Origin of the sequence: Rikenella microfusus DSM 15922 (assembly GCF_000427365.1) — a bacterium.
Lineage (GTDB): Bacteria > Bacteroidota > Bacteroidia > Bacteroidales > Rikenellaceae > Rikenella > Rikenella microfusus.
Genome location: NZ_KE386488.1, coordinates 1337882 through 1568567, shown reverse-complemented (window position 1 = coordinate 1568567; position 230686 = coordinate 1337882). Strand labels below are relative to the sequence as shown.

General features: G+C 57.9%; 163 protein-coding genes, 7 tRNA genes, 1 rRNA gene, 1 other RNA gene and 1 other annotated feature (1 of these 173 only partly in view). Of the genes, 85 read left to right on the top strand and 87 right to left on the bottom strand.

Going from position 1 to position 230686, the window contains the following annotated elements; genetic code table 11:
• Positions 1-1337: 1337 nt before the first annotated feature.
• Positions 1338-3977 (top strand): transglutaminase-like domain-containing protein, encoded by a 2640-nt coding sequence (locus RIKMI_RS0107595; RefSeq protein WP_027291119.1) that lies wholly within the window; start codon positions 1338-1340, stop codon positions 3975-3977.
• A 53-nt stretch (positions 3978-4030) separates the two neighbouring features.
• On the opposite strand, the gene RIKMI_RS0107590 is transcribed toward RIKMI_RS0107595, so the two are convergent.
• The 3 genes from RIKMI_RS0107590 to RIKMI_RS13410 are packed head-to-tail and all read right to left on the bottom strand — an operon-like array spanning position 4031 to position 5670.
• Positions 4031-4321 carry a hypothetical protein gene (locus RIKMI_RS0107590; RefSeq protein ID WP_027291118.1) on the bottom strand — a complete coding sequence of 97 codons (291 nt, stop codon included), beginning with the start codon at positions 4319-4321 and terminating at the stop codon, positions 4031-4033.
• Positions 4322-4334: 13 nt separating this feature from the next.
• Entirely contained in the window at positions 4335-5432 is a 1098-nt protein-coding gene (locus RIKMI_RS0107585) for a BF3164 family lipoprotein (RefSeq protein WP_027291117.1), read from the bottom strand.
• A 16-nt stretch (positions 5433-5448) separates the two neighbouring features.
• A complete protein-coding gene (locus RIKMI_RS13410; RefSeq protein WP_037291697.1) occupies positions 5449-5670 on the bottom strand; it encodes a hypothetical protein in 222 nt (73 codons plus the stop codon).
• Between the two features lie 559 nt (positions 5671-6229).
• Between RIKMI_RS13410 and RIKMI_RS0107580 the strand changes: the two genes are divergently transcribed.
• The 9 genes from RIKMI_RS0107580 to RIKMI_RS0107540 all read left to right on the top strand — a co-directional run bounded on the left by RIKMI_RS0107580 (position 6230) and on the right by RIKMI_RS0107540 (position 21805).
• On the top strand, positions 6230-8614 hold the full coding sequence (locus RIKMI_RS0107580; protein ID WP_027291116.1) for an FtsX-like permease family protein: 2385 nt from the start codon (positions 6230-6232) through the stop codon (positions 8612-8614).
• Positions 8615-8745: 131 nt separating this feature from the next.
• Complete coding sequence (locus RIKMI_RS0107575) at positions 8746-9705, top strand: polyprenyl-phosphate transporter (protein ID WP_027291115.1); 960 nt, start codon at positions 8746-8748, stop codon at positions 9703-9705.
• A 354-nt stretch (positions 9706-10059) separates the two neighbouring features.
• The gene (locus RIKMI_RS0107570; RefSeq protein WP_027291114.1) at positions 10060-10842 is read left to right on the top strand and encodes a shikimate dehydrogenase family protein; all 783 of its coding nucleotides are present in this window, start codon (positions 10060-10062) and stop codon (positions 10840-10842) included.
• 13 nt (positions 10843-10855) lie between these two features.
• Complete coding sequence (locus RIKMI_RS0107565) at positions 10856-11881, top strand: threonine aldolase family protein (RefSeq protein ID WP_027291113.1); 1026 nt, start codon at positions 10856-10858, stop codon at positions 11879-11881.
• Between the two features lie 492 nt (positions 11882-12373).
• Entirely contained in the window at positions 12374-14194 is a 1821-nt protein-coding gene (locus RIKMI_RS0107560) for a TrkH family potassium uptake protein (protein WP_037292345.1), read from the top strand.
• A gap of 22 nt (positions 14195-14216) precedes the next feature.
• Positions 14217-14909, top strand: a complete 693-nt coding sequence (locus tag RIKMI_RS0107555) for a potassium channel family protein (RefSeq protein WP_027291111.1) — start codon at positions 14217-14219, stop codon at positions 14907-14909.
• Between the two features lie 108 nt (positions 14910-15017).
• A complete protein-coding gene (locus tag RIKMI_RS0107550) occupies positions 15018-16247 on the top strand; it encodes a site-specific integrase (protein WP_027291110.1) in 1230 nt (409 codons plus the stop codon).
• Between the two features lie 45 nt (positions 16248-16292).
• Entirely contained in the window at positions 16293-19652 is a 3360-nt protein-coding gene (locus RIKMI_RS13405) for a SusC/RagA family TonB-linked outer membrane protein (RefSeq protein ID WP_084135223.1), read from the top strand.
• Positions 19653-19678: 26 nt separating this feature from the next.
• On the top strand, positions 19679-21805 hold the full coding sequence (locus RIKMI_RS0107540) for a SusD/RagB family nutrient-binding outer membrane lipoprotein (protein ID WP_027291109.1): 2127 nt from the start codon (positions 19679-19681) through the stop codon (positions 21803-21805).
• A 628-nt stretch (positions 21806-22433) separates the two neighbouring features.
• On the opposite strand, the gene RIKMI_RS0107535 is transcribed toward RIKMI_RS0107540, so the two are convergent.
• Entirely contained in the window at positions 22434-23540 is a 1107-nt protein-coding gene (locus tag RIKMI_RS0107535; RefSeq protein WP_027291108.1) for a pyridoxal phosphate-dependent aminotransferase, read from the bottom strand.
• Positions 23541-23973: 433 nt separating this feature from the next.
• Here RIKMI_RS0107535 and RIKMI_RS0107530 point away from each other — a divergent pair, with 433 nt between their 5' ends.
• Positions 23974-25431, top strand: a complete 1458-nt coding sequence (locus RIKMI_RS0107530; protein WP_027291107.1) for a BACON domain-containing protein — start codon at positions 23974-23976, stop codon at positions 25429-25431.
• 102 nt (positions 25432-25533) lie between these two features.
• On the opposite strand, the gene RIKMI_RS0107525 is transcribed toward RIKMI_RS0107530, so the two are convergent.
• The 4 genes from RIKMI_RS0107525 to RIKMI_RS0107510 all read right to left on the bottom strand — a co-directional run bounded on the left by RIKMI_RS0107525 (position 25534) and on the right by RIKMI_RS0107510 (position 34334).
• Positions 25534-26415 (bottom strand): enoyl-ACP reductase FabI, encoded by an 882-nt coding sequence (locus RIKMI_RS0107525; RefSeq protein ID WP_027291106.1) that lies wholly within the window; start codon positions 26413-26415, stop codon positions 25534-25536.
• Between the two features lie 461 nt (positions 26416-26876).
• Positions 26877-29018 carry a SusD/RagB family nutrient-binding outer membrane lipoprotein gene (locus tag RIKMI_RS0107520; protein WP_027291105.1) on the bottom strand — a complete coding sequence of 714 codons (2142 nt, stop codon included), beginning with the start codon at positions 29016-29018 and terminating at the stop codon, positions 26877-26879.
• A gap of 27 nt (positions 29019-29045) precedes the next feature.
• Positions 29046-32576 carry a SusC/RagA family TonB-linked outer membrane protein gene (locus RIKMI_RS0107515; RefSeq protein WP_084135222.1) on the bottom strand — a complete coding sequence of 1177 codons (3531 nt, stop codon included), beginning with the start codon at positions 32574-32576 and terminating at the stop codon, positions 29046-29048.
• Between the two features lie 297 nt (positions 32577-32873).
• Positions 32874-34334 carry an aminoacyl-histidine dipeptidase gene (locus tag RIKMI_RS0107510; protein WP_027291103.1) on the bottom strand — a complete coding sequence of 487 codons (1461 nt, stop codon included), beginning with the start codon at positions 34332-34334 and terminating at the stop codon, positions 32874-32876.
• 386 nt (positions 34335-34720) lie between these two features.
• Between RIKMI_RS0107510 and ispF the strand changes: the two genes are divergently transcribed.
• A complete protein-coding gene (gene ispF, locus RIKMI_RS0107505) occupies positions 34721-35203 on the top strand; it encodes a 2-C-methyl-D-erythritol 2,4-cyclodiphosphate synthase (protein WP_027291102.1) in 483 nt (160 codons plus the stop codon).
• A gap of 510 nt (positions 35204-35713) precedes the next feature.
• Here the strand turns inward: ispF and gap are convergent.
• The 5 genes from gap to ffs form a co-directional block, all read right to left on the bottom strand.
• Entirely contained in the window at positions 35714-36718 is a 1005-nt protein-coding gene (gene gap, locus RIKMI_RS0107500) for a type I glyceraldehyde-3-phosphate dehydrogenase (RefSeq protein WP_027291101.1), read from the bottom strand.
• A gap of 228 nt (positions 36719-36946) precedes the next feature.
• Positions 36947-37894 carry a glycosyltransferase family 2 protein gene (locus RIKMI_RS0107495; RefSeq protein WP_027291100.1) on the bottom strand — a complete coding sequence of 316 codons (948 nt, stop codon included), beginning with the start codon at positions 37892-37894 and terminating at the stop codon, positions 36947-36949.
• Positions 37895-37904: 10 nt separating this feature from the next.
• Positions 37905-38468, bottom strand: a complete 564-nt coding sequence (locus RIKMI_RS0107490; protein ID WP_027291099.1) for a DUF4199 domain-containing protein — start codon at positions 38466-38468, stop codon at positions 37905-37907.
• A gap of 6 nt (positions 38469-38474) precedes the next feature.
• Complete coding sequence (locus RIKMI_RS0107485; RefSeq protein WP_027291098.1) at positions 38475-39089, bottom strand: L-threonylcarbamoyladenylate synthase; 615 nt, start codon at positions 39087-39089, stop codon at positions 38475-38477.
• Positions 39090-39159: 70 nt separating this feature from the next.
• Positions 39160-39252: signal recognition particle sRNA small type (gene ffs / locus RIKMI_RS14620), an RNA gene on the bottom strand.
• Between the two features lie 101 nt (positions 39253-39353).
• On the opposite strand from ffs, the gene mltG reads away from it, so the two are divergent.
• Complete coding sequence (mltG, locus tag RIKMI_RS0107480; RefSeq protein WP_051214414.1) at positions 39354-40448, top strand: endolytic transglycosylase MltG; 1095 nt, start codon at positions 39354-39356, stop codon at positions 40446-40448.
• Positions 40449-41045: 597 nt separating this feature from the next.
• On the opposite strand, the gene RIKMI_RS13400 is transcribed toward mltG, so the two are convergent.
• Entirely contained in the window at positions 41046-42260 is a 1215-nt protein-coding gene (locus RIKMI_RS13400; RefSeq protein WP_051214413.1) for a transglutaminase-like domain-containing protein, read from the bottom strand.
• Positions 42261-42482: 222 nt separating this feature from the next.
• Between RIKMI_RS13400 and RIKMI_RS0107465 the strand changes: the two genes are divergently transcribed.
• The 6 genes from RIKMI_RS0107465 to RIKMI_RS0107440 all read left to right on the top strand — a co-directional run bounded on the left by RIKMI_RS0107465 (position 42483) and on the right by RIKMI_RS0107440 (position 48397).
• The gene (locus RIKMI_RS0107465; RefSeq protein ID WP_027291095.1) at positions 42483-42848 is read left to right on the top strand and encodes a DUF1573 domain-containing protein; all 366 of its coding nucleotides are present in this window, start codon (positions 42483-42485) and stop codon (positions 42846-42848) included.
• 96 nt (positions 42849-42944) lie between these two features.
• Positions 42945-43361 (top strand): methylmalonyl-CoA epimerase, encoded by a 417-nt coding sequence (gene mce, locus RIKMI_RS0107460; protein ID WP_027291094.1) that lies wholly within the window; start codon positions 42945-42947, stop codon positions 43359-43361.
• A gap of 362 nt (positions 43362-43723) precedes the next feature.
• Positions 43724-45286 (top strand): acyl-CoA carboxylase subunit beta, encoded by a 1563-nt coding sequence (locus RIKMI_RS0107455; RefSeq protein WP_027291093.1) that lies wholly within the window; start codon positions 43724-43726, stop codon positions 45284-45286.
• A 14-nt stretch (positions 45287-45300) separates the two neighbouring features.
• Positions 45301-46209, top strand: coding sequence for an OadG family transporter subunit (locus RIKMI_RS0107450; protein WP_037291691.1), 909 nt, complete (start codon positions 45301-45303; stop codon positions 46207-46209).
• A gap of 565 nt (positions 46210-46774) precedes the next feature.
• Positions 46775-47227 (top strand): biotin/lipoyl-containing protein, encoded by a 453-nt coding sequence (locus tag RIKMI_RS0107445; protein ID WP_027291091.1) that lies wholly within the window; start codon positions 46775-46777, stop codon positions 47225-47227.
• Between the two features lie 6 nt (positions 47228-47233).
• Positions 47234-48397, top strand: coding sequence for a sodium ion-translocating decarboxylase subunit beta (locus tag RIKMI_RS0107440; protein WP_027291090.1), 1164 nt, complete (start codon positions 47234-47236; stop codon positions 48395-48397).
• Between the two features lie 107 nt (positions 48398-48504).
• Here RIKMI_RS0107440 and RIKMI_RS0107435 read toward each other — a convergent pair whose 3' ends face one another.
• Complete coding sequence (locus RIKMI_RS0107435; protein WP_027291089.1) at positions 48505-49068, bottom strand: pentapeptide repeat-containing protein; 564 nt, start codon at positions 49066-49068, stop codon at positions 48505-48507.
• 83 nt (positions 49069-49151) lie between these two features.
• Between RIKMI_RS0107435 and tig the strand changes: the two genes are divergently transcribed.
• The 7 genes from tig to RIKMI_RS0107400 all read left to right on the top strand — a co-directional run bounded on the left by tig (position 49152) and on the right by RIKMI_RS0107400 (position 57898).
• The gene (gene tig, locus RIKMI_RS0107430) at positions 49152-50468 is read left to right on the top strand and encodes a trigger factor (protein WP_027291088.1); all 1317 of its coding nucleotides are present in this window, start codon (positions 49152-49154) and stop codon (positions 50466-50468) included.
• 297 nt (positions 50469-50765) lie between these two features.
• Complete coding sequence (locus tag RIKMI_RS0107425; RefSeq protein ID WP_027291087.1) at positions 50766-51437, top strand: ATP-dependent Clp protease proteolytic subunit; 672 nt, start codon at positions 50766-50768, stop codon at positions 51435-51437.
• 13 nt (positions 51438-51450) lie between these two features.
• A complete protein-coding gene (clpX, locus tag RIKMI_RS0107420) occupies positions 51451-52713 on the top strand; it encodes an ATP-dependent Clp protease ATP-binding subunit ClpX (RefSeq protein WP_027291086.1) in 1263 nt (420 codons plus the stop codon).
• 373 nt (positions 52714-53086) lie between these two features.
• Positions 53087-54439: an adenylosuccinate lyase gene (gene purB / locus RIKMI_RS0107415; protein WP_027291085.1), complete on the top strand. Its 1353-nt coding sequence runs from the start codon at positions 53087-53089 to the stop codon at positions 54437-54439.
• Positions 54440-54479: 40 nt separating this feature from the next.
• Complete coding sequence (locus tag RIKMI_RS14615) at positions 54480-54644, top strand: rubredoxin (protein ID WP_084135221.1); 165 nt, start codon at positions 54480-54482, stop codon at positions 54642-54644.
• A 94-nt stretch (positions 54645-54738) separates the two neighbouring features.
• The gene (locus tag RIKMI_RS0107405; RefSeq protein WP_027291084.1) at positions 54739-55092 is read left to right on the top strand and encodes a DUF4834 family protein; all 354 of its coding nucleotides are present in this window, start codon (positions 54739-54741) and stop codon (positions 55090-55092) included.
• A 133-nt stretch (positions 55093-55225) separates the two neighbouring features.
• Positions 55226-57898, top strand: a complete 2673-nt coding sequence (locus RIKMI_RS0107400; RefSeq protein ID WP_051214411.1) for a carboxylesterase family protein — start codon at positions 55226-55228, stop codon at positions 57896-57898.
• 128 nt (positions 57899-58026) lie between these two features.
• On the opposite strand, the gene RIKMI_RS0107395 is transcribed toward RIKMI_RS0107400, so the two are convergent.
• The 8 genes from RIKMI_RS0107395 to RIKMI_RS13385 all read right to left on the bottom strand — a co-directional run bounded on the left by RIKMI_RS0107395 (position 58027) and on the right by RIKMI_RS13385 (position 67929).
• A complete protein-coding gene (locus RIKMI_RS0107395; RefSeq protein WP_037291686.1) occupies positions 58027-59274 on the bottom strand; it encodes a peroxiredoxin family protein in 1248 nt (415 codons plus the stop codon).
• A 1079-nt stretch (positions 59275-60353) separates the two neighbouring features.
• A complete protein-coding gene (gene lptB / locus RIKMI_RS0107390) occupies positions 60354-61088 on the bottom strand; it encodes an LPS export ABC transporter ATP-binding protein (protein WP_027291081.1) in 735 nt (244 codons plus the stop codon).
• 102 nt (positions 61089-61190) lie between these two features.
• The gene (queA, locus tag RIKMI_RS0107385) at positions 61191-62240 is read right to left on the bottom strand and encodes a tRNA preQ1(34) S-adenosylmethionine ribosyltransferase-isomerase QueA (RefSeq protein ID WP_027291080.1); all 1050 of its coding nucleotides are present in this window, start codon (positions 62238-62240) and stop codon (positions 61191-61193) included.
• Positions 62241-62460: 220 nt separating this feature from the next.
• A complete protein-coding gene (gene truB / locus RIKMI_RS13390; protein ID WP_051214410.1) occupies positions 62461-63213 on the bottom strand; it encodes a tRNA pseudouridine(55) synthase TruB in 753 nt (250 codons plus the stop codon).
• 8 nt (positions 63214-63221) lie between these two features.
• On the bottom strand, positions 63222-64007 hold the full coding sequence (locus RIKMI_RS0107375) for an undecaprenyl-diphosphate phosphatase (protein WP_027291079.1): 786 nt from the start codon (positions 64005-64007) through the stop codon (positions 63222-63224).
• Positions 64008-64295 (bottom strand): DUF3098 domain-containing protein, encoded by a 288-nt coding sequence (locus tag RIKMI_RS0107370; protein WP_027291078.1) that lies wholly within the window; start codon positions 64293-64295, stop codon positions 64008-64010.
• 338 nt (positions 64296-64633) lie between these two features.
• A complete protein-coding gene (locus RIKMI_RS0107365) occupies positions 64634-65485 on the bottom strand; it encodes a cell division protein FtsX (protein WP_027291077.1) in 852 nt (283 codons plus the stop codon).
• Positions 65482-67929 carry a YfhO family protein gene (locus tag RIKMI_RS13385; protein ID WP_037291682.1) on the bottom strand — a complete coding sequence of 816 codons (2448 nt, stop codon included), beginning with the start codon at positions 67927-67929 and terminating at the stop codon, positions 65482-65484. Before RIKMI_RS13385 ends, RIKMI_RS0107365 begins: the two co-directional genes overlap by 4 nt.
• A gap of 1267 nt (positions 67930-69196) precedes the next feature.
• Between RIKMI_RS13385 and RIKMI_RS0107350 the strand changes: the two genes are divergently transcribed.
• The gene (locus tag RIKMI_RS0107350) at positions 69197-69742 is read left to right on the top strand and encodes a chromate transporter (RefSeq protein WP_027291075.1); all 546 of its coding nucleotides are present in this window, start codon (positions 69197-69199) and stop codon (positions 69740-69742) included.
• A gap of 3 nt (positions 69743-69745) precedes the next feature.
• A complete protein-coding gene (locus tag RIKMI_RS0107345) occupies positions 69746-70267 on the top strand; it encodes a chromate transporter (protein WP_027291074.1) in 522 nt (173 codons plus the stop codon).
• Here the strand turns inward: RIKMI_RS0107345 and RIKMI_RS0107340 are convergent.
• The 3 genes from RIKMI_RS0107340 to RIKMI_RS0107325 all read right to left on the bottom strand — a co-directional run bounded on the left by RIKMI_RS0107340 (position 70261) and on the right by RIKMI_RS0107325 (position 74351).
• Positions 70261-70698, bottom strand: a complete 438-nt coding sequence (locus RIKMI_RS0107340) for a Fur family transcriptional regulator (protein ID WP_027291073.1) — start codon at positions 70696-70698, stop codon at positions 70261-70263. The genes RIKMI_RS0107345 and RIKMI_RS0107340 overlap by 7 nt on opposite strands.
• A 923-nt stretch (positions 70699-71621) precedes the next feature.
• Positions 71622-72947, bottom strand: coding sequence for a sensor histidine kinase (locus tag RIKMI_RS0107330; RefSeq protein WP_027291071.1), 1326 nt, complete (start codon positions 72945-72947; stop codon positions 71622-71624).
• 33 nt (positions 72948-72980) lie between these two features.
• Entirely contained in the window at positions 72981-74351 is a 1371-nt protein-coding gene (locus tag RIKMI_RS0107325; protein ID WP_027291070.1) for a sigma-54-dependent transcriptional regulator, read from the bottom strand.
• A gap of 214 nt (positions 74352-74565) precedes the next feature.
• Here RIKMI_RS0107325 and RIKMI_RS0107320 point away from each other — a divergent pair, with 214 nt between their 5' ends.
• From RIKMI_RS0107320 to RIKMI_RS0107305, 4 genes are all read left to right on the top strand, one after another.
• Complete coding sequence (locus tag RIKMI_RS0107320) at positions 74566-75906, top strand: TolC family protein (protein WP_027291069.1); 1341 nt, start codon at positions 74566-74568, stop codon at positions 75904-75906.
• 168 nt (positions 75907-76074) lie between these two features.
• Positions 76075-77325 carry an efflux RND transporter periplasmic adaptor subunit gene (locus RIKMI_RS0107315; RefSeq protein ID WP_027291068.1) on the top strand — a complete coding sequence of 417 codons (1251 nt, stop codon included), beginning with the start codon at positions 76075-76077 and terminating at the stop codon, positions 77323-77325.
• Positions 77326-77472: 147 nt separating this feature from the next.
• Entirely contained in the window at positions 77473-79851 is a 2379-nt protein-coding gene (locus tag RIKMI_RS0107310; protein WP_027291067.1) for an ABC transporter permease, read from the top strand.
• Between the two features lie 345 nt (positions 79852-80196).
• Positions 80197-80877 (top strand): ABC transporter ATP-binding protein, encoded by a 681-nt coding sequence (locus RIKMI_RS0107305; protein WP_027291066.1) that lies wholly within the window; start codon positions 80197-80199, stop codon positions 80875-80877.
• 267 nt (positions 80878-81144) lie between these two features.
• Here RIKMI_RS0107305 and RIKMI_RS0107300 read toward each other — a convergent pair whose 3' ends face one another.
• The 4 genes from RIKMI_RS0107300 to RIKMI_RS13380 all read right to left on the bottom strand — a co-directional run bounded on the left by RIKMI_RS0107300 (position 81145) and on the right by RIKMI_RS13380 (position 86740).
• Positions 81145-82365 carry an ABC transporter permease gene (locus RIKMI_RS0107300; protein WP_027291065.1) on the bottom strand — a complete coding sequence of 407 codons (1221 nt, stop codon included), beginning with the start codon at positions 82363-82365 and terminating at the stop codon, positions 81145-81147.
• 15 nt (positions 82366-82380) lie between these two features.
• Positions 82381-83124, bottom strand: a complete 744-nt coding sequence (locus tag RIKMI_RS0107295) for an ABC transporter ATP-binding protein (protein ID WP_027291064.1) — start codon at positions 83122-83124, stop codon at positions 82381-82383.
• A gap of 200 nt (positions 83125-83324) precedes the next feature.
• Complete coding sequence (locus RIKMI_RS0107290; RefSeq protein WP_027291063.1) at positions 83325-84470, bottom strand: efflux RND transporter periplasmic adaptor subunit; 1146 nt, start codon at positions 84468-84470, stop codon at positions 83325-83327.
• A gap of 974 nt (positions 84471-85444) precedes the next feature.
• A complete protein-coding gene (locus RIKMI_RS13380; RefSeq protein WP_051214409.1) occupies positions 85445-86740 on the bottom strand; it encodes a TolC family protein in 1296 nt (431 codons plus the stop codon).
• Positions 86741-87079: 339 nt separating this feature from the next.
• On the opposite strand from RIKMI_RS13380, the gene RIKMI_RS0107275 reads away from it, so the two are divergent.
• Entirely contained in the window at positions 87080-88129 is a 1050-nt protein-coding gene (locus RIKMI_RS0107275) for an NAD(P)-dependent oxidoreductase (RefSeq protein ID WP_051214408.1), read from the top strand.
• Here RIKMI_RS0107275 and nhaC read toward each other — a convergent pair.
• Complete coding sequence (gene nhaC / locus RIKMI_RS13375) at positions 88070-89563, bottom strand: Na+/H+ antiporter NhaC (protein WP_037291679.1); 1494 nt, start codon at positions 89561-89563, stop codon at positions 88070-88072. The two genes, RIKMI_RS0107275 and nhaC, sit on opposite strands and share 60 nt — an antisense overlap.
• A gap of 156 nt (positions 89564-89719) precedes the next feature.
• On the bottom strand, positions 89720-92140 hold the full coding sequence (locus RIKMI_RS0107265) for a penicillin-binding protein 1C (RefSeq protein WP_051214570.1): 2421 nt from the start codon (positions 92138-92140) through the stop codon (positions 89720-89722).
• A gap of 97 nt (positions 92141-92237) precedes the next feature.
• Here RIKMI_RS0107265 and RIKMI_RS0107260 point away from each other — a divergent pair, with 97 nt between their 5' ends.
• The 3 genes from RIKMI_RS0107260 to RIKMI_RS0107250 all read left to right on the top strand — a co-directional run bounded on the left by RIKMI_RS0107260 (position 92238) and on the right by RIKMI_RS0107250 (position 95872).
• On the top strand, positions 92238-93833 hold the full coding sequence (locus tag RIKMI_RS0107260; RefSeq protein WP_027291060.1) for a DUF4139 domain-containing protein: 1596 nt from the start codon (positions 92238-92240) through the stop codon (positions 93831-93833).
• 201 nt (positions 93834-94034) lie between these two features.
• Positions 94035-94937 carry a cation diffusion facilitator family transporter gene (locus tag RIKMI_RS13370; protein ID WP_037291677.1) on the top strand — a complete coding sequence of 301 codons (903 nt, stop codon included), beginning with the start codon at positions 94035-94037 and terminating at the stop codon, positions 94935-94937.
• Between the two features lie 5 nt (positions 94938-94942).
• Positions 94943-95872, top strand: a complete 930-nt coding sequence (locus RIKMI_RS0107250; RefSeq protein WP_037291676.1) for an alpha/beta hydrolase — start codon at positions 94943-94945, stop codon at positions 95870-95872.
• A 229-nt stretch (positions 95873-96101) separates the two neighbouring features.
• On the opposite strand, the gene RIKMI_RS0107245 is transcribed toward RIKMI_RS0107250, so the two are convergent.
• From RIKMI_RS0107245 to lnt, 8 genes are all read right to left on the bottom strand, one after another.
• Positions 96102-96185, bottom strand: a tRNA-Leu gene (locus RIKMI_RS0107245).
• Positions 96186-96314: 129 nt separating this feature from the next.
• Entirely contained in the window at positions 96315-97364 is a 1050-nt protein-coding gene (locus tag RIKMI_RS0107240) for a M20 family metallo-hydrolase (RefSeq protein ID WP_027291058.1), read from the bottom strand.
• Positions 97365-97624: 260 nt separating this feature from the next.
• On the bottom strand, positions 97625-98485 hold the full coding sequence (locus RIKMI_RS0107235; RefSeq protein WP_027291057.1) for a 4-hydroxy-3-methylbut-2-enyl diphosphate reductase: 861 nt from the start codon (positions 98483-98485) through the stop codon (positions 97625-97627).
• A 20-nt stretch (positions 98486-98505) separates the two neighbouring features.
• Entirely contained in the window at positions 98506-99246 is a 741-nt protein-coding gene (trmB, locus tag RIKMI_RS0107230) for a tRNA (guanosine(46)-N7)-methyltransferase TrmB (RefSeq protein ID WP_027291056.1), read from the bottom strand.
• A gap of 173 nt (positions 99247-99419) precedes the next feature.
• The gene (locus RIKMI_RS0107225; RefSeq protein ID WP_027291055.1) at positions 99420-99899 is read right to left on the bottom strand and encodes a gliding motility lipoprotein GldH; all 480 of its coding nucleotides are present in this window, start codon (positions 99897-99899) and stop codon (positions 99420-99422) included.
• A gap of 58 nt (positions 99900-99957) precedes the next feature.
• Positions 99958-101373: a PSP1 domain-containing protein gene (locus tag RIKMI_RS13365; RefSeq protein ID WP_051214407.1), complete on the bottom strand. Its 1416-nt coding sequence runs from the start codon at positions 101371-101373 to the stop codon at positions 99958-99960.
• A 92-nt stretch (positions 101374-101465) separates the two neighbouring features.
• The gene (locus RIKMI_RS0107215; protein ID WP_027291054.1) at positions 101466-102740 is read right to left on the bottom strand and encodes a bifunctional folylpolyglutamate synthase/dihydrofolate synthase; all 1275 of its coding nucleotides are present in this window, start codon (positions 102738-102740) and stop codon (positions 101466-101468) included.
• A gap of 140 nt (positions 102741-102880) precedes the next feature.
• Positions 102881-104452: an apolipoprotein N-acyltransferase gene (lnt, locus tag RIKMI_RS0107210; protein ID WP_027291053.1), complete on the bottom strand. Its 1572-nt coding sequence runs from the start codon at positions 104450-104452 to the stop codon at positions 102881-102883.
• 378 nt (positions 104453-104830) lie between these two features.
• Here lnt and RIKMI_RS0107205 point away from each other — a divergent pair, with 378 nt between their 5' ends.
• The 13 genes from RIKMI_RS0107205 to RIKMI_RS0107145 all read left to right on the top strand — a co-directional run bounded on the left by RIKMI_RS0107205 (position 104831) and on the right by RIKMI_RS0107145 (position 129545).
• On the top strand, positions 104831-105484 hold the full coding sequence (locus tag RIKMI_RS0107205) for a LysE family translocator (RefSeq protein WP_027291052.1): 654 nt from the start codon (positions 104831-104833) through the stop codon (positions 105482-105484).
• Between the two features lie 4 nt (positions 105485-105488).
• Positions 105489-106160, top strand: a complete 672-nt coding sequence (cmk, locus tag RIKMI_RS0107200) for a (d)CMP kinase (RefSeq protein WP_027291051.1) — start codon at positions 105489-105491, stop codon at positions 106158-106160.
• A 24-nt stretch (positions 106161-106184) separates the two neighbouring features.
• Positions 106185-111800 carry an MG2 domain-containing protein gene (locus tag RIKMI_RS0107195; RefSeq protein WP_051214406.1) on the top strand — a complete coding sequence of 1872 codons (5616 nt, stop codon included), beginning with the start codon at positions 106185-106187 and terminating at the stop codon, positions 111798-111800.
• Positions 111801-111981: 181 nt separating this feature from the next.
• On the top strand, positions 111982-112794 hold the full coding sequence (locus RIKMI_RS0107190; RefSeq protein ID WP_027291049.1) for a glycogen/starch synthase: 813 nt from the start codon (positions 111982-111984) through the stop codon (positions 112792-112794).
• Positions 112784-114187 carry a DUF4270 family protein gene (locus tag RIKMI_RS0107185; protein WP_027291048.1) on the top strand — a complete coding sequence of 468 codons (1404 nt, stop codon included), beginning with the start codon at positions 112784-112786 and terminating at the stop codon, positions 114185-114187. The genes RIKMI_RS0107190 and RIKMI_RS0107185 overlap by 11 nt, the downstream gene beginning before the upstream one ends.
• 74 nt (positions 114188-114261) lie before the next feature.
• The gene (gene topA / locus RIKMI_RS0107180; RefSeq protein WP_027291047.1) at positions 114262-116685 is read left to right on the top strand and encodes a type I DNA topoisomerase; all 2424 of its coding nucleotides are present in this window, start codon (positions 114262-114264) and stop codon (positions 116683-116685) included.
• Between the two features lie 916 nt (positions 116686-117601).
• Positions 117602-119224 (top strand): NAD(P)/FAD-dependent oxidoreductase, encoded by a 1623-nt coding sequence (locus RIKMI_RS0107175; RefSeq protein ID WP_027291046.1) that lies wholly within the window; start codon positions 117602-117604, stop codon positions 119222-119224.
• A 9-nt stretch (positions 119225-119233) separates the two neighbouring features.
• Positions 119234-120553 carry a 3-phosphoshikimate 1-carboxyvinyltransferase gene (gene aroA, locus RIKMI_RS0107170; protein WP_027291045.1) on the top strand — a complete coding sequence of 440 codons (1320 nt, stop codon included), beginning with the start codon at positions 119234-119236 and terminating at the stop codon, positions 120551-120553.
• A gap of 202 nt (positions 120554-120755) precedes the next feature.
• Positions 120756-123002: a replication restart helicase PriA gene (gene priA, locus RIKMI_RS0107165; RefSeq protein WP_027291044.1), complete on the top strand. Its 2247-nt coding sequence runs from the start codon at positions 120756-120758 to the stop codon at positions 123000-123002.
• 90 nt (positions 123003-123092) lie between these two features.
• Positions 123093-124922 carry an ABC transporter ATP-binding protein gene (locus tag RIKMI_RS0107160; RefSeq protein ID WP_027291043.1) on the top strand — a complete coding sequence of 610 codons (1830 nt, stop codon included), beginning with the start codon at positions 123093-123095 and terminating at the stop codon, positions 124920-124922.
• A 65-nt stretch (positions 124923-124987) separates the two neighbouring features.
• The gene (locus RIKMI_RS0107155) at positions 124988-125452 is read left to right on the top strand and encodes a TlpA family protein disulfide reductase (protein ID WP_027291042.1); all 465 of its coding nucleotides are present in this window, start codon (positions 124988-124990) and stop codon (positions 125450-125452) included.
• A 125-nt stretch (positions 125453-125577) separates the two neighbouring features.
• Complete coding sequence (locus tag RIKMI_RS13355; protein ID WP_037291669.1) at positions 125578-126663, top strand: carbohydrate-binding family 9-like protein; 1086 nt, start codon at positions 125578-125580, stop codon at positions 126661-126663.
• Between the two features lie 467 nt (positions 126664-127130).
• Positions 127131-129545, top strand: a complete 2415-nt coding sequence (locus RIKMI_RS0107145; protein WP_027291041.1) for a TonB-dependent receptor — start codon at positions 127131-127133, stop codon at positions 129543-129545.
• 102 nt (positions 129546-129647) lie between these two features.
• On the opposite strand, the gene RIKMI_RS0107140 is transcribed toward RIKMI_RS0107145, so the two are convergent.
• The gene (locus RIKMI_RS0107140) at positions 129648-130871 is read right to left on the bottom strand and encodes a BACON domain-containing protein (RefSeq protein WP_027291040.1); all 1224 of its coding nucleotides are present in this window, start codon (positions 130869-130871) and stop codon (positions 129648-129650) included.
• 737 nt (positions 130872-131608) lie between these two features.
• Between RIKMI_RS0107140 and lipA the strand changes: the two genes are divergently transcribed.
• The 6 genes from lipA to RIKMI_RS0107110 all read left to right on the top strand — a co-directional run bounded on the left by lipA (position 131609) and on the right by RIKMI_RS0107110 (position 140980).
• A complete protein-coding gene (lipA, locus tag RIKMI_RS0107135) occupies positions 131609-132547 on the top strand; it encodes a lipoyl synthase (RefSeq protein WP_027291039.1) in 939 nt (312 codons plus the stop codon).
• On the top strand, positions 132544-133236 hold the full coding sequence (gene lipB / locus RIKMI_RS0107130) for a lipoyl(octanoyl) transferase LipB (RefSeq protein WP_037291667.1): 693 nt from the start codon (positions 132544-132546) through the stop codon (positions 133234-133236). Before lipA ends, lipB begins: the two co-directional genes overlap by 4 nt.
• A gap of 976 nt (positions 133237-134212) precedes the next feature.
• The gene (gene recJ / locus RIKMI_RS0107125; RefSeq protein WP_027291037.1) at positions 134213-135973 is read left to right on the top strand and encodes a single-stranded-DNA-specific exonuclease RecJ; all 1761 of its coding nucleotides are present in this window, start codon (positions 134213-134215) and stop codon (positions 135971-135973) included.
• Between the two features lie 352 nt (positions 135974-136325).
• Positions 136326-138323: a glycogen debranching enzyme N-terminal domain-containing protein gene (locus tag RIKMI_RS0107120; RefSeq protein WP_027291036.1), complete on the top strand. Its 1998-nt coding sequence runs from the start codon at positions 136326-136328 to the stop codon at positions 138321-138323.
• A gap of 106 nt (positions 138324-138429) precedes the next feature.
• A complete protein-coding gene (locus RIKMI_RS0107115; protein WP_245584948.1) occupies positions 138430-139722 on the top strand; it encodes a glycosyltransferase family 4 protein in 1293 nt (430 codons plus the stop codon).
• Positions 139723-139792: 70 nt separating this feature from the next.
• Positions 139793-140980, top strand: coding sequence for a glycoside hydrolase family 57 protein (locus RIKMI_RS0107110; RefSeq protein ID WP_027291034.1), 1188 nt, complete (start codon positions 139793-139795; stop codon positions 140978-140980).
• 192 nt (positions 140981-141172) lie between these two features.
• Here RIKMI_RS0107110 and RIKMI_RS0107105 read toward each other — a convergent pair whose 3' ends face one another.
• Positions 141173-141823 carry an NAD(P)-dependent oxidoreductase gene (locus RIKMI_RS0107105; RefSeq protein ID WP_027291033.1) on the bottom strand — a complete coding sequence of 217 codons (651 nt, stop codon included), beginning with the start codon at positions 141821-141823 and terminating at the stop codon, positions 141173-141175.
• Between the two features lie 28 nt (positions 141824-141851).
• Positions 141852-142427, bottom strand: a complete 576-nt coding sequence (locus tag RIKMI_RS13350; protein ID WP_051214405.1) for a SagB/ThcOx family dehydrogenase — start codon at positions 142425-142427, stop codon at positions 141852-141854.
• A 109-nt stretch (positions 142428-142536) separates the two neighbouring features.
• Between RIKMI_RS13350 and RIKMI_RS13345 the strand changes: the two genes are divergently transcribed.
• Positions 142537-143760 (top strand): glycoside hydrolase family 27 protein, encoded by a 1224-nt coding sequence (locus RIKMI_RS13345; protein WP_051214404.1) that lies wholly within the window; start codon positions 142537-142539, stop codon positions 143758-143760.
• Between the two features lie 407 nt (positions 143761-144167).
• Here RIKMI_RS13345 and RIKMI_RS0107085 read toward each other — a convergent pair.
• From RIKMI_RS0107085 to RIKMI_RS0107060, 7 genes are all read right to left on the bottom strand, one after another.
• Positions 144168-144239, bottom strand: a tRNA-Arg gene (locus RIKMI_RS0107085).
• 64 nt (positions 144240-144303) lie between these two features.
• On the bottom strand, positions 144304-145326 hold the full coding sequence (locus RIKMI_RS0107080) for a beta-ketoacyl-ACP synthase III (RefSeq protein ID WP_027291032.1): 1023 nt from the start codon (positions 145324-145326) through the stop codon (positions 144304-144306).
• A gap of 325 nt (positions 145327-145651) precedes the next feature.
• Complete coding sequence (locus tag RIKMI_RS0107075) at positions 145652-146605, bottom strand: phosphate acyltransferase (RefSeq protein ID WP_084135217.1); 954 nt, start codon at positions 146603-146605, stop codon at positions 145652-145654.
• Positions 146606-146803: 198 nt separating this feature from the next.
• Complete coding sequence (gene rpmF, locus RIKMI_RS14610) at positions 146804-146986, bottom strand: 50S ribosomal protein L32 (protein WP_084135216.1); 183 nt, start codon at positions 146984-146986, stop codon at positions 146804-146806.
• Between the two features lie 30 nt (positions 146987-147016).
• Positions 147017-147628 carry a YceD family protein gene (locus tag RIKMI_RS13335; RefSeq protein WP_051214403.1) on the bottom strand — a complete coding sequence of 204 codons (612 nt, stop codon included), beginning with the start codon at positions 147626-147628 and terminating at the stop codon, positions 147017-147019.
• Between the two features lie 81 nt (positions 147629-147709).
• Positions 147710-148696: a chorismate synthase gene (locus RIKMI_RS0107065; RefSeq protein WP_027291030.1), complete on the bottom strand. Its 987-nt coding sequence runs from the start codon at positions 148694-148696 to the stop codon at positions 147710-147712.
• A gap of 349 nt (positions 148697-149045) precedes the next feature.
• Positions 149046-150023, bottom strand: coding sequence for a KpsF/GutQ family sugar-phosphate isomerase (locus RIKMI_RS0107060; RefSeq protein WP_245584947.1), 978 nt, complete (start codon positions 150021-150023; stop codon positions 149046-149048).
• 123 nt (positions 150024-150146) lie between these two features.
• Between RIKMI_RS0107060 and recQ the strand changes: the two genes are divergently transcribed.
• The 6 genes from recQ (at position 150147) to upp (ending at position 156916) form a co-directional block, all read left to right on the top strand.
• Positions 150147-152366, top strand: coding sequence for a DNA helicase RecQ (gene recQ, locus RIKMI_RS0107055; RefSeq protein WP_051214402.1), 2220 nt, complete (start codon positions 150147-150149; stop codon positions 152364-152366).
• A gap of 173 nt (positions 152367-152539) precedes the next feature.
• The gene (locus tag RIKMI_RS15230) at positions 152540-152671 is read left to right on the top strand and encodes a hypothetical protein (RefSeq protein ID WP_256620793.1); all 132 of its coding nucleotides are present in this window, start codon (positions 152540-152542) and stop codon (positions 152669-152671) included.
• 687 nt (positions 152672-153358) lie between these two features.
• Positions 153359-153949 carry a hypothetical protein gene (locus tag RIKMI_RS0107045; protein ID WP_156877458.1) on the top strand — a complete coding sequence of 197 codons (591 nt, stop codon included), beginning with the start codon at positions 153359-153361 and terminating at the stop codon, positions 153947-153949.
• A gap of 242 nt (positions 153950-154191) precedes the next feature.
• Entirely contained in the window at positions 154192-154989 is a 798-nt protein-coding gene (rsmA, locus tag RIKMI_RS0107035) for a 16S rRNA (adenine(1518)-N(6)/adenine(1519)-N(6))-dimethyltransferase RsmA (protein WP_027291026.1), read from the top strand.
• Between the two features lie 275 nt (positions 154990-155264).
• Positions 155265-156008 (top strand): 2-C-methyl-D-erythritol 4-phosphate cytidylyltransferase, encoded by a 744-nt coding sequence (locus tag RIKMI_RS14605; protein WP_027291025.1) that lies wholly within the window; start codon positions 155265-155267, stop codon positions 156006-156008.
• Positions 156009-156259: 251 nt separating this feature from the next.
• Positions 156260-156916, top strand: coding sequence for a uracil phosphoribosyltransferase (gene upp, locus RIKMI_RS0107025; RefSeq protein ID WP_027291024.1), 657 nt, complete (start codon positions 156260-156262; stop codon positions 156914-156916).
• 242 nt (positions 156917-157158) lie between these two features.
• Here upp and RIKMI_RS0107020 read toward each other — a convergent pair whose 3' ends face one another.
• From RIKMI_RS0107020 to RIKMI_RS0107010, 3 genes are all read right to left on the bottom strand, one after another.
• Entirely contained in the window at positions 157159-159090 is a 1932-nt protein-coding gene (locus RIKMI_RS0107020; RefSeq protein WP_027291023.1) for a heavy metal translocating P-type ATPase, read from the bottom strand.
• A gap of 338 nt (positions 159091-159428) precedes the next feature.
• The gene (locus tag RIKMI_RS0107015) at positions 159429-161339 is read right to left on the bottom strand and encodes a beta-N-acetylhexosaminidase (RefSeq protein WP_037291660.1); all 1911 of its coding nucleotides are present in this window, start codon (positions 161337-161339) and stop codon (positions 159429-159431) included.
• A 28-nt stretch (positions 161340-161367) separates the two neighbouring features.
• Complete coding sequence (locus tag RIKMI_RS0107010) at positions 161368-162369, bottom strand: cation diffusion facilitator family transporter (protein WP_336433348.1); 1002 nt, start codon at positions 162367-162369, stop codon at positions 161368-161370.
• A 302-nt stretch (positions 162370-162671) separates the two neighbouring features.
• On the opposite strand from RIKMI_RS0107010, the gene RIKMI_RS0107005 reads away from it, so the two are divergent.
• The 4 genes from RIKMI_RS0107005 (at position 162672) to RIKMI_RS0106990 (ending at position 167177) form a co-directional block, all read left to right on the top strand.
• Positions 162672-164984, top strand: coding sequence for an FtsX-like permease family protein (locus RIKMI_RS0107005; protein WP_037291658.1), 2313 nt, complete (start codon positions 162672-162674; stop codon positions 164982-164984).
• Positions 164985-165204: 220 nt separating this feature from the next.
• Positions 165205-165708 (top strand): flavodoxin FldA, encoded by a 504-nt coding sequence (gene fldA / locus RIKMI_RS0107000; protein ID WP_027291019.1) that lies wholly within the window; start codon positions 165205-165207, stop codon positions 165706-165708.
• Positions 165705-166076, top strand: coding sequence for a DUF2023 family protein (locus RIKMI_RS0106995; protein WP_027291018.1), 372 nt, complete (start codon positions 165705-165707; stop codon positions 166074-166076). The genes fldA and RIKMI_RS0106995 overlap by 4 nt, the downstream gene beginning before the upstream one ends.
• Before the next feature lie 291 nt (positions 166077-166367).
• Positions 166368-167177 carry a M48 family metallopeptidase gene (locus RIKMI_RS0106990; RefSeq protein WP_027291017.1) on the top strand — a complete coding sequence of 270 codons (810 nt, stop codon included), beginning with the start codon at positions 166368-166370 and terminating at the stop codon, positions 167175-167177.
• 1369 nt (positions 167178-168546) lie between these two features.
• On the opposite strand, the gene RIKMI_RS0106985 is transcribed toward RIKMI_RS0106990, so the two are convergent.
• The 21 genes from RIKMI_RS0106985 to RIKMI_RS13325 form a co-directional block, all read right to left on the bottom strand.
• The gene (locus RIKMI_RS0106985; protein ID WP_027291016.1) at positions 168547-170934 is read right to left on the bottom strand and encodes an ABC transporter permease; all 2388 of its coding nucleotides are present in this window, start codon (positions 170932-170934) and stop codon (positions 168547-168549) included.
• Between the two features lie 570 nt (positions 170935-171504).
• A tRNA-Cys gene (locus RIKMI_RS0106975) sits at positions 171505-171575 on the bottom strand.
• Positions 171576-171708: 133 nt separating this feature from the next.
• A complete protein-coding gene (gene dpp5, locus RIKMI_RS0106970; protein ID WP_027291014.1) occupies positions 171709-173916 on the bottom strand; it encodes a dipeptidyl-peptidase Dpp5 in 2208 nt (735 codons plus the stop codon).
• A gap of 283 nt (positions 173917-174199) precedes the next feature.
• Positions 174200-175072, bottom strand: coding sequence for a DUF3137 domain-containing protein (locus tag RIKMI_RS0106965; RefSeq protein WP_115356388.1), 873 nt, complete (start codon positions 175070-175072; stop codon positions 174200-174202).
• A gap of 5 nt (positions 175073-175077) precedes the next feature.
• The gene (locus tag RIKMI_RS0106960) at positions 175078-175665 is read right to left on the bottom strand and encodes a LemA family protein (protein WP_245584945.1); all 588 of its coding nucleotides are present in this window, start codon (positions 175663-175665) and stop codon (positions 175078-175080) included.
• Between the two features lie 7 nt (positions 175666-175672).
• The gene (locus tag RIKMI_RS0106955; protein ID WP_027291011.1) at positions 175673-177865 is read right to left on the bottom strand and encodes a glutamine synthetase III family protein; all 2193 of its coding nucleotides are present in this window, start codon (positions 177863-177865) and stop codon (positions 175673-175675) included.
• Between the two features lie 193 nt (positions 177866-178058).
• Positions 178059-179096: an aspartate--ammonia ligase gene (gene asnA / locus RIKMI_RS0106950; protein ID WP_027291010.1), complete on the bottom strand. Its 1038-nt coding sequence runs from the start codon at positions 179094-179096 to the stop codon at positions 178059-178061.
• Between the two features lie 230 nt (positions 179097-179326).
• Positions 179327-183571 carry a DNA-directed RNA polymerase subunit beta' gene (gene rpoC / locus RIKMI_RS0106945; RefSeq protein ID WP_027291009.1) on the bottom strand — a complete coding sequence of 1415 codons (4245 nt, stop codon included), beginning with the start codon at positions 183569-183571 and terminating at the stop codon, positions 179327-179329.
• 63 nt (positions 183572-183634) lie between these two features.
• Positions 183635-187486: a DNA-directed RNA polymerase subunit beta gene (gene rpoB / locus RIKMI_RS0106940; protein ID WP_084135214.1), complete on the bottom strand. Its 3852-nt coding sequence runs from the start codon at positions 187484-187486 to the stop codon at positions 183635-183637.
• Between the two features lie 355 nt (positions 187487-187841).
• Complete coding sequence (gene rplL, locus RIKMI_RS0106935; protein ID WP_027291007.1) at positions 187842-188219, bottom strand: 50S ribosomal protein L7/L12; 378 nt, start codon at positions 188217-188219, stop codon at positions 187842-187844.
• Between the two features lie 277 nt (positions 188220-188496).
• Positions 188497-189027: a 50S ribosomal protein L10 gene (gene rplJ / locus RIKMI_RS0106930; protein ID WP_027291006.1), complete on the bottom strand. Its 531-nt coding sequence runs from the start codon at positions 189025-189027 to the stop codon at positions 188497-188499.
• A 23-nt stretch (positions 189028-189050) separates the two neighbouring features.
• Complete coding sequence (gene rplA / locus RIKMI_RS0106925; RefSeq protein WP_027291005.1) at positions 189051-189740, bottom strand: 50S ribosomal protein L1; 690 nt, start codon at positions 189738-189740, stop codon at positions 189051-189053.
• Between the two features lie 20 nt (positions 189741-189760).
• Positions 189761-190201: a 50S ribosomal protein L11 gene (gene rplK, locus RIKMI_RS0106920; RefSeq protein WP_027291004.1), complete on the bottom strand. Its 441-nt coding sequence runs from the start codon at positions 190199-190201 to the stop codon at positions 189761-189763.
• Positions 190202-190277: 76 nt separating this feature from the next.
• Positions 190278-190841 (bottom strand): transcription termination/antitermination protein NusG, encoded by a 564-nt coding sequence (nusG, locus tag RIKMI_RS0106915; protein ID WP_027291003.1) that lies wholly within the window; start codon positions 190839-190841, stop codon positions 190278-190280.
• A gap of 29 nt (positions 190842-190870) precedes the next feature.
• A complete protein-coding gene (gene secE, locus RIKMI_RS0106910) occupies positions 190871-191059 on the bottom strand; it encodes a preprotein translocase subunit SecE (protein ID WP_027291002.1) in 189 nt (62 codons plus the stop codon).
• A gap of 13 nt (positions 191060-191072) precedes the next feature.
• Positions 191073-191146, bottom strand: a tRNA-Trp gene (locus RIKMI_RS0106905).
• A 52-nt stretch (positions 191147-191198) separates the two neighbouring features.
• Complete coding sequence (gene tuf, locus RIKMI_RS0106900) at positions 191199-192386, bottom strand: elongation factor Tu (protein ID WP_027291001.1); 1188 nt, start codon at positions 192384-192386, stop codon at positions 191199-191201.
• Positions 192387-192424: 38 nt separating this feature from the next.
• Positions 192425-192497 (bottom strand) — tRNA-Gly (locus tag RIKMI_RS0106895).
• An 84-nt stretch (positions 192498-192581) separates the two neighbouring features.
• Positions 192582-192664 (bottom strand) — tRNA-Tyr (locus RIKMI_RS0106890).
• Positions 192665-192812: 148 nt separating this feature from the next.
• Positions 192813-193436 carry a hypothetical protein gene (locus RIKMI_RS0106885; protein ID WP_037291654.1) on the bottom strand — a complete coding sequence of 208 codons (624 nt, stop codon included), beginning with the start codon at positions 193434-193436 and terminating at the stop codon, positions 192813-192815.
• Between the two features lie 454 nt (positions 193437-193890).
• Positions 193891-194538 carry an NUDIX hydrolase gene (locus RIKMI_RS13325; RefSeq protein WP_037291652.1) on the bottom strand — a complete coding sequence of 216 codons (648 nt, stop codon included), beginning with the start codon at positions 194536-194538 and terminating at the stop codon, positions 193891-193893.
• Positions 194539-194541: 3 nt separating this feature from the next.
• Between RIKMI_RS13325 and pyrE the strand changes: the two genes are divergently transcribed.
• The 6 genes from pyrE to deoC all read left to right on the top strand — a co-directional run bounded on the left by pyrE (position 194542) and on the right by deoC (position 200388).
• Positions 194542-195171, top strand: a complete 630-nt coding sequence (gene pyrE, locus RIKMI_RS0106875) for an orotate phosphoribosyltransferase (protein WP_027290999.1) — start codon at positions 194542-194544, stop codon at positions 195169-195171.
• Between the two features lie 220 nt (positions 195172-195391).
• Entirely contained in the window at positions 195392-195823 is a 432-nt protein-coding gene (locus RIKMI_RS0106870; RefSeq protein ID WP_027290998.1) for a polyketide cyclase, read from the top strand.
• Positions 195824-195850: 27 nt separating this feature from the next.
• Positions 195851-198049 carry an alpha-N-acetylglucosaminidase gene (locus RIKMI_RS0106865; protein WP_027290997.1) on the top strand — a complete coding sequence of 733 codons (2199 nt, stop codon included), beginning with the start codon at positions 195851-195853 and terminating at the stop codon, positions 198047-198049.
• Positions 198016-198846 carry a TatD family hydrolase gene (locus RIKMI_RS0106860; protein ID WP_245584944.1) on the top strand — a complete coding sequence of 277 codons (831 nt, stop codon included), beginning with the start codon at positions 198016-198018 and terminating at the stop codon, positions 198844-198846. Before RIKMI_RS0106865 ends, RIKMI_RS0106860 begins: the two co-directional genes overlap by 34 nt.
• A gap of 4 nt (positions 198847-198850) precedes the next feature.
• Positions 198851-199357, top strand: coding sequence for a PH domain-containing protein (locus RIKMI_RS13320; protein ID WP_051214399.1), 507 nt, complete (start codon positions 198851-198853; stop codon positions 199355-199357).
• Between the two features lie 173 nt (positions 199358-199530).
• Entirely contained in the window at positions 199531-200388 is an 858-nt protein-coding gene (gene deoC, locus RIKMI_RS0106850) for a deoxyribose-phosphate aldolase (RefSeq protein WP_027290995.1), read from the top strand.
• Between the two features lie 653 nt (positions 200389-201041).
• Here the strand turns inward: deoC and RIKMI_RS0106840 are convergent.
• The 8 genes from RIKMI_RS0106840 to RIKMI_RS0106805 all read right to left on the bottom strand — a co-directional run bounded on the left by RIKMI_RS0106840 (position 201042) and on the right by RIKMI_RS0106805 (position 206537).
• The gene (locus tag RIKMI_RS0106840; RefSeq protein WP_027290993.1) at positions 201042-201524 is read right to left on the bottom strand and encodes an ExbD/TolR family protein; all 483 of its coding nucleotides are present in this window, start codon (positions 201522-201524) and stop codon (positions 201042-201044) included.
• A 3-nt stretch (positions 201525-201527) separates the two neighbouring features.
• Positions 201528-202106 carry an ExbD/TolR family protein gene (locus tag RIKMI_RS0106835; protein WP_027290992.1) on the bottom strand — a complete coding sequence of 193 codons (579 nt, stop codon included), beginning with the start codon at positions 202104-202106 and terminating at the stop codon, positions 201528-201530.
• Between the two features lie 11 nt (positions 202107-202117).
• Positions 202118-202540 (bottom strand): hypothetical protein, encoded by a 423-nt coding sequence (locus tag RIKMI_RS13315; protein WP_051214398.1) that lies wholly within the window; start codon positions 202538-202540, stop codon positions 202118-202120.
• Positions 202541-202584: 44 nt separating this feature from the next.
• Complete coding sequence (locus tag RIKMI_RS0106825; protein ID WP_027290991.1) at positions 202585-203394, bottom strand: MotA/TolQ/ExbB proton channel family protein; 810 nt, start codon at positions 203392-203394, stop codon at positions 202585-202587.
• A gap of 400 nt (positions 203395-203794) precedes the next feature.
• Positions 203795-203882 (bottom strand) — tRNA-Ser (locus RIKMI_RS0106820).
• A 197-nt stretch (positions 203883-204079) separates the two neighbouring features.
• On the bottom strand, positions 204080-205093 hold the full coding sequence (locus RIKMI_RS0106815; protein ID WP_027290990.1) for an asparaginase: 1014 nt from the start codon (positions 205091-205093) through the stop codon (positions 204080-204082).
• A 433-nt stretch (positions 205094-205526) separates the two neighbouring features.
• A complete protein-coding gene (locus tag RIKMI_RS0106810) occupies positions 205527-206081 on the bottom strand; it encodes an NADH peroxidase (RefSeq protein ID WP_027290989.1) in 555 nt (184 codons plus the stop codon).
• A gap of 33 nt (positions 206082-206114) precedes the next feature.
• On the bottom strand, positions 206115-206537 hold the full coding sequence (locus RIKMI_RS0106805; RefSeq protein WP_037291647.1) for a Fur family transcriptional regulator: 423 nt from the start codon (positions 206535-206537) through the stop codon (positions 206115-206117).
• Positions 206538-206648: 111 nt separating this feature from the next.
• Between RIKMI_RS0106805 and RIKMI_RS0106800 the strand changes: the two genes are divergently transcribed.
• The 8 genes from RIKMI_RS0106800 to RIKMI_RS0106760 all read left to right on the top strand — a co-directional run bounded on the left by RIKMI_RS0106800 (position 206649) and on the right by RIKMI_RS0106760 (position 216965).
• A complete protein-coding gene (locus RIKMI_RS0106800) occupies positions 206649-207017 on the top strand; it encodes a hypothetical protein (protein WP_027290987.1) in 369 nt (122 codons plus the stop codon).
• 169 nt (positions 207018-207186) lie between these two features.
• A complete protein-coding gene (locus RIKMI_RS0106795; RefSeq protein ID WP_027290986.1) occupies positions 207187-208254 on the top strand; it encodes a 6-bladed beta-propeller in 1068 nt (355 codons plus the stop codon).
• Positions 208254-208823, top strand: coding sequence for a hypothetical protein (locus tag RIKMI_RS0106790; RefSeq protein ID WP_027290985.1), 570 nt, complete (start codon positions 208254-208256; stop codon positions 208821-208823). The genes RIKMI_RS0106795 and RIKMI_RS0106790 overlap by 1 nt, the downstream gene beginning before the upstream one ends.
• 741 nt (positions 208824-209564) lie before the next feature.
• Positions 209565-210230 carry a succinate dehydrogenase cytochrome b subunit gene (locus tag RIKMI_RS0106780; RefSeq protein WP_027290984.1) on the top strand — a complete coding sequence of 222 codons (666 nt, stop codon included), beginning with the start codon at positions 209565-209567 and terminating at the stop codon, positions 210228-210230.
• A 58-nt stretch (positions 210231-210288) separates the two neighbouring features.
• Entirely contained in the window at positions 210289-212232 is a 1944-nt protein-coding gene (locus tag RIKMI_RS0106775) for a fumarate reductase/succinate dehydrogenase flavoprotein subunit (protein WP_027290983.1), read from the top strand.
• Between the two features lie 267 nt (positions 212233-212499).
• Entirely contained in the window at positions 212500-213243 is a 744-nt protein-coding gene (locus RIKMI_RS0106770) for a succinate dehydrogenase/fumarate reductase iron-sulfur subunit (protein ID WP_027290982.1), read from the top strand.
• A gap of 167 nt (positions 213244-213410) precedes the next feature.
• Positions 213411-214484: a M43 family zinc metalloprotease gene (locus RIKMI_RS0106765; RefSeq protein ID WP_027290981.1), complete on the top strand. Its 1074-nt coding sequence runs from the start codon at positions 213411-213413 to the stop codon at positions 214482-214484.
• Between the two features lie 36 nt (positions 214485-214520).
• The gene (locus tag RIKMI_RS0106760) at positions 214521-216965 is read left to right on the top strand and encodes a hypothetical protein (RefSeq protein WP_115356389.1); all 2445 of its coding nucleotides are present in this window, start codon (positions 214521-214523) and stop codon (positions 216963-216965) included.
• Between the two features lie 684 nt (positions 216966-217649).
• Here RIKMI_RS0106760 and kbl read toward each other — a convergent pair.
• On the bottom strand, positions 217650-218840 hold the full coding sequence (gene kbl, locus RIKMI_RS0106755) for a glycine C-acetyltransferase (protein ID WP_027290979.1): 1191 nt from the start codon (positions 218838-218840) through the stop codon (positions 217650-217652).
• 343 nt (positions 218841-219183) lie between these two features.
• On the opposite strand from kbl, the gene RIKMI_RS0106750 reads away from it, so the two are divergent.
• Entirely contained in the window at positions 219184-219984 is an 801-nt protein-coding gene (locus RIKMI_RS0106750; protein ID WP_027290978.1) for a TetR/AcrR family transcriptional regulator, read from the top strand.
• Positions 219985-219990: 6 nt separating this feature from the next.
• On the top strand, positions 219991-220710 hold the full coding sequence (locus RIKMI_RS0106745) for a TetR/AcrR family transcriptional regulator (RefSeq protein ID WP_027290977.1): 720 nt from the start codon (positions 219991-219993) through the stop codon (positions 220708-220710).
• 593 nt (positions 220711-221303) lie between these two features.
• On the opposite strand, the gene RIKMI_RS0106740 is transcribed toward RIKMI_RS0106745, so the two are convergent.
• Complete coding sequence (locus RIKMI_RS0106740) at positions 221304-223436, bottom strand: S46 family peptidase (RefSeq protein WP_027290976.1); 2133 nt, start codon at positions 223434-223436, stop codon at positions 221304-221306.
• A 102-nt stretch (positions 223437-223538) separates the two neighbouring features.
• Here RIKMI_RS0106740 and purD point away from each other — a divergent pair, with 102 nt between their 5' ends.
• A complete protein-coding gene (gene purD / locus RIKMI_RS0106735) occupies positions 223539-224825 on the top strand; it encodes a phosphoribosylamine--glycine ligase (RefSeq protein ID WP_027290975.1) in 1287 nt (428 codons plus the stop codon).
• Positions 224826-225435: 610 nt separating this feature from the next.
• A complete protein-coding gene (locus RIKMI_RS0106730) occupies positions 225436-226470 on the top strand; it encodes a hypothetical protein (RefSeq protein ID WP_027290974.1) in 1035 nt (344 codons plus the stop codon).
• Between the two features lie 9 nt (positions 226471-226479).
• Here the strand turns inward: RIKMI_RS0106730 and RIKMI_RS0106725 are convergent, their stop codons facing one another.
• Together RIKMI_RS0106725 and RIKMI_RS0106720 are read right to left on the bottom strand one after the other, a co-directional pair.
• Positions 226480-226941: a hypothetical protein gene (locus tag RIKMI_RS0106725; protein ID WP_147288411.1), complete on the bottom strand. Its 462-nt coding sequence runs from the start codon at positions 226939-226941 to the stop codon at positions 226480-226482.
• 46 nt (positions 226942-226987) lie between these two features.
• The gene (locus RIKMI_RS0106720) at positions 226988-229207 is read right to left on the bottom strand and encodes a polysaccharide lyase family 8 super-sandwich domain-containing protein (protein WP_037291644.1); all 2220 of its coding nucleotides are present in this window, start codon (positions 229205-229207) and stop codon (positions 226988-226990) included.
• A 159-nt stretch (positions 229208-229366) separates the two neighbouring features.
• Here RIKMI_RS0106720 and RIKMI_RS13310 point away from each other — a divergent pair, with 159 nt between their 5' ends.
• Positions 229367-229858, top strand: a complete 492-nt coding sequence (locus tag RIKMI_RS13310) for an energy transducer TonB (RefSeq protein ID WP_084135212.1) — start codon at positions 229367-229369, stop codon at positions 229856-229858.
• A gap of 123 nt (positions 229859-229981) precedes the next feature.
• Here the strand turns inward: RIKMI_RS13310 and rrf are convergent.
• A 5S ribosomal RNA gene (rrf, locus tag RIKMI_RS0106710) occupies positions 229982-230092 on the bottom strand.
• A gap of 88 nt (positions 230093-230180) precedes the next feature.
• Positions 230181-230686, bottom strand: a sequence feature (23S ribosomal RNA rRNA prediction is too short) (it continues 358 nt past the right edge of the window).

Genomic DNA, 230686 nt, shown 5'->3' with positions numbered 1-230686 from the left:
ACAGGTTTGAGTTAAGTTGTGGCACGTCCGCGTGCCGTTCGGTTAGAGTTTCGGCCCGACCGGCGAACAGCCGGCATGATCCGATCGTTTTCCAAATGTATATAAAAAAGTTGTATCCGGGAAACCTTTCCGTCACTTTTTATACGAATCCGCCGCCGTTTCCGCCGTAACGCTACGGCGGACCGCTCCTTCGGAAAAAGCGTTATCTTTGTATGGGCGATCCCGCTGCGGCAGGATACGAACGCAAGGCCGGGACATCTGGCGAAAAAGCGGAAGACGGCGATACGGCACACAGGACAGGAAAGGCACACACGGCTGCTAAAAACATTCCGTCCGACGGACAAAACCGGTTCGATAAAACATATACGATTCCCGGTTATATACACTGATATACCAAGAATATACCAACGATACAGGCTTCCCCGGTCGGCTCAGCGCCGGGCGGCTTCCTGCCGTCGGGGGGGCGCGAGCCGAAGAAATATCGACAACAACGAATGGTATATCGAAGTATATAATTAGGATACGATTTTATCCGGAACCGAATCATGATTTCTCCCGGTTCTGCGGTGTTCGGCACGGAAGAGAAGGACTTTACACGGGCTGAAAGGCGGGATCGGGCCGAAAGAAGGCGAAAATCAATCGTACGGTTAAAAACAAGTTTCCGCGTCAGCGGGCGGGCCGGACGCCTCCCCTCGGGAGGCCCGCAATTCGCCGCTTTACGCGCCGAAAGTTGCGGTCACTCCCGGGCGTCCGATCCGAATGCACAATAACCGTAGGATTAAATGTATTGTCTGTCGCCGACGGGCGTTTGTTTTTCTTTGTCCGCTCGTGCCGCGGGGGCACCGGTTTCTTCGGACGCCTCATGCCGGCGGGGCATCTCCTTTTTTGAGCGACCAAAAAAGGAGACAAAAAAGTCGCCGGGAATGCGATTCCCCGCTTCCGACTCCCGTCGGCCCGGGAAATCGCACATTCCCGGGCCGGCAGCCTTTACCCACTAAACGAATGGGAAAAGAGATATTTTACCGTACGGTTTTTATTGATGCGATTCGACAGAATCGCCGGCTTTTGCGCCCAAGCCGCTTTGCGGCTTCGGGGGTGGGCGCAAAGCCGAGTGGGTAAAGTATTTTAATCCTACGGTTATATTTCATTCGGGTCGGACACCCGGGAGGTCTCGGGTAATTACAGCCCGGCTCGAATGCCGAGCGGCACCGGAACTCCCGTGGGGGAGGCGTCCGGTCTGCCCGCCTGCCGCGGAAACTTATTTGTAACCATACATACGAAATCAGGATAAATCCGCATTACCGACCCCGATCATTCAAAATACACTTAAAAATAACATGAAGAAAACACTTTACACTGTTTTTGCCGCCGCCCTGCTGACGGCCTGCGGCAGCGGGCAGCTCATACAGGACCCGCAGACACGCCAAAGCGTCGAGGCCGGCGTAGAGGCCCGTTCGGTCTGGCTGCCGGAACTCCCGGCCGGTATCACGCCGCAGGAAAAAGAGGGATTGCAATTCCTGTACGCCTACATGCCGGTCAGCGACGTGGCCGACTATCCCACGGAACTGTACCTGAGCAATGTCCGCGCTTCGCTGAAAGCCGAAGCCGAAATGCCGTGGGGCGGAACCGTGCCGAACGACCTGTTCCTGCACTACGTGCTGCCGGTACGGATCAACAACGAGAATCTCGATACCTCGCGCGTGACTTTCTACGACGAACTGAAAGAGCGGGTAAAAGGGTTGAGCATGGCCGACGCGATTCTCGAAGTGAACCACTGGTGCCACGAAAAAGTGATCTACACGCCCTCCGACGGACGCACCCTGTCCCCTTCGGCCTGCGTGCGGAACGCCCAGGGGCGGTGCGGCGAAGAATCGACCTTTACGGTGGCCGCGCTGCGGGCCGTGGGCATCCCCGCCCGGCAGGTCTACACCCCGCGCTGGGCGCACACGGACGATAACCACGCCTGGGTCGAAGCGTGGGCCGACGGCAAATGGTACTATTTCGGAGCCTGCGAACCGGAGCCGGTGCTCGACATGGGCTGGTTCGACGGCCCCAGCAAACGCGGGATGCTGATGCATACCAAAGTGTTCGGCAACTATGTCGGAGACGAGGAGGTCATCAGCCAGACACCGCTCTATACCGAAATCAACGTCACGCACAACTACGCCCCCGTGGCGACCGCCACCATCGCGGTGAAAGATACCGCGGGCGCTCCGGTACCGGAAGCGCAGCTCGATTTCGGCATTTACAACTATGCCGAATTTTATCCGGCCGTGCGTAAGAAAGCGGATCGGAACGGGACGACGACCATGACCGCCGGTCTGGGCGACATGCTGGTATGGGCGACGAACGGCACCGATTTCGGTTACGGCAAACTTTCGTTCGGCAAACAGGACACGCTGACGATCGTACTGAACCGTCGCGGCGGGACAGGCGAAACCTATTCCGTCGATCTGGACATCGTACCCCCCGCCGAAGGCAAGACGGAAAACCGCGTAACCCCGGAACAACGGGCGGCGAACAATATGCGGATGGCTCAGGAGGACTCGATCCGCAACGCTTACGTCGCATCGTGGATGACGAAAGCGGACGCCTTCGCGCTGGCGCAAAAGATCGGGGCAGATACGACGAAAGTCTGGAACGTCATTTCGACCAGCCGCGGAAACTGGGCGGCCATTGCGCAGTTCCTGACCGATGCGGCGGCGCAGGGGCAGCTGGATGTGGCGTTCGACCTGCTGGATGTGGTTTCGACCAAAGATTTGCAGGACACCCCGGCGGCAGTGCTGGCCGACCATCTGAACGGAGCAGCGCCATATAAAGAAGCACCCTATTTTAAGGAGTATATCCTCAACCCGCGCGTAGGAACGGAGTTGCTGGTGCCGTACCGCGCGGCGATGGCTTCGGAGCCTTCGACCATCGAAGAGATCATTGCCAAAGCGAAAGCCGTGCAGCTGGCCGACAGCCTGAATCCGAGCCGTATCCCGATGTCGGCGACGGGCGTTCAGAAACTGAACATGGGCGACAAGGCCGGCCGCGACCGGTATTTCATCGCGATGGCCCGCAGCAAGGGGATTCCGGCACGCTACGAACCGGTAACGGGACGCTTGCAATACTACGATCTGTCGGCCACCTGCGGGACGGAGGCATGGAAAAACGTCGATTTCGACGGAGAGCTGGCCGCCCTGGCCGCCGCCCGGGTGCCGCGCGGCACACTGACGGTGAATTACACGCCGAGCAAGCACAACGACGATCCGAAATATTACAGCCATTTCACGGTAGCCAAGCTCAAGGGAGGCCGTTACTCGACCATCGAGCTGAGCAATCCGGATGCGGACATGGGCGCGGCAGGCTCGCTGTCGGCGATTTTTGCCCGGCCGGTCGAATTGGAGGAGGGAGACTACATGCTGGTGAGCGGCACGCGCATGGCCAACGGCACGGTGCTGAGCGAGGTCAAATTCTTCACGGTCGAAGCAGGCAAGCAGACCACGCTGGATATGACCATGCGTGAAGACGACGATGCGGTGCAGGTGATCGGTACGATGAATCCGGAAGCCAAGTTCGTGCCGCAGGGAGCGTCCGAACCGCAGTCTATCCTGGCGACCACGGGTCGCGGTTATTTCGTGCTGGCACTGCTGGAGGCGAAAAAGGAGCCGACCAACCATGCGTTGCGCGACATCGCAGCGCTGAAATCGGAATTGGAGCAGTGGAACCGCGGTCTGGTCTTCCTGTTCGGGAGCGAAGAGCAGCTGGCGGCGTTCAATGCATCGGAGTTCGGCGAGCTGCCGAAAACCATTACCTACGGGGTGGACAAAAGCGGCGAGGTGTCGGCGATGCTGGGCCAGTCGCTGGAGCTGAACAACATGAACGACCTGCCGGTATTCGTCGTGGCCGATACGTTCGGGCGGGTGGTCTTCGTGTCGCAGGGCTACCGCATCGGTATGGGCGAGCAGATGATGAAGGTCATCCGGTCGCTGTAAAGAACCGACGAGAAGAAGAAAAAGGTTCCGGTCTAATATGACCGGAACCTTTTTTATGGTCTGTAGTCGGGATCGTTGATACAAAAGAAATCGTGTTGGGGAATGACCGTGCCGTCAGAAGTATGGATGTAATATGTACAACAATCTTCCTGGTTTCCGGTGTGTTTACAGGGGATACCCGCCGAGGGAATCAGTTCCGGGTCTATAGAGAAATTCAATGCCTCGATATTGGCCAGGGTAAGGTCGGAAACCGATCCTTGCGTTTGCGCGAAAGAATAATTGATATACGCCAAGCTACTTGTCGCCGTAGCAGCGGCCAGCAGAAAAACAGACTTCGTTTTCATGGGACTTGTATTTTTATTCGGTCGGTAGGATTCGTCCTCGGACAAGACATTCGTCCGATTGTTGGGGATCGGCGGTCTTTGCGTAAAGGAAACGGTCGTCGTCCGTGAATGCAACGGTCTGGAGCGGCTTGTCGGCCAAAATTTTCCGGACGGGATTCCCCTCCCAGTCGAAAACGAACGTTTCGTAAGCCGTCCCGAACGCCGGACTGCGTTCCAATGCCTTCGTATCGGCATCACGGTGGTTGCGGGGCGTCAGGTAGATGTATTTCCGGGTGGCCTGAACATAAAAACCGGACAGCGTTTCGCCGGAAATCCGGGGATTGATGCCGTCGGAAGCCAAAGTGAACTGCGGCGGAGTATCGTACAGTAGCCGGATATCGGCGGCCTGCCCCTCTTTCAGCGAAAAAACGACAACGTAACGTGAATTTTGAGCCGAAAAAACATATTCCTGACTTCCGGGCCTCTTTTGCAAAGTCCCCCGGCAGGCGATGCCGAGACTGATGTCGGGACAACCCTCCGACACTTCGGGATAAGGTATGGAGAGCGGTGCGACCGTCGAGTCTCCGCTGCGGAAAGTGCAAAACATGTGACGGCGATCGTCGAGAAGCTGGGCAATAAATCCGCCGGAACAGTCGGTCGGAACGATCGACATGAGATTCGGTTTATTGGGTAACTCGAACGCTCGCCAGGACTTGACATCGGACCATTTTTCCGGATCGGCCGAGTCGATCCGAAAAGCTTTCCGTCCGGTCTGCCGGTCGATGAGGAACAAGCCGTCGCATTCGGGCATGAAAACCGCCTGGCTCATCAGTGCCTCATAGGGCCCGTTCCCCCGTTTTTGAAGCGGCGCGACAAAAACCAGCGAGTCGTTCCGCAATCGGAAACAGCCGAACAGATCGGGTTGCGAAATGTTATACATGACGAACCGGTCGCCGGAAATTTCCATACCCCCGGTCAGCAACGCCTCATCGTCGCACGGCACGGTCGATGTCGCCACTTCTACGGTTCGGTCGTCCCAGAGGGAATCCGTTCCGGCGGATTCCGGAATATTTCCGCATCGGCTGAAAAGAACCGTTACGACGAGCATACCCGGATAAAGAAAATTTTTCATGGGCAAAGCAGAACGATTAACACCAGTAATTGACACAATATTGTATCATTTTGACCGCAGTCGATCCGTCGGTCGTGACAGTCGTATATACGCAATAATCGTCTTCATGCCCCGTATATGTGCAAGACACGCTGGTCCCCTCCTGTATCTCGTCGGTTCTAATGCCCAACGCCTCGATATTGGCCAGGTTAAGGTCGGAAACGGGTTCGAGAGCACGTTGCGTTTGCAGGTAGGTCATCACGCTCCCTGCCGCCAGTATCAGCGATGCGCCCGATGCCAGTAAAATTTTAGCAATTTTCCCAACTTAAAAACAGTTTTAAGTTGAAACATATCGTGGAGCGCACCAAACAAATAACCCTACTTCAAATATACAACAAAACCTAAACAATAAAATAGCTTATCATCATATAATAACATTGTAAAAAACCTTATGATGATTATATATTCTAATTATACCGAATGTGTTCGGAAACGATTTCCCCGATCACTCGGTACCGGACAGATTCCGACCGTCAGGAGAGGAGGCACAAGCCGAGAAACAACGATAAAAACTACCAATATGCCAAAACATTATTAAGTAAGTACATAGGCTTTACTCTTTTACATGCCCCTCTAAACGGAAAATCCCGGCCTCCAATGCCGAGCGACACCCCAGTACCGACGAAGACATTGTCTGGTTTCGACAAAATCGTAATATGTAGCATGAAATCTTGCAAATAAAAAATAACATTTTACGCTTAACATTATGTAAAATACGGTTATTTTATTATTTTTGAAAAAACAAAACATTAAATCACATGATGTTTTTTACGAATCTTCATGCAGGATGGAAATCCATAGTCAAACACCGATTCCATTCGATCATCAACATTCTCGGTTTTGCAGTGGCTTTGTCCGTAGTCGTTCTGATCGGATTGTATGTTTATCGGGAGCTTTCGACCAATAAATTCCATAAAGATATCAATCAGATATATAAAATCTGCGGTTGGTCTGCTCCCTATCCGCTCGCCACGACAATCAAAGCGGGAGTACCCGAATTACAGACGATCACCAATGTAATACGGGTAAAAACCCGATATGTCCTCACCTATGAGGACCGGCAGGTTGTTATGGAATCCGGTCATTTGTCTGTGGACCCGGAATTCTTCAAGATATTCACCTTCCCGATTATAGCCGGGAATGCGGAGGATCCGTTGCCGGATTTCAAATCGATCGTATTGGTGGAAAGTATGGCCAAAGCCATCTTCGGAGATTCCGATCCAATCGGACAGATGGTAACGCTCGGTAATGTTTCTTATGCTGTGACTGCCGTACTTGCTGATATTCCGATCAATTCGTCGATCCAGTTTTCGGCCCTGTTTCGGATCAATCCGTCGCAGCATTATGGAAATTCGACCATTGGCCAGTATTGGAAGGCAGGGTTGTGCGAAATATTCGCCAAACTTCCCAAAGGCAGCGATGTGGATGCCCTGAATCAAAAAATGCAGGATGTGGTCGGGCGTAACGGGAACCTGGAGTTCTTCGGGGTCGACAAAGTTGTCCTGTATCCGTTTACAGAAGTCTATTTCGACCGGTTGCAACTGTGGAGCCAATTTAAGGGAGGAGACTACGGGAAAGTGATGACAATGCTCGCGATAGGTTGTGTAATTCTGTTGATAGCGATTATCAATTTTTTCAACTTGTCCACGGCCAGCGGAATGATGAGGTCCCGGGAGATCGGATTGCGCAAGGTCAACGGGGCCACGCGCAGATCGCTGGTCGCCCAATTCCTGGCAGAATCCATCTTGATAGCTTTCATCGCCATGCTGTTGGCGATTATCGTGGATAATCTGGTCATTCCGCTTTTCGGCGCTTTTGTCGGCGTCCCGTACCCTCGGATCCTGATGACGCACGGGTGGGAATGGCTGCTGTTGATCGGGGGCAGCGTGGCGGTGGGTTGCCTGGCGGGCAGTTATCCGGCGTTCTATCTGAGCAACGTGGATCCAGTCAAAGCCCTTTATGTCGGCCGGGTACGTTCGGGTTTCGGCGTGGTCATGTTCCGAAAGGTGCTGATCGTGTTCCAGCTTACCGCGGCCATTGCCCTGATCGCCTGTACGCTTGTTATTACGGGACAGAAAAATTATCTGGGCAATCACGACACGGGCTTCGACCGGGATCAGTTGATATGCGTGGGTATGGATGCTTCCGTTACACGTCAGAAACAGGCATTTCTGTCGGAAATAAGGGCTTTGCCGAACGTGGAGTGCTTTTCGATCACCTCGAACATAGTCGGTTACCAAGAAGATGGGGTCGAGAAGATGATAGGAGACTATTATGGGGAAGAGAAACCGATATATATTAAATATATGTATGCCGACACGGCCTTCTTCTCTACATTCGGTATCGAGATGATAAAGGGGCGTGTACCCGTTTTACCGCAGGAATACGGTTATGTCGTGTTTAACGAGGCAGCGATGGATGCACTGAATGGGGACGATCCGTTGGAACTAAGAGTCAATTCTAAAGTGCATTCGATCAATCCGGATGGTTCGGTTCCAACAGTGGGAGTAAGCGGAGTCTGCAAAAATTTCAACTCCACATCTCTGCTCGTCGGCATTGATCCGCTGAAGATCATCGTTGTCAACGATTATCCGAATGGGATACTCAACCTGAGGGTACGGGTACATTCGATGGACAACATGATCCAACTTATGAACGACCTGAAGAAGATCTACAAAAAGTTTGGTTCTTCAGACAGTTCTTCGAATATCATGATTCTGGATGAAGTACTGCGTATGATATACATTGCGGAGACCAAGTATCAGGTCATTTTTTCACTATTTTCCATCTTTACCGTCATCATCTCCTGTTTCGGGCTGTTCGGGTTAATCCTTTATTCCAATACGCAGCGCCGCAAAGAGATAGGCGTTAGGAAAGTGTACGGTTCCGATGTGCCGGAGATCGTCGTGCTGCTTATCCGGAGCTATTTGGGCTACGTCGCGGTCGCTTTCGTCATTGCGACCCCGATCGCCTACTTTTTCATGAATCGTTGGCTCCAGGCTTATCCTTACCGGATCGGACTGCATTGGTGGTATTTCGCATTGGCCGGCCTGATCGCTTTGATGATTGTCGCCCTGACCATCGGGATCCATAGTTGGCGCACGGCTTCGTCCAATCCGATCAAGGCATTGAGGTCCGAATAAGACGATGGATAATCCGACCGGATCGGGTCGTGAAAAGCGGCACGGACGGAAAGGATGCGAATCCCATGCCCATGTTATTTTTCGTATAAAGACATTATCTTTGTTTCTTTCCCACAAGCAGATAAACTCCCATGAAAGAAAAGAGAAACTACCCGATGCTGGTGCTCAAAGGAATCGGCATGGGCGCAGCGGACGTCATCCCCGGCGTATCGGGCGGTACGATCGCATTCATTACGGGCATTTACGAAGAGTTGCTCCGCTCGATCCGTTCGTTCGACCTCGCCGCCATACGGAAACTGCTGCGGCTGGACCTGAAAGGATTCTGGAAACATATCAACGGCGGTTTCCTTTTCTCGGTACTGGCCGGAATCGGCATCTCGATCTTTTCGCTCGCCAAGGTGATGAAATACCTGCTCGAAACCCATCCGATTTTCGTCTGGTCGTTCTTTTTCGGACTGATTATCGCCTCTTCATGGCTCGTGGCCCGCGAAGTGAAAAAATGGGGAGCCGGGACAGTAATCGCCCTGATCGCCGGAGCCGCCGCCGCATACATGATCACGGTACTCAGCCCGGCATCGACCCCCGATGCGTGGTGGTTCATCATCCTGTCCGGGGCGGTCGCCATCTGCGCCATGATCCTGCCGGGTATCTCCGGCGCTTTCATCCTGTTGCTGATGGGCAAATACGCCTATATCATCGGGGCGGTATCGACGTTCAACCTGCCGGTGCTGCTGCTGTTCGCCGTGGGAGCCGTAGCCGGCATCATCAGCTTCTCGCACCTGCTCTCGTGGCTACTGGCCAAATATCACGGAGCCACGGTAGCCCTGCTGACCGGTTTCATGGTCGGATCGCTCAATAAGATATGGCCGTGGAAAGAGACCCTCGAAACTTACACCGACAGCCACGGCGTAGCTCAACCGCTGGTCGAACGCAATATCCTGCCCGGCACGTACGAACAGTTGTACGACAAGCCGGCACTGCTCGGATGGGCCATATTCTTCATCGCGGCCGGTTTCCTGCTGATCTGGGGAATCGAAAAGGCGGCCGCCGTGCTGAACCGAAAACGGAACGAGGCCGCCGTAACGGAATAAATGCCGAACGTTCAGCAATACCGCCATGTGACCGAAAGCCGTTATATCCTGTTTGACACGGTTTGCATACTCGGTCCGCGCCCGGACTCCGGGTCTTTTGCCGGGACTTGCCTCGCATCGTAACGCAAGGCGCGGGACCGAAACCGGGCGCCCCGGAACCGCCCCCGTCGTGTAAAAAATGGCGACTATATACGACTTTACACAAACCCCGTTTCGGCTCGGCGCCGGACGGCACGAGGCGGTGCAAACCCGGGCAAAAGACCCGGAGGGTCCGGCGCGAGCCGAAAAATCATGCAGTGTAAAATAGTATATAATTACCACAAGAATAACAGATACCTTATCGAATGACAAAAAATGAAAAGGTATGGATTGATAGGCTTCCCGCTCGGGCACTCGTTCTCGGCGGGATATTTCGCCGATAAGTTCGCCGCGCTGGGAGCGCAGGACGAATACGTTTACGAGAACTTTCCGATGGAACACGTCGGACAACTGCGAACGGCGCTCCCGGCCGATCTGCTCGGGTTCAACGTCACCATTCCGCACAAACGGAACATACTGCCCCTGCTGTCGGAGATCGACCCGGAGGCGCAGGCCGTCGGGGCGGTGAACTGCGTCAAAGTGCTGCCGGACGGTTCGTACAAAGGTTACAATACGGACATTTACGGATTCGAAGCGTCGCTCCGCAAAATGCTGGCTGCCCGGCAGGAGCCGTTCGCATCGCTGAAAGCCCTCGTGCTGGGAACCGGGGGCGCGGCCCAGGCCGTACACCACGTGCTCCGCAAACTGGGAATCGGGTATGTCGAAGTCTCGCGCACGGCCTGCGGCCCGCAGCGTATCGGATACGAGCAATTGACGCCGGAGATGATGGCCGTCCACCGGCTGATCGTCAATACCACGCCGCTCGGCATGTATCCGGACACCGCGGCCAAAGCTCCGCTGCCTTACGATTCGATCGGTACGGGCCACTATCTGTACGACCTGATTTACAACCCGGCAGAAACGGCGTTCCTGCGCGAGGGACGCATCCGGGGGGCGTGGGTGAAAAGCGGGCTGGAGATGCTGGTGCTCCAGGCCGAACGCAGCTGGGAAATCTGGAACGAACAGGAGAACGGAAACACGTCCGTCTCCCGGATCTGAATGACGGAAGCCGATGCAGTATTTCGATTGCGACTATCTGGAAGGCGCCCATCCGGCGATCCTGGAACGCCTGACGGCGACCAACTCGGAAAAGACTCCGGGTTATACGACGGACGCCTATTGCGAAGAGGCGCGGCACAAGATCCGCACGGCGTGCGGCTGTCCCGACGCGGAGGTGCACTTCCTGGTCGGCGGCACCCAGACCAACGCTACGGTCATCGACGCCCTGCTCCGCCCGCATGAAGGCGTGGCGGCCGTCGAATCCGCGCATATCAACCAGCACGAAGCGGGAGCGATCGAGGCCGGCGGCCACAAAGTGCTGGCGCTGCCGCACCGCGACGGCAAACTGTATGCCGATACGCTGAAGAGTTATTTGCGGGATTTCTATGCCGACGAGACCTACCTGCATATGGTCCGTCCCGGCATGGTCTATATTTCCCACCCCACCGAATACGGGACGCTGTACACCCGTGCGGAACTGGAGGCGATAGCCGGCGTGTGCCGGGAATACGGCATACCCCTGTACCTGGACGGAGCACGGCTCGGCTACGGATTGGCGGCATACGGCACGGACGTAACGCTGCCGGTCATCGCATCGCTGTGCGATGTCTTTTACATCGGAGGCACCAAAGTCGGCGCCCTGTTCGGGGAAGCCGTCGTCATCCCGCGTCCGGAACCGGCGCGGCAGTTCTTCTCCATCGTCAAACAACACGGGGCATTGCTGGCGAAAGGACGCCTGCTGGGCATCCAATTCGATACCCTGTTCACGGACGACCTGTACTGGAAAATTTCCCGGCACGCCGTCGATATGGCCATGCTCCTGAGCCGGATTTTAACGGCAAAAGGATACGAATTCCGTTTCAGCCCCCAAACGAACCAACTGTTCGTGCTGGTGGACGAACGGAAAGCGGAAGAGTTGCGCCGTCGGGTGACTTTCAGCCTGTGGGAAAGGCGGGACGACGGCCGGGTCGTGATCCGTCTGGCGACCAGCTGGGCCACGAAAGAGGAGGATGTACGGGTGCTGGAAACGCTGCTTTAGGCCCGGCCCGGACGCCCGGGACCGTCGGCAGAAACCGGCGCAGTACCTCTGCGGACGATTCTGCATGGAATTTGCAGCGTGAAATTCATTTATACGATTTTACACCTCCCCTGCCGGCTGTGCCGTTTCCGGGGTATGGACCGAGATACACCGAGAATCAGTCGTGCATAATAGGATCAGGTCGTATATAGCCGCTCAATTACATACGATTATCGATCGCAAAACAAGCCTGTAACGTACGGAACCGGCATGTCTGGGAATCCAACCTGCGGATAAACCGGGGAACCGTCTCCCTACCGGCCCCTGCGATGCCGCCTGAATAAAGCGTTGCCGACCGGCAAGTCCGGCCGGACGTCTTCCCCGCCGAAGGTATGCGTGCGTACCGGAAGTTACGGGGAAACGCACGCATGATTGCAGGCAAATTCGGATATGCTATGCCCCCGCCGCATGTTTTATCCTGCACCGGTTCCGGAAAATACCCGATCTTCGAATATGAAACAACCTGCCGGCCGCTTCCTGCGGCATCTGCACCAATGGGCGCTCAGACTGGTCGGCGTGCTGATCCTGCTGATCAGCATCGCCGCCCCGCTGGGCGTGGTCTATATGTTCGGTTTTCCCCAGACGCCTTTGACATTGCGGTATCTGGAAACCGGTTACCAGGGACTGCTGATTCTGATGTGGCTGGCCCTGACCCTGCGGGTGCTGCTCGGCGACAGGTCCGCGGACGGCAATGTCCGCCTCGGCCGGCGGAACCGGACGATTCTGATCGGAGCGTATGCCGCCCTGACGCTGATCGCCATATTCAACCTGGCGCTCCGTCACCGCTGGCTGGCTCCGGACGCTTTCCTGGATACGGTCAGCGCCCCCTGGCTCATTATCGCGACGCTGCTGATCGTCTCGTTCCTCGAACTGGCACGGGCCGTGTCGGGCATCCTTTCGCGAAGGGTCAATCCGTCCAGCATCCTGGCCGGCAGTTTCCTGCTGATTATTTTCATCGGGTCGGGACTGCTGATGCTCCCCAACTGCACGTACCGCGGCCTCGCGTATGCCGATTCGCTTTTCACGGCGGCCAGCGCGGTGTGCGTCACGGGATTGAGTACGGTGAACATGGCGGAAACTTTCACCGTAACGGGGCAGGTCGTGATTCTGATCCTGATACAGATCGGAGGACTGGGAATCATGACGATCACGAGTTTTTTCGGGCTGTTTTTCATGGGACAGACTTCGCTCCGGAGCCAGCTCCGGCTGGGCGACCTGTTCAGCAGCGACAAGATGGGCGGACTGGGAAAGACGCTCGTCAAGATCATCGTCGTGACCTTTTCGGTCGAGGCGCTGGGGGCGGTATTGCTGTACGGGGTGGTGGACGGTCGGCCGGAATTCGCGTCGGGCGGCAGGACGCTCTTTTTCTCGGTGTTCCACAGCGTGTCGGCTTTCTGCAATGCGGGATTCTCGACCTTACCGGGCAATCTGTACGATCCGGCGGTACGGCATCTCTGGGGCGTGCCGGCGATCGTTTCGTGGCTGGTGATCTGCGGGGGAATCGGATTTCCGATTTTCTCCAATTTCCTGTCCGTCGCGGGGCGGAAGGCAGGAAATATCGTCCGTTTCATCCGCCGCCGGCCTCTGGTACGCCGTCCGCGCCAATGGAGTCTGAACAGCTACATCGTCCTGAAAACCACGGCGATTCTCATAGCGGGAGCCTGGGGATACATGCTGGTGGCGGAGTGGAACCATTCGCTGGCCGAGTTTTCGTTCATGGGCAAGCTGTCGCAGGGCTTTCTGGCGGCGGTGACGCCCCGGACTGCCGGATTCAACGGGGTGGACATGCAGCGGATGCTGCCGGCGACGCTGGTACTGACGACGGTGCTGATGTGGATCGGCGGCGCGCCGCAGTCCACGGCCGGGGGCATCAAGGTAACGACGTTTTATCTGATGATGAAGAACGTGGCCGGAACGATCCGGGGCGATTCGGCGATCAATGTCCGCAAACGGGAGATTCCGGCGAGTTCGGTGCGGAGGGCTTTCGCGGTCATCGGGGTCTCGTCGGGAATCCTGGTAGCGGCGGTGGCCCTGCTCGCCTTTCTGGAACCGGGACAGCGGACGGCGGACCTCGCTTTCGAGGCGGTATCGGCATTGAGCACGGTGGGGCTGGGGTCGGGACACACGCCGGAATTGGGCACGGCGGCGAAAATGGTGCTGGCCGTGCTGATGTTCGTGGGGCGCATCGGGATCATCGGCATCCTGATGGCGGTCATCAAACCGCAGCCGGACAGACCGTACACGTATCCTCAGGAAGATATTCTGATCAATTAACCGATCAACTGTTTGGACAACTATGAAATACATTATTATCGGCCTCGGCAATTTCGGTTCCGTGCTGGCCGCGCGGCTGACCCAGATGGGGCACGAAGTGATCGGCGTGGACGAACACCGCAACCGCGTGGACGAACTGCGCGACAGCCTCTCCAGTACCATCTGCATGGACGCCAGCGATACCGACGCCCTGAAAACCCTCCCGCTGAATCAGGCCGATCTGGTGATCGTCGCCATCGGCGAAAACTTCGCCGCCTCGATCCAGATCGTCGCCCAGCTGCGACAGATGAAAATCGACAATATCGTAGCCCGCGCCCTGAACGAACTTCACCGCACCGTACTACAGGCGCTCGGCGTCAAACGGATCATCTTCCCGGAACAGGAAGCCGCCGAAGTCATGGCCCAGTCATTCGAGCTGAACGGCTTTCTCAGCTCCTACCAGATCGACCGCGACCATTACGTCATGCGTTTCGCACTGCCCTCCCCGCTCGACGGGAAAACCGTCTCCGACAGCGAGATCGAACGCGGAGGCCTGAAACTCCTCGCCGTTATCCGGAACAGCGCGGAGCGCAACTCCATCGGCATCACGCATAACCGGGAACTGGCGGTCGATCCGGTACTGCCCGAAACCACGCTTACCGACGGTGACATCATCGTCGTTTACGGTACGCTGGCCGCCTATAACAGGTTCACCCGGAGCCTGCGCGAAAGGTAAGCCCATTTTATCGCTTTACATCGGCAAAATCCTGCTTTTACCACGGTTGTATGCAAATTGTATGTAAATTCCGTTACATTGCTGCTATGGTTTAAAGAGGATTTTATAATGTATAAGTATGCCAAAGACGGAGTCACCGTCTCTTCCGTGCTCGACACCCGGCGGGCCAAGAAGAACGGTCTCTATCCGGTCAAAATTCAAGTAACTTATAAACGTATCCAGAAATACTACGCCACCGGGAAAGAGATGTCGCCCCATGATTGGGAAAAAATGTCCAAAGCGAAAAGCAAAAGGCTTTCGGAAATCAGGCAGGACATCGGCAGCAGTTTCGATCTGATCAAGAAACAGACGCAGGAACTGACCGACAAGGGCGAATTTTCGTTCGAAACGCTCAGCCAACGACTGGGACGAGGAAGCGGCAACACGCTGAACGCGCTTTTCAGACACCGGATCAAAGTACTCAAAACCGAACAACGGATCGGCAACATGCTCTGGTACAACAATGTCATCAAGTCCGTCGAACGTTTCGCCTCCAACCGTATCCCGCTGGAAAACGTCACCGTACACTGGCTGAAACGGTACGAACGGTTCCTGAAAGCCGAAGACAAAAGCCCGGTCACCATCAGCATGCATCTGCGGGCCATACGCGCCATCCTGAACGAGGCCCGGAAAAACGGCTGCCTGAAAGACACGCAATATCCGTTCGGCAAAGGAAAATTCGAAATACAGGAAGGCGAAGGCCGGAAGATCGCGTTGAATATCAGACAAATCGAACAGATAGCCAACTATCAGGGCGACAGTCCGCTGACGGCTTATTACCGGGATCTGTGGTTTTTCATTTACCTCTGCAACGGCATCAACGTCGCGGATCTGATCAAGCTGAAATATTCCAACATCGTAGACGGCGAGATCTGCTTCGTCCGCCAGAAGACCGAACACACCTCCCGAATGCGCAAGGAGATCCGCGCCGTCATCACCGAGCAGATGCAGGCAATCATCCAACGATGGGGGAATCCCGCTTCGGCGGACAATTACCTGTTCCCGTTCCTGAACGGCCGGGAGACGGCGATGGAGATGAAGATCAAGACGCAGAACCTGACCCGCCGGATCAACTGGCACATGCACATCATCGGCAAAGCCCTGGGGATCGGTAAAATTTCGACCTACACGGCACGGCATTCGTTCGCCACGATTCTGAAACGCCGCGGCGCCAATATTATCTATATCTCCGAATCGCTGGGCCACAACGATCTGAAAACTACAGCCTGCTACCTGGCCGGATTCGAGAAAGAGGAAAGAGAAAAAAATGCGCATCTGCTGACCGACTTCGGAAAATAAACTCGCCGTATTGGAAAAATCCGCCCGTAATATCCGCGAAAATATATGCAAATCGTATGTACGGAAATTCATACGGTTTGCATATATCCGTTAAAATCAAGATACATATACGGAATCCAACGACCTAACTCCTCTGCTTTACAGGCAGAGGCGGTCACGGTAACTGCTTTGGGAGGCCGCAAACAGAACCGTGCTTTGGGTTATGCCACCTCCACGGTAAAGGGGGATGAGTTGGCCCGCACCAACACCCTCAGTCCCGCCAATGCCTTGCAGGGTAAGGTCGCCGGGGTGCAAATCTCCAGCGGCGGGGCATCCGGCCTGACGGCGGCTCCGACCGTGACCATCCGCGGTGCCAAATCGCTGACCAAGAACAACTCCCCGATCTACGTGATCGACGGGATCATCATGGAATACGAACAGCAGGACGCATCCATGACCTACGGAAACAACAGCGACGGTACCAAATACGGTAACCAGCTGAAGAACCTGAACCCGGACGACTACGAATCGGTAACGGTGCTGAAAGGCGCCGCAGCCACCTCGCTGTACGGCGCCCGCGGAGCCAACGGCGCCATCGTGATCACCACCAAGAGCGGTAAAGCCCGCAAAGGTATCGGTGTCGAAGTGAACTATACCCACGACTGGGGCGTCGTTTACAAAAACTCGATCGCCCTTCAGAACGAGTACGGTATGGGCGACCCGACCAACGGTTACGAAGGCGGTATGATGCCCGGCGTCAATTCTACGTACACCAGCTACGACAGTTTCTCGTGGGGGCCTTCCTTCGAATCGATGAAAGGTCAGCAGATGTACCAATACTACAAATACTATGCTCCGGACGGCATCGACAACCCGCTGGAAGACTACGTGGCCTACAAAGACAACTGGAAAGCCTATTTCCAGAACAGCCGGACCGACAACGTGAGCGTCGCCCTGACCGGCGGTTCCGAAAAGGCCACCTTCCGTCTGTCGTACGGTTATTCGGACAGCGAAGGCAATATGCCGAACAACGGCTTTACCCGCCACTCGCTGAACTTTACCGCCAACGGCAAGATCAACGACATCCTGTCCACCAACCTGAACCTCCAGTACTCGAACTCCAACACGGCCAACGCCTATTACAACAACGGTTGGGACGGCAGTACGGTACCGGGTTACATGACCTCTTACTACATCAACCGTAACACGGACCTGAAATGGTACAACGAGCACTATATCGACCCCGTGACTCAGGAACGGTACGGGACTTCCGACCTTTCCGTGCCGAACACCATGCTGAACCGTATCGCCAACCAGGACGATAACCGCAACGAACAGACGATTATCGCCCAGCTGGGTCTGACCGCCCAGTTCACCGACTGGTTGGACGCCAACGTCAGCATCAGTTACAACAACTGGCAGACCTTCTATGAAAAGAAAGTTTACGGCGGTCTGAACAGCCCGGCCGGTAACGGTGAATACAGCATCAAGAATTCCACGAGCGGTTCTTACGACGGTATCGCCCAGTTGCACAGCAACAATCGGTTTATCGACGATAACCTCGAACTCGACGTGCGGCTGCTGGCAGAAGTTTACGGGAACACCCGCTCTACTTCGTATTCCAAGAGCACCAACGGCGGTATGATTACCCCGGGTATATGGTCGTTCTCGAACTCGCAGCAGGCTATTACCACGCAGCAGATGTCGGTGGGTTACACTCCCCGGAACCAGATGACCGTCGGTGTGGCCGGTGTCGTGAACCTGTCGTGGAAAGACCAGGTATATCTGGAAGTGACCGGCCGTAACGACTGGCTCTCGTCGCTGATGTATCCGAGCTGGATTCCGAACGGACAGAACAACTATTCGGTATTCTACCCCTCGGTGAACGCATCTTGGGTCTTCTCCGATACGTTCCAGATCGACCCGAACATCCTCTCGTTCGGTAAACTGCGTGCCTCGTGGGCACAGGTAGGTAAAGGTACCGACGCGTACAATACGGCCGACGGTGCAGGCGGTTATACCGTCGGAGGTGAAATCGGCCCGCTGAACAGCAGCATCCTGATGGCCTCTCCGAACAACACGACCCTTCCGAACTACGACCTGAAACCCGAACTTCAGACCTCGATCGAATTCGGTGCCGACCTGCGTTTCCTGAACGGGCGTATCGGCGTGGACGTCGCCTACTACAAGACCAACACCAAAAACCAGATCCTCTCGCTGGCCACCGTTACCGAATCGGGGGTAAGCAAACGCTGGATCAACGCCGGTAACATCCAGAACCAGGGGTGGGAAATCCAGCTCGACGTGGCTCCGATCCGTACCCGTACGGTGAACTGGACCATCAGCGCCAACTGGAGCCGCAACCGCGGTAAGATCGTCGAACTCTATCCGGGCCAGACCGCTTACCAGATCAATGGCGGGTTCAGCTATTCGCCGTCCGTATATGCCTTCGAAGGCGGCGAATTCGGTGTGCTCACCGGGGGTAACGGCTACAACGGCGGCGGTCGTGTTATCGCCAAATTCTACAATGCCGACGATCCGAACGATTACCGCAACGGGAAAGCTCTGATCGCGTATGCAGGTAACGGCGACTCGAATAAAAACACGAATCCGCAGGCCGGGTCGCTCGACGCTTCGACGAGTATGGCCTACACCTACGTCAATGCGAACAGCATCGCCGGTTATTACGGCGACGAAGCCTCGTACTGGGGCGGCAAATCGAACCGTTACACTTCGTTCGGCAGCGTGATGCCCGACTTCACTTACGGTTTCAACACCTCGGTGATGGTGAACCTGCCCAACAACAGCGGCTCGCTGGACTTCTACGCCCAGATCGACGGACGTTCGGGCGGACACTCCGTACAGACCATCCAGCCGTATGCGACCCAGGCCGGTAACTCAAAAGAGTCGCTCTACGGCCGTGGCGCCAATAACGGCGGCGAAGCCCGTATCAACTACAAAGGCGAATGGGAATACAACGGTATCGTTCCGGACGCCGTATTCAGCAACGCTGCCGGCGGTACCACGGAAGTCACCTCCTGGGCGACCGGACAGAAAGTCGATCTGAACGGGATGACGTTCCGCGAAGCGGTCGATGCCGGACATATCCAACCGATGCTGGCTTCTCTCTACTACCGTCAGAACTGGGGTTACAGCGCAACCGACATGTACGTGTCGAGCCAGACCTATATGGCCCTGCGCGAGATCACGGTCGGGTACAACTTCCCGGAAAAATGGATCAAACACGTCGGTCTGCAATCGGCACGCCTCTCGTTCACCGCACGCAACCTGTGCTACATCATCAACAAAGCGAAAGGCGGCTCGAACCCCGACTCGTTCATCAGCAACAACGTCTTCTCGCCGTTCGACTTCGGTACCACTCCGTTCGTGCGCAACTTCTCGATCAACCTGAACCTGAGATTCTAACTTAACCTTCTTAACAGAGAATTCATATGAAAATAACTAAATATGCGATCGGAGGTTTGGCGGCGCTCGCCCTTGTCGGCTGTCAGGACAAGATGCGCGAGTTGAACACCAATCCCGACACGATCTCGGAAACCGACCCGCGGTATGTATTCATGAATGTGATGCAGGATTTCGATTACGACAGCCGCGGCTTCGGCGAAGCGTTGATGTTCAATACTGCCGTCAAAATGCAGTACTTCGTCCACTATAACGGGGCGACGGACGGCACTTACTGCGACAAACTGGCCAATACCTACGTTACGCTGAGGACCACGTCCTACATGTATGATTGGCTGTATGCCAAAGGGTATCAAATGACCCAGCTGCAAAAGTACATCGACGGCCTGGACGAGTACGAACAACTCCAATACAAAGATCTGCACGCCATCTGCGGTATCGTGAAGGTTTACGAAGCGTTCCGCGTGTTCCAGAACTACGGCGCCGCCATCTATTCGCAGGCGTTCCAGGGGCTGGAGGGCAACCTGGTACCGACGTACGACATCTTCGACAACAGCGTGTACGAATCGCTTGACGACGAGCTGGCCGGCTACATTAAAGTCTTGGCTGCTCCGGCCGAAGAGACCGCAGCCGAGCTGGGCGAATTCGACCCGATCTACGGCTATATCGTCAGCAGCACGCCGACGGCACCGGCCACGCGCGGCGATTATACTCAGCAACGCACGCTGTGGAAGAAATTCGCCAACTCTTACCGCCTGTACATGGCCTGGATCATGAAAGACGTGGACGGCACCCGTTTCGAAAAGGTACGTACCGAAGTGCTGGACGGCGGTTTGGACAACGTCTTCCAGTCTGCCGACGAGGGCGCGTATGCCTTTATGAACGGCAGCAACGATAACAGCGGTTTGATCTACAACTCCGACGGGACGAACTCGATCAGCGTGATTTATTCCGTGACGGACAACTTCATCCACTACCTGAAACAGCTGAAGGACCCGCGCCTGCCGCTGCTGGCCCGCAACAACAGCCTGAACAAGGAGAACAAAGCGATCCAGTGGATGCAGCACTATTTCCCGGACTCGCTGGTGAAACACGCTTATTACAACAAAGAGACGAAAACTTGGACAAAGGACGTGCCGTGGGGCGATGTCCTGGACTTCGATGCCGATCCGATGATGGCTTACCAGGGGCAGTCGGCCAACCCGTATAACTACGATATGAGCGGGCCGGGCCAGTTGTGGGGACTTCGGAACTTCACGTTCACGTTCCACCATCCGGATTACAAACCGGGCGACTCGGAGTACAACAAAAAACTCAAACCGTGGACCGTGACCAACACGGGGACCGTAACCGACGAATTCCCGGCGACGTGTACGATCTGGAATGCGGACACTTCGTTCACGCTGGAAATGGCGAGCCGTCCGCAGGGCCGTTATTTCATCGCCGACGGGGGTAAGACGGAAGGCGACGGCGACGGGAACAGCGGCGTCAACGGTAATGACGGCGATGTCAATCCGTCGAATAAGTTCTATACCCATCCGGTGTACACCTATCCCGAATTCTGTTTCATGATGGCGTACCTGAGCCTCGAAGGGGTCGATACGAAACAATCGGCAGATATCTGGTATAGAAATGGGGTGGAAGCCGCTCTGAAAGAACTTCAGCGCGACGCGAACCGTTACGAAATACAGGTAGCGACCAGCTTGAGCGCAACGAAGATCGTCAGTGTGAACGAAACCGAACCGTACGACCTGACCAGCAAAATCGGCACTTATTTGAGCAATGTCGACCTGAACAGCGCCAACGTTACGGATAAGAAAGAAGCTGTCGTGGGTCAGATGTGGATCTACGCTTACAACCAGGCCAACAAAATGTGGGACTGGTGGCGTAAAACGGGCTACCCGAAGATCGTATCGGTCAAAACTCCGGCGGAACGCCCCAGCGGTCTCTATTGGGTAGATCCTACTCCGCGTACTTCGACCAATACGCTTTCGTTCCCGCGCCGTGCTTCGCTGCCGCGGCCTAATAACGAACTGAACAACGCGAATTACAACGAAACGCGGAACAAACTGCTGGAAATCCCCGGTTATGGTTCGACCTACGACCAGACTACGGGTGCTATTTATTGGGATGTGATCGGTGTCAACCAACAATAGTCCCGATGAAGCAAATTTTCAGTCCGGCTTTCCCTTTTTCGCCGGACTGAAAATCCGCAACCCGCCGGTCGTAAGTATCGATCGTTTCCGCCCGGTTCTCTCGGAGTGTTAGTAGTCTTGGGAGAAATCCGCCGGGAAGCCCCCGGAACGGCTCGAAGCCGTTCCGGGGGCCTTTTTATGGCCTTATATACCATCTTACGTTACCTGTATTTCGGTTCGCGCCGGACTCTCCGGGGCTTTTGCCCGGGTTTGCACTGTTTCATGCCGTCCGGCGCGGAGCCTAAACGGAGTTATCGGAAAGTTTGTGTAAAGTCATGTAGAATCACCTCCCGTTATTATTAACGATAACCGATTATACACTTTGACATACCACCTGTTTGGTGGTAAATTTCCCTCTGTCGGTTCCGGGCCGGACGGTTTTCGGCCGTCGGAGGAGGGGGGCGGCGCGAGCCGAAAAAACGCTGATGAAAATTTCGAAAGATATACCAAAGTATATAATCGGGTTATGATAAATGCAGTCCGCCGATCGGATCGCGGCAGTACGAAAATCTACGCCCGTGGGCGGAGGATGAAAGATGATTTTTCATCCTCCGCCCACGGGCGTAGATCCGTTTTCGACCGGTGCGGATTATTGCACAGCGTCGAAATATTCGACGAATTTCCGATGCGGCGCCGAAACGCAGATACGGGCGAACTTCGAGGCTTTTTCTTTCTGGCTTTTGGTGAAGAACGAGAGCGATACGCTGCCGATTCGGTGAGCCAGCAACTCCTCTTCCGTACGGTTCACGACCACGAAGATGCCGGTCGGCGTGCTCGCGTGGTAGTACTCCTCGGCCAACAGGCCGCGCTGTTTCAGGTACTCGATGTTCAGGGCGATATCGCGTGCCGTGGCGGCCTTGAAGTCGCTCGCGGCCCGGATCCCTTCGGGCGTGGTCAGCAGCCGCAGGATCAACTGCTGTGCGAACGCATTGACCCCGTTGGTACAGTACATCAGGCGGATTTCCAGCTCGTCGTGCAGCTCCTTATTCGTCGTGTGGATGAAGCCCAGTCGCTGGCCGCTCAACCCGACGGATTTGCTGAAACTTTCGGTGATAATCACGTTTTCGAGTGCCATCAGGCGCTGGTAATAGTTGTCCGTTTTGTCGTAGAAGATGCGGCGATACGGGCTGTCGAAAAAGACCACGATCCCCGCGTCGTTGAGCTTTTTAATCAGCGCGAACTGCTGTTCGTCGTCGTATTTTTCGCCCAGCGGGTTGCCCGGGTCGCAGATCAGCACCGCATTGCCTTTCAGCTCCGGGATCATGCCTTCGAGATCGCTCTGCGCCATATACTCGGCATTCCCGATTCCCCGCACGGTCAGCATCTGGAAATAGCAGCCCCAATAATAGACCGGCAGGTAGAGTTTCCCCATTCCCACGGTCTGGACAACGAGGTCGAGGGCGTTCATCCCCCCGGCCGAGATCAGGATATTGTCCGGCGAAGATTTGCCGCCGAAATACTCGTCGTTGATCGCCTGGCGGAGCGCCGGAAAGCCCGGTCCCGGAGGATACACCTGTATGTCGTTGGAATTGAAATCCATATTTGCGACCACTTCGCGCAGGTCGATATTGACTACTGCATTGACGCCGCGGTTCAGCGGCAGGTACTCCTGCCCCGTTTCGGCAGTCAGCTTTTTGAGTTTTTCGCCGATCTGTACGATTTTCGACAGGGCGGCTCCGCTTTTTTTAATCTCCATGCTGTATGTTTTACTGCGAATATCGATTTTCGGTCTCGCTGTTTGCAAAGTAACGCTTTTTCCGGCAATCGTCCGATAGCCGGAAAGGACGAATCGCCCCTTTTGTTAAAAATATACCCGATTTGTTAGATTCTGAATTTTCCTTGACATCCGGACGGATCGAAGATACGGCCTGATGCCGCCCGTGGAACGCTTTTTGATTTAATGACAAAAATAAACGAAATGCAAGTTCAAAATAGTCATAACATACACGATAACAATATAAAACAGGTAAATATATACGACTTTACCCGCAAAGTCGGAATATCTCCCGATCGGTTCTGCACCAAGCGGTTATGCCGCTTCGGGGATGGGCGCGGACCGAAACACACAGAAAATCAGGTGTGCTTATAAATAGGGTAAAGTCGTATATAGTTGCCATAAAATATTTGACATGAAACTTAAGATATACCTGTGGAGCGCCGTCCTGCTGCTGGCTGCCTGCGACAGAGACGTGGAGACGATACCCGCGGAGATTACGGTGGATGCACCCCGGATCGTATTGCCGGAGTACATGGACGACAACCAGGCGGCGACGGTGACTTTTACCGCGACCGCCCCATGGAGTGCGGAGACTTCCGATACGAAAGCCGCTGCGGACTGGATCCGGATTTCGCCGCGCAGCGGCGGGCCGGGAACGGTAACGCTGAGCATCGTCGCAGAGGAAAACCGGACGCCGCAGGAACGGACTGCCTATATCCGCATCCTGTCGGGCGACGCGACGCAAAGCATCGGCGTGACGCAAAAGGGAGACGGAACCCTGCCGGAAGGTCAATCCATATACGAAACGGGAGCCGCGCGGGACACGATTGTCGTCAGGCTGCACGCAGGGGGAAATTATCGAGTGGACATCGGGCAGGGCGCGGATTGGGTAGCCTCCCGGCTTTCCGCAGGGGAAAAGTTCGATACCCTCGCGTTTTTCCTGACTGCCAACCATTCGTTCGAAGACCGTGCGGCTTCCATACGGATCTACGAGCCGCAGCGTGGCTATACGTCGTCGCTGACGTTGCTTCAGCTTTCGGCAGCCCTGGACATAGAGCTTGCGCTGCGGCACGTCCGGTTACCCACGGGGACAGCCGGCACCGAAGCGGCGGCCGATTGGACCGAAAGTCTGTTCGTCGCGGGATTCGACGACCGGGGCGACTTGCTTTTCACACAGGATCTTCCCCGCGCGGAAGGATATGCGTTCCGTTTCCGCGTTCTGCCCCCGGAGACAGCGATACGGAACTCTTACCCCTCGGTGCGGATTTACGCAGTGGCGAACAGCTCGCACGAACTGGCCGCTTTTGCCGGAAACGAGCAGGATTTCCTGAACCGCAAAGACACGGCCGCCACGAAACTGTTCGATGCGGAAAACATCCGGCCGCCGCTGAGCGGGACGGCCGTCTGTAACCTCGGTCCCGGCACGAACAAGGTAGAGGTCGATCTGGCCCATGTGACGGCACTCGTCACGTTCAACGTCTTTTTCGATTCCGATTGGACGGATGTCCCCTCGATCGACAAACTGAGTATCGGCGGATTCAGCAGTTGGGGCTATCTGTTCGGGGCGGCCACGGATACGCAGTCTCCTCCCCGGGCGACGGCATTCAACCCGGCCGTAACGCCGAACGGAACCAACCGGTATCTTTTTTTCGCCTATGAGAAAAGCCGGCTTATCCTGACCGTACGGGCCGGAGGGCGGTATTACCAGGGAGTCGCTCCGGACATCCTGAAACGGGGGTATAAATACACGTTCAACATGCGCCTGTGTCCGGACGGTCAGTGCCGGCCGTCGTCCGAAACGGAACATCTGGCCCGAGCGTCGGTCACGACCGGCGAAGGGGAACGGACGATTTACCTGAAACCGATGTAACCGGACGATTCATATGTCGCGGCAGGGGACTGCATGGGGCCACGAAAAGGGACGGGTCCGACGATAACCGCCGGACCCGTCCTTTCTTCTCTCGTACACGGACTATTTCCCGTGTTTCACATCGAGGAATTCCATGTTCTTTTCCTCGTATTCCTTCAGTTCTTTCTCCAGACTCTGGCTGTACAGTTTCATCGCCCGACGGCTCATCCCCATGCTGGAGAAACCGCCGTCGTGGAACAGATTCTGCATGGTCACTTTCCGGGTCAGGTCGCTGAAAAGGGTCAGCACATAATTGGCGCAGTCCAGCGCCGTGGCGTTCCCCAGCGGCGACATGCGCTGCGCGAAATCCATCAGGTGGTCGAGTCCCATCACGCCGCTGCCGGCCGTGGTCGGCGTCGGCGACTGCGACACGGTATTGACGCGGATCTTTTTCTCGCGCCCGTAGATGTAACCGAACGAACGCGCGATCGATTCCAGCAGCGCTTTGGCATCCGCCATGTCGTTATACCCGTACAGCGTCCGCTGGGCCGCGATATACGACAGCGCGACGATCGACCCCCATTCGTTCAGGGCGTCTTTCTTGCGGGCCACCTGCATCACTTTGTGGAACGAAATGGCCGAAATGTCCAACGTCTTCATCAGGAAGCCGTAGTCGAGGTCGTCGTAGGTGCGCCCCTTGCGGACGTTGGGCGACATCCCGATCGAGTGGAGGATGAAATCGAACTTGCCGCCGAAATGTTCCATCGTTTTATCGATCAGGCGTTCCAAGTCTTCGACGCTGGTAGCGTCGGCCGGGACGAAAATGGTATTCAGTTTTTCGGCCAGCTCCGCCGTACCGCCCATACGGGCCGCCATGGCGGTATTGGTCAGCACGACTTCGGCTCCCTCTTCGACGGCCCGTTCGGCCACCTGCCAGGCGATGGATTTATCGTTGAGCGCACCGAAAATCAGGCCTTTTTTACCTTTCAGAAGATTGTAAGACATTCTGCTCAGTTATTTAAAATTTTTGCAAAGTTAGTGATTTTCCTCCAATCCCGTTCCGCGGGGACGGTCATTGCCGGAGGGTCCGGAGGTTTCCGATGCAAATACCGTTCCGTTCGGGGAAAGGATATACGACTTTACCCGCAGCCGTGTGCCGATCTCTCCATCCGGCCCTGCGGCGCCGCCCGGCACGGAGTACCGGGAGTTTTCCGCGCGGAAAGGGTGAGGGCACTGACCAAAAACGCTGATAATCAAGTATACCTGTAAAATCAGGCTATATGCTTACCGATACGAAAGTCCCCCGGGCCGGCATATTCATGCCGTACCCGGGGGACTTCCCGGTCGGATTTCTCCCAAGACTACTAACACCACGAGAGAACCGGGTAGAGAGGCGCTCGGACGGGAGCCGCCCGAAAGGAGTTCCCGGCCCGTTCACAATGCGGGCCGGAAACCGTTCTCAGGTTTTACAATCCCTGTTTATCCCAGAAAATACGTCCGGTGGTTTCGTTGTAAGTCGAGCCGTAACCGCTGATCTTCAGCAGTTCGTCGCGGGCCGCATTGTAGTTCGCGTTATTGGCGGCTTCCGGCTGGGGCAGAGCGCCGCGGCGCGGCCACGTCAGCACCGTACCGTCGGCTTCCGTGGAAGGCTGTACCCAGTAGAGGCCCGTCGGCCGGTCGGCCGGCGTATTCACGTCCACCACTTTCGGGTAACCCGTCAGACGCCACCAGTCCCACATCTTCTGCGGCTGCCGGTAACTGTAGATCCACATCTGGCCTACGACGGCCTCTTTCTGGTCGGCAGCGCTCGACAGTGCGTTCGCCGACAGGTAGCTGCTGATCATGCTTCCGTCGATGGCGTAAACGCCGTTGTCGTTGATGCCTTTGATTTCGGGATTGACATACCGGGTGCCGGTGGCTTCGGTATAGTAGGTGTGTTCCGTGTTGGTAGCCACCTGTACGCCGTACCGTATGGCTTCGGCCTGCAACTCTTCCATGGCGGCCTTCACCCCGTCTTCATACCATTCGGCGGCCGATTTGCTGCCCGTATTTTCCCCGTCGAGGGTCAGGTAGGCCATCATGAAGCAGAATTCCGGGTAAGTATAGACCGGCTGGCGGAAGAAGATGCTCCAACGGTCGTCGATCGAACCGTCGTAACCGTTCCCGTTCCCTTCGGAAGCCACGCCGTACTGAGCGCCGCCGGCGGCTACCCAATAGCGGCCCTGCGGACGGCTGCCCATTTCGATGGTGAACGAAGTGTCCGGATTGTAAATCGTCCAGGTCGCCGGGAAGTCCTCAGTCGGAGTGCCTTGGTTCGTAACGGTCCACGGACCCAGGTTGTCGTTGTCACCGTTCGGCACATAGCCCGGAGCGTAGAACCGGAACGTGAAGTCCCGCACTCCCCAGAACTGGCCCGGACCGCTGATATTCACATCGCCGGGGTTGGCCGAAACGCCCTGATAAGCCATCATCGGGTCGGCTTCGAAGTCGAGAACGCCGCCCCACGAAACATTGTCTTCCCATTGCTTGGTTTCGCGGTTGTAATAGTCGTGGAACTTCAGCGAGTCCGGGAAGTAGGCTTTCATCCATTGCAGGGCCTTGTTGGCTTCGTAGAGGTTGTTGGCACGCGCCAGCAGCGGCAGACGCGGGTCGTCCAGCTCTTTGAGGTAAGATACGAAGTTGTCCGTAACCGCATAGTTGGTGCTGATCTGTGCGGCTTCCGCACAGTTGTACGGGCCGCCGTTGTTTTCGCCGCCGTTCAGGAACGAGAACGCGCCGTCGTCCGCGCTTTCATAGACGCCCGATGCGAGCACCTGGGGCAGTACCTGACTGAACCGCGCTCCGTCGGCAGCGCGCATAACCCATGCCATGTGCAGACGGTAGGAGTTCGCGAATTTCTTCCACAGCGTGCGCTGGGTTTCGTAATCCCCGCGTGCGCTCGGAGCGCCCATCGCCGGATTGGCGATGTAACCGTAGATCGGGTCGTACTCGTTGAGCTGAACCGTGTTCTCGTTGGCCGGCTGTTCCAGCACGGCGATATAGCCGGCCAGCTCGTCGTCCAGTTTTTCATACATCTCCACGTCGAAGATATCGTATTCCGGCAGGGTGATCCCTTCGGTGATCGCCTTGAAAGCCTGCGTGTAGACATTCGCGCCGTAGTTCTGGAACACGCGGAACGCTTCGTAAACCTTCACGATACCGCAGATGGCACGCAAATCCTGGTACCGCTGCGCTTCGATTTCGTCCATGTTGTCGTCGATGTAGGTCATGATGGTGACCATGCCTTTGCCGACTCCTTCCCACCAGTCGTAGTTATAACTGATGTTGCTCGGCGAAGCATAGCTCATGGCCTGCTGGTTGCAGTAGTTACCGGCCGAAGCCCCGTTATAGTAGGCCACGTACTGCATCAACGCTCCGACATTCTGGGGAACGACCTGCAGATAGCCTCGCGAGGGCCAGTCGAAATCCTGCATGGAATTCAGGAACAGATACCGCGGGTCGGTCTCCCCGATGGTGTCGGGATTGGTGTTCAACTCGCGCATCTTGTCCTTACAGCCGACAAGGGCGAGCGCCGCCAAACCTCCGATCAAATATTTCGTTATTTTCATAAAAATGGTCTGTTAGAATGGTTAAGGTTAGAATCTCAGGTTCAGGGCGAACGAGAAGTTGCGCACGAACGGAGTGGTACCGTAATCGAACGGGGTCAGGGCGTTGTTGGTGATGTAGCCGTCCGGGTTCGATTTACCGTTGGTTCCGTTATAGATGTAACACAGGTTGCGTGCGGTGAACGACAGGCGTGCCGATTGCAGACCGACGTGTTTGATCCACTTTTCAGGGAAGTTGTACCCGATAGTCAGTTCGCGCAGGGCCATGTAGCTTTGTTTCGAGACCATGTCGTCCGCATAGCCGCGGGTGTAACCCCACCAGGTCGAGGCAAGCGCAGGCTGGATATGTCCGGCATCGACCGCTTCGCGGAACGTCATGCCCGCCAGATCCACTTTCTGTCCCGTCGTCAAACTGGTCACTTTCGAATTTTGCGTATAGAACACGGCGTCCGGAACGATACCGTTGTAGACGGTTTCGCCTTTGTAGTTGATACGGGCTTCGCCGCCGTGAGCGGCATCGCGGCCGTAAAGGGTTTCCTCCGTATTACCCCTTTGGTCCAGATACCATTTGGTGGCCTGTACCATGTAGCCGCCGGAACGTCCGTCGATTTGGGCGTAGAAGTCGATCGAACCGCTGTTGTTCGGCAGGTTCACCGATACGTTCGTGTTGATACCGTATTCGAAATCCGGTTCGACGCTACCCAGAACCGTGGTCGTGTTTTTCTGACCGCCCCAGTACGAAGCCTCGTCGCCGTAATAGCCGGCCACATTCGATGCGCTCACGTAATCGTACACCATATTCGCATAAGCGCTGGTGCCGGGTACCACATTGGTATCGTATTGACCGGCATAGTAAATCAGACGCTTGCCGTTACGCGGATCGTTCGGGTCGTCGGCGTTGTAGAATTTAGCGATTTCATTGCCGTAACCGTAACCGTTACCGGAAGCGATCACCCCGAAAGCGCCGTCCACGAAAGCGTAAACGCCCGGCGTCGCGGAACCGTCCCACGAATAGCCGCTGATCGTATAGTAGTTGATGTCGTTGGCCAGTTCCTTGATTTTACCGCGGTTGCGGCTCCAGTTGGCGCCGATGGTCCAGTTCACCGTGCGGGTGCGGATCGGCACGAAGTCCATCTGAAGTTCCCAACCCTGGTTCTGGATATTACCGGCATTGATAAGCTGGGAGCTTACCCCCGATTCGGTAACGGAACTCAGTGAGAGAATCTGGTTCTTCGTATTGGTTTTGTAGTAAGCCACGTCCACGCCGATACGCCCGTTCAGGAAGCGCAGGTCGGCACCGAACTCGATCGAGGTCTGGATTTCGGGCTTCAGGTCGTAGTTAGGCAGCGTGCTGTTGTTGGCCGATGCCGCGTAAATGCTGCTATTGGTCGGGCCGTAAATAGAGCTGATCGAATATCCGCCGGCGCCCGATGCCGTTCCGTACGCGTCGGTGCCTTTACCTACCTGCGCCCACGATGCGCGCAGTTTACCGAACGAGAGGATGTTCGGGTCGATATGGAACGTGTCGGAGAAGACCCACGACGCGTTCACCGAAGGATAGAATACCGAGTAGTTGTCCTGACCGTAGGGAATCCAGGTCGGATAGAGCAGCGAGCTTAACCAGTCGTTACGGGCCGTTACTTCCAGATAGATCTGGTCTTTCCACGACAGGTTCACGACACCGCCGGCGCCGATCGTCATCGAGTTGCGCCGCGATTTGCTGACGCCCATTTCGGAAGTCGTAATCGGTTCCACGGAGTTGGCGAACGTCCACAAACCGGGAGTAATCAGACCGCCGCGGGTACTCTTGTTGTACGAAGCGCCTACGCCGTTACCGTAGATCTGCCCGAAGAGACGTACGTCGAGTTCGAGGTTGTCGTCGATGAACCGCTTGTTGGCATGCAGTTGGGCCGTACCGTCGTAAGAGCTGCTCGTGCTGCCGCTGATGGCGTATTTACCGGTCGTCACGCGTCCCCAGGTCTTGGTTTCGGAGAAGATCTGCCAGTTGTTGTAGGTCAGGCTGACGTTGGCGTCCAACCAGTCGGTGAACTGGGCGCTCAATCCCAACTGGGCGATAAGCGTCTGTTCGTTGCGGCTGACATTTTCGTCGTACATCTGCGTGATGCGGCTATTGACGTTGCCCAACGAGGTCGTCCCGTAGGTCGCGTAGGTTTCGGGATTGATATAGTGGTTCTTATACCATTCGATATCGGTGTTCCGGTTGGCCGAATAACCGATGACCATCGACGGTACGGTCGCCCACGAACCGCCGATCGTCGAGTTCGGATTTTCGGTCGTCGAGTTCGAGTACTGGAGGTTCAGGTTGGTCGAGAACACGTCGTTGATCTTGCCGTTAGCGGTGAAGTTGATCGAGTGGCGGGAGAAGCTGTTGTCCGGCATATTACCGTCGCCGTCCATGTAACCGTACGAGAGACGGAAAGTGGCTTTCTCGGAACCGCCCGTCAATGCTACCGTAATATTATCGTACTGGCTGTTCTGATAGAACGCTTTCCAGTTGTCCGGATAAGCTACGTAGCTGTCCAACGGGTTGTCGATGCCGTCCGGTTCGTAATACTTGTAGTACTGGTACATCTGCTGTCCCTGCATCGACGCGAAGGAGGGGCCCCACGAGCTGGCCGTGTAACCGGTAGAGGTGGAGTTGGTACCCGGAATCAGATCGCCTTCGTAACCGTTGCTGTAGGCACCCATCCCGTATTCGTTCTGGAGCGGATAGGCGTTCTTGTAGATCGTTCCCCATTCGTGCGAGTAGTTCACTTCGACGCCGATACCTTTACGGGCTTTACCCTGTTTGGTGGTGATCACGATGGCGCCGTTGGCTCCGCGGGAACCGTACAGCGAAGTGGCGGCGGCGCCTTTCAGCACCGTTACCGATTCGTAGTCGTCCGGGTTCAGGTTCTTCAGCTGGTTGCCGTACATGGTGGCATCGGTATTCCGGAACAGGTTTCCGGCCGACTGCTGTTCGTATTCCATCACGATACCGTCGATCACGTAGATCGGGGAGTTGTTCTTGGTCAGAGACTTGTTACCACGGATCGTTACGGTCGGAGCGGTGGTAATACCACCCGAACCGCCGGTCGAAATACGTACCCCGGCTACTTTACCTTGAAGGGCGTTGGCAGGGCTTACCGTATTCGTGCGGGCCAATTCATCCCCCTTTACCGTGGAGGTGGCATAACCCAAAGCACGGTTCTGTTTGCGGCCTCCCAAAGCAGTTACCGTGACCGCCTCTGCCTGTAAAGCATCGGGTTGCATGGTTACGTTAATGGTAGATTTCCCTGCAACAGGAATCTCTTGCTTACGCATACCGGCGTAGCTGAAAACCAGCGTGGAATTAGCTACCGATGCGTTGTTGATGGTGTAGGTACCGTCGGCACCGGTCAGAGCACCAATGGTCGTACCTTTGATCTGTACGACTACACCTGCGAGTGGTTGCCCGTCTTCAGAAGACTTGACCACGCCGCTCACCCGGCTCTGCGCATAGGCTGTACCGCCTATCAGCAGACCGAGGACCAACAATGTTAACAGTCTAATTTTCTTCATATAAAAGCATTTAAGTTGAAAAGGGTTAATATTGTTTGACTTGAGTTCCCATTAGGATCCACCCCTAACTACGGACAAATATAGAATACTCTCCCGATATAAAAAAACTTTTTCTCTCGATTTTCGTTTTTTATTCCTCAGTGTTCCTTATGGTTATCGGACTTTCTACGGACGTCTTCCGTCTTATTAAATAATTTTACTAACCTAATCGTTTCGGTTTCAATCCTGTGTACGACGACGGACAAGCCTTTCCCGAAGTGCCGCCCGGACGTTTCACCCATTTATAAAATAAATGGATCATACCTCCTCCACAAGTCGCCTCAGGTACTCCCAGACCTTGCCCACACTGGCGATATCGACCCTTTCCGCCGGAGAATGCACGCCTCGCAAGGTGGGACCGGTGGAAATCATGTCGAGTTCCGGATACCGGGTCAGAAACAGGCCGCATTCCAGCCCCGCATGAATGGCCCTGACTTTCGGGTCGCGCCCGAACATCTCCCTGTATATGGCGGACGATTTGCGCACCAGCGGCGAAGCGGGATTCGGCGACCAGCCGGGGTATCCGTCCGTATGCCGTACTTCGGCCCCCGCCAAAGCGAACACGGCGGCCACCCGGTCGGCTATGTCGCGCTTGGCGCTCTCCACCGAACTGCGTTGCGAAGTCGTAATCACGATCCTACCCTCTTCCGGCATCTTCACGGAGGCCAGGTTGGTCGAAGTTTCCACCAGTCCGGGCATCGCGAAACTCATCGCCATAACTCCGTGGGGAACGGCATACAGCACTTGCAGCAGACGCGACTGTGCATCCGCAGGCAGCGCGTGGACGGGTCTCTCCGCTGAAGGTTCGAACGTTATGCGCATGGAAGTTTCGGTATAGGCGAACTCCCGGATAATTTCATCGGCCAGTGTTCGGAACGCGGTTCCGGCCGCGGCAACCTGCCCGGCAGGAAGGGCTGCGAGCGCCCGCGCTTCCCGCGGAATGGCATTGCGCAAATTGCCTCCGTCGAAACGACTCAAACGCAGACCGTGCTTCCGAGCCAGGTTCCACAGGATCCGGTTCAGCACTTTATTGGAGTTAGCAAATCCTTTTTCGATGTCGTCTCCGGAATGTCCGCCGTGCAGTCCGGAAACTTCGATGGTATAATACTCGTAATCAGGCGTAGATGGAGCCGGTTCCGGCGCATATGTCAGGGTAGCGACGGTATCGATTCCCCCGGCGCAGCCGATGAAAATCTCGCCTTCGTCTTCGGAATCGAGATTGATCATCCGGTTTCCGGTCAGCATCCCCTCGCCGAGGTTCATCGCCCCGGTCAGACCCTGTTCTTCATCGACAGTGAAGAGGGCTTCTATTTTCGGGCCGTGCAGTTCGGGATCGATCAAAACCGCCATTTGCAGGGCCATACCGATACCACAGTCGGCTCCGAGGGTGGTTCCCCTGGCCTTGACCCATTCGCCGTCCACATAGGCTTCGATAGGGTCGTTCTCGAAATCGATCCGTATGTCGGAATCTTTTTCGCACACCATATCCATATGGCTTTGCAAAATCAAGGCGGGTTCGTCTTCGCGTCCGGGCGAGGCGGGCCGGACAATGACGATATTCCCTTTGACATCCCGCTTGCGCTCCAATGCGTGCGCATCGGCAAAGGATTCGATAAAGGCCTGTATCTTAACCTCTTTCTTGGACGGACGGGGCACGCGCGTAATCTCCTCGAAAATCTTCCAGACAATCCGGGGTTCAAGCTCTGCTATCTTCTTCATCTTTTTATTATTTTTATTCGTTCGTTTATTTGGTACTTTTTGGTTTGAAGATACTGTTCTCTTTAACTTCGCTACGCTCGTTTTGCCTGCGGCTTCCTCGTGCTACCTTGCCAAAGACCGTGAACGGTCTTTGGTCTCGGAACGCTACTCGGTTCCTCCTCGCCGCTTACCATAGCCCGTAAACGGTCTCTGGATTCGCTGGCAGCGTCGGTTGTGAACAAAGAGAACCAGAAAACCGACGCAGCAGCCGAGTGCCGTCGAACTCGTTCGAATGGCCGAGGCGTCAGGAGGAAGGCGAAGCCAAACTTTTTGAGATGCTTCGCATCTCCTGAGCCTAGCGGTTGCCTCAATACGAATAAACGAACGAATAAAAATAATAAAAAGAAATGGAAACGATACGTATCGGGAACGGGTATGACGTGCACGCTTTAGCAGAGGGACTGCCCATGTGGTTAGGCGGCATTCGCATTGAACATAATAAAGGCTTCGTAGCCCATTCAGACGGCGACGTTCTGATACACGCCCTGTGCGACGCCCTGCTCGGAGCGCTCGCCCTGGGGGATATAGGGCTTCATTTCCCAGACAACGCACAGGAATTCAAAGATATAGACAGCAAAATATTGCTCAGGCGATGCATCGCACTGGTACAGGAAAAAGGATACCGACTGGGGAACGCCGACTGCACGATACTGGCCCAGGCTCCGAAGTTGCGGCCTTATATCGACAGGATGCGAAAAACCCTTGCCCCGCTGCTCGGCAGCGCCGTCGAAGATATTTCGATCAAAGCGACCACCACCGAACGGCTCGGTTTTACCGGGCGCGAAGAAGGCGTAGCCGTCTATGCCACCGTACTGCTCTACCATAAATAACGGAAAGTAAGTATATACGACATTACCCAAAATCGGGCAACAATCTCCCTAAACGGCCCTGCGCCCAAGCCGCTTTGCGGCTTCGGGGGGTGGGCGCGGGCCGAAATATGCTGAGAATCAAGTATGCATATAATTATAGGGTAAAGTCGTATATATTTACCTAACGGAAAACTCAACGCAGGATTTACGCAATAACGATCGAGACCGCCCCCATGCCGTACCGTCGTCGGACGAAACGACACAAGTCCGAAAAGGCCGGTGCAGGCCGAAAAGCCAAAGCAAAGGACATAGCCGCCTAACCCAACACCGACCTGCGCCGCCAGCCACCCGGACAATGCAGGTCGTCTTTCGTTGTTTCCGTTCTGAAACAGGAACCGCGGGAAAACCTCCTGAAGATCGGAACCGAAAATACGGTCCGGAACGAACGGAATGCCATCCGACGCAAAAAATCAGCGCGGCCCGCATCGAAAACGATGTGGGCCGCGCCTGTAAAACGACGAACCGTAAAGATTATTTAACGGTGTTCATGTGCTGGATCAGTTCGACTACTTTGTTCGAGTAGCCCCATTCGTTGTCGTACCACGAAACGACCTTCACGAAACGCGGAGTCAGCTGGATACCGGCTTTGGCGTCGAAGATCGAAGTGCGGGCGTCGCCCAGGAAGTCGCTCGAAACGACAGCATCTTCGGTGTAACCGAGGATACCTTTCAGTTCGCCTTCCGAAGCCTCTTTCATAGCCTGGCAGATTTCGTCGTAGGTAACGTCTTTGGCCAAGTTGCAGGTCAGGTCGACTACCGAAACGTCGAGGGTCGGAACACGCAGCGACATACCGGTCAGTTTGCCGTTCAGCGCCGGGATCACTTTACCCACGGCTTTGGCGGCACCGGTCGAAGACGGGATGATGTTGCCGGCAGCGGCACGGCCTCCGCGCCAGTCTTTCATCGACGGGCCGTCCACCGTTTTCTGGGTAGCGGTGGTCGAGTGAACGGTGGTCATCAGACCGTCTACCATACCGAACTTGTCGTTCAGCACTTTGGCGATCGGGGCCAGGCAGTTGGTGGTGCAGGAAGCGTTCGACACGATGGTCTGGCCTTTGTATTCCTTGTTGTTCACACCCATCACGAACATCGGGGTATCGTCTTTCGACGGAGCCGACATCACCACGCGTTTGGCACCGGCCTGGATGTGTTTTTCAGCCAGCTCCTTGGTCAGGAACAGACCGGTAGATTCAACGACATACTCGGCGCCCACTTCGTCCCATTTCAGGTTGGCCGGGTCTTTTTCGGCAGTCACGCGGATAGCCTGGCCGTTAACGACCAGCTTGCCGTCCTTGACTTCGATGGTGCCTTTGAACTGGCCGTGCATGGTGTCGTATTTCAGCATATACGCCATGTAATCCACCGGAACGAGGTCGTTGATCCCTACGATTTCGATGTCGCTTTTGGTCAGCGCAGCGCGGAACACCAGACGACCGATACGGCCGAACCCGTTGATACCTACTTTGATTTTAGACATAACTTTGAGTTTTTATTGTGTTGTTGGTAAATCCGAGGATCAGAGGAAACCCACTGTTCCGACTGCAATTTTAATAAATTTTTTAAAACCGTACAATTTTTCTCTTCGTTAAATGCGCCGGACGGATACGATTCACAGAACCGCCGGCGCCCGTCCCTCCGACCGGAAGGCCTCACTACCTCAACGAAAAAACGACGGCAGTCCGAAATGCCGCCTTACAAACAATCGTCACAGCCGTTCGTCCACCAGATACCGGTTGCGTTCCGGCGCCGAACGATTGACCATCTCTCCCAGGAAGCCGGCCAAAAAGGTCTGTACGCCCAGCCCCACCGCCAGCAAGGCGATATAGAACAGCGGCTGGTCGGTTACCGGCCGCAGCGGAAGGCCGTGATGTTGCAAATACAGCTTCTCGGAAATCAGGTAAACGGTAATGACCGCCCCGACCAGGAACATCAGCGTGCCGATGCCGCCGAAGATATACATCGGCCGCCGTCCGAAACGGGTCATGAAAAGCACCGTCAGCAGGTCGATATACCCCTTTATCATCCGTTCCCAGCCGAATTTGGACACCCCGAACTGCCGGGCGCGGTGCTGCACTACCTTCTCCCCGATCCGCCGGAAACCGGCCTGTTTGGCCAGAATGGGAATGAACCGGTGCATCTCGCCATAGACTTCGATCGACTTGACCACCTTCTTCTTATAGGCTTTCAGCCCGCAGTTGAAGTCGTGCAGCCGGATGCCGCTGGTCACGCGGGCCGTCATGTTGAAAAATTTGGAAGGAAGGGTTTTCCCCAGCGGGTCGTAACGTTTCTGTTTCCAGCCCGACACCAGGTCGTACCCCTCTTCGGTCACCATCCGGTAAAGCTCCGGGATCTCGTCCGGCGAATCCTGCAAATCGGCGTCCATCGTAACGACCACCTCCCCTTGCGCCGCATCGAAACCGCAGTAAAGGGCGGGCGACTTGCCGTAATTCCGGCGGAAACGGATACCCCGAATCGCCGGATACTGCCCTTTCAAACGCGTGATGACCTCCCACGACGCATCCGTCGATCCGTCGTCCACGAAGATCACCTCGTACGAGAACCCGTGATCTCCCATCACACGGGCGATCCACTCCATCAGGGGCGCGAGCGACTCCTCTTCGTTATATACCGGAATGACCAGCGAAATATCCATGTCGATCATTTTATTGCAACGGCGGAAACGAACTGTGCGGCCTGCGGTAACGCACGATCGCCGCAGTGAACAGGGACAGGAAACCGCCCTGGAACAACATGGCGACCATATTGGCGAAAATCACGACGAAAAGGTTGTGCATCAACGCCATTCCCGCCTGCACCTGCTCGGCGGTCATCAGCCCCGACGAAATGTACAGCTCGGCCACGCGTTCCATGGCCCGGCCGAAATAGCGCGGATCGATCACCTCGGTCAGCAGGAAATAACCGACCCCGTACACGATCCCGCTCAGCAACGAAACGAGTATCGAAAATCCGAAAGCCCGGCCGTAAGTAAATCCGTTCGGCCGCAGCACGGGATCGGGCGGGCACAAGGCCGCAGCGCGCCTTCCGTAAACGATCAGCACCGCCACGATCGCCGCGAAATTGGCGAACGAGAGCAAGCCGACCACAAAACCGCCCGCGTCGCGGAACAGGTATTGCAATACCACGACCGCGAACATGACCAGTCCCAAGACCATGCCGGCCGTGAGCAATTCTCCCCTGTATTTCTGTTTGCGTGTTTGTTCGTCCATAAATTTTCAGAATTCGAGTTCCCTGCGTCCCTGCCGCACGACATCGACCTCGCCGCTGACCGTGCAGTCCACCACCGTGGAGGCGAAATTGTCGCCGATGCCGCCGTCGATCACGGCGTCCACCGCCGGATAGCGTTCGCTGATCAGTTCCGGATCGGTGATATACTCCACTTCGTCCCCCACGTCGTCCGTCCTCACGGAAGTGGTCACCAGCGGCATCCCCAGCTCGCGCACGATCGCCAGCGCGATGGAGTTGTCCGGAATGCGCACCCCGACCGTCTTGCGGCCGATCATCACTTTGTCGGAAATCCGCGACGAAGCGGGCAGGATGAAGGTGAACGGCCCCGGCAGGTTGTGTTTCAGGAGTTTGAACACCAGATTGTCCACTTTGGCGTATTCGGCCGCTTCGCCGATTTCGGCGCACACGATGGACATCTCGGCGGAATCCTTGCCCCCCCGGATCGTCCGCAGCCGTTCGATGGCCTTGGGCTGGTCGAGCGCGCAGCCGAGGGCGTAAACCGTATCGGTGGGATAGACGATCACCCCTCCGCGGCGCAGGATGTCGGCCACCTGTCTTACGGTCCGTTCGTTGGGATTTTCGGGATATAGCTTGATGATCATGACCCAAAGGTAATGAATAAATAGATTCGCATAAAACGCGGATTATTGCCGACGCAAATAAAAAAGTGGGTAAGCTACTTGCATCGCACCGCTACAACCGCCTACCCTTGCTGCCTTCCGGCCCTGGGGGATTCAGCAGGAGCTGGTCGTACAAGACTTACCCACGGCACAAAAATAAGGCAATTTTCGGATTTCCCCAACCCCGGCCGGCGATTTTCGATTTTTGCGTACCTTTGGCTCTGCAAAACAGGAGCATCCCCACCTATGGCAAAAACAAAAACCGCCCGCCGCAAGGCCTCCGCAAAAGGGAAACGACGAAAACTTTCGGCGCGGGGCATAACGATCATCGCGGCCCTGGCTCTGGTTTTTCTCACAATAGCGGTTGCGATCGGCTGGAAACAATACGACTACCGTTTCGGGACGGCCATCGTGCGGGAGGGTACCGTACAGGTCCGTACGGGAACCTCTTTCGACGAACTGAGCCGGATGCTGGCCGACAGCGGATACCTGAAAACCCCCCGCAAATGGGATTCCTACGCCCGTTCGAACGGACTGGACAGCGTCCGGGCGGGAAATTACACGCTCCGGGAAGGCATGGCGTACCGCACGGCGCTGACCCGTTTCTTTTACGGTCGAGAAACCCCGGTACGACTGACGTTCAACAACATACGCACAATGGACAGACTGGCGGGAGTCGTATCGCGATACATCGAGGCCGATTCTGCGGCGATCCTGCGGACATTGAACGACGAATCGGTCATCGGCGAAACGGGACTGACGAAGGCGACATTTCCGTCGCTGTTCATACCGAATACCTACGAGGTCTACTGGACGATGACTCCGCGCGAATTCGTGACCAGGATGCAAAAGGAGCACGACCGGTTCTGGAACGAGGAACGGCGGGCGAAAGCGGAAAAACTGAACCTGACGCCGGAGCAGATCTCTACGATCGCTTCGATCGTGATCGAAGAGACGAAGTTCAGCGGCGAGATGACGCAGGTGGCGGGCGTCTATATCAACCGCCTGCGTGCGGGAATACCGCTCCAGGCGGACCCGACGGTCAAGTTCGCGCTGGGCGACCCGTCGATTCGGCGGGTGCTGAACCGGCACCTGGCATACGACTCGCCGTACAACACGTATCGGTATGCGGGTCTGCCTCCGGGACCGATCTGCGTGCCGCCGGTCTCGGCGCTGGATGCGACGCTGGCATATGCGGAGGAAGACCGAAAACATGATTACTATTATTTCTGCGCGAAAGCGGACTTCTCGGGACGCCATGCTTTCGCCCGAACGCTGCCGGAACATAACCGCAACGCAGCGGCATATGCGAAAGAGCTGAACCGGCGAGGCATACGCTGACTGCTCCGCCGTTCGATCCGGCGGACAGCATATGCTTTCTTTCGGCAGTCCCCGAAACAGACGGTTTCTGAGATGGGCGAACCTCCTTCCGGCGGTTCGCCCATCGTATATAACTCTTTTCGTCGTTTTGCCGGTCGGCGGCAGGCAGACCCCCGGCATCCGGCGAAAATCCCGCCGCATACCCTGCTATACCGCCCGTATCCGAACGGACACGGGACAGAAACGGCGAGGACGGAACGCGGCGTTACTCCGGATCGAACGCCTGTCCGATCTTCTGCCGCTCTCCGGCCCGCTCCTTTTCCGTCGATTCCCTGTCCGCATACGATCAGACACACGAACCGGATGCCCGGGCCGGGTACGGTCGCTTACCAAAAAGGCTCCCCGTTTCCGGGAAGCCTCGATTTTCAGGTCGATACATACGGTACCTGATTTATAGTTTGGTATACCAGACCTGTCCGGCGGTAATTTCCCGCTGCCGGCTCTGCGGCGCCGCCAGAATCGAGTATGGCAGGCAACCCCGGACGAAAGGCACGAACCGAAGAAGCGTCCGAGAAAACCAAAGGCGTATAATCGGGATGCCGTATATGCTACCGGTTCTTATTCGAGATAGAGTTCGATTTCGATCGGCGCCGGCTGTTCGCCTTTTCGGGCCTTCGGCGTAGAGACCGGAGCGCTGTGCACCGTGCCCGCCGCATCCGTGAACTCCGCTTTCAGCTCTTTGCCGAACGGCAGGTAGAGCGTCAGGTAATCGTTCATGTCGGCCGTCGGCCCCGCCGTTTTGCCCGCAGCCACCATATTGCCGTCCGCATCCACCACCTTCACATCCTGCGCCACGCGGTCGGCGCTGCTGCGTCCGCCGTCCTCGGCCTTGAACACCCGGATCACCACCGGCGCTCCGTTCTTCGCCTCAGCCATTTGCGCGTTGTACAGGTCGATATAGAAATCCGTCACGTCGATGCCCGGAACGTTTTCGTTATCCTTATCCCAGACCATCGGGAAATGCAACCCGGTCGGTTTCCACGACGTTGCGTACATCCAATAAATCGGATCGCTCTTGTCGGCCTTGCCCGCGCGTTCCAGGAACCAACTGTGGTTCAGCGCCGGCGTCGGATAATATTCCGTGAAATACCACTGGCCGTCGATCCAGACCTCCGTCCAGTTGTGGTTGCCTTCTTTCGACACCCACAACGGCGTACCCGCGATGCGCGACGGGATACCCATCGTCCGGAAAGCGTCAGTCAGCAGAATCGACAGACCGCTGCACGACGCCATGCCGATCTCCATCGATTCGCCCGGCGACTGGTGCGGTTTTTTACGTTTGGTGTTGTACTCCACCTTAACCAGGTATTGCAGTTGCTTGTTGATCGTGTCGATCGCCGCCCGCACGTCGGTGATGCTGTCCACCAGCGGATAGAGTTTTTCCCAGAACATAGCCCGCCACGGTTCGCGATGTTCGTTCATCGAGGCGTATGGCAGCACGTCGTTGTAGAATACGGAGTCCGGCAGGGTTCGGGTCCACGGGAAAGTCTCGCGGGCCTTGTAAGCCCAGCCCACCTCTTCGAGCAGGAAACCCGCTTTCAGCGTGTCGCGGTCTCCCTCCGGCATATACGCGATCAGGTAAGCCATACCTTCTTTCTGGTTCTCGGGCGCCTGTTCCAGCGCGGCGAGCAGTTCCTGACCGTTCTCGCCGGCAGCGGCGATGTTGGCTTGCAGGTCGGCGGCCAGTTTCGGGTCAAGCCCTTTGTACGGGTCGGAGCACGAAAACAGCAACGCTCCGGCAGCCAAAGACGCGATGAGTGAAATTTTCTTCATGTTTTATGTGTTTTTGGATTAGTCTCGGATGAGCAAAGATATTAATTTTGTGAATGGTAAGTATATACGACTTTACCCAAAATCGGATAACGGTCTGCCCAACCGGCCCTGTTGCAAAACGGCAGAGCCGCTCCGAAGGAGAGGAGCAGGACGGAAGCATTTGAAAATCAAGCATACGAATAAAATAGGGTAAAGTCGCATATAGCTGCCTTGTGAATATTTATGATACGAAAATTCTTCTTTGCGGCGCTTTTCGCATCGGCATGGGACCTGTTGCCGGCCCAGACGCTGTCCGTAACCCCTTCTGTCATACAGATGGGCGAAATCGCTTTCAAATCCAAAAACCGGGTGGAGCTGACCTGCGTCAATCGGTCGGACAAGCCCCTGGTCATCCGGGACATCCGGACGGACTGTACGTGCACGAAACCTTCGTGGCCGAAGTCGCCCCTCATGCCGGGCGACAGTGTCCGGGTCGCGGTGACGCTGACGCCGACGGACCGGGGGGCGTTCTACAAAACGATCCGTTTCGTGACGGTTCCCGCTTCGGACCCCGCGCCGCAGGCCGTTTTGCGCGGAAAAGTTTACTGATTTCCGGGTTGTTATTTCAAAAACAAACCCTAACTTTGTAAACATCGGCCGCAGAGGTCGTACTGCCCAGGCTAAACGACTAAAAATCCATACGTTATGAACATCTCCCACATCGAACACCTCGGCATCGCGGTGAAAAGTCTCGAACAGGCCATCCCCTATTACGAAAAGGTGCTGGGCCTGAAATGTTACAGCATCGAGGAAGTGGCGGACCAGAAGGTACGCACCGCTTTCTTCAAGGTCGGCCAAACTAAGATCGAACTGCTCGAACCGACGTCGGAGGAGAGCACGATCGCCAAGTTTATCGAAAAACGGGGCGAGGGTATCCACCACCTGGCATTCGCGGTGGCGGACGGGGTAGCCGAAGCGCTGGCGGAATGCGAGGGGAAAGGGGTGCAATTGATCGACAAAGCGCCGCGAAAGGGCGCGGAGGGGCTGAATATCGCATTCCTGCACCCGAAATCGACGCAGGGCGTGCTGACCGAACTGTGCGAAGACCCGGCAAAGAAATAATCGTTCGTTTATTCGTACAATCGAGTTTGAGGGCACTGTTCCTTTTGTGAACAAAAGGAACCGAAAAAACTTTTTGAGATGCTGACGCATCTCCTGGGCCTGCCGGATACCTCTTTTCTTTGACAGTTCCTATTTTGTCATTGCAGGGGGCTATATAACACATTTATACCCAAATAGCCCCCTGCAATGACAAAATAAAAAGCTCGCAATGCAAAAGGACTGCGGAGCCTAAGGCGCAGCGGAGCTTCACAAAAGTTTTTGGTGCCGCTTTTTCCAAAAAGCGGCAGTTCTCTCCAATCTCAACCGCACGAATAAACAAACGAATTAATCACGAATAAGAACCGAACCACACAAACTTTTTTATGAGCGTCAATCAGGAAAAAATCAAAGAGCTTGTCGCGCTCCGCGAGAAAGCCAAGCTCGGCGGCGGTCAGAAGCGCATCGACTCGCAACATGCGAAAGGGAAACTCACCGCCCGCGAACGCATCGACCTGCTGCTCGACGAAGGCAGCTTCGAAGAATTCGACATGTTCGTCACCCACCGTTGCACCAACTTCGGCATCGAAAAAGAGTCCTATTACGGCGACGGCGTCGTGACCGGCTACGGCACCATCGACGGACGGCTCGTCTATGTATTCAGCCAGGACTTCACCGTCTTCGGCGGCTCCCTGTCCGAAACCTTCGCCGCCAAAATCTGCAAAGTGATGGACATGGCCATGAAGAACGGCGCCCCCGTGATCGGCATCAACGACTCCGGCGGCGCACGTATCCAGGAAGCCGTGAACGCCCTGAGCGGATATACCGAAATCTTCCAGCGCAACATCATGGCCTCCGGGGTGATCCCCCAGATATCCGCCATTTTCGGCCCCTGCGCCGGCGGAGCCGTCTACTCGCCGGCCCTGACCGACTTCATCTTGATGAACAAAGGTACCAGCTACATGTTCGTCACCGGCCCCAAAGTCGTCAAGACCGTGACCGGCGAAGAGGTGACGCAGGAGCAGCTCGGCGGCGCCTCCATGCACTCCACCAAATCGGGCGTGGCCCACTTCGTCAGCGAAACCGAAGAAGAGGGGATGGCCATGATCCGCAAGCTGCTCAGCTACCTGCCCCAGAACAACCTCGAAGACGCGCCGCTGGCCGTCTGCACCGACGACATCGACCGCATCGAAGACGCCCTCAACGAAATTATCCCCGACAACCCGAACAAGCCCTACGACGTGCTGGACGTGATCCACGCCATCGTCGATAACCGGGAGTTCCTCGAATCGCAGCGCACCTTCGCGCCGAACATCGTGACCGGCTTCGCCCGCTTCAACGGCCAGAGCGTCGGGATTATCGCCAACCAGCCGAAATACTACGCCGGCGTGCTCGACATCAACGCCAGCCGCAAAGCCGCACGCTTCGTTCGCTTCTGCGACGCTTTCAACATCCCGATCGTAACGCTGGTGGACGTACCGGGATTCCTGCCGGGCACGGCTCAGGAGTACGGCGGCATCATCACCCACGGCGCCAAGCTGCTCTTCGCCTACGGCGAGGCCACCGTGCCGAAAGTCACCGTCATCCTGCGCAAAGCCTACGGCGGGGCGTATTGCGTAATGAGTTCCAAGCATCTGCGGGGCGACCTGAACTATGCGTGGCCGACGGCGGAAATCGCCGTGATGGGCGCCCAGGGAGCCGTCGAAGTGCTGATGGCCAAAGAAGCCAAAGCGATCGGAGACGACGCAGAACGCGCGAAATTCCTGGCCGAGAAGGAAGAGGAGTACCGCACCAAATTCGCCAACCCCTACGTGGCGGCCAAATACGGCTATATCGACGACGTGATCGAACCGCGCAACACGCGTTTTCGCATCATTCGGGCGCTCCAGTCGCTGGTGACCAAGAAAGTGGTCAATCCGCCGAAGAAACATTCGAACATACCGTTGTAAACCGAAGGGAGCGTATGATGAAGAGACTATTGCTTATCCTGTGCCTCGCCGTATCCGCCGGCGGCGTGCTGCGGGCGCAGGGACTGAAAGATATCCGGATCAACGAGGTACTGGTGGACAACCGCACCAGCTATGTCGATGACCACGGCAACCACGTGGGCTGGATCGAACTGTACAACACGGGGTATTCGAGCGTGAACATCGGCGGGGCTTACCTGACTGTAAAACAGGGAGACGCGACGCGGACTTACCGCATCCCGAAGAACGACGCCCGCACGCTAATCGCGCCGCAGGGCTATGTGATTTTCTTTGCGGACAGCACTTCGAACCGGGGGACGTTCCATACCAATTTCGTGCTGGACGAAACAGGCTACCTGGCCTTTATGGACCAAGGAAAGAATGTCGTGGATTCGATTCTTTACGATGTGGCAGCCCAGCAGCCGGACGTGTCGATCGGTTGGACGGACGATCCGGAAACGGGAGAGGAGACTTTCGGCCCGCTGGCGGGGATCACTCCGATGCAGGCCAATGAAATCGAAGAGAAGATGCTGGCTTCGGAGAAGTTCCGGCAACGGGACCCTTCGGGGGCGGTCATGGCGATCACTGCCATGTCTGTGGTGTTCTCGGCGCTGATCCTGCTTTACCTGTCGTTCAAGTTCATCGGTAAGTCGATGATACGGGCGTCGCTCAAAAAAGAGCAGAAAGCCGTATCGGCCATGCCGGAGGCGGTGAAAACGGCCGTCAAACCGGAACCCGGACTGATCGGCGAGGAGATTGCGGCTATCGCCGTCGCGCTGCGCCGTTACGAGGAAGATCTGCACGACATCGAATCGCACGTCCTGACCATCAACCGTGTGGCGCGGGCTTACTCGCCGTGGAGTTCCAAAATCTACGGTATCGACAACCAGCCTAACCGCAAATAAACCGTCCCTTTCACCGTTCGTTTATCCATATTGTTTGGGTAGCGTGAACTGTTCTCTTTGTGAACAACCGACGCTGCCAGCGCATCCGGAGACCGCTTGCGGGCTATGGTAAGCGGCGAGGAGGAACCGAGTAGCGTTCCGAGACCAAAGACCGTTCACGGTCTTTGGCAAGGTAGCACGAGGAAGCCGCAGGCAAAACAAGCGCAGCGCAGTTAGCGAGAACCAGAAAAACTTTTTGAGATGCTTCGCACCTCCTGAGCCTGGCGGATAACCTATTCTTTAGAAATGAGCTTGTTCTGTAACGGATAGGGGCTATAACAGCGTATACCTGATGCCCCTATCCGTTACAGAACAAAGAAGTCTGCAAGAAAAAGGTTTCCGATAAACGAGGAATCGCAAACCTGCTCGAAAGTTTGGCTTCGCCTTCCTCCTGGCGCCTCGGCCATCCGAACGAGTTCGATGACGCTCGGCTGCTGCGTCGGCTCTTTGGTTCTTTCTTTGAAAAGAAAGAACAGTGGACTCTACCCAAGAGTATGGATAAACGGACCGTTAAAAAAGAATTTACATGAAAGAGTATAAGATCAAGATCAACGGCAACGAATACGCCGTATCCGTATCGAACGTAGAAGACAACACCGCATTGGTGAACGTCAACGGCACCCAATACGAAGTAGAAGTGGAAGGGATGACCGCTCCGAAAGTCACCAAAACCCCCAAGATCGTACAACAACCCGCCGTGGCCGATACCGACCCGCATCCGGCGACCGCCCGGACCGCCAGCCCCGCTTCGACCGCCTCGGTAGCCGCAGGAAACATCAAATCGCCGCTGCCCGGCGTCGTGCTCGACGTAATGGTACACGTAGGCGACGCAGTGAAGACCGGCCAGCGGCTGATGATCCTCGAAGCGATGAAAATGGAGAACAACATCGACTCCGACCGCGACGGCACCGTGAAAGAGATCAAAGCCCGCAAAGGCGACTCCGTGCTCGAAGGCGATATATTAATCACAATCGGATAGCGTACTATGGAGAACCACAGCTTTTTCGAATTTATCGGCGCGAACCTCCAGCAGTTCCTGAGCTATACCGGTTTTGCGAACGTCACGCCGGGGCATCTGATCATGATCTGCTTCGGCCTGGCCTTCATCTACCTGGCTATCGCCAAGAAATACGAACCGATGCTCCTGCTGCCCATCGGTTTCGGTATTCTGGTGGGAAACATTCCGTTCGTACCCGGCCTCCAGATCGGGGTTTACGAAGACGGTTCCGTCATGAACTACCTCTATTTCGGCGTGCTCAAAGGCGTCTATCCCCCGCTGATTTTCCTCGGAATCGGAGCGATGACCGACTTTTCGGCCCTGATTTCCAACCCGAAACTGATGCTGATCGGGGCAGCCGCGCAGTTAGGCATCTTCGGAGCCTATATCGCCGCGCTCGCGCTGGGCTTTACGGCCGCCGAAGCCGGGGCCATCGGGATTATCGGCGGGGCCGACGGCCCGACAGCCATCTTCCTCAGCTCGAAACTCGCGCCCGACCTGATGGGAGCCATCGCCATCGCGGCCTACTCCTATATGGCGCTGGTACCGGTGATCCAGCCGCCGATCATGAAGCTGCTCACCACGAAAAAAGAGCGGGTGATCCGCATGAAACCGCCGCGCCAGGTGTCGCAGCGCGAGAAAGTGCTCTTCCCCATCATCGGGATGCTGCTGACCTGTTTCCTCGTACCCTCCGGCCTGCCCCTGCTGGGGATGCTCTTCTTCGGTAACCTTCTGAAAGAGAGCGGAGTGACCAAACGGTTGGCCAACACCGCGAGCGGGCCGCTGATCGACATCGTGACGATCCTGATCGGCCTGACCGTGGGCGCTTCCACGCAGGCGACCACCTTCCTGACCTGGAAATCGCTCGGCATCTTCGGCCTGGGCGCCGCCTCGTTCGTGGTGGCCACTTTCGGCGGCGTGCTGTTCGTCAAATTCTTCAACCTGTTCCTCAAAGAGGGCAATAAGATCAACCCGCTGATCGGGAACGCCGGCGTCTCGGCCGTGCCCGACTCGGCCCGCGTTTCGCAGGAAGTCGGCATCAAATACGACAAGACCAACTACCTGTTGATGCACGCGATGGGACCGAACGTCGCCGGGGTGATCGGTTCGGCAGTAGCGGCCGGTATCCTGCTCGGCTTCCTCGGCTCCTGATGCCGTTCCCCGATAAAAGACGCCCCCGCGGCCATTGATGGCCGCGGGGGCGTCTTTTATGGATTTCCCGTTTTGCCGCCGGTATGGCACACGATACCGGACCATCCCTATTCGATCTCCAATCCATACTGTACGAGCAACCCCTCCAGCCCCTCGCGCGAAAACCGGGCGCCCCGCATCCGGTTGGCCGCAGGGTCGATGGCATACCGGAACGCCGTGCGGAAATCCGCCTTCTCCAGCTTACACCGCTCGAACAGCGTCCGTTCCAGATCGCACGCCGAAAAATCCGCCCGCGTCAAGTCGCATTCCGAGAAAAAACACTCGATCAGCTCACACCCCTCGAACACCGTCTTCGGCATTTTCAGCTCATGGAACGAGCAAAAACTGAGGTGGCAACGACGGAACGCCGTGGAGAAACCGAATTTGCGGCAAAGACCGAAATCGACGCCCCGCACCTCGCACCCCGAGAAGAGTACATCCCGCATGCCAGCCTGTTCGAACTTCGACATGACCAGACGGCACCGTTCGAACGCACAATCCGCAAAATCGGCATCCGAAAAGTCCGCCCCCGTAAAATCGCATTCCAGGAACGTGCACTTTTCGAAATCCCCGTCCGGCAGCCCGTCTGCACCGGACAATCGGCGGAACGCCTTGTCGTAAATCAGGGTCATCAGTGCCAAAAGTAGCGGATTTTCGTAAAAATCCGTTACCTTTGCCTCTCCTTAAAGCAAATAAAACTAACAAGATACTCTCAATGAACGTAGTCAGAGAAAATCTCGAAAACCAGACCGCCCTGCTCCGGATCGCCGTGGGCGAGGCCGATTACAAGGAACAGGTGGACAAACAACTCAAGGATTATAAACGCAAAGCCAACGTGCCGGGCTTCCGTCCGGGCATGGTGCCGATGGGTATCATCAACAAGATGTACCGCAAAAGCGTAGTGGCCGACAGCGCCTACCGCAAAGCCACCGATGCCGCGTTCGATTATATCAAGGAAAACGGAATCGAAACCGTGGGCGACCTGATGCCGTCGGAAAAACAGGGCGAACTGGATTTCGATAACGGCACCGACTTCGAATTCGTATTCGAAATCGGGCTGGCTCCCGAAGTGGAGCTGGCGCTGACCAAAAAGAACAGCCTCACCAAATACGTCATCGAACCGAACGACGATATGCGCAAAGGTTTCCGCAGCAACTACATGCGGCGTTTCGGCAAACTGGCGGACGTGGACGTCGTGGCCGACGACGAAGCGCTGACCGGCACCCTAACCCAGGGCGAGACCACCGTCGAAGACGCCTACGTAGGGCTTATCAGCATGGACGAAGAGGCCCGCAAGCCGTTCATCGGCAAGAAAGTCGGCGACACGATCGAAGTCGATGTGAACGAAATCTACAAAACCCCCTCCCAGCGGGCTTCGATCCTCGGCGTGAAAGAGGCCGAACTCGAAGGGATGGATCCGAAATACACCTTTACCATCACCCAGATCCGTAAATTCGCGGAGCCGGAAATGAACGAAGAGTTCTTCAAACTGGCTTTCCCGGCCGGCGACGTGACCACCCCGGAACAGTTCGACGCCAAAATCGACGAACAGGTACGCGGCGAACTGGCCAAAGAGACCGAATTCAAGTTCACCGCCGACATGCGGAAATACCTGCTGGAAAAAACGAACCTCTCCCTGCCGGAAGAGTTCCTGAAAAACTGGCTCTACCGCGTGAACGAAGGCAAATTCTCGATGGAAGAGATCGAAAAGGAATTCCCGCAGTTCCTCGATATGCTCCGTTGGGACCTGATCCGCCGCAAGGTGATGAAAGCGAACAACCTCGAAATCACACAGGACGACGTGAAAGCCGAAGCCAAAGAGGTGGCCATGATGCAGTTCCAGTACTACGGGATGCATACCGTAGCCGACGACATGCTCGAAAACTTCGTGAACTCGATCCTCGGCAATAAGGAAGAGGTACGCAAGATTTACGACAAGGTGGGCGAACGCAAAGTGATCGACGCCGTAGCCGCGCAAATCAAAGTGAACGAAAAGACCGTCAGCCCGGAAGAGTTCCAGAAACTGGCGTAGTACCCGTTCCGGCATTAGCATTGGACGAGGTATTCCGGACGGCACGAAATAGCGCTCCCTCCAGGCTTTCCCGACCTGTGCGGGAGTGCAACATCCGCCGGTTCGCGCTACCCCCGCCGGAACAGGAAAATCGTTCGCGACGCATGAGCGTCGTAAACAAGATGCTCCCGGCGCTCCGAGTCTTTAGTGCAATTATATTCAACCCGCAAGGCGCATTTTGACAACAAGATGCGCCTTATTTTGTAAAAAAGTCGTAATTTTACTTCTTGCAACATTTTACACCGACGAATGGATCCTATAAAAGAGTTTGAACGGTACGCGCGGCTCGGACGCGGAATCTCCTCGCTGGCCATGCACCGTTACGACCGCATCGCGGCCGAATATATCTCGCCGACCATCATCGAAGAGCGGCAGCTGAACGTCGCCACGATGGACGTATTCTCCCGCCTGATGATGGACCGCATCATCTTCCTCGGCGTGCCGATCTACGACGACGCCGCCAACATCATCCAGGCCCAGATGCTTTTCCTCGAATCGACCGACCCCAAAAGCGACATACAGGTCTATCTCAACACTCCGGGCGGATCGGTATCGGCCGGACTGGGCATCTACGACACCATGCAGCTCATCGCGCCCGACGTGGCGACCATCTGCACCGGCATGGCCGCCTCGATGGGGGCCATCCTGCTGACGGCGGGCACCAAAGGCAAACGCTCGGCCCTGCAACATTCGCGCATCATGATTCACCAGCCGCTCGGCGGGGTCGAAGGCCAGGCCAGCGACATCGAAATCACCGCGCGCCAGATACTGAAAACCAAAGAGGAACTCTACTCCATCCTGGCCGACCACAGCGGCGTGGACATCAAAAAAATCGAACAGGACGCCGACCGGGACTTCTGGATGACTTCGGCCGAAGCGGCCGAATACGGCCTGATCGACGGGGTGCTGACCAAACGGGAGGAGATCTAAGCGAAATTGCGCCATGGCAGACAACAACAATAAAGGACAGACGCACGAACACTGTTCGTTCTGCGGTGCCCCGGCCACGCAGGTCGGAATGATTATCCACGGACAGGAGGCCAACATCTGCGACAACTGCGCCGAACGGGCGTGGGAGATCGTACAGCAGGAGATGGAAAGCCGGGCCAAAAACGAAGCGGTACAGACGATCGGCGAAGCGATGTCGCTCTATACGCCGCAGTCTATCAAAGCGTTCCTCGACCAATACGTCATCGGGCAGGACCGGGCTAAAAAATACATCGCGGTAGCCGTTTACAACCATTACAAACGGCTGATGCACGGCATGGCGAATCCGGGCGACCAGGAGGATGCGGAGATCGAGCTGGACAAATCGAACATCCTGCTGGTCGGCGAAACGGGAACGGGCAAAACGCTGATCGCCCGGACGATCGCTCGTCTGCTGAACGTGCCGTTCGCCATCGTGGACGCCACGGCGCTGACCGAGGCGGGCTACGTCGGGGAGGATGTCGAAAGCATCCTGTCGCGGCTCCTGCAGGCGGCGGATTACGATGTGGCCGCGGCCGAACGGGGCATCGTCTTCATCGACGAGATCGACAAGATCGCCCGCAAGAGCGACAACCCGTCCATCACGCGCGACGTGTCGGGCGAAGGGGTGCAGCAGGCGTTGCTGAAAATCCTGGAGGGCACGGTGGTGAACGTGCCGCCGCAGGGCGGGCGTAAACATCCGGATCAGAAGTACATACAGGTGAATACCCGGAATATCCTGTTCGTGGCGGGAGGAGCGTTCGACGGGGTGCAGAAGAAGATCGCGCAACGGCTGAACACGCGCGTGGTGGGCTACGGCCAACAGCAGAAGATAGCGGAGGTAGACCGGGACAATCTGTTGCAGTACATCACGCCGAAAGATTTGCGCAGCTTCGGGCTGATTCCGGAACTGATCGGCCGCCTCCCGGTATTGACTTACCTGGAACCGCTGGGACGCGAGGCGTTGCGACGTATCCTGACGGAACCTAAAAACGCGATCGTGAAGCAGTATGTCCGGCTGTTCGAACTGGACGGCGTAAAACTGACGTTCGATGCGGATGTGCTGGACTATATCGTGGACAAGGCGATCGAATACAAACTGGGGGCGCGGGGACTGCGCTCGATCTGCGAGGCGATCATGATGGACGCGATGTTCGAGGTGCCGGCGACCAAACGCAAAACGTTCCGAGTCAAACTGGACTATGCCCGCTCCCGCGTCGAAAACATGCACGTCGCATAAACGTAAATATTAATCGTTCGTTTATTTGTACGTAGAGGGTAGAGTCCACTGTTCTTTCTTTGAAAAGAAAGAACCAAAGAGCCGAGGCGCCAGGAGGAAGGCGAAGCCAAACTTTCGAGCAGGTTTGCGCCCCCTCAGTTTGCCAGAAGCCTTTTCTTGCGAACTTCTTTGTTCTGTAACGGATAGAGGGCATCGGGTAACGACATTGATAGCCCCCTATCCGTTACAGAACAAGTTTTCAAAGGAAAGGTCATCCGCCAGGCTCAGGAGATGCGAAGCATCTCAAAAAGTTTTTCTGGTTCTCTTTGTTCACAAAGAGAACAGTCACCTCAAACCTAATGTACCGAATAAACGAACCTTAAATAGACATTTTATGGAATTGAATCGATTGACAGCCATTTCGCCCGTCGACGGTCGTTACCGCGGCAAAGTGGAGCAGTTAGGCGAATATTTTTCCGAATACGCCCTGATCCGTTACCGCGTGCAAGTCGAGATCGAATACTTCATCGCCCTGTGCGAAGAGCCTCTGCCTCAGCTCGCCGCATTCGATAAGAAACGCTACGGCGCCCTGCGCGGCATCTACAAAGACTTCAGCATCGCCGACGCCCAGCGCGTCAAAGAGATCGAGCAGACCACCAACCACGACGTGAAAGCCGTCGAATACTTCATCAAAGAGAAGATGGACGCCATCGGACTCGGCGACGAACGCGAATTCGTACATTTCGGCCTCACCTCGCAGGACATCAACAACACCGCCACGCCATACAGCCTCAAAGCCGCGACCGAAGCGATCTACTACCCCGCCCTGGACGAACTGCTGGGGAAACTGGAAGAACTCGCCGAAGCGTGGAGTTCCGTGCCCATGCTGGCCCACACCCACGGACAGCCCGCCTCGCCTACCGTGCTCGGCAAAGAGATCCGCGTCTTCGTCGAACGGCTCGGCAAACAGCTCGCCCAGCTGAAAGCCATCCCCTTCCCCGCCAAATTCGGAGGAGCGACCGGCAACTTCAACGCCCACTCCGTCGCCTACCCCGACATCGACTGGGTCGCTTTCGCCAACCGGTTCGTAAACGGGACCCTGGGCCTCGACCGCTCGCAGTTCACCACCCAGATCGAACACTACGACAACCTCGCCGCCCTGTTCGACGCCTTCAAACGCATCAACACCATCCTCGTCGATCTCTCGCGCGACATGTGGACCTACATCTCGATGGAATATTTCAAGCAGAAAATCAAAGCCGGAGAAGTAGGCTCCTCGGCCATGCCGCATAAAGTCAATCCGATCGATTTCGAAAACGCCGAAGGGAATCTGGGAATGGCCAACGCCATTTTCGAACATTTGGCAGCAAAATTGCCGGTATCCCGTCTGCAACGCGACCTGACCGACTCCACCGTACTGCGGAACATCGGCGTACCCGTGGCGCACACCCTGATCGCCGTCAGCTCGCTGATGAAAGGCCTCGGCAAACTGATTATCAACCGGGAAGCCATCGACCGCGATCTGGACGACAACTGGGCCGTCGTGGCCGAAGGGATACAGACCATCCTGCGGCGCGAAAAATACCCGAACCCCTACGAAGCGCTGAAAGCCCTGACCCGCACCAACAAAGGGATCACGCAGGCCGACATCGCGGCTTTCATCGACGGTCTGGACGTGCCCGAACCCGTGAAACAGGAGCTGCGCGCGCTGACCCCTCATACCTACATCGGCATATTTGCCGAATAAGAGACAGAACGATCAACCAACAACTAAATTCATTACTACCATGGACAGCTACAAATGCGACGTATGCGACTGGGTTTATAACCCCGAAGAAGGATACCCCGAAGGCGGCATCGCCCCGGGGACACCGTTCGAAGACCTGCCGGACGATTTCGAATGCCCGCTCTGCGGCGTGGGCAAAGACATGTTCAGCAAAATCGAAAAATAAAGGTCCGGTTCCGGACATCCGCCGGTTCGAAGGAGCGTACTAAAAATACGCTCCTTTGCGTTATCTTTGCAAGACAATCAAGTAACCCGTCCAGATGGAGACTTTCCTGACCGTCATACTGTTCATATTCGCCGGATTCTGGCTGCTCGGAATAATCGGGCGGTGGATGCTGCGGTGGTGGATCGCCAAGAAACAGCGCGAATTCCAGCAACAATTCGGCGGCGACGGCACGGCCTCCGGAGGCGCTTTCGGCAACGGAGCGTTCCGCGGCTTCTACACCCATTTCGGAGGCGCCGGAACCGCCGCCGGACGGAAAAAGAAAAAAGAGGGCGAAGTGACCGTCACCCGCGCCGAACGGCGCAGCGAATACCAGGTCGGCAAAGGCGTCGGCGAATACGTCGAATACGAAGAGGTCGAAACCTCCGTCCTGTCCGACGGCAAAGAATGACCGACAGGCGGCACACGCGCTTCGTCCCGCACGAACGACAGTCTGAAACCGCATTCCGGTACTCCGGAATGCGGTTTTTCCGTGAAAATCGTTATTTTTACGGTTTCCATTAATAACCACAGAGAACAACGGCATGACTCCATTCTTCCTCAAGACCTTGCGCGGCACGGCGTTATGCGCCGCACTCGCCGTCGGCGGGCAGACCCTGCACGCCCGGCAGACCTCCGAAGGCGACGGCAATATCGTCGCCATCTTCGGACAACAAAAAGTGGAAACCACCGACGAAGGGCAGGTTTTCCACCGTTTCCGCGAAGGATTGCTCCTGCCCGGCGGCGTCGGCGCCGGTACCCTCTACAACGGCCAGGACATGGTCGCCTGGCTCTATGCCACCGACCGTTTCAAGACCCCCGCAGCAGGCGACAGCCTCGCATACTCCTACCCGAAACAGAAAGAAGCTCCCATGGCCTATCAGTCGCACCGGGAGAGACAGGCCGCGGCCCGGCGCAAACCCGGGCAGAAATACCGGCTCAGCTACGGTTACACGGCACTGCCCAACTGGACATGGAGCCCGATCGCAGCCGACTCCGCCGGCACATTCCGCAGTCCGCACATGCGTTCGGCCTACCTCTACACCTCCTACGAATCGCCCCGTTCCGAAATCGCCTTGTTGGAGACCACCGGCGGAACGCGCACCTACATCAACGGCGAACCCCATGAAGGCGATCATTACGACTTCGGTTATACCCTGATCCCCGTGCGGTTGAAAGCGGGACTGAACGAAATCGTCTACACCCCCGGCCGGTTCGGACGCGTGGAATCGAAACTGGTCAAACCCGACAAACCGGTGATGTTCACCAAACGCGACCTGACCCTGCCCGACCTGATCGCCGGGGAGGACGATCCGAAATGGGCCGCGATCCGCGTGGTGAACGCTACCGAGAAACCCCTCGAAGGGCTGAGCATCCGCACGACCCTCATCCTGCCGGACGGCAACCGGGCCGCGAAAAGCGTGGAATACAAGACCGACGATATCCTGCCGATGGCCGTTCGGAAAGTCAAATTCCGGGTTCCCGGCACCGACCGCCCCGAACTGAAAGGCAACGTATCGGCCCGGCTGGAACTGCTCCGGAACCGTAAAGTCATCGACACCGTGACCATCGCCCTGCGGCAGGTAGCCCCGGACGTACACCACGAGCGCACTTTCGTGAGCCGCATCGACGGCAGCGTGCAATATTACAGCGTGGCCCCGGCCCTGCGGACGGAACCGGCGGACACGGGTGCCAAGGCGTTCATCCTGACCGTGCACGGCGCCTCCGTCGAAGCCCGCAACCAAGCCCGCGCCTATAAACAAAAGGAATGGGTCAATATCGTCGCTCCGACCAACCGCCGGCCCTACGGTTTCAACTGGGAAGAGTGGGGCCGCATCGACGCCCTGGAGGTGCTGGAAGAGGCACAACGCATCTTCCCCACCGACACCGCACGCATCTACCTGACCGGCCATTCGATGGGCGGCCACGGCACCTGGTTCCTCGGTACGACCTATCCCGACAAATTCGCCGCCATCGCCCCCTGCGCCGGTTATCCGGACATCGCGGGCTACGGCAGCGGCAGGGGGGACGCCATGCACCGCCGTCATCCGCTCTTCGAACCCTTCGAACGGGGCGCGGCGGCAGGCCGCGTACAGGCGCTGGCCCGCAACCTGAAGCAGTCGGGCGTATATATCCATCACGGATCGGCCGACAATGTGGTACCGCCCGAACAGGCCCACATCATGCGCGAAACGCTGGGCCGGTTCCATACCGACTTCTGTTACCACGAATTTCCGGGCGGCGAACACTGGTTCGGCGACGCCAGCGTGGACTGGCCCCCGATTTTCGAATTCTTCGCCCGCCACTCGATCCCTGCGGAAAGCCGGGTAGACGAAATCGATTTCTACACCGCATCGCCCGCCATCTCGGCACAGGATTACTGGCTGACTGTGGAACAACAGGAAAGTCCCTACCGCTACACGAATGTAAAGGTGCAGCGCGAAGGCGACACCACGATCCGCGTAGTCGTGGCCGAAAATGCGGCGTTGCTGACTTTCGACCTGCCTGCGCTGAAGATGAAGGCCGCCGAAACGGTTATCGCGTTCGGCGACGGGCAGCGGCTCACGGTTCCGACCTCGCGCAAAGCGATCGTCGCTTACCGCGACGGAAAATGGAAAGTGCTGGACAAGATCGACCCGAAAGAGAAAAACGCCCGGCGTTACGGCGGATTCAAACAGGCTTTCGACAACCGGATGGTGTTCGTCTATTCGACTGCCGGAACTCCGGCAGAGAATGCCTGGTGGCAGGCCAAGGCGCGTTTCGATGCGGAGACGTTCTACTATCGGGGCAACGGGTCGGTGGACATCGTCCCGGACAAGGCGTACGATATGAAGAAATACGCCGGCCGCAATGTAGTCCTGTACGGCAATGCGGACAATAACCGAGCCTGGGCGCAGTTGTTGAAAGATTGTCCGGTACAGGTGCGGGACGGCGAAGTTTCGATGGGCGGCCGTTCCTATCGGGGGGACGACCTCGGAGCTTATTTCGTCTATCCGCATCCGGAGTTCCCGGATGTCCTTGTCGGCGTCGTGACCGGTACCGGCGAGGCCGGGATGCGGGCTACCAGTCCGAACAACTACATTTCGGGCATCACGGGTTTTCCGGACCTCATGATCTTCCGGGCCGACATGTTGAAAGACGGCCTGGATGCCGTCGAAACGGCCGGATTCTTCGACAATGACTGGTCGCTGAAAAAACAGGATTTCGTCACCCGCTAATAAGATCGGGCGCCGACCGTTTTTGAACCGAGGGGCGGTAAAGCATCGTGCTTTACCGCCCCTCGGTTATTCGTCGGCCGTTTCCCCGGCCCTTCCCGGTCAGGTCAGGCCTTGACCGTTCCGTCCGTTTACTCGGCCGGAGCGCCCAACTTCTCGTCGAGCAGGGTCCGGGCCTTGAAAAAGGCGTCGGTAAAGCCGCGGGCCTCGATCTTCCCATCCGGGCCGATCAGCACGAAAAACGGCCAACCGCTGAATTTATAGGCGTCCATCAACGATCGGTTGTCCGGATGGTCGGTCTCGACCTCGACTTCGGTCCAGGGATGTTCCAGCATGCCGGCCAATACGGGACGCATGTCTTCGACGCCGGCCGACGGCGTCTTTTCGTCTTTCGGCAGTCCCTCGTACACTTGGCGGATCGTGGCGACGGATTCGGTCAGTCCTATCACCTCCAGCCCCTTGTCTTTATACTTGTCGTATAATTCACGCACCTGTCCGTCGATATAAATCGATCCCGGGCACAACCCCCAGTGGTAGATCAACAGGTAACCGTCCCGATAATCTTTCTTAGTCACCGTTTCGCCGGCGACGGTCACCACCGAGAAATCCGGTGCGGGCTGGCCGTCGGCGAGCCGTTCCATGCCGGCCAGCGTTTCGGCATACAACCGGCCGTAATAACCGGCTTTCAGCTCCGGCGAGTAGGCTGCATAAGCGGCTTTGGATTCCCCGATCGGTTTGTAAGCGATGGACGGAATATTTTGGATCAACAGGTAAAGCGTCCCGTCGGGGTGGGCTTCGGCATAGGCTTTGCGAGCTTCGCGCACACGGTCGAAACCGGGGTCGGATCCGCTCCGGCCGAAGTTGTTGAATAACTGGGTGTACCTTCTTGCGCCCGCGGTGTCTTTACGGGCATAAGCCGCTTCGATTTCGCGGGCGTAACTACCGCGGATCATCCCCAGAGAGTCTTCCAAACGTAACGTTTCGGCCAGTAAAGGATCGTCGTAAATACCGCCGCCGAGGGCGCAATAATAGATCTCGTCGGCCGTACCGCTGAATCGGATGCGGTCGCCGCCGGTCACGATCACCTCTTTGCCGCTCCGGTCGCAGCGCGGGGCTTTACCCTCTTTCGGAAGGTAAGTCATCAGGTAGTGTTGGTCGTGTTCCTGCTTGCCCCGGTATTGAAAAGTCCCGGGCTGCCCGACCACGACATCGAAGGCGAATTCGCGCTCCCAGTTCGGATGAATAACCCGTTCGAAGCGCAGGGTGTCGCCGGTTTGCAGACCGTCTATCCGACCGGTCAGGGTGAATTTCTGCTGCGCGGAAGCCGTCGTGCCGACCGCGGCTACGGAAAACAGCGCAAAAGAGAGAAGTCGGTTCATGGTATGGTGTGTTTGGGTTTTTGATTCGGATACGTTCTGAGGTTTTAATCTCCAATAGATTACAGGACCTGTTTCTTTCCGGCCCCTTCATTCCGTTTTACCGCCCCCGGATTCGTTGCACGGTCGCTTCGGACGGGCGGAAGTTGCAACCAACAGTACGGTTATTTTTTATTCGGGTCGGGCGCCCGGGAGACCGCCCCGAGTTTACGAGGGTTGCGGGCCTCCCGTGGGGAGGCGTCCGGCCCGCCCGCTGACGCGGAAACTTATATTTTAACCGTACGGTTTAATCGTGTGTCTGTCGCCGACGGACACTTGTTCTTCTTCGCCCGCTCGTACCACGGGGCGCCGGTTTCTCCGGACGCCTTATGCCGACGGGGCATCTCCTTTTTTAAGCGACCCAAAAAAGGAGACAAAAACTCGCCGGGAATACGATTCCCCGTTCCCGACTACCGTCGGAACAGAAAATCGCACATTCCCGGGTCGGCAGCCTCTGCCCGTACTTCGAGTACAAAGTAAGGCACCGAAAGAAGTACTTATTTAAACCTACTTTTAATTTGCAGACTCAAGGCCGGAACCAGCGCGGACTGCTTGCAGGCCTACGCCCGGGGTGGCTCCGGCCTGACTAAGGGGGAACCTGGTAATGAACTGTACGGTTAATGTTATGTTTGCCGAGTGCCGCAGCCTGCGGGGAACGCAACAATCGCGCGAGCGATTGATTTTGCGGGCCTCCGCTACGGGAGGCTGCGGCCCGCGCGACCTAAAGGTCGCAAAGCATGTCCCTGTCATTTAACGTACGGTTTAATATCCCCTTTTTCCCGCTCGTTTAGTGGGTAGAGGCTGCAAACCCGTGCAAAAGAACCCGCATAGTTCGGAGCGAACCGAGACAGTATCCGCGAAAACGAATCGGTATATCGAAATATATAACCAGGTAGCCCCAATAGCCTATTTCGTGCGAAATCGTATCCGACTGCCACTCAAATATAACTATTTTTATCGTCAAAAAAAACGTATCCGATAAAAAACTCCTGCGAACGGAACAATCATCGCAGGAGTCCTTATCGTACCGGTCGGGCATAACGTTATTTTCTGACTTTCCGCAACTCGAAATCCGGCCCGAGATAAACGCGTCGTACGAATTCGTCGGCGGCAAGCTCTTCGGCGGTACCGGTGCGGATCACCTTCCCCTCGACCAGGATATAGGTGCGGTCGGTGATGCTCAACGTTTCGTGTACGTTGTGGTCGGTGATGATGACCCCGATATTTTTTTCTTTCAGCGAAGCGACGATCGACTGGATTTCGGCCACGGCGATCGGATCAACGCCGGCGAAAGGCTCGTCAAGCAAGATGAATTTCGGATTGATGGCCACGGCGCGGGCGATCTCGGTACGGCGGCGTTCTCCGCCCGAAAGCTGCTGGCCGAGGCTTTTGCGTACTTTCTGGAGCGAAAATTCCTTGATAAGGTATTCGATACGTTCGCGCTGGTACTCTTTGGAGTAATCGGTCATCTGGAGCACAGCCCGGATGTTGTCCTCGACGGAGAGCCGCCGGAAAACGGAGGCCTCCTGAGCCAGATAACCCACGCCGAGCTGCGCACGGCGATAAACGGGTTCTTTGGTAATCTCCAAGTCGTTGAGGAATATTTGCCCGGCATTGGGTTTGATCAACCCCACGGTCATATAGAAAGTGGTGGTCTTACCGGCCCCGTTGGGGCCGAGCAGACCGACGATCTCGCCCTGCTCGACATCGATCGAGACGCCGTTCACTACGGTGCGCGATTTGTACTTTTTGACGAGATCCTGCGTCCACAAACGCATCTTCTCACCCGAATTGTTGATCTCCAACGGATTTTCCATGAAACTCGGTTTATTAAGAGAACTGTTCACTCAAACCTGACGGTACGGAATAAGCGGACGGTTTCAGAGGATCAGCATGGCATCGCCGTAGGTACCGAACTTATAGTCTTCTTTTTTGGCCACCTCATAGAGATTCATCAGCTGATCATAGCCCGCGAACGCCGAAACCATCATCAGCTGCGTGGAATACGGCAAGTGGAAATTGGTGACCATCGCATTGGCCACGCTGAACTCGTAAGGCGGGAAGATGAACTTGTTCGTCCAGCCCTCGAACGGTTTGAGCATGCCGTCCGTCGAAACCGAGCTTTCGATCGTCCGCATCACCGTCGTCCCGATGGCACATACCCGTTTTTCCTTCGCCCGGGCCGTATTGACGATTTTCACCGCCTCTTCCGAGATGAAGATTTGCTCGCTGTCCATCTTGTGCTTGGTCAGGTCTTCCACATCCACCGAACGGAAATTTCCCAACCCCACATGCAAAGTCACCTCAGCGCACCCGACTCCTTTAATCTCCAGCCGCTTGAGCAGATGCTTGCTGAAATGGAGACCCGCCGTCGGAGCCGCCACCGCCCCTTCGACCTTGGCGTAAATGGTCTGGTAACGTTCCGCATCGATCGGTTCCACCTTCGGGCGTATCCAACGCGGCAGCGGCGTCTCGCCCAATTTGTACAATGCGGCCTTGAACTGGTCGTAGTCGCCGTCGAACAGAAAACGCAGCGTACGCCCGCGCGAAGTCGTGTTATCGATCACTTCGGCCACCAACGCATCGTCGTCGCCGAAATAGAGTTTGTTCCCGATCCGTATCTTGCGGGCCGGATCGACCAGCACGTCCCAAAGCCGCTGCTCGCGGTTCAGTTCGCGCAGCAGGAAGATTTCGATCTCGGCGCCGGTCTTCTCCTTATTGCCGTAAAGCCGGGCGGGAAAAACTTTCGTATTGTTGAAGATCATCACGTCGCCTTCCTTGAAGTAACCGATGATGTCTTTGAATATTTTGTGCTCGATTTTGCCGCTCTTACGGTCGAAAACGAGCAGGCGCGATTCGTCTCGATTCTCGGCGGGATACTTCGCCAGCATGTCGGGCGAAAAGTCGTACTTGTACTGCGAAAGCTTCATGGGCTAATAATCAGGTAGATTACTTTTATGTTTCGTTTATTTTGCGCCGTGCCTGTTAAAATGAACCGTTGAGCCGGACGCCCGGGCAGGCGGCATCGCGGCGCGTAAGCGGCGTGTTACGGTCTACGCGGACGTCCGTCCCGCGCGGCTCGCGATGCTCGCCGCTACAAACCGAAATAAACACAGTGCCGAATAAACGAGCGGTAAAATATATACGGAATTATACCGGATTTGTTTCATCCGTTTTCACGACAGGGAACAATCGGGCCTGCAAATCCTCCAGCGAGATACAATCCTCCGCCCGGAATCCGCCGCTGCGCACCCGTCTGAGGGCCACCAGATGGGCACCGCTCCCCAACCGTTCGCCCAGGTCGCGCGCGAACGAACGGACATAGGTCCCTTTGCTGCAAACGATACGCACCTCCACCCGCGGAATCTCCGGCAAACCGCAAGATTCGACCTGCGCCGAATAGATCGTAATCGACGCTTTGCGCATCTTCACCTCCTCGCCTTCGCGGGCATACTCGTACGCCCTCCGGCCCTCCAGTTTTTTGGCCGAATAGAGAGGCGGCTCCTGCTCCTGTTCCCCCACGAACCCCCGCAGCACCTCTCCGACCTGCTCCGCCGTGATATGCTCCCAGGGATAACGCGCATCCACCGGATGTTCCAGGTCGTAGCTCGGCGTAGTGGCCCCCAGTTCGACCGTCGCCAGATACTCTTTCTCTTCGGCCTGTAATTCGTCCACCCGTTTGGTGGCCCGTCCCACGCAGACCAGCAATACGCCGGTAGCCAGCGGGTCGAGCGTTCCGGCATGCCCGACCTTGATTTTGCGATGCCCCAGTTTGCGCATCAGGGTCCGCACCTTACGCACCACGTCGGTCGAGGTCCACCCCAGCGGTTTATCGACCGGAATCACCAGCCCTTCGGCGAACGGGTAGTCCGGCCCCCATGTTTCCAGTAAAGTTTCTGCCATGTGGAAAATTATCCGAGAGTAACGGCCACGGCGCCGGCCACGGCGCAATAAAGGGCGAACCACCACAGTTTGCCGCGGCTCACGATACGGATCATCACTTTGCAGGCGAACAGGCCGGACAGGTAAGCCGCCAGGAATCCCGCCGCCAGCGCGTAACCCGATATGCCCGACGCCGCGGGCGAAAATTCGCCTTTCACCAGTTCGAGGAAAGCTTCGCCGAGAATCGGCACCAGCACCATCAGGAACGAAAATTTAGCCAGTTGCGTCTTATCGTCGCCCAACAGCATGCCGGTCGCGATCGTGGAGCCGGAACGCGAGATGCCGGGAATCACCGCCACAGCCTGCGCCAACCCGATGACAAAAGCGTCTTTGACGGTAATGTTCCGCGTTTTTTTCGGTTTGACGAAATGGGTCAGCAACAGCAAGGCGGCTGTCACGAACAGCATGCAGCCGACAAACCGCACGCCGTTGCCGAACAGGGCTTCGACCTGTTCTTTGAAAAACAGGCCGACCACGGCTACCGGAATCATCGAAACGATGATCCTGACCAGGTATTTCGATTCGGGATTGGCCCTGAACCGCAGCCCGCCACGGAGCAGTTGCAGGATCTCGCCCCAGAATACGGTGATGGTGGCCAGCACGGTGGCGGCATGCACGAGAATGGCGAAAGTGGTATTGTCCACATCGGTACCGAGGATATTCCCCAAAATGACAAGGTGCCCGGACGAACTCACGGGAAGAAACTCGGTCAGCCCCTGGAGCAGGCCGAGCAGGATGGCGTCGATGGTTCCCATTTATTCGTTTCCGGAATCGGCGTTGTCTTTCGTTTTGTCTTTCGGACGGTACATGATGGCGTATATCCCGAACAGGAACCCGGCCAGCAACAGCACGGGAGCTACGTACAGCCTCCGGAAGCTGAACATACCGTAATCGAACTGGGTGGCGGGATCTTCGCTGCCGCCGCCGCTGAGCAGGATAAAACCGAGAACGATCGCGGCGATCCCGCACAAAATCATAACGTAATTGCGTTTGCCGAGCGGCATAGCCGGATTTTCGACCGGAACCGGCGCCTGTTTCTTCATATCGTCTGTTTTTTAATTCGATCGTTATTTGTACGTCTGTTTCATCGGGCTGGAGGATGCTGTTCTCTTTGTGAACAAAGAGAACCAGAAAAACTTCCGAACGCATCCCGTTGGGATGCTAATACCGTGGCAGCCCCGATTTTGTCATGTGGGAAGGGGCGGTTGTACAATGATACACGCCCATACCGCCCCTTCCCGCATGACAATTCGAGGGTAGTTACAGCGTGGCTGCCCGAAGGGCGGCCTCTGGAAAGTCTTTTTGGTTCTTTTTCTTCAGAAAAAGAACGGTTGTCTCAAACCCGAAGAACAGGTATTCAAAATAAACGATCGGTTAACTATCAATCGGTTTGTCGGACATAGCGGTTTACCGCCAGCGCCGTAAAGGTAGTGCAAATGAGCACGCCCGCCAAGACCATCGCGCTGAAAAGCAGCGCGAACGTATCCCCGTCCGCCACCAGCTTCACATCCGGCATCACCTCCGACAGCCCGTCCGCGAACAGATACAGCAGCCCCGACGCCAGCACACCGGCCACCACCCCCTGCGTAAAGCTGCGCAACACGAACGGCCGCCGGATAAACCCCGGCGTCGCCCCCACCAGTTTCATCGTCGCTATCGCCTGCCGGCGCGACGCCACCGCCAGACGCAACGTGTTCGAAATCAACATCACCGTCACCAACAGCAGGAAGCCGCCCAACCCCAGCAGGATGACATTCAGGCGGTTCAGATTCCGCATCACCGCCTCTACGATTTTCTGCTGATAGACCACCTCCTCGACCCCCTGCCACGCACCGCACTCCCGTTCCAGGCCGGCCAACTCCTCCGCATCCGTATATCCCGGATTGAGCGTCAGTTCATACGATGCCGGCAACGGATTCTCACCCAGGAAATCCACGAAATCCGTCCCGATATACGCCTGAAAATCCTTCGCCGCATCGTCCGCAGAGATATAGCGCCACGTCGCGATAGCCGGATGCATCCCCATCCGTTTCTCGATCGCGGAACGCTGAGCCTGCGTCACCGTGTCCGACAGCATTACCGAAAAGCGCAACTCGCTCCGTACCGCCGAGGTCGAAGAGTAGGCATTGATCAGGATATAGCCCACCACCCCCAGCAGCAACAGCACCAGCGTCACGCTGACCGTCGCCACCGAATAGTCCGCCTTGAGTCCGCCGCGCCCCGCCATCATCATTCGCCCCCGCCCCGTTTACGGTTCCGGATGCCGATGCCCGCCAGCAACCCCAGCGTACCGAACAGCAAGATCGCCGACGACGCCCGCGTAATTCCCGCCAACAGCCCGAAATGAGGCGCCGAGAAGCTGAATACCACCGTATGTTCGCCCGCCGGTACCCGGATCGCCCGCAAGACGTAATCCGCCCGGAAATACTCGGCCGGCCGGCCGTCAATAGTCGCCGTCCAACCTTTCGGATAGTAAATCTCCGACAGCACCGCCACCCCGTCCCGCGCGGCGCGCGTCCGGTACGTCTGCCGGTTCACCCGGTATTCCGTCAGCACGACGGAAGCCGTGCTGTCCGCCGCGAAGTCCAGCCCTTCCAACTGCGGGGCGAAACGCCGGTCCACGACCGCCGTGGTACGCGGATCGAACCCGCCTCCCCTGCCGTCGCTCTCCAGCGCCGCGATCTCCTGATCGGCATTTTCCACCCACGCGACGCTGTCCACGAACCACGCGCTGCCGCAGGCATACGGATTCTGCTGTACCGCCGGCCGGCCGTCGCTGCCCGGCACGATGAAATATTTGGTGTTCAGCATGTCGTACACCGCTCTATTCTCTTTTCTGAGATGGTGATCGATCAAATCCTGATAACGTCTCAGTTTGGCCGCATGGTAGCCTCCCACGGAACGGTGGTAACGGGAGGTGGTGGCATCCGTGAACGGATCGAGCGTAAAGTTCGCCACCCGGTAGTCCGTCGTATCCTGTAAAATGAGCTTGTCCGCTTCGGTCATCGGAATGGCCAGCGCCTGCCGTTTCGGATGGAAATCGTCGGCCGAGACATACCGTTTGTCCACCGGGAAAAGGTCGGCCGCCACGATCACGCACAGCCCCGCCACCAATCCTCCTTTCCGGACCTTATCCTTCATGAACAGCCACACGAGGGCCGCCGTCAGGACGACGAACAGCAGCGAACGGAAGGCATCCGTCCGCATCAGCGACACGCGTTCCTCCTGCATCGCCGCCACGATCTGTTCAGGCAGTCCCATCGCCTCGTCGTTCGGCCCTGCGAAACTGCCGAACATCGGCCCGAAGACCCCCACCAACAGGGCCAGCCCGCCCACGATCAGCAACGACCATTTCCAGCCGTTCCGCATCCGTTTTTCGTCCGCCCCTTCGCGCGTCCAGAGCCGGGCCAGCCCCAGCACCGCCAACAGCGGCACGGCCCACTCGACGATCACCAGAATCATCGACACCGTGCGGAACTTATTGTACATCGGGAAGTAATCGAGAAAAAGATCGGTGAACCACATCATATGCCGTCCCCACGCCAGGAATATCGCCAGCACGGAAACCGCCGCGATCCACCACTTCTGGCGCCCGTCCAGCACGAACAGGCCGAAGACGGCTAGAAACACCAGGCAGGCGCCCAGATAGACCGGCCCGTCGGTCGAAGGCTGGTCGCCCCAGTACGAAGGCAGGTTCCGTTCGAATCCTTTGGGCACATCGTAGCCGCGCAGCGACTTCGCCACCTCGCCGTCCGCACCGAAATCGCGGCCGCCGCCGTAGAGATTCGGGACCAGCAGGTTCAGCGTTTCGAGTTTGCCGTAACTCCAAGCCGTGACGTAGTCGCGGTCGAGGCCGCCCGTATGGTTGTCCGTATTCACCGTCGCCTCGGTCAGCTCGCTCTTGCCGCGCGTGGTCTCCGGCGTATGCTGGGCCACGTAATAGAGCTGCACGAGGTTCGCCCCCACCGCCAGTGCGGCGGCCAGCAGGAGCAGGGCCGTCGTTTTGCCGAACCGGGCCAGCGCCTTCCCTTTATACGCGACGATAAATTCGTTGATGACCAGCGCCAACAGCACGAACAGGAAATAATAGGTGATCTGCGGATGGCTGGTCGAGATTTCGACCGCGGCGAACAGTCCGGCCAGCGCCGCGCCGAGCCACATACGTTTTCGGTAGGCGTACCATACGGCCCCGACCATCGGCGCCACCCACGCCAGGGCCATCATCTTGGTAATGTGCCCCGCGCCGATAATGATGATGAAATAGGACGAAAGCCCGTAGCCCAGCCCCCCGACCATGGAGAGCCACGGATCGACGCCGAACATCAGGAGCATCAGGTAGAAGCCGGCCATGGCGATGAAGATCCACGAAGCCGGCTGGCCGAGGATATAGAGATGGTCGGCCGCGTTCTTGACCCAGCGCCCGTCGTAATTCATGTTGATCAGGTAGGACGGCATGCCGCTGAAATTGCGCCCGGCCCACTGGGGGTGTTCGCCGTAGCGGTCGATGTGCTGCTGGATGTCGCTCGTAACGCCGCCCAGCATCACCATATCGGTCTGCCGCAAGGCTTTCCCTTCGTACTGGGGTGCGAAAAAGACAGCCGAAACGACCGCGAAAAGGGCCAGGGCTACGATATGAGGCAGCGCTTTCCGAAGAAAGCGGGAGAAGCCGTTCTGCATGACAAGTCGGAATTTGGGGTTAAAAGTACGTTTTTTCGGGCGATTTCGCAACCGGCCGCCCTCCGGGGCCGGCAGACGCCGCCGGACGGACGAACGGCCCGTCCGGCAAAACGCCCTGCGTTAGGCCAAACCGCAGGAGCAATCCGGCCATTCTCCCGCCAATATCGGCTCGCTTTGCAAAACCAGTCTTTTATGTTATTTTTATAGCTGAGCATTTCCGGATTCCGTCGAAGCGAGCGAACGTTCATTAAAAACCCTTTGCCTATGAAACGTCCGGCGCTGTTTTATGCATTTTCGGCATTTTAGGGGCCGCAAGCGTATTTTGGACCTGCCGCAAGGAGCTGCGGGAAGAGGCCGCCGACCGGTATGCCGCGGCGCAGCTGCTCGGCGATACGGAACTGTACGGTAACGGGCCGTCGCTGTACTCGCTGCACATCGAAGCGCCGGAAATCACGGCTACGGCCTGCCAGACCGGCCAAATGCAAAATTGCCAATGCAAAATGAACGGGGCATTGCCCTGCAAATGCCTGGGGTCGGAAACCGAGCAGCAGAAAGATACCATTAAAAAGGAGGCGACGCCTCAGAGAGGTGGCGGCGGGCCGACGGATATACCCAAACCTCAGCAGGGCCAGAAACACCCTTAATCATGCCATCACCGCTAAAACGCGCGAGGGAGAATCCGGCCAATGGGATACATTTCTGAAAGAGTCCGACGGTAAAGGGGTGGAATACGGCATGTCGATGTACCTGATTTCTCAAGGGCAGACAACCGTATACGGATTTATGCCTATGACAACTGGTACGGCAAATTATGTGGATATAGGTCACTATTACTCAGAAGGAGGCATCACTCATACGGTAGCCAGTTTCCACACCCATACCAATGGATTACCCCCCAGTGGACTTGATGTTACCGAATTAATTAGTGACCAATTTAAGTCCCAATACAACGATGTCTATGTGATTACCGGCAGCGGATCGTCGCGCATGGTTTATGTCCTGCATGTGGAAGACAGGGGCATGATGACCTCCAGCAGGGGATGGGTGGATGCCGACCCGAACACCCATGCTTTCACCAGCGGGTCGATGGCCGGCCATCATTACGAAGAGGCAATGAAGAGATTCGAAAGCAGTCGTTACTCCGAAGCGGACTGGCAGGCCCATGCCGGCCTGTACCCCGGCGACATATTATCCCGACACCGGAAAAGCGCATTTGTAACCCCGGCCCGATCTTCGTACATTTGCCGCCGGACCGAAAACCGCCTCTATGTTCCGCCAACTGCTCACCCTGTTCGCCTCGTTCTTCAAGATCGGCTGCTTCACCTTCGGCGGCGGATACGCCATGATCCCCATTATCCGGAAAGAGGTGATCGACAAACGCCGGTGGGTAGAAAAAGAGGAGTTCATCAACCTGCTCGCCGTCGCCCAGTCGGCTCCCGGCCCCATGGCCGTCAATGTCTCGATCATGGTCGGCTACAAAATCTTCCGTACCCGCGGCGCCGTCGCGGCATTTTTCGGCACCGTGCTCCCCTCGTTCATCATCCTGCTGGTCATCGCCGTATTCTTCTCCCGTATCGACGAGAACCCGACCGTAAACAGCATCTTCAAAGGGATGAGGCCGGCCGTGGTAGCCCTGATCCTTCAACCCGTCTTCGCATTCGCCAAAGGACTGAAATACTGGGAATACGGCGTATTTATCGTCATAGCCGCGGCCATCTGGCTGCAAATCTCCCCCGTATGGTTCATCGCGGGCGGCATAGCGGCCGGAGCCGGACGAACTTACTGGAAAACGAAACGCCCCACACGACCGTAAGCCATGCTATATCTCCAACTGTTTCTGACTTTTTTCAAGATCGGCCTGTTCGGTTTCGGGGGCGGATACGCCATGATCTCGCTGATCCAGACCGAAGTGGTGACCGACCACGCATGGATCAGCAGCGCCCAATTCGCGGACATCATCGCCATCTCCCAGGTAACGCCCGGTCCGATCGCTATCAACAGCGCGACCTACATCGGCTATACCGCGACCGATTCGGTGTGGGGTTCGGCTCTGGCGACTTTCGGCGTATGCGCCCCTTCGCTGATCATCATGCTCATCGCCTCGCGTTTTTACCTGAAAATGAAAGACAATCCGTATGTGGCGCAAGTGATGAAAGCGCTGCGACCGGTAGTGATCGGGCTGATTCTGGCCGCCGCGCTCCTGCTGCTGACTCCGGATAATTTCATCGACTGGAAAAGCTATGTGATTTTCGGAGCCGTCCTGATAGCTGCCGTGCGCAAGGTGAGTCCCATTCTGCTGATCGTCCTCTCCGGCGCAGCCGGGTGGCTGCTCTACTGACCCCGACGGGATTTGTCCGAACACTGCGCACAGATGCCTTTCATCACGAAGTTCACGCTCTCAAGCGTAAATTTCTCCGGCAGGGCGATGTTCGGGATCGAGATATGTTCCATACAATAGGTATTCCCGCACCGGTTGCAGTGGAAATGGACATGCAGATCGCCCAACGCGCACTGGCAGTCGTCCCGGCAGACCGAATATTTGACCGTCCCCGAACCGTCGTCGATGCTATGGATAAGATGATGTTCATGGAAAAGGCGGATTGTCCGCGACAATGTGGACTTGTCCACGGTCGCCAGCTCTTCCTCCAAGTCCGGCAGACTGAATGCGGACGTGTGCCCGATCATCGCACGGAGCACCATCGTCCGGATCGCCGTCGGTCTGATTTTCCGCAAGGCGAACATCTCTTCGATATGTTTTGCATCTGTCATTCGCGAAAAGGCCGTCATCCGCGCCGGTTTCCGGCACCGATATTTCCGGTCTAATATAGGCAAAATACGTCTCCCGCCCAAATCCTCCGCCCATAGGGAATACCGTACCCGGCAATTACCAGATTCCGTTGCCGCCGTCCTGCAGGAATCGGCAGGACGGCGGTTGCTGCGACATATCCGGCCGGTTTCCGGATGACGCTCTCGAAGGTCGTCCGGCAGGTATCCCGGACGGAAACCATAATACCCCCGCAGACCTCGGCCTCGTAAAAATGCAGGGGGAACATGTTTTGCCTATTCGGTTTTGCGCCATCCTTTATAGAGACAACTCCCTGTCGGAGCGTCCGGCGGCACCACGACAACCGGCGATTCTTATAAATCGGGATATTAACGTACAGTTAAATGACAGGGACATGTTTTGCGACCTTTAGGTCGCGCGGACCGCAGCCTCCCGCAGCGGAGGCCCGCAACACCAATCGCGGGAGCGATTGGTGCGTTCCCCGCAGGCTGCGCCCCTCGGCAAATAACGGTTCGGTTAAACATAAGTTTCCGCGTCAGCGGACGGGTCGGACGCCTCCCCATGGGAGGCCCGCAACCCTCGTAAACTCAGAGCGGTCTCCCGGGCGCCCGACCCGAATAAAAAATAACCGTACGGTTAATTTTGCAAAGGGCTGCAGGGACGGAACGGGCATCGCGAATGAGCGGGCTGCCGCATGGAGAGGCTGCGGTCCGACGCTGTGCGGAAACTTAGTTTTAACCCTACGGCTACTTGCACAAATCCCTCGCCTGCTTCGTGCCGTCGCTGCGGGATATTGCAAACCAGGAGTCGGAGTGCCCGCCGCCGGGCCTCGGAGGAAGACCCGGTATCGGGTAACGCTGTATATAATCACCCGATTTATATCCGTCCGGAATGACGGTTCCCCTCCCTATTTGAACGTCATGGTGAATATCGACCCTGTGCCTTCCGCCCCGGGACGGTATTTGAGCGTGCCGCCATGCAGCCGCATAATCTGGCGCGACAGGCTCAGGCCGACACCCGACCCGCCCGTTTTGGTCGTAAAGAAAGGAATGAAAATGTGGTCGGCTATTTCCGGCGGGATACTCGGGCCGTTGTTCGCCACCGTCAGGATCACCTGTTCGCGGTTGTCCACCGTAGCCGTGAAATCGATGCGCGGATTTTCGGTGTCGAGCGTCGCTTCGATGGCGTTTTTCAGCAGGTTGATGGCCACCTGGCTCACCAGCCCCCGGTCGGCATAGAGGATCAGGTCCTCCGGCTCGACCGATAACCGGATTTCCACCGGCCGCGCCCCCTCCGGAACCGTCGCCAGCGCCAGCGACCGAAGGCTCTCCATGAACTCCCTGACATAGAACAAGGTCGGTTCAGGCGCCGGCAGGCGGGTGAACTTGCGATAGGATTCGACGAACGCAATAAGTCCCTTGGCCGTCTGGCTGATGGTTTCCAGCCCCTGACGAAGCTGTTTGTCGTCCCCGTCGCCCACCCGTTCGACCAACGAGTCGCTGATCGAAGTGATCGGATTGATGGAGTTCATGATCTCGTGCGTCAGCACGCGGATCAACCGTATCCACGACTCGATTTCACGGTCCGACAGTTCGTTTTCGATATCCGTCAGGGCCAGGATTTTGAGCCGTTCGCCGCGCCGGAAGATCGAAGAGGCGTGTACCGACAAGGTAACCGAACCCCGCTCGTTATTGCACACCAGTTGACGGCTCTCGCCGGCCTCTATGTCCCGCATCAGGGCCGGAAACTTCTCGTCGAGTCGCTTCAGCTGGACGATATGCGTGAACGGTTCGATACCCAGCAGGCGGATCGCTTCCCGGTTAGTCTGGACGACATGCCCCCGCTCGTCGACGATCACGATTCCGGTAGTAACGCTTTCGAGAATCAGCTGGAAATATTTTTCCTGTTCGATCGTCTCGTCGCGGGCTTTGGTGAGCAGGCCGCGGATCCGGTTGAGGGCGGCATTGACCATCGTGTTGTCCCGTCCCGGACGGCTCTCCGTAAACCGGAACGAATAGTCGCCGTTCTCGATGGAACTGAACATGAACATCAGCTTGCGGGCATTCCAGTTATTGAAACGGATGACTCCCATGATCGAACCGACCAGCACGGCTCCCGTGAAAAAGGCGAACGCGTAATACCCGCGCTGGACGAGCAGCAGCGTAGCGGCGGAACTGGCCGCCAGCAGGAGCAGCAGGAGCAGCAGTCTGAGTGTCACCCGGTAATAGAACATGGCGGCAGTGATGGTCGCGGCGGACGGCGGCCGTTAGAGGTTGTATTTCTTGATTTTGTTGTAGAGCGTCTGGCGCGTCACTCCGAGCTGCGCCGCCACGGCCGAGAGGTTGCCCCCGTGCCGTTGCAGGGCGCCGGCGATCATCGAACGCTCCATCTCTTCGAGGGTCGTGGTGGCCACGGTCTGTTCGGCGGCGTTCCCCTCGCGCCGCGAGATGAGCAGTTCGTCGGCCGTAATCAGGTCGCCGTCGGCCATGATCGCCGCTTTCTCGATCGTATGTTGCAGCTCGCGGATATTGCCCGGCCAGTCGTGGCCGAGCATTTTTTCCAGCGCGCCGTCGTCGAAGCCGTCGCACGTCTTGCCGTATTTGGCGGCATAACGTTTCAGGAAGATCCGCGCCAAGGGCACGATGTCTTCGGTGCGCTGCGAAAGCGGCGGAATTTCGATATGGATCGTATTGATGCGGTAGAGCAGGTCTTCGCGGAATTCGCCGGCAGCCACCATCCGGTTCAGGTCGCGGTTCGTGGCCGAAATCAGCCGGATATCGACCGGGATCGCCGTATTGCTTCCCACGCGTACGATGCTGCGGCTCTGGATGGCCGTCAATAGCTTGGCCTGCTGGTGGTAGGGCAGGTTGCCGATTTCGTCGAGGAACAGCGTGCCGTTCGATGCCGCTTCGAATTTGCCCGCCCGGTCGGTGCGCGCGTCGGTGAAAGCCCCCTTGACATGCCCGAAGAGTTCGCTTTCGAACAGCGTTTCCGGAATCGCGCCCAGGTCCACCGTTACGATCAGCTCGTCCTTGCGGGCCGAGAGGCGGTGTATTTCGCGGGCCAGCATCTCTTTACCCGTGCCGTTTTCGCCCGTAATCAGGATATTGGCATCCGTGTCGGCCACTTTTTCGACGATGGCCCGCAGGCGCTGCATGGCGGGAGAAGTGCCCCAGAACATGCCGTTCTCGGAGCTTTCGGGCGAAAAGGAGCGTTTGATGTCCCCCAGCTGCTTGGCTTCGGAACGCGATTTGCGCAACGCCAGCGCCGCCTGCAAGGTAGCGACGAGTTTGGCGTTGTTCCACGGTTTGACAACGAAATCGGCGGCCCCGCGCTGCATGGCTTTCACAGCCAGGTCGATATCGGCGTAGGCGGTGAAGAGCACCACTTCGATCTGCGGATCGGCTTTCTTGACCTCCGAGAGCCAGTAAAGACCTTCGTTGCCGCTGTTGATCCCCGAACTGAAGTTCATGTCCAGCAACAGCACGTCGGCCCCCACTTCGCGCAGGGTACTGAGCAGGCGGTTGGGACTGCTCAGGGTCACTACTTTTCCGAAAATGCCGTTCAACAGGATTTCGACAGCCGTGAGCATGCTCCGGTTATCGTCCACGACGACAATGGTTCCTTCTTTTTTCATAGTCTTGCCTCGTCGAGGCGGGTGTTAGGTCGGGCAAAGATAGGGCTTTGTTGTCAAAAAAATGGACACGGGTGTCAAAAAAATAGACATTCCGGAAAATCGTCCGAAAATACAAACGTCTGACAACCAAAATCTTATCTATTTTGGCATACCCGTTGGATTCTAATGTACAGACGAATACTTCAACCAGAGCACAAGAAATACGACTTGATCTATGAAAAATCTGATTACAATCGCATTGACAGCCGGCATGGCAGTGTGCGGAGTGCAGGCGCAGGAAGCCGATACGTCGCGGATATGGAACCTGCAGGAGTGCATGCGTTATGCCATCGAGAACAGTCCGCAGGCGATCCGCCAGCAGCTGACCAACGCCAACCTGAAAGCCTCGTATCACGAAGCGATCCTCCAGCACCTGCCTTCGCTCAGCGGAAGCACGAGCGTTTCGGCCGGGTTCGGACGTAACGTGGACCCCGGGACCAATACCTACACGACGGTCAATACCCTGAGCAACAGTTACAATCTGTCGGCCGGTATCACCGTATTCAACGGTTTGCAGCTGATCAACAACACGCGGGCCGGCAAAATTTCGAAACTCCGCGGCGAAGAACAGCAGAAGCAGGTGGAAGACAACATTTCGCTGGAGACGATGCAGGCGTACTATGATTTCGCCTATACGCTCGGCACCCAGACGCTGGCCCGCGAGCAGGTGGACGCTTCGCGCGACAACCTGCGCCAGGGGCGCAGGATGATGGCCCTGGGACTGAAAGGGGTCGCGGACGTAGCCCAGCTCGAAGCGACGCTGGCCGCGGACGAATACAACCTGATCAAGACGGAAAACAACATGCGGACCTGCGAGCTGAAGCTCAAGGAGGTCATGAACTATCCGCCGGATGCGAAACTGAAGATCGATACGGCCTGGCGCTATGCCATTCCAGAAATGGACACGACCGATGCGTCCGAAATCGTCGATGTGGCGCTGGCCACCCTGCCCGACACGCGGATGTCGATGATGGACGTGCGGCTGGCCAAACTCGACCTCTCGACCGCCAAAGCGAGCCTGTTCCCGAGCCTTTCGGCATCGGCAGGGGTGGGGACGAGCTATTACAAGAACCTGAAAGAGGATGCCACAGCCTTCTCGAAACAGTTTAAGGACAACCTTTCCAAATCGGTGTCCGCGAGCCTCAGCATCCCTATCTTCGGCGGGTGGAGCCGGCAAACGAACATCGTGCGCAAACGCAACGACCTGCGCAGCAGCGAGCAGGCCCATATCGAAACGCAGCGCCAGATCGCTGTCGAAGTGGAACAGGCCGTGCTGGACCTGAACGGCGCTTTCGCAGAGCGGAAACAGGCCGAAAAGCAGGTGCAGTCCCAGTCGATGGCATACAAAGTGGCCTTGCGCAAATACGAAGAAGGGCTGCTCAGCGCGCTCGATTTGCAGACGACCGCCAACCAGCTGCTCGATGCGAAGGCGAAACTGCTCAATGCCGAAATGACGTGGCAGGCCAAACGCAAACAGGTGGACTATTACAAAGGCATCCCGCTGCTGAGCGAATGACCCGTGTCCAAATATTAGACGGCAGGTGTCTAATTTTTTGACAGTCCGGATTCGACGATGCAAACGCATTATTCAGAAAATCAACATATTGACAGCGTGGCACGAAGATGGCATCGGAAAAAGCGGATACGAAAAAACGAAAACGAAAAAATAATAACAGATACAACCATGGACAGAGTTTTAGAAAAGAAGAAAGGACTGCAAAAGAAGCATATTCCTTACGTAGCCGGCGGAGCGGCATTGTTGCTGATACTGGGCTGGCTGATTTTCGGCGACCACAGTTCGTCGCTGAAGGTGGACAGCCGCACGGTGACCATCGAGACGGCGCACCGGGGCCAATTCAACGATTACGTGCAGGTCAACGGCAGCGTGCTGCCGATCACGACCGTGCAGATCAGCCCGCTCGAAAGCGGCAACGTCGATGTCAAGGTGGTCGAAGAGGGGGCGATGGTCAAGAAAGGGGACGTCATCGTCAAACTGGCCAATCCGCAACTGAACATGGAAATCCTGACCAGCGAAGCCGACCTGGCTTATCAGGAAAACCAGCTGCGCGACACCCGGGTGAGCATGGAACAGGAGAAACTGAACCTGCAGCAGGAGCGGCTCCAGACCGAGATCGACGTAACCCGCGCCAAACGCAAATACGAGCAGTACGAAGCGCTGCACCGCGAAAACCTGATCTCCAACGAAGAATATCTCCAGGCCAAGGAGGATTACGAACTGTCGGTACAGAAAAAGGACCTGATCTATAACCGGCAGGAACAGGATTCCATTTTCCGGGCGCTCCAGGTCGATAATATGGAAATCAGCCTCGAAAGCATGAAGAAAAACATGGAACTGATCCGCCAGCGGGTCGATAACCTGAACGTGCGGGCCAATATCGACGGCGAACTGGGGCTGCTGGACGTGGTGCTCGGCCAGTACGTGGCTTCGGGGACGAAAGTGGGACAGATCAACGACCTGAGCGACTACAAGATCGAAGCGATGATCGACGAGCATTACATCGACCGCGTGAAACCGGGCCTCGAAGGCACTTTCGAACGCCAGGGCAAGAAATTCAACCTGGTGGTGAAGACCGTCTTCCCGGAGGTGCGCGACGGGCAGTTCCGCACGTGGTGCTACCTGACGGGCGAACGGCCCGACAACATACGCTCCGGGCAGACTTACAACCTCAACCTCGAATTGGGACAGCCCACCGACGCGATCATCATTCCGCGCGGCGCGTTCTACCAGACCACGGGCGGCAGCTGGATCTTCGTGGTATCGCCCGACGGGACGAAAGCCTACCGCCGCTCGGTGAAACTCGGCCGCCAGAATCCGCGGTACTATGAAGTGCTGGACGGCCTGGACGACGGCGAAAAAGTAATCGTTTCGAGCTACGAGACTTATGGCGACAATGAAGTGCTGCTGCTCAAATAACCGGCAAAATACAGTTCACATAAAATTTCGCTGTTAAAATCCGGCTTCCGGCGCATCCGATTCGGAAAGAGGATGCGTCTTAAAGGCGGCAGGGGAGTTTGACGGTATGGCCTCCTGCCGCTTTTTTCAGACCTTATTCTTATCGAAATGAAAACGATTTTCAGAAATTTTCTGACCACTCTGCGCCGGTTCAAAATGGCATCGGCGCTCAATATCCTGGGGCTGAGCGTGGCCTTCGCCGCATTCATCCTGATCCTGATGCAGGTTCGTTACGAATACTCTTTCGACAAATTCCACAGGAACGCCGGCCGTATCTACCGGGTCGAAGTCGATGCGGGCGAGCTGGGGCACGTCCCGATCGTATCGCGTCCGTTCGGCCCGACATTCGGGGACAATACGGCGGCCGTCGAAGATTACTGCATCATCCGGCCCCACTTCACCGAAAGCTATGTGACGGTCGATCGGAACGGTACCGAAACCGGATTCCTCCAGATCACCATGGGGGCAACCCCCGGCTTCACCCGGCTGTTCACGCCCGAGATGGTGGAAGGCACGGACGATGTGCTGGTCGCGCCGGGCAAAGCGCTGCTGCCGGCTTCGCTGGCCCGTAAATTCTTCGGCAGCGAGTTCGGCGTGCTGGGGGCACGGATTACGGTCAATAGCGGGGACCAGGCTGCCGATTTCGAGGTGGGAGGCGTTTACCGGGATTTTCCGGCCAATTCGCAGATCAAAAATCTCGTCTATACGTCGATTCCCGAAAAAGGGGAAAACGACGATTGGGGAACGTTCTCGTACACCATGTATGTCCTGCTGCAACCGGGAGCCGATCCCGAGGCGGTCGCGCAGGAGTGGAACCGTTTCGACCTCGCCTCCAAGGTGGGATGGGCCGAAAGTCCGACGATCGGGCTGACCGAACTGTCCGACATCTATTTCGACACGCGCCCTCTGATGGCCGATTTCGGAACCGAACACGGGAAACGCACGACGACGGACCTGCTTCTGGCGATCGCGTTGCTGGTGATCGGGATCGCGGCCGTGAACTTCGTGAATTTCTCGACATCGCTGACCCCGCTACGGATCAAGAGCATCAACACGCAGAAGGTGCTGGGGTCGCCGGTCTCGACCCTGCGGGCCGCGCTGGTGGCCGAAGCGGAGGGCATCGCCCTGATCGCCTTCGCGGCGGCCGTGCTGTGGGTCTATCTGTTGAGCGGCACGTCGTTCAACCAGTTCCTTTCGGGCGGGATTTCGCTGGCCGGCAACGGTTCTCTCATGCTGACGGCCCTGGGCGTGGCGGCGGCGGTCGGATTGCTGGCCGGGCTTTATCCGGCATACTATACGACTTCGTTCCCTCCGGCGCTGGTGCTCAAAAAGGGATCGTTCGGCATGTCGGCCAAAGGACGGAAACTGCGCACGGCGCTGATCGGGTTCCAGTTCGTGGTTTCGCTGGGACTGATCGTGGCGGCCATGTTCCTTCAGTTGCAGAACAATTATCTGCGTTATATCGATACCGGCATGGATCAGGAACGGATCGCCTATATGCAGCTGGGCGGCGAGCTGGTCGGGTCGAAGGCTTTCGATACGGAGGTGAAGCAGTCGCCTCTGATCGAAGACGTGGCCTACTCGCAGATGCCGATCGGCATCGGTAACAGCCATGCCCAATGGTTCAAAGACTTCCGGGGACAGCAGATCAGTTTTGCGGTCGAACCGGTATCGTGGAATTTCCCGCAAGTGATGGGCATCGAACTGGCGGACGGGGACTATTTCAACGAACGGGATTCGATTCGCCAGGGCAACGTCTATATTTTCAACGAACAAGCGGCCAAGGACTACGGCCTCACGACCCGGGACCAGATCGTCGAATGGGGTAGCGGCGAGAACGCCCTGAAGTCGGAAATCCGCGGGATCGCCAAAGATTTCAATTTCCAGTCGCTGCATTCGTCGATCGCCCCGTTCGCCATGGTCGTGCGCGGCAAGCAGTTCGGTGCGACGCCCCTGCCTGTGGCCTATTTCAAGATCAAAGGCGATCCCTACGCTGCGGTGGATCATATCGAACGGGTGGCGGCGCAGATAGATCCGGCTTATCCGGTGAGCGCTCAATTTTTCGACACGGCGTTCAACGCTCTGTATCAGAAAGACCGGCGGACCACGTCGCTGATTACGGTCTTCTCGCTGCTGGCCGTGGTGATTTCGCTGGTGGGCGTTTTCGGCCTGGTGGTGTTCGAAACGCAGTACCGCCGCAAGGAGATCGGCGTGCGGAAGGTGATGGGCGCGACGGTGGTCGAGATCCTGACGATGTTCAACAAGTCTTTCGTCCGTCTGGTTTTCGTCTGTTTCGTGATAGCGGCTCCGCTGGCATGGTACGGAGTGACGAAGTGGCTGGAGACTTTCGCTTACCGTACGCCTGTCTATTGGTGGGTTTTCGCTTTGTCGCTGGCGGTCGTGCTGCTGATCACGCTGATTACGGTGACGGTGCAGAGCTGGCGTGCGGCCACGGCCAATCCCGTAAACGCGCTCAAGGCGGAATAACCGATGGTAATGATATACTACTTTTATGCGGCATTGTTTTTTCGGCTCGCGCCGGACTCTCCGGGTCTTTTGCCCGGGTTTGCGGCGCCTTATACCGTCCGGCGCCGAGCCGAAACGGGGTTTGTGTAAAGTGTATATATTCACCTAACCGATTTGTCTAAAAATTGGACACACGGTGTCCAATTTTTAGACAATCCGACAAAGTTTCTCTTTTTGTTATTCGCTGATATTAAGTAGTTTATCTACTTTGGCACGATTTAAGCTACTAAACCGTAACAAACAGTTCAATCACAAAGCAATCAATTCATACGAATCATGGAAAATACCAATCAGAACACCGAACCGATGCTCCGCATCGAAGACTTAAGCAAATATTTCCGTACGGAAGAGGTGGAAACCGTCGCGCTGAACCACGTCTCCATGGAGGTCGCTCCGGGCGAATTCGTCGCGATCATGGGGCCTTCGGGTTGCGGCAAATCGACTTTGCTGAATATCCTTGGGCTGTTGGATAATCCTTCGGAGGGGAAATACTATCTGCTGGACAAGGAGGTCGGTTCGCTCAAGGAGAAGGAACGCACGCTGTACCGCAAGGGCAATATCGGTTTCGTGTTCCAGAGCTTCAACCTGATCGACGAACTGAACGTTTTCGAGAATGTGGAACTGCCGCTGATCTACCTGCGTATTCCGGCCAAGAAACGGAAAGAGATGGTGAACGACATCCTTCAGCGCATGAACATCAGCCACCGTGCGGGCCACTTCCCGCAGCAGTTGTCCGGAGGTCAGCAGCAGCGCGTGGCCATCGCCCGCGCCGTGGTCGCCCAGCCGAAACTGATATTGGCGGACGAACCGACCGGTAACCTGGACACGAAGAACGGCCAGGAGGTGATGACGCTGCTGTCGGAACTGAACCGCGAGGGGACGACGATCATCATGGTGACGCACTCTCAGCGAGATTCGACGTATGCCCACCGGATCATCAACCTGCTCGACGGCCAGATCGTGGAGAGCGTGAAAAACAATCTCTAACCGCCGAAATCCGGTCGTTCCGGAAAGTACCGCATCCTTGTTTTCCGGGGTGCGGTACTTTTTTTACCCGGTCATATGTACTCCAGGGATAAACATATATTTAATCGTACGGTTATTTTTTATTCGGGTTATTCGGGTCGGGCGCCCGGGAGACCGCCCCGAGTTTACGAAGGTTGCGGGCCTCCCGAGGGGGAGGCGTTCGGCCCGCCCGCTATCGCGGAAACTTGTTTTTAACCGTACGATTAATCCGTTTTTAGCCGGAGACGATCATTCGTACCGGATCGCCTCGATCGGGTCGAGCCGGGCCGCCTTCTGCGCCGGATACCAACCGAAAAAGATACCCGTCACCGTGCAGACCGCGAACGAAAGAATCACTGAATAAACCTGTACATACACCGGCCATCCCGCAAGATACTTGATCGCCGCCGAAGCCCCTATGCCCAGCAATACTCCGATAATCCCGCCCATCACGCTGATAATCACCGCTTCGATCAGGAATTGGAACAGGATATGCCGTCCTTTGGCGCCGATAGACATCCGCAGGCCGATCTCCCGCGTCCGTTCGGTCACCGACACATACATGATATTCATGATACCGATCCCGCCGACCAGCAACGAGATGCCTGCGATACAGGCCAGCAGCACCGTCATCATCTCCGTGGTGGAACTCAGCATCGAACTCAGCTCCTCCTGCGAACGGATTTCGAAATCGTCCTCCGCCGTTTCCGACAATTTATGGGTACGCCGCAGGATGTCCGACAGCTCCTCGACCGCCCGGTCGGTCAGCTCTTCGGATAACGCCGAACAGAAAATGCCTTGCAGGTAAGTGATCGCCAGCATCCGTTTCTGGACGGTGGTATAGGGGGCCAGAATCAGGTCGTCCTGATCCTGCCCCATCGAGTTGTATCCTTTCGAAGTCAGCACGCCGACAATGCGCAGCGGGATCTTATCGAACCGGATCGTCTTGCCCAGCGGACTTTCTCCGTTCGTGAACAACTCGTCCACTACCGTTTGTCCCACTACGCAGACCTTCGCTGCCGAATGGATATCGCTTTCGGTGAACATCTCCCCCTGTCCGACCTGATATTTACGGATGTCCAGATACTCCGGACTGATACCGTATGCGGTAGTCGGCGTATTGTTGGCTCCGTAGATCGCCTGCCCGCTGGCATTGACCGACGGAGAAACGGCCGCCACCCAAGTGCTTTCGTTCAGAATCGCCTGGTAATCGGTCAGCTTCAGCGACTGCATGTCGCTCGCGCTGAGCCGTACCCCCGCTCCGCGGTCGAATTTCGGGTGGATCATGATCATATTGGAACCCATTTCCGAAATCTGTGCCCGGATACTTCGTTTCGATCCCTGCCCGATGGCCAGCATCGCGATGACCGACGCCACCCCGATGATAATCCCCAGCATGGTGAGGAATCCCCGGAATTTATTGTTGTTGAGCGCCCGCAGCGCGATGCGCACCAGATTCTTATAATTCATCGTTCACAGTCAGGTTTAGTCGTTCTCTTTGGGCAGCGATTCGAGTACCTCGCGGGCCGAACGGATATTGCCGTTCAGCGTATCCGCGACCACCCGGCCGTCCCGCAGGGTGATGTTGCGGCTGCTGAATTCGGCCAGCTCCGGATTGTGGGTGACGAAAATAATCGTCCGCCCTTCGGCATGGAGACGCTGGAAAAGGGTCAGAATCTCGAACGAAGTCCGGGTGTCGAGGTTCCCGGTCGCTTCGTCGGCCAGCAGGATCACCGGATCGTTGACCAATGCGCGGGCGATGGCCACGCGCTGCTGCTGACCGCCGGACATCTGGTTCGACCGGTGGCTCATCCGTTCGGCCAGCCCCACCGCGACCAAAGCCTGTTCCGCTTTCTCTTTCCGCTGGCGGGCGGAGAATCCGCGGTTATAAAGCAGCGGCAGTTCGACATTCTCCAGCGCCGTGGTCTTCGGCAACAGGTTGTAACTCTGGAACACGAATCCGATTTTGCGGTTACGCAGCGTGGCGCGGTCGTTTTTGCCCATCGTCCGCACCGAAATGCCGTCGAGGTAATATTCGCCGGAGGTGGGGGTATCCAGACAGCCCAGAATGTTCAGCATGGTCGATTTCCCAGAACCGCTGGTCCCCATAATGGTCACGAATTCGCCGGCGCGGATCGAAAACGATACCCCGCGCAGGGCATGAACCGTTTCGCTCCCCACCGTGAAATCGCGGCGGATATTCTCGATTTTTATGATCTCTTTTTCCATAAATTACTCTTTGCATGCGGTCGTTACTGTTGCCGCACAGGCCCGCACGGCAGTTTATTTCCGTCTGTCGGGTTGCGTTCCGGACAAAACCCGTCCGGATGCCGTTCGCCCGCTCCCGGCGGAACATTCCAGGGTTTTCGATACCCGTCCGTTCGTCGACCGGACGCCCATATTTTCGGCCCGTACGGTACCGGCCCGGTCTATTTTTTCTTATTCCTCCCCGGAGGCGTCGGCATGAAAGGGCTTTGTTCGCCGCCGGCCTCCTCGTCGTCGATGCCGGCCGGCATCGTCATCCTGAAACCGACCGCCACCGAATCGCCTTCGGACAGGCCGCTGACGATCTCCGTATAGATACCGTCCGAAACGCCGGTTTTGACAGGGGTTTCCGTCAATTTGCCGCCATGATCGACATACACCCGTTTCGGCCCGGACGTAGCGGTCTTCCCGCCCATGTCCGGCGAGAAGCGGAACGCTTTGGCCGGGACGATCAGCACGTCCGGTTTCTGCATGGTGAAGATCGTCACGTTGGCCGTCAGGCCCGGAATGAGTTTGATGTCCGGATTGGCGGCGGAGATGACCACTTCGTAAGTCACCACGTTCGATTCCTCGGTGGCTTGCAGGCGTTTCTGCGTCACTGTACCCTTGAACACATCGTCCGGGTAGGCGTCCACCGTGAAATTGACCTCCTGTCCCTCTTCCACCTGTCCGATATCGGCTTCGTCTACGTCCGCGATCACCCGCATCTCGCGCAGGTCTTCGGCCAGCGTGAACAGGGTCGGGGTCTCGAAACTGGAAGCTACGGTCTGCCCCACCTCTACCTCGCGGGAGATCACCACGCCGTTGATCGGCGAATAGATACGCGCGTAACCGAGGTTGGTCTCGGCCTGCACCAGGTTGGACAGGGCCATGTCGTAATCGGTTTTCGAGGTCTCGTAGGCGTATTCGGCATCTTCGTAGTCGGTCGCACTGACCATGCCTTTTTCGAACAGCCCTTTGATACGGTTGTAATTTTTCTGCTGGTATTCGTATTTGACCCGCGCCGCTTCGAGGCTGGCCGTCCGCGCATCGAGCGTGGCCCGAAGTTCGACGGTATCCAGCTCGGCCAGCAGCTGCCCGGCCTTGACGGTGGAGTTGTAATCGGCGTAGAGTTTGGTAATCTTACCGGATACCTGGGTGCCGACTTCGACTTCGGTAATCGGCTCGATGGTTCCCGTGGCCATGACGCTGTTGCTGATGGTGCCTCGTTCGACGGCTACGGTTTCGTAAGCCATGCCGGAGTCCTCGGGCGAGCAGGCGAAAGCCAGTCCTGCGGCCATCGCTGCCGCCAGCAGGGACTTGCCCTTTATTTTCTGGTTCTGTTTCATATTTGGTATTTGACTTTTTTCGTTACGAATGCTGCTGCCGCAGGACGATAAAGAATAAAGATGGGCAGTAATCAAATCGTATGATTAGATGTTCCCAACCTTTTTTACCTGTTCATTTATCAGGTAAAGGCTGCCGGCCCGGGAATATGCGATTTTCCGTTCCGACGTTAGTCGGGAACGGGGAATCGCATTCCCGGCGACTTTTTTGCTTACTTTTTTGGTCGCGCAACCGACGCAGCAGCCGAGCGCCATCGGGCTCGCACGAATGGCCGAGGCGCCAGGAGGAACCGAACAGCGTACCGAGACCTAAAGGCCGCTTGCGGACTTTGGCGAGGCAGCGCGAGGAAGCCGCCGGCAAACCGTAGGTAAAAAAGTAAGTGCCCCGCCGGCATGAGGCGTCCGGGAAAGCCGGTGCCCCCGCGGCATGAGCGGACGCAGAAAAAACAAACGCCCGTCGGCGATAGACATACTATTAAACATACAGTTATTTATAAAATCCGGACGCCCGGGAGCGGTCGCAATTTCCGACGCGTAGAGCGGCGAAATGCGGGCCTCCCGAGGGGGAGGCGTCCGGCCCGCCCGCTAACGCGGAAACTTGTTTTTAACCGTACAATTAATTTCAAAGCCGGAGCCAGCGTGGACTGCTTGCAGGCCTACGCCGGGGGTGGCTCCGGCCTGACTAAGGGGAAGCATGGCAATTAACCGTACAGTTATTTGCCGAGGGTCGCAGCCTGCGGAGGCCCGCGCGACCTGAAGGCGATATTCGCCTTGTCGAATAACCCTGCGATTTTTATTGATGCGATTCGGAAAAATCACCGGCTTTTGCGGTACTGCCGAACATTTCGGGTAAGAACTCTTTCGCTGGGATAGGCACAAAGCCGAAAAAGGAATTATAACCGTATCTTAATTCGCAGGCTAAGACCCGGAACCGGCAGAAATCCGCCTTCCGCATTTGTTTACAGGTCGATCCGCCCTCCCCGGTAGAATTCCAACAGCCGGAGCGACAGCACCGACTGGTACTTCGCCTGGATCAGCTCCTGCTGCGCCGAGAGGTAGTTATTCTTTTCGGTCAGCAGATCGACCGCATTTTTCATCCCGCTGTCGAACTTTTCCTGCACCAGCCGGTAACTCAGTTCGGCCGATTTCAGTTTCCCGGCTGCCGCCGTGTAACGGCTTTGCGCCGAGGTGGCATCCTGCCACAACGATTCCACTTCGGAGAGCAGGTCTTTCAGTGTCTGTTCATGCGACAATTCCGACGAACGCGTTTCGAGCCGCGCCTGGTCGATCGCCGACCGCGCCGACCGATTGTTGAAAATCGGGACGCTGATATTCACCGTCGCGCTCTCGTTCAGTTTGTCGCTCAATTGGTTGAAGAACGAGTAACCGCTGTTCGAGAAATTTCCCGTCCCTACCGCCGCGCTCAGCGAAACCGTCGGCAATTTCTGTCCCCTGGCAATCTTTTCGTTCACCCGGGACGCCTCGATCTCCAACCGGCTGCTCTCCACCTGCGGCATCGCCTGCGTAGCGGAAGCATAGACTTCGGCCAGATCCGGAATAACGGCCATCACGTCCGCATCGTCCACCTCCGGGAAAGCGACCTCGAATTCGTCGTCCAGCTCCAGTTCCAACAGTTGTTTCAGTTTCAGCTCGGCCTGTGCCAGCGTGTTCTCGGCCACCGTACGGTCGTAAACGTCGCTGTGGTACTGCGCCTCGATCTGGGCATAGTCGCTGACCGATACCGAACCGGCATCCAGCAATGCCCGCGTTCGTTCCATCTGCGCCTGCGACGCCTCTACCGTCTGTTGCATCGTCCTGAGGTTTTCGTTGGCATAGAGGATCGCCAGGTAAGCCTCCGTCACCGAAATTTCAATGTCGTTGCGCGCTACGGCCACCTCCAGCTGTGTACTGCGGGTCTGTATTTCGCGTTGTCTGACCGTATTGGTCAGCCGGCTGCCCTGATAGATCGTCAGCCCCGCGTTGAGCGAATAACTGCCCGAATAGGAAGTTCCGTCCTCCTTGCCGTGGGAAATACCCTGTCCGGTCGAAAAGGAGAGCGTCGGGGTCTGCTGTGCCTTGGCCTGTAACAGATTGATCCCCGCACTGCTGTTCGACACTTCGGCCGACTGCACCTGTATGTTATGGGTGCGGGCATACTCGATGCATTCCCGGAGCGTCCACGGCGCCGCTTCCGTCGTCATCGGCCCTGCCGTGCAGAGCCAGGCTGCCCCGATAAGGATGCGTAGTTTTTTCATAGGTTTGTATGATTCATCTGTCGCAAACCTATCCAAGACGCCGACCGGCGCCAAACAATAAAGACGGGCGACGGAAATCCGCCGACCGAACCCTTCCTTTTGCCGACAAACTCCGGCCCGCCCAAAGGGGGGGGAGAATAAATTTACAGATAACCGTACGGTTAATCATCCGCATAGCGGTCAGCCCCGAGCCCCCCCGGCGAAGGGCTGCAACCTGCGGTCGCGCCCTCGCTGGCTCCAGGCTTTGGCCTGCAAATTAACCATACGCGCAAACCCGGGATTCCTCACAGGCTGTCGCACCGTAAAAATCGCTACCTTTAACCGCTACGAAAAACCGTTATGACAAACCTCGAACAGTTTATACAGTCCCACTACCGTCCCGAGGAATATCCGGCGCTGGCCGACCAGGCCGCACGGTGGGAACGCGAAAAACCGCTCGCCGGACTGTGCGTGCTCGATGCCACGCCCGTTTTCCGAAACACTGTTTCCAAATACATCCCGCTATTGAAAGCCGGGGCGAAGCTGACCGTCGGTCTGGCCGGAGGATTCCCCCATGACCCGGCCGTCGCGGAGTTTCTGTTACGGAATGGCATTCCGACATTGAGAAGTGAAGAAACCTCCCAGGAGAGGTTCGACCTGATCCTCGATTGCGCCGCGGCATTCGCCAGCCTCGAACCCCGAATCGGGTACGTGGAGCTGACCCGTTCCGGCGTTCCCGGTTACGAAGGCAAACGGAAACCGGTTTTCGTAGCCGACAGCGGCACGATCAAACGCATCGAAACCTGTCTCGGCACGGGCGAAAGTTACTTCCGGGCGATGGCCTCGCTGGGATATGGGACTTGGAAAGGGCATACGTTGGTCGTTTTCGGCAGCGGCAAAGTGGGAACGGGAATCGTACTGTACGCCTCGCGTATGGGGGCGCGAGTCCGGGTCGTCACCGATCCGGCCACCGTCTCGCCTCGGATCGCGGCGGTAACGGAACGGGTGATCGATTACCGCAATCGCGATGCCGTCATCGCCGCACTGGAAGACGCGTATGCCGTGGTAACGGCGACCGGCGTCCCGGGAGCATTGGCCGGACTGGGCGACGTGCTGGAGCGGTCGGGAGCGTTGCTGGCCAATATGGGAGTGGAAGACGAGTTCGGGACGGAGGTGCCCGAAGCGAGGGTGCTGGGACGGAAACGACCGCTGAATTTCCTGCTGGAGGAACCGACCCACCTGAAATACATCGAAGCGACGATGGCCCTGCACAACGAAGGCGCCGTATGGCTGGCCGGCCATCCCGGAACGGGCGGATTTTGCACGCCGCCTCCGGAGATCGAGGAACGGTTACTGGACCTTACCCGCCGTTTCGGCACGATCGGGGACGAGATCGGGCTGATCCTCTGACGGCGCTTGTTTCCGGATTCCCCAGCCGGCCCAGGCCACCGCGAGCGTCACGATGGGACTGAGCCAGCAGAAAAAGGCGAACGGCAGGTATACCAGCGTCGGAACGCCCAGAATGGAGGCTTGCGTGGCCCCGCAGGTATTCCACGGCACCAGTACCGAGGTGGCCGTGCCGCCGTCCTCGAGCGTGCGGCTCAGCAACCTGGATTGCAACCCGTTGCGCCGGAACGCTCCGATGAACATTTTGCCCGGTACCACGATCGACATGTATTGGTCGCCCGATGTGAGGTTGAAAAGCAGGCAGCTGCCGGTGGCGGTCGTCACCAACCCGCCGGCGGAACGGACACGGCTCAAGATGGCGCCGGTGATGCGTTCGAGGAAACGGCCCGCCTCCATCACCCCGCCGAAGACCATCGCCGTAATAATCAGCCAGACGGTATTGAGCATCCCGGCCATTCCGCCCGTAGCCAGCAAATCGTCTACCGTCGCGTCGCCCGTGTGCGGCACAGTCTCGCCGTACAGCGAACGGGTCAATACTTCGTATCCGCTCCCCAGCGTCAGACGACCGTCGGGCGTGAGCGTCGCCAGCAGTTCCTGCTGGAACAGGGCAGCGGCTCCGACGGCGATCAGGGAACCGATCATCAGCACCGGCACGGCGGGAATCTTCCGGACGATCATAAAGACCACCAGCACGGGTATCAGCAGCAACAGCGGGCTGATGCGGTAGGTCGAAGCGATGGTGTTCTGGAAAGCGTCCACCCCCGAAGCCTCCGCATCGCCGCCCCCCGCGGCGAAGGTCAGCACGGCGAATGCGGCCAGCGTCAGCAAAATGGAGGGAACGGTGGTCTGCATCATATAACGGATATGGACGAACAGGTCGGTGCCCGTCACGGCGGAAGCGAGATTCGTCGTATCGCTCAACGGCGACACCTTATCCCCGAAATAGGCCCCGGAGATGATGGCTCCGGCGGTCATGGCCATGTCGAAACCGAGGGCGTGCCCGATTCCGATCAGCGCCACGCCGATGGTGGCGATGGTGGACCACGAACTGCCGGTGGCGACGGACACGGCGGCCGAAATCACCACGCAGGCGGGCAGGAAATAATCCGGCCGCAGAATATCGAGGCCGTAATAGATCATGGTGGGAATCACGCCGCTCGTCATCCAGCTGCCGGAGAGCATCCCGACCAGCAGCAGGATCAGGATGGCCGGCAACGAGGCGCTGATGGTATGCACCATGCCCTGCATGATGTCGGCCCACCGGACGCGGTTATAGACCGCGATACCCGCGCCGACGGCAGAGGCTACAAGGAGCGACAGCTGATTGGCTCCGGCCAGGGCGTCGGCTCCGGTACCGAGCACGGTAGTCATGATAAGTCCCAGCAGGACGAGGATCGGGATGACGGACTGGAAAATGGTGGGCTGTCGCTGGGTCATGCGGCGGAAAGTGCGTTAAACGGAGGTGAAACGGAGCCGCAAAAATACTGTTTTTACGGATAAAATTAAGGCGATTCCGGACGAGTTTTCCGAACGGCCCCTTGCATACGGTTCCGCACCGGGCGGTTTCCGGTTCGCGCAGGCCGGAGAAACCGCCTACTCCCTGCGGAGTACCGTAAACCGGATCCGCTGGCTGTTGCCGGCATCGTCCACAACGGTCAGCCAGTGTTCTCCGGCGGCCGGAGCGACGGTGAGAGCGTGTCCGGCGACCGACGCCGAACGCGTCGAACCGAGGTACACGTTGTCCAGATGCCAGTGAATCGTAGCGCTGTCGGAACGGTGGGCGGCGCGGAATACGAATTTCGCGGGGACGGCGCCCGCTCCGCCGAACCCTTCGGGCAGATAGAGCGTCGCACGATGGCGGGGATAGATCAGCTCCAGCGGCCGCGACCCGGCCATCGCGGGCGGCACGGCATAATCCGAAGCGGCCTGCCGGTAATAGTATTCCGCCGCGGGCGGCAATACGAACCAGCCGCGGACATTGCCGTCCGCAGTTACGGGCCGGTGGTAGGGGCAGAGAGGCGACGCAGTGCCCGCCTGCGGAATACGCACCGTATCGACCGGATCGTCGGAAGAAAAACACCACTCCGAAGCCCGATGGCCGCTGCGCCGGCAGACGGCGACGGAGGCCATGTCGTCCAACGGCTCGGAGAACCAGCCGTCAGCCGCCGGAAGCATCGAAAAAATATCGAACATCACGGGCGCGGCGTAACCCACGCCGGTCATCGAGGCACGTCCTTCGCCGTCGGCGTTTCCGACCCATACGCCGACAACGTAGTCCGGAGTCAGCCCGATGGCCCATGCGTCGCGGTTGCCGTAGCTGGTACCGGTTTTCCAGGCTACCCGTTTCATGGAGCTGAATTCCTGCCAGGCGGCCTCCTCTTCGGGACGGTTCACGCCGCTCATGGCCTCGAACATGAACCAGAGGGCCGCAGGCGAGAGGGGACAAATCCCGGAAGCAGACTCGTTCCCGGAAGAGTTAAGCGGCTGGTCCTCAGCCCGCGGAGGCGCAACGCGGTTGCCGCCCTCCGCCCGAAATGGCTGCGGGCGGGCCGCTGTTGCGGAAACCGCGGGAGCAAAACTCACTGTCAGTTCCCGCATATCCCCCGCCTCGTAATGCCCCGTCCGCCCGTAAGTTTCCAGCGAGCGGGCCAGCGAAGCGTAAATCCCGGTCATCTCCCAGAGCGTTCCCTCGGCCCCGCCGAGGATCAGCGTCGCCCCGTAATGGTCGGCGCTGCGGTCGAGTGTCGTCAGCCCCATCGACCGGAGCAGGGCGAGGAAACGGCTGTTGTTGTAAAGCGTCAGCATCCGGACGGCCGGCACGTTGAGCGACCGGGCGACGGCCTCGTCGGCGGGCACGACGCCGCGGAAAGTCTTGTCGTAATTCGACGGAGTGAAACCGGCGAGGTCGAGGGGCGTATCGAGTACCAACGTGCGGGGCAGCAGCTGGCCTTCGCCGAGCAGTGCGCCGTAAAGGATCGGTTTGAGCAGGCTGCCCGTGCTGCGCCGGGCACGGACAACGTCCACCGAACGGCCGTCGGCAGCTTTCCCCGGTTTGTCCGAGGGAGTGATATTCCCCACGTAAGCCAGTACCTCCCCCGTCCGCACGTCGGCCACCAGCGCGGCGGCATTGCGGATACGGTTGGCGGCCAGCGACCTGCGACCGTAGCCGTCCACGATCTGACGGGTACGCTGTTGCAGGGCGTTGTCGAGGGTCGAATGCAGAACCGTCCCGGCCGGGAGACGGTCGGTCAGATGCGGCGCATGGCGGGGTAAGGGTTCCGGTGCGGCGGGCAGCGGCTCGATCAGCGCGGCGGCATATTCGGTACTGTCGATCGTCCTCGCCTCCAGCAGACGGCGCAACAGACGGTCCCGCTTCGCCTGCAAGGCCCGGCGGCCGCGGCCGGGATGGATCAGGGCCGGGGAATTGGGCAATACCGCGAGGGTGGCGGCTTCGGCCCAGGAGAGCTGGCCGGGATCATGGCCGAAATAACGCCACGCGGCGGCTTCCAGCCCGACCACGTTCCCGCCGAACGGGGCGTGAGCGGCGTAAAGGGCGAGTATTTCGTCTTTGGTATAACTCCACTCCAGGCGAGTAGCAATCAGCATTTCGCGCAGCTTTTCGCCGACGGTGCGGGGCGGGTTCCCGCGGCTCAGGCGCACGAGCTGCATGGTGAGGGTCGAACCGCCGCTGACGACCTCTCCGGCCCGCCAGTTCTGTCGGGCGGCACGGACGACGGCCGGCAGCGATACGCCGAGGTGTTTGTAAAATCTCCGGTCTTCGTATTCCACGACGGCACGGACGTATTTTTCCGGCAGAGCGTGTCCGGGCGGAAAACGCCACTGGCCGTCGGCGGCCGCTTTGGCCCCCAACAGTTCGCCGCTGCGGGCGTAAAGCACGGCGGAATACGGCGTATCGAACAGGGGCCGGGGCAGCACCAGGGCGTACCACACGGCGGAAACCGTCAGGATGCCGATCAGGATGTAGTGCAATTTATGTCGCCGGGACCTGCTCATCGAATCCAAAATTAAGGTTTTAATACGAACAGCCGGAATTATCAGGTACGGAATGTTATATTTGTAAAAGTTGTTCAACCGAAATAACGAACCGGCTATGAAACATTTCGGCTTATTGGCGGTCGCCCTGTTCGTCGGAGGGGGCGCCGCACTCGCGGCTCCCGCACAGCAGTTCGGCATAGCGCGGGTCAAACGCGTCAAAGTCTATCCCCAGGGGGTCTATGTCACGATGTCGGTCAAGGCGTCGCTGAAGGGCATGCCGCAGGAACGCGTGCTGTTCCCGGACTTGTGGTATGCCGACCGGGAGACGGTCGAGATCAGGCTGGTTCCGACGGAACAAAGCGAAGGAGTCGCTTTCGTACCGGAAGTTTCTCCCGCCACGCAAGCCAAAAACGTGAGCATGTACCGGCAGCGGGTCAGTCGGCGGAATGTCAAGTTGGAAGCGCTGGGCAGACTCCGCTCGGACAGTATGGCGATAGAACGGGAGATCGATTTTCTCAAAGCGCAGACTGCCCATGCCTGGAAATCGCCGGACGAGGCGAAAATCGTAGAAAAATGGATACGGGAGCGTTTCCCGGATCTGTATGAGCGGCAGCGCAGGATATGCGAATCGATCGGTGAGCAGAACGAGTTATTGGCGGAGGACCGACGGGTCATCGAATCGATCGGCCGGGATTATTCGCGGGTGACGCTGGTCTGGGCGTGGGTGGAGGCGCCGGGCCCGCGGGAGGTGGAGTTCGAACTGTCGTATTACGCCGATGCGGCGGAGTGGAAGCCGATCTACTATTTCCGGTTCGATTCGGAACGACAGCAGGCGGAGCTGGATTACCAGGCGACGGTCCGGCAATGGACAGGCTTCGACTGGAACGAAGTCGAAACGGCTTTGAGTTACGGTACGCCCAAACGATTGTCGCAACCGAAACGGCTATATCGGCAAATAGCGGGCTACAGACCTGCCGTACCGGTCGAAAAGAAACGCAGAGTCGATATATTGGATTTAGATGTCGAGCAAAGTTTGGCGGTCGATGTAACCCGCTTCGGGGGAACTTACGTTGCGGAGGCGGAGCTGGCAGAGACGGAGGCGGATGTCAGCTATCTGCTGCCGGAACCGTTGTCGCTGGTTTATTCCGCGGACGGCGACCGGACTTATCAAACGGTCACGGTATATAAAGATACGATCCCGGCCTCGTATGATTACGAGGCGACGCCGAAGATTAGCGACAAAGTACTGATGATGGCGCGTATCCCGGATTGGCAGCGGCTCCGCTTACGCGGCGGCCGGATGAACGTTTTTTACGACGGGCGCATGCTGGGACAGTCGGACCTGTCGGTGAATACGGTGGAAGATACGTTGTCGATTCCGCTGACGGAGGAACCGAGGGTGGCGGTAGAACGCTCGGAGGTGAAAAATTATGAAAAGCGGGTGTCGAGGTCGGAAAAGGAACGGTCGTGCGTATATGAAATCCGAATCAGAAACAATAGGGATTTCCCGGTGAATCTGACGGTAAAGGACCAGTATCCGGTGGCGAGTACGGATGAGGTGGAGGTATCGCTGACGGAAAGTTCGGGGGCGCAGGCGGATGCGGATTCGGGGATGCTGACCTGGAAATTGCAATTGGACCCGGGCGAGGAACGGATCCTGCGGTTCGGCTACTCGGTACGCTACCCCAAAGACGGCACGGTCTACTTTTAAACCGTTCGTTTATTCCGCACTGTTGATTGGGAGGTTACCGTTCCTTTTGTGAATAACCGATACAGTCAGCAAGAGTAGAGCGGGCAAGCCTGCTCTACCGAACGACGCGGAGCCGATAAGAAAAAATCACCGCCGAATAGATTCGGTATACCAAAAGTATAACAGTCGCTTGTTAAACGACCGGTAAACGAACCGATTATTATGTCGCACCATCATACGCACGGGCATGGTCACAGCCATGCGGCGACCGGGAATATCGCCCTCGCTTTTTTCGTCAATCTCGGATTCGCCGTGATCGAGTTGGTCGGCGGATTGTGGACCAACAGCATCGCCATCCTTTCCGACGCATTCCACGATTTCGGAGACAGCCTCTCGCTGGCCGTAGCCTGGAGACTGCAAAAAGTGTCCGAACGTAAGGCCGACGCCGACTACTCGTACGGTTACAAACGCTTTTCGCTGCTCGGAGCGCTGTTCATATCGACCGTACTGCTCGTCGGCTCCGTGTTCATCATCAAAGAGTGCGTCGAACGTATCGTCGCGCCTCAGGAACCGAACGCCGAAGGAATGCTCGGTCTGGCCGTCTTCGGCGTGCTCGTCAACGGATTCGCCGCCCTGCGGCTCAAACGGGGCGGTTCGATCAGCGAACGCGCCGTCATGCTCCATATGCTGGAAGACGTGTTGGGATGGATCGCCGTACTCATAGTCAGCGTAGTGATGCTCTTCGTCAAAGTGCCCGTCCTCGACCCGTTGCTCTCGATCGGTATCTCGTGCTGGGTGCTGTACAACGTTTACCGGAATCTGCGGGCCACGTTCCGGGTTCTTTTGCAGCACACTCCCGCGGATATCGACGCCGCGGAACTCGAACGGGAAATCGTGGCCCTGCCCGGCGTGCAGTCGATCCACGATCTGCACCTGTGGAGTCTCGACGGCGAACGCAACATCAGCACGCTGCATGCGGTCGTAGAGATCTCTACGACCTGCAAAGACAAAATCCGGATCAAAACGGAAATACGCAGGATTTGCGCCCGTAATGGCATAGAACATGCTACCATCGAGTTAGAAACCCCGGGAGAGGACTGCGGTCTGACCCACTGCTCGCACTGACTGATATGAAATTCGAATACCGGACCCTCGATTTTCCGGCCGATTACGACGGCCCGGTGGCAGCCACCCTGATCCGGGCCTCGTTCCCGGCTCAGGATACGAGGCGGGCCGTGCTCTATGTACACGGCTATATCGACTATTTTTTCCAGGAACACCTGGCCGAAGCCTTCGTCGCTCACGGCTATCGTTTCTATGCCGTGGAACTGCGCAAATACGGCCGTTCGTTGCGGGAAGGGCAACACCCCGATTTCGCCCGGTCGATGTATGAATATTATCCCGACCTGACGGAGAGCATCCGGCATATCCGGGAGGAAGGAGCCTCAGGAATCGTATTGCTGGGCCATTCGACCGGCGGCTTGCTGGCGGCCCTGTATGCCGACGACGGCCCGCAGCGCGAGGCGATCCGGTGCGTGGTGCTGAACAGTCCGTTCCTGGAATTCAACACCACCTGGTTCAAGAAACATGTGCAGATACCGTTGGCGGCTCTGGTCAGTATCGTGTTTCCTTTCGCACACAAGAAAAACGAGCTTTCGCCCTTATATGCCCGAAGCGTCCATAAACATTACGGGGGAGAGTGGGATTTCGATACGTCGCTGAAACCGATCGAGGGGATTCCGCTCTATTTTTCCTGGTTGCGGGCCGTGCGGAACGGGCAGCGGCGTATCCGACGGGGACTGCATATCGCGGTACCGGTACTGGTGATGAGTTCGGACAAATCGTATTTCGGGAAAACGTGGAGCGACGAGTTGTTCGAGTCCGATTCGGTGCTGAATGTGGAGGACATACGCCGTCGGGCGCAGAAACTGGGTCAGTGCGTTACATACGTAGCTGTCGAAGGCGGCATGCACGACCTTTTCCTGTCGCGGAAAGCGGTAAGAACCGAAGCGTTCCGGATCGTGTTCGGGTGGTTGGAACGAACGCTCGGCAAACGTTGAAGCAAGCATATGGTTTTATCCGGCCATTGATGCCGTTCTCTCTGCCCGGCCCTGCGGCCCGTCCGGATAAAGCGTTCCGAAACCCGACAAGACCCCGGCGGAGCTGTCCGAAACAGGGACAGAAGCATCGGAGAATACGGGGTGGCCATGAAATACCGTGCCTGCCATGTCGAATATTGAAAACGAAAAGCCGGAACCGTCTTGCGACGATTCCGGCTTTTTGATGTCGTGCGGATGAAGGGACTCGAACCCCCACGCCGGTCAAGGCACCAGATCCTAAGTCTGGCGTGGCTACCAATTACACCACATCCGCCCGGTTCCGGTGCAAAAATAGGCAAAAAAGCGGCTTCCGCAAAAACGGGCGGAGTTTCCGGCGGTTCCGCCTTTCAAAAGGGGCAGGCCGCGCGGACCTGAAGCGGCCAGACCGGTGTCTGACGTATGGTCAGAGGCAGACCGTTTCGAGCATGGCGACATACTGCCGGATCCCGTCCCCGATCTCGTCCACATAGACGAATTCGTCCGCGCTGTGCGACCGTGCCGAGTCGCCGGGTCCCATTTTGAGCGAAGGAATCGACAACAGGGCCTGGTCCGAGGTGGTCGGCGAACCGTATGTATTCCGCCCCAGCGCCAGTCCGGCCGCCACGATCGGGTGCGTGGGATCTATATAGGAGGGTTTCAGCCGGGTGGAACGCGGGAATACGTCGGATTCGACATGTTTTTTCACGATTTCCAGCACCTCTTCGTTGGTATATCGGTCGGTGACGCGCACATCCACCGTGAAACGGCATTCGGCCGGTACTACGTTGTGCTGCGTGCCGGCGCTGACGATCGTGACGCTCATCCTGACATTTCCGAACAGTTCCGATTCCTGCGGAAAACGGTAGGTGCGGAACCATTCGATGTCTTTCATCGCTTTGTAGATGGCATTCTCGCCTTCGTTCCGGGCCGCGTGGCCCGCCCGCCCGTGCGCCACGCAGTCCAGCACCATCAGCCCGCGTTCGGCGATAGCCAGGTGCATGCCGGTCGGTTCGCCGACGATGGCGAAACTCAGCTCGCCCAGTTGGGGCAGGATGCTTTCGATGCCGTTCTGTCCGGAGACCTCCTCTTCGGCCGTCAGCGCGAGGCATAGGTTGTATTTCATCCCTTCGGTACGGTAGAAATGCCCGAAGGCGGCGATCAGGGATACGACGCTGGCGCCGGCATCGTTGCTGCCGAGACCGTATAGTTTACCGTCCTCGATGTCGGGACTGAAAGGATCGCGGGTATAAGCGCCGTTGGGCTTGACGGTGTCGTGGTGAGAGTTGAGCAGGATGGTCGGTTTGGCGGGATCGAAATACCGGTTGTAAACCCATACGTTGTTATGTGCGCGGCGTACTTCCTCCATCCCTTCGCCGGCCAGGAATGCTGTGAGCAGGTCGGCGGTGAGGTTTTCTTCGCGGCTGTACGACGGCGTGGCTATCAGCTGTCGCAATAAAGCAATGTATTTATCCATCGGTTCTAAATGTAGGTTCGTTTATTCGTCCTGTTCAGGTTTGAGTATATAGTTCTTTTAACGTTGCTACGCTCATTTCGCCTGGCGGCTCCCTCGCGTTGCCTCGCCAAAGTCCGTAAACGACCCAGACCCCGGTACGCAGCTCGGTTCTTCCTTGCGCCTCGGCCATTCGAACGAGCTCGATGGCGCTCGGCTGCTGCGTCGGTTATTCACAAAAGGAACAGTACCCCCAAATCAACAGTGCGGAATAAACGAACGGCTTAAAAACGGGCGATGGCGGCGGCGACTTTTTCCATCAGCCATTTCGGTGTGGAGGTCGCCCCGCAGACCCCCACCGTCTCCACCCCCGCGAACCACTCCGCGCGAAGCTCCGAGGCATCCTCCACCTTGTACGAACGCGCATTCGCCTCGCGGCAGACCCCGTACAGCGCCTTCCCGTTCGAACTCTTGCTGCCGCTGACGAAGACCACCGCATCGAAACGCGCCGCAAACTCCCGCAAATGCGGATTGCGGTTCGACACCTGCCGGCAGATCGTATCGTGCACCGTCACCGCAGACGGATCCGCTGCCCGCCGCAGAATTTCGTCCCGCATCGCGTTGAACAGACTCAGGCTCTGCGTCGTCTGCGACAACAGACAAACCGGCCGGGAGAAATCGATGCGGGACAAATCGTCCAACGACTCAACCACGACCGCCTCCTCGTTCGTCTGGCCTGTCAGCCCCACCACCTCGGCATGCCCCGGTTTCCCGAGAATGACCACCTGCCCTCCCACGGCCCGCATCTCTTCCCACGCCCGGCGCACCCGCTCCTGCAACTTCGCCACCACCGGACACGTCGCATCCGCCAGCTCGATCCCGTACCGCTCCGCCAGCGCATAAGTCGCCGGCGGTTCGCCGTGCGCACGGATCAATACGCATTTGCCAGCCAATTCCGGTAACCGTTCACGGCCCACCGTCTGCAACCCCATGTTTTCCAACCGGTTCACCTCCACCCGGTTGTGGACGATGTCCCCCAAGCACCATACCGCGCCGTGCCGCGCACGCAACAACTCCTCCGCCGTGGTGATCGCCTTGACCACGCCGAAACAGAATCCCGATTTTTCGTCGATTTCGATCTTCATTATGCAGGGATAACGGAAAATCAGCGCACCGGCGTATGTTCGCCCACCAACAGCTCGTCCGCCGGAAAATCGGGCGCCGCAAAAATTTTCCGGCCTCCCGGCGACCATTGCAGGTAGGTGATAGGCAGTCCCTCGGCCAGGAACCGGCTTTCGTACGTCGTCTTGATCGACAGTTTGGCGTCTGCGATCCCCTTGCAGTAAATGTCGTCGCAACATACGGACGGCACGATGCCGTTGGCCGCCAGCACCGCTTTGGTATATTCGTGCAGATGTCCAGAGTCGGTCTTCAGGTGGACGATCCCGTCCGCTTTGATGAACTGCGCGTAGCGTTCCAGGAAACCCGGCGCCGTAAGTCGTTTGTTCACGCGGCGCTTGTTCATTTGCGGGTCGGGGAAGGTAATCCATATCTGGTCCACCTCGTCCGGGGCGAAAAAAGAACCGATGAATTCGATACGCGTGCGGAGAAAAGCCACATTGTCCATCCCCTGCTCCGTCGCGGTCTTGGCCCCCCGCCACATGCGCGCCCCCTTGATATCCACGCCTATATAATTGACTTCGGGATGCGCCGCGGCCAGCCCCACCGTATATTCGCCACGACCGCAACCCAATTCGAGCACGATCGGACGGTCGTTCCCGAAGAAATCCTCTCTCCAACGTCCTTTCAACGGGTGGTCTTTCCGGAATATCTCGTCGAAAGCAGGCTGCACCATGCAGCGGAAAGTGAGGTTTTCGCTGAATTTCCTGAGTTTGTTCTTTCCCATGCGTATAATTTCGTAGGTAAGTATATGCGTTTCCCGAAGTCAGACCGTTCAGAAAGATTATTACCCGACTTTGGGTAAAGTCGGCTATACTTGCCTTACCGAATGATCAGACATACCGATGCGGCAAGGGATTTGCCGTATATGCCTGCCGTTTCGGAATGAAAAAGGCGCGGTCAGCGCGGCCTGTCCGCTTTCGCTCCGCAGGCGACTATCCCGACGGACAGAATGCCCCGCAACGTGTCCCCGTCGGTCAGTTGCCGGATCGAAAGGGCATATCCGCCGGCCGCTCCGTAGCGGATACCGCTGCGGTAACGGCAGGTGAAATCGTAATGATTGGAGTATGCCCGCCCCGCCCAACGGGGAACGCCGTTCCCGCCGGTCGTTCCCAGCGGCAGGCTGACGGTATCCGTCCAGAAACTTTTGTCCGGCGCGACGCCTTTGACCTCCAGCAGCAAATCGGTATATGGAAACTCCGGCGTATGACGTACCGTCAGGTCGATCCACCGGCTTCCGCCCTCCGCCGTCTGCGCCGAGTCGGGCCTGAACCGGAAGACCACGGCCCGGTCCGCGGGCCAGCCGGAGACGGGCAGGTCGTACATTTCCAGGTAATCCCCCCCGGCGCATCCCGTCGCCGCGGCCAGTATCGCCGCCAACGCAGCCCTTATCGTCGGTTTCGCACCCGGCCTTCGTCTCGGTCCTGCCCCCGCCGTATTACGCCCGTTCCCCGCCATGATTGCCGCCCGGATTGCTGTTTCCGCCCGGTTTCCGGCCGCGCGGCCCCCGGTTGCCGGTTCCGCCGCGGGGCGCGGCGTTGCGGCGGTTGCCGCTCCGGTTCCGGTTTGCGTTCTCGGCCAGTTCGGGTCGAGCCGTGGGCCGTTGTTCGGATTTTCCCGTTCGCTGCGCCAGCTCCGGACGCGCCGTATGGTTTCCGGCAGCCGTTTCCTGCGGTTGCGTTCCCGTTTCCCTGCCCGCCCGGTTGTTGCGGCCGTTCCGGTTTCGGCCGTTTCGTCCGCCGCGAGCTTTGCCGCTGCGGGAGTTGTCGAAACGGGTGATGCTCTCTTCGCCGACCACGTTCTTGATTTCCGGTTCGGCGGGAGCGTCGTTCCGCATGAGCGCGGCATCTTCCAGCCGGTCCACTTTTTCGCCCCGGCGGTTCATGGCGACGATCTGCCGCACGCGGTCGGTGGTCAGCGGAATCAGCACGGCCGTGGACTGCGGATCGGGGCTGAACCACATGATCTTTTTGAAAATGTCGCTCTTGACCAGGTAATAGCTACCGTCCATCGCCTCCAGCGGCCCGCTGAGACGCGGGAATGCCCGCCGGGCGTCGATATAGGAGTCCAGCTCGTAATTGAGGCAGCACTTGAGTTTGCCGCACTGTCCCGCCAGTTTCTGGGGGTTGAGCGAAATCTCCTGGTGCCGTGCGGCTCCGATGGTGACCGAAGAGAAATTGTTGATCCACGTCGAACAGCACAATTCCCGCCCGCACGGAGCGATTCCGCCGATCCGTCCGGCCTCCTGACGCGCCCCGATCTGGCGCATCTCGACGCGGATGCGGAACTGTTCGGCCAGCACCTTGATCAGTTCCCGAAAATCGACGCGTTCGTCGGCGATATAATAGAAAATGGCCTTGAGCCGGTCGCCCTGATACTCCACGTCGCCGATCTTCATGTTCAGGTGCAGGTCTGCCGCGATCTGGCGCGAACGGATCATCGTAGAGTGTTCCAGCGCGATGGCCTCCTGCCACTTTTCGATGTCGTAAGGTTTGGCTTTGCGGTAGATCTTTTTAAATTCGAGTCCCTGCGGATTGAACCCGGTGCGTTTCATCTGCCGGGTCACCAGTTCGCCGGTCAGGGTCACGATTCCGATGTCGTGTCCGGGGCTGGCCTCGACGGCCACGATGTCGCCCGCCTTGAGGTTCAGTCCCGTGTCGTTCCAGTAATATCCCTTGCGGGTATTCTTGAACTGGACTTCGTAAATCCGGTTATCCGCCAGCGGGTCGGGCAGATCGGCCATCCAGTCGAACGTTTCGAGTTTATGGCATCCCGGGCAGTTGTGCGCCGCAGGTTCGCCGTTGGCGTCGGTCGAGAAACAGCAGCCCCGGGTGGTATTTTTGATACAGGTCATTGTCTTTGCGTATTTCGTGCCTTGTGCCGGACAAGCCTCCGGAACGGCCGGAAAAGGACACACTAAGGCATTAATATGCAAAGATATGGTTATTACAGCACTTCTGCAACTGTGAAGGTGCTGCCGCCGACGAAGATCAGGTCGCCTGCGGAGGCGAGCGAACGGGCCTTTGCGAGCGCTTCGGGCACCGATGCCGCGACTTCGCCCCGCAATCCGGCGGCCCGGGCGCGGTCGGCCAGCGTATCTGCCCGCAAGGCCCTCGGCAGACGTGCCTGCGTGAAGATATAATGGGCGTCGCGGGGCAGCAACGGCAGGATGCGATCGAGGTCTTTGTCGGCGACCACTCCCAGAACGAAATAGAGTTTTTCGCGGGATTGCCGTTCGAGCTGTTCCGTCACGAAAGCCAGCCCCGCTTCGTTATGTCCCGTGTCGCAGATGATCGGACAGGGATCGCTCCCGGTCGCGATGTTTTGCCACCGTCCCGGCACGCGGGCTTCGGCCAGCCCGCGCCGTACCTGCATCGTGGTCAGCGGCCGGGGCAGCCGGTCGGTCAGCGCGTCCAGCGCGGCGAGCGCGGTGCAGAGGTTCCGTTGCTGGTAATCGCCCTCCATCCCCAGCTGAATGGTAAAGCGGTAACCGCCTGTCAGGCTTTCGATTTCGAACATGCGGCCGTCGTGCCCCGCGCAACGGTAACGCTGGTCGGCGAAGACGATCGGGCTGTCCGCTTCGCGGGCTTTGGCGATGAAGGTCGGGGCGGTTTCGGGCCGGGATTCGCCGACGACGACCGGAACGCCGGGTTTGATGATACCCGCCTTCTCGCCGGCAATTTTCGGAAGCGTGTCGCCGAGGAACTGCATGTGGTCGAAACTGATGTTCGTGATGACGCTCGCCAGCGGCGTAATGACATTCGTGCAGTCCAGCCGGCCTCCCATGCCGACCTCCACGACGGCGATGTCGGTCTGCTGCCGCCGAAAGAAATCGAAAGCCATGGCGGTGGTGATCTCGAAAAACGAAGGGCGCAGCGTTTCGATATGGGGGCGCATCCGTTCGATGAAGTCGATCACGTCCCGTTCGGGAATCATCCGCCCGTCCGCCTGTATCCGTTCGCGGAAGTCCTTCAGGTGCGGCGACGTGTAAAGGCCGACTTTGTACCCGGCTTCGTGCAGCACGGCGCAGAGCATCTGCGACACGGAACCTTTGCCGTTGGTCCCTCCTACATGGACGCTGCGGAACGCTTCGTAAGGATTCCCCAGCAGTGCGTTGAGGGCGACGGTCGTTTCCAGCCCCTCTTTGTAGGCTTTGCCGCCGACGCTCTGGAACATCGGCGCGGCGGCGTACAGGTATTCGATGGTTTCGGGATAGGTCATAGTATTCATTAGTTTGCGCGGTAGTGAATCGGCCGGTGATCGGGTCGGAGCCAGTAGGGCCAAAACAAGCGTAGCGCTGTTGCAGGCCTACGCCCGGGTGTGGCTCCGGCCCGACACGAGGGAGTTGGTAGCGGGAAAGATTACTCCTCTTCCAGCAGCAACGACCGTTTGCGGAACCGCCACGCCACATAATACAGCAGGCACAACCCCAGTACCAGCAGCGAGAGCCGCACGATATAATCCCCACCCCGCACATACGGCGTCAGGGTGTCATTCGCATTGATCCGGCCCGCCAGCAACGCCCGCTCGTCCCAGCCCACCGAGTCGATCACCTCTCCCCGCTGGTCGATCAACCCGGAGATGCCGGTGTTCGCGCTGCGGGCGATCGCCCGTCGGGTTTCTACGGCCCGCAGCCGCGCATAGCTGAAATGGTGGCGGTAGCCGGGCGTGTCGCCCCACCAGCCGTCGTTGGTGATGACGAACATTACCTGTGCGCCGCGCCGCACGTATTCCGTGAAAAACTCTCCGTACACCGACTCGTAACAGATCGCCACGCCGGCCCGGATGCCTTCCGGGTTCGTCATCAGCGTCCTGCGCTCCTGCATGCCCAGCGATCCGGAGATTCCGCCCAGGTCGATGTTCAGGAATTTCAGCATCCCGAACACTTTCGGATAGGGAAACAGTTCGGCCCCGACCACCAGCTTCGATTTGTGGTACACCTGTACGCGGGGATCGCCCGCCGTAATGCCCAGCGCGCTGTTATACACGTCGTAGGACACGCCCCACAGCGGATCGGTACGGGTCCAGCGCCGGTGGGGCATCCCGTCGTCGTAACGCAGGAAGGTAGTGGCTCCGGCGATCAGTGTGGCGTCGGGAAAACGGCCCATGAAACGGCGGAGGGTATCTATCTCGGCATTGCGGTTCAGGTCGTTCACCCAGAAATCGCCGTCGAAAGCGGTTTCGGGCGTAAGGATAAAGTCCGCATTCCGGGGGGCCTGGGCGGCCAGGCCGAGAATCCGGTCGCGCTGTTGCGCGGCGGTCATACCGTCGAATTTCTCGTCGTAGGGGTCGATGTTCGGCTGCACGACGGCCACTTCGACCGGATTTCCGCGTTCTTCGTAGGTGGCGTACCGAATCAGGGAGGCGCCGACGGGTACGACGATCCACAATATCGCCGGCAGGGCTGCCCGCCACGGCCGTTCGCGCCGGTTTTTCCAGAGCAGGTAAAAGAGGATGTTGCCCACGAGCACCCACAGCGAACCGCCGAACGAGCCGGTGAGTTCGTACCACTGTACGAGTCGGGGGGTATCGGCGAATCCGTAACCGAGGGTGAGCCACGGGAACGAGATTTCGTTGTTCATGAACAGCGCTTCGAAGGCGATCCAGAGGGTCACGAACAAGGCCCAGCCGACGGGACGGGGGGCGCGGAAACGAAACCAATGGAAAATCAGGAACGGCAGCAGGGTGAAAAAGAGGCTCCCTATGGGAATGCCGAACGTAGCGACGGGTGTGGCGATCCCGACCCACCAGGTGGTGCCGATGTTCCACAGGGTGAAGGCGAGGGCCGCCCACGCCCAGTAAAAACGGGGACGCATATCGCCGAGCACCAGCAGGGGTACGAAAGCGAAAAAGAGACTCCATCCGCCTGCTCCCCACCAGGGCAGGGCGAACAACAGAGCGGACAACAGGGTCAGTAACAGCTTTTTTATCATGCCTTCCGGAATTTCAGGCGGTAAAGATAACCAAGTTTCGTAACTTTGCATCCCTGCTTTATCGTTCGTTTATCCGTACGTTAGGTGGGAGGCAACCGTTCTTTTTCTGAAGAAAAAGAACCAAAAAGACTTTCCAGAGGCCGCCCTTCGGGCAGCCACGCTGTAACTACCTTTGCATTTGCTATGCGGGAGGGGCTTATGCAGGAACTAACCGGCCCCCTCCCGCATAGCAAAACCGGGGCAAATACGGCATTAGCATCCCAACGGGATGCGTTCGGAAGTTTTTCTGGTTCTCTTTGTTCACAAAGAGAACAGTACCCTCGAACCGACAGTGCCGGAATAAACGAACTGTTAAAGGGAGAGGGATGAGTTAGGGATATGGGATCACTTCTTCTTTTTTTGCAAGGTCTGCTGGTCGGTTTTCTGGCATCGGTGCCTTTGGGACCGATCGGAGTGATCTGTATCCAGCGCACCCTGAGCGGCACCCATAAATCCGGATTCTTTTCCGGACTCGGCGCCGCCACCGCCGACACCATATTCGCCACCCTGGCCGTCTTTTCGCTCTCCTTCCTGACCGACTTCATGGAACTCCACAAACACTGGTTCACCGCTATCGGAGGGATTCTCATCATCGTGCTCGGCTTTTCGATCTTTTACAAACGCGTCAAACGGCCCAGCCAGCGGCGGCAGACCCGGAGCAGCCTGCTGAGCGACTACCTTTCCATCCTGTTCCTGACCCTCACCAACCCCGCCTACATACTGGTGTTCATCACCCTCTTCGCCGCCCTCGGCATCAGCAGCGAAGGCCACCACACGGCTGTCAATCTGCTGCTCATTCTCGGCGTACTGATCGGAGCCGCCTGCTGGTGGTTCACGCTGACCTACGCCGTCAGCAAACTGCGCAGACGATTCCGCCTGCGTCACTTGTGGTGGATCAATAAAATCACGGGGGCCGTCATCATCGCCTTCGGGATGCTGCTCGTACTGAGCATTGTGGTCTATCTGGGACCGGTAGAGAAGATTTTACCCTAACGACATGAAAAAGATCATCATAGCGATCGACGGATATTCGTCGGGAGGAAAAAGCACCTTCGCCAAAGCGGTGGCGGCGAAGCTCGGCTACATTTTCATCGATACGGGAGCCATGTACCGGGCCGTAACGCTCTATGCCATGCGGCAAGGCATAGCGGACGACCCGGCTGCGATCACGGCGGCGCTTCCCGGAATACGGATCGACTTCCGGTTCAACCCGCAGACCGGCCGCAGCGACGTTTACCTGAACGGCGAGAACGTGGAGACGGAGATCCGGCGCATCGACGTGAGCAACCGGGTAAGCTCCGTGAGCAGCATTCCCGAAGTGCGGGCCAAACTGGTGGCGATGCAGCAGGAGATGGGGCGGGCCAAAGGCGTCGTCATGGACGGGCGCGACATCGGCACGGTGGTTTTTCCGGACGCCGAACTGAAAATCTTTATGACAGCCGATCCGCGCGTGCGGGCCGAACGCCGGTACAAAGAGCTGACCGCGAAAGGCGAAACGGTCTCGATGGAAGAGATCGAACGGAACATCCGGGAGAGAGACCGGCAGGACGAAACGCGGGAAGTCAGTCCGTTGCGCCGGGCGGCGGACGCCGTATTGCTCGATAACAGCCGCATGACGGTGGAGCAACAAATGGAATGGATCGACGAGCAGCTCGAACGGTTCGGATAAACGAACGAATAAAAACGAAAAGATATGGAACGGCAGAGGAACAGGATTGTCGGTATCTTGACGACAATCGCCATCGCAGTCATGGCAGCTGCAAGTACGGTATCCTGCGGCAGCAAGGCCGGCGACGCTGGAAGTACGAAACCCGTCGAGATTCTATACAACCCCGCGGTCGAAAGCTTTACCGCCGGAACCCTCGGACGGAAAGCCCCCGTGTCCGTCACCCTTACCGACGCCATATCCTCCGACGCCCGGCTGGGAAAATATATCGAAATTTCGCCGCGGGCCAAAGGCGAATGGGCCATCTCCGACGAAGACCCCCGGACGCTGATTTTCACACCCTCCCCCGAATTCGGAAGAGGCACCCTCTATACCGTCACGATGGACCTGAAAGGCCTTCTGCCCGGTAATCCCGAAGCCCGCGAATTTTCGTTCTCGTTCAAGACCTTGCCCGCCGAAGCGTCCGCCGAACTGAGTACCTTGACCGTGGAACCCGACGGAACGTACACCGTCGAAGGGACGCTCTCCACCGCCGACAGCGAAGATTCCGCCCAAATCCGGACGATGACCGTCTGGGACGGCGTGCAAGGCGGCAGCATACATTGGCTGCACAGCGCCGACGGGCAGACCCACCGTTTCGTCGTTTCCGGTATAAAGGCGCCCGAATCGGCCTCCACGCTGACCCTGACGGTCAAAGATAAAAAGGCCGGTTATCCGGAACAGGAAGTGATGAGAACCGCGATTCCTGCGGCCGGCGACTTCGGCTTGCATTCCGTGGACTATTTCGCCGACCGGGAAAAATATATCGAAGTCCGCTTCACGCAGCGGCTCGATCCGGAACAGGATCCGGAAGGCCTGGTGTGGCTGGACGGCGTAGATGCCGTGCGGCAGATCGAAGGGAATAAAGTGCGGATCTACCCCGACCCCTCGTCGCTGGACGAAGACGACGGACAAGTCAGCGTCGTCCTGTGCGCCGACGCCTCGCTGCGTTCGGCCGACGGGAAAAAACTGGGCCGCGACGTGCGGCAGACCGTAGTGCTGGAAAACGGCGATCCCGCCGTGCGGTTCGTCGGCAAAGGCACGATAACGCCCCCGTCGGCAGCCCTGGCCGGCAACGGAGCAGGCCGGGGCATCCCCTTCCAGGCGATCGGCCTGAGAGCCGTCCGGGTCGAAGTGTTCCGGATTCTGGAAAATTCCGTCGGCCAGTTCCTGCAAGAAAACGAACTTTCGGACGCCGGCAGCGGCAGTATCCTGCGGACGGCACGGCCCGTGGCGAGCCGGACGATTTTCCTCGACGGCGACGGAGAGCAGAAACTGCGCCGGTGGAATACCTATTCGCTGAACCTGGACGAACTGGTGAAACCCGAACCGGGGGCCTTATACCGCATTTCGCTCTCTTTCGACCGCTCGATGGCAGCCCTGCCGTGCGTCCCGCAGGCCGACCGGCTGACCCCGCAGCAGGCACAGGCGGCGGATGCCGCCCGTTTCCGGGAGATGGAGCAGCAGTTCGACCGGGGCGGTTACTACTGGAGCGGCAACGACTACGACTGGAGCGAATACAACTGGCGGGAACGGAACGACCCATGCACGCCGAGCTATTATTACAACCGCTCGGCGCAGCGGAATCTGCTGGTAACCGACCTGGGAGTCATCGCCAAAGCCTCGGACGGGCCGGAGATGCTTTTCCTGGTACACAGCATCGCGACAACGGAACCGGTGAAAGACGCGCACGTCGAACTGCGGAATTTCCAGGGACAGAAAGTCGGCTGGGGCATGACCGACGGCGACGGGCAGACGACCGTATATTACGAAAACGGCCGGCCGTACTATGCGGTGGTCTCCAAAGAGGAACAGCGCACCTATCTGAAAGTCAATGCCGGGTCGGAACTTTCGACCTCGACCTTCGACGTGTCGGGCCAGCAGGTGCAGGAAGGGCTGCGGGGGTTCGTCTGGACCGAACGCGGCGTATGGCGGCCGGGCGACACGATCTGCATGAACTTCGTAACGGCGGGCATGAGCCTGCCCGAAGGGCATCCCGTAACGGTCGAACTGCGCTCGCCGCTCGGACAGCTTTACCAGCGGCGGACGGTTACGCACGCGATCGGCGGCATATACAGCTTCATGCTCTCCACCGACGCGGGAGCGCCGACCGGAGTCTGGAACGCCACGGTTTCGGTCGGCGGAGCGGCTTTCGGCAAACGGCTGCGGATCGAATCGGTCAAACCCAACCGCCTGAAAATCGACCTGAAATTCCCCGGCGAATACATCCAACGGGGCGAACCGCTGGACGCGACTCTGCATGGACAGTGGCTCACGGGCGCCCGGGCCGGTAACCTGCGCTACACGATCGAAACCGAATTTACGGCCGTGCAAAGCCGTTTCAACGGATACGAAAACTACGTATTCGACAACCGTTACCGGACTTTCCGGCCGGAAAGCGCACCGGAAATCTCCGGGACGACCGACGCAGAAGGAGATGCGAAAATCACGGCCGTGCTGCGCGGCGGCGAAAAGGCAGGAGGGATGCTTCAGGCGAACATCACCACGCGGCTGTTCGAACCTTCGGGCGAAGCGAGCGTGGACGGCCTGACGATGCTTTACTCGCCCTTTACCTCCTACGTGGGAATCCGGCCGCCGGAAGGGGCAGACGACCGGCTGGACACGGGACGCGACTACGCGTTCGGCATCGCCACGGTCGCTCCGGACGGCAAAACCGCAGGCGGCAAACCGGTAGAGATCAACGTTTACAAAGTGGACTGGTACTGGTGGTGGAGTTCCGAACGGGGCGAACTGGCCCGGTACGTTTCCGACCGCGACCTGACCCCGGTGCGGCACGCGACGGTAGAGACCTCGGCGGCCTCGGGCCGGGCGTCCTACACGCTGAACATTCCGAAAGAGGCGTGGGGAACCTATTACGTAACGGCACGGGACGCCGAAAGCGGCCATGAGTCGGCCGTACTGGTCTATATGGACTGGCCCGATTACGGCAACCGCCGCGCCGACGCATCGGGAGCGATGCGGCTGGCGGTATCGCTGGACAAGAAATCTTACAACGTGGGCGACAAAGCGACGGTGAGCTTCCCCGCCACCGAAGGGTCGCGGGCCATTGTTTCCATCGAGAACGGATCGCGGGTGCTGAAGACTTTCCCGATGGAATGCGGCGAAGGACAGGTCAGATTCCCGTTCGAAGTGACTCCGGAGATGCAGCCGAACGTCTATGTGAACGTAACGCTCCTGCAACCGTACGGGCGGGTGGGGAACGACCTGCCGGTACGCCTGTACGGTATCGTGCCGCTCGCGGCGACCTCGGCGGAGAGCCGGCTGGAGCCGGTGATCGGTGCGCCGGACGAAGTGCTGCCGGAATCGGAAATGACCGTTACCGTATCGGAACGGGAAGGGCGGCCGTTCGCCTATACGCTGGCTCTGGTGGACGAAGGGCTGCTCGACCTGACGCGGTTCCGCACGCCCGATCCGTGGGCGGCGTTCAACGCCCGCGTCGCGCTGGGCGTATCGACCTGGGACATCTATAACGACGTATTGGGGGCTTACGGGGGCAAGATCGAACAGATGTTCGCCATCGGGGGCGACGATGCGCTGAATCCGGCGGCCAAAGCGTCGGTAAACCGATTTCCGCCGGTGGTCCGTTTTCTCGGTACGTTCGAGTTGGGGCGGGGCAGAACGGCGACGCACAAAGTCCGGCTGCCGGCCTATATGGGCCGGGTGCGGGTGATGGCGGTGGCCGTAGCGCAGGATGCCGACAAGGGCAACGGGGCATGGGGATCGGCCGAACGGTCGGTGGCGGTACGCTCACCCCTGATGGTGCTCGGTTCGGCCCCGCGCAGCGTGGCTCCGGGCGACGAGTTGGTCGTCCCGGCGACGCTGATCGCCACGCGGGACGGAATCGGCAGCGTGAAAGTCTCGATCGCGGCGGATAAAGATATTTTTACCGTAATCGGCGCCTCCGAACAGACTGTCCCGCTCGACCGGAAAGGGGATAAAATCGTACTGTTCCGGCTGAAAGCGAAAGAAGCGGTTCCGGTCGGAATCGCCGGAGGACACATAGAACTGACGGCCGCAAGCGGGGGCCGGACTTCGCATTACGGCATGGACATCCCGGTACGGACGCTGACGCTGCCGGTATCGTCGGGGCGGAATTACACCGTGGCGGCGGGCAAGACCTGGGACGGCGAAGCGGCGTTGCAGGGGCTGCCCGGCACGCAGGAACTGATGCTCGAAGTGTCGTCGGTGCAGCCCTTAGGCGCGGCGCAACGCATGGCCTATCTTTCGACCTATCCGTACGGGTGTGTCGAACAGATTACGTCGGCGGTGTTCCCGCTGCTTTACCTGCCGGATATGGCCGACCTGTCGGCCAACGAGCTGGCGACGGCGCAGGCCAAGGTGCGGCTGGTACTCAATAAATACAAACGGTATGCGACGCCGGACGGTTCGATGGGATACTGGCCGGGCGCGTCTTCACCGAACCTGTGGGGATCGGCCTATGCGCTGCATTTCATGACGGCGGCGGGACACAAAGGCTATACGCTTCCGGCGGGGGTTTACGAGCGGCTCAAGGCCGCGGTGAAGAGTTCGGCCGTCCGGTGGAACGCTTCGGACTATGCCGCCCTCAATCTGGTGCAGGCTTACCAGCTTTACGCGCTGGCCCTGGCCGGCGATCCGGAAATCGGGGCGATGAACCGGCTTCGGCAGAGCGGCGAAATGACGGCGGAAGCACGCTGGATGCTGGCGGCGGCCTATGCCGCGGCGGGACGCTCGGATGTGGGACGTACGATAGTGGCCGGGGCGGCAGCGGATTCCACGCTGTCGTCGGAGGCGGCGCCGGCTCAGCGGGTGGCGACTTACGGATCGCCTGTCCGGGCGCAGGCGGTGCGGTTGCTGGGCGCTTCGCTGTTAGGCATGCAGGGCGAAGCGGCGCAACTGGCGGCGTCGATTTCGCGCGAACTGGCTTCTGACGAATGGATGAGCACGCAGACGACGGCGTGGAGCATGGCGGCGATGGGCGAATACCTGCTTCGGAACGGCCGGGCCGGGGCGCTGGAGTTCGAATGGAGCGCAGCGGGGCGGCGCGGCCGGGTGTCGGCGGACTCGAAAAAGATGATGTGGACGGGCGTATGGGACAATCCGGGGTCGGGCCGGATGTCGGTAACGAACCGGACGGAGGGGACGCTGTATATCCGGACAGTGGTCGCAGGCGTGTCGTCGGGCCGGGATGTCGAAGCGGCTTCGGACGGACTGGAGGTAACGGTACGGTATCTCGATAACGACGGACGGCCGGTCGATCCTTCGTCGCTGGCGCAGGGCACGGATTTCGTCGCGGAAGCAACGGTACGGAATCTGACTGCGGAGCCGCTGTTCAATCTGATGCTGACGGAACCGGCGGCTTCGGGCTGGGAGATCCGGCCGGACGGGGGACTGCCGATGCCGGGCGTGGATTACCGGGATATCCGGGACGACCGGGTGGACAGTTTCATCCCGCAGCTGCCGGGCGGCGGCACGGTGACTGTCCGCACGCGCCTGAACGCGGCGTATGCGGGGCGCTACACGTTGCCGGCGGTACGCTGTGCGGCGATGTACGACGGTAAAGTGTCGGGAAATACGGCATCTTCCATCGCCACAGTCTATTAAACCGTTCGTTTGTTCATGCTGTTCAGGTTCGAGGGTACTGTTCCTTCTTTTTCAAGAAAGAACGATTGCCTCCATCCTCGCCGTACGAACAAACGAAAGTTAGAAAGAACGGAAAAATGCGTATCTTTGTAGATGTGCCCGTCTCGGAAAGACAGGAAGGTACAGATAAGGAGAACGACCGATGAACAACAACGCCAAGATCTTGTACGTCTGCCAGGAGGTAGTGCCCTACCTGCCGGAGAACGATATTTCGACCCTATGCCGTTATCTGCCGCAAGCCATGCAGGAAAAAGGGGCCGAGATACGCATATTCATGCCGCGTTGGGGATGCATCAACGAACGGCGCAACCAGCTCCACGAGGTGATCCGCCTGTCCGGGATGAACCTGATTATCGACGATACCGACCATCAGCTCATCATCAAAGTCGCCTCCATTCCGAGCGCACGCGTGCAGGTGTACTTCATCGACAACGACGACTTTTTCAAACGCAAAGCCACGTGGGTCGATGCCGAAGGCACCTACTTCGACGACAACGAGGAGCGGGCGATATTCTTTGCCCGGGGCGTGCTCGAAACTGTCAAGAAGCTGCGTTGGGCGCCGAATATCGTGCACTGCCACGACTGGTTTACCGCCATCGTGCCCGTTTATCTGAAAAAAATATTCCGGAACGATCCGATATTCAGGGACCTGAAAATCGTGGTTTCCGTTTACGACGATCCGTTCCCCGGCCGGTTGAACGCCGACCTGTCCGACAAACTCGTGCAGGAAGGGATCCGGAAAGACGACCTCGCCCTGCTTGACGAGCCGGATTACATCAACCTGATGAAATTCGCCGTCCAGTACGCCGATGCCGTGGTCATGGGCAGCGAAAAAACGGATCCGGCGCTGGCCGGCTGGATCGCAGAGTCCGGCAAACCCGTGCTTCCGTATGCCGGGCAAGAGAATTACGAGGATGTTTACGCCGAATTTTATGACAAATTGCTTGAAAAATAAACGCTGCCTCGCAATCGCGGGAAAGTGGCTCGTGTGCCTGCTGGCAGGCGGCGCGGCTGTGGCGTGCACCGATAGGAACGACCTGTTCGGGAACGAAATGGTGCCCCCCTCGCAGCAGATGGGCAGCTCGATAGATTCCACGGTCTCCGTTTACACCTTCGTGACGACGCTCGATTCGCTGGATACCAATATCGCGGACTTTTACCAGCCCTTCATGGGGTCTTACATCGACCCCGTCGTGGGGCGTACCGATGTGGCTGTTTTCACCAACTACTCCCCTTACGGTTTCGAACACTCCCATTATTTCGGCGTGGACCCCGTGATCGACTCCATGCGTTACGCGATCTCGTTTTCCGGGGCGATGGGAGATACGACCAAAGCCGTGACCATCGACGTCTACGAGGTGAAAGAAGGAGTCCGGTTTTACCAGGACAGCGCCTATTTCAGCAACTTCGATATGACCCCCTACATCGGGAGCGAACCCCTCTTCTCGTTCGAACACAAAGGGATCGGCACCGCTTACGGGAAATTGCCCCAGGAGTTCGCCGAGCGCCTGCTCGACAATACGCAGGACCAGACGAACGTCTATTACAACGACACCGCTTTCCACCGAAAATACCCCGGCCTCTACTTCAAATTCCGCGAACCGGTCACTTCGGGCGAAGGACAAATGCTCCAGCTCGACCTGTCGCAGAGCATGTTGTCCCTGTTCTATCACAACAAAGGGCCGGAAGAACCCGATACTACCTTCCAGCGGATGCTGTTTTTCGGCGACTATACCTACGATTACGTCAGCTTCTCGACCATCGAGCACGACTATGCCTACGCCGATCCCTCGAAAGGCGGGGTGAGACCCGATGAAATCGTGAAAGCGGACAAGATCGACGACAATACCCCGGCCTCCGAGTACATGTACGTGCAAGGGCTTGCGGGACTTATGGGGCTGCTCCGGGTAGACGAGGACGCGCTCGCCGGGTTGAAGCGCAAGGCGGAGGAACTGGGCTACTCCCATGTCGCCCTGCACCGGGCCGAGCTACAGGTGACCATGGTCGATTCGGGCGTCGAACAGTACGACAAATCGTTTTCCACACTCGGCATGTATTATAACATGCTGAAATACGAATTTCTGTCGGAATACAATCCGGTGATGGACGCCGTCACCAACAGCGGCTACTCTTCGTGGCTGGGGGGGGAACTGAACCGTTCCAAAGGAACCTATACGTTCGACATCACCTCCTACGTGCAGAGCCTGCTGACCGGTAAGGAGACCCGTTATACCACGCAGCTGCTGCCCGATTACGAATACCGGAACAATTTCGCCCGGTGCTGGCTGTACGGGACGGATTCGCCTTATCCGCCCCTGCTCGTGCTGACTTATACGATGATAAAATAAAACGGATGCTCGCAGGAGCCGTCACATATAACCTAAAGGCCGGTACCCTTTAGGTTTTTACTTTTTCAGAGAATATGCAGGAAAATTTAGTGATCGTCGAATCGCCCGCCAAGGCCAAGACCATAGAAAAGATACTCGGCGACAAATATACCGTGAAGTCCAGTTACGGCCATATCCGCGACCTGAAGAAAAAGGGCCTCAGCATCGATATCGCCAAAGGATTCGAACCGGAGTACGAGATTTCGCCCGACAAGGTGAAAGTGGTCAGCGAGTTGAAGAAACTCTCGAAAGAGGCGCAGACCGTATGGCTCGCTTCCGATGAAGACCGCGAAGGGGAGGCCATCGCCTGGCACCTGAAAGAGGCCTTGCAGCTGCCGGACTCCAAAACGCGGCGGATCGTTTTCCACGAAATCACGCAAAACGCTATCCTGCACGCCGTGGAGAACCCCCGGCAGGTGGACCGGAATCTGGTCAATGCGCAGCAGGCCAGGCGGGTGCTCGACCGGCTGGTCGGTTTCGAGCTTTCCCCCCTGCTGTGGAGAAAGGTAAGGCCGTCGCTTTCGGCCGGCCGCGTCCAGTCGGTGACCGTGCGCCTCATCGTCGAGCGCGAGCGCGAGATCATGAATTTCGAAGGTTCGGACTACTACCGCGTCGTGGGCGAGTTCGCGATGCCCGACGGAGCCGTTTTCAAGGCGGAACTCAATACCCGGTTCAAAACCGAGGAAGAGGCCGGCCGGTTCCTGGCCGACATCTCCGCCGCCGGCGTCGTCTTTACCGTGGGCAGCGTCGAAACGAAACCATCGAAACGGACTCCGGCCGCGCCCTTTACGACCTCCACCCTGCAACAGGAGGCCGCGCGCAAACTGGGTTTTTCCGTGAGCCAGACCATGAGCGTGGCCCAGCGTCTGTACGAAGCCGGGCTGATTACCTATATGCGAACCGATTCGGTACACCTTTCGTCGCTGGCCATCGGCGCGGCGGAAGAGGCGGTGGCGGCCTTGTTCGGAGAGAAATACCACAAAACCCGTCAATATACGACGAAAAGCAAAGGGGCGCAGGAGGCGCACGAAGCCATACGGCCGACCGATATCGACCGGCGCGAGGCGGGAACCACGGCGCAGGAGAGACGGCTCTACGACCTGATCTGGAAACGGACGGTAGCCAGTCAGATGGCCGATGCGGAGCTGGAAAAGACCACGGCGCAGATCGTCGTTTCGAACCGGTCCGAAAAATTCGCCGCTTCGGGCGAAGTCATCACCTTCGACGGGTTCCTGAGGCTCTATATGGAGTCGCGCGACGACGAGGTTTCGGCGGCGAAAACGGACGGTAGCGGAGACGGCCTGCTTCCGGCTATGACGGAAGGAACGGTCTTGACGCGCGGGCAGACGGTCGCCACGCAGCGGTTCGCCCAACGGCCGCCCCGTTATTCGGAGGCCAGCCTGGTGAAACACCTCGAAGAATTGGGCATCGGCCGTCCGTCCACTTATGCGCCGACCATTTCGACGATCATCAACCGGGGCTACGTGGTCAAGGAAGACCGCGACGGGGTGAAACGGGACTATACGGTGCTGACCCTGTCGAAAGCGGGGGGCCTCAAACGGACCCGGAAAAGCGAGATGACAGGGGCGGAGAAAAACAAACTCTTCCCGACCGATATCGGCATGTTGGTGACGGATTACCTGGCCGAACACTTCGCGGCGATTCTGGATTACAACTTTACGGCCAGGGTCGAGAAGGAGTTCGACGAGATCGCCGAAGGCGGCCTGGACTGGCGCCGGATGCTGGCGGCGTTTTATGCGCCGTTCCACGAACATGTAGACAATGCGGAGGGCGAAACCGAATACGTCCGCTCGGAGCGTCTGCTGGGCGTCGATCCGAAGACGGGGAAAAACGTCTATGCCCGCGTCGGAAAATTCGGGCCTATGGTGCAGCTGGGGGATACGCCTGCCGCAGCATCCAAGGCTAAGGAGTCTTCCGAGCCGTCGGAAGACGAAAAACCGAGATACGCTTCGTTGCTGAAGGGGCAGATGGTGGCGACCATTACGCTGGAGGAGGCGCTGGCCCTGTTCGAACTGCCGCGGGAGCTGGGCGAGTACGAAGGAAAAACCGTAACGGCGGCCGTGGGGCGTTTCGGGCCTTATGTCAAACACGACGGAAAATTCGTTTCGCTGAAAGTGCGCGAGGGGGACGATCCTTATACGGTGACGTTGGAGCGAGCCGTGCAGTTGATCGAGGAGAAACGCGAGGCGGAGCGCAACCGGGTGATCCGGGTCTACGAGGCGGAGGACATACAGGTGCTCAACGGGCGTTGGGGGCCGTATATCGCGCATGGCGGGACGAACTATAAGATTCCGAAGACGCTTCTGGCCAAACGGGAGGCGGCGTCGCTGACCTTGGAGGAACTCCGGGCGTTGATCGCCGAGCAACAGACGGCGGGAGAGGGCACGGCTCCGAAGCGTACGTTCCGTAGGGGCGTTGCCCGGGGGGCGAAAAAATAGGTACTGTCGTCTTGCGCATGCCCGGCGGGAAGGCAGGGGGAATCGCAGGAGGAGCGGTACCGCCCGGCACACGAGCCGGGCGGTGTAGTTACTCTAAGCGGCGGTCGCTTCCGGCTGCCTGACTTTTGTAACTAATTATACGGTTGAAATTAAGTTCCCGCGCAGCGGGCGGACCGGACGCCTCCCCCTCGGGAGGCGCGGTGTCGCGAGGCACTCCAGCCGGGTTGCAACTACCCTAAACCGCGACCGCTCCCGGACGTCCAACCTTAGAAAGAATTGTAGGTTTAATGTACTGTCTGTCGCCGACGGGCGTTTGTTTTTTCTTCGCCCGCTCATGCCGCGGAGGCACTTACTTTTTTACCTACGGTTTGCCTGTGGCTTCCTCGCACTTCCTCGCGCCTCGGCCATTCGTGCGAGCCCGATGGCTCTCGGCTGCTGCGTCGGTTGCGCGACCAAAAAAGTAAGCAAAGAAGTCGCCGGGAATGCGATTCCCCGCTCCCGACTCCCGTCGGATTGGGAAATCGCACATTCCCGGGGCAGCAGCCTTTACCCGTACTTCGATACCAATGTAAGAAGCCGGTAAAAGTACTTATGTAAACCCTACGGTTTAATACCATAATATCGGCTTTGCGCCCACCCCCCGAAGCCGCAAAGCGGCTTGGGCGCGAAAGCCGGCGATTCTTATGAATCGCATAAATAAAAATCGTACAATTAATTTCAAGGCCGGAGCCAGCGTGGACTGCTTGCAGGCCTACGCCGGGGGTGGCTCCGGCCTGACTAAGGGGAAGCATGGCAATTAACCGTACCGTTAATTAACGAACAGATTGTAACCCCAATTAGTACGAACCTTACCTCTCTCTGGGGGGAGCCGGTCCTGAACGGGAATCGGATTATATCATAAAGAAAAATCATCGCGATGCCGAAAACCGTCGAAATCGTACTGACCCCGAAAGAGGCCGCCGACAGCGCCTCTTATACCGCCGCCGCAATGAAAGCCGCAGGCGTGTCGTCACCCGACGAAGTGGCTTTTTGCCGCGTCGTGCGGCGGTCGATCGACGCGCGGCGGCATACGTCGGGCATCCGGGGAGTCCGCGTCAATATGGCCGTCGAACTGTGGCTCGACCGGGAAGGACGGCCCGACCCGGTACATTTCGAGTGGGGCGACGTGTCGAACGTGTCCGCGTCGCGTCAGGTCGTGATCGTAGGAGCGGGGCCGGCAGGGTTGTTCGCCGCACTGGAACTGATCGAAAGGGGATTCCGGCCCGTGATTCTCGAACGCGGGAAAGACGTTTCCAAACGAAAAGCCGATATCGCGGCCATCCAGCGGAACGAGCCGGTGAATCCCGATTCCAACTATGCGTTCGGCGAAGGCGGGGCCGGGACCTACTCGGACGGAAAACTCTATACCCGTTCGAAAAAACGCGGGAATTTCCGGAAATCGCTGGAAATTCTCCATTTCCACGGGGCGGACGAATCCATCCTCTACGATGCGCATCCGCATATCGGCACCGACCGCCTGCCGCGCGTCATCGCCGCGATCCGGGAAACCGTCCGGACGGCGGGAGGCGTTATCCGGTTCGACAGCCGCGTGACGGATCTCCTGTTGGCCTCCGATCAATCCGGCGTGCGGGGCGTCGTGACGCAGGACGGCGAACGGATCGAGGCGCAGGCCGTGATTCTGGCGACCGGCCATTCGGCGCGGGACATCTACGAACTGCTCTACCGTAAAGGGATACTGATCGAAGCGAAACCGTTCGCCATGGGCGTACGTGTCGAGCACCGGCAGGAGCTGATCGACCGGATCCAGTACAAAACGGCCGACCCCTGCCTGCCCGCCGCCGCTTACAGCCTGGTGGCCCAGGTGCCGTCGGGCCTGTCGGGAGCGGGAGCGCCGAAAACGCGGGGCGTGTACAGCTTCTGCATGTGTCCGGGCGGGTTCATCGTTCCGGCGCTGACCGAAAACGGAGAGTGCGTGGTGAACGGCATGTCGCCTTCCGGACGGAACAACGTGTTCGCCAATTCGGGAATCGTGACGCAGATCCTGCCGGAAGATTATGCCGACCTGGTGCCGCATTTCGGGCCGTTGGCCGGGATGCGTTTCCAGCAGCAGCTGGAAAAGATGGGTTATGCGCAGGGGGGCGGGGCGCAAGTGGCTCCTGCCCAGCGGCTGGACGCTTTCGTGAAAGGGAGCCGGTGCGGGGAGGTATTGCCTGCGTCCTACCATCCGGGCGTCGTGGCCAGCGATATGGACAAATGGATGCCCCGGTTCATCGCGCAAGCCCTGCGGGCGGGGTTCAGGGAATTCGACAAGAAGATGCGCGGTTTTTTGACCGCCGAAGCGCAGGTGATCGGTATCGAATCGCGCACTTCGTCTCCGGTCCGGATTCCGCGCGGCAGGGAAGATTATATGCACCCGCAGGTGATCGGGCTTTTTCCGGCGGGCGAGGGAGCCGGGTATGCCGGGGGTATCGTTTCGGCGGCGGTGGACGGCGCAGCGGTCGCGAAGGCGGCGGCGGATTTTATTCAGACGAAAAAGTAACGTATCGAAATGAAAGAGACTGTATATCCTTCGGCCGTGCAGGGTCGGATCGTGGCTCCGGCCTCGAAGAGCTACGCCCAGCGGGCCTTGGCGGCTGCCCTGCTCGTGCCCGTATCGGACAATCCGGCAGGGTGGAGCGAGTTGCGGAACATGGGGCTTTGCAACGACACTTCGGCAGCGCTGGATGCGGTCCGGCGACTGGGGGCGGAGATCCGGTACGGGGAAAATCGGGGGACTTATTATGTCGAAGGCGGGTTCCTGAGGCGGCGGCCGCAGGAGTTGAACATCGGCGAATCGGGGTTGTCTGCCCGTCTGTTCACGCCGCTCGCCGCGCAGAGTCCGGAACCGGTAACGGTTACGGGACACGGTTCGATTCTGAAACGTCCCGTGGCGTCCGCCATGGCGGAACCGCTCCGCAGGTTGGGGGCCTCCGTCTCTTTTTCCGGCGACGGGTTCCTGCCGCTGACGGTGAGCGGTCCGCTGCGGGGAGGAACGGTCGAAGTGGACGGGTCGCTCAGTTCGCAGTTCATTACGGGTCTGCTGATGGCTTCGCCGCTGTCGGCGGAGGATACGCACCTGGCGGTGCGCCGTCCGAAAAGCGTGCCGTATCTGGCGATGACCCTGGAGGTGTTGCATGCGTTCGGGATTTCTGCGGCGCATGCGGCGGATTATACGGAGTTCGTGATACCGGGGCGGCAGCGTTACCGGGCGGCGGTTTATAATATCGAGGGGGACTGGAGCGGTGCGTCGTGTCTGTTGGTGGCGGGGGCCGTGGCTTCGTTGCCGGGCGGGGAGGGAGTGACGGTGGATAATCTGAATCCGGGGTCGTTGCAGGCGGACCGGGCGATCGTCGAAGCGCTGACGCGGGCGGGGGTGCCGATGGACTTTTGCGGCCGTGTGCTGACGGTGCGCCGTACGGAGGTATTGAGGGCTTTTGAATTCGATGCGACGGACTGTCCGGATTTGTTTCCTGCGCTGGCGGCGCTGGCGGCGTTTTGCGGGGGAACGACGGTGCTCAGAGGGACGACGCGTCTGACGCATAAGGAGAGCGACCGGGCGGCGACGATTGCGGCGGAATTCGCGAAATTGGGGGTGGAGGTCGATCTCTCGCAGGCGGATGTGATGGCGGTACGGGGATTGACGGCCCCGGACGGGAAACTGAGGGTCCGCGATACTTCGCTGGACAGCCATAACGACCATCGGATCGCGATGGCAACGGCGGTGGCGGCGCTCCGCGCGGACAGGGCGGTGGTCATTGACGGGGCGGAAGCAGTGAATAAGTCGTATCCGGAATTCTGGAACGACCTCAAAAACATATGTCTAAAATAAAACCGTCCGTTTATTCCGTACTTGGGTTAGAGGAACCCGTTCTTTTTCTGACGAACCGAACGGCATGGCGAGTTCATATCCCGCAAGCGATCTCTGGCGAGGCAGCGGGAGGACGCCGCCAGGCAAAACAAGCGTAGCGACATTAAAGAGAACGATACACTCGAACATCGATGTGTGAATAAACGAACCGATAAAAAAGACCATGACTTTCGCCGATATTTTGTTACCGGTAGCCGTTCCGCGCCCCTTCACCTACGCCGTACCCGACGGGGCAGCGATCAGCCCGGGCATGCGCGTGCGCGTACCGCTCGGCAAAAGCAAAATATGCGAAGGCATCGTACTGGAACTGCACCGCACCCCTCCGACATCGAAAAACGGCCCGAAAACGATATTCGAAATCCTCGACACACAACCCTTCGTACGGCCCGAACAACTGCGTCTGTGGGAATGGATCGCCGCCTACTACCTGTGCACCCCCGGAGAAACGATGAAAGCCGCCCTGCCCGCCGGCATACGGAACGGCAGCTACCGACCCTCCGCCCAGCTGCACGTGCGGCTCGCCCCCGATTACCGTTCCTCAGCGAAAATCGCCGAACTCCTCGAAAATATCCGGCGGGCGAAGACCCAATGCAAAGCCCTGCTGGCCTACCTATCGTTCCTGCCCTGCGCCCCGGACGGAGAGCCGCAGCTCGCTCCCGACGACCCCGCCGCATTGTGGGTGCCGCGTTCGGACATCACCGAAGACATACCCGCGACAGCCATCCTGCGGCTCGTCGAACGCGGCATCCTCGAACAGCAGGAAATCATCCCCTCCGCGCACGACGGACACCCCTCCTCCCCGCCTGTGCCCGAACTTCCCGCAGACACCCCGCCATACGCCGCGCAGATCACCGCCGCCTTCGCCGGACATGCCACCGTACTGCTCAGCGGCGAAATCGCCGACACCCGGAACACCGCCCTCTCCGTTTACATATCGCTCGCCGCACAAGAGATCGCCCGCGGACGGCAGACGCTCCTGCTGCTGCCCGACACCGTGCTGACCGCCCGGATCACCAACGCCCTCCAGGCCGCATTCGGCCCCCGGTGCCTGTTCTACCACTCCCGGCTCACCGACCGCGCCCGCAGCGCGGCCTACCAACGGATGATCGAACAGCCCGGCAGCGTCGGCCTCGTCGTCGGTACCCGTTCCGCCCTTTTCCTGCCTTTCCGGCAGCTGGGGCTGGTCATCGTCGATAACGAACACGACCCCAACTACCGGCAAAACGATCCCGCTCCCCGCTACCACGCCCGCGACACCGCCCTCGTGCTCGCCAGCCTGCACGGAGCGAAGACCCTGCTCGCCAGCCCGACCCCCTCGGCCGAAAGCTGGCTCAACGCCGCCGGAAACGGAAAATACGGAGCCGTATCCATCCCCGCAGCGACCGGAGACATCCTCCCCGAAGTCACCATACTGGAACGCGGCAAAGGACTCCTGTCCACCTACCTCCGCAAACGGATCGGCCGGACGCTGGACCAGGGCCGCCAGGTCGTCCTGTTCCAGAACCGCCGCGGATTCGCGCCCTACGTCGAATGCGCCAACTGCGGAGCCACGCCGACCTGCCCGCACTGCAACGTCACGCTCACCTACCACAAAGAGACCTCGGCACTGGTGTGCCACTACTGCGGGTGGTCGCGGCCCTACTCGTCCACCTGTACCTCGTGCGGCATGCACGCGCTGGTGCCGCGCGGCATCGGGACGGAACGGATCGAAGAGTGCGCCGCCGAACTCTTCCCCGATACGAAAATCGCCCGCATGGATACCGATACCGCCAGAAACGCAGGGGCCGTGGGACGCATCCTGACCGACCTGGTCGAAGGGGAAACGGGCATCCTGGTTGGTACACGGATGGTGGCCCGAACGGCTCAGGCCGGCGACCGGATCGGACTGGTAGGCGTCATCAACGCCGACAACATGCTGGCCCATCCCGACTTCCGGGCCGCCGAACGGGCCTTCCAGTTATTGATGCAACTGAAAACTCTGCTGCCCGCCGACGGCAGCGGCGAACTGGTCGTGCAGAGTTCGCAGCGGCTCCATCCTGCGCTGGTCGCCGTCGCGAACCACGACACGGCCGGGTTCTACGCCCGCGAACTGGAAGAACGGCAGGGACTGCTCTACCCGCCTTACGTGCGGATGCTCCGCCTCACCTTCCGGCACCCCGACAAAACGCAGACCACCGCCGCGGCGCAGGCATGCGAAGCCCTGCTCCGCGAGCGGTTCGGACGGCGGGTTTCTCCCCCGTTCGAACCGCAGGTAGACCGCGTGCAGAACCTTTTTATCCTCCACCTCCTGCTGCGCATCGAGCGGCAGCGGCCCGTGGCCCGCGCCAAAACGATCCTGCTGGAGATACTCGCCCGGATACGCAAACGGTTCCCCGCCGTCCATATCATCGCCGAAGCCGACCCCCAATAGCGGCCCTCCCACCCCGCCGGACGGACGCACGCGTGTCCGCTCCCGCCCCGCAGACACGCGGATACGGGAAAAAGCATTACCTTTACCCGCATGAACACCTACTTCCGCATCCTCCGGTTCGGACGGCCCTACGGCCGTTACGCCGTTCCATACTTCATCTGCATCATCCTGCACACGGTCTTCAACACGATGACCTTCGCCATGCTGATCCCCATCATCCAGACCATGTTCGACGCCAACTCGATGATGGAAGCCGTCACCGCCATGCCCCCGTTCGAGATCAGCACCGAATACGCCAAAGCCGTGATGAACTACGGGCTTTACCGGGTGGCCGGCGCCGGCTACACCATCAAGGACATGCTCTTCATGCTGGCGATACTGACCGTCGTGATCGTATTCCTGAGCAACCTGTTCCGCTATTTCGCCCAGCGCACCCTCGAAAACCTGCGTATCCACACCCTCCAGCAGATCCGCGACACGATGTTCGACCGCGTGGCACGGCTCCAGGTGGGCTATTTCAGCAACGAACGCAAAGGCGACATCATCTCCAAGATCACCTCCGACGTACAGGTCGTCCAGTTCTGCATCACCAGCACTTTCCAGATCTTTTTCAAGGAACCGTTCCTGCTGATCGGTTATTTCGTGCTGCTGATCGGCATCTCGTTCCACCTGACCCTGTTCACGCTGGCCGTGCTGCCCGTCATCGCGCTCTGCATCGGGTACATCGTCAAAAAGCTGCGCCGTTCGGCCACCGAAGGGCAGGAGGCGTTCGGCGAAATGGTCAGCCTGCTGGACGAATCCCTCGGCGCGATCAAGACCGTCAAGGGATACAACGCCACCGACTACATCGAACGGAAATTCCGCCGACTGGACGGCCGCTACTCCGACATCATGCGCGCCATCGCCCGGCGGCAGCAGCTCGCCTCCCCGATGAGCGAATTTCTGGGTATCGCCTCGCTTTCGTTCATCCTCGTTTACGGAGGGAACATGATCCTGAACGGCGAACTGACGGCAGCGGCCTTCATCGCCTACCTCGGGGCGTTCTCGCAGGTAACCCGCCCGGCACGGGCCATCGCGGACGCTTTCGGCAACATCAACCAGGGCATCGCCGCCGGGGAACGCATCCTCGGCATGATGGACACGGCGCCGGCCATCACCGACCGTCCGGACGCGAAATCCCTGGACGAGTTCGCCGAAGGGATCGAGTTCCGGAACGTATCGTTCTCCTATGAAGACAAACAAGTGCTCAGCGGCATCTCGTTCACCATCCCCAAAGGGCAGACCGTCGCGCTCGTCGGACCGTCCGGAGGCGGCAAATCGACCATCTCCGACCTGATTCCCCGTTTTTACGACCCCGACAGCGGTGCGATCCTCGTGGACGGCACCGACCTGCGGGACTACCGGGTCGAAAGCGTCCGCGCCCATATGGGCATCGTAGCGCAGGAGACGGTACTGTTCAACGACACCATCGAAGAGAACATCCGCATGGGCAACGACACCGCCACGCCCGAAGAGGTCGCGGAAGCGGCGAAAGTGGCCAACGCCTACGATTTCATCATGGAGACCGAACACGGCTTCCAGACCAATATCGGCGACCGGGGTATGAAGCTCTCCGGCGGGCAGCGGCAACGGCTCTCCATCGCGCGGGCCGTGCTGCGCAACCCGGATATCCTGATCCTGGACGAAGCTACCTCGGCGCTGGACACCGAAAGCGAACGACTGGTACAGGAATCCCTTTCGTCGCTGCTCAAAGGGCGTACTTCGCTGGTGATCGCCCACCGGCTGAGCACGATCCAGCATGCGGACAAGATCATCGTGATCGAAGCGGGCCGGATCGCCGAACAGGGCACGCACGCTGAACTGATGGCCCTCGGAGGAATTTACCGCAAACTGATCGAGATGCAGCAACTGGCGGAATAGCCGTTTTTCCCAGGTTTCATCGCACGCCCCGCGCGGGAAAGCGGAGCGTCCCAATACCGAGAAAGATGAAAAAACTCCTATTATCGAGCCTCGCCCTGCTGATAGCGGGGACGGCCCTCGCCCAGAAAATAGTGATCGGTTCGCGCATCCCCGATTTCCGGGACGTGCGGTGGCTGACCACGATGCCGGGCGGCCCCGGCACGGGCCAGACGGCACCGATGCTGATCGAGTTCCACGACCCGGACAACGCCTCCTCGGTTCGTTTCTTCCCGAAACTGGCCGACATCCGCGGCAAATACGGCAACGTGCAGGTAGTAGTGCTGGTGGCGCGGCCCGGCTCCGCAGCGGACGAACTCCGGCAGGCGTACGGCGACCGGTATTACATCGGCGCCGACCCGGACGGAAAAGTCTATCGGACATTCAACGTGCGTTTCCTGCCCTATACGATCCTGGTCGATTCCAAAGGAGAACTGTACTGGCAGGGCAACCTGGGGAATATCACCGACGCCGTGCTGCAAAAAGTCCGGTAAAAGAGACCCATCGCCGCGACAGCGGCCGGCTCTGCGCCGGACGGCAAAGCCGCCGGGGGACGGCGCGAGCCGAAACCCCAAACAGGCACCCCCTTGAAAAGAGATACAAACCAAACCGACCCCTCGTGAAAAAAGCACTCATTCTCAGCGCCGCCCTGCTTATGGGACCCGCAGCGCTCTTCGCACAGAAAAACGTCGAATTCAGCGTTCCGTATGAATTCCAACCGCCCCATTACGTCTGCTACCGCGCCCCGCAGGCCGTCGTCATCGACGGGAACATCGACACCCCGGAATGGGCCGACGTACCGTGGACTTCGGACTTCGTGGACATTCAGGGCAAAAACCGCCCCGTCACGCCCCGCCACCGCTGCCGCGCCAAACTGATGTGGGACGACCGGAACCTCTACATCGCCGCCGAAATGATCGAACCCCACCTATGGGCCACCCTCACCGAACGCGAATCGGTGATTTTCCAGGACAACGACTTCGAAGTCTTCCTCGACGTGACCGGAAGCACCCACCACTATATGGAGTTCGAGGTCAATGCCCTCGGCACCGAATGGGACCTGATGCTGACCCGCCCCTACCGCGACGGCGGCGCTCCGCTCAACGCCTGGAACATGAACGGCATGCGTTCGGCCGTGAAACTCTACGGCACGCTGAACGACCCGTCGGACACGGACGACAAATGGACGTTCGAGATGGCCATTCCGCTCTCGACCCTGCTGGAGGTGCAATACGGCAAACGCGAAATCGAGGACGGCGAACAGTGGCGGCTGAACTTCTCGCGCGTGCAGTGGCAGTTGGACGTCAAAGACGGCCGATACGCGAAGAAACCCCAAACGCCCGAAGACAACTGGGTATGGGCGCCGAGCGGTAAGATCAGCATCCACGAACCGGAATACTGGGGTTTCCTGCAATTCTCGGACATCACGGCGGGCAAAGGCACCGCGCCGTTCGTATGGAACCCGAACGAAGAGGTGAAATGGGCGCTCCGGCAGCTCTATTTCCGCCAGCGGGAGTTCCGCGGGGCCAACGGACGCTGGGCCGCCACGCCGGAAGAGCTGAAAGCGTCGGAAATCCGGGTGAAAGGGCTGGCATTCGACCCGGCAGTCCATGCCGCCGGCGATGCCTACCGCATCGTCGCGCCGGGCTTCGACGGCACATCCTGGTATATAGACAACGAGGGATACGTGGGACAGGGACGGTAGCCGGAGTTTCAGGCACAACGACCTACCCGCGCAAAACACGCGGAAAAGGGTTTATCCGTCGTTTTACCGAAATCCCTATCTTTGTCATCGGACAAGCGATCTGTCGAATCCCCGCGTCAGCGGCCCGTCCGCTACCTCCCCCGACGGATACCTTATTTATTCTTCCGGGGCGAAGCCTGCGGGGTTCGCAACTTGTTGCGGGCCTCCGCGGGGAGAGGCTGCGGCCCGTCGCCGGAAGGTCCGATCCGGCATTTGCCGAACCGATAAACAACGTTCTTATATACTGAGTTCTCGCTCGAAAACCGTCGCTAACAGAACGAAAGAGAACATTCAAAACACCGAGCTTCAGCTCATGTCAATCACGGCATGGGTCTGGAGCTATGGGTGTTTTAGGGTGTTCTGTTTAGCGACGGACCCACGAGCGACATAGTGAAAGACTCGTGCCTTTTCTATACCCGAAAAGGTCGATGCGTATTTTTATACCGTTTTTCTTCATTTTTCTGTCTTTATACGACAAAGCGACCGCCCAGTCCCGGCAGAGCGACCCCGCCGCGGAACGTGCCGCATGGCGGATGGACGCCGACGAAGATGCCTTCGGATTCGGCCCCCTGCACGCCTACGACAGCTATTTCGGGCAGGCCACCGGCTTCGGTTTCAGTTTCATGCGCTACCGGCCGCGCGGATACGACTGGCGTTACCGCACCCTCCGCATGGGCGGCGTGGCTTTCGCCGACTGGTTCCGCGGCGCTCCCGCCTGGAACGCCGTCAGCGGCCTGACCGCCGTCGGCACCGCCGTTTACGACCGCGACCGGCTCATCCCCGGTTCCGTCGGACGCAGCGAAGACCGCCTGATCCTGCCGTGGCAGCAGGCCAAAGGCGGCAAAATCGCTTTCTCGACCTCGAACCGCACCTATAAACTCCGCGGCACGGCAGGCTACAACTCCGGCGAGAACGAACGCAACGGCTGGGGCTATTCCCTTTTCGCCAGCCGCTCGTGGGGCCGCTCCTATTCGATCGACGGCGTGTGGAACGACAGCTGGGCCGCCTTCGGCTCGCTCTCCAAACGGTTCGGCGGCGGCAAACACCGTATCGCGCTGACCGCCTGGTACGCCCCTACCCAACGCGCCCTGCCATCCGCCTCGACCGCCGAAGCCTACGCCCTGACCGGCGACAACCTCTACAACCCCGCCTGGGGACGCTGGGACGGCAAACAGCGGTCGGCCAACGTCCGCAAGGCCCGCCAGCCCGTCGCGATGCTGACCCACGAATACGCCTCCGGCGACCGGCTGCGGATCGCCACCACCCTCGCGGCCCGGCTCGGCACCGAAAGTTATTCGGGCATCGACTGGCAGAACGCCCCGAATCCGCGCCCCGACTATTACCGCAACATGCCGAGTTTCCAGCCCGAAGGGAGCGCGATACGCGAGCGGGTAACCGAACTTTGGCGGACGGACGAAAACGTGCGCCAGATCGACTGGGCCGCGCTCGCGGAACGGAACCGCTACGACTCCCCGCGGGCGCACTACATTCTGGCGAGCCGCGTGCGCGACTACCGCGAATTTACATTCCAGTCGGCGGCCGAGTGGCGACCCGACAACAAGACGCTTTTGAGGGGCGGCATCGAACTGGCCGGCGCGGAAAACCTCAACTACAAGCGACTGGACGATCTGTTAGGGGCGGATTACTGGCTCGACGTGGACGTCTTCGCCGAAAATCCGGAAGACATCCGGAACAATACCCAGAGCGATATGCGCCACCCGAACCGGCAGGTACGCGAAGGGGAGGCGTTCGGCTACAAATATTCCGTTCAGATGCTCGCGCCCCGGCTTTGGACACGTTTCACGAAGCGGCACCGGGAGTGGGATTTCGAAGCCGCGGGGTCGCTGGGCATGGCGGCCTGCCGCCGTTTCGGATACTACGACAAACAGAACTTCCCCGGCAGCGAATCGTTCGGCTGGTCGCCGTGGCTGACACGGGCCGAATGGCTCGTCGAGGGAGGAGCGGGCTACAACGTGGGCAGCCGCTTCCGGGCCGGTTTCCGGTTCACGGCGCAGAGCCTCGCGCCGACCCCGCAGAACGCCTTTATCTCGCCGGAATACCGCAACGCCTATGTGCCCGGCCTGAAAAACGAAAACATCCTCGGCGCAGAGCTGCGCATCGACTACCGCACGCCCTTTTTCCGCGCCTACTTCGGCACGTTCGCAACCTCGCTGCGCAACCGGACGGAGGTGCGCGACTTCTACGACGACCTCAACCATTTTTTCTGCAACTACCTGATGTCCGGCATCGACACGCGCCATCTGGGCGTCGAACTCTCCGCCGAGGTGCAACTCGGCCGGCAGCTCTGGCTCCGCGCGGCGGGCGTGCTGTCGGACAACCGCTACACCTCGAACCCCCGCGCGCTCGAATTGCAGGAGAGCACCGGCGCGGAGACCGAGACCGAAACCGTGTTCTACAAAAGCCTCCGCACAGCCACCGGGCCGCAAACGATCGGCGTGCTGGAGATCGAATACACGCCCCGTTCCTGGATCCTGTCGGCGGCGCTGAACGGTTTCGCGGGCAACTACATCGCGCCCACCCCGCTGCGGCGCACGGAACGGGCTTTGGAAAAGACGGACTACCGCATCCTTTTCGATCAGGAGAACTTCGGGGCAGGCGCGACGATCGACCTGTTCGTCGGCAAAACTTTCTACCTCGGCGAACAACGGGCAGGCATCTATGCGGGAATCAACAATGTCCTGAACCGCCGCAACATCCGCACGGGCGGCTACGAATCGTCGCGGCTGCGCCGGAATGCGGACGGGGATTACCTGCCGCTGGATTCGAAATACTACTACGCGCAAGGCATCAATTTTTTCGTCACCGCTACCTGGCGGTTCTGACCTCTGCCTCCCCGTCCCGAAAGCAAAACGGGCGCACCTCTGTTTTGCGAGGTACGCCCGTTCCCATATATGACAGCCGACCGAGGCCTGGGCCCCAACCGGTCAATAAACGATTTCGACGATCAGCTCTTCGCCGTGATTGTTCAGGTTCCGGTACACTTTCGTCACCGCCCCGTCGCCGTCGAATTCGTAACGGAACGTCGCCTCCTGCACCTCGCCGTCGCTATTGTCGGTCATCACGATCTTCTCCGGCAGCCGCGCGGGCCGCTTCCCGGCCAGGTTGTAACCCAGTCCCCAGTCTCCGGTTTCGATCAAGGCGGTGAACAGGTCGAAATTGGCAATGCCGGAAGCCCGGTTCCCGAATTCGCAACGGGCGGTCAGATCGAGCGGGTCCTTTTCGTTGTCGCTTTTCTGGGTCACGGTCACCGGGCAACCGTTTTCCCACGTATAAGCATAGGTCGTGAAATAATCTTTCGTAACCGTCGTGCAGTTACCTTCCGGGTCGCATATACCCTCTTCCCAGGAGCCGTGCGATTTGTATTCGACCAGATATCCTCCTTCATCATAAGTCCACGTATCCCGATTCGGCTCGCCGTCGGATTCCAGCCCTTTGACCAGACGCCCGTCCTCCATTTCGTAATGCGAAACAAATTCCACGACATGGCTCTCGGAGCTGCCGTCCGGTTTGACCTCCACCATTTCGTCGTATGCGGTCAGAATCAACCGGTTTGCCTCATACACGAGCTTCTGTTCGACGAACGGTTCCGAGTCCCCATCCTCCATATAAGAGGTCTGGACGATACGCCCCTGATCGTCGCACTCGAACCAGCTGTGCGTATCGATCGTACCGGCGGGAACCGAGCCGTAAGTGATGATTTCCTTGGCGGCTTTCCCCGTTCCGGGCACGTTCGGGTCGGGCACCGGCTGTTCGCCCGCTTCGGTAACGCCTTTCTGGACGATCGTGATCGTCACGACAGTCTCGCCGCAAACGATCCGGATCAACGCCTTCCGGTCGGCGCCCGTATAATTGACGCTGAGCGTGATCTCCAGCGTATAATCGCCGGCCGCATCGCCGCTCGTCCGGCTCAGCGTCACCCAATCGGCCGCCGCAGCCGCCTTCGATTCGGTCGCATCCTCGACTTCGGCATGCCAGGGACCCGTGGTGGAGAATTTCACCTGCGGGTTTTCCGCCGACGCGGTTTCGTCGGCATAAACCGTCTGGTTGGTAGCCCCCGCCGTCACCCGGATGTCTTTGTCGGACGACTTCTCTTTTTCGCAGGCGGCCAGAACGAACGCCGCCAGCAACACTACAAGAACTTTTTTCATATTTCCTGTTCTTAACTGACCGCTTCCCAGCACCCCGAAGCCGATCTGAGTTTAAACTACGAAGCGTGGTGCTGCAATGCTACGTCTTAACTTGGAGGTCCTGAGAAAACCCGTGAATACAGATGTAGGAATAGCAGCCCACGCCATAGCGTGAGAACCACCATGCCATCCCTGCATTCACTCCGAAATTTCTCAGGTTTCCAAGTTACAGGATAAGCATAACGCTTCTTTCGATAATCCGATATGTCCGGCCGGAGCACATCCGTCCGGAGGCAAAAGTACGGAAAAAACAGGATTATCCCCCTGAAAACCGGTACAAGTTCTCCCGGCCGGGCCGTTCGGGGAGATCATCGCCCGATTGCGGATAAAGTCGTCATATACAGTTTTAGCCGGTGCTTTTTCGGCCCGCGCCGCCCCCGGCGGCTGTAAACCGTCCCGCCGCGGAACCAAGCGGACAAATCGGCCCGCCGGATACATTCGGCGGGCCGAAGTATATAGCCGGGTTACCGAAATTCGCATCAGGCGGACGGAAACCCGCCCCGCCTGTACTACGACCGCATCATACCGGGCCATCGCCTTCGGAAAAACCGCAGCTCCGCACCGCACACCTGCCGCCGTATTTCCAAACGGTTACGGCTCCCGCACTCCCGCCCCGCCCGATTAAATCGCTCCGCCGGCTCGGAAATGTGCGGGATTTTTCGTTACTTTGTAAGTAACAGAAAAAACGAAAACCGATAATGCCCTCGAACCATGAGAAAGTCGGCACGCACAAACCGGAATGGCTTAAAGTAAAACTTCATAACGATCCGCGTTATGCCGATGTCGCCGCAGTGGTGCGGCGGCACGATTTACATACGATCTGCGCGAGCGGCCGCTGCCCCAATATCTCCGAATGCTGGAGCAGGGGGACCGCTACTTTTATGATCGGGGGCGACACGTGCACCCGCGCCTGCCGTTTCTGCGCGACCAAATCTTCGGCGCGTCCGGCGCCCCTCGACCCGGCCGAGCCGGTCAAAATCGCCCGTTCCGTACGACTCATGGGACTACGGCACGCCGTTGTCACCTCGGTAGACCGCGACGACCTCGCGGACGGCGGGGCCGCCCACTGGGCGGCGACCGTACGGGCGATCCGGGAACTCAATCCCGAAACCACCATCGAACTGCTTATCCCCGACTTTTGCGGCGATCCCGCCTTGCTGGACACCATTCTGGAGGCCGGCGCCGACATCGTGGGCCACAATCTCGAAACCGTCGAACGGCTGACCCCCGCCGTCAGGGACAGGCGGGCATCCTACGCGACCTCGCTGAACGTATTGCGGCACATCACCGACCATGGCAACCGCCACGACGATTCGTATCTGGCCAAAAGCGCCGTGATGGTCGGCCTCGGCGAAACCCGGGACGAAGTGCTCCGCACCCTCGACGACCTGGCGGCGGCCGGCGTGCGGCGCATGACGATCGGACAATACCTGCAACCGACGCCCCGGCACTATCCGGTAGCCGAATACATCCACCCGGATACTTTCGCGGCCTACAAAGCGGCCGCCGAAGAGCGCGGCATCGCGCATACCGAAAGCGGGCCGCTGGTACGTTCTTCCTATATGGCCGACCGGCTCGCGCCCAAGACGAGACGGCCGTTATCCGCGCTTTCGTGCGGAGAAAGGGGGCAGTCATGATCGAAGTGATCGACAGGGGCGTGATCGACTACGGTACGGCGTGGGAAGAACAGCAGCGGCATTTCGCCGGGCTGCTCGCCTCCGCCGGAGAACCGTCGGAGGCCGGGGCGCGGGGCATTCTGATGCTGTGCGAGCATCCGCACGTCTACACGCTCGGCAAAAGCGGCCGCGCGAACAATTTACTGGTCAGCGAAACGTTCCTGAAAAGCATCGGGGCGAGCTATTACCACATCGACCGCGGAGGGGACATCACCTATCACGGTTACGGGCAGTTAGTGGGATACCCGATACTGGACCTCTCGTCGATAGGCGGGCATGGCGTAGGGCTGAAGGAGTATATCCGCCTGCTGGAAGAGAGCGTGATCGCGACCGTCGCCGAATGGGGCATCGAAGGCCGGCGCGTGGAACATGCCACGGGCGTATGGCTCGACGCCGCGGCGACGAAACCCGAACGGAAAATCTGCGCGATCGGCGTCAAGGCGTCGCGGTTCGTGACCATGCACGGTTTCGCGCTGAACGTAACCACCGACCTGAAATATTTCAACTATATCAACCCCTGCGGCTTCACGGACAAAGGGGTTACCTCCATGGAGGCGGAGCTGGCCGGCAGCGGCCGCGCCGTCCTTTCGATGGAGGAAGTAAAGAGAGCCTACGTGCGGAATTTCATGCGCCTCTTCGGAGCGGAATAACAGCGGGAAACGGACTGCGGCAGACTCGAACGTTCATGCGACCGCCTCGCCGCGAAAATCCGACACCGGGAGCGCACGGCAGGCGAACCGGGCGCCCGACCCGAATGGAATAACGGCAGGGCATTTAGTCTCCGCGATTCAGTAAGAATCGCCGGCTTTCGCGCCCAAGCCGCTTTGCGGCTTCCGGGGGGTGGGCGCAAAGCCGAACGGGTAAGCACCTTAACCCTACGGTTAATCGTCTGCCGCGCAGCGGTCAGCCCGAACCGACGCAGTAGCCGAGCGCCATCGAACTTGTTCGTATGGCCGAGGCGCAAGGAGGAAGCCGGAACGGCAACCCACCCTCGGCGAACCGATGCAGTAGCCGAGAGCCACCGGGGTCGGCTGCGCTTTCCTCCTCGCCTTCCGACAGTGCTTAAGCCGGCTTGCGCTGCTCTCACCGGCAGCGTCGGGTGCACGAATGCCGAGGCACAAGGAGGAACCGAGCAGCGTACCGAGATCTAAAGGCCGCTTGCGGACTTTGGCGAGGCAGCGCGAGGAAGCCGCCAGGCAAAACGAACGAAGCGAAGTTAACGGCTGCAACCTGCGGTCTTGCCCTCGCTGACTCTGGGATTTGGCCTGCAAATTAACCGTACTTTTAATTTGCAGATTCAAGGCCGGAGCCAGCGGGGCCGCAACAAGCATCGCGCAGTTGCAGGCCTTCGCCGGGGGCGGCTCCGGCCTGACTAAGGGAGAACATGATGATCATGCAGGCTTAAAAAGTACTCCCGGCTTTTGACTGGGAGTCGAAGCACGGGTATAGGCTGCCGACCCGGGAATGTGCGATTTTCCGATCCGACGGGAGTCAGGGGCGGGGAATCGCATTCCCGGCGGGTTTTTTGCCTTCTTTTTTGCTCGCTCAACCGGCGCGGCAGCAACAGCAGCCGCGCCCGGTACCACGAAACACGATGAAAAAAAGTAAACAAAAAAATATAACATCATGCACGCAGACAAGAAGTGGGTCGTCCGGCCCGCGGGCGATGCGGCGAAAGTGGAGGCACTCTCCGCCACGCTCGGCATCGACCCCAGGCTGGCGAACCTCTTGGTTCAGCGCGGCATAGACACGACGGAACTGGCACGGCAATTCTTCGACCCCAAGCTCGACGAACTGCACGATCCGTACCTGATGAAAGATATGATGTTCGCCGTCCAGCGGATCGAACATGCCATATCCCATCGGGAACGCGTGATGGTTTACGGCGACTACGACGTCGACGGAATCACCGCCGTGGCATTGGTCTACAACTTCCTCTCGCGATGGATGGACGACCTCCTTTTCTACATACCCGACCGGTACGCCGAAGGGTACGGAATCTCGGAAAAGGGGATCGACTACGCCGCCGACAACGGAGCGAAGCTGATCATCGCCCTCGACTGCGGGATCAAAGCCTGTTCCAAAGTAGCCTACGCCAAGCGCAAAGGGATTGACTTCATCATTTGCGACCACCACCTGCCGGGAGACTCCATCCCGCAGGCCGTCGCCGTGCTCGACCCCAAAAGGGAAGACTGCACCTACCCGTTCAAAGACCTCTCCGGATGCGGAGTCGGATTCAAACTCATCCAGGCCTTCTGCCAATTCAAGGAGCTGCCGTTCGGCACCATCGAACCGCTGCTGGACCTGGTGGCCGTCAGCATCGCGTCCGACATCGTGCCCATCATCGGCGAAAACCGGATACTGGCCCACTACGGTCTTATCCGGCTCAACCGCCAGCCCAACAAAGGGCTGGCCGCCATCATCAAGCTCTGCGGGCTGGAACGGCACACGATCGCCATCGACGACATCGTCTTCAAAATCGGCCCCCGCATCAACGCCGCAGGCCGTATGGAGATCGAGATCGACGAAGACGATCCCCGCGCCCAGTCCGGCGGACGCACCGCCGTCCGGCTGCTGACCGCCCTCAACGAACAGCGGGCCATGTATTACGTACAGCAGATCGACACGTTCAACAAAGACCGCAAAAGCATCGACCGGAACATCACCCTCGAAGCCCACCGGTTCATCGAACAAACCCCCGAAATGCTGGACAAGAAATGCACGGTGATCTACAACCCGAACTGGATGAAAGGCGTCGTGGGCATCGTGGCCTCGCGGCTGATCGAGACCTACTTCCGCCCCACCGTGGTGCTGACCATGAGCCACGGGCTGGTGACCGGGTCGGCCCGTTCCGTTCCCGGATTCGACCTCTACCAGGCCGTCGAATCGTGCGCCGACCTGCTCGAAAACTTCGGCGGACACACCTACGCCGCCGGCCTGACCATGCGGCCGGAGCGGATCGAAGAGTTCAAAGCACGCTTCGAGGCCTACGTCGAAGCCAATATCGAACCCGACATGCTCGTCCCGCAGATCGACATCGACGAACCGCTCGGATTCGCCGACATCACGCCCGCCTTCCGCCGGACGCTGAACGCCTTCCAGCCTTTCGGCCCCGGCAATCCGGCCCCCGTGTTCATGACCCGGAACGTCAGCGACAACGGCACGGCACGGTTGGTCGGAGCGCGGGGCGAACACCTGAAAATGGAACTGATCCAGGGCCAACGCCCCTTTACCCCGATGTCCGCCATCGCCTTCGGGCAAACCGACTGCTTCGAACACATCAAACGCGGCGGCGCCATCGACATCTGCTACAACGTAGTCGAAAACCATTACCAGGGCAACGTCACGCCCCAACTGAGGATCAAAGACATCAAACCCTGCCTTTGAACCCCGCGCATCCGAGCCGCCGGCACCCGTAAAAGGAGAACTTTTCGAGAAAGTTCTCCTTTTTCATGAATTAACGTAAAAAACACGCCGGAAATAAAAAATAAAACACTATATTTACGGTGAGCGATCGCTTAGATCATTCCGGTTCTTAAATCACGTTTCCCCCGTACTTCTACCGCCTCTCCCCGTCCCGCACGGCCGGGAAGGCCCATAAAGTATTTTAACGATATTCCGCAGCATTCCCGCCTGCGGCTTCTCCGACTCACCCCTACCCGTCGCAGCCGCAGGCCCCGTATAAAACAGGACGAACAAGCACCCGAACCTCACAACATACCAGACAGGACACACAGTTATGGCAATATTACAATTCAACAAACAGGCATTAGGCAACCTCGAATACTCGCTGCAACGCGAAATGCTCAGCACCAACCGGGCCGGCGGATACATGAACACCACCATCGTATGCTGCAACACGCGGAAATACCACGGGCTGATGGTCTGCCCGGTGGAAACGCTGGGAGGCGAAGATTTCGTTCTGCTCTCCTCCCTGGACGAAACCGTGATCCAGCACGAACAGGAATTCAACCTGGCCATACACCGTTTCCCCGGCATCTACGAACCGCGCGGGCATAAATATATCGTGGACTTTTCCTACACCCCCACGCCGACCATCATCTACCGCGTCGGGGGCGTCCTGCTGAAAAAAGAGATGCTGTGGGTGCACACCGCGGAACAGCTGCTGATCCGCTATACGCTGCTGGAAGCCCGTTCGGCCACCCGTCTCAGGCTCCGTCCGTTCCTCGCGTTCCGCTCGCGTCACGGCCTGAGCCATGAAAACATGGAAGCGGACGGGAAATCCTACCCCATCCCCGGCGGCGTCAAATCGCGCCTCTATCCGCGCTTCCCGTGGCTCAACATGCAGGTCAGCAAAGAGGCGAAATTCGTAACGGCGCCCGACTGGTACCACAACTTCGAATACCTGGAGGAGGAACGGCGCGGTTACCCGTTCCGCGAAGACCTGCTGACGACCGGCTATTTCGAAATGGACATCGCCACCGGCGAAAGCGTGATCTTCTCCGGTTCCACCGCCGAAGTGCAACCCGACCGGCTGGTATCCATCTTCGAAGAAGAGATCGCGCGGCGGACCGTCAAGACCGAATTCCTGCCCGCCCTCTACCACTCGGCGCGGCAATTCCTCATCATCAAGGAAAACCACACCTCGCTGACAGCCGGATACCCGTGGTACAACGCCCGCAGCCGTGAAACCTTCATAGCCCTGGCGGGTATCACGCTGACCCAGCCCAGCCTGATGGTGGACCAATGCGTTGAGATTTTGGACTACCACGTCGAAAACCGCCTGCACGACGGCATTTTCGGCACCCACTTCGCCGCCGACACCCAGCTGTGGTTCTTCCATGCCCTGCAACAACTGGAAAGTTTCATCCAGGGCGGCAAAAGCGAAATCTGGGCACGGTACGGGACAGCGATGAAAGAGATCCTGTACGCCTACCGGGACGGCGTGGGGAACGACCGGGCCGAAAACGAAACGGACTGGTACGACGACGAACGGGAACGCTACATCCACATGGCCGACAACGGTCTGATCTGGGCCGACATGCCCGGCCGGCCGCTCACCTGGATGAACACCATGAACGACGGGCAGCCCGTCACCCGGCGGCCGGGATTCGCCGTGGAAGTCAATGCCCTGTGGTACAACGCCGTATGCTATACCCTGGAGCTGGCCGGCGTATGCGGCGACGACGCCTTCGTCAAGGAATGGATCGAAATGCCAGAGCGGATCAAAGACAACTTCCGGGCCACTTTCTGGCTCGAACAGAACCCGCAGCAGCCATACCTGGCCGACTACGTTTACCACGACGGCGAGAAGAACGCCGACATCCGGCCCAACATGCTCATCGCCTGCTCGCTGCCCTATTCGCCGCTGAACGAATACGAACAGCAAAAGATATTCACGGTAACCGAGACCTACCTGCTGACCCCGCGCGGCCTGAGGACCCTCAGTCCCAACAGCCCGCAATACCAGGGAATCTGCCGCGGCAACGAACACTGCCGCAACACGGCCCGGCATCAGGGCACCGTATTCCCCTGGTTGCTGGAACATTACGTGCGTACCGGATTCCGGCTCTACGGCAAAGGATACCTCATGCAGGCCAAAGAGCTGCTCGGCGGTTTCGAAGAAGACCTGCTCAACTACGGGATCGGTTCCGTGCCCGAAGCCTACGACGGCGACGCGCCCCACGAAGCCTGCGGAGCGATCTCCTACGCGCCCAGCGTGGCCGCGTTGTTGCAGATACACCGCATGATCCGCGACTCGGAACGCCACAGCTAACCCTTTCTTCGAACGATACCCCTTTATACGGGAACTATTTGATAACGGACTTTGCCTCGGAGCAAACAAAACATTTACCCATGAAAACAAGAAAGGACCAGTACATATGAGAGTTTTAATGTTCGGCTGGGAATTCCCCCCACATATCGCCGGGGGGCTGGGAACTGCATGCTACGGACTGACGCGCGGGCTGGCCAAGCTGGGCGTGAAGGTGATTTTCGTGGTGCCGAAAGCCTATGGCGACGAAGACCAGCGATTCTTACAGATCAGAAACGCATCGGAGGTCGAAGCGCCCTACGGGACGCTGGAAACCGAAGAAGACCTTTGGAAACAACTTACTTTCATCCGGATCAACTCCAACATGGTGCCCTATCTCAGTCCGGAGGAATACGCGAACGAATGGAACGAATTCCGGCACGAGAAACGCCCCGGCATACCGCAGGACATCTGGAAACAACGCTATAACTTCAGCGGCAAATACGGCGCCAACCTGATGGAAGAGGTGGCCCGGTACGCGATGGTGGCGGCCCAGGTCGCCAAAGAGATGGAAGGGCAGTTCGACGTGATCCACGCCCACGACTGGCTCACCTACTACGCGGGAATAGCGGCCAAACGGGTGAGCGGCAAACCGCTGGTCGTACACATGCACGCGACCGAATTCGACCGCAGCGGCGAAAACATCAACACGGTGGTCTACAACATCGAGCGGACCGGAATGGCGGCGGCCGACCGGGTCATGGCGGTGAGCAACCTCACGCGGAACATCGTGATCGAAAAATACGGCATCGCCCCGGACAAAGTAGTGACCGTACACAACGGCGTACGGTTCAAAGCCCACGAAGGGCCGGAAGAAGAACGCGGCGTGGACGACAAGATCGTGACTTTCCTGGGCCGCATCACCTACCAGAAAGGGCCGGACTACTTCGTCGAAGCGGCGGCCAAAGTGCTCAAACGGTTGCCCAACGTGCGGTTCGTGATGGCCGGAAGCGGCGACATGCTCAACCACGTCGTGCGGCGCGTGGCCAAGCTGGGCATCTCCGACCGGTTCCACTTCACCGGCTTCCTCAAAGGGGACGAAGTGCGGCGCATGTTCGAACTGAGCGACGTCTATATCATGCCGTCCGTATCCGAACCGTTCGGCATCTCTCCTCTCGAAGCGATGAAGTCCAACGTGCCGGTCATCATATCGAAACAGTCCGGCGTAGCCGAAGTGCTGACCCACGCCGTCAAAGTGGACTACTGGGACGTGGACGCGATGGCGGACGCCATATACAGTCTCGTGACCTATCCGGCGCTGCATAACATGTTCATCACCAAAGGCCAGGAAGAGGTCACCACCCTCAAATGGGACAACGCCGCCAGACACGTGCTGGACGTTTATAAAGCCGTAACGGAATAACCCGTTTTTTCAACCTCGCACCATATCCGAACCCTTGACGACACAACCGAATACTCAACCTAAACAGCATATGAAAAACCTCAACCTATACTTTCAGGTACACCAACCGTTCCGACTGAAGAAATACCGGTTCTTCAACATGGGCAAAGATCACTTTTATTTCGACGACTTCCTCAACCGGAGCATTCTCCAGAAAGTCGCCGCAGCGTGCTACCTGCCCATGAACCAGCTGCTGCTGAAGATGATCCGGGAACACGGGGCCGAAAACATGCGGGTATCGTTCTCGATTTCCGGCATCGCCATCGAACAGTTCAAGCTCTACGCGCCGGAGGTGATCGACAGTTTCCGCGAGCTGGCGCAAAGCGGCGCGGTGGAATTTCTGGCCGAAACCTACGCCCACTCGCTGGCGTCGCTCACCAGCAAAGAGGAGTTCGAACGGCAGGTGAGACTGCACGCGGACACGATGGAAGAGCTGTTCGGCGTGCGGCCGGCCACTTTCCGCAACACCGAGCTGATTTACAGCGACGGCATCGGCGAAATGGCCTACAATCTGGGTTACCACACCCTGCTGACCGAAGGGGCGAAACACATCCTGGGGTGGAAAAGCCCAAACTTCATCTATGCCAATGCGATCAAACAGGAACAGAAACTGCTGCTACGCAACTTCCGCCTGAGCGACGACATCGCTTTCCGGTTCTCCGACCGGAACTGGGACGGCTGGCCGCTGACCGCCGACAAATACATCGAATGGATTCTGGACCAGGAAGGGGAGATCATCAACCTGTTCATGGACTACGAGACTTTCGGCGAACACCAGAAACGCGACACCGGCATTTTCGAATTCATGGAGCAATTCTTCACCCGTGCAGTGAAACACCCCGACCTGCGACTGCGCACGCCGAGTCAGATCGCGGCCACGCACGAACCGGTAGCCGTGCTCCACGTGCCGCACCCCATTTCGTGGGCCGACGAAGAACGCGACATCACGGCCTGGCTGGGCAACGAACTGCAAGACGAGGCGTTCAGCAAACTCTACTCGTTACAGGACAAGATCTACCGCCTGAACGACCCCGACATGACGCGGGTATGGTACGCCCTGCAATCGTCCGACCATTTCTACTACATGTGCACGAAATGGTTCTCCGACGGAGACGTGCACAGCTATTTCAACCCCTACGATTCGCCCTATGCCGCTTTCATGAATTACATGAACGTCTTCAGCGACTTCAAACGGGAAGTAGAACACCGGGTGGGATAATTTTCCGCCCGGGCGCCGGGCGGAAGCGATTCCCATCACGGATACCATACGGAAGATAATCTACCGTACGGACACCGGACCCGGCCGGACGCTTTTTACGTTTCAAAACAATCCGCCGCGGGCTTTATGCCGTTTCTCAATCGTTACGGCATAAAGCCCGCGGCATATTTTATTCCGGGGCACGCGACGAGCTTAATACCCTACCGTAAAACGCTCGCGATGGTGCTGCGGCTCCTCCAGCTCGTCGATCATCGCCACTGCATAATCCTGCACCGAGATATGACTCCTGCCCGTCGCAGCGTCCACCAACAGGTCGTCCTTGCCCAGGCGGAACTTCGCCGTCCTGCCGCCGGCCGTCAAATCCGCCGACGGCGAAAGGAAAATCCAGTCCAGCTCCGTCTCCGGCATCAGCAAATCATAATAGACCTGCGCCAGCGACTTCACACCCGGCAATATCCGTTCCGGCATAGGGCCGTCCAATACCCGCACGCCGGGCCGCACGAAAAGGCTCCCCGCGCCGCCGACCACCAGCAAACGTTTCACGCCCGAACGGCGCACCCCTTCGATAATCGTCCGATACCCCTGCAACGTCTCCTCGTAAATATCCGGATTCGACCATCCCGGATTGAACGCGCTGATAACCGCCCCCGCTCCGCGAACCAATCTTTCCAATTTGCCTTCGTCCGTCACGTCCGTTTCGACGACCTTCAGTTCCGGCCCCCGACGGCGTATCTTGCCGGCATTGCGCACCAACGCTTTCACCTGCCAGCCCCGTTCCAGCGCCTCATCCAGCAGAGCAGAGCCGACGAAACCGCTCGCCCCGATAATCACGACCTGCTTCATACTGCGAATATTTTCACCGTACCGGCCGTCAATAGCCGACCGTTTGCGCCAAGATGAAACGGCGGCCCGTATCCAGCATCAACGCCCGCATCAGCTCATCGACCCTGGCACCGACCCGCACCACCACTTTCAATCCCTGCGACGCGCAATAAAGGTACACGTTCTCGCTCATGTGTCCCGCGTCGATGCCCGCCAGAAAAAGATACATCTCCGGCGACAGCGGCGAGCCGGTATAACGTCCCGTATTGGCGATATACAACAAATTGAGCGGCGCCGTATAGACATAATCCTGCACGCCGGCCAATTCGCGGAAATCCCCCTCGGCGACAAGCTCCAGCAAATGGTGCTCCGGAACATAATGATAAACCGCTTCCGGCAGTACGGCATAAACATCCATCGGATACAACGCCATGGCAGAAGGGGCCGTCCGTTTGCCATCTTCGCGGTTCACTCCGTAAGCCGACCACAATACGCCGGACAAATGGCCCAGAGACAGCTTATCCGTTTTGAATTCACGTTCCGAACGGCGGCCCTGCAATGCTTCGTGCAACGTTCCCGCACGGGAAAAGTCGGGAGCCCCGAGTTCAATCTGATCGATTTTCATAATTTCCTGATTTAACGACCGTACATTAGTCCGGTCGTTTACGGTACACTGCAAGAGTCGAGCCAAAATACTATCTTTGTAGAGACAGACAAACTTTCAACACCCGATTATGAAACTGAAACTCTGGATGGCCGCGGCTTTGTTCTGCGTAGCAGGAAACGGTTCCGCACTGGCGCAACGCGAACCCACCCCGGCGGACACGCTCGCTCTGACCCCGCCGATGGGCTGGAACAGTTGGAACCAATTCGAATGGGAGGTCAGCGACTCGCTGATCCGCGAAATCGCCGACGCTATGGTTTCGACCGGCATGCGCGACGCGGGTTACCGCTATATTATCATCGACGACTACTGGGTAGGCGGCCGGGACACCAAGAACCGGCTTTTCCCCGATCCGGTACGTTTTCCCCACGGCATGAAAGCGCTGGCCGATTACGTGCACGGGAAAGGGCTGAAATTAGGCATCTATTCCGACGCCGCCGAGCTGACATGCGCAGGCGTAACGGGCAGCCTCGGTTTCGAAGAACTGGACGCGCAGACTTTCGCCGATTGGGGAATCGATTACCTGAAGTACGATTACTGCCATGCCCCGAAAGACCGCACGACGGCTTTCACCCGCTACAAAAAGATGGGCGACGCCCTGAAAGCGACCGGCAAACCGATCGTCTATGCCATCTGCGAGTGGGGCGGCCGCAGCCCGTGGTTATGGGCCAAGGCTGCTGGCGGGCACCTGTGGCGCACGACCTACGATTCGCGGGACAGTTGGCATTCGGGCGACCACGATCTGGTCGGCATCATGGATATTTTCGACACGCAGGACGGACTGGAACGATATGCGGGGCCGGGTGCCTGGAACGATCCGGACTTGCTGATGGTCGGTCTTTACGGCAAGGGTAAATCCTCGTCGCCGGACAAGCGTTTCGCGGGCTGCACGGACGAAGAATACAAGACCCATTTTGCATTGTGGTGCATGCTGGCGGCGCCGCTGATCGTGAACAACGATCTTCGGGACATGTCGGACTTCACCCGGAAGCTTTTGACGAACAAGCACCTGATCGCCGTGGATCAGGACTCGCTGGGACGGCAAGGGTACACGTTCCTGCGTTCGGACGACCTGCAATACCTGCGCAAGGAGCTGAAAGACGGAGTGGCGATCTGTGTCTTCAACCGTTCGGAGACGCCGAAAGATTTCACGTTCGATCCGGTAAAGGATGCGGATATCCTCTACCCGGCCGATGCGACGAACGCCTGGACAGGCAGGGTATCGAAAAAGGGAATCGTTCGCGGCACTCTGCCGGCGCACGGCTGCGAAGTCTATATCTACCGGCGGAAATAATAGAGAAGATTTTACTCCAATGGAATCAGTATGCGCGATTTTCAGAAAACCGATCATACATTTCGACATATCGACAGTTCCCACCGCTGTTTTTCGGCTTGCGCCGCCCTCTCCGACGGCCGGAAACCGTCCGGTACCGAACCGATAGAAAAGACCATTTCCGAACGTGTTCGGTATATCAAAGCATATATCAGGTTCAAATCTCTCTGCCCTGCATCCAGCCACTTCGGACACAGACCCAAATAGGAAATTCATTACCTGGCTTCGGATAAAATCAGATATACTCTTCTCACCCGAATAAAGTTCGGGCCGGTTTGCTCAATGGCAAGGCGGCCTGAACTGCGTATAGAACGGCATATCAGACGAATAAAAAGACCATCTCCCCTCTCGGCGAAGATGGTCTTTCGTAGCCACAACAGGACTCGAACCTGTATCTAAAGTTTAGGAAACTTCCGTTCTATCCCTTGAACTATGCGGCCTCGTCTCCGACCGGATACGGGGAATCCCGGAAACACGGCTCTTCCCCTCCCCCCGGCCGGGTCGTTATTTTTTCATCGTACCGCCGTCGTAAGCCCAGCGCAGGTAGATGGCTCCCCACGTAAAACCGCCGCCGAACGATGCCAGAATCAGGTTATCCCCCTTCTTCAGGCGGGTTTCATAGTCCCACAGGCAGATCGGAATCGTCGCTGCCGTAGTATTCCCGTATTTCTCGATATTGACCATGCAGCGGTCGGCGGGAAGCCCCATCCGGTGGGCCGTAGCGTCGATGATACGTTTGTTGGCCTGGTGCGGTACCAGATAACGCACGTCTTCGGCCGTCAGGCGGTTGCGTTCCATGATTTCGACCGCCGTATCGGCCATGTGCGAAACGGCCGCCTTGAACACGGGCTGGCCCTCCTGATGCACGTAGTGCCATTTGTTGTCCACCGTCTCGTGCGAAGCGGGATAACACGACCCGCCGGCTTTCAGGTAGAGGTGCACGGCGCCCGATCCGTCGGAGTGCAGACTGGCGTCGATCAGCCCCAATCCTTCGGTATTCGGTTCGACGAGTACCGCTCCGGCTCCGTCGCCGAAGATGGGACAGGTGGTACGGTCTTCGTAATCGATGATGGAAGACATCTTGTCGGCGCCGACAACGATGATCTTCTTATAGGTTCCGGCTTCAATGAATTTGGCGGCGGTGGTCAACGCAAAAAGGAAGCCGCTGCAAGCCGCCGAAAGGTCGAACCCGAAGGCTTTCGTCAGCCCCGATTTGTATGCGATGAGATTGGCCGTGCTCGGAAAGGCCATGTCGGGGGTTACGGTCGCACAGATAATAAGGTCGATATCCTGCGGATCGACCTGGGTCTTTTCCAACAGGTCTTTGACGGCGCGTTCGCCCATGTAGGAGGTGCCTTTCCCTTCGCCTTTCAGAATATGCCGGGTCTTGATCCCGATACGGGTCATGATCCATTCATCAGAAGTATCGACCATCCGGCTAAGCTCTTCGTTGTCGAGTATGTATTTCGGCAGATAGGCGCCTACTCCGGTAATGGCGGCTGTAATCTTATTCGCAGTCTTACTCATGCTTCTTTTTTAATTGTTCGTTTTATCCATAGCCTGAAGAAGGGCACTGTTCTTTTTGTGAACAAAAAGAACCAAAAAAACTTTCGAGAATGCTGGCGCATTCTAAGCCTGCCGGATCCCTACTTTGGCGTAACGGACGGGGTATAAATCCCTTCGGGCCAGCCCCGTTCCGTTCGCCAAAACTGAAGATTGCGGAGCCTAAGGAGTAGCGTAGCTATCTAAAAGTTCTTTAGGTCCCTTTCTTTCAAGAAAGGGACAGTTCCATACGGGCAGGAATAAAAACGAACGGTTAAAAATAAAAAGGGTTCGACAGCCAGGCAGGGACCTAACGGTTGAACGCCTTTTTAAATTGGGATACCATGTCCGTGCGCGCGGCGCGTTCGGTCAGCAGTATCATATTGGTAATGGCCTTGGCCGACGAACAGCCATGACCGATGATAACAGTGGAATTGATCCCCAGCACGGGAGTACCGCCGACATTTTCGTAATTCAGGCCCTCTATGACCGGAGAGGAGAACCCCTGGGCCTGTAGGATATGATGGAACCCCTCGACCGTTTTGAGCAACGTATTGCCCGAAAAACCGTCGCACACCACCACATCGGCGACATCGGCCGTCAGCAGGTGTTTGCCCTCCACATTCCCCACGAAATTATAATCCCCCGCCGCTCCCCTTTCGGCCATCAGCGGATAAGTCGCCTTCGTCAGCAGATTGCCCTTTTCGGGTTCCTCGCCGATATTGAGCAACGCCACGCGCGGATTCGGAATCCCCAGCGTCTCGCGTGCATAGATACTCCCGATCGTTCCGTACTGCGCCAGCACTTCCGGTTTGCAGTCGGCGTTCAGCCCCACGTCGAGCAACAGCACGTCGCCGCCCGACACCGTCTTGAACGCCGTGGCGATAGCCGGACGGATCACCCCCTCGATCTGGCCCACGGCCTGCATACAGCCCACCATCATCGCCCCCGTGCTCCCCGCGCTGGCAAAACCAGCGATATCCCCTTCGCACAAGTGACGAAAACCGACGACGATGCTCGAATCCCCCTTCTGGGCAAAAGCTTTCACCGGATGATCGCCCATGGCGATGACCTCGGAAGCGTGAACGACTTCGATCCGCGGATCGGCCAGCAAACCGCAGGTATCCTCGGCTTCCAGCGCTCTCCGGTCGCCGAACAGGACCAGAATCGTCCCCTCCGACAAATGCGTCAAGGCCGCATGGGCACCCTCCACGGTCACCCGCGGAGCGAAATCGCCGCCCATTGCATCAAGGCCTATTCTCATAATTGATGACGTTAGGTTCGTGATGGTTTTTCTTACAAAACGGTCGCAAAACAAGACGTACGGCCCGAGAGCCTTCTTCCTTTGCGACCGTAAGTTTTCCGCCCGCAAACCGTCTCCTCGTTTTTCAGACCAAGTCCGGATACGGCCCTCGGCGGCTCCAGCGAAATTTCCCGGAACGCTCCGGAACAAAGGAACGGGCTACTGGCCCTTCACTTCCATCGCTTTCTTCCCGCGATAGAACCCGCATTCCGGGCATACGCGATGGAACAGGATGGCAGCCCCGCAGTTGGAGCAGGTAGCCAGCGTCGGAGCGACGGCTTTGTAATGCGTTCTTCTCTTGTCACGACGGGTCGAAGAGACCTTGTGTTTAGGATGTGCCATTTTTCTTTATCTGCTTATTATTGTATTCTCTTATCTGTCCTTGTCTTCTTTCAGTCCGGCGAGCGAGGCGAAAGGGCCGTCGGCCTCTTCCGCAGCGGCGCCCCGCGTCAGATCGTCGAATTCCGATTCGGTCACGATCCGGAACCGTTTCAGCATGTCGGGATTGCACTCCCCGATATTCCGGTGCACGCGCTGGAACGGCAGCGAAAGCATGATGCTTTCGTAAATATACTGCCCCATATCCAGCGAATCGTCCGCAGGGGAGATCCACAGCACGTCGCCGTCGCTGTTGTTGGCCTCGCGATGCGCATCGCCGGAGTAGCGTTCCCCTTCCGGAATGGAGTCGCTGATCTTGACCACCGGACGCCCCTCGAAATGCACCGGACACAGGAATTCGTCGAGACACCGGTCGCAGGTCAGCAGCACTTCGGCATCGATCGCCACGAACAGCTCCATCATCGAAGCGTGCTTCACCACCTCCACGCGTGCCTGTCCCTGTCCGTGCGCCACTTCGCTTTCCGGCCAGCGGCCGAAGAAACGGTCGTTTACCGGGAAGTCATAGCTATAGGTCTCACCTGTCTTAAGACCGTGAAAATCTATCTTGTATGTCGTATCGGCGCTCACTTTAGGGTGGCTTTGCATCCTGCAAAGGTAATCATAAATTCAGAATTCGCAATGCGATACGTACTTTTACCACCCGGAGGCGACAGTCGGCAGGGGAAGTCAGTCCGCGGAAATCATGGAAAAATCGCACAGTACGATAGCGGCCATCGCCTCTACGACCACCGGCACGCGCAGGGCGATGCAGGCATCGTGACGGCCGCGCACGACGAGGGGTTCCACTTTGCCGTCGGCGAAGTTGAAGGTTTGCTGCGCACTGGCGATACTGGAGGTGGGTTTCACCACGACCCGGAATACGACAGGGTTCCCGTTGCTGATTCCGCCGTTGATACCGCCGGCGTTATTGGTACGGGTGGTGCCGTCCGACGCGACGATATCGTCGTTATGCTGGCTGCCTCGCATGCGGGCGGCGGCGAAGCCGGCTCCGAATTCGACGCCTTTGACGGCGGGTATCGAAAACAGGGCGTGACTCAGTACGGCTTCGACGGAGTCGAAGAACGGTTCCCCCCAACCTACGGGAACGCCGCTCGCGGTGCACTCGATAATACCGCCGAGCGAATCCTGGCTGTCCACGGCGCTCTGCACGGCAGCTTCGATGTCGGCCGGTTCGGTGAATCCGCCGATTTCAAGAATCCGGCTTTCTATCTTTACGGTGCCGCCGAGTATCTTTTTCGCAATCGCTCCGGCGGCGACGATACCGAGGGTAATGCGTCCGGAAAAGTGGCCGCCGCCTCGGTAATCGCTGTATCCGTGCCATTTCTCGCGGGCTACGAAGTCGGCATGGCCGGGCCGGGGCTGGGTCACGAGGTTGGAATAGTCTCCGGAACGGGTGTTGGTGTTCCGGAATACGACGGTCAGCGGCGCGCCGGTGGTGTATCCGTTGAAAACGCCGGACACGATATGGGGTTCGTCGGCTTCCTTACGGGGGGTGGTGCCTTTGGCTCCGGCTTTCCGACGGTCGAGGTCGGCGTTCAGGTCGGCTTCGCTCAACGCAATGCCGGCGGGCACGCCGTCCACGACGATACCGATCAATTCTCCGTGGGATTCGCCGAATATGGATACTCTGAATTTTCGCCCGAAACTGTTCATAATCCTATTTAAATTAATCGTTCGTTTATTTGTACAGTTCAGGTTTGAGGTGACTGTTCTCTTTGTGAACAAAGAGAACCAGAAAAACTTTTTGAGATGCTTGCGCATCTCCTGAGCCTGCCGGGTATCCCCTTTTCTTTGACAGTCTTGTTTTGCAATGGCAGGGGGCTAACCAATTGTATTGGTAGGAAAAGCCCCCTGCCATTGCAAAACAAAGAGCAGGCTCAATGCAAGAGGACTGCGGAGGCTGAGGTGCATACGGCTGCTCGAAAGTCTTTTTGGTTCTTTTTCTTCAGAAAAAGAACGGTTGCCTCAAACATAACGTACAGAATAAACGAACGGTAAAAAATCAGACGACGCCTTCGCGGAGGATATCGTGGATATGGATAATTCCGCAATACGCATTACCGCGTTCCGGATCGAGAACGAGCAACTGCGTGATTTTATTTTGTTCCATCAGACGGAACGCCTTGACCGCCAATTCGTCCGCCCCGATCGTTTTCGGCGAAGCCGACATGATATCCCGCGCCCGCACCGCCGCGATATCCTTACCGCTCTGAAGCATCCGGCGCAGATCCCCATCCGTGACGATCCCCACCAGAGCGCCCGACACCGGATCCACCACCGCCGTGGCCCCCAGCCGCTTGCCCGATATTTCGATAATCACGCTGCTCAGATCGGCATCCGGCGTCACCTGCGGCACATCCTCGTCCGACATGATGTCCCGTACCGTCGTGTACAGTTTTTTGCCCAGCGCCCCCCCCGGATGGAACCGCGCGAAATCCTGCGCCGTGAACCCACGCATCTTAAGCAGCGTCATGGCCAGCGCGTCTCCCATCACCATCTGGGCCGTCGTGCTCGAAGTCGGAGCGAGATTGTTCGGGCAGGCCTCTTCCGCCACCGTCGTATTCAGTATCCTGTCGCAGTGCCGGGCCAGGAACGAATCGAGATTGCCCACCATCCCGATCAGCAGGTTGCCCATCTGCTTGATGAACGGCACCAGCACCTTGATCTCCGGCGAATTGCCGCTCTTGGAAATACAAATGATGATATCGTCCGGCTGGATGATGCCCAGATCGCCGTGAATCGCATCCGCAGCATGCATGAACACGGCCGGCGTGCCGGTGGAATTCAGCGTGGCGACGATCTTGTTCGCGACAATGGCGCTCTTGCCGATTCCGGTGATGATCAGCCGGCCCCGGCTGCGGAAAACGGTTTCGGCAATCTCGACGAAACCCCGGTCGATGTATCCTTCCAGCCGTTCGACCGCCGCGCGCTCCGTACGAATGATATTCCGGGCGAATTCGATGGTGTTTTCGGGAGTCACTTTCAGTTAATTTTTAGACAAAGGTAGTTGGATTTCGTGAAAAATCGTTACCTTTATTGTTGCTCGTGCCGGGCGTTACGCCCTCCGTCACGGGCACAACGGTTATTCACGGGGGATTCCATTATGGCAAAGAATACGTCTCAGCATCCTGCTTCCGACGCTTTGTACGAAAGTCTGAAGCGGCATTTCGGCTTTTCGCAGTTCAAAGGGAACCAGGAAGAGGTGATCCGCAACGTACTGGCGGGCAACGACACATTCGTGCTGATGCCCACGGGCGGCGGCAAATCGCTGTGTTACCAGCTCCCCGCGCTGATGATGGACGGCGTGGCGATCGTCATTTCACCGTTGATCGCCCTGATGAAAAACCAGGTGGACGCCATGCGCACTTTCGCCATGGAGGACGGAGTGGCCCACTTCCTCAACTCCTCGCTGAACAAAAGCGCCGTGCAGAAAGTGCGCGAAGACGTGTTGGCCGGCAAGACCAAACTGCTCTACTTCGCCCCCGAATCGCTGACCAAAGAGGAGAATGTCGAATTTCTCCGAAAAATCAAGGTATCGTTCTACGCCATCGACGAAGCGCACTGCATCTCGGAATGGGGCCACGACTTCCGTCCGGAATACCGGCGCATACGACCCATCATCGCAGAAATCGGCCAGGCACCGGTGATCGCCCTGACGGCTACCGCCACGCCGAAAGTACAACTGGACATCCAGAAGAACCTGGGCATGCAGGACGCCAAAGTCTTCAAGTCGTCGTTCAACCGGCCCAACCTTTATTACGAAGTGCGGCCGAAAGTAGGGGCGACCAAAGAGATCATCAAATACATCAAGCAACACGCGGGCAAAAGCGGAATCATCTACTGCCTGTCGCGCAAAAAGGTCGAGGAACTGGCCGAGCTGCTCGTGGTGAACGGCATCAAGGCGCTGCCGTACCACGCGGGCATCGACGCCGCCACGCGTGCCGCCAACCAGGACAAGTTCCTGATGGAAGAGGTGGACGTAATCGTAGCGACCATCGCTTTCGGGATGGGCATCGACAAACCCGACGTGCGGTACGTGATCCACTACGACATTCCCAAGTCGCTGGAGGGATACTACCAGGAGACCGGTCGGGCCGGCCGTGACGGCGGAGAAGGTCGCTGCATCACTTTCTACAGCTACAAGGATATTCAGAAACTCGAAAAATTCATGCAGGGCAAACCGGTGGCCGAACAGGAGATCGGCAAGCTGCTGCTTCAGGAGACCGTGTCCTACGCCGAAAGCGCCATGTGCCGGCGGCGGATGCTCCTGCACTATTTCGGGGAACAATACGACGACCCGAACTGCGGCTGCTGCGACAACTGCTGCAACCCCCGCGAAGAGTTCGAAGGGCGGGAATTCATGCGGCTGATGCTGGAGACGTTGCAGGCCATCGGACCGGGATTCAAGGCCGATTACCTGGAAGCGATGCTGCTGGGCAAAGCCACGAACCTCGTCAAATCGTACAAACACCACAAGCTGGAACTGTTCGGAGCCGGCGCCGGGCACGACGCGCAGTTCTGGAGCGCGGTGATCCGCCAGGGATTGATCCTGGGACTGATCGATAAGGATATCGAAAATTACGGATTGCTCTCCATCAGCGAAACCGGTCGCGCCTATCTGGCGCCAGGCGGCGCGTACAGCGTGAAACTGGTGGCGGACCACCGTTACGAAGAGACGGACGACGAAGATTCGCTGACCGTGCACGGAGGCGGACGCAGCGGAGGCGCGGCGGACCCGATTCTTTTCTCGATGCTGACCGACCTGCGGAAAGAGGTGGCTAAAAAACACGACCTGCCCCCCTACGTCATCTTCTCGGAAGATTCGCTCAAGGAGATGACGATCCAGTACCCGGTGACGCTCGAAGACATGCTGAACATCACGGGAGTGGGAGAAGGCAAGGCGAGACGTTACGGGAAACCGTTCATCGACCTGATCGCCCGATACGTCGAAGAGAACGGCATCGAACGACCGCAGGAGATGGTGGTCAAAAGCGTGGTGAACAAGAGCAGGAACAAGGTCTTCATCATCCAGAGTATCGACCGCAAGATGGACTTCAAGGACATCGCGGACGCGAAAGGACTGACGATGGAAGAGCTGATGGACGAAATCGAGGCTATCGTCGGCGCGGGAACGCGGCTCAACATAGATTACTACATTACGGAGATGGTGGACGAAGACAAGGTGCCGGACATCATCGACTATTTTACCGAAGAGGCGCAGACGGATTCGGTGGAGGAAGCCGTGCGGGAGCTGGGGCCGGATTATACGGAAGACGAGATACGTCTGGTGCGGGTCAAATTCCTGAGCGAGGCGGGCAACTGATCTTCCGGAGGCGTTTCCCGATGGATGCCGTCCGCAGCGGCGGGGCGGACACGGGCCGTCCGAAATCATGCAGATTCGATACTGGTCGGCAACAAGATATTCCCCTGCATGGCTCGCTTATGCCCGGGCCATACAGGGGGAAACCGCCGAAGACAAACTCGACATGCAACCGTATGATTATTGGTCCGCGTAGCAACCAGCCCGGAGCCACCCTCGGCGAAGGGCTGCAACTTGCGGTCGTTAATTTCGCTTCGCTCGTTTTACCCGACGGCTTCTCGCCGCTCGGCCATTCGTGCGAACCTTAGGGTGCTCTCCGGCAGCGTCGGTTCGGGCTGACTGCTATGCGGACGATTAATCTTATGTCCGTCGCCGACGGGCGTTTGTTTTTCTTCGCCCGCTCATGCCGCGGGGCACCGGTTGCTCCGGACGCCTCATGCCGGCGGGGCACTTACTTTTTTACCTACGGTTTGCCTGTGGCTTCCTCGCGCTGCCTCGCCATAGTCCGTAAACGGCCTCTGGCCTCGGTACGCTGCTCGGTTCCTCCTGGCGCCTCGGCCATACGAACAAGTTCGATGGCTCTCGGCTGCTGCGTCGGTTGCGCGACCAAAAAAGTAAGCAAAAAAGTCGCCGGGAATGCGATTCCCCGTTCCCGACTCACGTCGGATCGGAAAATCGCACATTCCCAGGCCAGCAGTCTTTACCCGTGAACTAAACGCAAGGGAAAAGGCCGGGGATATTTAATTGTACGATTTTATGTAAAGTTCTCCCGATGTCAGCCCGGAGCCACCCCCGGCGAAGGGCTGCAACACTCGCAAAGCTCGTTTGGCCCTCGCTGGCTCCGGGCTTTAACCTGCAAATTAAAAGTACGGTTTTAATTTAGGGTTCCGCGTTAGCGGGCTGGGCTTCCTTTTGGGAGGCCCAGTGCCGCTCGGCACCGGAGCCGAGCGGCCTTAGCCTAACCGAACGGAAACACGAAACCAATAAATAATATGATGCGAAAGCAACTTCTGAAAGGTTTATGCGGCCTGTGTGCCCTCCTGCTCGTCGCAGGGTGCTCGTCCAAATTCAAACCGCAATGGCAGACATGCGAACTCGACGGTCTCAGCGTAGAAATGCCCTTCGCACTGGAAACCTATCCCGACAGCCGCAACGAATTGCCCGAACCGGTACGTAAGTTAGTCGTCGATATGCAGATGCTGTTCCACGAGGAGCCTGAACTCCCGATTATGGGAATGATAAACAGCACGCAATACATTCCCGCCGTGTCCGGACAACTGAGCCTGGACGGAGCCGCGGAAAACGGTATTGCCGGCATCAAAGCACGGGCCGACCAAACCGGGACAGACGATATCCGGATGGAAACGACGACGATCGAAACGGACGGCATCGCCGGTCGCGAGGTGAGCGGTACGATGGACATCGACGCGCAAAAAGTCAAATTCCGGATGCGGGTCTATGTGGACGAAGCACGGATGTGGATCGTGCAGTTCGTTTGGGGAGCGGACGTATCGGACAAAGTGGCCGACCGGATCATGGAAAGCATCTCGCTCGGCCAGACTTCCGCCCCGGCCTCAGCATCTTAGAACCCGTCCGGCCCGTCGTAAAAATTACCTTACCGGAACCTGCATGGGCAGGCCGAACGTATCGGGGAACGAGATATGCCCCGCCCGGCTCCATGTCTCGCAGAACGAAACGGCGCAAGCCGGACGAAAGACCCGAAAAGTCCGGATCAGACAGGAGTCGGGCCATCCATTCGGCTCGACAGCGAAACGAAAAGACAGCAAAGAATGAGCGTTATATCTTTAAACAGGCCCTCGATCGAAGTATGGCGGAGGTAAGAGCGAAAAAACATTTGGGGCAGCATTTCCTGACCGACCTGAACGTAGCCCGGCGCATCGCCGAAACGTTGGAACCGGGGAAAGGCGGGCGGCAGGTATTGGAAGTCGGGCCCGGAATGGGCGTGCTGACGCGATTTCTGTTACCGGTTTACGGAGATCGGCTGACGGTGGCGGAAATCGACGGAGAGAGCGTGGATTATCTGCGGATACATTATCCGGAACTGCATATTCTCGAAGGGGATTTCCTGAAACTCGACCTGGCCGCCATATACAGTGAAGGCGGGGTAAACGTGATCGGGAATTTCCCGTATAACATCTCATCGCAGATATTTTTCAAAATATTGGAAAACAAAGAGATCGTTCCGATCGCGGCGGGTATGGTACAGAAGGAGGTGGCGGTACGGCTGGCGGCGGCTCCGGGAGGAAAGGAGTACGGTATCCTGAGCGTTCTGCTCCAGGCTTATTACGACATCGAATATCTTTTCACGGTGCCGCCGGGGGTGTTCAACCCGCCGCCGAAGGTGCAGAGTGCGGTGATCCGGCTGGTACGCAACAGGACGGAACGGCTGGACTGCGACGAAACGCTATTCAGAAAGGTCGTCAAGGCCACGTTCAATCAGCGCCGGAAAACGGTGCGCAATTCGCTGTGTTCGGCATTCCCTGCGATCCGGGAGGCGATAGCCTCCGGACAGACGGAAGCGCATCCGTTCTTCGGCCTGCGGCCGGAAACATTGTCGGTAGCGCAGTTCGTCGAGCTGACCCGCTGGACGCAAACCGTCATCTGAATCCCATTTCAACCGTTCGATTATTCGGACGGTTGAATTTGAGGTACTGTTCTTTTTAACTTCGCTACGTTCGTTTTGCCCGGCGGCTTCCTCACGCTACCTCGCCATAGTCCGTAAACGGCCTCTGGCTTCGGTACGCAGCGCGGTTCTTCCTTGCGCCTCGGTCCTACGAACGAGCCCGATAGCGCTCGGCGGCTGCGTCGGTTCTTTCTTTCAAAGCAAGAACGGCTGCCTCAAACATCGATGTATCGAATAATCGAACGGGAAAAAGAGTTATGCACACGATATTAACAATAATAGTAGCAGCCGGCAACGGGACACGTATGGGAACCGAGCTGCCCAAGCAATTCCTGGCTATTGGCGGCGAGCCGATTGTGATGCGGACGATACGGAGCATGTCGGCAAGTGTGGACCGTTTTTTAACAGATTGTTCATCGAATGTGGACGAACAAGCGGAAGCGTCGCCGAATGTTGAAAACTATGTTCATAAAATCGTACTCGTTCTGCCGGCCTCCCATATTCCCCAGTGGAGAGAACTGTGCGACCGGCACCGCTTTCGGATAGAGCATACAGTCGTGGCGGGAGGAGAGACACGCTTCCATTCCGTCCGAAACGGGCTGGCCGCGGCACCCGACGCCGACATCGTACTGGTACACGACGGAGTACGGCCGTTTGCGGACAGCCGTGTCGTGGCCGATGTCATTCTCGCCGCCCGCAGGCACGGAGCCGCCGTGCCGGTCGTGCCGGTGGTCGATTCGTTGCGGAAACTGAGCGGAACGGACGGAGACAGCGAATCTGTAAACCGTTCGGCCTACCGAGCCGTACAAACCCCGCAGGGATTTCGAGGCGACCTGCTCCGGAAAGCCTACGGGGCGCCTTACGACGGACGCTTTACGGACGACGCTTCGGTCGTGGAACTGACAGGTACGGGAAGAGTCGTGCTTACCGAAGGAAACACGGCGAATCTGAAGATCACGACGCCGGTCGATCTGGCGATAGCCGAAGTCTTGCTGAGGTAGATCTGCTCCAAATCGCAGATCGTCCGATTCCCGGCGCTCCCGCCCCTACTCGAATCGCATAGCCGGAAACGCCGGCAGTACCGAAAGTTCCGGTTGCGGAAAGTTTTGGCTACTTGTACCGAAAAAGGCGAATTTCCGCCGTCCGTGTTGCCCGTCTGCCGAAAAAGTTTATATTTGTAGTACGGAACACGGCATCCGGGAAGCCCGCGTTCCGTTATTGCCCTGCTCCCCGGATTCCTATCTTTCCGAATATCATGATTAAAATACTGGACCGGCAGAACTCCATACTTTCGCGTTACGTGGCGCAGATGCGCGACGAAGTGACCCAGCGCGACCCGATGCGTTTCCGGCGCAACCTGGAACGGAGCGGCGAAGTGATCGCCTACGAAATCAGCAAAACGCTGGATTACAAACCGCAAAACGTGGTCACGCCGCTCGGCGAGGCCGAAATGATGCTGCCCGCCGACGAAGTGGTGATCGCCTCCATCCTGCGGGCAGGTATCCCGATGCATAACGGATTCCTGAACGTGTTCGACAATGCCTCCAACGCGTTCGTATCCTCTTTCCGCAAATACAGTAAAGACGGGACGATGAAGATCGTACTGGAACAGGTGACGACGCCCGACCTGGAGGGAAAAGTGCTTATCATCGTCGATCCGATGCTGGCGACGGGCGCCTCTATCGAACTGGCCTATTACGCCTTGTTGGAAAAAGGCGGCGTCCCCTCCCACACGCACCTGGCCGCAGTGATTTCGTCGGCCGACGGCGTGGAATATGTACAGAAACGGCTCCCGATGGACCACGTGACGCTCTGGACGGCGGCGGTGGACGAGGAGATGACGGTCAAGTCGTACATCGTACCCGGTATCGGCGACCCGGGCGATCTGGCTTACGGCAAAAAACTGTAAGACTTCCGGGACAATAACGGGAGGGGGGAGACCTTGACAGGTCTCCCCCCTTTTTCGTGCCGTCGCCCGGGGACGTCCTTTTTTAACCTATTGCCAAGCGGCGAAATACGGTAAATCGTATCCGGTCATATACCCGGATATATCACAATAGTTTCCGCCGATGCTTTTTCTGTCCGCGCCGGCTCCTGCCCGGCAGAGACCGAAAACGCATCCGACACGGAATGAAGACGCAGGATCTTTGCTCAGAACCGTTTACGCATGATCCGGACAGCATTCAACACCGCCAGCAGCGAGACGCCCACATCGGAGAAAACAGCCTCCCACAACGTGGCCAGCCCGCCGGCGCCGAGCGCCAGCACCGCCAATTTCACCGCAAAAGCCAGCACGATATTCTGCCTCACGATGCGGCGCGTAGCCCGGCCGATACGGATAGCCATCGGAATACGTCCCGGCTGGTCGGTCTGGACGATCACGTCCGCCGTCTCCACCGCCACGTCGCTCCCCAAGCCGCCCATCGCGATGCCCACATCGCTCAGCGCCAGGGCCGGGGCGTCGTTGATCCCGTCCCCCACGAACGCCACGACATTCGCCGGATCCGCTTTCAACCGTTCGATCCGCTCCACCTTGCCTTCCGGCAGCAAATCGCCGTAAGCCTGCCCGATTCCCAGATCGGCGGCCAGCCGCGATACGATAGCCTGACGGTCGCCCGACAGCATGACGATCCGGCGTATCCCTTCTTTCCGCAACCCTGCGACCGCATCCCGCGCATCCTCTTTCGGCATGTCGGCGACCACGATATAGCCCGCATACCGTCTCTCCACAGCGCACAGGACGATCGTTCCCGGTATGCCGTCCGTTTCCGGCGGGAAATCCACCCCGTAATGTCCGAGCAGCTTCGCATTTCCGGCCAATACCTCCTTCCCGTTCACCGTCGTCTCAATGCCGAGGCCCGGAATCTCTTTCGCATCGGACGAGGAAAGGAATACGGGCGTCATTTCCGGCAGCGCCCGCACGATCGCCCGCGCGATCGGATGATTACTCCGCATCTCCGCCGCAGCGACCGTTTCCAATAACTGTTTTTCGGAAAGCCCTTCGGCCGGTACGACCTGTTGCACTTCGAACACGCCTTTCGTAAGCGTCCCCGTCTTGTCCATCACTACGGTGTTCACTTTCGTGATCGCATCCAGATAATTGCTCCCCTTGAACAGGATTCCCCGGCGCGAAGCGGCGCCGATGCCGCCGAAATAACCCAACGGGACACTGACGACCAATGCGCAGGGGCAGGAGACCACCAGAAAAACCAGTCCCCGGTAGAGCCAGTCGCCGAAATCGTAATCGAATCCGGAAGCGGCCAGCGACCACACCCACGGTACCGCCACGATCAGCGCGGCCGCCGCCATGACCGCCGGCGTATAGATACGGGCGAATTTCCGGATGAACAACTCGGCCGGCGCCTTGCGGTCGGCTGCGTTCCGAACCAGATCGAGAATACGCGACAGGGCGCTTTCCCCTGCCGGCCGCGCGACCCGGATCCGACAAACGTTTTCCGTGGCGATCATACCCGCGAGCACCTCTTCCCCGCGCCCGATACGGCGCGGTACGCTCTCGCCTGTCAGAGCGGAGGTATCGAACGATGCGGCATCGCTCTCCGAGATACCGTCCAACGGTACCCGCTCCCCGACCCGCACCTCGATCGTCTCCCCTATGCGTACCTCCGCAGGCGAGACAGTTTCGATCCCTTTCTCCCGGACGACGGCCGCCGTTTCGGGCCTCACGTCGAGCAGGGCGCCGATGCTCCGCTTCGCACGGCTCACGGCCCTGTCCTGGAACAGTTCGCCGACAGCATAGAAGACCATGACCGCGACCCCTTCCGGATACTCTCCGATCAGGAACGCCCCGGCCGCCGCGACGCTCATCAAGGTAAATTCACTGAAAATCTCCCCGCTCCGCATCGTTTCCCAAGCCTCTCTCAATACCGGAACGCCGACCGGAACGTAAGCCGCGAGATACCATACGAGCCGGATCCGTCCGTCCCGGAAAAACGGGACGTCGGCGGCCGACAAAAAGATTCCTGCGGCCAGCAGGACGAATGAGACGGCGATCTTCAGCATCTCCTTTTTCTGCATATCCTGTTCCGTTCCGCAGCAGCTACCGTTACAATGACCATGCGACATGATTTCCGTATTTTATCGAAGGTAAATATATACGACTTCACCCTACATTATATGGATGCCTGATTTTCAGCACATTTTATCCCTTCCCCTTTAAACGGAAAAAGTTCCGGCACCGGACTTTTGTCAAAACCTGCAACGTCTTACTCTGGCGATACCGCGACACCGGAACCGTTATCTCCGATTGTGCAAAACAGGACCAGGCACCCGGCCTTTGCCGGACTCAAAATTAGCGCATCCTGTCATGCAACCGGGTTGCAATGAAGGCTCCGGAAAGACGAATCCCGGACAGGATCGCGCCTGTCCGGGATTCGCCGTAATGCTGTCCGCAGGAAACGGCCTCAAAGGTTGCCGATGACCCGTTCGGTCTTGACGGCACGCGCTTTCAGTTCTTTCACGTCGAGACGGATCAACGCCCCGACGGGTTCTTTGCCCCGGTAGGTCGCCACCGTGATCCGGCTCGCGTTCAGCGGCACGACCACCGGGTCCGTATATTTCAGCCCGTGCAGGTCGGGAATCGTATTGTCGAACGAATAGTAGATGTCCAGCCCCGGCACCTCCGCGGCCAGCGACACCCGCAACGCGCCGAGCGAATCGGCCTCGGTGGTCACGATCGCGTTGTACATGCTCCGCGAGTGGTTCACGTCTGCCCGGTCGGCCCGGCGGAAATGGTGTTCGGTACGTTTCACGAAGCCCGCCCAATCTTTCCGCAGCGTATCCGTCCAGAACACTTCGGCCAAAGCCCAGCCTCGCGGCCATGCCATGTATTCCGCATGGCGGAACGTGGGCACCGACTCGGCCCACAGGTTAGCCTGCCCGCCGACGATCCACGAGGAGTCGATACCCGCCGGCACCGGATCCCAGTTGTAGGCATCGGTCAGGCGGCACATCGAATAGGTATTCGGTTCGACGGTCGGTTCGCCCTGATACAGGTCGATATAACAATGGTTGTCCGGGGTCATGATGACATGGTGCCCCTGTTCGGCCGCCAGAATCCCCCCTTTCATACCCCGCCAGCTCATCACCGTCGCTTCCGGACTCAAACCTCCTTCGTGTATCTCGTCCCAGCCGACCAGTTTTTTGCCTTTCGCTTTCAGGATGCCCTCCATCTCGTGGATGAACCAGCTCTGCAACTCGTTCACGTCTTTCAGCCCCTTGTCCTTCATCAGCTTCGTGCATTTCGGGCATTTCTGCCAGAACCCTTTGAAACACTCGTCGCCCCCCACGTGGATATACTCGCCGGGGAACATTTCGGCCACCTCGGCGAATATCTTTTCCATATATTCCATCGTTTTCGGTCCCCCGATGCAGAGCGAATTTTCGTCGGTCCCGTAAAACTTGTTCCCCACATTGACCGCCTCCGGCGCGTCGAGGCAGGCCAGTTCCGGATAGGCCACCAGCGCCGCCAGCGAATGGCCCGGCACATCGACCTCCGGCATGATCGTCACATAGCGCCTGCGCGCGTATTCGACCACTTCGGCGATGTCCGCTTTGGTATAGAAACCACCGTAAGTCGTCGCTTCGCCCGGCCGCTGCGGCTCGCGGCTCCACCAGTCCCCTACGCGCGGGGCGCGCCAGGCCCCCACCTCGGTCAGCCGGGGCAGCGCGTCGATCTGGATGCGCCACCCCTGGTCGTCGGTCAGGTGCCAGTGGAAACGGTTCATCTTATACTCGGCCATCTCGTCGATGAACCGTTTGACCTCCTCTTTGGTAAACCAGTGGCGGCTCACGTCGAGCATCATGCCGCGCCACGCGAACCGGGGACGGTCGCTGATTTCGATCGCCGGAACCGTCCATGCCGTCCCATCGACCCGTTCCTGACTTTTGATCTGCTCCGGAAACAGTTGCAGGAGGGTCTGCATCCCATAGAAGACCCCGGCCGGTTTCCGGGCCGAGATCGTGGCCCCCTGCGGCGTCACCGACAGGCGGTACCCTTCGTCTCCCAGCGTCGTATCGGCGGTGAGGGCGAACACGACATTCGCCTTCTTCGGCGACGTAGTGGTTTCGAACGGCAGTCCCGTGGGCGGAATCACCTTTTGCCCGAACAGGTCGGCGATCTCGGCCAGTTCTTCGTTCCCCGGCTCGTAAGCTACGGTAAACTGCCTGAATGTGTAACTGCCTTCGCTTTCCCGCACCGACAGGGGCTGCGGAATCAGGTTGAACTTGCCCTGCGATTCGTAGGCGGCGGCCGGCGAACCGCACAACAGCAGCCCGGCCAGCATCGACATCAGAAATTTCGGTTTTCGTATCATAGGTTTGGGTTGATGATTTTCGGTTTCGCTACTCCTCCCCTTCGGCGCTGCGTGTTTCGTCGCTTTTGGTCATTTCGGCCAGCGTGAAAGGCTGCACGACCCTGAACGGCGAACGACGGTAAGGGCAGTCGCATACCTGACAATGCGCGCAATGGTGCTCGCGGCAGGAATCGGTATGCACCGATACCAGCAGCCTCCCGTCGAATCCCGTCCGGAGACTCTCCTGCAAGGCTTCGCAGGCGTCGTGTCCCTGGGCGATGTTGTAATACCACGGCAAGGTCAGGTCGCAATCCACATACAACAGGCTGCCGTAACGGATCGCCTTGAGGTTGTGCACGTCGATCCACTCGGGTCTCCGACGGCCCGAAAGAGTACGGACAATCTGTTCCAGCACGTTCCGGTCGGCCTTGTCCGTCAGCCCGCCGACCGTTTTGCGCAGTATCCGGATGCCCGTCGCGCCGATCACCGAACCGAAGACGAGCGCCAGCGCACCGTCGATCCACGGAATCCGGGTGAAATAGAGCAACGCCAGCCCGGCGACCAGCCCGACGGTCGAATAGGTGTCCGATTGCAGATGCCTGCCGCCGGCCACCAGCGCGATGGAGTCGTATCTCCGCCCCATACGGATACTGTACCATCCGGCTACCCAATTGACAAGTCCCGCGACGGCGACCACGACGATCCCGACGTCCAGCCGTTCGGGCATCTGGGGCGCAAACAACCGCCTGATCCCTTCGACCGCGATCAAGGCTCCGGCCACGAGAATCATCAGCCCCTCGACCGATGCGGAAATCAGTTCCACTTTCCCGTGCCCGAAAGGGTGCCCGGCATCTTTCGGGCGGGCGGAGAGCCGCAGGCTGTAAAAGGTGATGAAACCGGCCGTCACATTGACGATGCTCTCCATCGCATCGGTCAGGATACCGACCGAGCCGGTCACAAAAAACGCCAGGAACTTGCCGGCCATCAGCACGACCGAAACCGCCACCATCCGGGCCTGTACCCGCTGTTTTATCCTGCCGGCATCCATCATGCGAACAAAGATAGGAAAAAACGGCATGTTCCTCTATCCCCCTGGTTGCAGGCGGGAGAGAGACGCGCTCGATTCTGCGAGCCGGTTCCGACCCAGGGAATGCGACGCCCGGCCGGCGGAAGCCGGGAATATCGCCATACGTCGTTTTTATGCCCCGCAAGGACATGCGCTCGTAACGGAACGACTATGTATCCCGGCGCCTGCGGGTAAATTTTTATATTTGTTGAGTCTCTGTCATTTTTCATCCTATTTCCCTCTTGCCCATGCGTCTCAAAACTTTATTCCCCAGACATAAACTCTACGTGAGACTCAACATACTGGGATTCGCCGTCGCCCTGGCCACCGTCATTTTCATCGGCATGTATGCCGCGCGGGAACTCACGATGAACATGTTCCACGAAGATTCGGAACGGATATATAAAATCAGCGGCTGGGGATGCCCCTATGCTCTGGCACCCACCATCGGCAGAGGCGTGCCGGAAATCGAAGCCATCGCCAACGTCTCCGGCCGGAACTATTCCGTATCGGTCAAACTTCCCGACAGCGAAGAGTCGGTCCATGCTCAGGACGGTTTTCTGCTGGCCGACCCGTCGTTTTTCGACGTGTTCACTTTCCCGATCGTACAGGGCAACCGCGACAATCCGCTGCCCGACATCCATTCGATCGTACTGACCGCAACCACCGCCCGCGCCCTGTTCGGCAACGAAAGTCCCATCGGACAGACTGTCGTTATCGGAGACGACAACCGGTATGTCGTTACCGCTGTGGCCGCGGATATCCCGATGAACTCGTCCATCCGATTCTCGTTCGTGCTGCCGCTGAACCCTCGGCAGGAGCTTTACGAAGGGCGCACGCTGGATCAGGACTGGAACAGCTGGCAATACGAAATTTTCGCCAAAGTACGTCCCGGCCGGAACATCGAGGCCCTCAACGAAAAGATACAGGACGTCGTCCGCAGAAACGGCAACTTGCAGTACGAGGTCGAACGCGTGGTATGTTATCCTCTGTCGGATGTCTATTTCAACTATGCCGATCTGTTCACTTCGTTCAAAGGCGGGAACCACAAACAAGTCGTCGCCATGATCTGGGTCGGGATCATCATTCTGCTGCTGGCCGTCGTCAATTTTTTCAACCTTTCGACGGCCCAGGGCATGGTACGCGCCAAAGAGATCGGCCTGCGCAAGGTCAATGGCGCCACACGCTCGCGGCTCATCGCCCGGTTTCTGGGCGAATCCGTGGCAATGACCTTTTGCGCCATGCTGCTGGCACTGGTCATGGTCGATCTGTTGCTGCCTTTTTATAACAGCCTCGTCGGATTCGAATATCCGTTCATTTGGATGGACCGGCCGTGGCAATGGGGCATACTCCTCGGAGGGACATTGGCGGTAGGGACGATCGCCGGCAGTTATCCGGCCTTCTATCTCAGCGCGCTCGATCCGGTGAATACGTTGTACACCGGCCGTATCGGACGCGGACGCGGCGTATTGCTGTTCCGCCGGATTCTGATCGTCGTTCAACTGGTAGCATCGATCGGAGTGATCGTCTGCACGCTGATCATCTCGGCCCAACTGGACCACCTCCGTACCAAAGACCTGGGGTTCGACAAGGAACAGATCGTCTGTATCGGGATGGACAATACGATCTACGAACACCGGCAGGCTTTCTTTTCGGAACTCCGGCAGCTGCCGTTCGTACAAAACGTGAGCCTGACACCCGGAACGGTGGGGAACATAGACATGGGAGCCAAGTTGCAGGGACGTTACCAGGAAGAGAAAAAAGAGATATGGAGCAAATTCCTTTATATCGACACAGCGTTCTTTTCCACCTTCGGCGTCGAAATGGTGCAGGGAGATACACGGTTCCGGGACGGCACGACGAGCGTAATCCTGAACGAAGCCGCCATGGCGGCGCTCCAGGTCGACGATTACAACCAACTGCGCATCCAGCAGACACCGGGCGACGATCCCCATATCCCGTTGCTGAGAGTCAACGGCGTATGCCGCGATTTCAACTTCAAACCCTTGCGCCAGGGGGTCGAACCGTTAGCCATGTTCATCCTGCCGATCGAAGCGGGATTGATAAACGTCAGGGTCGAAGCAGGTTCGATCGACGACATACAACGTGTTTTCAGGGAGATCGGGACGATCTACGAACGATTCGCTCCCTCGCAACCGCTGGAGATAGAGCTGCTCGACACCTATCTGGCGCAGCTTTACCATTCCGAACAACGGTTCAAGACGATCTTCGGCGTCTTTTCGGTATTGGCTATGCTGATCTCCTGTTTCGGTATTTTCGGGTTGATCGTCTTCTCGAACGCCCGCCGGAAAAAAGAAATCGGCGTACGGAAAGTCCAGGGAGCCACCGTTCTCCAGATCGTCGGATTACTCGTCCGCAGTTATCTGATCTACGTAGGCATCGCTTTCGCCATAGCGACGCCGGCGGCCTACTACCTGATGTCGCAATGGTTGCGGAATTATCCCTATCGAGTCGATCCGCATGGGGGCTTTTTCCTCGCAGGCGGTGCGATTACCCTGTTCGTGGTCATGCTGACGGTCGGCTTCCAAAGCTGGCGCGCGGCCACGGCCAATCCCGTGCGTTCGTTGCGTTCGGAATAAGCGCCCCCGCGACGCAAAACGCCGCGAGCGGACTCATAACGCCATATTCCGGCCGGGAATATATCCGCAGCCCGGCCTTATTCAGACCGCGGAGGGGGGAACGGGAGCGCCCGACGCCGGAAATGGGGATGTCCGTTTTGCAAATTCCCCATTTTTGGGGATTCCCGTCCCGCGCAGGAAACCATAGCTTTGTAACAAACAAAAATACGAAGCCATGGGAATGAAAACAGGAATTTTTTACGGAAGCACGCTCGGCACCACGGAAGCCATCGCCGCACAGATCGGCGAGAAACTCGGCATAAGCGCCGGCGATATCCACAATGTTGCGGACACCGACATCTCGAAAGTACGCGACTACGATTGCCTGATTCTGGGTACCTCGACCTGGGGCAGCGGCGAGTTGCAGGACGATTGGTACGGATTCGCCGACAAACTCAAGGCCGAAAACCTTTCGGGCAAGACCGTAGCGTTGTTCGGCTGCGGCGACTCGGCGGGCTATTCCGACACTTTTTGCGACGCCATCGGCGTACTGCACGACGACCTGGCCGCGACCGGCTGCCGTTTCGTCGGCTCCTGCGATCCGTCGGAATATACGTTCGACAGCTCGGCAGCCGTACAGGAAGGCAAGTTCGTCGGGCTGCCGATCGACGAGAACAACGAAGGCAACCTGACGGCCGACCGGATCGAAAGATGGACAGCCCGGTTAAAAACCGAATTGTCATGAACCGGCCCGATTACTCCGATTTCTCCGAGATGCGGGTCTTCATGCACCACATCTACGAGTTCAAGAAAGGGGTACGCAGCCTGATTCTCTGCACGATGTGCAGAACGTGCGCGGATTTCATGATCCAACGCCTCGAACGGCAGCACATCGAATACCTGTGTCAGCCCGTATCGGGGAACAAGGTCAATCTCTATTTCGGCAAACGCGCCTGTCTGGACGCGGTCCGCTCGTTCGTGGACAAACCCCTGAACCTGCTGACGCCCGAAGAGGATTTCATGCTGGGAGCCATGCTCGGTTACGACATCGGTCTGCAATGCGAGCGTTTCTGCCAGCGGAAAATGAAATCGGCGGCTCTACGGGCAGTCTGAAAGGCGATTCTGCATTTCCCCGCATGTATCGGGGAACGAAATATACTTTGGCCGGTTTTGCGCCGGATGGTTTTCTGCCGTCCGGGCGGTGGCGCGAGCCGGAAAAACAGGTAATATATATAATTCCTTATTTTACATCTCTTTTTCATCGTTTGTTATGTCCGAGCGGCGGCCTGCGCGTTTATCGCAGGCCGCCGCATTCGTTTTTACGGAAAACTGACGTAAAATAATTGGAAACCCGGCGGCATTGACCTACTTTTGCATACATAACAAACGAAACCCCCAACATTCATGAAGAAAATCTTTACTTTTTTACTGGTTGCGGCTCTCGCCACTACGGGCGTCTCGCATGCCCAGTTCAAACTGAACAAAGCCATCGGCGCAGGCGCCAAAGTACTTAAGGCGGCCACGCTGACCGACGCCGAAATCGAAGGTTATGTCAAAGAATACATCGACTGGATGGACGAACACAATCCCGTCTGCGAAGGAGACGACCCGTTCGCCGTGCGGTTGGCGAAGATTACGGAGAAAATCAACGTGGACGGACTGAATATCAAAGCATACCGTGTCCGGGACGTCAATGCGTTCGCCTGTGCGGACGGCAGTATCCGGGTCTTCGCGGGCCTGATGCAGATCATGACGGACGAAGAGATTCTGGGCGTGATCGGCCATGAGATCGGGCACGTGATGAACAAAGACAGCAAGGATGCTTTCCGCACGGCCCTGCTGGCTTCGGCCCTGCGCGACGGGGTAAGCTCGGCGGGAGGTACGGCGGCCAAGCTGTCGGACTCGCAGCTGGGCGAACTCGGCGAAGCGGTAACCAATTCGAAGTTTTCGCAGAAACAGGAATACGCCGCCGACGAATACGGCTACGATTTCCTGAAATCCCACGGAGAAAATCCGTGGGCGATGGCCCTCTCGTTCGAAAAACTGAAGAAAATGCAGGAGGAGATGGGAGCCGACAAAAGCAACAAAGTTCAGCAATTATTTTCGACGCATCCGGACCTGGATAACCGGATCAAGCGGATGACCGAAAAAGCGACGGCCGACGGGTTCGAACGTCCGGAAATGACGGCTCCCGAAACGGAGACCGCCGAATAAATTCCGAACTGCACCGGACAGCTTCGGCCCACGATATCCGGATTGTGCGGGTGCCGCCCTCAGCCGGTATCGTCCCGGCGGCACAGCCAACGACACGGTACGGGATCCCGCCTGCCAGGCCATCCGACGAAAAAGCAGCCCCTGTATATACAGGGGCTGCTTTTTCTCCATAACAGGACTCCACGGTGAGGTTCCGGCAATCCCTGTGGTCGAACGGAAATCCTGCAAGGTACATCCATACGACTTTGCCCGCCATTGGAACAGCCGACGGTACCCCAGACGGCTCCGGATTCTGCCTGCAAATTAATTGTATTGTTATTTTTCATTCGGGTCGGGCACCCGGGAGGTCTCGGGTAGTTACAGCCCGGCTCGAATACCCGACGGCACCGAACTCCCCGTGGGGAGGCGTCCGGCCCGCCCGCTGACGTGGAAGCCTCATTTAACCGTAGGTTTAAATGTACTGTTTGTCGCCGACGAGCGTTTGTTCTTTCTTTCCCGCTCATGCCGCGGGGCACTTACTTTTTTGTGCGACCAAAAAAGTAAGCAAAAAAGTCGCCGGGAATGCGATTCCCCGTTCCCGACTCCCGTCGGATCGGAAAATCGCACATTCCCGGGTTGGCAACCTCTACCCGTACTTCGATACCAACTATAAGAAGCCGGGAGTACTTCGTTAAACCTACGGTTAAATGGCCGGGGCATGCTTTGCGACCTTCAGGTCGCGCGGGCCGCAGCCTCGCCCCGCGGAGGCCCGCTCGCTCGCCAGGCTCGTTCACAGTCTCCGCAGGCTGCGACCCTCGGCAAATCACCGTACGGTTTTACGCAAAGTTCTCCCTTAGTCAGGCCGGAGCCACCCCGGGCGGCGACCTGCAACTGCGCAGTGCTTGTTGCGGCTCCGCTGGCTCCGGCCATAATATTTAACTGTACGGTTTCTTGTATGTCTTTCGCTGACGGGCGTTTATTTTTCTTCGCCCGCTTATGCCGCGGAGGCATCGGCTGTGCCGGACGCCTCATGCCGGCGGGGCACTTTCTTTTTTACCTGCGGTTGCCTCCTGGCGCCTCGGCCATACGAACAAGTTCGATGGCCGAGGCGTAAGGAGGAAGCCGGAACGGCAACCTTCCCCCGATGCAGCCCCTGCCGGGACCTTTGCGAGGATTTCCACCGCCCCGCAGGTACCGCTTAGCGCAGGGCCGGTCGGGGAGATCATTGCACGGTTTTGAGCAAAATCGTATTCCCCAATCGTATCCAAACATTTCCTGCCGGCCCCTCGACGGAACCGGCAGGAAACCGGGCGGCAGGAACAGACCGCCCGTACAGGCCGCAGAGCCTCGGCCCGGTCCTCGGGCCGAGGCTCCGAAACGACCGCGGCGGCTATTCGCCCTTGACGGCATGGGCCGGATTTTCGACCGCCGCCTTATAGCTCTGCCCCAATACCGTGAACAACGCGATCACCAGCGTCGCCAGGCCCGCCACCGCGAAGATCCACCAACTCATCTCGGTACGGTAAGCATACTGGCTCATCCATTTGTCCATCATCCACCACACCAGCGGCACGGCAATCACGAACGATACCGCCAGCCATTTGAGGAAATTCGCGCACAGCATGCCGACCACCTGGCCCACCATCGCCCCGTGCACTTTGCGGATGGCAATCTCCTTGCGGCGGCGTTCCACCGAATAGCCCACCAGCGCGAACAGCCCCAGACAGCCGATGAAGATAGCCAGCACGCTGAAAGTCAGCAGACGGGCCCGAAACAGGTTTTCCAGCTTGTACATCTGGTCGAACTGCGCGTCCATGAACTCATATTCGTAAATCTCGTTCGGGAACATATCGCGGAACGTGCTTTCGATATGGGCCAATGCCTGTTCGATCTGCCCGGCCGCGATCCGGATATAGGGGTTGCCGCTCCACGTACGAACGAGTACCAGCGGCGTCACCTGCTCGGTCACCGGCTGATGCTGGAAATCCTTGAACACCCCGATAAACTTCTCGCCCGGAATCTGTACCTCCGGCGCAATGTTGCGGATATACTTGGCGAACGCCTCGTTGATGACCATATTGGTCTGGTTCCATTGCAGGCGGTCGAAATTGCTGTCCGAAATCGAATCCCCCTCGACCATCGGCACGCCCAGCACGTGGAGCGTATGCTGGTCGCCATAGAGGTACATCGGCGTATAGGACTGGTCGTTCGTAATCTGCACCGTATTCATCTGGCCCACCTGCATCGGATTCCCCTGGATCAGCGAAGCGTCGACGATCGAGGGCGAAGTCAGCAACCGCCCGCGGAACGTCTCGAATTTCTCATTGTTCATGAACGAACCGCCGCTTACCGTCACCACATTCTCGCGGTCGTAACCCAGATCGAGCGTCGTCAGGTAACGCATCTGCTTATTGATCAGCAGTGTCGCCGCTATCAGGCCGATCGAGATCACGAACTGGAACACGATCAGCGCGTTGCGTACCACCGACATCTGACGGCCGCCGCTCGACCGGTTGGCGATGGCGTCCAGCGGTTTCATACGCGTCAGGGTGACGGCCGGGAAAATGCCCGACAATACGCCGCAGACTACCGGCAGACCGACGAAAAGCACCAGCAGGATATCCCAACTCAGCGCAAAAGAGAGTTCGCTGCCGACGATCATCGGATAGAGCGGCCGCAGCAGCCAGGCCAGGATGAAAGCCGTAACCGCCGAGACGAAGGTAATGACCACCGAATCGCCGATAATGAATCCGATGAGACTGCGGCGGCTGGCCCCCATAATGCTTTTGATCCCCATCGCGCGGATCACCTCGGTCGAACGGGCGGTATAGATATTGACGTAGTTGATAATGGCGATCACCAGCACCAGGGCGGCGATAATGCCCAGTACCACGAGCGACGAAGGATCGTACATATTCATCGCCCCGGAAACTTCGGGCGTGAAATAGCAGTCGTTGAACGGACGGACGTGCGGAACCTGCGGACTGTCGAATCCCCCTTTTTCCTCGATGTACTCTTCCGGCGATCCGGCAAAGGCACTACCCAAATCTTCCCACATCCGGTCGATCAACGCCACTTGGAACTTCTTATTGAAAGCCGCCAGATCGGTACCGGGATGGAACCGGAAATAGCACTCGCTCATCCACATGTACCATTTGTCTGCCTTACCGTTCGGGTCCGTCATCTTGAAAGTGAAGATCACGTCGGGATTGTAGAGCGAATTTTCGGGAATATCCTCGAACACGCCGGTGATTGTCACCGGATAGGTGTTATTGACTTCGATCTGCTTGCCGACCACGTCGATCGAGCCGAAGAGTTTCATGGCCGACGAACGGCTCACCAATCCCTTTGTCCCGTCAGCCAATGCGTCGGCTCCGCCGCCGCTCACCATCCGGAAGGGGAAGACCTGGAGCAGATTCGAGTCGCCGAACATCGTCTTCAACGAGAAACGCGCTCCCCCCGGCTGGTTCGGTATGGACACGGTCATGTTTCCGCGCTGTCCGGCCCGCGTAGCCGCTACGACCTCCGGGAGTTGAGTCATGAAACGCGCCGTCGGGTCGGGACAGATCGAGCCGATCTGTTCGACATCGATTTCGCAACGGGCGACGTCGTCCATCGGACGGGTGAAACAAGCGTCGTGACGTACCTGAGCCATGATGAAGATATACATCACGATAACGGCGGCGAATCCGAGGGTCAGTCCCAGCCAGTTGATGATAAAGGAGAGGGGCCTGTGTTTCTTGGCCCGGAAACTCTCCATGAGGAATTTTTTAAACATATCGATTGTGAATTTGCATTTATTTCTGCGCCTATTTATTTCCAACTCCGTGCCATAATTCACAAAATACTGTATAACAGATATTTACATAAAACACAACAAAGGCCGGTTGTCTAAAAATTAGACACCGGGTGTCCATTCTTTAGACAGTCGGCCGTAGATTCCGGAGCCTGTCGGGGTGGTTGCGCCTCTATCGGGAGACGGAGTAGATTCGATCGGATAACCGTATTTTGCACCGTCTTTGTCTTCGGACCATGATTCCCCGCCCCGGGCAGAAAGTCGTACGCCGCCGAGCCGAAACCGGATTGCCGGATGTCCCCCTTTTATCATGCAAAATTTTACCGGGACGAACCAAGAGCCGCGCGACCGTATCCGGATGCAAACAGCGATCGACGGAGAGTCGGACGCACGGTTACAAGAAACAGATCTCCCCGCAGACGGTCTTTCCGAACAGGCAGGAAGAGTATCGGGAGGGCCTGTGAACAAGGCTTTTTTGAGATCATCCGCCTCCCTGAAAAGACGAAGAGCTTTCAATGCGCTGCCAAACAGACGATTAAAAGCTCTTTTTTGAGGTCGGTAGCAGATTCGAACTGCTGTACGAGGTTTTGCAGACCTCTGCCTAACCACTCGGCCAACCGACCCGGTGTCGTATAACGTGGTGCAAAGATAGTCCTTTTTCGTAAAACCGCAATATCCACCCTAAAAAAGGCTCCTTTCCATAAAAGGAGAGGAGCCTTTTTCCCTGTTTTTCGGACAAAGCCGGGAACGGAAAAACTACCGCTTCACGTATTTGTCCAGCCAGCCGAAGAACTCCTTGTTCCATACCAACGAATTCTGCGGTTTGAACACCTGATGCCCTTCGTCCTCGAAATAGACCAGCCGCGACGGGATGCCGTGCGCCCGGGCCGCCGTGAATGCCTGGAGGCTCTGCGTGAACGGAATCCGAAAATCCTTTGCCCCCGTAATGATCAGGATCGGCGCATACCAGTCATTCACGGCCAGATGCGGCGAGTTGGCATACGAGCGGTCGGCCACCTTGTTCCCCGGCCGCTCCCAGTAAGCTCCGCCCAAATCGTTGGTCGGGAACCACAACTCTTCGGTTTCGCCATAAAAACTTTCGAGGTTGAACATCCCGCAGTGGGCGATGAACGCCTTGAAACGCCGGTCGCTGTGCCCGGCCAGATAGAATGTCGAATAGCCCCCGTACGAAGCTCCCACGCAACCGCGGCGTTCGGTATCCACCCACGGCTCGCGCGACACGTCGTCGATAGCCGAGAGGTAGTCGCGGATATTCTGGCCGCTGTAGTCGCCCGAAATCTGGTCGAGCCACTCCTGCCCGAACGACGGCAGGCCGCGGCGGTTCGGAGCCACCACGATATAACCCTGCGCCGCCATCAGTTCGAAATTCCAACGATAGCTCCACCGCTGCGAAACGACGCTTTGCGGGCCGCCCTGACAATAAAGCAGCGTCGGGTATTTTTTCGCGCTGTCGAAGTTCGGCGGCAGGACAACCCACGTCAGCATCCGTTTGCCGTCGGTGGTCGGCACCCAGCGCTTCTGCACCGTCCCCATATCGACATTATCGTAAATCTCCCGGTTGATAAAGGTGATTTGGCTATCCTTCCCGTCTTTGACATTCACGGCGAACAGCTCCGGAGCCATTTGCAGGGTGGTCTTTTCGGCCACGATCACCGCCTCGTCCGCCCCTGTGCCGCATGCGGCCGAGGAACCGGCCTGCGCCGCATTCGGAAACGCGATGCTGAAGCCCGTGTAGTCATGGTCGCCCGCGGTCAGCACGTCGATTTTGCCTGCGGAGAGATCGGCCCGGCAAATCTGGTGGGTAGCCTCGATCGGAGCGATGAAATAGATGGCGTTGCCGTCCGGCGTCCATTTCAGATTGGCGGCGTTGTAATCGAACCCGTCCGTCACGTATGTTTTGGCGCCGGTAGAAAGGTTCATCACGAAAAGACGGTCTTTGTCCGACTCGTTCCGGGCGCGTTCCATGCTTTGCCACGCCAATTTGCTGTCGTCCGGCGAGAATACCGGATACTTGTCGTACCCCGGCATCCCCTCGGTCAGGTTCCGGGTCTTCCCGTCGGCCAAGGTATAGAGGTAAATATCGCTGTCGGTACTCATGGAATATTCGTAACCGGTCAGTTTCTTGCAGGTATAGGCCAGCTCGGTACCGGCATTGTTCCAAGCGATCTCGCCCATATCGAAATAGGGCGCCAGAGGCGCATCCCACGCTTCGCCGGGCATGATGTCTTTCGCACCGGAAAGCCCGTCGCCGGCGGTAGCCGACGGATTCAGGTCGGCCACGAAGATATGGCTGTACGAACCGTCTTCCCAGCAATCCCAATGGCGTTCCATCAGGTCGTCGTAGATCAGGGCTTTGGATTCGGGCATGCCGTAAAGATCGGCCGAGGAGACGGAGTCTACTTTCACGTCGGCGGTGTACCACACTTTATCGCCTTTCGGGCTTACGCCGAAACCGGTAATGCCGCCCTCCACGGAGGAGAGCCGACGCAGCCCCGTGCCGTCGGGCTGTACGGCCCACAGCTGCTGTGCGGCGCTTTCCCCTCCCCTCGAACTGAGGAAATAGATGCACGTTTCTCCGGTGGCGGGATTCACGCCCCAGGCGGGAGAGTTGTCCTTGCCGCCGTTATCGGTGATCTGCCGCGCCTGCGCAGGATCGCCGACCGGCATCACGTACAACGAAGTATAGCCTTTGTTGTCGGCCATATTATAATAGGTCAGGGCGTAAAGCACCTCTTTCCCGTCGGCGGACAGGGAACTGGAGCCGATACGCCCCATTTTCCACATCACTTCGGGAGTGAAAACGCGTGCCTGTTTTTCGGCGGCGGTCAGAGCGGTGTCCAAAGCCACGTTGCCCGATGCGACGCTGCCGGACGGCGTGCTGCCGGTACCGCAGCCGGTCAGGGCTGCGGAGGCGATCATCCAAGTGGTCATCAGTCTTTTCATACTATATTCAGTCGTTTACTATTCTGTAAATGGAACCGTACGTTTGTCGGTCAAAGGTCGAACGGAAACGAGCTTTGCAAGTTGGCATGCCTCCGCAAAGCGAGGCTGCGACCCTCGGCAAATAACCGTACGGTTAAATTAGGTTTCCACGTCAGCGGGCGACACCGGGCATGCGATTCGGCGCAACCGCCTCTGCAACGCCGCCATGCTCCATCCGAACTCTTATCCAGAGAGTGAGCCTGCCTCTTCCCTCCTCTCCAAGCCTCCGTTCCCGCCCCCGACACTACTCTTTCGTCCAGATCCGGGTATTCATATTCAGCTCCCCGACGATCGCCGTGAGTCCCCTCACCGCCTCGATATCGCGTTCCGTACACCGCTCCAGCGGACGCCAGATACTCGCTTCGTAATGGTTCGCCGCGCACGAACGCGCCACCATGATGCAGGAACCGGTAAAACTGATGCTCAACTGTTCCGGATACCTGTTCCAAAGTTTCATGATACGCTCCATCAGCCCCGGCGTGAGGAGATACCGCGCCTCGGTCTGGTCGGTGGAACAGACCAGGAACTCTTTCATCAGTTCCGGATTCTCCAGCTGGACGCGCCGTCTCCCGGCCAGCCATTTGCTGCCCCAGAAATTGGGCACCAACGTGGTCTGACCCCGGAAATGCTTATTGAAATCCGCAACGAAAAAGAACCCCCGGAAAATATCCACCCACGTGGTACGGGTGCCGTTTTTGGTATGCGTCGTCCGCCTCTCCTGCGCATGGACTTCCGCAAAACGGAAAACGGTCTTGCCGACACGGCCTTCGATCAGGTCCTCGGTGGCATAGCGGTCGGGAGGAGCGCCGAACAGGTTGCTGGCCCGGAACACCTCCTCGTCGATTCCCGCCCCGGGCACATAACGTCCCTCATCGCAGAACCGCCCGACGAACTGCGGAACGATCTCGCTTTTATAATACCTCGATAACTTTTTAGACAACTGAGCGGACACGACCGGCAGTGCGATCAACGACAACACCGCCATGCCGATTCCGTAAACACCCGCAGCCAGCACGCCGACCAGGGTCAGCACAGCGCAACCGGCGAACCATATCCACCACTGCCGGCGGTAACGCGCCTGCAATCGAGGGAAATCCCCGCTCTCTATACCGGACATATCCGTCACTGCCTTCCGCACCGGTTATCTCCGAACAGATTCCCGACATCGGGCACCCCGCGCTCTTCGGCCGGGGTTTCGAGCACCCGCCCGGGACGGAAACCGAACAGTCCGGCGATAACGGACGAAGGGAACACCTGTACGGCATTGTTATAATCCGTCACGACGGCGTTATAGGTACGCCGGGCCGCCGACAACTGCTCCTCCAGCTCATTGAGCGTGCGCTGCAGATGCAGGAAATTGTCCGATGCTTTCAGGTCGGGATAATTTTCGGCCACGGCATAGAAATTCCGCAGGCCGGTCCTGAAACCGCTGTCGAACGCGTTTTTTTCGTCGGCCGACAACTCGCCGTATGAATTTTTACCTTTCCGCAGGGCCACGACCCCGGCGAACAGCCCCGTTTCGTGCGCGGCATACCGTTTCACGGTCTCCACCAGGTTGGGCAGCAGGTCGAAACGCTGTTTGAGCACGGCGTCGATCGCCCCCTGCGCATTGGCGATTCCGTTACGCCGCCGCACGAGTCCGTTGTAGATGGAAACAGGAAGCGCCACCAGCAACAGGAGAACGGCGGCGAGAATGATCCAGGGTACCATATCTCGTTTATTTCAGGAACAGCAGTTCGCGGTATTTGGGCAGCGTCCACATCTCGTTATCGACCATCAGCTCCAGTTTGTCGATGTGGTAACGGATCTCGTCCATCAACGGCACCACCGTATCGTGATAAGCGATGGCTTTGGCCCGCTCGCCGCAGATTTTGTTGGCCACCTTGCGGGCGTTCACCAAGTCGTTCACCTGCGCCTGGATCGCCGAAATATGGTCGTTGATCTGCTCGATCAGCTCCACGTCGCGTTGCGAAAGCATGTCCGCCCGCTGCCCGTCGCGGAAAATCTGGTGCACTTTGTACACCTTGTCCAGCAACAGGCTCTGGTAACGCGAAGCCACCGGCAGGATGTGGTTCATCGCCAAATCGCCCAGCACGCGGGCTTCGATCTGCACTTTCTTGGTATAGGTCTCCCAATCCACTTCCGTGCGGGCGTGCAGTTCCACTTCGCTCAGCACGTTCATCGAGGTGAACAGGTCCACCGATTCCGAAGTCAGGAAACGGTCGAAGATCAGCGGAATGCTGGTTTCGGTATCCAATCCGCGCTTCGCGGCTTCGATTTTCCACTCCTCGCTGTAACCGTTGCCGTCGAAACGGATCGGTTCGCACTCCTTGATGTACTTTTTCAGCACCGTGAAGATCGCCTTTTCGATCGGCATATGGGTAGCCGTCAGCTCGTCGATCTCCTTGCGGAACCGGGTGAGCTGATGCGCCACGGCGGTGTTGATGACCGTCAGCGCCCCGCCGCAGTTGGCCGAGGAGCCGACGGCGCGGAACTCGAACCGGTTGCCCGTGAACGCGAACGGCGAGGTCCGGTTACGGTCGGTGTTGTCCAGCAACAGTTCCGGAATATGCGCGATGCCGAGTTTGAATCCGGATTTGTCGTCCACTTTGATCGCCTCTTCAGACGTGCTCGACTCGATCTTGTCCAGCACTTCGTTCAGCTGACGGCCGAGGAACACCGAGATGATCGCGGGCGGCGCTTCGTTGGCGCCCAGCCGGTGGGCGTTCGTGGCGCTCGAAATGGAGGCTTTCAGCAGGCCGTTGTACTTATAGACCGCCATCATCGTATTGACGAGGAAAGTCACGAACAACAGGTTGTCTTTCGGCGTCTTACCCGGCGAAAAGAGGTTCACGCCGGTATCGGTGCCCAGCGACCAGTTGTTGTGCTTGCCCGAACCGTTGATTCCTTTGAACGGTTTTTCGTGCAGCAGGCAGCGGAAGCAGTGTTTACGCGCGATACGGTGGATCACGCTCATCAGGAGCAGGTTGTGGTCGTTGGCGAGATTGGCTTCCTCATAGATCGGCGCCAGCTCGAACTGATTGGGGGCCACTTCGTTGTGCCGCGTTTTCACCGGGATGCCGAGTTTGAGCAGTTCGACGTCCAATTCTTTCATAAATGCCGCCACACGGGTCGGAATCGAGCCGAAATAGTGGTCTTCGAGCTGCTGGTTTTTGGCGCTCTCGTGCCCCATCAATGTCCGGCCCGTAAGAATCAGGTCGGGACGCGCGGCCCACAGCCCTTCGTCCACAAGGAAGTATTCCTGTTCCCAGCCCAGAAAGGCCGTCACCTTCTTTACGTTCGGGTCGAACAGTTTGCACACCGAGGTCGCGGCTTTGTCTACCGCGGCGATGGATTTCAGCAGCGGGGTCTTGAAGTCGAGCGCTTCGCCGGTATAGGCGATGAAGATCGTCGGGATGCAGAGGGTCGAATCCACGATAAAGGCCGGCGAGGTCGGGTCCCAGGCCGAGTAACCGCGGGCTTCGAAGGTGTTCCGGATACCGCCGTTCGGGAAACTCGACGCGTCGGGTTCCTGCTGGATCAGCAGTTTTCCGGAGAACTCTTCGATCAGCCCGCCGTGGCCGTCGTGTTCCACAAAGGCGTCGTGTTTTTCGGCGGTACCGCCGTTCAGCGGCTGGAACCAGTGCGTATAGTGGGTAGCCCCCATCTCCATGGCCCACTGTTTCATTCCGGCAGCCACACCCATAGCCAACTCGCGGCTCAGGGGCGTACGGTTGTTCATGGTATCCACCAACGCTTCGTAAACGTTCTTGGGCAGATATTTCCGCATACGATCCTGGGTGAAGACGTACATGCCGAAATATTCGGAGGGCCGTTGGGCCGGCAGCTGCACGTCGAGGGCTTTACGTCGGATCGCTTCGTCTACAACTTTGAATCTGAGTGATGACATGGGTGTGTGATTTATAAGGTTATTTCCGCTTCCGGATTTTTCAGAGCCTGCTTAAACTGTCGCCGAGGTTATTTTACAGCGTTTTATTCCGTTTTACCCGTTCCGGACGGGACGCAGGGCGGGGCCATGCAACGAATCCGGAGGCGGGATAAAAGAGCCGGGAAAAACGAGGGTTGCATGTTCGGCCCGGTTCTTATTTCAGTTCTATGTTATGTTGTCGGCACGCTTCGCGCATCTCTTCGGGCCAGATGCTGGCCTGCACTTCGCCGATATGGGCGCAGCGCAGGAAGAACATGCAGAGCCGCGACTGGCCGATCCCGCCGCCGATGGAGAGCGGCAGCTCGCCGCCGAGCAGCATGCGGTGGTATTTCAGCCCTTTCCGCTCGTCGTATTTGCCGCTGGCCCGGAGTTGTTTCTCCAGCGATTCCGGCGTTACGCGGATTCCCATCGACGAAATTTCGTAAGCCGATTCGAGCACCGGATTCCACAGGATCAGGTCGCCGTTCAGACCGGCGAAGCCCTCTTCATTGGGGGTGATCCAGTCGTCGTAGTCCGGGGCGCGGTCGTCGTGTTTCCGTCCGTCGGAGAGCGGGGCGCCGATACCGATGATGAACACGGCGCCGTATTTTCGGGCGGCTTCGTTCTCACGTTCTTTCGGGCTGAGTCCCGGATATTCGCGCAGCAACTCTTCGGCATGGACGAAAACGATATCGTCCGGCAGCACCGGCGTAATGTGGGGATGGGCACGGTAAACGGCCTGTTCGACGCGGAGCAGCACGTCGTATATTTTCCGTACGATCTCTTTCAGAAAAGCGACATTGCGTTCTTCGGGACGGATCGTCCGCTCCCAGTCCCACTGATCGACGTAGAGCGAATGGATATTGTCCAGCTCCTCGTCGGCGCGGATGGCGTTCATGTCGGTATAAAGCCCGTAGCCCGGCGCGATCTGGTAGGCGCCCAACTTGATCCTTTTCCATTTGGCCAGCGACTGCACTACTTCGGCCCGCGCACCGCCCATATCCTTGACGGGAAAGCTCACCGCCCGTTCCACGCCGCTCAGGTCGTCGTTGATCCCGGTACCGGAAAGTACGAACAAGGGGGCGGTAACGCGGCGCAGGTGCAGCTCTTCGCTCAGAATACGCTGGAAAGTGTCCTTGATCTCTTTGATCGCCTGTTCCTGGGTCTCCGGAACCAGACGCGGACGGTAATCGCGCGGAAAGGATAATGCCATCGGTCTGTTTTTAAGGGACAAATATAATGTTTTTTCCACACGTTTTATTTTCCGAATACGGGAAATACGACCTCTTCCCGCCCCCCGGATTTCCCGCTGCCGGAGCTTCGGGGCAAGGCCGCGGGCCGGCATAAAGACAACCCGAAACGGTCGCCCGCCCGCACAAACGAAAGGGGCAGGCTCCGTTCCGGAACCTGCCCCTTTCGTACTTTCCGATTGCCGCCGGAACGCTATTCCGCCGCGAGAGCCTCGGTAGCCGCTTCGGCCGCGGAAGCCACGGCCTCTTTCGGACCGACGATCAGGTCCTGGAATTCGCGCACCCCGGTCCCGGCGGGGATCAGGTGGCCGCAAATCACGTTCTCTTTCAGTTTTTCGAGCGGATCGACCTTCGCGTTGATCGCCGCTTCGTTCAACACCTTGGTGGTTTCCTGGAACGAGGCGGCCGACATGAAGCTGCTGGTCTGCAATGCCGCGCGGGTGATCCCCTGCAACACCTGGTTCGAAGTGGCCGGTACGGCGTCGCGCACCTGGACTTCTTTCAGGTCTTTGCGGCGCAGGGTCGAATTTTCGTCGCGCAGCTGGCGCAGCGTGATGATCTGTCCGGGATGGAGCGCGGCGGAATCTCCGGCGTCGGTAACGACCTTCTTTTCGTAGATGTCGTCGTTCTCCTCCATGAAATCCCATTTGTCCACGATCTGTTCCGGCAGGAAGCGGGTATCGCCCGGATCTTCGATGCGCACTTTGTTCATCATCTGACGGACGATGATCTCGAAGTGTTTGTCGTTGATCTTCACGCCCTGCATACGGTACACTTCCTGGATCTCGTTCACGATGTACTCCTGCACCTTGGTCGGCCCCTGGATGGCCAGGATGTCTTCCGGGGTGATGGCGCCGTCCGAAAGCGGCATGCCGGCGCGGATATAGTCGTTCTCCTGCACCAGGATTTGTTTGGACAGCGGCACGAGGTATTTCTTCACCTCGCCGGTACGCGAGGTTACGGCGATCTCGCGGTTACCGCGCTTGATCTTGCCGAAGGACACTTCGCCGTCGATTTCCGATACCACGGCCGGGTTGGACGGGTTGCGGGCTTCGAACAGCTCGGTCACGCGGGGCAGACCCCCGGTGATGTCGCCCGCCTTGCCCACGGCGCGCGGAATCTTGATGAGGATGTCGCCAGCGTTCACCTTGGCGTTCTCCTTGACCACGATATGGGCGCCTACCGGCAGGTTGTACTGTTTCTGCTCTTCGCCGCTCTTGTCGAGGATCCGGATGACCGGGTTCTTGGTCTTGTCGCGCGATTCGATGATCACTTTCTCGCGATAGCCGGTCGTTTCATCGGACTCTTCGCGGTAAGTAACGTTTTCGATCACGCTGTCGAAAGTGACCTTACCGCCGAATTCGCTGACGATGACGGCATTGTACGGGTCCCATTCGCAGAGCAGGTCGCCCTTGGCCACTTTGTCGCCGGTATTGACGTAAAGCGTGGCGCCGTACGGCAGGTTGGCGTTATAGAGCGTGGCGCCGGTATTGTCGTCCACGATGCGCAGGTCGGCCAGACGGCTGATGACCATATAGACCGTGCGGCCGGTGTCGTCCTTGCGTTCGACCATCCGGAGTTCGTCGATCTCGATATGGCCGTCGTAACGGGCCACGATCTTGTTGTCGGCAGCCGAACCGCCGGCAACCCCCCCGACGTGGAACGTACGCAGGGTCAGCTGGGTACCCGGCTCGCCGATGGACTGGGCGGCGATCACGCCGACCACTTCGCCTTTCTGAACCATGCGTCCCGTGGCGAGGTTCCGTCCGTAGCACTTGGCGCAGACGCCCTTGCGCGATTCGCAGGTCAGCACCGAACGGATTTCGACCATTTCGATCGGCGACTCTTCGATCGCCTGCGCGATCTCTTCGGTGATCTCTTCGCCCGCTTTCACGATCAGTTCGTTATTGAGCGGATTGTAAATATCGTGCACCGAGGTGCGGCCCAGAATGCGTTCGTAGAGCGACTGCACCACCTCTTCGTTGCGTTTGATGGCCGTAGCCTGCAAGCCGCGGAGGGTGCCGCAGTCTTCTTCGTTGATGATGACGTCCTGCGCCACGTCCACCAGACGGCGGGTCAGGTAACCGGCGTCGGCGGTCTTCAGCGCGGTATCGGCCAGACCTTTACGCGCACCGTGGGTGGAGATGAAGTATTCGAGCACCGACAGCCCCTCCTTGAAGTTCGAGAGGATCGGGTTCTCGATGATCTGCGCCGCTTCGGCGGTCGATTTCTGCGGTTTGGCCATCAGGCCGCGCATCCCCGAAAGCTGGCGGATCTGCTCTTTCGAACCGCGGGCCCCGGAGTCCAGCATCATATAAACCGGGTTGAAACCCTGGTCGTCTTCCGTGAGCTGCTTGAGCAGGGTCTGGGTCAGTTTCGAGTTGGTATGGGTCCAGATGTCGATGATCTGGTTGTAGCGTTCGTTGTTGGTGATGAAACCCATGTTGTAGTTTTCCATCACCTCGGCCACCTGGTCGTAACCGTCCTGCACCAGCGCCTCTTTCTCTTTCGGGATGATGACGGCGTCGAGGTTGAACGACAGACCGCCGCGGAAAGCCATCCGGTACCCCATCGCCTTGATGTCGTCCAGGAAGTTCGCCGTAACGGCGGCGCCGCACCGTTTCATCACGTCGCCGATGATGTCGCGGAGCGACTTCTTGGTCAGCAGCAGGTTGATATAGCCGACCTCTTTGGGCACCACCTGGTTGAAGATGATGCGGCCGACGGTAGTGTCGATGATGTTCCCCGGCCCGAGGCGGAGTTTCACCTGGGCATGGAGATCCACGCGCCCTTCGTTATGGGCGATGATGGCTTCTTCGGCCGAATAGAACACAAGCCCTTCGCCCTTGACGCCTTTGCGCGGCTTGGTGATGTAATACAGGCCGAGCACCATGTCCTGCGACGGTACGGTGATCGGGGCGCCGTTGGCGGGGTTCAGGATGTTGTGCGAACCGAGCATCAGCAGCTGCGCTTCCAGAATGGCGGCGTTGCCCAGCGGCAGGTGCACGGCCATCTGGTCGCCGTCGAAGTCGGCGTTGAAGGCGGTACATGCCAGCGGATGCAGCTGGAGGGCCTTGCCTTCGATCAGTTTGGGCTGGAAGGCCTGGATACCCAGACGGTGCAGCGTAGGGGCGCGGTTCATCAGTACGGGGTGTCCCTTGATGACGTTTTCGAGGATATCCCAGATCACCGGGTCCTTGCGGTCGATGATCTTCTTGGCCGATTTCACGGTCTTGACGATCCCGCGTTCGATGAGTTTGCGCACCACGAAAGGTTTGTACAACTCGGCGGCCATGTCTTTCGGGATACCCATTTCGTGCATCTTCAGCTCGGGGCCTACGACGATCACCGAACGGGCCGAGTAGTCCACGCGCTTACCGAGCAGGTTCTGACGGAAACGTCCCTGTTTCCCTTTCAGGGAGTCGCTGAGCGATTTCAGCGGACGGTTGCTTTCGGTCTTGACGGCGTTGGATTTGCGCGAGTTGTCGAACAGCGAATCGACGGCTTCCTGCAACATACGTTTCTCGTTGCGCAGGATCACTTCCGGAGCTTTGATCTCGATCAGCCGTTTCAGACGGTTGTTACGGATAATCACGCGCCGGTAGAGGTCGTTCAGGTCGGAGGTCGCGAAACGTCCCCCGTCGAGCGGCACCAGCGGGCGCAGCTCCGGCGGAATCACCGGAATCACGCGCATGATCATCCACTCCGGCTTATTGACATTGCGCGAGGCGCGGAACGCTTCGACGACGTTCAGCCGTTTGAGGGCTTCGCTCTTGCGCTGCTGCGAGGTCTCGGTCGAAGCTTTGTGGCGGAGCGAATAGGAGAGTTCGTCCAGATCGACGCGCTGCAACATCAGCTCCAGCGCTTCGGCGCCCATCATGGCGATGAACTTGTTGGGGTCGTCGTTCTCCAGCGTCCGGTTGCCTTTGGGCAGGGTATCGAGAATGTCGAGGTATTCCTTTTCGGTCAGCAGGTCGCCCTCCTCGACGCCTTCGGCCGCCCCTTTCTGGATCACGATATACCGTTCGTAGTAGATGATCATGTCCAGTTTCTTGGTCGGAATGCCGAGCAGGTAGCCGATCTTGTTCGGCAGGCTGCGGAAGTACCAGATATGGGCGACCGGCACTACCAGCTGGATGTGCCCCATGCGCTCGCGGCGCACTTTCTTCTCGGTCACTTCGACGCCGCAGCGGTCGCAGACGATCCCTTTGTAGCGGATGCGCTTATACTTGCCGCAATGGCATTCGTAATCCTTGACGGGGCCGAATATACGCTCGCAGAACAGGCCGTCGCGCTCCGGTTTGTAGGTCCGGTAGTTGATGGTCTCCGGCTTGAGGACTTCGCCGCTCGATTTTTCGAGGATCTGCTCGGGCGATGCCAGCGAGATGGTGATCTTCTGGTAGTTGCCCGTGGCTTTGTTATCTTTGTTATATGCCATAATCGTTATTGTTCCTTGTTGAATGTGAAAGTATGATGTGCTTTCCGGGTAATACGCGGGGCATTACTCGAGTTTGACGTTCAGCCCCAGCCCGCCGAGTTCGTGCAGCAGCACGTTCATGGCTTCCGGAATACCGGGCTGCGGCATGTTGTCGCCTTTCACAATCGCTTCGTAAGCCTTGGCGCGGCCTACCACGTCGTCGGACTTGATGGTCAGGATCTCCTGCAGGATGTTGGCGGCGCCGAACGCTTCGAGCGCCCACACTTCCATCTCCCCGAAACGCTGGCCCCCGAACTGCGCCTTACCGCCCAGCGGCTGCTGGGTGATGAGCGAGTACGGGCCGATCGAACGGGCGTGCATCTTGTCGTCGACCATGTGGCCGAGTTTGAGCATGTAGATCACCCCGACGGTCGCCGGCTGGTGGAACATCTCGCCGGTGCCGCCGTCGTAAAGGTAGGTGCGGCCCGAACGCGGGATACCGGCTTTCTCGGCGTATTCGTTGATCTCATCGAGGCTCGCCCCGTCGAAGATCGGCGTGGCGAACTTCACGCCCAGTTCCTTGCCGGCCCATCCGAGCACGGTTTCGTAAATCTGGCCGAGGTTCATACGCGAGGGCACGCCCAACGGGTTCAGCACGATATCGACGATCGTACCGTCGGCGAGGAACGGCATGTCTTCGTCGCGCACCACTTTGGCCACGATACCCTTGTTCCCGTGGCGGCCGGCCATTTTATCCCCGACGCGCAGCTTGCGCTTCTTGGCGATATAGACTTTGGCCAGCTGGATGATCCCCGAGGGCAGTTCGTCCCCGTTGGTGATGTTGTACTTTTCGCGCTTGAGATGGGCATCCAACTCCTTGTATTTGATAATGAAGTTGTTGATAAGCGCCTTGATCAACTCGTTCTTGTCTTTGTCGGAGGTCCACTTGGTCGGGTTGATGTTCAGGTAGTCGAGTTCCTGAAGCATCTTCTGGGTGAACTTGGTCCCTTTTTCGATCACTTCCATGCCGAAATAGTCCTGCACGCCCGTCGCGGTCTTGCCGTTTACCAGCGTCCAGAGTTTCGACACCAGGATTTCGCGCAGGGCGGCCACTTCTTTCTGGAAGTTGGCTTCGGCCTTCTCGATCTGAGCCTTTTCGCTCTGCTTGCCTTTCTTGCCGCTCTCCTTGCCGGCACGGGTAAACAGTTTTTTGTCCACCACCACGCCGTACAGCGACGGCTGCGCTTTGAGCGAAGCGTCCTTCACGTCGCCGGCCTTGTCGCCGAAAATGGCGCGGAGGAGTTTCTCTTCCGGACTCGGATCGCTCTCGCCTTTCGGGGTAATCTTACCGATCAGGATGTCGCCCGGCTTCACGTTCGCGCCGATGCGGATCACGCCGTTCTCGTCGAGGTCTTTGGTCGCGTCTTCGCTGACGTTCGGGATGTCGCTGGTCAGCTCTTCGACGCCGCGCTTGGTGTCGCGCACCTCCATGATATATTCATCGACATGCACCGAAGTGAAGATGTCTTCGCGCATCATGCGTTCGGAGATCACGATGGCGTCCTCGAAGTTGTATCCCTGCCAGGGCATGAAGGCTACCTTCAGATTGCGGCCCAGCGCCAGCTCGCCGTTGTCGGTCGAATAGCCCTGGGTCAGAATCTGCCCGGCGGTCACGCGGTCGCCCTTGCGCACCATCGGTTTGAGGGTGATCGAGGTGCTCTGGTTGGTCTTGCGGTACTTCGGCAGTTTGTACACGGTGACTTCCGGATCGAAGCTGACGAATTTTTCGTCTTCGGTGCGGTCGTATTTGATATGGATCTCGGTCGAGTCGGAGTGCACGACTTCGCCGTCGCGTTCGGCTACGACCTGCGTGCGGCTGTCGCCCACGACGGCCCCTTCGAGGCCGGTACCCACGATGGGGGCTTCGGCCCGCAGCAGCGGAACGGCCTGGCGCATCATGTTCGATCCCATCAGGGCGCGGTTGGCGTCGTCGTGTTCGAGGAACGGGATCAGCGACGCGGCGATGGAGGCGATCTGGTTCGGGGCCACGTCCATCAGCTGCACCTGGTCGGGCGTCACGACGGGGAAGTCGCCGTCCAGACGGGCTTTGATCTGCTCGTCGGTCAGCGTTCCGTCGGCGGCCACGGTCGCTTCGGCCTGTGCGATCACGAGTCCTTCCTCTTCTTCGGCAGAGTAGAACCGGATGTGCGAATTATCCGTATCCACCTTGCCGCCTTCGACGGTACGGTACGGAGTTTCGATAAAGCCCATATCGCTGATCTTGGCGAAGACGCAGAGCGAGGAGATCAGACCGATGTTCGGCCCTTCCGGAGTTTCGATCGGGCAGAGGCGGCCGTAGTGGGTATAGTGCACGTCGCGCACCTCGAAACCGGCGCGTTCGCGCGACAGACCGCCCGGCCCCAGGGCCGACAGACGACGTTTGTGGGTCAGTTCGGCCAGCGGGTTGGTCTGGTCCATGAACTGCGACAGCTGGTTCGTCCCGAAGAAACTGTTGATGACGCTCGACAGGGTCTTCGCGTTGATGAGGTCCACCGGGGTGAACACTTCGTTGTCGCGCACGTTCATCCGCTCGCGGATGGTACGCGCCATACGGGCGAAACCGACGCTGAACTGGTTGGCCAGCTGCTCGCCGACGGTGCGCACGCGGCGGTTCGAGAGGTGGTCGATGTCGTCCACGTCGGTCTTGGAGTTGATCAGCTGGATCAGGTATTTGATAATCGCGATCATGTCCTCGCGGGTCAGCACTTTGACTTCGCTCGGAATGTCGAGGTTCAGCTTCTTGTTGATCCGGAAACGTCCCACGTCGCCCAGGTCGTAACGTTTGTCGGAGAAGAACAGCTTGTCGATCACGTCGCGGGCCGTGGCTTCGTCCGGCGGTTCGGAGTTGCGCAATTGGCGGTAGATGTAAACTACGGCTTCTTTCTCGGAGTTGCAGGGGTCTTTCTGCAACGTATTGTACACGATGGAGTAGTCGCTGGCGGAGGCCTGTTCCTTATGCAGCAGCAGGGTCTTTTCGCCGGACTCCAGAATATCTTCGATATGGTCTTCGGAGAGGACGGTCTCGCGGTCGATGATAATTTCGTTACGTTCGATCGAAACCACTTCGCCGGTATCTTCGTCCACGAAGTCTTCGGTCCACGATTTCAGCACGCGGGCAGCGAGTTTACGGCCGACGGCCTTTTTGAGGTTCGCCTTGTTCACCTTGATCTCATCGGCCAGGTCGAAAATCTCGAGGATCTGCCGGTCGCTCTCGAAGCCGATGGCCCGCAGCAGCGTGGTCACGGGCAGCTTTTTCTTCCGGTCGATATAGGCGTACATCACGTTGTTGATGTCCGTGGCGAATTCGATCCACGAACCCTTGAACGGGATGATACGGGCGCTGTACAGTTTCGTGCCGTTCGAGTGCATGCTCTGGCCGAAGAACACGCCGGGCGAGCGGTGCAACTGCGACACGATGACGCGCTCGGCGCCGTTGATGACGAACGTCCCGCGCGGGGTCATATAGGGAACGGCCCCGAAATAGACGTCCTGAATCACGGGGTCGAAATCTTCGTGTTCGGGGTCGGTGCAATAGAGTTTCAGCTTCGCTTTCAGCGGCACGCTGTAGGTCAGTCCGCGCTCCAGACACTCGTCGATCGAATATCTCGGCGGGTCGATATAGTAGTCGATAAATTCGAGGACGAAGTTGTTCCGCGTATCGGTGATCGGGAAGTTTTCCATGAAGACTTTGTACAACCCTTCGTCCAGACGGTTTTCGGCCGTGGTTTCGAGCTGGAAAAAGTCCTTGAAGGATTTCAGCTGCACCTCCAGAAAGTCGGGATAGTCCATCCTGAGGTTCGACGAGGCGAAACTGATCCGCTGCGGTTTGCGGACGGTCGCCGCGGCTGCGTTGTTGTTGGTTGTGTTGGAAGGCATGTTCTTTGGTTACGGAATGAGTAATGTTTCTGAACAGCGCTAAAAGAACCCGGAACGATTGTTTGGCCAGGCCGTTCCGGAAAGGTTACGGAGTGTTTCATGTATGCCCGGTTTTAGCACGCCGGTCATGCAACTCTGCTCTTCCCCTTCGAGGGCCTGTTGTCTCTTTTATGGCGTCCGAAGCCGTTTGCGAACGGCTCCCCGCCTTCGGTTATTGTCCTCCCGCAGAATCGGAAGCTCAAAAACCAGAAAAAGGCGCAAGGCTCACCGGCAGTGAGCCTTACACCGTCTCTTGCTTCCAAGGCACTTATCGTCAGCCTCTTAAGGACTTCCGCACCCCGGAAAGGAACCGAAATTACTTCAGTTCTACTTCTGCACCGGCTTCTTCGAGCTGGGCTTTCAGCGATTCGGCTTCTTCTTTCGAAACGCCTTCTTTCACTGCTTTCGGAGCGCCGTCCACGAGGTCTTTAGCCTCTTTCAGGCCCAGGCCGGTCAGTTCCTTAACGACTTTCACAACCTGCAGTTTGGCCTGACCGCCCGATTTGAGGATCACGTCGAACGAGGTTTTTTCAGCGGCTGCACCGGCTTCGCCACCGGCTGCCGGAGCGGCAACGGCTACAGCGGCTGCTGCCGGTTCGATACCATACTCGTCTTTGAGGATAGTAGCCAGTTCGTTTACTTCTTTTACGGTCAGGTTTACCAGCTCTTCAGCCAGCGCTTTGATGTCTGCCATCTTCGTTATTGTTTAGTAAAGTTATTAAAATTGCTTGTTTGCCTCCTTCCGAGGGATCTTACCGCTACCTTCCGGTCCGGACGTCCGGTCCCCGCGCGCTGCGGTCTTTTCTGTAAAACGACCGCCGCATCGGATGAACCTGTCACGGTTGCCGCGGACCTACTCGGTGTCGCGCCCCTCTTCTTCGGGTTACAAACGGTTTGTTTTTGTTTCGAGGTAATCTCACTTCAGGCGGCCTTTCCGATACCGGAATACTCAAGCCGCCCTCCGAGGCGAGTTACTGGGCCCGGTTTTCGAGCGTCTTGACCAGCCCTGCGATCTTGCCGCCGGCAGAACCTTGCAGTGCGGAGATAACGTTCTTGGCCGGAGACTGGAGCAGTGCGATAACGTCGCCGATAAGCTCTTCGCGCGACTTGATATTGACGAGCTGTTCGAGCGAGCCTTCGCCCACATAAACGCACTCATCGACATAAGCGGCCTTGAGCATCGGTTTTTCGGCTCCTTTGTCCTTGCGGAAAGCCTTGATCAGTTTCGCCGGCGCATTCCCGGTGTTCGAGAACATGATGGAGGTAGAGCCTTCCAGAACGGCTACCAGTTCGTCCTGAGCCTTGCCGGTCTGTTCCAGCGCTTTGCCCAGCAGGGTGTTTTTCACCACGATGAGCTTGACCTCTTTCTCGAAGCAGCTTTTACGCAGGGCAGCGGTCTGCTCGGCGTTCATGCCGGAAATATCGGTCAGATAAAAATGCGTATAGGTCCCGAGCTGATCGGCTAAACTCTTGATTACTTCGGATTTTTCTTCCTTTCTCATCTCAATGTCTTATTGTTAGTCGATTAGTCAACGGATTTCGGATCGATCTGCAACCCCGGACTCATCGTAGTCGAGAGGTAGATGCTCTTGACGTAAGTCCCTTTGGCTGCGGCCGGTTTCAATTTCAGGATGGTATGCAGGAACTCCTTGGCGTTCTCTTCGATCTGTTTGGCATCGAAAGAGACTTTGCCGATCGAGGTATGCACGATCCCGAACTTATCGACCTTGAAGTCGATCTTACCGGCTTTGACTTCTTCGACGGCTTTGCCGACTTCCATCGTAACGGTACCGGTCTTGGGGTTCGGCATCAGGCCGCGCGGCCCGAGGATACGGCCCAGCGCACCTACTTTGGCCATTACGTTCGGCGTACAGATGATGACATCCACGTCGGTCCAGCCGCCTTTGATTTTTTCCACATACTCTTCGAGGCCTACGAAATCGGCGCCTGCGGCCTGCGCTTCGGCTTCCTTGTCCGGAGTGCAGAGCACGAGCACGCGCACGGTCTTACCGGTCCCGTGAGGCAGGGTCACCACGCCGCGGACCATCTGGTTCGCTTTGCGCGGATCGACGCCCAGACGAACGTCGATATCGACGGAAGCATCGAACTTGGTGAAGGTTATTTCCTTGAGGAGAGCGGCAGCTTCATCGACCTTGTGTACCTTACCCGGTTCCACTTTGGCGAGGACTGCTTTTCTGTTTTTCGTAAGTTTCATAGTGTTCTGACTTTTACTCCTTATTTGTTAGGAAATTCACCCGTTACGCTGATACCCATGCTGCGTGCCGTCCCGGCAACCATCCGCATGGCGGACTCAACGGTAAAGCAGTTCATGTCTTCCATTTTGCTCTTGGCGATCTCTTCGATCTGTTCCCAGCTTACGGAAGCGACTTTCTTACGGTTCGGTTCGGCGGAACCGGACTGGATTTTGGCTGCTTCCTTAAGCTGTACGGCCACCGGCGGCTGCTTGACGATGAAGTCGAACGACTTGTCGCTGTAAACGGTGATAACGACCGGCAGCACTTTGCCTCCTTTGTCCTGCGTCTTCGCATTGAACTGCTTGCAGAACTCCATGATGTTCACGCCTTTGGAACCCAGGGCCGGCCCTACGGGCGGCGAAGGATTCGCGGCACCACCTTTGATTTGCAGTTTGATGAAACCTGCAACCTCTTTTGCCATAGCTTTTTTCCTTTGAAACACAAAATGCGGGCTTTTTCGGAAAGCCCACAGTTCGCGCTTCGTTAACAAATGTTAGTTACTCTTTTTCCACTTGCATAAAACTCAGCTCCATCGGAGTTTTACGCCCGAATATCTTGACCGAAACCTGAAGTTTCTTACGCTCGTTATCGACTTTCTCGATCGTGCCGACGAAGGAAGCAAAAGGTCCGTCGATCACTTTCACGGATTCGCCTTCCACATAAGGAGTTTCGTTCTCTTCCTCCTGCGTGGCGAGCTCGTCCACACGACCCAGGATCCGGCTTACTTCCTGCGGCCTGAGAGGAGTGGCCTGCAGGGAGGATTCCTTGGTATCGCTCAGAAAACCGAGCACATTGGGAGCGTTGCGCAAGATATGCGGTATTTCGCCCACGAGGGCGGCTTGGACCAATACGTACCCCGGATACGAGATCCGCTCTTTGGTAATTTTCTTACCGTTGCGCACCTGGTAAACTTTTTCGGTAGGGATCAGCACCTGGGCGATATAGTCTTCGAGGTGCAAAGTGCGGATCTCGGATTCGAGATACTCTTTGACCTTCTTTTCCTTACCGCCGATGGCACGCACGACGTACCATTCCATGACCGGTTTCTCTCCGTTGCTCATAGCTCTGCTGGAATAGTCTTCCCGAAAAATTAATAAAGGATACTGTATATGCCCTTCATGATGGACTCAAAGCTGATGTCCATGGCCAGGATAACCAGCGCGAGGATCAGGGAAGCGATCATGACCACGATCGCGCTGTTCTGAAGCGAAGTCCAGGTCGGCCAGGTCACTTTGTGTACCAGTTCGTTATAGGCTTCTTTGACGTAAGTAGCTTTCATCGCTTTTCTTTTTTGGCAGGGGTGGAGAGATTCGAACTCCCATCAACGGTTTTGGAGACCGCTATTCTGCCCTTGAACTACACCCCTGTGAAAAGGCGGTACCGGGGTACCGCCTTCGGAATTATGTCGCGTGCGGAAACTACGCGATGATCTCGGTGATCTGACCGGCACCTACGGTACGGCCGCCTTCGCGGATAGCGAAACGCAGACCTACGTTGATGGCAACCGGGTAGATCAGTTCCACGGTGATGGTCACGTTGTCGCCCGGCATAACCATTTCAACGCCTTCCGGCAGTTGCACTTCGCCGGTCACGTCGAGGGTACGCAGGTAGAACTGCGGACGGTATTTGTTGTGGAACGGAGTGTGGCGGCCGCCTTCTTCTTTCTTCAGAATATAGACTTCGGCCTTGAATTTGGTGTGCGGGGTGATGGAACCCGGTTTGGCAACGACCATACCGCGTTTCACTTCTTTCTTGTCGATACCGCGCATCAGCAGACCCACGTTGTCGCCGGCTTCCCCTTCGTCGAGGAGCTTGCGGAACATTTCGACGCCGGTACATACCGATTTCTTAGCTTTTTCGCCAAGGCCCACGATTTCGACTTCGTCGCCGACGTGGATCACGCCGGTTTCGACACGACCGGTCAGCACGGTACCGCGGCCGGTGATCGAGAAGACGTCTTCAACCGGCATCAGGAACGGTTTTTCGTTTTCGCGCGGCGGAATCGGAATATAGTTGTCCACAGCATCCATCAGCTCCATGATCTTTTCTTCCCACTGCGGTTCGCCGTTCAGGGCGCCCAGTGCGGAGCCGCGGATGATCGGGGCGTTGTCGCCGTCGAATTCGTATTTGCTCAGCAGGTCGCGCACTTCCAGTTCGACGAGGTCGAGCATTTCCGGGTCATCGACCATATCGCATTTGTTCAGGAACACGACGATACGCGGAACGTTCACCTGACGGGCGAGCAGCACGTGCTCGTTGGTCTGGGGCATCGGACCGTCGGTAGCGGCCACAACGAGGATGGCACCGTCCATCTGAGCAGCACCCGTTACCATGTTCTTCACATAGTCGGCGTGGCCCGGGCAGTCTACGTGAGCGTAGTGACGGGTTGCGGTGGAATACTCAACGTGCGAGGTATTGATGGTAATACCGCGTTCTTTTTCTTCCGGCGCGTTGTCGATCGAGTCGAACGAACGCAGTTCCGAGAGGCCTTTTTTAGCCAGTACGGTAGTGATCGCTGCGGTCAGCGTGGTTTTACCGTGGTCAACGTGGCCGATGGTACCGATGTTCACGTGCGGTTTCGACCGGTCGAATTTTTCTTTTGCCATGGGTTGTAAGCGTTTAAGTGTTCTGTTTAATAATAAAGAGCGGAAGACGAGGTTCGAACCCGCGACCCTTAGCTTGGAAGGCTAATGCTCTACCAACTGAGCTACTTCCGCTTGTTTTTTTTCTTTACACCGAAAAGTCCCTTTCAAAACGAAACCGATTCGAACGGTTTTCGTCGTAAAAAGAAACGGATTTCGTGGGCGGAGATGGATTCGAACCACCGAAGGCGTAAGCCAGCAGATTTACAGTCTGCCCCATTTGGCCACTCTGGTATCCGCCCGAAAATCAATTGTTCAAAACAACGAATTTGCCCTCCGTAAGGGGCATTTCGGACGACAAAGATAGGCAATGGTTTTGAATTTGCAAACTTTTTGAGCCTTTATTCTCTTTTTTTCAATCCATTAGCCTTTTTTGCCATCCGGGAGCGGTCATAAGACCTTGTGTATGACGATCCCTTTGACCAGATACAACCGTATCAGATGCTCCCGGAGCACCCTCACCGGTTCGCTTCCCGCCCCGGCCGGAGCCGTCAGCCACAACGCATCCCGGATTTCCGGGTCGGGCTTCACGTACCGCAGCAGAGCGAACGCGGAAGTCACGGCCACATAAATTTCACCGGACAACACGGGCGCGAGCGGATCGACCTGCTCCAAAACGACAGTCGCCCCGGCCGGGACCTCCGGCGCCATCGCATCTCCCGTCACCGGCGCCGCGAAATCGCACTCCCCGAATCCGGGCATACGGATATAGTCGTCCGCATCGCATCCGGCCGTTTCGCAGACCAGCCGGAGCACGTCTTTCTTATAATAAGGTATCCCCTCCCGTTTCTCGTTTTCGGCAAACATGTCTCCTTCGCCGGTCAGCAGCCATGCCCGGTTCACGGACGGGTATTTACGGGTAATCAGTTCGGCCAGATTTTTACTGATGCTGTTATTCCCGCGTTTGATCTGATACAGGTTCTCGCTCCGCTTCAAACCGATTCCGGCAGCAAAAGCATTCGTGGACAGCCCCGTCCACTTGATCACCTGTTCCAGTCTTTGCCAATCTGTCATTTTTTCTGCCGAATATTTTGCACTTTCAATTTATTATTGCATATTTGCAATGAAAAACCAAAACTTTCACTCTGAAAGATTCCCGCCACACGGTTTCAAATATAAATATAAACGAATTCTCCGACTATACAAGAATATATACGAACGCTTTTATCCCCTATTATCAACTATCGTCAGTCTATCTATCGCCAACGTCTCCCGGCATTCCTGCCGGGAGACGTTACTATGGCCCGCTTCTTCACGGCCCGAAATCAGAGGCATCATACGCACTCCCGATCATGCGCATCGGCACACCGGCCGCTCAGCCGATGCTTTTTCGTTTCGCTCCGACCAGAGCACGACTGCCCGAACGACCGGGCGCGGAACGAAAACCGCCGGCACAAACCGCGCAGCGATGCCGGGAAAGGCCGTTCGAGCCCCGATTCCACGGCACGAAGTAAACGGACAGCGCAATTCAGCCTTTTTTAGCCGCGGCGAAGACTTCCCGGATCGTAGGGTACGTATTTTCCACATAGAAATGCAGGTTGTCCGGGGCGATCCATCGGATATCCGTTATCCCCTCCTCCGCCTGCGGCACCAGCTCTCCCGCTCCGTCATTAGCCATCGCATACCACGTAGTCCGTTTCAATATCCATTTCCCGCGCAGTTCGTACAGGTGATACGTGCGTGTCAGCAATTTTCCCAGTTCCAGCCCCGCGATCCCGCACTCTTCCTCTACCTCCCGCACCGCGCATTGCGCGATCTCCTCGCCCGGTTCCAGTTTGCCTTTCGGCAGATCCCAACGGCCGTTGCGGAAAATCATCAGCACCTCGCCCCGGGGGGAAGCGACCAAACCGCCGCCCGCTTCGATCGGAACGAACTGCGAGGCGAATTCCGCAAAAAAACGATCGGCATCCTCCTGTGTCGGAGAAACGAAAGCCACGGATTTGGCAGTCTCGAAAATTCTCTGCAAATTTGTTAATCCGAGCATGATACCGGCCCCGGCGTCCAGCGCACCGGCATCTATGACGAGCCACGAAGCCTCGGCCGGAGCGGACAGAGAGGCGCACTCCTGCGAGGTGCCGAACGCGACTACGTTATCCAAATAATAGACTTTTCTCATAAAATGGAAACCGGCAAAAAGATTGCACAAACATTGTTGCAAATTAAGGCAATAAAACTCAGCCCTGCAAATCCGTTCACCTGGGCCAGCGGCTGGCACTCCCCCATTTACTGCGACAACCGCAAGACGCTCTCCTATCCGGAGGCACGGCGGGAAATCTACCGGGCTTTCGCGAAAATCGTCGCGGAGAAATACCCGCAGGCGGAGGTGATCGCAGGGGTGGCGACGGGGGCCATCGCCTGCGGCGTACTGACGGCGGAAGAGCTGGGCAAACCGTTCATCTACGTGCGCTCGGCGCCGAAAGACCACGGAATGGCGAACCAGGTGGAGGGCCATTTCGAACCGGGGGCCAAAGTGGTGGTGGTGGAAGACCTGATCTCTACGGGAGGCAGCTCGCTGAAAGCGGTGGAGGCGCTCCGGGCGGCAGGATGCGAGGTGCTGGGCATGGTGGCGATCTTCACTTACGGTTTCCCGACGGCGACGGCGAATTTCGAAAAGGCGGGAGTCCGACTGGATACGCTGTCGGATTACAATACGTTGATCGAACTGGCGGCGGAACAGAATTACATCGAACCGGAAGAGATGGAAACCCTCCGCGAATGGCGCAGGGCCCCCGACGTTTGGAGCAAATAGCCCCGGCAATACGCCCCTCCTGATTAATCGTTCGTTTAGTTTTATTGGATCGCATTGACTTTCGAGACTGGCGGCGAGCCGCGCGGGCCGGACGCCTCCCCTCGGGAGGCCCGCAACCCTCACAAGTTCGGGGCGAGCATCCCGGGCGCCCGACCCAAATCGAAAGAGCAATCCTGTACTGATCGATGACTAAAAATAAACGAACCATTAAACACACACCATGAGATACACCAGCAAACAAGTACAGATAGCGCGGCCCGACGAAACGATATTCCGCGTGCTTTCCAGCTTCGAGAACTTCACCCCCATCCTCGCCGACAAAGTGGAGAACTGGGAAGCCACCGAAGAGACCTGCAAATTCAAAGCCAAAGGATTTACCGTCGGATTGAAGATGGTCGAACGGCAGCCCAACAAACTCATCAAAGTATGCGCCGACGAAAGTGCCGGAGGCATGCCCATTCCTTTCACCTTCTGGGCGCAAATGAAAGACACCACTCCCGAAGGTTCCGCCGTGCCGGGTACCCGCATGCGCATCGTGCTCGACATCGAACTCAACCCCATGATGAAAATGATCGTCGGGAACAAAATGCAGGACGCCGTCGACTCCATCGCCGAACAGATCGCCTACGCATTCAACAACGCACGCTTCTAACACCCCGACCCAGAAACCAGACAGACCATGCGCCGGTTCCTCCCCATACTCCTGCTCCTTTTGTCGCCGGGCTTCGCGTTGTCCGCTTTCGCGAAAGCGGACAACCCCGTAGCGGCACTGGTGGAACGCATACAGCCCGGACAAAGTTCCCGCTTCATCTTCGAACTCGACGGGCAGCAATCCCCGGAAGACTTCTTCGAACTCGACTCCAGAGGACGGAAAATCGTCATCCGCGGCAACAACTACATCTCCATCGCAGCCGGGTTGAACTGGTACCTGAAATATTACGCCGGGATACAAATCGCCTGGAACAACCCCAGACCGCGCCTGAGCAACGTCAGATTCCCCAGGCCCAAACAGCCCGAAAGACACTCCACCGACATGCTCGTGCGGTACTACATGAACTACTGCACCTTCTCCTACTCCACCGCCTTCTGGGACTGGACCCGCTGGGAACAGGAGATAGACTGGATGGCCCTGCACGGCATCAACCTCCCTCTCTCGCTGACAGGCACCGCGACCGTATGGCGCAACACCCTCCAGGAACTCGGATTCGACAAGACGCAGATCGACCGTTTCATCGCCGGTCCCGCGCACCAGGCCTGGTGGCTGATGAACAACCTCGAAGCCTGGGGAGGCCCCAATCCGGCCGACTGGTACGACAAACAGACCGCACTGGAACAAAAGATCGTCGAACGCTACCGCGAATGGGGCATCCGCCCCGTATTCGCGGGCTATGCGGGCATGGTGCCCAACGACACGGCCGTATGGCGGAAACTGGGACTGACCCAGATACAGGACCCCGGCTTGTGGAACGGCTACAAACGCCCGGCATTCCTGCTGCCCACCGACCCGATGTTCGCCCGGATCGCAGACACCTATTACAAGAACCTCAAGGCCCTGTACGGCGACGACGCGCAATATTTCGCCATCGACCCCTTCCACGAAGGCGGCTCGACCGCCGGCGTGGACCTGCCCGCTGCGGGGCAGGCGATCTACGACGCCATGAAACGGGCCAATCCCGGAGCCGTATGGGTAGCCCAGGCCTGGCAAAGCTGTCCGCATCCCGAAATGATCCGGGACCTGCCGGGCGGCGACGTGCTGATCCTGGACCTGTTCAGCGAATCGCGGCCGATGTGGGGCGACCCCCAGTCGCCGTGGCGGCGCGAAAAAGGATACGGACGGCACGACTGGGTATATTGCATGCTCCTTAACTTCGGCGGCAACGTAGGCATGTACGGCAAAATGCAGCGCGTGATCGACGGCTACTACATGGCCCGTTCGATGAAAGCGAAAGGCGACCCGCTGGCCGAATACCTGAGTGGAGTCGGCACCACGCCGGAAGGAATCGAGAACAACCCCGTCATGTTCGAGCTGCTCTACGAACTGCCCTGGCGGGCCGAGAAGTTCGACCGGACGGCATGGCTGGAAAGTTACGTGAAAGCCCGTTACGGCCATACGCTGCCCCAAGTGGCGGAAGCCTGGAAAATACTGGCCAACACGGTTTACGACCCTTCCTATACCAGTTTGCAGGAAGGTACGACGGAATCGGTGCTCTGCGCCCGCCCGGCCCTGCGGGTAGACCGGGTTTCGACCTGGGGCAGCGCACAGCTGGCCTACGACGCCGAGGAGACCGAACGCGCTTTGGGGCTGATGCTGGAAGTAGCCGACAAATTCCGGGGCTGCAACAATTTCGAGTACGACCTCGTCGATATCGCCCGGCAGGCGGTGGCCGACAAGGCGAACGGGCTGCTCAAACGGATCGAAACCGCCTACGACGAGGGAAACCGGGAAAAATTCCGGAAACTGTCGGACGACTTTCTGGGCCTCATTTTGTTGCAGGACAGCCTGCTCGGTTCCCGTCCGGAATTCATGGTCGGCCCTTGGATCGAATCGGCGATGCGGTGGAGCCGCTATCCGGCCGAACAGGACTATTACCGGTGGAACGCACGCACCCTGCTGACCACCTGGGGCAACCGCCACGCGGCCAACGTAGGCGGCCTGCACGACTATGCCCACCGCGAATGGTCGGGCATGCTGCGGGATTTCTACTATCCGAGATGGAAGACCTTTTTCGACGCGCTGAACCGGGGCGAGCTTCCTCCGGCGGACTATTACCCGATGGAGGCGGAATGGGCGGCAGGAGGGCAACCCTATCCCGTCAGCGCGGAAACTAACACGATAGACATGGCATGGAAAGTTTACAACAGACTCATCAAAATGTAGCCGCCGCTATGGACGCAGAGGTCGGTTACGTGGATACGCACGCCCATATTTTCGATGCCGATTTCGACAGCGACCGGGCGGAAACGGTGGCCCGGGCCGTCGCCGCAGGCGTGAGGAAGATCGTGCTGCCGGCCGTAGATTCGCACAGCCACCGGGCCATGATCGACACGGTACGCCAGTTTCCGGAAGTCTGCCACGCAGCGATCGGGATGCATCCCACGTCGGTCAATGAAAATACCAAATGGCGCGACGAATTGCAGATCGTACGCAACCTGTTGAAAGAACCGCCCGTCAAGTGGTGCGCCATCGGAGAGGTGGGACTCGACCTGCACTGGAGCACCAGTTCGCTGACGGAACAGTGCCAGGCGCTGGTGATCCAGATGCAGCTGGCGATCGAATACGACCTGCCGCTGATCCTGCACGTGCGGGACGCATGGAACGAGATTTTCCCCCTGCTGGAACCGCTGCACGGCCAGATCCGGGGCGTTTTCCACAGTTTCCAGGGCACGCTGAAAGATTACCGGCAGATCCAGGAGCTGGGCAATTTCGCGGTGGGCATCGGAGGATTCATCACCTACAAGAACTCGTCCACGGTCAAAGTCGTCGAACAGATTCCGATCGAAGACATCGTACTGGAAACGGACGCCCCGTACCTGACTCCGGTCCCGTTCCGGGGTACCCGCAACGAAAGCGCGCATATCCCGGTCATCGCGGCTAAGATCGCTGAGATCAAAGGCATCCCCGTAGAAGAGGTCATGCGGGCGACGACCGCAAGAGCGCAAAGCATTTTCTTCTGATCCGATGGAAACACTCGCCGACGGAAAATTCCGTTTCCGGATGGACAAACGGGCCAAATGGCTGACCGCTCTCGCGCTGTCGATCCTCGCCGCCGGCGTGGGATGGTTGTTTTACGCTTCGGGCGGAAGCTACCTGCCGGCCTGGTTCACCACCGTCGTGGTAGCCCTGATGTTGTTGGCGGCCCTGTCCATTCCGCGTTTCATACGCATATCGCCTCATTCGGTCGAGATACATTGCGTCATGGAACTGATCAAAATTCCGGTACGGGACATCCGGCACATACGGTTCGTCGAACGGGGACACATGAAATATTGTTTCCCGATATGGGGCATATACGGGATCGGGGGCTATTACGGCTACTATTTCAGCCTGAGGGAACGCAAGGTATTCCGGCTTTGCGCCTCCCAGTGGCGTAATTTCGTCCTGATCGAAGACATCTATGAGGAGCAATATATTGTGAGTTGCGACGATCCCGCGGCTTTTATCGCCGCCATCGAACGCTACCGGTGATCCCCCACATCCGGCGCGGTTTCCCGATCCGTACCGTACCCGCCCTGTCCGGCAGGCAGAGCGAACCGCCCTCCCGTCGGGCCGGGCAACGGGAGGGCAGTCTCCCTTTCCGCCTCATCCGCGGGCAATCCTGCCGATTTCCGCTATCTTTGCAACGTTAATATCCGACGGCCATGAAAAACATAGACACAGCACTGGTAAACCGCAAAGTGGAACAAGCCGCCGAAACAGCCGCGCTTACCGAAAACAAACGGGAAGTCCTGCTCGAGTGCATGGCCTGTACCGACTACACCACCCTCAAGGAGACCGACTCGCCGCACAGCGTGACGGCTTTCACGAACCATGCCGTCGAACTGACGGGGCAGGGCCTGCCGCCGGTAGCGTCGATCTGCGTCTATCCGTCGCTGGTCGATGCCGTCGGGGTCGCACTGACCGGTATCCCCGCAGGTTCCCCTGCCGAAAATATCGGTATCACGGCCGTCTGCGGGGCATTCCCGTCCGGACAAACCTACATGGAAGTCAAAATGCTGGAATGTGCCATGGCCATTGAGAACGGGGCGGACGAGATCGACGCGGTGATCAACGTGGGGGCCATGCTGTCGGGCGATTACGACTTGGCCGAAAGCGAACTGGCGATGATTCGCGAGGAGATCGACGGCGACGCGGTACTGAAAGTCATTCTGGAAACGGGGTCGCTGGCCGATCCGGAATTGATCTACCGGGCTTCGATGCTGGCCATGGAAGCGGGAGCCGATTTTATCAAGACTTCGACCGGGAAAACGCCGATCTCGGCGACTCCCGCAGCCGCCGTGGTCATGTGCCGGGCGATCCGCGATTTCGAACGTTCCTGCTCCCGACGGGTGGGCATCAAAGTGGCCGGCGGCATCCGTACTCCGCAGGAGGCGGTACTTTACCGCACGATCGTGGCACAGGAGCTGGGCGAAGAATGGCTGACCCCCTCCCTGTTTCGGATCGGGGCGAGCCGCCTGGTAGATGCGCTGGCTCCCCGCCTCTTATCCGAAACGGTTTAGATTCACCGTCGAACGCGGTTTTGCTATGGCCGGCCCGCCCCGCGGTGCCGGCCTTTGTTGTATTTGCCGCGCGGTATCGCCAGGGGAGCCGAACAGCCTCCGACCGATTTCCACAACTGCAATCGGTAAAGGTCGATTACATACATCGGCATAACGAACGTATCCGAAAACGCCCCATCACCGTTCGCCCCGAACCTCCGCCCGGGGCGGTTACGGTCCGACATTCTTCGGGGTAACCCGAAGAACGTGCCGTCCCTGCAACCACACGAAAGGGATCATTCCGATTAATTAAGGTAACGACATACGACTTTGCCCTGAATATAATTACCCATTCAATTCCCGATTATATACTTCGATATACCCATTTTCCGGCTCGCGCCGGACCCTCCGGGTTTGCACCGCCTCATGCCGTCCGGCGCGGAGCCGAACGGGGTGGTCTGCATTCTAATATATTGGCATATCGATGTATATAATCGGCATCCCCCGGTTCACTCCTCCTACGCCCGGCCAGGCTCCCCCCCCGAACGATAAACGGGTTCCCATCTTTGACCGGATACCGCGCATCAAAAAACCGGACAGACAATCCCACTGCATACAAAAAAAGAGGAACCCCGGTTCGGGGTTCCTCTCTGAATGATACGAAGCAATCCTTTTTACCGGTTGTTTCCTTCGCCTTTATCCTTAGCGGCCGCATAGTTGATGGACAATGCGTTCGCCCGCCGCAATTCCTGCTTGATATCGGTCACCATACCCATTTTGGTAGTGGCGTCGATCTTCAGGCTTACGGTCATGTCCGGACGGTCCTTTTCGCTGAGCTTGTCCCGTTCCGAAGCGATGAACTCCGTAATGTTGTTCAGCGAACTGTAAGCGCCGTTCAACTGGATACGCGGAGCGGTACCGAACTGGGGAGCCAACGCTTTAGTCGGCGGACCGACATAAATGTAGCTGACCAAAGACTTCTTTTCGAGTTTCTGGGCTTCGCTCGCCTTCGGGGCGTCGACCTGCACTTTCAATTCCACTTCACGCATGGTGGTAGTGGCCATGAAGAAGAACAGGATCATGAACACGATATCGGGCAGCGACGAAGTGGAAATCCCGGGGGTTTCCTTGTTTCCGTTCCTTTTGAATTGTGCCATGTCTTATTTTCCTCCTGTCAGGTTACGCGGTTCGGCCTCCGAAATCTTCACGGGAATCGCCTTATTGACGGCTTTCCGCTGTTCATCGTTCAGATCGGTGAACGACCGTCCGAATTTCTGCTGCGCAAGTTCGTCCTTCGCCTGGTTATACGCCTTGGTCAGCTCGTTCTGCACCTGGAGGTACATGTCGTAGCTGGTACCGCGGTCGTTCTGAAGCGAAATCAGACCCTTGCTGACCGGATATCTGCCGAGCAACGGGATATCGGTCATCTCCTTCTCGGGCATATTGGGATCGTTGGTGGGGTTGGTGATAAAGGTTTTCGCCTTTTCGCACAGCCCGCTTATATCCATACGCTGGCCCGCCACCATGAGTTGGTTGTTGCCGCTGACGAACACCATGAGCACGTTACGCTCATGGGCGTCCATCCCCGGGTCGTTGTCCTGTTCGACCAGAGGCGGCAACTTCCGGGCGATCCCCGAATCGACGTTCATGGAAGTCGTCATCAGCCAGAAGATGAGCAACAGGAACGCGATGTCGGCCATTGATCCGGAGTTGATTTCTGGAACTTTTCTTTTAGCCATTGTACGGACTGTTATTTTTTAATGACTTTGTAGAGTTCTCCGTAAAGGATACTCAGGATCACACCCGCAAAGGTGATGTACGTAGCCCACAGAGCAGTGTCGCTGAACTTCAGCGAGAACGGATCGTCGATCACCTTGCCGCTGGCCAGCGGAATCGGGGTATCGGTGGAAAGGGCGTACGAAACGAGGAACACCACGATAATGGCGCCCAGCCCGATCAGCGAGCGAACCGCGCTCTTCGGATTCTGGAGTACTGCGAAAAGCGGCATGATGATAATCAGCGCGATGGTCAGGACGATCATCACGAACGACCAGACAAGCATCGTGTCGAACGCCGCATTTTCTTCGCCGTCGACGAAAGTCACCGCACCCACGACTATCAGGATAGCCGACACGATGAGCAGCACGTATTTGATTATGGGTAAGTATTTCATATTTTTTCTGTGCCTAAAGCACGCCTTACGCTGTCAGGCGCCGATTATTTTTTGAGGTATTTAGTCAGGATGTCCACCAGCGAGATGGAAGCGTCTTCCATGGAGATCACGATGCTGTCGATCTTAGCCAGCAGATAGTTGTAGAACAGCTGGAGGATCACAGCGGCGATAAGACCTGCCACAGTGGTCAGAAGGGCGATTTTCATACCCCCGGCGACCAGAGACGGGGCGATGTCGCCGGCAACTTCGATGGCGTCGAACGCCGCGATCATACCTACCACGGTACCCATGAACCCGAGCATCGGGGAGAGGGCGATGAACAGCGAGATCCAGGACATGCCGTTTTCGAGGTGACCGGCCTGTACGGAGCCATAGGAAGCGACCGATTTTTCGACTACGTCGATGCCTTCGCCGGCACGGTCGAGACCCTGGTAGAAGATGGAAGCCACCGGACCGCGGGTGTTGCGGCATACCTCCTTAGCGGCTTCGATACCGCCGTTGTTCAGGGCCGCTTCCACTTTATCGAGCAGCTTCTTGGTATTGATGGTAGCCAGGTTCAGGTAGATCACGCGTTCGATCACGATCGCCAGACCGAGGATCAAGCAGAGCAGGATCGGAGACATCCAGCCCACACCCCCTTCGATGAATTTCTGTTTGAGGGCCTGGTGCACCGGCTGACCGCCCAGGTCGTCGCCCGCAACGGCATCTGCAACAGCCTCTTCAGCCGGGGTGATGGCGGCAGCCTGTTCCGTCTGCGGCGCAGCGGCGGAATCAGCGGCATCTTGAGCGTACAGGTTCGCGGTGCCGAAGGTCAGCAGACCTACCATGGACACGATTGTCAGAAGTTTTTTCATAGTGACGGTAAAATTTGATTAGTTGTTTGTTTGTGTTGTTCGTTTGTTGTGTTCCGCGGTATAATTCCCGAATATGCCTGTTCGTGCAGCCGCTCCTTTCGGTGTCGCCGGGATTACGTCATTTCATTCCGTTATCCCGGACCTCGCGGTTCACTCTGGCGGGATTAACTGCGCCGCCCTGCAACTTGTTTATCCTTTCGGCTTCGTCGGGATTACGTCGCTGCGCTCCGTTATCCCCTGCCTCCCGGCGAGTTCCCTGTAATCCCCGACTTGCAAAACGACTAATGCTGCGCATTTTTTGTCCGAATTCCCGAAAGCCTTCAACCGAGCAAGCTCGTTTCGGCTTCGGCCATACAGACAAGCCGCCGAGCGGCAACATTCGTTTTTCCGGTCTGGATTGCGGAGGAAAAGGGATTCGAACCCTTGATACCCTTTTGAGGTATACACACTTTCCAGGCGTGCTCCTTCGACCACTCGGACATTCCTCCAATCTTAAAATAACGTTGTCAAACGAACTGAGTCCGGATTTGATTACCAACCGGTTACGGTTACTTCCGTTCCCGTTCCGGACCTTCGTCCGACGCTGTCAGAAGCCGTTTTTACGCGTTAAAGTTAGAATAAATATTTATTGTGCACAACATCCGGATAAATTTCATCGTTTTCGCATCCCTCCGCCGCACGGGAATCAGAGGGTGATTTCGCCCCGGATCGGGGTATGGAGGTAGTGCAGAAGCTGCTCCTGAGGCAACTTTTCGCCCAGCAGATACATCAGTTTGGCCAGGGCCGCCTCGGTAGTCATGTCGCGGCCGCTGACCACGCCGGCTTTCAACAGGGTACGGCCGGTGTCGTACAGGGCCATATCCACGCTTCCGGCAGCGCACTGGGTCACATTCATGACCACTACGCCGCGGGCCACGGTCGCGGTCACGGCCTCGACGAACCACGGATCGGTAGGCGCATTGCCGGCCCCGTAGGTTTCGAGCACGACGCCGCGCAGCTCTCCGACGCCGAGCATGGCCCGGAATATTTCGGGTCGAAGCCCCGGAAAAATCCGCACGACGGCGACTCGCGTTTCGAGCGAGGTATTGACTTTGAGCGACGGCAGAAAGCTGTCCACTTTCCTTATATAAGGTGTGTTGTATTTGATGGTGATACCGGCTTCGGCCAGAGGCGGGTAGTTGGGGCTGCGGAAGGCGTTGAAATGCTCGGCGTTGTATTTGATGGTGCGGTTGGCACGCAACAGGCTGTTCTGAAAGTAAATACACACTTCGGGCACTTCGCCGGCGGCGGCGATCTCGATGGCGGAGATCAGGTTTTCGCGTCCGTCGGTACGCAGCACGCCGATAGGAATCTGGCTGCCGGTAAAGATGATGGGCTTGGCGAGGTTCTCCATCATGAAACTGAGGGCGGAGGCGGTATAGGCCATGGTATCGGTGCCGTGCAGCACGACAAAACCGTCGTATCGCTCGTAGTTGTCGCGGATAACCTGCGCCAGGCGGTTCCATTCGGCGGGACTGACGTTCGAGGAGTCGATCACGGGATCGAAGGTGATGGTGTCGATCCGTATGCCGAATTTCCGCAGTTCGGGGACTTCGGTCCCGATCTGGTCGAAATCGAAGGGGGCGAGGGATCCGGTCTCGGGATTGGTCTTCATCCCGATGGTCCCACCGGTATATATAAGCAGTATCGAACGAGTCATAACTCCGCAAAACTAATACTTTTTACCGTTCATTTATTCGGTATATTGATGTTGGAGGGAACTGCCGCTTTTTGTAAAAAGCGGCACCAAAAACTTTTGAGTCCGCTGCGCTACGCCTTAGGCTCCGCAGTCCTTTTGCATTGCGAATCCTTTTGTGTTATCGGAACAGGGGGCTATAAGCGATTATTTTCTGATTAGCCCCCTGTTCCGATAACACAAACCCTGTCGAAGACAAGGGTACCCGACAGGCCCAGGAGATGCGAAGCATCTCAAAAAGTTTTTTTGGTTCTTTTTGTTCACAAAAAGAACAGTACTCTCAAACTCAACCGTACGAATAAATGCACGGTTAAAAACAAGTTCGGGCAGGGGGATACCCTGCCCGAACATAATTTCGCAATTGTTGTAAGCCAGAAACAAATTGCCGGTAAGAAGACTATTTCTTGAAATAGCGGTTATACAGCCCCTCGAAGCCCTTGCCATGGCGCGCCTCGTCCTTGCACATCTCATGAACCGTATCGTGGATGGCATCCAGCCCCAATTCCTTGGCACGCGTAGCGATACGTTTCTTGTCCTCGCAAGCGCCGGCCTCAGCCTCCATACGCGCCTTTACATTGGTTTTTGTATCCCATACCACTTCGCCCAGCAATTCGCAGAACTTGGCGGCATGTTCAGCCTCTTCCCAAGCATAGCGTTTGAAAGCCTCGGCGATTTCCGGATAGCCCTCGCGGTCAGCCTGACGGCTCATCGCCAGATACATGCCGACCTCCGTACATTCGCCCGAGAAATGAGCTTTCAGCCCCTCGAGCACCTCGGCATCGACGCCTTTGGCCACGCCGATCACATGTTCATCGACGAAATGCAGAGCACCTTCCTGCTCGACATACTCCTTGAACTTCTCTTTCGGCTGTTTGCACTGCGGGCAGAAATCGGGAGCCTCGTCCCCTTCGTGGATGTAACCGCAGACCGTGCAGATGAATTTCTTTTTCATAACGTGTATTATTTTGGTTGGTTGGGTTCGGTGTCAGTCGTCACGCCCGTTCCGGCAATCGGCACAGATTCCCCGGTAATATATCTGCGCGCAAGCGACCGCATGACCGCCTTCCGGTTCGGGCAGCAAAGGCGATTGTTCGAAGAATACGTCGTGCAGAGCGCCGCACTCCGTACAGAAAAAATGACCGTGCACGCTCGTATCCCCGTCGAAACGCGCCCCGCGGGGATCGATCGCGATGTATGCCGCCGCGCCGCGTTCGACCAGCAAAGACAACGTATTGTAAACCGTCGTTTTCGACAGCGTGGGAATCTGCGGCGCCAACGCCTCGTAAATTTCCTCCGCCGTCGGATGCGTCCGGTGGGCGAGCAGGTAATCCATGACCGCGACCCGCTGGACCGAAGGCCGGATGCCGTATTGCCGAAGCAATTCGCCCGTATTTACCGAACTGTACACGATAATTTATACTGATTACAATTTTAAATCGGATGCAAAAATAAGAAAGAAATCGGAATCCGCAATTCGCCCGATTTTCCACATAAAATACCGTCAAACACTTTGCCTTTCATGAAATTCATTTTATATTTGGAAACGACGACATGGTGCATTAACCCTTTGAATATTAAAATTCAGAACCATGAAACAGATTTATTCACCATCGGCAAAACCTTGTCGATGACAGGCGGTGCCGTCGTCAATTTCCTGCAAGCCCGGAAACCGCCCCTAACACCCCAGGAAGAACTCACTTTGGCCAATATCGAAGCGCTGGCCGCGCTTAAAGATCCGGAACTGGATATTCCGGAAGAATATCAATATACTCCTCGTGTTGCAGGCTGCGGCAGCAAAGACATGCACGACTGGATCGCATGGTGCTGCCCAGGATTAGGAGTCTGCACGCTCACCTCCTCATGTTCCGAAGAAATCTTTTGTGAATAAGAAAAGGGTCGGTCTGACAATACCCCCAGGCCGACTTTTTGTTAATGTCATATTATTTATTATGAAAAAATCACTTGGATTATTGGGTTTAAGCCTGTTATTCTGTCAATGCGGCGCCGAACCCCGAACGTTGCTATCGAACGTACCGGTAGAAACAACTTTCCGCCCGTTGCAACAATGCGAGATCGTCCAAGACATCGCGCCGTACATCGACACGATCGAAATCGTGCAACTGGAAGCGACTCCGGAATCCATGCTGGGAGAAGTAAACAAACTTCTGTTGCGTCCGGACGGAGCTTTCGTCTTGCTGACCCATTCCGGGATCATGATTTTCGACGCACAAGGCAAATTCCAGGCCCGCGCGGGACGTATCGGACACGGGCCGGGCGAATACATCAAACTGAACGACATCTGCCTGACGACAAACGGACAATATATCCTGGCGTTGAGCGCTTTCAATCAGATCCTGCAATACCGGGCCGATAACGGCGCGTATGTAAAAACGATCGTACCGTCTCCCAAACTCGAATACTCCTGCGACGGAATCGCCCCAGGGCCGGAAGACGGTTTTTATCTCTATGCCGGCAATCCGGCCAATGCGGACGATTTCGAAACCCCGTTCGACTGTCTGCTCCGCTACGACTCCGAAGGAGAACGGGTATCGCAAGGGTTGCCCCGCAAAGATTTCGGGTTACAGGTCGCAGCGATCACCCAATCGGCCGGCAACAGCTATATCCTGCGGCCCCAGGAAGGGGACGACATAGCTTATAAAACGGACGCCGAAGGACAGTTCGCCCCGTGGGCCAGGATCGATTTCGGAGACAAGGCCATACCGTCGGGGTATGTGAAAAACTTAGGCGGGAGCGTATGGACGCACTTGCAGGATTTCCTGCGGGCGGATTACTACAAAATGCCGCTCTATCTGGAACAAACGGCCTATGCATTCTATTTTACCGCGGCAGGCCCGGAAGCGCAAACGCATGAATTCCTTTGTTTCACAGGCACGGAAAAAGGAATCCGATGGACGAAGACCGCCGTGTCCGCCACGCCGTTCATTATCCGGGGAGCGGACGACGAATGGTTCTACGGCCTGTATGACGATCCGAAATCGTACAACGCAGGAGAATTGACAACGTTGCCGCCCCTGAAACGCTATCTGATCGAACGGATCGGGCTGAAATTAGCCGAAGACGGGAATCCGCCGATCGTCAAAATCCGATTCAAAACCGAAAAGTAATGACCCGAAAACGATGGCTTGCTGTATCTGTCGGACTGATCATTTGGCTGGCGGTAACCGACATCGTCCTTTGGGTACGTTTATCACAGAGTCGCGCTATCAACGCACAATGGCTATCCGATCTTCAAGAACTCGGCTCCCAAGCCTATACATATGAAACGTATATCGTCAAAAGTTTCCGATACGCCGGTCTGCCAGCCCGTACGATCTACGATGCGCTGTCCCCACAGGATGAAACGATTGCCCGAAAAGACTCCGTTCTAGTGATTTTACTCCCTCAGGAAACTTGCGGCGCGTGCGCCAATGCCCTCTTTGAAAGACTTGATGCGGAAAATTATCCGGGGAACGACCTCTACCTGATAGCAGAGCGCCCTCATTCCGTTCTGGAACGCGAATGGCGGGCGCATGGGTTCGGCCCGATAGCAACAGGCACTTCGGACATCTTCGAACACCTCGATTTGCATTCGGAAATTTTATTGCTGAAAATAAGCAAACAGACTCCAATCGCCCAGCCGATGATTTGCGAGCCTGCTTATATGCGTTTCCTGTCCGTTTTTCTCCATTCCTGAACGACAAGCGGGAAACCGCGAAGAGCGCATCCGACATAGGATCACTTCCGGACTCTTTTCGCATTTATCTATGAAAAATTTGTTTTTGCAGTCTTAATCCACATATTTAAACAACTAAACAAAAGAAGTATATGCGATTTTACCTCAAGCCGTGCAATGGTCTCCCCAAACGGTCCCGCGGTGCCGCCCGGCACTGACGGCCGGGAGTTTTTCCGGAAGAGGGAGGGTATAGGTCGAGAACATCTGAAAGGCAAACATACGTAATCAAACAGGGAAAAATCGTATATACTCAGTCTTAGCAAATTCGAATATCCAGTCCCGTAATTTCTGCATAATAAATCTGATGTTCCCGTCCATTAATCGCTGCCGATTACGAAACTATTATCGTTCCTTCCCGACAAACACGGCAACACCCGACGACGGAGAGTGGAAACTCGTCCGATTCCCGATACCGGACTGAAACCGGAAAGCATAACCTACATACGCGGGCGGTATCCATGATTCACATGGATACCGCCCGCGCTTCGAACCGCCGCAAGCCGCCGCACCCGGAAAAAAATTTGTGTAATCCGAAAAAGGGAAATACCTTTGTTAGCGGAAAAACAGCCCTTGTTTTTCCATTGTATTTTATGGGCAAAGCCCTTTCGGCGGGCGCCGCACCCCTATAGAAATTAAGACCTACCGTTTCCGCGACAAATTTCTGGCTTACAAAATACCAATCATTCAAAACAACCAAAACTTATGAGTAAACTCTGGAGCTCTTCCATCGGGAAGAAGTTAGTGATGAGCCTCTCGGGGCTTTTCCTGTTGGTCTTCCTGCTCGTCCACCTGGTCGCCAACCTCTTTTTCTACGGAGGTCCCGACGCTTACAACGCCATGTGCGAATTCATGGACACCAATCCGTTCATCCGGATCATGGTACCCGTGCTGGCCGCCGGATTCATCATCCACATCGCCTGGGCGACGGCCATCACCCTGAAGAACCAGACCGCCCGTCCGGTGAAGTACAAAGTGCAGGACCTGAGCAAATCGTCAGCCTGGGAATCGCGCAACATGTACGTACTGGGGATTATCGTCCTCGGCATTCTGGCCTGGCACCTCTCCGATTTCTGGGCGCACATGCAGCTCCAGCACTTCATCGGCGGCCAGGCGGTGGCCAGCCCCTACGAGCTGCTGGTACAGACCTTCGCCAATCCGGTGATCTCGGTGCTCTACATCGTCTGGATCATCGCCCTGTGGTTCCACCTGCGCCACGGTTTCTGGAGCGCGTTCCAGACCATCGGCCTGGACAACCAGATCTGGATCAAACGCTGGAAATGCGCGGCCAAAGTTTATGCTTTTATCGTAGCGGCAGGTTTCATCTCGATCCCGGTCGCCGTCCTGCTGATCAAATGTTTCGGCAAGTAGACCCCGCCGCCCTCCGGTAAATCCATTCCATTCACACTCTTAATTCCGACTGAAAGAAATGAGCATACTCGATTCCAAAATCCCCGAAGGGCCGTTGGCCCAGAAGTGGAGCAAACATAAAGCAGATATCAAAGTAGTCAGCCCGGCCAACAAACGCAAACTAGACGTAATCGTGGTGGGCACCGGTCTGGCCGGCGCTTCGGCCGCCGCCTCGCTCGGCGAGTTGGGATACAACGTCAAAGTATTCTGCATCAGCGACTCTCCGCGCCGCGCGCACTCGATCGCCGCACAGGGGGGGATCAACGCCGCCAAGAACTACCAGAACGACAACGACTCCGTTTACCGCCTTTTCTACGACACCATCAAGGGGGGCGACTACCGCGCCCGCGAAGCCAACGTTTACCGTCTGGCCGAAGTGTCGAACTCGATCATCGACCAGTGCGTCGCACAGGGCGTTCCGTTCGCCCGCGACTACGGCGGACTGCTCGACAACCGTTCGTTCGGCGGCGCTCAGGTGAGCCGCACGTTCTACGCCCGCGGCCAAACCGGACAGCAGCTCCTGCTGGGCGCTTACGCCGCCCTGAACCGCCAGATCAAAAAAGGCTCCGTAAAATCGTACCCGCGTCATGAAATGCTCGATGTGGTGCTGATCGACGGCAAAGCCCGCGGGATCATCACCCGCAACCTGGTGACCGGCGAAATCGAACGCCACGGCGCACACGCGGTACTGATCTGCTCCGGCGGTTACGGCAACGTGTTCTTCCTCTCGACCAACGCCATGAACTCGAACGGTTCGGCGGCCTGGCAGTGCTACAAGAAAGGGGCGATGTTCGCCAACCCGTGCTTCACGCAGATCCACCCGACCTGCATCCCGAAACACGGCGAACAACAGTCCAAACTGACCCTGATGTCGGAATCGCTGCGTAACGACGGCCGCATCTGGGTACCCAAAAAGAAAGAGGACGTGGAAGCCGTCCGTTCCGGCGCCAAGAAACCGTCGCAGATTCCGGAAGAGGACCGCGACTACTATCTGGAACGCCGCTACCCGGCCTTCGGTAACCTCGTGCCGCGCGACGTGGCCTCGCGTGCCGCCAAGGAACGTTGCGACGCCGGCTTCGGCGTAAACGAAACGGGGCTGGCCGTGTTCCTCGACTTCTCGACCGCCATCGCGCGTCTGGGCAAAGAGGTCATCGCGCAACGCTACGGCAACCTGTTCCAGATGTACGAAAAGATCGTGGACGTGAACCCGTACGAAGAGCCGATGATGATCTATCCGGCCGTACACTATACGATGGGCGGCATCTGGGTGGACTACAACCTGATGACCACCATTCCCGGCCTCTACGCGCTGGGAGAAGCCAACTTCTCGGACCACGGCGCCAACCGCCTGGGAGCTTCCGCGCTGATGCAGGGGCTGGCCGACGGTTACTTCGTGATCCCGTACACGCTGGGCGATTACCTGTCGCACGATATTCAGACGCCGAAGATCGACACGAACCATCCGGCGTTCGCCGAAGCCGAAAAAGCGGTGCTGGACAAGATCAACAAGTTGTTCTCGATCAATGGGAAACGTTCGGTGGACGACCTGCACAAAGCGCTGGGGAATATCATGTGGGAATATGTGGGTATGGCGCGTACCAAAGAGAGTCTCGAAAAAGCGATCGTCGAAATCCAGAAGCTGCGCAAGGAGTTCTGGACGAACGTGCGCGTTCCGGGCAAAGAGGGCGAGTTCAACCAGGAGATCGAAAAAGCGCTGCGCGTAGCCGACTTCATGGAAATGGGCGAGCTGATGGCCCGCGACGCCCTGAACCGCAACGAGTCGTGCGGGGGCCATTTCCGGGAAGAGTTCCAGACGCCGGAAGGAGAAGCGCTGCGCGACGACGACCACTATGCATACGTGGCTGTCTGGGAATACAAAGGCCCGGATCAGGAACCGGAACTGCACAAGGAGGAGCTTCGCTTCGACACGGTGCACCTGGCTCAGCGTAACTACAAAGACTAACCTCCGATTACGTTTTTAATCGTTTAACCGTTCCTTTTTTATCGCTACCCGCACCGCGCTGTCGCTTTTCGGCGGCAATCGTAGCGAACCACGCAGGCCGGAGCCATCCCGGGCGGAGGCCTGCAACGTTCACCTCGCCCGGTTTTGTCTTCGCAGGCTCCGGCCCGCCGACAACAACAGCACGAAAACCCGACAGGACTTTACCCCGAAGAGAGGTACCGGACGGCACTGTGATAAAAAGGAACAGACAACAAAGATCATCAGATTATGAATTTGAAGTTAAAGATATGGCGTCAGAAAGACGCACACGATAAAGGTCGCTTCGAAGAGTACCACGTAGAGAACGTATCGGAAGGCAGTTCGTTCCTCGAGATGCTCGACATTCTGAACAACAACCTGATCCACGAAGGCAAAGAGCCGATCGCTTTCGACCACGACTGCCGCGAAGGGATCTGCGGGATGTGCTCGCTCTTCATCGACGGGCGTGCCCACGGGCCGGACGACGACGTGACGACCTGCCAGCTCCACATGCGCAAATTCAAAGACGGCGACACCATCACCATCGAACCCTGGCGTTCGAAAGCCTTTCCGGTCATCAAAGACCTCGTCGTGGACCGTTCGGCCTACGACAAGATCCTGCAAGCCGGGGGTTACGTATCGGTGAACACCGGCGGAGTGCCCGACGCCAACGCGATTCCGATCCCGAAAAAGAACGCCGACGAGTCGATGGACGCAGCGGCCTGCATCGGGTGCGGCGCCTGCGTGGCCACCTGCAAAAACGGCTCCGCCATGCTGTTCGTCGCCGCCCGCGTCAGCTCGCTGGCCCTGCTGCCGCAGGGTAAGGTCGAAGCCGCCCGGCGCGCCAAAGCGATGGTAGCCAAGATGGACGAACTGGGCTTCGGCGGATGCACCAACACCGGCGCCTGCGAAGCCGAATGTCCGAAAGGTATCTCGATCGCCCATATCGCCCGTCTGAACCGCGAATTCCTGTGCGCTAAACTGAAAGACTAACCCCGCGGGGGAGGGAGCGAACCCTCTCCGCAGGTTCTCCGTCCATAAGCCGTTCCTGCCGCTCACCCGGCAGGAACGGCTTTTTTGTTCCATGCCGCCCCCGAGATACGAGGCATGGTTGAAAATACGAACAGTAATATTAACTTTACGCAAATTAACTCGACCGCATGAAAACAAGAACCCTTCTGCTCCTGTTGATACTTCCGCTGATACTGGCCGGATGCAAGAAAGAAACCGTTACCAGGAAACCCGGCATGCCCTCCATCCCGGAAGGCACTCTTCCCGTGGTATTCCACGTGCTGTACGAAGACCCCGCCGACCCCGTGCAATATCCCGACGCCTCGGTATTCCAAAAACGGATCGACCAGCTGAACCAATTCTATGCCGCCACCCTCTTCCCCCAGGCGGCCAGCCAAAAAGTGGACGTCAAGTTCATGCTGGCCACCCACGACCCCGAAGGCAACGAGATGGACACACCGGGCATACATGCCGTCCACTACAACGGGGCCGCCAATATGAGCGCCGCCAATTTCCTGAATTCCAAACGCACATTGTCGTCCCGCGACCGGGAAATCCTGTGGGATCCGAACCAATACGTCAATGTATGGCTGTTCGGGTTCCTGCAATCCCCGGGTACGGACGACGACGAAAGCAACGTGACCGGCATCTCCTACCTCCCCTACTGTACCTCGGCCAATCCGCTGGACCTGCTGGTCGAGTGGAACGGAGCCATCACCCAATTCCCGTATTACATGCACGGGATCACCCTGAACAACCGTTATTTCCAACCCAGCGGCACCACGCTGCTCGATGACGAAGGCATGTTCACGTTCTGCCATGAAATGGGACATTACCTCGGCCTGCGCCATGCCTTCAGCGAACCGGAAGACGGAGAAGGCGACTGCGACGATCCGGACAATGCCAGCGACGACGGTTGCAGCGATACCCCGAAATACGACCGGACGACCTACCAGACCCTGTTCTATGCGGGCAGACTGCCCTACAGCAACCCCTATCTCCGGCAGCCTTGCGACGGCAGCGCCCTGTTCCTCTCGACCAACGTGATGGACTATTACATGGGCTACCGCACGAACCTGACGCCGCAACAAAAAGCGCGGATCGAGCACGTGCTGGCTTACAGCCCCTGGATCCCGCGCAGCACGGCAGCCACCAAATCCCTGCTCGAAAACTTCACGGGTGAAATCACCGACGAACGCCCGGAACCGATCCTGATGTACTAACCGCATTCGCACACACCCTAAACTTGCCGAAAAGATATGCCAGGAATACAAAGACTGACGCTCACCGCTTTACTGACCATCGTAACAACCGTTCCGTCCGCCGATGCGCAAGAGACCGTCGCGCCGGCGGATCGGCGCTGGCTATGGGAGATCGGAACGCACGGAACCGCCGAAAGACTGATTTTCCGCGCCGAAAAAGACCGTCAGGCCGACACCGTCCTGTTCTTCACGCAAGGCAAGTATCAGGGGCCTTCATTCTACCTGAAAGACCCGGCGAACGGCACCGACTCCACCGCGTCGTGGCAATTCGTCGCGCCGGGCGAATACCGTTCCGTCCCGGTCGAAGACGTAGTCTGCCGCCTGGAATACCTGACGGACACCGAAAACCCGACCCTGCGGGTCTCGCTGAAAAATACGGGGAACGTACCGGTGCAACCCGAAAAAGCGGGCCTGCGGCTGGGGCTGGACACCTACATGGACCGTTGGCCGGAATGGTTCGGCAAATACTTCCCGACCCTGCTGCGTTGCGAAAAGAACCACTTCTGGGGCTACTTCCAGGCTCCCGGCCCCGGTAAGCCCCTGCTGGGAATCGCTTCGGACAACCCCGTCGCTTCGTGGAGCACCGATTTCTCGTTAGGATACCAGGATCCGGCCCCGCACTGGTTCTGGGGCCACCGCATCGAATCGGTAAACCTGGATTTACTAAATGCACTCCCCCTGCCGGAGCGGCACCCGCAGAACTTGTGGCAACTGAAACCGGGCGAAGAAAAGAGCTGGGACATCGTCCTGTTCCGCATCGCCGGCCCGGACGACCTGGAACCGGCCGTCAGCGACATCGCCGAGGCGCCGGCCCTGCGGTTCGAAAAGACCTCCTACCGGCCCGACGAACCTGTGCGTATCGGCATCTACTCGCCCTCGACCGACAAACGGCCCGAAGTGGCCGTCCTCAACGGGCAAGGCGAACGAATCTCCGTATATGCCCGTTCGATCGGCGGCGGACGCTTCCTGACCGACCCGTTCTACCTGCCCCGACCGGGTCTTTACACAGTCAGAGCTTCGGTAAACGGCAAAACGGCCGAAGGGACGCTGAGCGCGCTGCACCCGTGGTCATGGTGCATGGAGCGCGGACGCGAAGGGGCGCTGAAATACCACCAGAAAGCCACCTCGCATATCGAAAGCTGGATGGGCTTCTACACAGCGTTCCTCGCGGCGAAAGAGTTTCCGTCGGATTCGATCGACCGGGCGCTGGACCGGCGGTTCGAACTGCTTTTCGACCTGCTCCACGATACGGTGCGGATGGAACCGCGTTATCACGCCACCCGCATCCAGAATACGGCAGGCACCATCGGGATGCTGGCGGACAGATACGAAGCATACGGCCATATTCGCGACCTGGAACGCGCGGCGCGGCTGGCGGACTGGATGATCCGCACCTCGCAGCGCGAAGACGGAGCCTATTACAACCACGGGACGATCTACACGAGCGTCATCTACATCGCCAAAAGCGTGCTCGAACTGGCGGAAATCGAAAAACGGCTGGCCGCCTCGTCGCCCGACTCCGCCCTGTGGCGCGAACGCAGCGAACGGCACTACGCGTCGGCCAAACGGGCCGTGGATCAGTTGGTGGCGGCCGACGGCAATTTCCAGACCGAAGGCGAACACACCTTCGAGGACGGCATGATCTCCTGCTCGGCCCTGCAAATGGGGCTGATGGCGCTCTGGCAGACCGACACGGCGCAGCGGACGCGCTACACGCAGGCGATGCTGAAGGTGCTGAACAGCCACGACTGCCTGACGCAGCTCAGGGTACCGGACGCGCGGCGGCGCGGCGGCACGATGCGGTTCTGGGAAGCGCAGTACGACGTGCAGATGCTGCCGAACATGTTCAACTCGCCGCACGGCTGGAGCGCGTGGCGGGGTTACGCCACCTATTACGCCTACCTGCTGACGGGCGACGAACGGTGGCTGCGCGAAACGTTCGACGCGATGGGGGCTTTCGCCAACCTGATCGATCCGCAGACGGGTGACCTGTCGTGGGCGTTCATCTCCGACCCGTATGTGACGGCCGAACAGGCCTGCGGCCCCGATACGACGGTAACGTTCGAAACCCCGACGTTCGGCAACCCGCACCCGAGGCTCTACCCGACACGCCGGACAGTGATCGGGGAGCAGTACGTACCGATGGTCAGCGGCTGGCAAACGGTCAATACGCAGGACAACGATGTGCACGAGGTGTTCAAACTGATCGGCGAAGCAGCGCTGACGCAGGCTTTCGTCGTCGTACGCCCAGACGGTTCCGCGGCGGGCTACAACTGCCGGGTGATGCGCCGGGGCAAGAAGAGCCTGATCGTCGTCCCCTCCGAACCGCAGATCCGGACGGTACATTTCAATATCCCCGCCCGGATGGAGGCGACGGTGGAATTTTCGTCGGGCCTGGTCAAGCGACAGGTAGGGCCGATGGAATGGCTGACGGCCGAATAACCCCGGCCCCAGTCAGCGGTTACGATATACCGAACGGGGCAAGGCAGCGGATATTTTCGGGTCGGCTCCGTGTCTTGCGGCACGAAACGACGCAAGCCCGGACGAACGCCCCGAAAGCTCCGGCGGCAGCGCAGAGCCGGCCGGGGAAATTTGTACTTCGATATATTGGGTATATCCCCGTGATATAATCGGAATCGGATAATGATCTCGCTGAACGGCCCTGCAGCGCCACTCGAAACTCGAACCGGGAACTTTCTCCGAACAGGAAGACCGGATTTAATTATACTAAAATCAGCCACATACATAAAACAGGAGGTAAGTACATACGACTTTACCCTATAATTATATGCGCACTTGATCTTCAGTATATTTCGGCCCTGCGCCCAAGCCGCTTTGCGGCTTGGGCGCAGGGCCGTTTAAGGAGACCATTCCCCGATTTTGGGTAAAGTCGTATATACTTACCAAACAGAATAAAATCGTATACACTTACTCAATCCGGTTCAAAGTATATACAGGCTTCCGGAAACCTTCTCCCCCGATATGCGACAGGGCCGCCAGGTATCGTGTACCTGACGGCCCTGTGCGTATTCCGTACCGGAGAGAACCGCGTTTCCGTTTTCCCGACGGGGTTCCCCGCCCGAAGCCGGGCGCCTCCGCAGGCTCCTCCTTCCGACGGTACGTCCCTTACTTAAGCACGCCCAACTCCTTGCCGACTTTCGTGAACGCCGCCACGCAGCGATCCAGATGTTCGCGCTCATGGCCGGCGGAAACCTGCACCCGGATGCGCGCCTGGTCTTTCGGCACCACCGGATAATAGAATCCCGTCACGTAGATGCCTTCGTCCAGCAGTCTGGCCGCGAAATCCTGCGACAGTTTCGCGTCGTACAGCATCACCGCGCAGATCGCCGACTGAGTCGGTTTGATGTCGAAACCGGCAGCGATCATCCTGTCGCGGAAATAGGCCACGTTTTCGGCCAGTTTCGTATGCAGCGCGTCGCTCTCGCCCAGCATCCGGAACATTTCGATACCGGCGCCCACCACGGCCGGCGGTATCGAGTTCGAGAACAGGTACGGACGCGACCGCTGGCGCAGCATGTCGATAATCTCCTTGCGCCCCGTCGTGAAGCCCCCCACGGCCCCGCCGAACGCCTTGCCCAGCGTGCCCGTGATGATGTCCACACGCCCGCGCACGTCGAACAATTCCGTCACGCCGCGGCCCGTCTTGCCGACCACGCCCGCCGAATGGCATTCGTCCACCATCACCAACGCGTCGTATTTCTCGGCCAGTTCGCAGATCCTGTCCATCGGCGCCACATTGCCGTCCATCGAGAACACCCCGTCCGTCACGATGATACGGAACCGCTGGGCCTGCGCCAGTTTGAGCTGGGTCTCCAGGTCTTCCATATCGGCGTTCGCATAACGGTAGCGTTTGGCCTTGCACAGCCGTACCCCGTCGATGATCGAGGCGTGGTTCAGCGCGTCCGAGATGATTGCGTCCTCTTCGCCCAGTATCGGTTCGAACACCCCGCCGTTCGCATCGAAACAAGCGGCGTACAGGATCGTGTCCTCCGTGCCGAAATAGTCCGAAATCGCCTTTTCCAGCTCTTTGTGTATATCCTGCGTCCCGCAGATGAAACGTACCGACGACATCCCGTAACCGTGCGTATCCATGGCCCGTTTGGCCGCCTCGATCAGCCGGGGGCTGTTCGACAGACCCAGATAGTTATTGGCACAGAAATTGAGGACTTTTTTATCTCCGGTCACCGTGATCTCGGCCTGCTGGCTGCCGGTAATGATCCGTTCGCGTTTGTACAGACCGGCGGATTCGATGGCTGCAAGCTCGTCCGCAAGGTGTTGCTTGATTTTACCGTACATAATGATTGAGTGGTTTTGTTCCTGCAAAGTTATTCTTTTGCAGCCACAAAAGCAACGCATGACCGACCTCGGAAAAAACGGAACAGTCGGGAGATTCCTTTCGGATCCATGACCGGAGCGGACGAAAAAGATATATTTTCGGATACGAAACACAATAATTCGGGATAATTCTCTTTATTTGGTTAAATTTGCACTTTTTAGGTGAAAAAAGAAACAATATTACACCTTTTCATTCCGTTTTACAGAAGCTTTCCAAAGAATACCCGTAACAATACGGTTATTTGCCCCGGAAACCCGAACAGCCGGCATACGCAGACAAGAAAAACAATTCAACCATACGACGATGAGCACACAGGTGAAAACACAGCAACAACAACCGCAGGAGGCCGACGCCGTCAATCCCCCCAAACGGCGGCCGGGACGTCCGCGGAAAACGGACAAACCCGCCTCGACGGAACCGCGCGGCGTAAAATCGGAAGCCGCACGGAAAACCCGCCTGGCAGCCAAACGGGCCGGGACATCGACCCGCGAACTGATCATCGCCAGCGCCAATGAAATCATCAACCGGACGGGCGTGGTCGATTTCCGGATCGAAACGCTCGCCTCGTCGCTGTCGCTCAGCCCGGGAAACATCACGTACCATTTCCCGAAAAAGGAAGATATTATCGCCGCCATCTGGGAAGAATACCTCGCCGTCCTGCGAGACACCACGGAGGAGATGATCACGCCGCTGCTGGACATCAAACAGCTGTTCCTCTACTTCCGCACGGCCGCCGCCAAAGCGATCAGCTACGTGGGCGTAACGACCTATTATTTCGGGGACATGGGCGCGCTGCTGCGCGAGAACGAAGCCTTCCGCCGCCAGATAGAACGGGGCCGGGAACTGGTCTTCGCCGGTTACGACACGCTGGTCGAAAACGGCTATATGAAACCGATCGAAAACCCGGAGATCAAGGAACTGACTTTCGATTCGCAAATGACCATGCTGCGCTGGTGGATCAACCACGCGCTGACCAAATATCCGGAACAGGACCTGCCGGCGGTCATGGACAAATACATCGCCCTGTCGCTGCTGCAACTGGTTCCTTACCTGACCGAAGCCGGCAAACGCCAGTTCGCCAGCATCGTTAACCTGATAAAATAACCGACCATGCCCGCTAAAACGAAATCAAGCACGCAAAAACACGCCGCGGTGCAGACGCCGCAGGAAGAGGTATCGACCCGGGAGATGATCCTCCGCCGGTCGCTGGAACTGATCAACACCAAAGGGATGGTCGATTTCCGGATCGACACGCTGGCCACCTCGCTGGGGTTGAGTCCGGGAAACATCACGTACCATTTCTCGCGTAAAGAGGACATCTGCGTGGCCCTGTGGGAACAGTATCTCGAAGAGTACGGGAAAGTGGTGCGATCGCTGACCACCCTGCTGGACATCAAACAGTTGTACCTGCTGAACCGGATCAACATTCACCTCAACTACAAATACCGGGGCGTAGTGGTTTTCCGCAGCGCCGACCTGGGAGCGATGCGTCGCGACCTGGAGGCCGGCCGGGTGAACGAAGACGAACATTTCGCGATCTCCCGACGGGTGATGACGCTTCTGGGACAAAACGGATACCTGGAAAAAAGCGCGACCAAAGAGATTATCGAGGGGACGCACATCTACCATTACATCATGATGCGGTGGTGCATCAATTTCGCCTACCAGGCTTATACGCCGGAAGAGGTGGAAGCGAAGCTGGATTATCTGGCGCTGATGTCGCTCCACGCGCTGTATCCGACGCTGAGCCAGAAAGGACGCGACGAATTCGCGGAAATTCTTTCCAAAGTATCGGCGGACAACCTGTCGGGAGACCGGCCTGTCAAATAACCGTCCGGCACCGGCAAACACGCGAAAAGCTCCCTGCCGGCCGGAACAGGACAAAGCCGGGACAGAAATCCCGTTCGCACAACCGACTCTTCCGGCCTCACGATACCGAAACAGGGCCTTTCGGGTAAAATTACCCGAAAGGCCCTGTTTCTCTTTTCCGGATCCGACTATACTCCGACATGTTCGGGAGCAATTGCCCCCGCTATCGGCTCCGCGTTCCGCCCTACGAAACAACAGTTCCCCCCCGGCGCCGGACCCACAGGGCCTTTTATCCGCATTTGCAATACTCGATTCGGGCGACGCCGCGGCGCCGATAGCGGAAAACGGCCGCCACCCGTATTGGATATATAAATACGGGCAAGTATATACGATTTCCCGATTATATACTTTGATATACCAAACCTATTCGGTGATAATCTCCCTCTATCGGCTCCGCGCCGGACGGCCTTCAGCCGTCGGGGGGCGGCGCGAGCCGAAAAACGCCGGTGAAGATTAATGGTATATCAAAGTATATAATCGGGTATCCGAATCGTCCTTTCGGGACTTTCCTGTCCGCTAGGGAACACGAATCCTCCGCCGACAGCCCCCCGCGGTTACCGAACAATCGTCATCTCATCGATCAGACGGCCGCAACCGGCATATTTGTCGATCATGAACAGCACGTAACGGATGTCCACCGCGATCGTGCGCTGTACGTCCGGTTCGAACGCGATATCGCCGCTCATCGCTTCCCAGTTGCCGTCGAACGCCAGCCCCAGCAGCCGGCCGTCCGCATCCAGCACCGGGCTGCCCGAATTACCGCCCGTAATGTCGTTGTTAGTCAGGAAACAGGTCGGGATATCGCCGTCCACCGCATACGGGCCGAAGTCCTTAGCCGCGTACAGTTCCTTGAGCCGCTCCGGCACAATGAAATCCGGGTTGTTCGGATCCTCTTTGGCCATCACGCCCGAAAGAGTCGTGAAATAGTTGTAGAAGACCGCGTCCGCCGCCCAATACGGCAACACCTGCCCGTAAGTCAGACGCAGCGTGAAGTTGGCGTCCGGCGCATAGGCCTTGTCCGGGTGCATCTCCATCAATCCTGCCACCCAGAGGCGGTGTCCCTCGGCGAATTTTTTCGCGGCAGGGGCCAACGCCTCTTTCGCCAGCTCCTTATTTTTCTCGGCAATCGAAGCAGCCGCCACGACTGCCGGATCGTTCGTCCACTGCGCACGGTCGAAATTTTCCAACGCCCCGTAGAAGCGCACGGTATCGGTCAGCAGGGAGCGATCGCTCAGGCCGGCGGCATACGCGGCCACATCGGGCCGCACGGCGGCGAAGAACGAAGGCTGGTCGGCCGCCGAGACGCTGTCGGCGAAGATTTGCAGCATCCGCAGGGTCACTTTGCGATCCGTCGGGGCATTGTAATTCTTGAAAAATGCGTCACCGGCCTTGCGGATCGCCTCGGCAGCCTTCTTGTCGTCTTTCTGGTTAGCGAGGATGCCGTTCACCGTCGTGCCCAGCGTATAGCTCTCCACGCCCGTACGGAGCGCTTCGCTCATGAACTGCTGGATGCGTGCGGCTTCGCGGCGCTGCCGCACTGCGCTGTCGATCAGCGGCAGCGCCCGGCCGTATTCGGCCTTCCGCTGCTCAGAGGCATTCACCCAGGCGGTGAATTCGGCCTGCTGCGCCGCCTTCTTGCCGCGCACGTCCAGTTTGCGCAGACCGCGGTTCATACCGATCGAATTTTTCCAGTAGTTCGACGAACCGGCGTATTTGCTTGCATACTGGATGCGCACTTTCGGATCGGCCATCATGTCTTCCCAAAGGAGTTTCTGCCGCTCGCCGCGCACGAAGATGCGGATCGGATTGTCCTGTTCCAGCACCTGGTCGATCTCGTAAGTGGTCATATAACGGTTCGTGCGGCCGGGGAAACCCATAATCATCGCGTAATCCCCTTCTTTATAGCCTTTCAGGGAAATTTCGAGATGTTTCGGCGCCTTGTAGGGCACGTTGTCTTTCGAATAGGCCGCCGGTTTGTTGTCGGGCGAGGCATAGACGCGGAACAGCGAAAAGTCGCCCGTATGGCGGGGCCACATCCAGTTGTCGGTGTCGCCGCCGAACTTGCCGACCGACGACGGCGGAGCGCCCACCATGCGCACGTCCGTAAACCGTTCGGTCACGAAGAGCAGGTACTGGTTGCCGCCGAACATCGGCACGACCTGCGCCCCTTTGAAAGCCTTGGCGTCGGAATTGGCCTTGACGATCTTATCGGATGCCTTTTTGACGGCTTCGTCGCGTTCCGCTTCGGTCATACCGGGCTTCACCTTGGCCAGCACTTCCGGGGTAACGTCCCTGATTTCGCGGATAAAAGTCACGGCGAGGCCGGGGGTGGGCAGCTCTTCTTCCAATGTCTGCGCCCAAAAGCCGTTTTTGAGGTAGTCGTGCTCCACCGAACTGTGCTGCTGGATCGAACCGTAGCCGCAATGATGGTTGGTGGAGATCAGGCCGTTCGGCGAGATGACTTCTCCGGTGCACCCTCCGCCGAAAATGACGATCGCGTCCTTGAGCGAGGTATTGTTCAGGTCGTAAATGTCTTTCGCGTCGAGGCGCAGCCCTTTGGCTTTCATCTGTTCGATGTTCATCTTCTCGATGAACGGCAGCAGCCACATCCCTTCGTCGGCTGCCGAGCGCAGAGGCGAGGCGAGGGCGAGCGTCAGGGCGGCAAGCCCCAGCAGTGTTTTTCTCATGTCGTATTATGGTTTATCTGTTTGTCCGGATTGTCGGCGGCATCAAAATTAGCTATCTTTGCGGGGTAAAAAAAATCCATCACGATGAAATTACCACAGACTGTGAACATTCTGCTCCTGGGGGGCGGGGGGCGGGAACACGCTTTCGCCTGGAAAATCGCGCAGAGTCCCCGGCTGGAAAAGCTCTATATCGCTCCGGGAAATGCGGGGACAAGGGCCTGCGGGATGAACGTCGATCTCGACCCGTCGAATTTCCCGGCGCTCAAGCAGTTTGTGCTGAACAACTATATCAATCTGGTGGTCGTGGGGCCGGAACAGCCGCTGGTGGACGGGGTGAAGGACTATTTCCTGAACGATCCGGAGATCCGCCACATCCCGGTGGTCGGCCCGTCGCAGGAGGCGGCACGGCTGGAGGGAAGCAAGGAGTACGCCAAAGCGTTCATGGCGCGGCACGGGGTGCCGACGGCGGCCTATTTCACGGTGACGGCTTCCAATGTGGAGGAGGGGTGCGAGTTCCTGGCTTCGAAGGTGAAGGCTCCGTACGTACTGAAAGCGGACGGTCTCGCGGCGGGCAAAGGCGTATTGATTATCGACGACCTGGCCGAGGCGCAGGCGGAGCTGCGGGCGATGCTGGACGGCAAATTCGGTTCGGCGTCGAAAAAGGTGGTGATCGAGGAGTTCCTGTCGGGAATCGAGGTTTCGGTTTTCGTGGCGACGGACGGAAATTCGTACAAGATATTGCCTGAAGCCAAGGATTACAAACGGATCGGAGAGGGGGACACTGGCCTGAATACGGGCGGCATGGGGGCGGTGTCGCCGGTGCCGTTCGCCACGCCGGAATTCATGGAAAAGGTGCGCGCGCGGATCGTGGAGCCGACGGTACGGGGCATCCGGGAAGAGGGGCTGGATTATACGGGTTTCATCTTTATCGGCCTGATGAATTGCGGGGGCGACCCGATGGTGATCGAGTACAATGTGCGGATGGGCGATCCGGAGACGGAGGTGGTACTCCCGCGCATCACGTCGGACATGATCGATCTGCTGGAGGGAATCGCACACAAAACGCTGCATGAAAAGACGCTGGAGGTGACGCCGCGAACGGCGGCGACGGTGGTCTGCGTGTCGGAAGGGTATCCGGGAAGCTATCCGAAAGGACTCCCGATCTCCGGCCTGCCGGCGGGAGGCAATGTCATGGGCAACAGCATCGTTTTCCATGCGGGAACGGGGCTGAAAGACGGACTGACGGTAACGGCCGGAGGACGGGTGCTGGCGGTCACGTCGCTGGGAGATTCGATCCGGGCGGCCACGGATCGTTCCTATGAAACAATCGCCAAAATCGACTACGAAGGAAAATATTGCCGCCGCGATATCGGCCGCGATCTGTTATAAACCGTCCGTCGTAATTACTATCCCTATCCAGAGGGTACCGTTCTCTTTGTGAACAACCGACGCTGCCGGCGAATCCGGAGACCGCTTGCGGACTATGGTAAGCGGCAGGAAGAACCGAGTGGCGTACCGAAACCGAAGACCGTTCACGGACTTTGGCAAAGCGGTACGAGGAAGCCGAAGGCAAAACAAGCGCAGCCGCAGTTAGCGGGAACCGGAAAACCGACGCAGCAGCCAAGTGCCATCGAACCCGTTCAGCCGAGGTGCCGGAAGTAAGGCGAAGCCGAACTTTTCGAGATCGCATCTCCTGAGTTTGGCAGATACTCTTTTCCTTCAGGATTTTCGGCTGGAACGACAGTTCGCGTTGTTTTGCGGTTCGCAGAACCGCCGGCCTCGTCGCCCTGGCGCTTCGCGCCACGGGGGAGGGCGACAGGCCGAATCTCCAGTTTGGGGTACGGGCCGTCGTTTCGGACGAATAGTATCCCGGAACCAGAAGTGTGCACGGCTGCTTTCGCTTTCCTCCGTGTCTCGGCTCGTTGGTTCTTTCTTTGAAAAGAAAAAACGGTTGCCTCCCGATAGGGTAATAATAAACGGACGATTAAAAGAATCGGGGATGAGTTTGGATCTTACGCGTCAGAGCTTACTGAAGACCCTTTTGTACTTCGTGCTGCTGGCCGGCATATTTTGGGGAGCCGAGCTTTTTCATCCCGAGCGGTCGGGTCTCGCCGCCGCGGCTCACGCCGCAGAAGTCACCGCCCCCCCCAGCGGCACCCCCCTCGGCAGCCTGATCGACCGTTGGCTGGAATACCTCCCCGGCATCGGCATCCTGCTCTCCTCCGTACTCGTATTCATCAACTCCTTTTTCGTGACCCGGATCGTCATCCGAAACGTCATCTTTCTGGAACGCACCTACATGCCCGCCATCATCTACCTGCTGGTAAGTTCCGGATACTACAACTCCTACATGAGCTTCCGCCCCCTGCTCGTAGCTCTTCTGCTGCTCATCGCCGCCGAAGCTATTTTCAGGAGTTACCACAGCAAAACCCTCGCGACCGGACAATACCTCGTCATCGGCTTTATCCTCGGCTCCGCAGGGGCCATCTACGCCCCCGCCCTGTTCCTCGGAGCGCTGCTTCCCGTCGGACTGTTCATTTTCCGGCTTTTCGACATCCGGGAATGGATCGCCGCCGTCGGCGGCTGGATGCTGCCCCTGTTTTTCAGCGCCTACGGCGTCTGGCTATCGGGCGGCGACTTCCTGAACGTCGCCGTCGAATGCAAAGAAGCGCTGACGACCCCGCTCGCCCTGCCGCCGGCCAAACTGTTCAGCAGTTTCGAATGGACCTTCATCGGCTGCGTCGCCGTCCTGTTCATCCTCTCGATCGTCACCTTTCTTGGACGCAGCCGCAGTTATAAACTCAAACCGTTCAAAGTTTACATTTTTTTCATCTGGATGCTGGCCGTATCGGCCGCGATTCTCGCTTTCGTACCGTGCCGGTCGCTCTACCAGCTCCCGATACTGGCCATTCCGCTGTCCGTCATTATCCCCACCTATTTCAACAGCCGCAAACCCAACTTCATCTCCAACTTCCTCTATGCGCTGATGATAGGCTGCGCCGTGGTCATCCACCTGCTGCCTTTCTTTCTCTGACAGACGTTCTTAGAACGTATATCGGATTTTGAAAGCCGCCAAATCCCACTGCGAGTGGGGCGTGAAGTTGATATTCGGTTTGTAATCCACCGCCAAGGCGATCGGAGCGTTCGCAAACTTGTACTCGAACCCCACTGTCGGATCCAAGCCGATCGCGAAATCCGCATCCTGATGCTTGCCCAGATGCAAAACCCCGATGTTCAGACCGCCGCCGGCATAAAGGCTGAAACCCGTGGCGAGCGGCACATGGTACTGGTACACGGCCGACAGCATCACCCCTTTGCAACCGAGATTATACCCGAACTGCGCTTCGACCGCGCTGCGTTCGGTCAGGAAACGTTTGAAGCCGATCCCCATATCGGCCCCCAGATTAACTCCGATGCCCGTATCGTAGTCCTGAGCCTGCGCCGTTCCGACAACCGCCAGAGAAAGGGCAAGAGCGCTTACGGCTGCCATCATTCGTGTTTTCATGGCCTTACGTTTTATGGTTAGACAATGCAATATAGCAAAAATCGGATTATTTTCCCGCATTTCGCAACACCTTTCCCCGCGTGCCCGTCAGATCGAACTCCGCCGACCGCGTCCGTTTCCCTTTTCCGACCGTCAGCCGAAGCAACTCTCCCCGCTGGACCGGATCGGCCGCAGACAACGTTCCGTCCGCTTCCCAGGTCGCAATCGCCGGCGCCGACGCCTCCGCAAAACCTCCGTCCGCGAAGACCACCCGGCCCGGAACGAAAAATACCGCCTCCTTCACGCCCGATTCCGACCATTCGATCCCGACGCCCTCGGTTGCCAGGCGGAACGGCACCCGACCTTTCAACAACTTCCGCACATCGACTCTTTCGATTTCGGGAATAATCACATACGTGTACGAAGCGTCCTTCACCTCCATACCGTGGGCGATCGTTACGGAAAACAAGTTCTCCGTAACCGCCGCCGTATCGTACATCGTGGCGAACCGGCGCCAGTTCCCGGTCGTCGGGCCGAGCGAGATCTCCACCTGCCGGGCCGTAACGGGATCGGGGAACCAGTATCCGGTTCCGGCATGCTGCACCAGCACGGGCCAACGTCCCTCCCGCAAAACGACCGGTTCGCCCGATCGGAAGACATAAGTCGTCCCCTCGTTATCGGTTACCCGTATCGGACTTTCGGCCAATTGCTGCGCCACGGTCGTCCGGACCGGCCGCAATCCGTAACGGGACTTTCCGGAAATGCCGCTGCCCCGGCAGACGATGTAATCGTCGGCGAAAAACCAGGCTTTGCCGGCCGTCAGGCCGTCGCGACAGACGATCGTTGCCGATACGCCGTACGACGAATCCGTCGCCGCCAGCCCGCCCGCATAATCGGTACCTCCCCGGAACTCTTTATATCCGCCGTTATGGAAACAGGTATCGCTGTCCGTCGCGGTCGTGATGCCGGGAATGGCGGTATAATCCCAGACGGGAGCGATATTGAGATATTCCCGGCCGTTCTTGTAGAGCAGCAACGCCCCGTCGGCCATCTGGTTGCTGAGCAGGTTTTCGCTGTTCACCACTTCGGAGCCGACCACGCGTTCCGAAGACATCTTCAGGGTCGCCATCCACCGGGGCTGCCGGTAAACGCTCATGTCGGAACAATAAAAATGGGTATAACCGTCGGCCCGGTCTGGTTCGACGCACCGGATCAGCTCATCGTACAGTTCCCGGTACCGTTCGGCACATTTCGGATCGAGAACGGCCATATCGAGCAGCACTTTTCCGAAAGCCAGCGCTTTACCCTCCTGCGTATGGGGAAAAAGCTGCCGACCGCAGGAGCTGACATCCATCATCCTTTTCCAAATGGTTTTCGACATCCCATCCAGCACCAATCCGCGCAGCACTCGGGTCTGCTCGGCGCTGAGCGCATAGCGCGTCCCCTGGAATATCTTGCCCCAGGAGGCGATACCGCTGACATAGGCGAGTCCGTAATTGCCGAACTGCTGCTGCGGCCCGTGCTGGTGGAAGCTGCGGTCGGGCTGGATGCCCTCTTTGCCTTCGGCAGCTACGGCGACTTCGGCGACGATCGCGTCGCGGGCCGTCTGCACGAGGCTGTCGTTACGTTCGAGCAGGCCGCGGACCAGCACGTTTCCGGCCAGCCACGTCCGGTTCTGCCCGGTCATGCCGATCTTCGCCTGTTTCATATATTTTACGGCTTTCGCCCGTTCCCCGGCGGTCCATTCGTCGTCCAGCAGGAGCAAAGCCGGGGCGAGCAGCCGCGGGCCGCCGATCTCGTTGTACCACCAGTTGGGACACTGCAACCCCATATCGAACCATTTATCGACCGCGGCGTGCAGCACCTGCCGGACAGAGTCCGCCCGGAAATAGGGCGAGTCCGGTGTCTTATACGATCGTGCGATCTGCGAAATGCGCTGTACATGGTATGCGGGCGGCCATGCACCGCGCTGCCGGCTTCCGTAATCGAGATCGTGCCATGTGCTGTCCGGAGCGAAGGTCGAGAGCCAGATGGCGGTCAGGCTGTCGTTGGCCCCTTCGGGCAGTTCCCGGATCACGACGTCGGTACCGTCGGTATGACGGACGATGTATTCGATACGTTCGAGCACGGCCGGATCGTCCTGCGTAACCGTCACGTACGAATCGGCCATACGGCGCAACAGGGTGTCGAGCGCTCCGCCCGGCGAAGCCGACAGGGGGAAGGTAAAGCATAAAAGCCCGCAAAGCAGTCCTGCTCTCCGGAACATCGGGATAGTAGTCTTTTTCATGGTGAACAAATATACGGTTTCCGGGCCGAAGATGCAATCGTACCTACCCTCAGGGCGGTGTTACGACAACGAAGTCCGGCCGGTTGTTATCGGATGTAAAAATCAGTATCTTGCGGATAATCATCCGGATCGTTTCCTCTCTTAAACAAACCGACAGCCATGAGAACCTTATCACGTTTATGCATCATCGGACTCGCATCGGCCTGCTGTACTCTCGTCCATGCCGGGGAGGCCGATACGACACAGCAGCCAAAACCGAAAATCGTCCGGATGCCGTCATTCCAAGGAGGCGACATCAATGCTTTCGCCCACTGGATATCGGAACGGCTGGAATATCCGCCGGAGATGAACGCCAAAGGCGTCAGGGGACGTGTCGTGGTCAAATTCATCATCGAGAAAGACGGCACGCTGACTTTTCAGGAAATTCTGGAGTCGCCGGATACGGTACTGAGCCGGGCGGTCGTCCTGCTGGCCCTACAGGCTCCGCGCTGGAAACCGGCCATTTGGAACAACGGCCAGCCTGGACGGTGTTTCATCGTTCTTCCGGTCAATTTCAAATTGCCGGCAGGCCGCAGACATCTGCCCGATCCCGACAATCGTTTCGGGAAAGAGTTCCGGATACCGCAGGACACGCGCCGTTCCCGTCGATAACCGGAATACCCCCGTATTTTCGGCGTTCTCTCCGGATATTGTCGGAGCCGGAGCAGAAAGAGTATCCGGTTAGGGTATTGCCGATAATAAAAAAGGGGTTCATCATTACGATGAACCCCTTGAAGAAGGCGGCGACCTACTCTCCCACATGATTGCAGTACCATCGGCGCTAACAGGTTTAACTTCTCTGTTCGGAATGGGAAGAGGTGGGACCCTGTCGCTATTGCCACCTAAAACCGTGAAGACGATAAGTCTTCTATAACATGAACCGCTCGCACGGTTCGTTCGACACGCGTGGCAAGAAAAACCAGTAAGGGACTTAACAAGAAAGTCGTTCGGGCGATTAGTACTACTCGGCTGTGACATCGCTGCCTATACACCTGTAGCCTATCGACGTAGTCGTCTTCTACGACCCTCAAGGGAGATCTCATCTTGGGGTGGGCTTCGCGCTTAGATGCTTTCAGCGCTTATCCCGTCCCGACTTGGATACCCGGCGATACACCTGGCGGCATAACCGGTAAACCAGAGGTCAGTCCAACCCGGTCCTCTCGTACTAAGGTCAGAACCCCTCAAATCTCCTGCGCCCGCAACAGATAGGGACCGAACTGTCTCACGACGTTCTGAACCCAGCTCGCGTGCCACTTTAATCGGCGAACAGCCGAACCCTTGGGACCTTCTCCAGCCCCAGGATGTGACGAGCCGACATCGAGGTGCCAAACCGCTCCGTCGATATGAGCTCTTGGGAGCGATCAGCCTGTTATCCCCGGAGTACCTTTTATCCTTTGAGCGATGGCCCTTCCACTCGGAACCACCGGATCACTATGCCCT

Bases quoted from the DNA above. Each gene is read 5' to 3' on its own strand.
- RIKMI_RS0107595 (WP_027291119.1), top strand. From the start codon at position 1,338: ATGAAGAAAACACTTTACACTGTTTTTGCCGCCGCCCTGCTGACGGCC.
- RIKMI_RS0107590 (WP_027291118.1), bottom strand. From the start codon at position 4,321: ATGAAAACGAAGTCTGTTTTTCTGCTGGCCGCTGCTACGGCGACAAGT.
- RIKMI_RS0107585 (WP_027291117.1), bottom strand. From the start codon at position 5,432: ATGAAAAATTTTCTTTATCCGGGTATGCTCGTCGTAACGGTTCTTTTC.
- RIKMI_RS13410 (WP_037291697.1), bottom strand. From the start codon at position 5,670: ATGACCTACCTGCAAACGCAACGTGCTCTCGAACCCGTTTCCGACCTT.
- RIKMI_RS0107580 (WP_027291116.1), top strand. From the start codon at position 6,230: ATGATGTTTTTTACGAATCTTCATGCAGGATGGAAATCCATAGTCAAA.
- RIKMI_RS0107575 (WP_027291115.1), top strand. From the start codon at position 8,746: ATGAAAGAAAAGAGAAACTACCCGATGCTGGTGCTCAAAGGAATCGGC.
- RIKMI_RS0107570 (WP_027291114.1), top strand. From the start codon at position 10,060: ATGAAAAGGTATGGATTGATAGGCTTCCCGCTCGGGCACTCGTTCTCG.
- RIKMI_RS0107565 (WP_027291113.1), top strand. From the start codon at position 10,856: ATGCAGTATTTCGATTGCGACTATCTGGAAGGCGCCCATCCGGCGATC.
- RIKMI_RS0107560 (WP_037292345.1), top strand. From the start codon at position 12,374: ATGAAACAACCTGCCGGCCGCTTCCTGCGGCATCTGCACCAATGGGCG.
- RIKMI_RS0107555 (WP_027291111.1), top strand. From the start codon at position 14,217: ATGAAATACATTATTATCGGCCTCGGCAATTTCGGTTCCGTGCTGGCC.
- RIKMI_RS0107550 (WP_027291110.1), top strand. From the start codon at position 15,018: ATGTATAAGTATGCCAAAGACGGAGTCACCGTCTCTTCCGTGCTCGAC.
- RIKMI_RS13405 (WP_084135223.1), top strand. From the start codon at position 16,293: ATGCAAATCGTATGTACGGAAATTCATACGGTTTGCATATATCCGTTA.
- RIKMI_RS0107540 (WP_027291109.1), top strand. From the start codon at position 19,679: ATGAAAATAACTAAATATGCGATCGGAGGTTTGGCGGCGCTCGCCCTT.
- RIKMI_RS0107535 (WP_027291108.1), bottom strand. From the start codon at position 23,540: ATGGAGATTAAAAAAAGCGGAGCCGCCCTGTCGAAAATCGTACAGATC.
- RIKMI_RS0107530 (WP_027291107.1), top strand. From the start codon at position 23,974: ATGAAACTTAAGATATACCTGTGGAGCGCCGTCCTGCTGCTGGCTGCC.
- RIKMI_RS0107525 (WP_027291106.1), bottom strand. From the start codon at position 26,415: ATGTCTTACAATCTTCTGAAAGGTAAAAAAGGCCTGATTTTCGGTGCG.
- RIKMI_RS0107520 (WP_027291105.1), bottom strand. From the start codon at position 29,018: ATGAAAATAACGAAATATTTGATCGGAGGTTTGGCGGCGCTCGCCCTT.
- RIKMI_RS0107515 (WP_084135222.1), bottom strand. From the start codon at position 32,576: ATGAAGAAAATTAGACTGTTAACATTGTTGGTCCTCGGTCTGCTGATA.
- RIKMI_RS0107510 (WP_027291103.1), bottom strand. From the start codon at position 34,334: ATGAAGAAGATAGCAGAGCTTGAACCCCGGATTGTCTGGAAGATTTTC.
- ispF (WP_027291102.1), top strand. From the start codon at position 34,721: ATGGAAACGATACGTATCGGGAACGGGTATGACGTGCACGCTTTAGCA.
- gap (WP_027291101.1), bottom strand. From the start codon at position 36,718: ATGTCTAAAATCAAAGTAGGTATCAACGGGTTCGGCCGTATCGGTCGT.
- RIKMI_RS0107495 (WP_027291100.1), bottom strand. From the start codon at position 37,894: ATGGATATTTCGCTGGTCATTCCGGTATATAACGAAGAGGAGTCGCTC.
- RIKMI_RS0107490 (WP_027291099.1), bottom strand. From the start codon at position 38,468: ATGGACGAACAAACACGCAAACAGAAATACAGGGGAGAATTGCTCACG.
- RIKMI_RS0107485 (WP_027291098.1), bottom strand. From the start codon at position 39,089: ATGATCATCAAGCTATATCCCGAAAATCCCAACGAACGGACCGTAAGA.
- mltG (WP_051214414.1), top strand. From the start codon at position 39,354: ATGGCAAAAACAAAAACCGCCCGCCGCAAGGCCTCCGCAAAAGGGAAA.
- RIKMI_RS13400 (WP_051214413.1), bottom strand. From the start codon at position 42,260: ATGAAGAAAATTTCACTCATCGCGTCTTTGGCTGCCGGAGCGTTGCTG.
- RIKMI_RS0107465 (WP_027291095.1), top strand. From the start codon at position 42,483: ATGATACGAAAATTCTTCTTTGCGGCGCTTTTCGCATCGGCATGGGAC.
- mce (WP_027291094.1), top strand. From the start codon at position 42,945: ATGAACATCTCCCACATCGAACACCTCGGCATCGCGGTGAAAAGTCTC.
- RIKMI_RS0107455 (WP_027291093.1), top strand. From the start codon at position 43,724: ATGAGCGTCAATCAGGAAAAAATCAAAGAGCTTGTCGCGCTCCGCGAG.
- RIKMI_RS0107450 (WP_037291691.1), top strand. From the start codon at position 45,301: ATGATGAAGAGACTATTGCTTATCCTGTGCCTCGCCGTATCCGCCGGC.
- RIKMI_RS0107445 (WP_027291091.1), top strand. From the start codon at position 46,775: ATGAAAGAGTATAAGATCAAGATCAACGGCAACGAATACGCCGTATCC.
- RIKMI_RS0107440 (WP_027291090.1), top strand. From the start codon at position 47,234: ATGGAGAACCACAGCTTTTTCGAATTTATCGGCGCGAACCTCCAGCAG.
- RIKMI_RS0107435 (WP_027291089.1), bottom strand. From the start codon at position 49,068: ATGACCCTGATTTACGACAAGGCGTTCCGCCGATTGTCCGGTGCAGAC.
- tig (WP_027291088.1), top strand. From the start codon at position 49,152: ATGAACGTAGTCAGAGAAAATCTCGAAAACCAGACCGCCCTGCTCCGG.
- clpX (WP_027291086.1), top strand. From the start codon at position 51,451: ATGGCAGACAACAACAATAAAGGACAGACGCACGAACACTGTTCGTTC.
- purB (WP_027291085.1), top strand. From the start codon at position 53,087: ATGGAATTGAATCGATTGACAGCCATTTCGCCCGTCGACGGTCGTTAC.
- RIKMI_RS14615 (WP_084135221.1), top strand. From the start codon at position 54,480: ATGGACAGCTACAAATGCGACGTATGCGACTGGGTTTATAACCCCGAA.
- RIKMI_RS0107405 (WP_027291084.1), top strand. From the start codon at position 54,739: ATGGAGACTTTCCTGACCGTCATACTGTTCATATTCGCCGGATTCTGG.
- RIKMI_RS0107400 (WP_051214411.1), top strand. From the start codon at position 55,226: ATGACTCCATTCTTCCTCAAGACCTTGCGCGGCACGGCGTTATGCGCC.
- RIKMI_RS0107395 (WP_037291686.1), bottom strand. From the start codon at position 59,274: ATGAACCGACTTCTCTCTTTTGCGCTGTTTTCCGTAGCCGCGGTCGGC.
- lptB (WP_027291081.1), bottom strand. From the start codon at position 61,088: ATGCGTTTGTGGACGCAGGATCTCGTCAAAAAGTACAAATCGCGCACC.
- queA (WP_027291080.1), bottom strand. From the start codon at position 62,240: ATGAAGCTTTCGCAGTACAAGTACGACTTTTCGCCCGACATGCTGGCG.
- truB (WP_051214410.1), bottom strand. From the start codon at position 63,213: ATGGCAGAAACTTTACTGGAAACATGGGGGCCGGACTACCCGTTCGCC.
- RIKMI_RS0107375 (WP_027291079.1), bottom strand. From the start codon at position 64,007: ATGGGAACCATCGACGCCATCCTGCTCGGCCTGCTCCAGGGGCTGACC.
- RIKMI_RS0107370 (WP_027291078.1), bottom strand. From the start codon at position 64,295: ATGAAGAAACAGGCGCCGGTTCCGGTCGAAAATCCGGCTATGCCGCTC.
- RIKMI_RS0107365 (WP_027291077.1), bottom strand. From the start codon at position 65,485: ATGATGATGGCGGGGCGCGGCGGACTCAAGGCGGACTATTCGGTGGCG.
- RIKMI_RS13385 (WP_037291682.1), bottom strand. From the start codon at position 67,929: ATGCAGAACGGCTTCTCCCGCTTTCTTCGGAAAGCGCTGCCTCATATC.
- RIKMI_RS0107350 (WP_027291075.1), top strand. From the start codon at position 69,197: ATGTTCCGCCAACTGCTCACCCTGTTCGCCTCGTTCTTCAAGATCGGC.
- RIKMI_RS0107345 (WP_027291074.1), top strand. From the start codon at position 69,746: ATGCTATATCTCCAACTGTTTCTGACTTTTTTCAAGATCGGCCTGTTC.
- RIKMI_RS0107340 (WP_027291073.1), bottom strand. From the start codon at position 70,698: ATGACAGATGCAAAACATATCGAAGAGATGTTCGCCTTGCGGAAAATC.
- RIKMI_RS0107330 (WP_027291071.1), bottom strand. From the start codon at position 72,947: ATGTTCTATTACCGGGTGACACTCAGACTGCTGCTCCTGCTGCTCCTG.
- RIKMI_RS0107325 (WP_027291070.1), bottom strand. From the start codon at position 74,351: ATGAAAAAAGAAGGAACCATTGTCGTCGTGGACGATAACCGGAGCATG.
- RIKMI_RS0107320 (WP_027291069.1), top strand. From the start codon at position 74,566: ATGAAAAATCTGATTACAATCGCATTGACAGCCGGCATGGCAGTGTGC.
- RIKMI_RS0107315 (WP_027291068.1), top strand. From the start codon at position 76,075: ATGGACAGAGTTTTAGAAAAGAAGAAAGGACTGCAAAAGAAGCATATT.
- RIKMI_RS0107310 (WP_027291067.1), top strand. From the start codon at position 77,473: ATGAAAACGATTTTCAGAAATTTTCTGACCACTCTGCGCCGGTTCAAA.
- RIKMI_RS0107305 (WP_027291066.1), top strand. From the start codon at position 80,197: ATGCTCCGCATCGAAGACTTAAGCAAATATTTCCGTACGGAAGAGGTG.
- RIKMI_RS0107300 (WP_027291065.1), bottom strand. From the start codon at position 82,365: ATGAATTATAAGAATCTGGTGCGCATCGCGCTGCGGGCGCTCAACAAC.
- RIKMI_RS0107295 (WP_027291064.1), bottom strand. From the start codon at position 83,124: ATGGAAAAAGAGATCATAAAAATCGAGAATATCCGCCGCGATTTCACG.
- RIKMI_RS13380 (WP_051214409.1), bottom strand. From the start codon at position 86,740: ATGAAAAAACTACGCATCCTTATCGGGGCAGCCTGGCTCTGCACGGCA.
- RIKMI_RS0107275 (WP_051214408.1), top strand. From the start codon at position 87,080: ATGACAAACCTCGAACAGTTTATACAGTCCCACTACCGTCCCGAGGAA.
- nhaC (WP_037291679.1), bottom strand. From the start codon at position 89,563: ATGACCCAGCGACAGCCCACCATTTTCCAGTCCGTCATCCCGATCCTC.
- RIKMI_RS0107265 (WP_051214570.1), bottom strand. From the start codon at position 92,140: ATGAGCAGGTCCCGGCGACATAAATTGCACTACATCCTGATCGGCATC.
- RIKMI_RS0107260 (WP_027291060.1), top strand. From the start codon at position 92,238: ATGAAACATTTCGGCTTATTGGCGGTCGCCCTGTTCGTCGGAGGGGGC.
- RIKMI_RS13370 (WP_037291677.1), top strand. From the start codon at position 94,035: ATGTCGCACCATCATACGCACGGGCATGGTCACAGCCATGCGGCGACC.
- RIKMI_RS0107250 (WP_037291676.1), top strand. From the start codon at position 94,943: ATGAAATTCGAATACCGGACCCTCGATTTTCCGGCCGATTACGACGGC.
- RIKMI_RS0107240 (WP_027291058.1), bottom strand. From the start codon at position 97,364: ATGGATAAATACATTGCTTTATTGCGACAGCTGATAGCCACGCCGTCG.
- RIKMI_RS0107235 (WP_027291057.1), bottom strand. From the start codon at position 98,485: ATGAAGATCGAAATCGACGAAAAATCGGGATTCTGTTTCGGCGTGGTC.
- trmB (WP_027291056.1), bottom strand. From the start codon at position 99,246: ATGGGAAAGAACAAACTCAGGAAATTCAGCGAAAACCTCACTTTCCGC.
- RIKMI_RS13365 (WP_051214407.1), bottom strand. From the start codon at position 101,373: ATGACCTGTATCAAAAATACCACCCGGGGCTGCTGTTTCTCGACCGAC.
- RIKMI_RS0107215 (WP_027291054.1), bottom strand. From the start codon at position 102,740: ATGACCTATCCCGAAACCATCGAATACCTGTACGCCGCCGCGCCGATG.
- lnt (WP_027291053.1), bottom strand. From the start codon at position 104,452: ATGATAAAAAAGCTGTTACTGACCCTGTTGTCCGCTCTGTTGTTCGCC.
- RIKMI_RS0107205 (WP_027291052.1), top strand. From the start codon at position 104,831: ATGGGATCACTTCTTCTTTTTTTGCAAGGTCTGCTGGTCGGTTTTCTG.
- cmk (WP_027291051.1), top strand. From the start codon at position 105,489: ATGAAAAAGATCATCATAGCGATCGACGGATATTCGTCGGGAGGAAAA.
- RIKMI_RS0107195 (WP_051214406.1), top strand. From the start codon at position 106,185: ATGGAACGGCAGAGGAACAGGATTGTCGGTATCTTGACGACAATCGCC.
- RIKMI_RS0107190 (WP_027291049.1), top strand. From the start codon at position 111,982: ATGAACAACAACGCCAAGATCTTGTACGTCTGCCAGGAGGTAGTGCCC.
- topA (WP_027291047.1), top strand. From the start codon at position 114,262: ATGCAGGAAAATTTAGTGATCGTCGAATCGCCCGCCAAGGCCAAGACC.
- RIKMI_RS0107175 (WP_027291046.1), top strand. From the start codon at position 117,602: ATGCCGAAAACCGTCGAAATCGTACTGACCCCGAAAGAGGCCGCCGAC.
- aroA (WP_027291045.1), top strand. From the start codon at position 119,234: ATGAAAGAGACTGTATATCCTTCGGCCGTGCAGGGTCGGATCGTGGCT.
- priA (WP_027291044.1), top strand. From the start codon at position 120,756: ATGACTTTCGCCGATATTTTGTTACCGGTAGCCGTTCCGCGCCCCTTC.
- RIKMI_RS0107160 (WP_027291043.1), top strand. From the start codon at position 123,093: ATGAACACCTACTTCCGCATCCTCCGGTTCGGACGGCCCTACGGCCGT.
- RIKMI_RS0107155 (WP_027291042.1), top strand. From the start codon at position 124,988: ATGAAAAAACTCCTATTATCGAGCCTCGCCCTGCTGATAGCGGGGACG.
- RIKMI_RS0107145 (WP_027291041.1), top strand. From the start codon at position 127,131: ATGCGTATTTTTATACCGTTTTTCTTCATTTTTCTGTCTTTATACGAC.
- RIKMI_RS0107140 (WP_027291040.1), bottom strand. From the start codon at position 130,871: ATGAAAAAAGTTCTTGTAGTGTTGCTGGCGGCGTTCGTTCTGGCCGCC.
- lipA (WP_027291039.1), top strand. From the start codon at position 131,609: ATGCCCTCGAACCATGAGAAAGTCGGCACGCACAAACCGGAATGGCTT.
- lipB (WP_037291667.1), top strand. From the start codon at position 132,544: ATGATCGAAGTGATCGACAGGGGCGTGATCGACTACGGTACGGCGTGG.
- recJ (WP_027291037.1), top strand. From the start codon at position 134,213: ATGCACGCAGACAAGAAGTGGGTCGTCCGGCCCGCGGGCGATGCGGCG.
- RIKMI_RS0107120 (WP_027291036.1), top strand. From the start codon at position 136,326: ATGGCAATATTACAATTCAACAAACAGGCATTAGGCAACCTCGAATAC.
- RIKMI_RS0107115 (WP_245584948.1), top strand. From the start codon at position 138,430: ATGAGAGTTTTAATGTTCGGCTGGGAATTCCCCCCACATATCGCCGGG.
- RIKMI_RS0107110 (WP_027291034.1), top strand. From the start codon at position 139,793: ATGAAAAACCTCAACCTATACTTTCAGGTACACCAACCGTTCCGACTG.
- RIKMI_RS0107105 (WP_027291033.1), bottom strand. From the start codon at position 141,823: ATGAAGCAGGTCGTGATTATCGGGGCGAGCGGTTTCGTCGGCTCTGCT.
- RIKMI_RS13350 (WP_051214405.1), bottom strand. From the start codon at position 142,427: ATGAAAATCGATCAGATTGAACTCGGGGCTCCCGACTTTTCCCGTGCG.
- RIKMI_RS13345 (WP_051214404.1), top strand. From the start codon at position 142,537: ATGAAACTGAAACTCTGGATGGCCGCGGCTTTGTTCTGCGTAGCAGGA.
- RIKMI_RS0107080 (WP_027291032.1), bottom strand. From the start codon at position 145,326: ATGAGTAAGACTGCGAATAAGATTACAGCCGCCATTACCGGAGTAGGC.
- RIKMI_RS0107075 (WP_084135217.1), bottom strand. From the start codon at position 146,605: ATGAGAATAGGCCTTGATGCAATGGGCGGCGATTTCGCTCCGCGGGTG.
- rpmF (WP_084135216.1), bottom strand. From the start codon at position 146,986: ATGGCACATCCTAAACACAAGGTCTCTTCGACCCGTCGTGACAAGAGA.
- RIKMI_RS13335 (WP_051214403.1), bottom strand. From the start codon at position 147,628: ATGCAAAGCCACCCTAAAGTGAGCGCCGATACGACATACAAGATAGAT.
- RIKMI_RS0107065 (WP_027291030.1), bottom strand. From the start codon at position 148,696: ATGAACAGTTTCGGGCGAAAATTCAGAGTATCCATATTCGGCGAATCC.
- recQ (WP_051214402.1), top strand. From the start codon at position 150,147: ATGGCAAAGAATACGTCTCAGCATCCTGCTTCCGACGCTTTGTACGAA.
- RIKMI_RS15230 (WP_256620793.1), top strand. From the start codon at position 152,540: ATGATTATTGGTCCGCGTAGCAACCAGCCCGGAGCCACCCTCGGCGAA.
- RIKMI_RS0107045 (WP_156877458.1), top strand. From the start codon at position 153,359: ATGCGAAAGCAACTTCTGAAAGGTTTATGCGGCCTGTGTGCCCTCCTG.
- rsmA (WP_027291026.1), top strand. From the start codon at position 154,192: ATGGCGGAGGTAAGAGCGAAAAAACATTTGGGGCAGCATTTCCTGACC.
- RIKMI_RS14605 (WP_027291025.1), top strand. From the start codon at position 155,265: ATGCACACGATATTAACAATAATAGTAGCAGCCGGCAACGGGACACGT.
- RIKMI_RS0107020 (WP_027291023.1), bottom strand. From the start codon at position 159,090: ATGTCGCATGGTCATTGTAACGGTAGCTGCTGCGGAACGGAACAGGAT.
- RIKMI_RS0107015 (WP_037291660.1), bottom strand. From the start codon at position 161,339: ATGATACGAAAACCGAAATTTCTGATGTCGATGCTGGCCGGGCTGCTG.
- RIKMI_RS0107010 (WP_336433348.1), bottom strand. From the start codon at position 162,369: ATGATGGATGCCGGCAGGATAAAACAGCGGGTACAGGCCCGGATGGTG.
- fldA (WP_027291019.1), top strand. From the start codon at position 165,205: ATGAAAACAGGAATTTTTTACGGAAGCACGCTCGGCACCACGGAAGCC.
- RIKMI_RS0106995 (WP_027291018.1), top strand. From the start codon at position 165,705: ATGAACCGGCCCGATTACTCCGATTTCTCCGAGATGCGGGTCTTCATG.
- RIKMI_RS0106990 (WP_027291017.1), top strand. From the start codon at position 166,368: ATGAAGAAAATCTTTACTTTTTTACTGGTTGCGGCTCTCGCCACTACG.
- RIKMI_RS0106985 (WP_027291016.1), bottom strand. From the start codon at position 170,934: ATGTTTAAAAAATTCCTCATGGAGAGTTTCCGGGCCAAGAAACACAGG.
- dpp5 (WP_027291014.1), bottom strand. From the start codon at position 173,916: ATGAAAAGACTGATGACCACTTGGATGATCGCCTCCGCAGCCCTGACC.
- RIKMI_RS0106965 (WP_115356388.1), bottom strand. From the start codon at position 175,072: ATGTCCGGTATAGAGAGCGGGGATTTCCCTCGATTGCAGGCGCGTTAC.
- RIKMI_RS0106960 (WP_245584945.1), bottom strand. From the start codon at position 175,665: ATGGTACCCTGGATCATTCTCGCCGCCGTTCTCCTGTTGCTGGTGGCG.
- RIKMI_RS0106955 (WP_027291011.1), bottom strand. From the start codon at position 177,865: ATGTCATCACTCAGATTCAAAGTTGTAGACGAAGCGATCCGACGTAAA.
- asnA (WP_027291010.1), bottom strand. From the start codon at position 179,096: ATGGCATTATCCTTTCCGCGCGATTACCGTCCGCGTCTGGTTCCGGAG.
- rpoC (WP_027291009.1), bottom strand. From the start codon at position 183,571: ATGGCATATAACAAAGATAACAAAGCCACGGGCAACTACCAGAAGATC.
- rpoB (WP_084135214.1), bottom strand. From the start codon at position 187,486: ATGCCTTCCAACACAACCAACAACAACGCAGCCGCGGCGACCGTCCGC.
- rplL (WP_027291007.1), bottom strand. From the start codon at position 188,219: ATGGCAGACATCAAAGCGCTGGCTGAAGAGCTGGTAAACCTGACCGTA.
- rplJ (WP_027291006.1), bottom strand. From the start codon at position 189,027: ATGAGAAAGGAAGAAAAATCCGAAGTAATCAAGAGTTTAGCCGATCAG.
- rplA (WP_027291005.1), bottom strand. From the start codon at position 189,740: ATGAAACTTACGAAAAACAGAAAAGCAGTCCTCGCCAAAGTGGAACCG.
- rplK (WP_027291004.1), bottom strand. From the start codon at position 190,201: ATGGCAAAAGAGGTTGCAGGTTTCATCAAACTGCAAATCAAAGGTGGT.
- nusG (WP_027291003.1), bottom strand. From the start codon at position 190,841: ATGAGCAACGGAGAGAAACCGGTCATGGAATGGTACGTCGTGCGTGCC.
- secE (WP_027291002.1), bottom strand. From the start codon at position 191,059: ATGAAAGCTACTTACGTCAAAGAAGCCTATAACGAACTGGTACACAAA.
- tuf (WP_027291001.1), bottom strand. From the start codon at position 192,386: ATGGCAAAAGAAAAATTCGACCGGTCGAAACCGCACGTGAACATCGGT.
- RIKMI_RS0106885 (WP_037291654.1), bottom strand. From the start codon at position 193,436: ATGACAGATTGGCAAAGACTGGAACAGGTGATCAAGTGGACGGGGCTG.
- RIKMI_RS13325 (WP_037291652.1), bottom strand. From the start codon at position 194,538: ATGAGAAAAGTCTATTATTTGGATAACGTAGTCGCGTTCGGCACCTCG.
- pyrE (WP_027290999.1), top strand. From the start codon at position 194,542: ATGGAAACCGGCAAAAAGATTGCACAAACATTGTTGCAAATTAAGGCA.
- RIKMI_RS0106870 (WP_027290998.1), top strand. From the start codon at position 195,392: ATGAGATACACCAGCAAACAAGTACAGATAGCGCGGCCCGACGAAACG.
- RIKMI_RS0106865 (WP_027290997.1), top strand. From the start codon at position 195,851: ATGCGCCGGTTCCTCCCCATACTCCTGCTCCTTTTGTCGCCGGGCTTC.
- RIKMI_RS0106860 (WP_245584944.1), top strand. From the start codon at position 198,016: ATGGAAAGTTTACAACAGACTCATCAAAATGTAGCCGCCGCTATGGAC.
- RIKMI_RS13320 (WP_051214399.1), top strand. From the start codon at position 198,851: ATGGAAACACTCGCCGACGGAAAATTCCGTTTCCGGATGGACAAACGG.
- deoC (WP_027290995.1), top strand. From the start codon at position 199,531: ATGAAAAACATAGACACAGCACTGGTAAACCGCAAAGTGGAACAAGCC.
- RIKMI_RS0106840 (WP_027290993.1), bottom strand. From the start codon at position 201,524: ATGGCACAATTCAAAAGGAACGGAAACAAGGAAACCCCCGGGATTTCC.
- RIKMI_RS0106835 (WP_027290992.1), bottom strand. From the start codon at position 202,106: ATGGCTAAAAGAAAAGTTCCAGAAATCAACTCCGGATCAATGGCCGAC.
- RIKMI_RS13315 (WP_051214398.1), bottom strand. From the start codon at position 202,540: ATGAAATACTTACCCATAATCAAATACGTGCTGCTCATCGTGTCGGCT.
- RIKMI_RS0106825 (WP_027290991.1), bottom strand. From the start codon at position 203,394: ATGAAAAAACTTCTGACAATCGTGTCCATGGTAGGTCTGCTGACCTTC.
- RIKMI_RS0106815 (WP_027290990.1), bottom strand. From the start codon at position 205,093: ATGACTCGTTCGATACTGCTTATATATACCGGTGGGACCATCGGGATG.
- RIKMI_RS0106810 (WP_027290989.1), bottom strand. From the start codon at position 206,081: ATGAAAAAGAAATTCATCTGCACGGTCTGCGGTTACATCCACGAAGGG.
- RIKMI_RS0106800 (WP_027290987.1), top strand. From the start codon at position 206,649: ATGAAATTCATTTTATATTTGGAAACGACGACATGGTGCATTAACCCT.
- RIKMI_RS0106790 (WP_027290985.1), top strand. From the start codon at position 208,254: ATGACCCGAAAACGATGGCTTGCTGTATCTGTCGGACTGATCATTTGG.
- RIKMI_RS0106780 (WP_027290984.1), top strand. From the start codon at position 209,565: ATGAGTAAACTCTGGAGCTCTTCCATCGGGAAGAAGTTAGTGATGAGC.
- RIKMI_RS0106775 (WP_027290983.1), top strand. From the start codon at position 210,289: ATGAGCATACTCGATTCCAAAATCCCCGAAGGGCCGTTGGCCCAGAAG.
- RIKMI_RS0106770 (WP_027290982.1), top strand. From the start codon at position 212,500: ATGAATTTGAAGTTAAAGATATGGCGTCAGAAAGACGCACACGATAAA.
- RIKMI_RS0106765 (WP_027290981.1), top strand. From the start codon at position 213,411: ATGAAAACAAGAACCCTTCTGCTCCTGTTGATACTTCCGCTGATACTG.
- RIKMI_RS0106760 (WP_115356389.1), top strand. From the start codon at position 214,521: ATGCCAGGAATACAAAGACTGACGCTCACCGCTTTACTGACCATCGTA.
- kbl (WP_027290979.1), bottom strand. From the start codon at position 218,840: ATGTACGGTAAAATCAAGCAACACCTTGCGGACGAGCTTGCAGCCATC.
- RIKMI_RS0106750 (WP_027290978.1), top strand. From the start codon at position 219,184: ATGAGCACACAGGTGAAAACACAGCAACAACAACCGCAGGAGGCCGAC.
- RIKMI_RS0106745 (WP_027290977.1), top strand. From the start codon at position 219,991: ATGCCCGCTAAAACGAAATCAAGCACGCAAAAACACGCCGCGGTGCAG.
- RIKMI_RS0106740 (WP_027290976.1), bottom strand. From the start codon at position 223,436: ATGAGAAAAACACTGCTGGGGCTTGCCGCCCTGACGCTCGCCCTCGCC.
- RIKMI_RS0106730 (WP_027290974.1), top strand. From the start codon at position 225,436: ATGAGTTTGGATCTTACGCGTCAGAGCTTACTGAAGACCCTTTTGTAC.
- RIKMI_RS0106725 (WP_147288411.1), bottom strand. From the start codon at position 226,941: ATGAAAACACGAATGATGGCAGCCGTAAGCGCTCTTGCCCTTTCTCTG.
- RIKMI_RS0106720 (WP_037291644.1), bottom strand. From the start codon at position 229,207: ATGAAAAAGACTACTATCCCGATGTTCCGGAGAGCAGGACTGCTTTGC.
- RIKMI_RS13310 (WP_084135212.1), top strand. From the start codon at position 229,367: ATGAGAACCTTATCACGTTTATGCATCATCGGACTCGCATCGGCCTGC.